This is a genomic window from Piscinibacter gummiphilus, from assembly GCF_032681285.1.
Taxonomy (GTDB): domain Bacteria; phylum Pseudomonadota; class Gammaproteobacteria; order Burkholderiales; family Burkholderiaceae_C; genus Rhizobacter; species Rhizobacter gummiphilus_A.
Map to the genome: position 1 here is coordinate 2,851,171 of NZ_CP136336.1, position 227,751 is coordinate 3,078,921.

A 227,751-nucleotide genomic window follows, 5' to 3' on the forward strand; every position below is an offset into this window, starting at 1 on the left:
CGCTCTACGACAAACTGCACCGCCACGCGCTCGTCGCGGCTGATTTCTCGCCCGAGCCCGGCAAGAGCGGCGCGCGCTGAGCGGCTTCAGGTCTCGGCCTGAGCCTGCAGGCGCAGCGTGCGGCGCCGCATGGCCTGCGCATGGCGCGAGGCTTCCACGTCGGTGCCCGGCACCAGCGCCGGCACCTCGACCGGCCGGCCGCCCTCGTCCATCGCCACCATCGTGAAGAAGCAACTGTTCGCGTGGCGCGTCGTGCGCTCCTGGATGTTTTCGGCCATCACCTTGATGCCGACCTCCATCGAGGTGCGGCCGGTGTAGTTGACGCTCGCGAGGAAGGTGACCAGCTCGCCCACGTGGATGGCCTCGCGGAACGTGACATGGTCGACCGACAGCGTGACGACGTAGCGCCCGCTGTAGCGGCTCGCGCAGGCATAGGCCACCTGGTCCATCAGCTTGAGGATCGTGCCGCCGTGCACGTTGCCGCTGAAGTTGGCCATGTCGGGCGTCATCAGCACCGTCATCGTCAGCTGATGGGTGTTGGGGATCATGAATGTTCCTCCTGCTGGGTTGTCGTGTTCGCGTTCTTGGGCTCGGGCAGTTCGCCTCGGGCGGCTTCAACCGCCTCGCCGATGGCAAAGGTGCGGCGCCCGCGCTTCTTGGCGTCGTAGAGGTAGGTGTCGGCGCAGTGGCAGAGCGCCTGCAGGCCGATTGTGCGGTCGTGTGCACGCCAGGCCACCCCGACGCTTGCGCCGATGTGCACCGTGAGGCCGCCGTCGATGGAGAACGGGCGTTGCGCCAGCTCGACGATGGCGCTCGCCACCCGTTCGGCCACGCCCACGTTGGCGATGGCCGGCAAGAGCACGGCGAATTCGTCGCCGCCGAGCCGGGCCACCACGTCGTCTTCGCGCACCAGGCGCGCCACACGCTTGCCAAACGCGGTCAGCACCGCGTCGCCCGCAGCATGGCCGTGGGTGTCGTTGACGGGCTTGAAGCCGTCGAGGTCGATGAAGAGGAGCGCGAGGTAGGTACCCGGCACCGGCTCGCGCGACAGCGCCGACTCGAGCCGGTTCTCGAAGCCCTTGCGGTTCATCAGCTGCGTGAGGTGGTCGAGCTGCGACAGGCGGGCCAGGTCCTGCAGGCGCTGGCGGGTCTGGGTCACGTCCTGCGTCATCACGTGAACGCCGGTGACCGCCGTGCGGTCGTGGTTCCATTCAGGGCGGTAGGTGGCTTCGAAGCAGCGGTAGAGCCGCATGCTGCGGTACTCACGCTCGAAGACCACGGTCTCGCCGGCCAGTGCCCGTTTCATCTGCGGCTGGGCGGCCTCGTATTCCTCGGGGTCGAGCACCTCCCACACGCCCTTGCCTTCGAGCTCGCGGGGATTGCGGCCGTACTGCTGCGCGTACAGCGCATTGGCGAACACGTAGCGCTGCTCGCTGGAGACGAAGCACACCATCACCGGCAGGTTGTCGACGACCGCATGCAGCCGCTCGCGGCTCTGGCTCAGCTGCTCGCGGGAGCGCTCGCGCTCGATCGCCCGTGCGCGGCGCTGCCAGGCGAAGAGGGACAGCGCCAGCACGAGTGCAGCAGCCAGCACGCCTGCGATCGCCCCCAGCCAGCCGGCCGCCCGTGCGCTGCGCATGTCCTTGAACGACACGATCTGCCAGCCCCGGTCGTCGATGCGGTGCCACACCGCCTGCATCGGGCGCAGCGGATCGGCGTACGAGAGCGCGGGGCCCAGGCGGTCTGCATAGCGCTGCGTCGCGGCCAGCGTGGCGAGATCGTGGCGGCCGAGGGGCTGCACCGGGCGGTACAGCAGCGACGGGTCGGAGCTCAGGAACACAACGCCGAATTCGTCGACCACGGCGACCACCTCTTCCCCGTTGTCGTCGGGCGTCTTGAGCGTCGATTCGAGCGCCACCTTCACCACCACCACTCCCTTCTTGCCATCTGCTGCCTGCACGCTGCTTGCAAGAAAGTAGCCAGGTTCGCCCGAGGTCGTGCCCACCGCATAGAAGCGCCCGGTGCCCTGCGCCAGCGCATCCTTGAAGTACGGCCGGAACCCATAGTTCTTGCCGACGAAGGAGGTCGGCTGGTCCCAGTTGCTCGCGGCGAGCGCGGTGCCGTGCGCGTCGGTCAGAAATGCGGCGAGCAGGTTGCCGCGCTGGGCGATCCCGGCCAGGTAGGCATTGGTCTCGCTGATGGCGGCGGCGTTGGCCGGCTCCGCGAGCGCGCGCCCCAGGCGTGGGTCGAGTGCCAACATGCGCGGCAGCGCCTCGTGGCGAACCAGCATCGACCCGAGTGCCGCCGAGACCGACGCCAGGCTGTGCGAAGACGCGGCCATCTGCGAACGTGCCGACACGGCGTGCGCCAGGCGATAGGCCACGAGCCCGCTGGCGGCGCAGCACACGAGCGCCAGGCCGATCCACAGCGCGCGCGACCGAAGCCATGCTCGACACCACGCGGGCGGGCGCACCTCACGGCGTTGAGGGACGGAGTCATCTTCCATCGCTTTCTTGTCGGTCGGCGCACCGCAATGCTGAGGGCCGTTACACCTGCATTCCGGGTTACTGCACACCACGCGCTCCCAGAGGCCGGACTTCCACGCGACTTCCCACGCCGCTTTCCATGCCGCCTTCCATGCCGCTTTCCACGGCCTGCCCGGACAGTTCCGCCCAACCCCAAGGAGCTGACATGAACCACCCCGACACCCTGGAAGCCGACTATGTGATCACCGGCGCCGGCACCACCGCCATGGCGTTTGCCGACACGCTCTTGAGCGAAAGCACGGCCACGATGGTCATCGTCGACCGCCGCGCCAAGCCGGGCGGCCACTGGCTCGACGCCTACCCCTTCGTGCGCCTACACGGCGCCGCCTCGGTCTACGGGGTGAACTCGCAGCCGCTCGGCCAGGGTGCGGTCGACGCCGTGGGCCTCAACCGAGGCCTGGGCGAGCTGGCGAGCGGCGCCGAGATCTGCGCCTACTTCGACCGCCTGATGCAGCAGCGCCTCTTGCCCAGCGGCCGCGTGACCTACCTGAGCCGGCACGAGGTCGGCGCCGACGGCGTGGCCACCTCGCTCGTCAACGGCCAGCGCACGCGGCTCAAGGCGCGCCGCAAATGGGTTGACGCGGCGCGTGCCGACAGCCAGGTGCCCGCCACGCACGGGCCTCGCTTTCGGGTGGCCGACGGCGTGCGCTGCGTGACGCCGACCGAGCTCACGCAACTCACCGAGCCCGCCCGCGGGCATGTGATCGTGGGCGGCGGCAAGACCTCGATCGACACCGCCTTGTGGCTGCTGGAGCACGGCGCCGACCCGGACACCATCACCTGGGTGCGCCCGCGCGACGCCTGGCTGCTCAACCGCGCTTGCATCCAGCCCACGCTGCCCTTCGCGCACGGCACGCTGGAGGCCATCGTGTCGGAGCTCGAAGTCGCGCGTGACGCGGCCTCGCTGCCCGACCTCTTCGCCCGGCTCGAAGCTCGGCGCCTGCTGCTGCGGATCGACCCGCAGGTGGAACCCACGATGTACCGCTGCGCCACCGTGAGCGAAGCGGAGCTGGCGCAGCTGCGGCGCATCCAGCGCGTGGTGCGGCTCGGCCATGTGCAGGCCATCGAGCGCGACCGCATCGTCTTCGCCCAGGGCGAGCTCGCCGTTCCGCCCGGCCAGGTGCATGTGCACTGCTCGGCCAGCGGCCTGCCGCGTGCAGGTGTGGAGCCGGTGTTCCAGGGCGAGCGCATCGTGCCGCAGTACGTGCGGCGCTGCTCGCCGTCGTTCAGCGCGGCTTTCATCGCGCACATCGAGGCCACCCTCGAGAGCGATGACGAGAAGAACGCGCTGTGCCGCCCGGTGCGCGTGCCCGAAGTGCCGCTCGACTGGCTGCGCATGCATGTGGACAGCGCGGCCAACCAATGGCGTTGGTCCCAGCAGCCGGCGCTGCAGGACTGGCTGCGCCGCTCCCGGCTCGACGCCTTCATGGGGCTCTTCGAGCAGGCCGGTCGCCAGGCGGCCAGTGAAGGCGACGTGCGCTGGGCCGAACTCCAGCAGCGCCTGCGCGATGCACGCGCTGCCGGGATCAAGCGGATGGGTGAACTGCTGGCCGCCTGAAGGCGGCCAGGTCCGTCACTTCAAGCGCCTCACTTCGGCATGACGACGGTGTCGATCACGTGGATCACGCCGTTGTCGGCCGCGATGTCGGTCGCGGTCACCTTGGCGTTGTCGACCATCACGCCACTGGCCGTGGCGACGGTGAGCTCGGAGCCCTGCACCGTCTTCACCTTGCCGGGCTTCACATCCTTCGCCATCACCTTGCCGGGGACGACGTGGTAGGTGAGCACGGCGGTCAGCTTGGCCTTGTCCTTGAGCAGCGCGTCGAGGTCGGCCTTGGGCACCTTGGCGAAGGCCGCATCGGTGGGCGCGAACACGGTGAACGGGCCGGGGCCCTTGAGCGTGTCGACGAGGCCTGCGGCCTGAAGCGCCGTGGCGAGCGTCTTGAAATTACCGTTGGCCACGGCGGTGTCGACGATGTCCTTGGCTTGTGCAGACAGTGCGGCGGCGGCCAGGGCGGTGAGAACGAGCAGCTTCTTCATGGATGACTCCTTGTGTCGAGAGGGAAAGGGAAAGTGACGAGCACTCACAGCGTCGGGATCAGCACCTTGCTGATCACGTGGATCACGCCGTTGCTGGCGCGGATGTCGGTGGCGGCGATCGGCGCCGGCGTGGCGGTGGTGTCGACGATGCGCAGCGGGGTGTTCTGGATCGTGATCGACTGGCCCGAGACGGTGGCGACCGGGGTGCCGAACGGGATCTGAGTGGAAAGCACCTGCGAACCCAGCACGTGGTAGGTGAGCACCGTGCTCAGCTGAGTGGGCGTGAGACCGGCGACGGTGGAGGCGATGTCGGCGAAGGCCTGGTTGGTGGGCGCGAAGACGGTGAACGGCCCTGCCCCGCTGAGCGTGGTGGCGAGGTTGGCGTCGACCACCGCATCCACGAGCGTCGAGAAGTCGGGGTTGGCCTGCGCCATCTGAACCACGTTGAGCACGCCTGGCGGCACGAGCACCTTGTTCACGACGTGCACGATGCCGTTGCTCGCCGCCACGTCGGCCGTGGTGACGGTGGCCTGCGTGAGCACCGCATCGGTCAGCCTCACGCCGCCCGTGGTCGACACCGCCAGCGTGGCCGGGCTGCCATCGAAGGTGTAGGCCGTGGCGCGCGTGGCGGCACCGGTGCTCAGCTGGGCCGCGGTCTGCCGCGTGGGCAGCACGTGGTAGTTGAGGATGTTCGCCAGCGCCGTGGGCGACAGCGCCGTGACCATGGCGGTGGCATCGGCAAAACCGAGTTGCGTGGCCAGGGTGTTGAAGGCGGCATTCGTCGGAGCGAACACCGTCAGGCTGACGCTCGTGTTGGCGAGCGTGGCCGACAGGCCGGCCTTGTTGGCGGCGGCGAGCAAGGCGGTGAGGTTCTGTTGCTGCGCGAGTGCGGCGATCGTCGGCGGCGGTGGCGGATCGTCGTCGCCGCCACCACAGGCCGCGAGAAGGCCTGCGGTGACGCAGGCGGTGAGCAGTGTCTTGAGCCAATGCATCATGGTTTCTCTCCTTGAGTGAGGAAGGGAAGGCGGGGCAAGAGCGGTTCGGCCAGAGCACTCTTGCGAGCGGCGGTGGCGGAATTTGAACTGCAAAGTTCGCATAGTCAACCGTGTGGTCATTTAGTGAACTAAGCAGTATGCGCTGTGAGCGACCCGGTCTTGAGAAGTTCCGCGACGCTTGCTCGAGGCCCTGTGCGGACGAAAATCGCGCCCGTCCTACGCCCTGCATTGCCGACCCATGAACCGACTGCAATCCGAAGTACGCCGCCTCTACTTGCCGGATGCTTCCGATGACGCCAGCCCGCTGATCGATGCGAGCGGACAGGTACGCGCGCTGGTGATGGAGCTGGCCCGCCCGGCAGAGTGGGGTCTGCTGGCCAAGGCCTGGCTCGGCGTGCAGGACGATCTCGGCCTGCCGGCGCCCGCCATCGCGGTGTCGGGCACCGACGGGCTGCAGCTGTGGTTCTCGCTGAGCGAACCGGTCAGCCTGTCACAGGGCGCGGCGTTTCTGGAGCACTTGCGTGCGCGCTACCTGGCCGGCGTGGCAGCGGCACGCGTGCGCCTCTACCCGTCCGAGGCCGATCCGCAGCGCCATGCCGCGCTCGTGCCGGCCTGCCAGGCGGTGACCGGCAACTGGTCCGCCTTCGTCGCACCCGGCCTGGCGCCGGTGTTTGCCGACACGCCCTGGCTCGACATCCCGCCCGGCACCGACGGCCAGGCCGAGCTGCTGGCGCGGCTCGAGAGCATCAAGCCGTTGGCATTCGAGTCGGCCCTGCAGCGACTGCAGCCGCCGACGCCTCCTGCCTCAGCGCATCGGGCGCCGCCAGCAGGCCCGACCGTTGAAGGCGGCGACGTCGACCCGCGCCGCTTCTTGCAGCAGGTGCTGAACGATGAAGCGGCGCCGCTCGCCATGCGGATCGAAGCGGCCAAGGCGCTCCTGAAGCACGGCGGTTACACGCCGATGTAGCGGTGCCAGAGCGAGGGGTCGGCCGCCAACGCCGCCGAGCCGCCCTGCCACACCACCTGGCCACGCTCGATGAGCGTGTGGCGGTCGGCCAGCTTCACCAGGCGCTGCACGTATTTGTCGATCACGAGGATGGTCTGGCCCTGCGCGCGCAGCTGGGCCAGGCAGCGCCAGATCTCTTCGCGGATGCGCGGCGCGAGGCCTTCGGTCGCTTCGTCGAGGATCAGCAGATGCGGGTTGGTCATCAGCGCGCGGCCGATCGCGAGCATCTGCTGCTCGCCGCCCGACAACTGGTTGCCCATGTGGCCGAATCGATCGGCCAGCGCCGGGAAGAGCGCCACCACGCGGTCGAGCGTCCACGGCGTCTCGCTCGCGTTGCGGCGCGCGGCGAAGGCGAGCAGGTTTTCCCTGACGGACAGGTTGGGAAAGATCTGCCGCCCTTCGGGCACGACCGCGAGGCCCATGCGGGCAATGCGGTCGGGCGACAGCGCTTCGATGCGCTCGCCTCGGAAGCGCACCTGCCCCGCCTTCGCGCGGGTGAGCCCGAGCAGCGAACGCACGGTCGTCGTCTTGCCCATGCCGTTGCGGCCGAGCAGCGTGGCCACCTCCCCCTGGCGGATGCTGAGGTCGATGCCGAAGAGCACCTGGCTGCTGCCGTAGGCGGTCTCCAGGCCCACGACTTCCAACAGCGCTTCGCTCACAGCGTTTCCTCCGCGTCGTCGCCCAGATAGGCGCGTTTCACCTCGGGGTGCGCGCGGATTTCGTCGGCGCTGCCGGTGGCGATGATCCTGCCGAAGACGAGCGTCGAGATGCGGTCGGCCAGGCGGAAGACGGCGTCCATGTCGTGCTCGACCAGCAGCATGGTCACCTGGCCACGCAGGCTCTGCAGCAACGCGACCATGCGCTCGGATTCTTCCGGGCCCGTGCCGGCCATCGGCTCGTCGAGCAACAGGAGCTTGGGGTCGAGGGCGAGCGCGAGACCCACTTCGAGCTGGCGTTGTTCGCCGTGCGACAGCGCCCCGGCCACGCGCTCGAGTTGCGCGCCCAGGCCCACACGCTCGGCCACGCCGGCCGCCGCCTCGTAGCGTGCACGCTCGGCGCGCGCCGGCCGCCAGAAGCGCAGGCTGCTGCCATCGCGCGACTGCACCGCGAGCGCCAGGTTGTCGAGCACCGACAGGCGCTTGAAGACACTCGTGATCTGGTACGAGCGCACGAGGCCCCGGTGCACGCGGTCGTGCATGGCCACGTCCGTGATGTCATGGCCATCGAAGTGGATGTGGCCTGAACTGGGCGCGAGCGCTCCCGAGAGCTGGTGGATCAGCGTCGTCTTGCCGGCGCCGTTGGGGCCGATGAGTGCATGCAGCTCGCCCGCACGCACCACGAGGTTGGCGTGGTCGGTGGCCACGAGCCCGCCGAAGCGCTTGACGAGCTGTTCGGTACGCAGCAGGTCGGTCATGGCGACGCCTTCCGCTTGAAGAGGCTCATGAGCCCGTTGGGCGCGAGCAGCACCACCGCCAGCAACACCGCGCCGAGCCCGAACTGCCAGTGGATGGTGTAGCCCACCAGCACGTCTTCCAGCAGCAGGAACACCGCCGCCCCCACCAGGCCGCCATAGAGGTAGCCCACGCCGCCGAGGATCACCATCACCATCAGCATGCCGGACTGGCTCCACTGCATCAGTGCCGGGCTCACGAAGTTGCCCTGATTGGCCAGCAGCGCCCCGGCCAGGCCCGCGATGGCGCCGGCGAGCGTGAAGGCGATCAGCTTGTAGCGGAAGACGGCGAAGCCGAGCGCTTCCATGCGGGTCTCGTTCTCGCGGATGCCCTGCAGCACATGGCCGAAGCGCGCGTTGAGCAGACGGGCGATGAAGAAGAAGGCCAGCACGCTCACACCGAGCACGACGTAATAGAACTGCGCATCGTTGGCGAGGTCGAGCCCAAGGCCCACGCGCGAGCGCGACATGAGCGACAACCCGTCGTCGCCGCCCCAGGTCTTGAGCGACACCATCAGATAGAAGAGCATCTGCGCGAAGGCCAGCGTGATCATGATGAAGTACACGCCCTGCGTGCGCAGGCTCACGAGCCCGATGACGAACGCAAAGAGCCCGCCCACCACGAAAGCCGCCGGCCAGGTGACCCAGGCCGAGACCACGCCACCTTGCATCAGGATGCCCACGGTGTAGGCCCCCATGCCGACGAAGGCCGCATGGCCGAAGCTCACCATGCCGCCGAAGCCGAGGATGAGGTTCAAGCTCGTCGCGGCTAGCGCAAAGATCAGGATGCGGCTGGCCACGCCGATGTAGAAGGTTTCGCCGAGGGCGTTGAGCACAGAGGGCAGCGCGGCCAGCACGACCAGCAGCGGGATCGCGATGCGCAGGTCGAGGCGATGGTCCAGCAGGCTGCTCGTCTGCTGGTTCTGGAGGGAAGCACTCATGTCAGCCGTGGGAAGGGAAGAGACCGCGCGGCTTCCAGAACAGCACGCCAGCCATCAGCACGTAGATGAGGATCGAGGCCACCGCGGGCCCCGCCGTGGCCGCCGCAGCGGGCCCGAGCAACTGGCCGAAGAGCACCGGCACCAGCGTGCGGCCCGCCGTGTCGACCAAACCCACCAGCAGTGCGCCGAGCAGCGCCCCGCGGATGGAGCCGATGCCGCCGATCACGATGACGACGAACGCGAGGATCAGGATGCTCTCGCCCATGCCCACCTGCACCGCCAGCAGCGGGCCGAGCATGCCGCCCGCCACCGCGCACAGCGCAGTACCCACGGCGAAGAGCGACGTGAAGAGCAGGCGCACGTTGGTGCCCATCGCCTGCGCCATCTCGCGGTTCGACGCCCCTGCCCTCACCTGCATGCCCACGCGCGTGTGCGTGACCAGCAGGTACAGCAGCAGCGCGACCGCCAGCCCCACGCCGATGATGAAGAGACGGTACGCCGGGTAGCTGAAGCCGGGCAGCAGTGCCACCGGGCCAGAGAGCGCCGCCGGCATCGCCATCGGCACCGGCTGCGAGCCCCACACCATGCGCACGGCCTCGTTGGCCATCAGGAGGATGGCGAAGGTGCCGAGCACCTGCGAGAGGTGGTCTCGCTCGTAGAGACGGCGCAGCACGGTGAGTTCGAGCAGCACGCCGATCACGGCCGTGGCCGCCACGCCGCCCGCGAGCCCGATCCAGAACGAACCGGAGGCCGCGGCGATGGTGGCGATGAGATAGGCCCCGACCATGTACAGCGAGCCGTGCGCCAGGTTGATCATGTCCATGATGCCGAACACGAGCGTGAGCCCGGCCGCCAGCAGGAACAACATCAACCCGAACTGCAGGCCGTTCAAGGCCTGCTCCAGCAGCAGGATGCCGGTCACGGGGTCTCAGCGGGCATCTTGCAGTCGCCGGCGTAGGCATCGGCGTGGTTGTCGAACACCTTGCCCACGGTCTTGTTGGTGACGCGGCCTTGCGCGTCCTTCACCACTTCGCGCAGGTAGTAGTCCTGCACCGGGAAGTGGTTGGTGTTGAACTTGAACTCCCCGCGCACCGACTCGAACTTCGCGGCTTCCAATGCCTTGCGCACGGCGGCCTTGTCTTCGATCTTGCCGCCCACCGTCTTCACTGCGCCGTCGATCAGGCGCGCCGCGTCATAGCCTTGCGCTGCATAGAGCGTCGGCAGGCGGCCGTATTCCTTCTGGAAGTCGGCCACGAAACGCTTGTTGGCCGCGTTGTCCATGTCGTGCGCCCATTGCGAGCTGTTGAAGATGCCGAGCATCGGCTCGCCCACCGCGCGGATCACATCCTCATCGGCCGAGAAGCCGGGCGCGAAAAGCTTCATCTCTTTGTTGAGGCCGGTGCTGGTGAACTGCTTGATGAAGTTGATGCCCAGCCCACCGGGCAGGAAGATGTAGACGGCATCGGCGCCCGAAGCGCGGATCTGCGACAGCTCGGCGCCGTAGTCGAGCTGGTTGAGCGGCGTGTAGGTCTCGAGCGCAATCTCGCCCTTGTAGAAGCGCTTGAAGCCGGCCAGCGCGTCCTTGCCTGCCGGGTAGTTGGGCGCGAGCAGCGCGATCTTCTTCACCCCACGCGCCTGCACCGTCTTGCCCACGGCCTCGTGCATGTTGTCGTTCTGGTACGAGGCGCTGAAGAAGTACGGATTGCATTGCGCGCCTGCGAGCTGCGAAGGGCCGGCGTTGGCGCTGATGTAGAAGGTGCGCGACTGGAACACCGGCGGCGCCACGGCCAGCATGATGTTCGAGAACACGATGCCGGTCATGAAGTCGACCTTGTCGCGCTTGAGCAGGCGGTCGGCCGTCTGCTTGGCGGCGTCGGGGCTCATCTGGTCGTCGGCCACGATCACCTCGGCCGGCAGGCCGCCGAGCTTGCCGCCTGCGTGCTTCACCGCGAGCTGAAAGCCGTCGCGGATGTCGATGCCCAGCCCCGAGCCCGCGCCCGACAAGGTGCTCATCAGGCCGACCTTGACGCGGTCGGCGGCGGTGGCGGGCAGCGCCAACACGGCGGCGGCGGCGAGGGCGGCCAGGCGAAGGGAGGAGTGCTTGCTCATGGGTGCTTTCATGGAATGAGGCGGGAAACCGGAATTGGGACGCGATGTTGTAGCCGCTGCACGCGATCGTGTCATCGGTACGAGCCACAGGGCGGGCGCCTGCGCGCCCAGGCCATTACTGGATCGTGGCCGACAGCGAGTTGATCCAGGTCTGACCCGCGCCCGACATCACTTCGTTGCCCAGCTCGATGTTCGACACGTAGTGCGCGGGGTTCACGTACCCACGGGACACCGCGTCGGCGAGGATGGCCTTGATGTCGAGCGTCGCCGCGAAGGTGCTGACGGTGGCACGGTAGGCGATGTAGCTCCACTTGTTGGGGTTCGCGCCGGAGAGGTCGCCCCAGTCCTGCGCGTACCAGACCTCGAAGATTTGACCGCCGATGTTGGCGTCCGGCTGACGCTGGCCACCAGGAGGGAAGCCGCTGCCGGCCGTCCAGATCATCATCTCGTTGGCGATGTCTTGCGGGTTGGTCCCGGTCGGCGTGGCGCCGGTGCGTGTGATCCACAGCGAGGTGGCGACGTTGTAGCTGCCGCCCGTCGAGACGCTCAGGTCGTATTGCCAGTCGAAGCGCTGCAGGGTGTTGATGCGGGCCGGCAGGTGCGGGTGATTGCTGGTGCCGCCGTCCCAGGGCTTCCAGCCGACAATGATTTCCGGGTAGGCGTAGACCGTGGAGCCGTTCGTCGGCCAGCTCCAGGACCAGCCGTATTGCGTGGTGGCGCCGACGGACCGGCTTTGCAGGCACTGCGTGGCCGCGAAGTTGCCGGCCGCGGCCTTGTTCCAGGTGTTGTTCGTCAGGCGCCCAAGTCCGCTGACCTCGAGGGTGGCGAAGTCGCCGCATGCCGGCAGTTGCGTGGCGGGCGCCGGTGCGGGGGCCGACGAGCCACCGCCACCGCCTCCCCCACCTCCGCAAGATGCAGCGAGGAGTGCAAGGCTCAGGGAAAGGAACAGGACGGGGTACTTCTTCATGGTGGCTGTGATGGGGCAAGGCCGGCGCGCCACCAGGCAATGCCGCACGCGTGCGGCCCCTCCCTCCGTGACTGCTTCCCTCGGTGTTTTCGATGGCGCGGGGCTTCATCGGCCCCGCGTCTTTGCCACGGGCGAACCTGCGGCTGAGCGCAGTTTACGGAGGGCTTGAAAACGTTGTCGCCGCGGAACCCGGGATTGACGCCATAGCCCGCGCCTGTCCACTTCGGCTTGCAAATTGTCCCGGCCGGCAATGGCAGACGCGAAGGCGGCAAGGTCGAATCGTCGGCACTTCACAAGGAGCCTTTCACGATGAGCCCAGCACGCCGGTTGGACGTGGACGACCCGCTCGACGACTTCGAGCGCCGCGACATCACCATCGACAAGATCACCAAGCGCGTCTACGTCGCCGGCCGCGGCCCCGGCGTGATAGTGATGACCGAGATGCCCGGCATCAGCCCGCACGTGGCGCGCTTTGCGCGCTGGGTGCGAGATGCCGGGTTTACCGTCTACATGCCCTCGCTCTTCGGGCGCGACGGCGCCGTACCGCAGGCCGCCGAAGGCATCGAGGTCTTCAAGCGCGCCTGCGTGAGCGCCGAGTTCCGGGCGCTCGCCGCCAACGAGACGAGCCCGGTCACGCAGTGGCTGCGCGCGCTGGCGAAGCTCGCGCATGCGGAGTGCGGTGGCCCCGGCGTGGGCGCCATCGGCATGTGCTTCACCGGCAACTTCGCGCTCACGATGATGCTGGAGAAATCGGTGTTGGCCCCGGTACTCTCGCAGCCCACGCTGCCGCTCAAGGACCCGGCCGGGCTGGAGATATCGCCGGCCGACCTCGCCGCGGTGCGCGAGCGCCTCGACCGTGACGACCTGAGCGTGCTCGCCTACCGCTTCGATGGCGACCCGTACTGCCGCGCCGAGCGCTTCGCGGCCTACAAGGCGGCGCTCGGCCCGCGCTTCGTCGCGCGTGCTCTGCCCGACAGCGCAGCGAACCCCGACACCCCGCCCTTCTTCCGCCAGGCCGTGCCGCAGCCGCACAGCGTGGTCACCGCGCACCTGATCGACGAGGCCGGTCAGCCCACGCTGCAGGCGCGAGACGAGATCCTCGACTTCTTCCGGCAGCGGCTCGTGCCCGGAGCATCACCCGCCCGAAGTGGAGGCGAAGCAGGCTAGCCTGCAGCGCGAGACGACCCCACCGTCTCGCGCAACACGTCGACGAAGCGCTCGGCCAGCGGCGACAGCGGCACGTTGCGCCGGGTGAGCACGCCGATCTGGCGCGGAAAGCGCAGCTCGGCCAGCGGCAGCGCCTGCAGGTGCTGGCCTGCAGGGCTCGCGAGTTGCAGCTCGCTCGTGATCGCCAGCAGGTCGCTGTGGGCCAGCAAGCCGGTGAGCTGGGCCACGGTGTTGCTCACCTCCACCGCCACCTGCGGGCGTGGCAGGCCGGCCCCGGTGAACAAGGCCTCCAACTTGCGCCGCGCCTCCACCTGGGGGCTTGGCAGCAGCCATTGCGCCCGTGTCAGGTCGGCAAGCTTCAGGCGCCGCCGCGCCAGCAGCGGGTGCCCGTCTCGGGCCACCACGTAGAGGTCATCGGTGATGAGGGGCACGGCCAGCAGGTCCTCGGGCATGGTGGCGGGCAGCGCATTGATGCTCAGGTCGATGTCGCCGCTGCGCAGCAGGGGCATCAGCACGTCGTTGAGGTTGATGTTGACGAGCAGGCGCGCGGCCGGCCGCTGGCGGTGCAGCTGCAGGCTGGCCGGCACGAACACCCGCTGCGTGTACAGCGGCGACACCCCCACCCGCAGCACGCCCATGGCGCCCAGGTGCAGGTCGGCGGCCTCCTTGATCGCATCGCCCAGGTCGGCGCGCAGCGACTGCGTGCGCTGGTGGAAGCGCTCGGCCACCGTGGTCAGCCGCATGCCGCGGATGCTGCGCACGAAGAGCGGAAAACCCAGCTCGCGCTCCAGCCGCTGGATGCCCTTGGTGATGGCCGGCTGCGAGACGTCGAGCGCGAGTGCGGCGCGGCGCACCTGGCCGTGCTGTACCACTGCCAGGAAATAGTCGATGTCGTCGAGCCGCATGGCCATATGCAAACTTCCCTTTGATAACGCTGCGTCATCGCTCAAACCCGTTTGATTATCGCGTTGTGACGCCCGCGTTCCTAGACTGGGTCGCAGGAGATACATCACGATGAACCTTGGCATGTACCTGGCGCGCAGCGCGCGCTTCTGGCCCCACCGTCCGGCCGTCTTGTTCCGCGACGGGCAACTCAGCTACCGCGACCTGGAGCTGCGCTCCAACCGCCTCGCGCATGCCTTGCAGGCCCTCGGCCTGAAACGCGGCGACCGGGTGGCCATCGTCTCGCCCAACCGACCCGAGATCGTGGAGTTCGAATGCGCGCTCTACAAGCTCGGGCTCGTGAAGGTGGCGCTGAACTCGCGCCTCGCGCCGCAGGAGCTGGCCGATGCGCTGGCCAACGCCGAGCCGGTGGCCGTGGCGGCAGGCCCCGAGCACCGCGGCATGGTCGATGCGGCGACGCAGCAGCTCGATTCGTTGCAGCACCGCATCGCATTCGAGCCAGCCGGCGGCGACAGCAACTGGCGCCCCTACGAGCCGCTGCTGGCGGCGCAGCCCGACACCCACGTCTGCATCGACATGCAGGCCGACGACCTGGCCGTGCTGCACTACACCTCGGGCTCCACCGGCAAGCTCAAGGCCGCGATGCAGACGGTGGGCAACCGCCACGCCTCGCTGCGCAAGATCATCATGGGCCGCATGCACGCCGGGCCCGGCGACCTGCTCATGCTGTGCGGCCCGATCACCCACGCGAGCGGCATGTTCATCCAGCCCATGCTGTTCCAGGGCGCGAGCATCCTGCTGATGGAGCGATTCCAGCCAGCCGAGATCCTCGAAGCGATCGAGAAGCACCGCGTCACCCACTGCTTCATGGTGCCGGCCATGATCCACGCGCTGCTGGCCGAGCCGTCGATCCGCACGCGGGATCTCTCGAGCCTCAAGCTCCTGAGCTACGGCGCCGCGCCGATGTCGCCGGCGCGCATCCGCGAAGCCTGGGCCGCCTTCGGCCCGGTGCTCGCGCAAGGCTATGGCGCGGGTGAGACCACCGGCGGCGTGCTGGCCCTCTCGATCGACGACCACCGCCGGGCCATCGAGGGCGACCGCCCCGAGTTGCTGCTCGCCTGCGGGCGTGCGGGGGGCGAATCCGACGTGCAGGTGCTCGACGACGCCGGCCGCCCCGTCGAGGGCGATGCGATCGGAGAGATCTGCGTGCGCGGGGCCGACGTCTTCGCCGGCTACTGGCGCGCCGAGCCGCAGACGCGCGAGGTGCTGCAGCCCGATGGCTGGCTGCGCACCGGCGACCTGGCTCGGGTCGACCACGAGGGCTACATCTTCATCGTCGACCGCAAGAAGGAGATGCTGGTCTCCGGCGGCTTCAACGTCTACCCGAGCGAGGTGGAGAAGGTGCTGGCCGAACACCCGGCCGTGCACGAGGTGTGCGTGATCGGCGTGCCCGACGACCACTGGGGTGAAGCGGTGAAGGCCGTCGTCGTTCTGCGGGAAGGCCAGGACGCCGACGGCCCCGACGTGATGGAGTTCTGCCGAGGCCGGCTCGCCGATTTCAAGCGGCCGCGCTCGGTCGACTTCGTGCCAATGCTGCCCAAAAACGCGAACGGCAAGCTCTCGCGCAAGGACGTGCGCGAGCCCTACTGGCTCGGCCGCGAGCGCCGCGTCAACTGAACCCAGGAGCCCACATGACCACCACCCTCTTCGAAGGCTCCCCGGCCGCCGCCGAGTTCATCGCCCGTGTCGACGGCTTCATCGACGGCGAGCTGCGCCCGCTCGCCACCGAACACGGCATCACGCACGAGAAAGGCCCGTCGCGCGAGCTGCTGCGCCAGGTCTGGAAGCGTTCCCACGCGCTCGGCTTCTACGGCATGACGCTGCCGCAGCCCATGGGCGGCGCGGGCTTCAGCCTCGTCGACCACGTGCTGGTGAAGGAGCACCTCTATGCGAGCGGCACGCCCTTCGCGCCGCACATCCTCGGCGAGCTGTCGGGCCCGCCGCGCCTCGGCGCGCTGGTGAAGCAGGCCACACAGGATCAGATGCAGCGCTTCATCCTGCCGGTGGCACGCGCCGAGATGGCGGTGTGCTTCGCCATCACCGAGCCCAACGCAGGCTCCGACGCCGGCGCGCTGGAAACCCGCGCCGTGATCGAAGGCGACGGCTTCGTGCTCAACGGCACCAAGCGCTTCATCTCCGGCTCGCCCTTTTGCGACGCGGCCGTGATCATCTGCGCCACCGGCGAAGACCCGGCAAAACGCGAGACCACCGCCTTCTTCGTCGAGCGCGATCGCCCGGGCTTCCGCATCGAAGAGGGCTACAAGACCATGGCCGGCCAGTCGCACACCGGCAACATCGTGCTCACCGACTGCCGCATCCCGCTCGGCAACCAGATCGGCGAGCGTGGCAAGGGCCTGGCGCTGGCGCTCGGCCGCATCACCGTCAACCGCTTGCTGCACACGCCCGCGATGCTGGGCCTGGCCCAGCTCGCGCTGCAGGACGCCGTGCGCCACGCGCAGACGCGACGCCAGTTCGGCCAGCCCATCGGCGGCTTCCAGGCGGTGCAGCACCTGCTGGCCGACATGGCGACCGAGCTCGCGGCCGCACGCGCGCTGATGCTGTCGGTCGCACGCCGGCTCGATGCCGGCGCCGATGCGCGAGCCGAAGCCTCGATGGCCAAGCTCTTCTGCTCCGAGACCGCCTTCCGCATCGCCGACCGTGCGGTGCAGGTGCTTGGTGGCGAAGGCATCGTGCAGGGCAGCCGCGTCGAATTCCTCTTCCGCCTGCTGCGCATGTACCGCGTGCTCACCGGCACCAGCGAGATCCAGCGCAACACGATCGCCAAGGAGCTGCTGGCGCCCGCCGCAGCGGCCTGATTTCACACAAGACCAGGAGACAAAGTCATGAATGCCATCACCCGCCGTGCCCTGCTCGCCCTCGGCCTGAGCACCGCCTTTGCCGCACACGCCAGCGACGCCTGGCCCGCCAAGCCCATCAAGTGGATCGTGCCCTACCAGGCCGGCACTTCGCCCGACCAGACGGTGCGCGTGGTGGCCGATGCGATGTCGGAAGTCTTCAAGCAGACCATCGTCGTCGAAAACAAGCCCGGCGTGGCCGGCAACCTGGGCGCACAAGTCGCCGCGCGTTCAGCCGCCGATGGCTACACCTGGGTCTACTCCGGCTCGCCCATGTCGACCAGCATGCGGATGTACAAGAAGCCGGGCTTCGACGTGATGAAGGATTTCATCCACATCGGGCGCATCGGCACGTCGGACCTCACCATCGTCACCGGGGTCGGCTCGCCCTTGAAGTCGATGCGCGACCTGATCGACATCAGCAAGCGCGCGCCGGGCAAGCTCTCCTATGGCACCGGCGGCATCGGCTCGCCGGCGCACATGGGCGCCGAGCTGATGCTCAGCACCGCCGGCATCGAAGCCGTGCATGTGCCCTACAAGGGCGCTGCGGAGTCGGCCAACGCCGCCATCGGCAAGCAGGTCGAGTTCACGCTGGCCATCACCTCGGTGGTGCTGCCGCACATCCAGTCGGGCAAGCTGGTGCCGCTGGCCATCACCTCGCCCAAGCGCCACCCGCGCCTGCCCAACGTGCCCACGCTGGCCGAAGCCGGCGTGCCGGTGGAGCTGGTGTCGATGGGCGGGCTGGCCGTGCCGGCCGGCACGCCGCAGCCAGTGGTCAAGCGCATCGGCGAGGTGCTCAACAAGGTGCTCGCCGACCCGGTGGTCAAGACCAAGCTCGAAAACATGGGCGGCAACATCACGCCCAGCACCCCCGCCGAATTCACCGAAGGGCTGCGCGCCGAAATCGCGCTGGCCGAGCGCATGATGAAGGCGGCCAGGCTCGAGGCGCAGTGACGCCATGGCCCTTCTTCGCATCGCCGCCGTGGCGGCGTGGCTGTTCGCCATCGGCACTGCCAGTGCCCAGCCCAAGCCGGCCACGGAGGCCACACGCGCCTTGCAGCAGGCCGCCCGCGCTACCTTGCCGGCCGATGGCCGCCAGGCGTTCGACGACGCGAAGCGCGGCCTGATCGAAGACGCAACCGACCTGGTGGTCGAAGGCCCGGGAGGCCGGCCGATCTGGCGCCTGCGCGACTACGACTTCCTGCAGCGCGAGGAAGCCCCCGACACGGTCAACCCGGCGCTGTGGCGCCACGCGCGGCTCAACCTCGCGAATGGCCTCTTCAAGGTCACCGATCGTCTCTACCAGCTGCGCGGGCTCGACCTCGCCAACATGACCATCGTCGAAGGCGACAGCGGCCTGATCGTCATCGACCCGCTGCTGTCGGTGGAGACGGCGCGCGCCGGCCTCGCGCTCTACTACAAGCATCGCCCGCGCAAGCCGGTGGTGGCGGTGGTCTACACCCACAGCCATGCCGACCACTTCGGCGGCGTGCGGGGTGTGGTCGACGAGGCCGAGGTGAAGGCCGGTCGCGTGCAGGTCATTGCCCCGGCCGGCTTCCTTGAAGAAGCGGTGGGCGAGAACGTGATCGCGGGCCCGGCGATGGCGCGCCGCTCGCATTACCAGTTCGGCACCTTGCTGCCACGCAGTGAGCGTGGCCAGGTCGACGCGGGGCTCGGCAAGGCCGGGCCGCCCGGCACGGTGAGCCTGATCGCGCCGACACGCCTGGTGTCGCAGCCCGTCGAGCGGCTGCGCATCGATGGCATCGACATCGTGTTCGCGCTCACGCCGGCAGCCGAGGCGCCGGCCGAGATGGTGATGCACTTCCCCCAGCTGCGCGTGCTCAACATGGCCGAGATCGTGACGCAGAACCTGCACAACCTGTTGCCCATGCGGGGCGCGCAGGTGCGCGATGCGCTGGCCTGGTCGCGCCACATCGGCGAGGCGCTGCAGCGCTTTGGCAACGAGAGCGACATCCTCATCGCCCAGCACCACTGGCCGGTGTGGGGCCACGACCGGCTGCAGGCCATGCTGAAGAACCAGCGCGACGCCTACAAATACCTGCACGACCAGAGCGTGCGGCTGATGAACCACGGCGTGCCGGCCGACGAGGCGGCCGAGCGCATCCAGCTGCCGGCGTCGCTCGCGGCCGAGTGGTCGACCCGCCCGTTCTACGGTCACCTGAAGCACAACGTACGCGCCGTCTACCAGCGCTACCTGGGTCACTACGACGGCAACCCGGCGCGGCTGGAAGCGCTGCCGCCGGTGGCCGCGGCACGAAAGTCGGTCGAGTACATGGGCGGTGCGGATGCCGTGTTGCGCCGGGCGCGCGAAGACTTCGCCCGCGGCGAATACCGCTGGGTAGCGCAGGTCGCCTCGCAGCTTGTCTACGCCGACCCCTCCAACCTAGCCGCCCGTGCGCTCGCGGCCGACGCCTACGAGCAGCTCGGCTACCAGCAGGAGTCGGCCACCGCACGCAACGCTTTCCTGCAAGGCGCCACTGAGCTACGCAACGGCGTGCCGCGCCTGCCCGCACGCGGGCCGCAGTCGGGCGACATGGCGCGTGCGCTGCCGCTCGACCTGTTCTTCGACTTCCTCGGTGTGCGGCTCGACGCCGCCAAGGCGCAAGGCCATCGCATCGTGCTCAACTGGCGCTTCACCGACACCCACCAGCAGCACCTGCTCAACCTCGAGAACAGCGCCCTCACCCACGTGCCCGGTGCGCAAGACCCGCAGGCCCACGCCACGCTCACCTTGACCCGCGCCACGCTCGACGACATCGCCCAGCAGCGCACGACCCTGCAGGCGGCGCTGCAAGCCGGGCTCGTGCGCATCGAAGGCGATGCCCGCCAGGTGGGCGCGCTCTTCACCATGCTCGACAGCTTCGACCGCGCTTTTCCCCTCGTCGAGCCGAAGTGAGCCCGCCGGCTTCGGCACGGGAGTGCCGAAGTGCGCCTCGAACGACGGGCGTTCAGCCCGGGTGCGTCGGGTCGATCCAGCGCACCTCTTCCGGCGGCTCGGCCGGCGCGATGTCGAGGTTGATCGCCACGGCCTCGCCGTCGCTTCGCACCAGCACGCACTCCAGGGTCTCGGTGCGGCTCGCGTTGATCTCCTGGTGCGGCACGAAGGGCGGCACGTAGATGAAGTCGCCTGGGCCCGCCTCGGCGGTGAATTCGAGCCGCTCGCCCCAGCGCATGCGGGCGCGGCCCTTCACCACGTAGATCACGCTTTCGAGCGGCCCGTGGTGATGCGCGCCGGTCTTGGCGTTGGCGTGGATGTGCACGGTGCCGGCCCACAGCTTCTGCGCGCCGACGCGGGCGAAGTTGATCGCGGCCTTGCGGTCCATGCCGGGGGTCTGCGCGGTGTTCGCATCGAGCGAACCGGCGGGCACGACGCGCACGCCGTCGTGCTTCCAGCGGGGGTCTTGGGACGGGGCGTCGCTCATGGTGGGGCTCCTGTCGAGTGCGTCTGCATTCTGGCGCGGCCATGCCATTCGCGCATATCAGCTAGGACGAGTCCCCGCTAGGCGATGCGGCGGCGCGCGACCAGAATCGTCGCTCCTTCGGCACCGTTTCGCATCCGCATGAGCACCCACCCCCTGTGCGCAATCTCGTCGATGGCCACCCGCCAGGTGCTGGCCGAGCTGGCCGAGCGCTACCGGCAGGCCACCGGCACCGAGGTGCAGGTCGAATCCGTAGGCGGCGTCGACGCAGCCCGGCGCGTGGAGGCCGGCGAAGCTTTCGACCTCGTCTTCCTGGCAAGCGACGCCATCGACAAGCTCGCCGCACTCGGCCATGTGCGTCCCGAAAGCCGGCGCGCCGTCGTCGACTCGTCGGTGGCGATGGCGGTGAAAGCCGGCGCGCCCCAGCCGGACGTGGGCACGGAAGACGCCCTGCGCCGCGCGGTGCTCGCGGCGCGCAGCATCGGCTACTCCACCGGGCCGAGCGGCACGGCCTTGCTGAAGCTGTTCGAGCGATGGGGCATCGCCGAGTCCGTCAAGCCGCGCCTCGTGCAGGCCCGCGCCGGTGTGCCGGTGGGCTCGCTCGTGGCCAGCGGCGAGGCCGAGCTCGGCTTCCAGCAGCTGAGCGAGCTGATGAACCTCGAAGGCATCACCCTCCTCGGCGGCATGCCGCCCGGCCTCGCGATCACCACCACCTTCACCGGCGCGGTGGCCGCCAAGGCGCAGCACCCGCAAGCCCAGGCCGCGCTCGACTTCATGGCGTCGCCCGACACGGCCGAGCTGAAGCGCCGCCACGGCATGGACGTGCCGCAGGGCTGAGCCCGGGCGGCACTCAACTCGCGAGCTGGCGCCGTGGCTCGGGCGAACGCCGCTCGGCTGCCTGCGGCTCGGCTGCCGGGTGCGACAGAACAACCGTGCGCGTCGGGTAGGCGAACTCCACGCCCATCGAGGCCAGCTCCTCGGCGAGCCGGATGTTGATGCGTTGCTGCTCGTCCATGTACTGGTTGTAGTCGGGCCCGAGCACGATGTAGACCACCTCGAAGTCCAGCGAGCTTTCTCCGAAGGCCTTGAAGTGGGCCCGGTCGAAGCGCAGGGCCTTGCTCTCTTCCACGATGGCCTTGACGGACCCTGGAATGCGCTTCAGTTGCTCGGGCGTCGCCTGGTAGGTCACGCCGAATCCGAAGACGATGCGCCGCTCCTGCAGGCGCTTGTAGTTGCTCACGGTCTGCTTCAGCAACTCGGTGTTCGACATCACGACCTGTTCGCCGCCCAGGCTGCGGATGCGCGTGGTCTTCACCCCCACCACCTCCACCGTGCCGGCGATGCTGCCGAGCACGATGAAGTCGCCCACCTCGAACGGCTTGTCGACCGCGATCGCCACCGAGGCGAAGAGATCGCCCAGGATGTTCTGCGCGGCCAGCGCGACCGCGATGCCACCGACGCCGAGGCTCGCCACGAAGGCCGTCACGTTGACGCCCAAGTTCGAGAGCATGGCCAGCAGCACGATCGCCCACAGCACCGAGCGCAGGCCCCACGAGATGAGCGTGGCTGCGGCACTGGCCGTCTGGGTGCCTGAGGCCGCCGTGCGCTGCACGTGGCGGCGCAGCCCGAGCGTCACGGCCGTGTTGGCCCAGAGCGCGATCTGCAGCGCCAGCGCCACTAACCACAGCTGCGAGACACGCCCGGCCCAGCGATCGGGCAGGTCGAGCACGCTCAGGCCGATCAGCAGCGACACCACCAGCATCAAGGCGCGGTTGGTGCTGCCCAGCGTCTCGACCAGCATGTCGTCGGCGCGCGTGGAGGTGTGGCCTGCGAAGCTCTTCAGCCGCTTGAGTGCCAGGCGCACCGCCTGCGTGATGAGCAGGTAGGCCACGAGCGCCACCAGCGCCGCCGACAACAGGTTGGCCACCGAAATGCCAAACAGGGTCGTGTCTCTGAACCAATCCATCCAAATCTCTGTCATACCCATCTCCACTGAGCTACGCCGCCGGGGCGCGGGTCATATTTGCACAAATATAGAATCCTCCCCCCGCGTCTCTGGAAATCATGTGAACACGCTGAGGCTTCAGCTTCGCTTTCTCGTGCCGCTGCTGGCAACCCTGGGCCTCGCCGCTTCTTTCGCGCTGCCGTTGATGGATCAGCTGACGCTGCGTTGGTTCTCGCGCGACCTGAACCTTCGCGGCGAACTCGTGACCAACGCGCTGGCCGAGGCCATTGCCGATGCGATGGTCGAGTCCAACACCGCGCGGCTGCAGCCGATGATCGACCGTGCCGCGAAAGACGAGCGCGTTGTGGGCATTGGCCTGTGCACCCGCGAAGGCACGCTCGACCGGCGCACCGAGGGCTACCCCGCTGCCCTCTCCTGCGACCGAGCCCGTGCCGTGGCCGACTCGGCGCCGCCTGTGCTCGCCATCGAAGGCGGCACCGTGCACGTGGGCGTGCACCCGGTGCAGACGAGCGCCGGCGTCGCCGCAGAGTTGGTGCTGCTGCACGACCTGAGCTTCATCGAACGGCGCAGCCAGGACACCCGCAAGTACCTCATCGCGTTCATCGCCGTGCTGGGTGCGGCCATGGCCTTCATCACCGTCGTGGTGGCGCAGCTGAGCTGGCGCGGCTGGGTGAGCGGCATCCGCGGCCTGCTGCGCGGCGAAGGGCTGCTCAGGCCGCTCGCGCCGGGTCATCACCTGGCACCGCTCGCGGCCGACATCCGCCTGCGCCTGAGAGACCTGGAAGACGAATACCGGCGCGCCCTCGGCCCCGAAACCGAGTGGGACGCCGATCGCCTGCGCGGGCTGCTTCGCACCAAGCTGCGCGGCGACGAAGTGATCGTGGTTTCGAACCGCGAGCCCTACATCCACGAGATCGACGAGAAGGGCGACCTCTTCGTGCGTCGGCCGGCGAGCGGGCTCGTCACCGCCATCGAGCCCGTGATGCGCGCCTGCTCGGGCACCTGGGTCGCGCACGGCGGCGGCAGCGGAGACAGGAAGACGGTCGACGCGCACGACCGCATCAAGGTGCCACCGGGCCGAGACGAATACTCGCTGCGCCGCATCTGGCTCACACCGGATGAGGAACAGGGCTACTACTACGGGTTCGCGAACGAGGGCCTGTGGCCGCTGTGCCATGTGGCGCACGTGCGCCCCGTCTTCCGCGAGAGCGACTGGCAGGCTTACCAGCAGGTGAACCGGCGCTTCGCCGATGCGGTGATCGCCGAAGCGCGCAGCGACGATCCGATCGTGCTGGTGCAGGACTACCACTTCGCCCTGGTGCCCGCGATGATCCGCGAGAAGCTGCCCGGGGCGACCATCCTCACCTTCTGGCACATCCCCTGGCCTAACCCCGAGTCGTTCGGCATCTGCCCGTGGCGACGCGAGCTGCTGCAAGGTCTGCTGGGCAGCACCATCCTCGGCTTCCACACCCGCTTCCATTGCAGGAACTTCATGGAGACGGTCGACCGCTACCTCGAAGCCCGGATCGAGCAGGAACACTCCATCGTCTCGGTGCAGAACACCGAAACCTACGTCGAGAGCTACCCGATCTCGATCGAGTGGCCCGCGAAAGACATCGCCGCCCGATGGCGCCCCGCCGAAGACTGCCGCGCCGCGGTGATCCAGCGGCTCAAGCTCACGCCAGGTCACCGCATCGCGCTCGGCGTTGACCGCTTCGATTACACCAAGGGCATCCTCGAACGGCTGCACGCGGTGGAGCGCCTGCTAGAGAAACACCCCGAGTGGGTTGGGCGCTTCACGCTCGTGCAGGTGGCCGCCCCCACGCGCAGTTCGCTGGAGGAATACCGCTCCTTCCAGGACCGGATCGAGCGCGTGTGCCGGCGCATCGCCGCGCGCTTCGGCTCGCCGGGCTACGAGCCGGTGATCCTGCTGGTCGAGCACCATGAGCATGAACAGCTCAACGAGCTGTATCGGGCAGCCGACGTCTGCCTCGTCACGAGCCTGCACGACGGCATGAACCTCGTCTGCAAGGAATTCGTGGCCGCACGCTCGGACGAACAAGGCGTGCTCGTGCTCAGCCGCTTCGCCGGTGCCGCGCGCGAGATGCACGAGGCGCTGGTGGTGAACCCCTATCACGTTGAGGAGTGCGCCGACGCGATCCACCAGGCACTCGTGATGCCCGCCGCCGAGCAGCGCGAACGCATGGCCAGCCTGCGCATGACGGTGCGCGAGTTCAACGTCTACCGCTGGGCCGGGCGCATGTTGTCCGACGCCGCGCGCATGCGGCTGCGCCAGCGCATCGAAGCGCGTGTGCAGCGCCACGGCGCCACGGAGGCCACGTGAGATCCATCTTCAGTCCCGAGGGCGCCGTGGCCCTGCGCCGCACCGTCGAGACCCAGGCGCTGCTGGTGTTCGACTTCGACGGCACGCTCGCCCCCATCGTCGACGACCCGGCCGATGCCTTCACGCCCACCGCCACGGCCGGGCTTCTGCTGCACCTGCTCGGCCACTTCAAGATCGCCGTGGTGTCGGGGCGGTCGACCCAGGACCTGGCACCTCGCCTGGGCTTCTCGCCCACCTTCGTGGTGGGCAACCACGGCGCCGAAGGGCTGGGCGATGCGCCCTCGGCCGGACACCTCGAAGCCGCGGCATGGCTGATGGCCCGCCTGGCGGCGCACCAGCCCGAGCTCGACGCCGCGGGCGTGACGTTGGAAGACAAGCGGCAATCCTGGACGCTGCACTACCGGCAGGCCGCGGACCACTCGCGCGCCCGGCAGGCGATCCAGCGCGCCATCGAGCCACTGGACGAGCGGCTGCACGCCTTCGGCGGCAAGTGCTGCGTCAACCTCGTGCTGGCCAGCGCCTCGACCAAAGGCGATGCGGTGGAGGCGCTGGTGGCGCAAGCCGGCGCGTCGGGCGTTCTCTTCATGGGCGACGACGTGACCGACGAGTCGGTCTACCGCATGTCGCGCCCGAGCTGGCTCACCATCCACGTCGGCCGCACCGAGCATGTGACGGGTGCAAGCTTCTACGTCGATACTCAGCGCGACGTGGCCAGCGTGCTGCGCCGCCTCGTCGACCTCACGCACACGCTCGGCCACTGAACCCACCCACATGTCGAGACACGACCCCACGATCCCCGATGCGGTCAGGCGATTCGTGCTGACGAGCGTGCCGTCGGTTCCATTCCTGGAGGCCGCGCGGCTCTTCCATCTCGCGCCCGGCGTGCCGCAGACGCCCGACAAGATCGCCTCGGCGCTCTATGTGAGCGTGCCGGTGGCCGAGAAACTGCTTTCGCAGCTGGCCGCGGCCGGCATCGTGGCCGCGGCCGACGGCGCCTACCGTTACGCTCCGCGCGATGCCGAGCTCGCCCAGGCGCTGTCGGATCTCTTTGCCTGCTACCAAGCCAACCTCGTCGGGATCACCAACCTCGTGCACGACGCGACACAGCGCAGCGCCGAGCGCTTCGCCAACGCCTTCAAGTTGAGAAAGGACACGTGATGGCCGAGATTGCCTATGCCGCCTGCGCGATCACGGCCGGCCTGTGCGCCTGGTTGCTGCTGCGTGCCTTCATGCGAAGCCGCTTCCGCCTGCTGCTGTGGGGCGGGCTTTGCTTCGTCGGCCTGACCCTCAACAGCGTGCTGCTCATCTTCGACAAGATGGTGTTCCCCGCGCTCGATCTGTCGGTCTTCCGCTTGTCGATGGGGCTCGTGGCCCTGCTGGTCCTGCTGACTGGCCTCATCCTGGATGGTGACGCATGAACAGTGCCGCCGTGTCAAACGTCCTCATCGGCGCCATCGCCGCCAGTTCGTTCGCCATCGGGCTTTTCTTCCTGCGCTACTGGCGCAGCAGCCGCGATCGCTTCTACCTGCTCTTCGCGGCGTCGTTCCTCATCGAAGCCGTCAACCGCGCGGCCATGGGCGTGATCGGCGTGAGCGAGCTGGAGCCGCTGCACTACTGCATCCGCTTCATCGCCTACGCCGTGATCGTGCTCGCCATCTGGGACAAGAACCGGCGCCGTTGACCGTCAGCAGCGTGAAGCATTTGTCCGAATGCATGATCTATTTGGACAAATCTGCGCTTAACATCCCGGCGCGCCGGGGCCCAGAGGGGGCTCCGACAACCCCAGGAGACAGCGTCGTGAACAAACTCGTTTCAGTGGCAGCCGCCGGGCTCGTGATGGTGCTGGCAGCATGTTCCAGCACCCCGACGGACAAGACCTCGACCACACCCACCGTGCCCTCGGGCGCAACAGCCGGTGCCGGCAAGTCGGGCGCTACCGACGGCACGGGCCAGGCCGCATCGACGGTCCGTTCCACCGCCCTGCCGGCCCACCTCGACCCCAACAGCGCGCTGAGCAAGGAGCACAGCGTGTTCTTCGGCTTCGACGAAGCCGCGATCGGCCCCGAAGACGCCCGCGTGATCGAGCAGCACGGCAAGTACCTTGCAGCCATGCCTTCGCTCAAGGTCAAGATCGAAGGCAATGCCGACGAGCGCGGCAGCGCCGAGTACAACCTCTCGCTCGGTCAGAAGCGCGCCGAAGCCACGCTGAAGGCGCTCAAGATCTGGGGCGTGCGCGACTCGCAGATGGAGCCCATCAGCTGGGGCGAGGAGCACCCGCAGGACAAGGGCCACGACGAATCGGCCTACACCCACAATCGCCGCGCCGACATCGTCTACGCCAAGCCCTGAGCCGGGCCGGCCTTGTCAGACCACCTGGCCGAGCGGGATGTTGGCGGAGCCCTCGTCCGGGTTCAGGCGCGCCAGCAGTTCGGCCAGATCGAGCTCGAGCCGCACAAGCGTTTCGGGTTGAAGCTGGGCCAGCGCATCGGGCAGCACGCCGGTGAACGGGCCCGGCGCCTTCTTGAGCAGGCGCGTTCCGGACGGCAGCACCTTCAGCTGCACGCTGCGCCGGTCGAACGGCGCCTTCGTCGCCGCCACGTACTCGCGCTCGACCAGCGTCTTCACGAGGTTGCTGGCGGTCGACTGGTGCACGTCCATCGCCTCGGCGAGCGCGTTGACGCCGATGCCGGGGGTGGAGCGGATGATGCTCAGCGCCCAGAGCTGCGCACCCCCCACGCCGGTCTTCTTCTCGACCTGCTGGAAATGCGTCTTCACGGCGTTGAACACCTGACGGAATTGCCGCAGCACGCGGGCTGCGGAGGCGTGGTCGCCAATCGCGCCGGACGTGTCGGGCGTGGCGGAGCGGGATGTGCGCTTGCGGGTGGCCATGCGGCCATCATAGGACCGCCGCGTACCGCAGCATGAGCATGGAGCCGCGCTTCCTGCACAACGTGCGCCGCGAGTTTGTCGACTGGCGGCTCTGGGTCGCGCGCGCCGTGGTCATCGCGATGGCCGCCGGCGCCGGGCTCACCATTGTCGGATTCACCTGGCTCACCGAAAAGGCGCTCGGCACCTTTCACGCGCTGCGCGCCGTCGCCTGGTGGTTGCCGCTGGTGTGGACGCCCCTGTGCGCCGCGGCCGTGGTGTGGCTGATCCGGCGCAGCTTCGCGGGGGCGGCCGGTTCGGGCATTCCGAGCGTGATTGCGGCACTCGACTCGTCGGTCGACGCCAACAGCCGCAGCCTCTTCGTCTCAATGAAACTCGCCGTGGCCAAGATGCTGCTCACCGCGGTCGGCCTGCTGGGTGGCCTGTCGATCGGGCGCGAAGGTCCGTCGGTACAGATCGCCGCCGGCATCATGCTGGGCGCCAAGCGCTGGCTGCCGGCGCGCTCGGCCGTGACCGAGCATGGGTTGCTCGTGGCCGGTGGCGCGGCCGGCGTGGCAGCCACCTTCAACACCCCGCTGGCCGGGGTGATGTTTGCCATCGAAGGCCTGTCGCGTGCGCCCGAGCACCGCAACAGCGGTCTCATCATCGCGGGCATCGTGCTCGCGGGCCTGGTGGCGGTGTCCATCCTCGGGCCGGGCACCTATTTCGGCGCCATCCATGTGCCGCACATCGGGCTCGATGCAGTGCTGCCGGGTCTCCTGATCGCGCTGTGCTGCGGCGCGCTGGGCGGCCTGCTGTCGCGGCTGCTCATCCAGTCACTTTCGGGCCGGCCGGCCGGGCGCATCACGGCCTTTCGCCAGCGGCGCCCGGTGGCGTTCGCCGCGGCCTGCGGCCTCGTGGTGGCGCTCCTCGGTGTGGTCACGCACGGCGCCACTTTCGGCAGCGGCTACACCCACACACGCGGTTTGCTCGACGGAGCGGAGTCGACCCCGGGCATCTTCGTGCTCTTCAAGCTGCTGGCCACCTGGGTGTCGGCCTGGTCGGGTGTGGCGGGCGGTGTGTTTGCACCCGCGCTGGCCATCGGTGCGTCGCTCGGCCACGACATCGGCGTGCTCCTGAGCTACCCGCACGCGCCCGCGATGATCGCGCTCGGCATGGCAGGCTTCCTGGCCGCCACGACGCAGACGCCCCTCACCTCATTCATCATCGTGATGGAGATGGTCGACGGCCATGCAATGGTGCTGAGCCTCATGGCCTGCTCGCTCGTGGCGAGTGCCGTCTCGAAGACGCTCAGCCGGCCGCTCTACACGAGCCTGGCCGATGTGCAGCTTGCGCGCCTGCCGCCTGCACCGCCCGCGAAACCGCCCGCATGACGTCTACTTTTCACGCTTGTGGCGGATCGCTCGCCACACCCGGGAAATGCCCGGGTCGAAAATCAATTTGAACAAATACACTTTGCCTGTCCGTGACCTCTCGAGCGGTGGCGGACGCCGACAGAAGCGCTTGTTCTTGGAGCCCCGCCTGGGGCTCCCTTTTCTTTTGGCGTTCAGCTTTCCTTTCGGCCCTCTTTGAGCCTCGGGGCCGAAGGTCATTGCGCATCTGGCAGATTCCGGCACATGCTTGCCAAGAACCTGTGCCGCGCCATCGACTTCGCCGCGCCATCGGTCGAGGTCGCACGCGCGCTCATCGGCACGCTGTTGCTGGTCGACGGCATCGGGGGCCGCATCGTCGAGACGGAAGCGTATGACGTCGACGACCCCGCCTCGCACAGCTTCAGCGGCCCCACGGCGCGCAATGCTGCGATGTTCGGCCCGCCAGGCCACGCCTACGTGTACCGCTCCTACGGGATCCACTGGTGCCTCAACTTCGTGTGCCGCGAGTCGGGGCACGGCGCGGGGGTGTTGATCCGCGCCCTCGAACCCACGCAAGGCCTGGACACGATGCGCGCGCGCCGCCGCGTGCTTGACGAGCGGCTGCTCTGCTCGGGCCCGGGGCGAGTGGGCGCGGCGCTTGCTATCACCCGCGAGGCGCACGACGGCCTGCCGCTCGATCGCCCGCCCTTCGAGCTGCAGCCCGCGCCCATGCCGGCCGAGGTGGTGGTCGGCGTGCGCATTGGCATCTCGAAGGCGAAAGACGCGCCCTGGCGCTTCGGCCTGCGCGGCTCGCGCTTCGTGAGCCGGCGTTTCCTGTGAACCGAACATGACCCGACTGCACAGACTCTGGCATCGCACTCAACACGCCGCCATCGCCGCGCCGGGACTCGGCGTGATCCTGCTCGCCATCCGCAACTACGTGCTGCACCAGAGCGCCAACCAGGCCGGCAGCATGGCGTTCTCGTCGGTGCTGGCGATGTTCCCGCTGCTGTTGCTGATCTCGGCGGGCGCGGGCTTCGTCGGCCAGCCGGGCGATGCGGCGGCGCTCGCCTTGCGCGTGATGGACTACACCCCGCCCGTCGTGCGCGACGCGCTGCAGCCCGTGATCGACCAGGTGCTTGCCCATCGCAACCAGGCCCTGCTCACCATCGGCCTGGTGGTCACGCTGTGGACGGCCTCCTCCGGCATGCAGGCCGTGCGCACTGCGCTCAACCGCGCCTACGGCATCGAGCGCGGCATGCCCTTCTGGAAGGCCCGCATCAAGGTCACGCTCTTCACGGTGGTGGTCGGTGGCGGGGTGCTGCTCACGTTCAGCTCGGTGATCGTCATGCCCTACGTGTGGCAGGCGATCGAAAACAACGTGGGCGTGGGGCGCGAAACGTTGTGGCTGCAGAACAGCGTGCGCTACAGCGCGGCCTTCGCGGCGCTCACCGTGCTCTACGCGCTGATGTACGGCTGGCTGCCCGACATCCCGCAGCGCCTGCGCACCGTCATTCCGGGTGCCCTCGTCGGGGCGGCGCTGTGGGTCGGTGCGGCGGCCACCCTGTCGTACACCCTCCGCACGGCCGGCAAGCTGGCACTGATCTACGGCAGCTTTGCCGGTGTCGTCGCGACGCTCGTGTTCCTGTATGTGGGCGCAACGACGCTCATCTTCGGTGCCGAAGTCAACGCCGTGCTGCGCGAGAAGCTGCTCGCCCCGAAAGCCCCGCCCGACTCCTGACCCGCGCAGGGCACGCCCCTTGCCCCGTCGGCCACTGCCACCCCGACGGATTCATGAGCATCGGACGACGACCCCCCGGCCTTGCCGGCCTTCTCCTGGCGACCTGCATCTGGCTGGTCGCGGGCTGCGCCACGAAGGGCGATGAGGACAAGAAGAAGCCCCCGCCCCCGGTGCGCCTGGAGGTCGAAGCCCCGCGCGAGCTGAAAGACCTGCTCGGCACGCACCTCGACCTCGCACGCCTCGACGTCATCGCCCCCGGCACCTCGCTCGACGAGACCGAACTCGCACGGCTCGTGTCCGCCACGCCCGCGCAGGCGCGCGAGTTGCTCCAGACCGAGGGCTACTTCAATCCGCAGGTCGAGGTGGAAAAGCTTGCCGGTGACCCGCCCGTCGTGCAGGTGCGCGTACAACCCGGCCCGCGCGTGCAGGTGCGTGACGTGAGCATCGAAGTGCGCGGCCCGCTGGCCGAGGCCACGGCACGCGACGAGCCGCATGCCCGCGAGGCGCAAAAGGCGCTGCGCCACAACTGGCCGCTGCCGCCGGGCGCGCCGTTTCGCAACCCACTGTGGAGCGTCGGCAAGCGCGACGCCCTGGCCCAACTGCGCGCCCAGGCCTACCTCGACGCCGAATGGCAAGACACCGCCGCCCGTGTCGACGCCGACCGGCAGGCCGCCGAACTCTCGCTCGTGGCCGAGAGCGGACCGCTCTACCGCACCGGCCCCTTGCGCATCCGCGGCCTGAAGGCACACGACGAAGAGACGGTGCGCAACATCGCCAACTTCGACCCCGGCACCATCGCCACCGAAGAGCTGCTGCTCGACTTCCAGGAGCGACTGCAGAACAGCAACCTCTTCGACCGCGCCACCGTCACCGTGCGGCCTCAGGCAGACGACCCCTCCGCTGCACCCGTCAACGTGCGGCTGCGCGAGCGCAAGCTGCAGGAGGCGACCTTCGGCGTGGGCATCAGCGCCGACGTGGGCGTGCGCACGACGGTCGAGCACATCCACCGCCGCCCCTTCGGCTGGGCCGCGGTGGCACGCAACACCTTCGAGGTCTCGCAGCTGCGCCGCTCGTGGCAGGGCGAGCTCAGCACGCACACCCTGCCCGGCCTCTGGCGCAACCTCGTGGGCGGCGGGGCCGAGCGCATCGAGTCCGACACCGACACGGTGGTCTCGGGCCGGCTGCGGGTGGGCCGAGCGCAAGACACGCGGCCCATCGACAGGCTGGTGTTCCTCGAGCTCGAGCGCTCGTTGCGCCGCAGTGCGCTCGGGCGCGAGCAGTCCAACGCGCTCGGCCTGCACTACCACGGCATCTGGCGCGACGTCGACGACCCGCTGCTGCCCACGCGCGGCAACGTGTGGGTGGGCCAGGTGGGCGCGGGCATGGCCGAGTCGGAGCCCGGCGGGCGCGGCCCGTTCACCCGCCTCTACGGCCGCTACCGCGGCTACTGGCCGGTGGGCCGCTGGTACACGCAGGCGCGGGTTGAGCTCGGCCAGGTATTCACGCGCGACGAGGTGCTCGTGCCCGAATCGATGCGCTTTCGTGCCGGGGGCGACGACTCGGTGCGCGGCTACGCGTATCGCTCGCTCACGCCACAGGTGAACGGCGTCGACACCGGCGGGCGCGTCATCTTCACCACGAGCGTGGAGGCGGCACGGCCGTTTCTCAAGCGCATGCCGGAGCTGTGGGGGGCGGTGTTCGTCGACGCCGGCCGCGCGGCCGATCGCTTCGGCGATCTCAAGCCTGCCTTCGGTGCGGGCGTGGGCCTGCGCTACCGCAGCCCCATCGGCCCGGTGAGTCTCGACGTGGCCTACGGCGAAGAGGTGCGCAAGTTCCGCCTGCACCTCAACGTGGGCGTCACCTTCTGAGCGTCGGCATGTCCGAGACAGCACCGCCGCCACCACCGCCTCGCCGTGCGTGGCGGCGCGCCGCTGCGGCACTCGGCCTGCTCGTGGTGGTGCTCGTGGTCGGCGCCGCTGTCGCGCTGAGCTGGCTGCGCACCGAGCACGGCTTCGGCTGGGCCCTCGGCCATGTGCCGGGCTTGCAGGCCACCGGGGTGCGTGGCCGGCCCGATGGCGGCGGCTTCTCGGCCGAGCGGCTGCAATGGCAGTCGCCCACGATGACGGTCGAGGTGGAGCGCCTCGCCTGGCGGGACCTGCAATGGCGCTGGCGGCCCCACCCCGGCGCCTGGGTGGGCCTCACGCTCGTCGAGCCGCAGGCGCAGCGCGTGCTCGTGCAGACACGGCCGAACCCCGAGCCCCAGCCGCCAAGCCCCGGCGCGCCCAAGAACGTTCGCCTGCCGTTGGAGCTTGCGCTGCGCGGCCTGCAGGTGCGCACCTTGCAAGTCAACACCCTGCCGCCGATCGAAGCGCTTGCCGCCGACCTGCACCTCGGCGCCGAGGCCGGCGCCGTGCACCGCGTGCAGCGCCTGTCGGCGCGCATGCAGCAGCGGCAGGCCGATGCCCAGCTCACGCTGCGCAGCGACGGCGACATGGCGCTCTCGGGCCACGCGACGGTGGCGAGCCCCCCCGGCGCCACGCAGCCGCTGCAGGCGCGCGTGGACCTCGCCGGCACGCTGCCGCGCCCCCAGTTGCGCGCGGCGCTCGAAGCCGGCGCCGGCGCCCGGCTTCAGGCCGATGCAACGCTCGCCCCGTTCGAGCCCTGGCCCATCGCAGCGTTGCAGGCGAGCACGCGCGACCTCGACCTCTCGACCCTCGCCCCCGGCCTGCCCAGCACGCGCCTGAGCGGCACCGCCGTCGTGCAGGGCGACGGCCGCCAGCAGCCGCTGGCCGTGCAAGTCGACATCGCCAACGGCCTGCCCGGCCCGTGGAGCGCGCTGCGCCTGCCGGTGCGTGAGCTGCATGCGCTGGTGCAGGGCGACCCCGCGGCCCCGTCGCGGCTCGACTTCAAGACGCTCGACCTGCAACTGCACGGCAGCCGCCCCGCCGGCCGCGTGCAAGGCAGCGGGCGGTGGGACGGGACCTCGCTCGCCCTCGACCTCACGTTGGCCGACGTCGCCCTCGCGCAATTGCACGACGCGGCAGCGCCGGCCACCTTGGGCGGGCCGATGAAGCTCAAGCTCGACGGCGTGCCCGCGCCCGTTGGCGGCACGCCGGCCGCCCCACAGGGCCTCACCGCCACGCTCCACACCGACCTGCGCGGCACGCTGCGCCGCGGTGCCCCGCGGCCGATGCAACTGCTGCTCGATGGCAGCTTCGCGCTGCCGGCCGACGGCAGCCTGCACGCCCGCGAGCTGCGCGCCACGCTGGCAGCCGGCGCCACGCAGGCACGATTCGACGCCGACGTGCAGCGCCAGGTTCAAGGCACATGGCAGGGCCGCAGCCGCGGCACGCTCACGCGCTTCGACCCGTCCGACTGGTGGTCGGGCCCGGCCAATGCCCCCGGCTGGCGGCGTGGCCCGCATGTGTTGAACGGCGAGTGGAACGCGTCGTTCACCCTGCCGCCAGCGCCCGCAGCACCGGCCCCGTTGCCGCTGCGCGATCGCCTCATGAAGCTGCAAGCCGACGCGACGCTCGCGCTGCGCGACAGCCGCCTGGCCGGCGTGCCGCTGCGTGGCGATGTCGCGCTGAAAGCCGGCCAGCGCACGGCCAAGCTCGACACCGACCTGCACGCCGGCAACGCACGCGCCAAGGCTGCGCTCGCGCTGGCCGCCGACCCGAAGGCCGACCGCGGCCAGATCGACGTCGACGCGCCCGCGCTCGCCACGCTCACTCCCCTCTTCAACCTCATCCCCGGTGCCACCGCGTGGGCCCCGCGCAGCGGCTCCCTGCGCGCCGAAGCCAGTGCTGAAGGCGCATGGCCGGCCTTGCGCACCGAAGGCCGCGCCAGCGCAGCCGGCATCGACGGCGGCAGCTGGCGCCTCGGCACGGCAGACGCTCGATGGACCGCCACGCCCACCAACGCCGATGCGCCGCTCGTGCTCTCGCTCCAGGCCAGCGCCCTCACCCGCGGCGAGCAGCGGCTCGACCGTGTGCAGGCCGACGTCGACGGCAGCCTGCGCGCCCACCGCATGACGCTCCTCGCCACGAGCCCGCTGCGCCCGCCGGCGTGGACCGACGCAGCCGTGTCCCAAGGCCAGGCGCCACCGCGCGGCGGGCAGCTCTCACTGCGCGGTGAAGGCCGCTGGCAACCGGCCACCGCGGGTGGCGGCGAGTGGCGCGGCAGCATCGCCGAGCTGCGTGCAGCCCCCGCGCAAGACGGCGCCACCCCGTGGCTGCAGGCGCGCGGCCTGCAGCCAGTGCTGAGCTTCGGGCCAGCGGGCGGGCTCACGCAGGCCATGCTCGCGCCCAACACCCTCGAGCTGCTGGGCGCCACGTTGCGCTGGCAGCAGGCGCGCTACCAAGCCCCGGCGGCCAGCGGCGCGCCCCCTCGCCTCGACGTCGACGCACAACTCGACCCCCTGGCCATCGGCCCGTGGCTCGCCCGGCTGCAGCCGCACATGGGCTGGAACGGCGACCTGCGCGTGGGCGGCCGGCTGAAGGCCACGAGCGCGCAAGGCTTCAGCGCCGACCTGGCCCTCGAGCGGGAGAGCGGCGACCTGCGCTTGAGCGATGCCGCCGGCCCGCGTGCGCTGGGCTTGAGCGAGCTGCGCCTGTCGGCCACCGCACGCGACGGCCTCTGGCGCCTGAGCGAGTCGGTGCGCGGCGGCGGCCTGGGCGAGCTGAGCGGCAGCCAGACGCTGCGCGCCGACCCCACCGCCGTGGTGCCCGGTGCCGAAGCGCCGCTCGACGGCAGCCTCACCCTGCGCGTGGCCGACATCGGCGCGTGGAGCGCGTGGCTGCCTGCCGGCTGGCGCATCGGCGGTCGCCTGCAGGCCGATGCGGCCCTCGGCGGGCGGCTTGGCGCACCCGAGTACCGGGGCCGCGTGGCCGGCTCCGGCCTCAAGGTGGCCAACCTGCTGCAAGGCGTGCAACTGACCGAGGGAGAACTCGCGCTCGTGCTCGACGGTGACCGCGCCACGCTCGAGCGGCTCGTCTTTCGCGGCGGCGACGGCAGCGTGCGCGCCGAAGGCAGCGCCCAGCTCGGCGCAGCGCCGCAGGCCAGCCTGCAACTCAAGGCCGAGCGCCTGCTTGCCCTCGCCCGCGTCGACCGCCACGTGGTGGTGAGCGGCGACGCCAACCTGCGCCTGCAGGCCAAGGCGATCGACCTCGACGGCCGCTTCACCATCGACCAGGGCCGCATCGACATCTCGCAGGCCGACGCCCCCACGCTCGACGACGACGTGACGGTGGTGCAGGTGCGCGGCAACAACCCGGCCGTCGCCCCAGACGACGCCTCGCCCGGCGCGCTCGCCGGTGCCAACGTGCAACTCGCCCTCGACCTCGGCCAGGACCTGCGCCTGCGCGGCCGCGGCCTCGACACACTGCTCAAGGGCCGGCTTCGCATCACCACGCCCGAGGGCAAGCTCGCCATCAACGGCACCCTGCGCACCGACGACGGCACCTACACCGCCTATGGGCAGAACCTCGCCATCGAGCGCGGCGTGATCGCCTTCAGCGGCGACCTGGCCACGCCCCGGCTCGACATCCTCGCCGTGCGGCCCGACATCGACGTGCGCGTGGGCGTGGCCGTGCAAGGCAGCGCCGCCGACCCGCGCATCCGCCTCTACAGCGAGCCCGAGATGAGCGAAATGGACAAGCTCTCATGGCTCGTGATGGGCCGCGAGCCCGAAGGCATGGGCCGCGCCGAAACCGCACTGCTGCAGCGGGCGGCACTCGCGCTGCTGGCCGGCGAAGGCGGCAACCCGTCGGGCGGCACGCTCAAGAAACTCGGGATCGACGAACTCTCGGTTGCGCGCGGCGACTCGGGCGAGGTGCGCGACACGGTGGTCACGCTCGGCAAGCAGTTGTCCAAGCGCTGGTTCGTGGCCTACGAGCGCGGCCTGAACGCCGCGGCCGGCTCCTGGCAGCTCATCTACCGCGCCGCGCGGCGTTTCACCGTGCGCGCCCAAAGTGGCGACGAAAGTGCCGTCGACGTGATCTGGACGTGGCGGTGGAACTGACGCTGGCCGGATATGGAGACGGTGCGCCCAGTTTCACGTAGGGGATGTCCTAGGCCATTTCGCGACCCCGCAGGCGTGCGGACGTAGCATGATTGCTGCACTGCACCATTCATTTGCGCCCCGTGAACAGCACCTTCATTTCCGACACCATCCGCCAGGCGCTGACCCAGGCCGGGCTCCAGCGCGGCTCGCAGAGCGGCGGCATCGACATCCACCGCGTGATCGACGACGCGCTCGCCGCCGCAGGGCTCTCGCCCGGCGGCTCGGCAATCGCACCGCGCTTCAACGATGCGCCACCCACCGTGCCCAAGGCCCACGGGCCGCAGCGGCCCGCCGCGCTCCCCGGCGAATTCGTCTGGAAGCGGCACACCGGCCCGCACGGCAGCCGCCAATACCGCCTCTACGTGCCCACGACGAAGCAACCCGGGCGCAAGCTCCCGCTCGTGCTCATGCTGCACGGCTGCAAGCAGCACCCCGATGACTTCGCCGCCGGCACGCGCATGAACGCGCTGGCCGAACGCCACGGTTTCCTCGTGGCCTACCCGGCGCAGACCCAGCGGGCCAACGGGTCGAACTGCTGGAACTGGTTCGAGCCTTCGCAGCAGCAGCGCTCGGGTGCCGAGCCTTCGCTGCTCACCGGCATCGTCGACGACATCCACGCCGCCCATCCGGTCGACCGGAACAAGGTCTTCGTGGCCGGCCTCTCGGCCGGTGCCGCGATGGCGGTCATCCTCGGGCAGACGCACCCCGACGTCTTCGCCGCCGTCGGCGCGCATTCCGGCCTGCCCCAGGGGTCGGCGCACGACGTGGCCTCCGCCTTTGCCGCCATGCAGGCCCGCGGCCCGCAGCGGCCGTCGCGAGGCGGCCGACGGGCCGTGCGCACGATGGTGATCCACGGAGACGCCGACACCACGGTGAACGCGATGAACGGTGCGGCGATCGCCGGCCAGGCCGTGCAGGCGTTCACGCAGAGCGGTGTGGGCCTCGAGGCACAGCCCGCCGCCCGCTTCGAGCGGGGTGGCCGGCAGTGCACCGCCACCAGCTTCTGCGACGAACTCGGGATCCCGCTCGTGGAAGAGTGGGTGGTGCACGGCGGTGGCCATGCGTGGTCGGGTGGTGACCCGGCCGGTTCGTACACCGACCGCGCCGGGCCCGATGCGTCGGCCGAGTTCGTGCGCTTCTTCCTCGGCGCAGACGCGGCCCTCCCCATCGTGGGGGAAGACGGGCCGGGCTGAGCCGCCGATCAGGGCATGGCCGCGAGGGTGGCGTTGGCGCCGTTCACCAGTTCGTTGGCCGAGACCTGAGACAGGCGGCCCTTCGCCTTGAGGCGCTGCACGTCGTCGACGTAGTCGTTCAGCGTGTGGCGCACCACCTTGTGGGCAAACGCCTGCGCCTGGCCGCCGGCCGCCTCGCCACGGGCCAGGGCCTTGATGGCGAGGATCACCTTGTGCGTGAGCTCGTCGTCGGCACCGCTCGTGTACAGGTAGAAGTAGCTGGCCTCCAGCAGGTCTTGCGCGGCCCGGCAGGTGGCGCTGCACGGGGCGCCCGAGCCCACGATGCTGTGCGCGGCGAGGTGCTTGGTGCGCAGCGCGTCCTGCCACAGCACGTAGCCCTCGCGCACCGTGTCGTGCGCCTGGTTGAAGACCGGCACCACGTAGCCGCCGTGCGTCGGGTAGAGCTGGTCGAGCACGCTCTGCTCGAAGGGGATGTAGCTGCCGTAGAGGATGCAGAAGGCCGCGCCGGTGTTGGCACCGCTGTTGAGTGCGGTGGGCACCGCGAACTCGGCGAGGCGGATGCCGCCGAGCGCATTGCCGTAGGCATCGCGCTGGACCGCCGTGCCCACGGTCGTGATGGGCGGCGCGCTCGGCGGCTGCACGCCTTCGCGCACCCAGCGCACCATGTGGTCGTAGACGGCATTCGTCACGTATTGGATCGGTACGCGCGGATACGGCGGGCGGGCGCAATCGCCCACCGTCGGCGCCACGCCATCGCGCGCCAGCAGCGGACGCGTGTTGAGCACGGTGCGGCGGCCCGAGTGGCTGGCGCCCGCCACTTCCCAGAAGCGGAAGAGCGGCGTGTCGGGCTGGCGTGCAGCCACCTGCACCGGCACGTCGGTCTCGGAGATCAGCTTGAAGATCGGCACGGTGAGGTCGCTGCGCACGAGCCCGCCGCCGATGTAGAGCAGGTAGGCGTCGACCGGGTCGCCGATCAGCGGGTGCAGCGCGTTGATGAACACGTGCAGCCGCCCCGCCGACTGCGAGGCGCCGATCGCGAACACGCGCCTGGCCTCGAGCTTGCCGAGCGGGCGCACGCCGGTCGGCTGACGCAGCGCCTGCAAGGCCTGGGCGTAGATGTCATACGAGAGCGAATCGTCGACCACGGTGCCGCCGGCCGTCACGTCGAGCGAGCCGTAGCGGGTGGTGCTCCAGTTCTTCAGGCCGTTCGGGGTGCCCTGCACGCCGACACGCTGCGCGGAGATGCCGACCCACACGTAGCCCGAGCGCACGATGTGCTCGAACGAGGCGCCCCACATGGCGTCGAGGTCGTAGCCGGCCGTCACGTTCTGCCATTCGGCGAGCACGGTGCCGTTGAACTTCCACGGGCTGATGGGCCGCCGCACGATGATGCGCGTGCGGTACGGGTGGCCACTGCTGACCACGGAGGCATTCGTGCCCAGCGGCACGGCGGTGTTGTAGCGGTTGGCCGTGCCATCGAGGAAGAACTCCTCCTCCACGTAGCCCACGGCGGCGAGGTTGTGCATCGTGGCCATCCACGGGTAGTCGCGCGAGGCGCTGCCGGGGGCTTGCGAGGGCACGGGGCCGGTCACCGTGGGGCTGGGCACCGCCGCCTCGGCGGCCGGTTGGAGGAGAAGGCCCGCTGCCAACAACGTGGCGGCGCAAGCCCCTCGGATAACGGCACATGAGCGCGCCATGAAGTGCTGAGTCACGCGTGTCTCCCTTCGTGTGGGTGGATGAAGCCTCGACGGTGTTGAACCGTTTCAAAGGCGCGCGAATCTAGTGCGTCGGCACCCGGTTTGGCTTGAGTACACCGCCTGGTGTACGGGGGTATTGCGGGCCACGGCAGCGCGCGGCACCTCTTGACCTTCCACCTGCTACAGGGTTTTCAATACCGGCACCTTCACCACTTGCCACGAGACTCTGATGAGCTTCGCCCAACGCATCCGCCCGCGCGTGCGCCACGAGCTGCAGGCCGCCGCCGCCGCAGATCGGGCGGGCCACCAAGACGCCGCCTTCCGCCACCTGGAGCGCGCCCACGTGCTGGGCCAGGCCTCCACGGTGGAGCACGTGCGCGCCCATGTGCACATGCTGCTGTGGGCGCTGCGCCACCGCCGCGCCCGCGAAACCTGGGGGCAGCTGATGCGGATCGTCGGGGCGGCCACCAAGACCGTCTTCTGGATCCCGGTGGGCAACACTGGCGGGGCCGACATCAGCCCCTTCAGGCGCCTGCCCGTCGCGCCCGATCTGGCACAGGCGATCCGCGATGCGCGCACGGCCGATGCGCCCCGAGAGTCCAAGCGCTGACAAGAAACTTCTTGCTTGCTTCCATTATTCGAACATAATGGAAGCATGGAAGAAAAAGACGTCATCCGCGCCCTCGCCGCCCTCGCCCACGAACTGCGCCTGAAGGTCTTCCGTGCGCTGGTCGTCGTCGGCCCCGAAGGCCTCACGCCCGGCACCATGGTCGAGAGCCTCGACGTGCCGGCCGCCACGCTGTCGTTCCACCTCAAGGAGCTGGTCCACGCCGGCCTCGTGAGCCAGGAGCGGCAGGGCCGCAACCTCATCTACCGCGCATCGTTCGGCCACATGACCGACGTGCTGGCCTACCTCACCGCGAATTGCTGCCAGGGCGAAGCCTGCCTGCCCGAGGCCAGCACCTCTTGCAACTGTTGAACCCGGAGATTCCCATGAAGCGATTCCACGTCCATGTGCATGTCGAAGATCTCGCACAGAGCATTGCCTTCTATTCGAAGCTGTTCGCCGAGCAGCCCACGCGCAGCGAATCCGACTACGCCAAGTGGATGCTCGACGACCCGCGCATCAACTTCGCCATCTCGACGCGCGGTGGCACACCCGGCGTCGACCACCTGGGGTTCCAGACCGACAGCGAAGAGGAACTCGCAGAACTGAAGGCGCGCGCCGATGCGGCCGACATGCTCATCGCCGACAGCGGTGAAACCACCTGCTGCTACGCCCGGAGCGAAAAGCACTGGGTCACCGATCCGCAGGGCGTGGCCTGGGAGCACTTCCACACGCTGGCCGACATCCCGGTCTTCAGCGAGAAGACTGCGTCGCCAGCGGCAGCCGAGCCGAATGCCTGCTGCACCCCCACCGTGCGCGGCAAGCCGATCGGCATTCCTGTCGCGGCCGACCGTTCATCCTGCTGCTGAACACCCGCCGGGACCCAGATGACCACCCACGTTCTCATCCTGTGCACCCACAACTCGGCCCGCAGCGTCCTGGCCGAAGGCATGCTCAACCACTGGGCGAAGAAGCTCGGCCTGGACGTGCAGGCGCACAGTGCCGGCAGCGCACCGAGCGGCCGCATCAACCCCTTCGCCATCGAGGCGCTGCAAGCGGCCGGCGTCGACACCCACGGCTACCGCAGCAAGAGCTGGGACGAGTTCAGCCGTGACGGTGCACCGCCCCTGTCCGTCGTGATCACGGTGTGCGACAGCGCCGCGGCAGAGCAATGCCCGGTGTTCTTCGGCGGCACCGGCGGCCAGCCGGTCAAGGTGCATTGGGGCTACCCCGACCCGTCGAATGCCGAAGGCGGTGATGAAGGCAAGCGCCGCGCGTTCGAGCTCACGCGCCAGGCAATCGGCTACCGCATGCTGCAGCTGCTGCAGCTGCCCCTGGGCACGCTGGGCAAGCCCGAGCTGCAACGCGCGCTGGCCGACATCTCGGGCAGCTGACCATGAGCCTGCCTCGCAAACTCGCCGCGGAGGCGCTGGGTACGGCGCTGCTGCTCGCCGTCGTCATCGGCTCGGGGATCATGGGCGAGCGCCTGGCCGGCGGCAACGTGGCCATCGCGCTGCTCGCCAACACGCTCGCCACCGTGGGCGGCCTCTACGTCCTGATCGAGGTGTTCGGCCCCGTGAGCGGCGCGCACTTCAACCCGGCCGTGAGCGCCGTGTTGGCCTGGCGCGGGGCGCTGCCGGTCAACGCGCTCGCGCCCTACATCGCCTCGCAACTCGTGGGCGCCGTGCTCGGGGCGTGGCTGGCCCATGCGATGTTCGACATGACGATCGTGCAGTTCTCGACCAAGCTGCGCACCGGTACCGGCCAGTGGATTGCCGAAGCGGTGGCGACGGCGGGGCTGGTGCTCGTCATCCTGCGCGCGCCGGCGGGCCGCGGCGCGGCCATGGTCGCGTGCTACATCGGTGCGGCCTACTGGTTCACCGCGTCCACTTCGTTCGCCAACCCCGCGGCCGTGTTTGGCCGCATGTTCAGCGACAGCTTCGCCGGCATCGCGCCCACCAGCGCGCCCGGTTTCGTCGTGGCCCAAGGTGCCGGGGCCGCCCTGGCTGTGCTGATCCACCGGCTGCTCGGTGCCGACGCGCCGAGCCGCGAGGCGGCACCCGTTTAGTTGCCAGTCACCACCATGAAGGGAGTTGCCATGTTGGAACAGGGCGCATACGACGCCATCGTGATCGGCGCCGGCCAGGCCGGCCTCGCCGCGGGCTTTCATCTTCGCCGCGCGGGCCTGCGCTTTCTCATCCTCGAAGCCGGCGATTCGGCCGGCGGCTCGTGGCGGCACTACTACCGAAGCCTGCGGCTCTTCTCGCCGGCCCGCTACTCGGCCTTGCCAGGCCTGCCCTTCTCTGGCGACCCGGGTCACTACCCGACCCGCGATGCCACGATCGACTACCTGGCGCGGTACGCCAACACGCATCAGCTTCCGGTGACGACCCACTGCCGGGTGGATGCGATAGACCGTCGACCCGACGGCCTGTTCGAGGTGCGCACGCTTCGCGGCACCTTCCTCGCGCGCAGCCTCATCGCCGCCTCGGGGTCGTTCCAGCGGCCACGCCTGCCTTCGTTGCCCGGGCAGCCCGCCTACACCGGCCAGCTCCTGCATTCACTGGCCTACCAGTCGCCCGACGCCTTTGCGGGCCAGCGGGTGGTCGTCGTCGGCGCAGCGAACTCCGGGGTGCAGATCGCCACGGAACTGGCACAGGTCGCCAAGGTGTGGATCGCGGCGAGACGACCACCGAGTTTCGTCCCCCAGCGCATGCTGGGGGCCGATGTGCACGCCTGGTGGTCGGCCTTCGGCCTCGACACCGCCGAGATCGGCACCTGGCGGGCAAGCCTCTTCAAGCGGATGCATTCGAAGACGGGCCCCGCGGTGCTCGACGCGGGGCTCTACCGGGCCGCGGTGGCGTCCGGCCGCCCTGGTGTGCGACCGATGTTCCGCTCGTTCAGCCCCGACGGCGTGGTCTGGCACGACGGCGAGGCGGAGCCGGTCGACACGGTGATCTTCGCCACGGGCTTCCTGCCGAATCTGCAATACCTGCAGGCGCTGGGCGCACTCGACCTCCACGGCGTGCCGCTGCAGCGGCGCGGCGCGAGCAGCACCGTCCCGGGCCTCTACTACGTGGGTTTGTCTTACCAGCGGACCTACGCCTCGGCCACGCTGCGCGGCGTGGGGCCAGACGCAGAAATCGTCGTGAGGCAACTGCAGCGCCACTTGGGGCAGACGCAGGCAAGTCGGCACGCAAAGCCGGGCGCCCGCCCACCGCTTGGGACCGCGCCGCGGTCGACGGCGCCCTGCTGTCCTTGACGCTTCAGGAAGACACCGCCGCAATCGCCGCAGCGAAGCGGCGCTGTCCTACTCTGCCTCATCCCCAGCGCCGACAGCCGTGCCGGCTCGGGCTCTCTATCGTGTGCCCGTCCTCCCGCCGAGGCCGGCATGCACCCCCAAACCGCCAGCACCAAGCCAACGAACGCTCTCCAGATCTGCACGGCATGCGGCCACCGCTACCTGCCGATGTCGACGCTCGCGTCCAGCGTGTGTGACCGATGCCAGGTGCGCGAATTCGAGGAGGAACTCGCGCTGGAAATCCGCCGCGCCACCTCGCAGATGCCGCCGCGTCTGCCCATGGCTGACGGTCCACGCGCCTGAACACGGCGCACACCAGCCGGGGCGGCGCCCCGATGCTTGCCTTCCGTGCGGCACACTGGCTCGATGTCCACCGCCAGCGTTCGCACCATCCTTCCCCTTGCCGTCATCACCTGCACCAGCATGCTGGCGATGGATCTCTACCTGCCGGCCGTGCCCACCATGCAGCGCGGCCTCGGCCTCAGCGTGGCGCAAGGCCAGGCGACGGTCGCCGTCTTCCTGGCCGGGCTCGCCGCGTCGCAACTGGTGTGGGGCGAGGCACTGCATCGCTTCGGCCCTCGCGCCTGCGTGAAGGCGGGCTTGTGGGTGCTGATCGCGGCCAGCTTCGGCTGCGCGCTGGCGCCTGAGCTGTGGTCGCTGCTCGCGATGCGACTGCTGCAAGGCATCGCGGCGGGGGCGTCGACCGTGGTGTCGCCGACAGTCATCCGCGCCACCCTGCCCGACAAGGACGGCGTGCGGGGCATGGCGGCGATCTCGATGATCGAGGCCATCATCCCTGCGGCCGGCCCGGTGCTCGGGACGGCCTTGCTGCTGGTGACCGACTGGCGCTCGACCTTCGCGATCATCGGCGCGGTGGCCCTGCTGTCGATGCCATTCGCGCTCAATGCCACGCCGCGCCAATTGCCGCACCACGACGACAGCGCGCCGAGCGGCTATCTCGCCTTGCTGGGCAACGCGCGCTACCTGCGCCTGGCCTTGTCGCATTCGCTGTGTTTCGCTGCCCTGCTCTGCTTCGTGGGCAGCGGGCCGCAGGTGCTGCAGGCGGTGATGCAGTGGGGCGACGGCGCATTTGCCACCGCGCAGGTGTGCGGGGTGGCGGCCTTCATCGCGGTGGCCAGCCAGTCGGGCCGCATCAGTGCGCGGCTCGGGCCGGTGCGCGCGGTGCGCGCCGGGGCCGTGGTGCACGTGCTCCTGTGTGCCGGCTTCTGGTGGGCGTGGCAAGACGGCCCGCTCACCTTTGGCTGGGTGCTGGCGTTCTGGATGGTCTTCTGCGGCACGCTGGGCGCGCGCGGGCCGGCGGCGTTCAGCGAGGCGCTGCGCGTGCCGATGGTGCAGATGGGGCGCGCGTCAGCGCTGATGGTGCTGATGCTGCTCGTGAGCAGCGCCGCCGCCACGCAGGGCGTCGCGCCATTCCTTCAGCAGGCCGGGCTCGAAGCGGTGTTGGTGACGATGCTCGCGCTCTCGGCGGCGAGCCTGCTGCTGCTCTTGAAGCTGCCGGCCGCCGCGCCCGCGGCTAACGCATGAAGCCGAGGCTGCGCTCGCTGAAGTGGCGCAGTCCGGGGAACACCATCGAGGTTTCGGTCTCGCTCAGGCCGAACCAGCGTGCGAGCGTGGCGCCGATCTGATCGACCGAGGTGCCGGGGATCAGCACGCCGTTGCCCACCTGGTCGGGGCTGCTGTCGAAGGCGTTGCTGTTGGCGTTGCGCATGCCGAGCACCGGGAAGCGTCCGTACAGGTCGCCACCTTTCACCGCGCCACCGAGCACGAAGTGGTGCGCACCCCAGCCATGGTCGGTGCCATCGCCATTGCTCGTGAAGCTGCGGCCGAAGTCCGACGCGGTGAAGGTTGTCACGCAGTCTCGCAGGCCCATCGCGCCGACGGTGGTGTCGAAATAGCGCAGCCCATGGGCCAGCATCGCGTAGAGGTTGGCGTGGGCACGGTTCTGGTTGTCGTGGGTGTCGAAGCCGCCGAGGCTCACGAAGAAGATCTGGCGCTTGGCCTGGATGCCGGCCGAGCCGCTCGCGTCGATCATGCGGGCGACCGTCTGCAGCTGCAGGGCCAGGTTGTTGACCGTCTTGGCGCCGGTGAGCGGGTGCTCGTAGAGCAGCTTCGGGTCGGGGCTCACGCCGGGCGTGCCGAAGAGCGGGTCGCTCGCGTCCTTCATCGCGAGGCGCAGGATTTCCTCTGCCTCGATCGAGCGGTTGTTGATGTCGGCGATGTCGCGCTCCAGCGGGTGCGTGCCGCGGGTGCTGCGCACGATGCGGCGCAGCGCCTCGCCCACGCCGAGCTGGCCGTAGATGGCGTTGGTGGTGCCAGACGTCGCCATGCGGATGGCGCCACTCGTGCTCACCTGGTACTGGCGCACACGCTCGCCCGAGAGCCACACCGCGTTGCCCGAGGTCGAGATCGAGGTGAAGACGGCGCGGCCGTTCTGCGCGGCCAGGAGATCCGCCATCAGGCCGCCCCAGCCCTTCGTCGCCCCTTCGGGCTGGAACGACTGCCACATGTTGGCCTGGTCGTTGTGCGAGAAGAGGTGCGCGGGCTTGGGGTGCAGGCTGTTGGCGTATTGCGCCTTGGTGGTGGGCACGACCAGCGGCCCGGCATTCGGCACGATGGCCAGGCGCTTGTCATCGTTGAAGAGCGATTGCAGCGCGCCCAGCATCGGGTGCAGCGCAAAGCTGCGGCCTTGCGGATTCGCCGGCAGCAAGGGCAGCACGCCGCCCAGCCGCGCGGGCGAGCCGGCCGCCGCACTCGCCAGCGGCGCGGTGCCGGGCGCGAGCAGCGCGATGGAGTCGGGCAATTGGTTGCGCACCGAGGTGTAGGCCGCCCATGAGGCCGCGTCGGTGGGCAGCACCATGTTCATCGAGTCGTTGCCGCCGTGCAGGAAGAGGCACACCAGCGCCTTGTAGTCGCTCGCCGTCTGCGCGGCAGCCGAGCTCATGGCCGAGAGGTTGAGCGCGAACGGTGCCGCGGCGCCCAGGCCCGCGAGTGCGGCGGCCTGGCGCAGGAAGAGGCGGCGTGCGCCGTCGTGCTTGAACTGGGGGCCGTTCGTCATTTCTGCACCTGGTATTCGGGCGAGGCGAGCGTGAGCAGCACGGCGGAGGTCACGCGCACTTTCTTGCCGAGGTCGATCGCGGCCTGGCTGTGGGTCTGGATGGGCACGCTCGCCACCGCCGCCACGATCTCGGCCTTGAGGGCGGCGGGCATGCTGCCGCCCATGAGCTTGGCGTCGAGGCGGTCGACGAGTTCGGCAGGCCGGTCGGCCACGGCGAGTTCGCCGCGGTAGTCGGCCTGCACGTCGGCGCGGTTGAAGGGCGCGCCGTTCACCACGCCCACGCCGCTGAAGACCACGCTGCGCAGGTAGTTCACGTAGCCCGCCGCACTCGTCTCGTGGGCGATCTGCAATTCGGGCGCCACGAGGCCGACGCTGGCCGTCGCCGAGCCGGGCGGCACGTAGCCCGGCCGGTAGAAGTTGAAGACCGAAGGCGAGCGCAGCACCGACTGGCCGAGCTTGCTGCCCGGGTCGTCGGTGTTGCCGATGCGCCAGTGTCCGCCGTCCGAGGTGGCGTTGAAGGCGCGGTAGTAGGCCGTCATGCGCAGCAGCGGCTCGCGCACCTTGCCGACCGTGGCACTCGGTGTGCGCGCCTCGGCGTGCAGCAGCAGCGCCTTCACCACCGCCTTGAGATCGCCGCCGGTGGCGGTGAACACCTGGGCCACGTCGCGCACGTAGGCCGGGCTCGGGTTGCTGGTGACGAGGCGCTGGATCAACTGCCGAGAAATGAAAGGCGCCACGTTGGGGTGCGAGGCCAGCGTGTCGAGCGCGATGCGCAGGCTGGTCTCGCCATCGGTGTTGGGCGGCACCACCGCGCCGAGAAATCGTTTCTCTTCGGGTGCGTGCATCCCGGGGTACAGGATCATCGGTTTCATCGAGCGCTCGGGGTCGCTGCGCGACGTGCCGTTCACGCTCACCGAGCCGGTGGAGAAACAAGTGGCATTGGTGACGGTGGGCGCCACCGGGCAGGCCCAGCTCCAGCCGGTGAACACGCGCGCGAGGCCGGTGATGTCGGCCGGGCCGTAGGTCTCGATGGGTTGGCCGTCGGCGAGCTGCTGCGTGCCGTCGGGGTTCAGCCGGTACAGGCCAATGCTGAAGAGCTGCATCACTTCGCGGGCGAAGTTCTCGTCGGGCACGCGGCCGGTGCGGGTGTCGGCCTTGCGGTTGCCGAGTGAGCTCAGGTAGCGGCCCATCATCGGGTGCAGCGCCACGCCTTCGAGCAGGTCGCGGTAGCGCCCGCTGCCGCGCGCGGCCAGCATGTCGAGGTAGTGGGCCACGGCGCGCGGCTCGTTGCCGACGAAGGTGTCCTGCATCGAGATCACGAAGATCTCCGACAGCGCCAACGCCACGCGCTGGCGCAGCTGGTCGTCGCCGGTCACGGCGGTGCGCCAGAAGGAGTTGAAGACGCCGTCCTGCCCGGCCCAGGCACTCGGGTTCACGGTGCGCAACTGGGCGGTGAGCGCGTCCCAGTTCGCCACGTGCGAGCTGGCGGGCACGGCGAACTGCTCGTCGATCCAGCCGGCGTAGCCGAGTGCCCGCACGCGCGCGACCGAAGCCTCGTCGGGGCCGAAGCTCGCCTGCGTGAGGAAGCGGGCAGCGGCGGGCCGGTCGGGTGCGCTCTCAGGTTCCGGTGTGGGCGGTGTGGGTGGTGTGGGCGCCGGAGCAGGTGGTGCGCCGGGCGAAGGTTCGGGCGAAGGGCCAGGCCCCACGGTCTCGACGGGCGCGCTGCCGCCACCGCCTCCGCTGCCACCGCATGCGGCAAGCGCCGCGGCCAGCATCGCCATCGTCGTGATGCGCATCACGCGCGCGCCGTATCCCCAGCGCAGGGCTTGCGCTTCGTTCGTCAACAAATCCGTCACCGTCGAGAAAAACTGCCTGGAACCTGCACGACGGGCGCGTGTCGACGCTTCTCTTGTGCCACCGCGGATTGTTCTCGCCGTCTCGCGCTGCGTCAGGCGCAGCAAGGGGGTGTAGACCGCGCTTTTCAGGCGATTCCTTGTCAGGGATCAAGGCTCGCGCCGACCGCCTCCAGATACTGGCCGCATCGAGTCGCCACGCGAGGCCGCCATGCATGCCACCCTCCAGATCATCCGCAGCGAGCACCAGGCGCTCACTGCCATGCTGCGCACCATCCGCCTGTTGCTGTCGGAGCACCGCCGCCGCAACACGTTGCCCGACTTCTCGGTGCTGCGCGCGATGCTCTTCTACGTCGACGAGTTCCCGGAGAAGCTGCACCACACCAAGGAAAGCACCCTGCTCTTCCCCAAGCTGCGCGGCCAGGGCAGCGAAGCCGAAGCGGTGCTCGACAAGCTCGACGCCGACCACGCGCGCGGCGAAGCGGCCATCCGCAAGCTCGAGCATGAGCTGCTCGGCTTCGAGATGATGGGCGCCACCGAGCAGGGCCCGCGCCGCCGCGAGCGCTTCGAGCGGGCAATGGAGGAGTACATCGATTTCTACCTCGGCCACATGCATGTGGAAGAAAGCTTCGTGCTGCCGCTGGCCGAGCGCGTGTTGAGCGAAACCGAGTGGCGCGAACTCGACGATGCCTTCAGGCTCAACCGTGACCCGATCGCCAACTACGACGCCGACGGCCCGTACCGTGCGGTTTTCCAGAAGGTGCTCATGCACCTGCCGGCGCCGCTCGGGCTCGGGCCTTCGTTCGAAGCGCGCAGCAGCGACGTGCAGCAATCACCGGCTCTTGTACGCACTTAGCGAGGGTTGGCGCGCAGTGCAGCACCGGCGATCCGCATTCACCCTTGAATGAGAGTTAGCCAGTAGAGACAGCTCCGACCTCCCACCTAGACTGGTTGTCGTTGTGGGAGGAGGAACCTGTTCATGAACGATTTGCCGGTGCCCGTCGCGGCACACCCAGCGCCACGCGCCGCCCGGCCCGCCAGCGCCGCCACCGACCGCTCGACCGCCCCGACACCCGATACACCCACCGAGCATGCCTACGTCGTGCACGGCGGCGTGATGTACACCGCCTCGACGCTGCAAACCTGCACCATGCTGCGCCGCTGCGGCGGCATCGTGATCTCGATCGACGGCAAGCCCTTCGAGCTGCACGCCGACGACGAGGTCACGCTGCACCAGGCGCTCGTGGTCAAGCCGCTGGTCGCGCACAAGCTCGTCGCCGACGACACGAAGGTCGTGTCACTGCTGGTCAACCCGCTGCACCCGCTCTTTCGCATGTTCCGCGGCATGCCGCGGCATGGCGTGATGTCGCTGCCGCGCGAGGCCTTCGCCTACCACGACCCGCAGCTGGAAGCCTCGTGGCGTGGCGGGCTCGATGGGGCCCAGGGCGGCTCGCTCTACAACGGCCTCATCACCACCGTCTCGCGCTACCTGCCCACGGTCACGCGCAGCGCCATCGACGACAAGGCCGACCATGTAGTGGGCCTGCTGCACGCCGACGTCAACCGCAGCCTCGACGAGCTGGCCAGGAGCGTGGGCGTGTCGTACACCCGCATGTCGCACCTCTTCACGCAGTCGCTCGGCATCTCGCTGCGCAACTACCAGCTGTGGCTCAAGATCCACAACGCGCTCAACATGCTCGATGCCGGCGCCACGCTGACGCAGATCGCGCGCACCACCGGCTTTGCCGACCTGGCGCACCTGTCGCGCGTGTCGCGGCAGGCGCTGGGCGCGCCGCTCACCTACTTCCGCGGCAACGCGTCGATCCGGAAGATCTACTGCCCGGCGTAGATCTATTGCCTGGCGTGTGGCGCATCGGCGAGTGAATCGATGATCGGGCAGTCGGGCCGGTCGTCGCCGGCGCAGCAATGCACCAGGTGCGACAGCGTCGACTTCATCGCCTGCAACTCGCGCAGCTTCTTGTCGATCTCGTCGAGGTGCTCCTGCGCCAGCGCCTTCACCTGGCGGCTCGGGCGGCGGCGGTTCTGCCACAGGTCGAGCAGCGCGCGGATCTGCTCCAGCGAGAAGCCGAGGTCGCGCGAGTGGCGGATGAAGCGCAGCGTGGCCAGTTCCTTCTCGCCATACAGCCGGTAGCCCGACTCGGTGCGACGCGCTTCCGGGAAGAGCCCCACGCTTTCGTAGTGGCGGATCATCTTGGCCGACACGCCGGTGGCCTGCGCGGCCTGGCCGATGTTCATCGATTCGTTCATGACTGTTCCTCTCCTACCGAAGACCCTCGCCAGCGGCGCAGCATCAGCGCATTGGTCACCACGCTCACGCTGCTGAAGGCCATGGCCGCGCCCGCGATCACCGGGCTCAGCCAGCCGAGCGCGGCCAGCGGAATGCCCAGCACGTTGTACGCAAAGGCCCAGAAGAGCCCCTGGCGGATCTTGGCGTAGGTGCGGCGCGAGACGTCGAGCGCATCGGGCACCAGCAGCGGGTCGCCGCGCATGAGGGTGATGCCGGCCGTTTCCATCGCCACGTCGGTACCGGTCGACATCGCGATGCCGACCTGCGCCGCGGCGAGGGCTGGCGCGTCGTTGATGCCGTCGCCCACCATCGCCACCACCTCGCCGTTGGCGCGCAGCGACTGCACCACCGCGGCCTTGTCGGCGGGCAGCACCTCGGCGCGCACATCGGTGATGCCAAGCGCTTCGGCCACGGCACGCGCGCTGCCGCGGTTGTCGCCCGTCAGCAGCACGGTCTTCACGCCGAGCGCATGCAGGCGCTTCACGGCCGGCGCGGCAGATGGCTTCAGCGTGTCGCCGAAGGCCAGCAGGCCGAGCAAGCTGGCCGTGCCGTCGCCTTCGATCGCGAGCAGCCACGAGAGCGTGCGGCCGTCGGCTTCCAGCGCGTCGGCGCGGGCCTGAAGTGCGCCGGCCTGCAGCCCGGCCTCGTGCAGAAGGCGTGTACTCCCGAGTTGCAGCTGGCGGCCTTCGATCTCGGCTTCGAGCCCGCGGCCGGGCAGTGCCTGCGCGGCTTTCGACGGTGGCACCGCCACCGCATCTGCCTGCGCCCGCGCCAGCACGGCCAGCGCCAGCGGGTGGCTGCTGCTGCGCTGCAGGCCGGCGGCCAGCCGCAGCACCTCGGCCGCGTCGACACCCGCTGCCGGCTCGATGGCCACCAGCGCCGGCTTGCCTTCGGTCAGCGTGCCGGTCTTGTCGAAGGCGATGGTGGTGACGGCGTGCGCCACTTCGAGCGCCTCGGCGTCCTTGATGAGTATGCCTCGGCGTGCGGCCACGCCGGTGCCGGCCATGATGGCGGTGGGCGTGGCCAGGCCCAGCGCACACGGGCAGGCAATCACGAGCACGGCCACTGCGTTGATGAGCGATTGTTCGAGCCCGCCGCCGGCGAGCATCCAGCCGACGAATGTGACCAAGGCGATGCCCAGCACCACCGGCACGAAGACCGCGCTCACCCGGTCGACCACGCGCTGGATCGGCGCCTTGGCCGCCTGCGCCGACTCGACCATGCGGATCACGCGCGCCAGCGTGGTCTCGGCGCCGATGGCCAGCGTCTTCACCAGCAGGGCACCTTCGGCATTGATGGCGCCGCCCGTCACCCGGTCGCCCACGTGCTTGGCGACCGGCCGGCTCTCGCCGGTGATGAGCGATTCGTCAAGGTGGCTCGCACCTTCGACCACCTCGCCGTCGACCGACACCCGCTCGCCGGGCCGCACGAAGACCAGGTCACCCACCTGCACCGCCTCGATGGGCAGTTCCTGATCGGTGCCGTGGCGGCGCACGGTGGCGGTGGTGGGCCGCAGTGCGTTGAGCGCGCGGATCGCGTCGGCCGTCTGCCGCTTCGCGCGCTGCTCGAGCCACTTGCCCAGCAGCACCAGCGTGATGACCGCGGCCGAGGCCTCGAAGTACAGGTGCGGCATGCCGTCGTGGCCGGCGTGCTGCCACATGAGGTAGACCGACAGGCCGAAGGCGGCCGAAGTGCCGAGCGCCACCAGCAGGTCCATGTTGCCGGCACGCGCCCGCAGCGCTTTCCAGCCGGCGATGTAGAAGCGCGCGCCGAGCCAGAACTGCACCGGCGTGGCCAGGGCCAGCTGCCACCACGGGCCGAGCATGGCCTCGATGCCCACGAGCGACAGCGCCATCGGCAGCACCAGCGGCAGCGTGAGCGCGGCGCTCACCGCCACCGGCCACCAGCCCGGCACGCGCGAGGCCGCGGCCTGCCCTGCCTGAGCGGGCGGCTCGGCCACCGCCTCGTGGGCGGTGTAGCCGGCCTTCTCCACGGCGGCGAGCAGGTCGGCCAGCGCCACGGGCGGTGCCGCGGTGACGGTCGCCTTCTCGGTGGCGAGGTTGACGGAGGCGGTGCTCACGCCTTGCACCTTGAGCAAGGCTTTCTCGACGCGAGACACGCACGAGGCGCAGGTCATGCCTTCGATCTGCAACTGGATATCGGCAGGGATGGTGTTCATGAGGCCAGTTTCGACCCTCCCATCGTGGGAAGGTCAAGGCCTGAATGTACAGATGGGGAAACGGCGCGCTTCGATCCACGTCAAACCGTGGCGAGCGGGCGCGTGCAGAGGCGCCGAGAGAGGATCGGATCGGCGCGGGTCAGCCGTGCGTGACCGCGTCGTCGTCGCTCAAGGGGATTGGCGGAGTCTTCTCGGCCAATGCGGCCGATGCGGGGACAACGGGCGGGGACACTTCGATGTCCTGCAAGAGCTTGCGCGTGGCATCGAGTTGCTGGCTGAGCTGGTTGAGCGAGCCGCTCAGGTCGAGCTGATCCTTTGCGGGCATGCCCGCAAAGTCCGATTCGCGAAACGCAGGTTTCGGAGGGTGACGATCTGCTGTTTTCTTTCCCATGGCTGCAACCTGCGCGGATGCTAGGCGCCGGTTGCGGCAATTTGTAGTGTTCGAATGCCGCTTGCCGCTGTGGGAATCCTCCTACACGCAGGCCCGGGACACGTAGGCGCGCTGTGCTAGAAACAGTGGATGCGGATCCGCTCCCTTCTCCTGCTCGTCACCACCGTCATCTTCGTGCCAGGCTTTCTTGCGGCGGTGATGGCCGTGCAGAAGGTGCGAGAAGGCGAGCGTACAGCGGCGATCAACGGCCTGCGCGAAACGGTGCGTGCCTCGGCGCTGCTGGTCGACGTGGAGATCCAGCGCTCGATCGGCGCGCTGACGGCGCTCGCGCAGTCCGACTCGCTTCGCGAAGGCGACCTGCACGCGTTCTACGAGCAGGCCCGAGGCGCCAACCGGCCGCCGCACGTGTGGACCCTGCTGTTCGACGAGGATGGCAACCAATTGCTCAACACCCTCGAGCCCTTAGGCACCCGGCTCCCATCCGTCGCGAAGGAACGGGTGCAGCAGGTGCTGGATGGCGGGGAGCCGGTGGTGAGCGACCTGCTGGTCGGCCCCGTCTCCGGCAAGCTCCTGACGTCGGTCTACGTGCCCACCAAGGCATGGAACGGCAAACGCTACGTGGTGGCACACGCCTACGCTCTCGAGCACTGGCGCGCCACCGCCCTGCAGGTGGAAAACGGCTCGGCCGCCACGATCGGCGTGATCGACCGCACCGGCCGCTTCATCTCGCGCAACGTGAACGCCGACGACACGCTCGGCAAGCCGGCGCGCGCCGAGCTGGTGGCCGCGGCCGCGTCGGCCAGCGAAGGGCTGATCCGCCACCAGACGCTGGAAGGCGTGGACGCCTACGACGCCTTCACTCATTCCGAGAAGACCGGCTGGACGGTGGCGGTCGCGATGCCGGTCAGCACGGTCGAACGCTCGGCCATCCAGGCAGTGCAATGGCTGGCGGTGAGCGGCCTGCTCGCGCTCGGCGCGGGCCTGCTGGCGGCCTACTACCTCGGGCGGACCTTCATGCAGGTGATCGACCAGGCCTCTCGTGCGGCGCTGGCCGTGGGGGTGGGCCAGGCGCCCGACCTCGGCCCGACCCGCCTCGTCGAAGTGAACACGTTGTATGACGCCCTCGCCGGCGCCGGCCGCCTGCTCACGCAGGAGCGCCAGTCGCGAGAAGCAGCCGAGCGCGAGCGCGAGCGGCTGCTGGCCCGCGAGACGGCACTGCGCGAAACCGCAGAACGCGAGAACACCGCGAAAGACCAGTTCCTCGCCCTGCTCGGCCACGAGCTGCGCAACCCGCTGGCCGCGATCTCCGGCGCCACCGCCGTGCTCAGCCACCAGCGCAGCACGCCCGAGGCGCGCGAGAAGTTTCTCGGCATCATCCAGCGCCAGAACCGCCACCTGAGCCACATCGTCAACGACCTGCTCGACGTGAGCCGGCTCATGTCCGGCAAGATCGTGCTCGAGTCGCGGCGCCTCAACCTTGCCGACTGGGTGACGAGCTGTGCCGATGCGCTGCGCACCACCGAGAAGGCCGCCGGCCACAAGATCACCGTGCAGGCCGACGACGTGTGGGTGCTCGGCGATGGCGTGCGCATCGAGCAGATCGTCAACAACCTCGTCTTCAATTCGCTCAAGTGCTCGCCGGCTGGCTCGGAGGTGCGCATCACCGTGAGGGCCGAGGGCGACGATGCCGTGCTCACGGTGCAGGACGACGGCGTGGGCATCGGCGCCGATCTGCTGCCGCACATCTTCGAGCCCTTCGTGCAGGGGCCGCCGCCCCCCGGGCGCATGTCGAGCGGCCTCGGCATCGGGCTCGCGCTCGTGAAGCAACTGGTGGCGCTGCACGGCGGCGAGGTGCAGGCCTACAGCGCGGGCCCGGGCCAGGGCGCGACCTTCACCGTCAAGCTGCCGCGCGCCGAAGCCGGCACCCTGCCCGGCCAGCGCCTGCCCGCCCCTGGCGCGGGCGCACGCCGCGTGCTGCTGGTGGAAGACGACCGCGATGCGATGGCCGCGATGTCGGAGCTGCTCCGCCTCATGGGCCACGAGGTGGTCACTGCGCGCACCCGCGACGAGGCGCTCGCCGCCCTCGACGCACAGCCCGTCGACCTCGCACTGCTCGACATCGGCCTGCCGGTGCACGACGGCTATGCGGTGGCCACCGAGCTGCGGAACCGCGCAGGCTCGCGCACCCTGCCGCTCATTGCGTTGACGGGCTACGGCCGCGAGGCCGACCGCGCCCGCGCCTTGGCCGCCGGCTTCGACGCCCACCTGTCCAAGCCGGTCGACCCCGATCTGCTCGCACGCACCATCGAGCAGGCGACCGCCGCGAAACCCCCTGCTTGAAGGCGGCCGGTGGCACCGTCTTTGCCGGGTAAAGGCAATGAACGGTCCGCCAGCGCTTTTCGAGTCAGATTTGCTCACCTGCCGCACCCATCTACCGATCGGTGCGCTGCCCTCGGCTGGTGACGCGGGCGTGTCGTTCCGGGTCTGGGCGCCCGAGCGCAGCACGGTCGAGGTGGCCCTCGACACCGGCTCGGGCGTGCAGCACCACGCTTTGCAGAAAGATGCACAAGGCTACTTCGCCGGGCTCGTGCGCGAGGCGCGCGCGGGCTCGCGTTATCGCTTCCGCCTCGATGGCGGGGCCGCGTATCCCGACCCCGCGTCGCGCTCCCAGCCCGAGGGGCCGCACGGCCCGTCCGAAGTGGTCGAGGCATCGCGATTCGAATGGGGCGATGCGGCCTGGCCCGGCCTGCCGCTCACAGGGCAGGTGCTCTACGAACTGCACGTGGGCACCTTCACCCGCGAGGGCACCTGGGCCGCCGCCATGCGCGAGCTGCCGGCACTTGCCGAACTCGGCATCACCGCGATCGAGCTGATGCCGGTGGCCGAATTCCCGGGCCGCTTCGGCTGGGGCTACGACGGCGTGTGCTGGTTCGCGCCCTCGCACCTCTACGGCACGCCCGACGACATGCGTCGCTTCGTCGACCGCGCGCATGCGCTCGGCCTCGGCGTGCTGCTCGACGTGGTCTACAACCACTTCGGGCCCGACGGCTGCTACCTGCGCGAGTTCGCCCCGGCCTACTTCAGCGCCAGCCGCCGCAGCGAGTGGGGCGACACGCCCAACTTCGACGGCCCGCTCGCACACGGCGTGCGCGACTTCGTGCTCGCCAACGTGGCGCACTGGATCGGCGAGTACCACCTCGACGGCCTGCGACTCGATGCCACGCAGAGCATCTTCGACGACTCCGCCCCGCACATCCTCGACGAGATCGGCCAGTGTGTGCGGCACAGCGCCGGCCCGCGCGCCACGCTCGTCGTCAACGAGAACGAGCCGCAACACGCGAAGCTCGTGCGCTCGCGCGAAGACGGTGGCCACGGGCTCGACATGGTGTGGAACGACGACTGGCACCACAGCGCCGTGGTCGCCGCCACCGCCCAGGACGAGGCCTACTACACCGACCACCGCGGCAACGCGCAGGAGTTCGTCTCGGCCGCGAAGTACGGCTTTCTGTACCAGGGCCAGTGGTACCGCTGGCAGGCGCAACGGCGCGGCGCCCCGGCCTACGACATCGCGCCGCTGCGCTTCGTGCACTTCCTCGAAAACCACGACCAGGTGGCCAACTCGGGGCGCGGCGAGCGGCTGCACCAGCAGTGCAGCCCGGCGCGCTGGCGCGCGCTGACCGCGCTGCTGCTGCTCGGCCCGCAGACGCCGATGCTGTTCCAGGGGCAGGAGTTCGCGAGCAGCACGCCCTTTCTCTTCTTCGCCGACCACCGCCCCGATCTCGCCGCGCAGGTGCTCAAGGGTCGGCGCGAGTTCACCGCCCAGTTCGCGAACCTCGCACCGGCAGACGTTGCCGACACGCTGGCCGTGCCGCACGAGGTGCTGAGCTTCGAGTCGTGCCGGCTCGACCACGGCGAGCGACACCGCGGTGCCCACGCCCAAGCGTGGCGGCTGCACTGCGACCTGCTCGCCCTGCGGCGCAGCGACCCCTGCCTGCGCCGCGCGCAGCAGCAGCGGCATGTCGATGGCGCGGTGCTCTCGCCCGACGCCTTCGTGCTGCGATTCTTCGGCGAAGCCGCGGGCGACGACCGCCTGCTCGTCGTCAACCTCGGCCGCACGTTGCACCTCGACCCGGTGCCCGAGCCCCTGCTCGCGCCACCGGCCTCTGGGGCGTGGCAGGTGGCGTGGTCGAGCCAGGACCCCCGCTACGGCGGCCTCGGCACGCTGCCGCCCGACGCCGCCGAGGCCGACCGCCAAGTGCCCGGCCGCGACGTCCCCCGCCCATTCGACAGCTGGCGCGTGCAAGGCGAGACCGCCCTGCTGCTCGCGCCAGCATCCAGACTCAAGGAGCAGCCCCTGTGAACCCTGCCGTTACCGCCTCCGTCGTGCGCCGTGTCGAACCGCACGTGCACGACCCCGACGTGGCTCTCGGCCGCGAATGGCTCGTCACCAACGGCATCGGCGGGTACGCCTCGGCCAGCATCGCCGGCCTCGGCACCCGCAAGTACCACGGCCTGCTGGTGTCGGCCCTGCCCAACCCGCTCGGCCGTACCGTCATGCTCAACCACCTGGTCGAGACCGTGGTGCTCGACGACGGCACGCGGGTGCAGCTGAGCGGTGAAGAGCGCACCGGAAGCCGCCTGTCGCTCCCCGGCGTGGAGCACCTGAAGGAATTCCGCCTCGAAGCCGGCCTGCCGGTGTGGACCTTCCAGCTCGACGGCCATGTGATCGAGAAGAGCGTGCTCATGCCGCACCGGCAGAACACCACGCTGCTGCTGTACCGCCTGCTCGAGGGCCGCTCGCGCCTGCGCCTCGAGCTGCGCCCCGCGCTGCACTTCCGCCACCACGAGGGGGAGCTCACCACCGAGCTGCAACCCAACTACCGCTACAGCCTGGGCGACGTGCACGAGATCACCTGCGACAACGGCCCCGCCACGCTGCGCCTGCGCGCACACGGCACCGAGGTGGCCTTCCAGCAGCAGGCCGAGGAGCTGACCGAGCTGCACTACCGCATCGAAGCCGAGCGCGGCTACCGGCACGAAGGCCGCCTGTGGAGCCCGGGTGTGCTGACGATGGCGCTGCCGCCGGGCGACACGGTGGCGCTCGTCGCGTCCACCGAGCCGATCGAGACCATGAACGCGATGTCGCCCGAAGAAGCCGTGGCCGCCGAGCTCGAGCGCCGCGCGCGCCTGCTGCGCCGCGCGCCGCGCGAAGCGCGCAAGGGTGTCGCGGCCGAGCTGGTGCTCGCGGCCGACCAGTTCATCGTCACGCCGGCCGGCCGCCAGCGCGACACCGCACGCGCCTGGGCCGAAGGCGACGAGATCAAGAGCGTGATCGCCGGCTACCACTGGTTCACCGACTGGGGCCGCGACACCATGATCAGCCTCGAAGGCCTGACCCTGTGCACCGGCCGCACGCAGGAGGCGGAAAGCATCCTGCGCACCTTCGGCCAGTACGTGCACGACGGCCTCCTGCCCAACATGTTTCCCGACGGCAGCAACCAGGGCCTGTACCACACGGCCGATGCCACGCTGTGGTTCTTCCACGCGCTCGACCGCTACCACGCGAGAACCGGTGACGACGCGCTGCTCGCGCGGCTGCTGCCGACGATGGTGCACATCGCCGAGAAGCACATCGAAGGCACCCGCTTCGGCATCGGCGTCGACCCGGAAGACGGCCTCCTGCGCCAGGGCGCCGAGGGCTACCAGCTCACCTGGATGGATGCCAAGTGCGACGGCTGGGTCGTGACGCCTCGCCGCGGCAAGGCGGTGGAGATCAATGCGCTGTGGTTCAACGCGCTGCGCGTGCTTTCGGGCTGGCTGCAATACGCCGGCCGCACGCGCGACGCCGAGCAGTACAACCGCCGCGCCGACCAGGTGCGAGAGAGCTTCAACCAGCGCTTCTGGTTCGCGCAAGGCGGTTACCTGTATGACGTGGTCGACGGCCCGCAGGGCAACAGCGCCGAATGCCGCCCCAACCAGATCTTCGCCGTCTCGCTGCCCCACCCCGTGCTCGACCGCAGCCGCTGGGCCGAAGTGCTGCAGGTGGTGCGGCAACGCCTGCTCACGCCGGTGGGCCTGCGGTCGCTCGCCCCCGGCAGCGCGAGCTACGCGCCGCGCTACTTCGGCAACCTGAAGGAGCGCGACGCGGCCTACCACCAGGGCACGGTCTGGGCCTGGCTCATCGGGCCCTGGCTCGATGCCTGGCGCAAGCAGCACCCGGGCGACGACGCCGGAGCACGCGCCTGGCTCGATGGCCTCGTATCGCACCTCGGTGACTTCGGCATCGGCTCGGTGGCCGAGGTGTTCGACGCCGAGATCCCCTACACCCCGCGCGGCTGCATCGCGCAGGCCTGGAGCGTGGCCGAGCTGCTGCGCCAGTTGCTGGCCTGCCGACCCGCACCTTGAACACGGCCGAGAAGAGACACCCGATGAGTGCACACGCCCCCGCCACGCCCCACCCCACCCCGAAAAGACCCGACGAACTCGACCGAGAGCGCCGTCTCCTGCTCGAACGGGCCCGCGAGCTCGGCGTGACTGCCGAAGAGTTGAGCGCGGAACTCGAAGCGCTCGCCTTGCAGGCCGAAGCGGTGTTGCACCGCCTGCGCGGCGGCCGCGTGCACTGAGCGCGCGTCAGAGGGCTGGCGGCGCCTCGGGCTGCCGCTCGGCGGCGTTGGCCAGCAGACCCCCCAGCACGGCCGGATCGACCGGCTTGGTGAGGTGGTGATCGAAGCCGGCGCGCATGGCCTCTTCGCGGTCGCGCGCCTGGCCCCAGCCGGTGATGGCCACGAGCAGCGTGGCGTCGAGGTCGCGCTCGGCGCGCAGCTTGCGCGCGAGTTCGTAGCCGTTGAGGTGCGGCATGCCGATGTCGAGCAAGGCGACCTCGGGCGGGTGGCGCTTCGCGGCGGCAAGCGCGGCGGCGCCATCGTGCACCACCTCGACGGTGTGGCCGAGGCCGCGCAGCAGCTCGGCGAGGCTGGTGGCGAAGTCGACGTTGTCGTCGGCCACGAGCAGGCGCATCGGCCGGGCCGCGCTGGCGGCCGGGCGCGGCTCGGGCGACGAGGCCGACGATGTGGTCGGCGATGTGGGCGATGAGGGCAGCCGGTCGACCGGCTCGAGCGGCAGCCGCACCATGAACCGCGAGCCCTTGTTGCGGCCTGCGCTGTACACGGTGATCTCGCCGCCGTGCAGCTGCACCAGCTGGCGCGCCAGCGTGAGGCCGATGCCGAGGCCCGCGCTGCCGCGCTCCAGGCTTTTGTCGCCCTGCTCGAAGAGATCGAAGATGCGGTGCTGCAAGGCCGGCTCGATGCCCAGGCCGCTGTCTTGCACCGCCACCTCGACCATGTCGTCGGTGCAGCTCACCGAGACCGCGATGCGCCCGCCCAGCGGCGTGTAGCGGCAGGCGTTGGTGAGCAGGTTGCTGAACACCTGCGCGAGCCGCGCCGCGTCGCCCGCCAGCGGCACCGTGATGCCGGGTTCTTCGAAGCTCAGCGAGAGGCCCTTGTCGCCGGCGAGCCCCTGGAACATCTCGACCGTGCCGCGCAGCAGGTCCACCAGCTCGACCCGCTCGATGCGCAGCGAGAGCTTGCCGGTCGACACGCGCGAGACGTCGAGCAGGTCGTCGATCAGGCGCACCAGCTGAGCGAGCTGCCGCTGCAGGATGGCCATCGACTTCTCGCGCACCTCGGGCGGGCTCTTCTCGCGCCGGATGAGCGCAAGCGCCGTGGTCATCGGGGCGAGCGGGTTGCGCAGCTCGTGCGCGAGCGTGGCGAGGAATTCGTCCTTGCGCCGGTCGGCCTGGCGCAGGCCCTGCTCGGCGCGCACCCGCTCTGCCATCTCGACTTCCAGCTCGCTGGTGCGCGCCTGCACCTCGGCCAGCATGTTGTTGAAGGCGTTGACGAGCACGCCGATGTCCTGGTACTCGGTCTCGCGCGCGCGCAGACCCCAGGCGCGCTTGGTCATCACCTCCTGCGCCACCTGCGTCATCTCGTCGAGCGGGCGGGCCACGCGGCGCAGCAGCCGGTTGAAGAAAAGCACCGCGATGCCCAGGCCCATCGACATCACCGCGATGAGGATGAGCCCGTAGGTCGCGATGCGCCCGAGCATGTCGTGCCCGCCTTCGATGTAGACCGTGCCCACGCGCTCGTCTTCATGCCGGATGGGGTAGGCGAGCGTCATCGACGAGCCGCTGAACACCACGCCGGCCCGCAGCAGCGCCGGGTCGACGGTGCTCGGCAGCGGCTCCTGGCCCTGCGCACGGAAGAAGGCGAAGACACGGCCGTCCTTGTCGTAGATGGCCGCCGTGTGGATGCGCTGCTGCAGGTGCAGGAGGGAGAGGTTTTCCTGGGCGGCGCGCGGGTCGTTGAACACCAGCGCCGCGGCGCTGTTGTGCGCGATGAAGTCGGCCTGCGTGCGCATCTCGGCCGCCCAGTTGCTGCGCGAGGTGATGTATTCGTAGGTGAGCAGCGCCGCCGAGCACACCAGCAGCACGAGAAAGGTGGTGAGCAGCGAGGCCCGCGTCAGCTGCGACTGCAGCGTGGTGAGCTTCATGGTGCCGTCGCGCTTCATTTCACCACCCGCTCGGCGAGCGGCAGCAGCCGCGAACTCAGGCGCAGGCCCGCGGCTTCGGCCGCCGGCACCGAGGCCTCGAAACGCACCCGGCCTTCGCTCTCGATGAAGCCCAGTGCCGCACCGCGCTCCAGGCCCTGCGGGAGATCGGTGATCACGAGCACGGGCCGGCCTTTGACTGCGGCAACCCATTCGCCCGCGCGCTTCGAGGCGCCTCGCCCGATCATCAGAATGTGCACTGCCGTGCCCTGCTTCGGCTCGGCCAGTTCCATGACCTGCATCGCGCGGTTCTGCACCAGCCGGCCGGCGACGACCTGCGCCAGCTCCTTGTGCAGGCCCGGTGCACCGACGATGCCGATCACGATCGGCGCATCGGCCGACGCGAAGCTGCTCACGGGCCACTCGACGAAGCCGGCGAAGCGATGCAGGTGGCCCGCCTTGGTCTCGTCGAAGGTGGGCGGCGGTGGCGGTGGTGCCGCCGATGCGGCCGCCCCTTGCGCAGACGCGCCCACGGCGGCACAGCACAGTGCGACCCCTGCCGACCAGCGCGCCAGCAGGCGCACCAGCCCGTGCCCGGCGAACTGCATGCAGGGTTGACGACGGAGTGCCAGGCTCATGGCGGCAGCAGCGGGCTCGGTCATGAAGCGGGCGATGGTAGCGCCGCGATCGGCCGTTTCTACGTCATTTCTACAGCCCGTTGCACTTGCACAAATGTGCGTTTCAAAGAGAGCCGGGCCGCTCGATCAACCCGCCGGCGCGAGGTGCCCCGTGAACCAGTCGCTCGCCAGCTGCGCCACCACGTCGAGCGTGCCGGCTTCGAGGAAATGGTGTGTCGCACGCGGCACCACATCGATGCGCTTCTCGCAGCGCATGCGCGTGAACGCTTGGCGGTTGATCTCGACGATCTCGGGGTCGCCCGCCGCGACCACCAGCAGCGTGGGAAGGCGCACGTCGCCCAGCACGTCGCTGGCGAGGTCGAGGCGCCCGCTGCGCGACACCAGCGCACGGATGCCACGCGGCCGGCACGCGGCCGATCGCAACATCGCCGCGGCGCCGCTGTCGGAGCCGAAGAGAAGGAGCGGCAGGTCGCGCACCGACGTGGGCAGCAGGTCGAGCGCATGGTCGAGCCGCTGCGCGAGCAGCTCGCTGTCGTTCAGGCGTTCGGCGTCGTCAGCTTCCTCGGGGGCGAGCAGGTCGAGGTCGAGCGTGGAGAAACCGCGCGCCTGCAGACGCAGCAGCACCGATTGCAGGCGCCTGGAGGTGTTCGCACCGCCGTGGGGGTGCACGCACACGATGAGCCCCTGCGCACCGCTGACCTGGCAAAGGTCGGCGGGTGCGAGCGAGGCGCCGAGTTGGACGATGGTGTGCTCCAGCATGAGGCCCCTATCGTCGGCGCGCGGGCTCGTCGGAGGTTTGCGCCTCCGCAAGGTCTTGCAGGCCGGCGTTCGTGGCCTCCGCGGACAAGGCCCACGTCTTGTCCAGCGTCATGACGTGCGGAATGTGCATGAATGGTTCCTTCCAGTTCAGAGGGTGATCAGGCGGCCGGCATCGGCGGCCGATGGTCTTTGCCGTGCTTCTATGGCATTAGCCCGCCGAGCCATTCAGGGGAAGTTGCTGCGGGCCTTGACGCGCGCGGCGGTGAGCGAACTCGGCGCATCGAGGTGCGCACCGTCATGCACGCCCACACCGAGCCGGTCGACCAGCTCGCCGCCGAGCCATGCGGTGATGAGCGAGAGGAAGGCACCACCGAACGAGAGCACGTGCGCCAGGATCTGCGGTACCTCGGGCGCATCGCGCCGCAACGCCCAGCTGCCGGCAAACAGCGCCAGCACGATGACGTTGCCGACCGCATGCAAGGCCCCCACCGACTTCGCGCGGGTGCCCTGAGGGATGGCCATCCAGTCGATCGTGCCGAATGGCGCGGCCACGAGGCCGGCGATCAGTCCACCCGCGATCAGGTAGTGCGCAACGACGGCCATCACCGGACTGTCGAGCACCCGGTGCAGCACATCGAAGGCGACAGAGGCGCCGAGCAGGCCGAGCGGGAACACCACCAGCATCTGGTGGATCGGGTGTCCGAAAAGACGGGCTTTGCTTTCCATGGTCAATTCCTTTCAGTGGCGATGCGCCGATGCGCGAGATGCCGCAATTTCTTCATCTTCCCGGGTGCTCAGCCGGCACCCAGGCTATTGGCCACGGCGGCCAGCAGGAAGAAGGCACTCATGAGGAAGAAGGCTGCCGCCTGGCCATGAACTGTTCCGATGCGTTTCAAGGTGGGTCTCCTACAAGTTCCGTGATACGAAAGCCCGGCAAGCCGTGTGCACACGCAACACGCAAAAGCCGCGCACCCGGCACGGCAGTTGCCGGATGGAAGCACCGGAATCTTTCCGGCATCACTGAAGGAGATCGCAAATGACTCAACAGAACCGGGACCAGCAAGACCAGGCCAATCAAGCCAACCAGCAAGGCCAGCAAGGCGGCGGCAGCCGCAGTGGCCAGCAGCAGCAACAAGGTGGCCAAGGCGGTCAGCAGCAAGGCGGCCAGCCACGGCGCCAGGAAGGTGGCCAGCAAGGCAACCAGGCCGACCGCGACCAGGACCGCCAGCGCGACCAGGAGCGCTGAAACCGGAACGCGCGTTCCCTCGACGGTCGACCCGCGTTGACCCGAGGCCCGCGCAGCGTCCGCCCTTCACGGGGCGGGCGCATCTGTGCGTCTGCACCCTGGGTTGGCACCGCGCCGACTGAGGGCATGGCAGGTGGTCAACAATGCGCGCATGACCACGCCACCTCGACTCTCCGTTCCGAAGAACAAGCTCAAGTTCGTCCTGCTCGAAGGCATCCACCCCTCGGCGGTAGACCTCATCAAGCGCGACGGCTACTCCGAGGTCGTGACCTCGCCCAAGGCCCTGGCCGGCGAAGCGTTGCGCGAGGTGCTGGCCGATGCGCACTTTCTCGGCATCCGCTCGCGCACGCAGCTCACCGCCGAGGTGCTGCGCGCCGCGCCCAAGCTCACCGCGGTGGGCGCCTTCTGCATCGGCACCAACCAGATCGACCTGCCGGCGGCAATGCAGCTGGGCATCCCGGTCTTCAACGCGCCGTTCTCCAACACGCGCAGCGTGGCCGAGCTGGTGCTGGCCGAGATCATCATGCTGATGCGCGGCATTCCGCAGAAGAATGCCCTGCTCCACCGCAATGGCTGGTCGAAGAGTGCCGAAGGTTCGTTCGAGGTGCGCGGCAAGACGCTCGGCATCGTGGGCTACGGCCACATCGGCACCCAGATCGGCGTGCTGGCCGAACAGCTTGGCATGGTGGTGGTGTTCCACGACATCGAATCGAAGCTCACGCTCGGCAACGCGCGCCAGCTCGCCAGCCTCGACGAGGTGCTGACGCGCTCCGACGTGGTCACGCTTCACCTGCCCGAGCTGCCCTCCACCAAGGGCCTGATGGGGCGCGCGCAGATCCAGGCCATGAAGCCCGGCGCACACCTCATCAATGCCTCGCGTGGCACGGTGGTCGACATCGACGCGCTCACCGAAGCGCTGGAGAGCGGCCACCTGGGCGGTGCCGCGATCGACGTCTTCCCGGTCGAGCCGCAGGGCAACGATTCGGCATTCGAATCGCCGCTCACCCGCTTCGACAACGTGATTCTCACGCCGCACATCGGCGGCTCCACGCTCGAAGCCCAGGCCAACATCGGCCGCGAGGTGGCCGACAAGCTCATCCGCTACAGCAACAACGGCTCCACCACCTCGGCGGTCAACTTCCCCGAGGTGGCGCTGCCCGAGCACACGGGCAGCAGCCGGCTGCTGCACATCCACCGCAACGTGCCGGGCGTGATGGCGCGCGTGAACGAGCGGCTCTCCAAGGCTGGCGTCAACATCGCGGCGCAGTACCTCAGCACGCGTGAAGACGTGGGCTATGTCGTGATCGACGTGGACAGCGGCTCCCCCGAGGTGGCGATGGCCGACCTGTGCAGCCTGCCCGACACGATCCGCTGCCGCATCCTGTATTGATCTGGATCGCTGCCGCGCAGGGCGCGACAGCGGGTTGATCTGGATCGCTGCCGCGCAGGGCGCGACAGCGATATGCTCTCGGCCGCCCCCACGACCGAGAAAACAGAGTGTCCACCGCTGCCGCCCCCCGTGCCCGCCGCATGGCCCCCGAAGAGCGCCGCGAGCAGCTGCTCGACAGCGCCGTGGCCTACGTCCTCGAACGAGGACTCTCCGATTTCTCGCTCGAGAAGGTGGCCGCGATCGCAGGCGTGAGTGTGCCGCTGATCTACAAATACTTCCCGAAGCGGGAAGACATCCTGAAGGCCGTGCTCGAGCGCGAGTACCAGTACCTCGGCGCCCGCAAGCTCTCGGCCCTGCCGGCCGACACGCCGCTCGAGCCGCTGATCCGCAACTCGCAGAAGCACGGCTTCGAATATCTCTATGAACGCGGCCCGATCATCCGGCTGCTGGCGGCCGACCGTGCCGTCTTCGACCTCGTGCGCCGCCGCGGCAAGGACGAGCGCTCCGCCATCACCGAGCACTTCATCGACCGCATCGTCGAGACCTATGGCGTGCCGCGCCAGGTGGCGCTGGTGTGCTCGATCCTCGTGGTCAATGCGCCCATCCTCTCGGGCCGGGCCCTGAAACGCGCCGGCGTGACCGCCGAGGAAGCCGCCAACATCTGGACCGACTTCGCCCTCGGCGGATGGGAAGGCCTGCAAAAGCGCTTCGAGGCGAAGCGTGCGCCCGAAGAAGCCGCGCCCAAACGAAAAAGCAAGGCCACCAAGGCCAAGGCCTGAGCGCGCTTCAGGGCTTCTGCTGACGCCTCGTTAGTAGAACCAATCTATATTAACGGGCATGTTCAGCCCGCAAGACTTTCGTTCGGCGCTCGGCCATTTCGCCACCGGCGTCACCGTCGTCACCTGCCGCGATGCGGAGTTCGGCCTCGTCGGGCTCACCGCAAGCTCCTTCAACTCGGTGTCGCTCGCGCCGCCGCTCGTGTTGTGGAGCCTGGCGCACACCGCCTCGTCGAGCCCCATGCTCAAGCGCGGCACGCACTACGCCATCAACGTGCTCGCGGCCGATCAGCAGTGCCTGGCAGAACGTTTCGCTCGCAAGAACGTCGACCGCTTCGCGGGCATTCCCTGGCGCACAGGGATTTGCGGCGCCCCTATCCTCGACGGCGTGGCAGCGGTCTTCGAGTGCTTCAACCGGAGTCGATACGAAGAAGGCGACCACACCATCTTCGTCGGCGAGGTCGAGCGCTGCGAGCGCCGCGACGATGCCGAACCCCTCGTCTTTCATGCGGGCCGCTTCTGCACTGCGCTGGCGCGCTGATCCGTTGACCTCCATGCCTGATCGCTCCATGACGAACTCGACTTCCATCCCCTCGCGGCGCCGTGCGTTTGTCGCGGCAGCCCTGCTGTCTGTCGCGCCCGTGTGCGCGCTCGCGCAGGGCACCGCCGCCGAACCACCGCAGTACGGCGGCGGGCTCAACATCGGCACGCTGATGTACACGCTCAACGCCGGCTCGTTCGACCCGGCCGACTGGTCGTGGAAGCTCAACAACGACGTGGGCCTCGCCTACGAGCAGCTCATCGCGGCCGACCTGTCGAAAGCCAAGGGTGCCCACGGCGGCCCGCACCGTTTCATCTCCGATGCCTGGCTGCCGCACGACGGCATGCGCGGCGAGCTGGCCGAGAGCTGGAAGATGCTCGACAACCCGCTGCGCGTGGAGTTCACGCTCCGCAAGGGCGTGATGTTCCCGGCCAAGCCCGGTGTGATGGAAGCGCGCGAGCTCACCGCCGAAGACGTGGTGTTCAGCTTCAACCGCCTCAACACCAGCCCGAAGAAGATCCCCGGCTACTTCGACCACGTGGCCAAGGTCGAGGCCACGGGCAAGCACACCGTCGTCTTCACCTTCAAGAACTACAACTCCGAGTGGGACTACCGCTTCGGCTGGGGCTACTACTCCGCCATCGTGCCCAAGGAGGTGGTCGCCGCCGGCGCCAACAACTGGAAGAACGTGAACGGCACCGGCCCCTTCATGCTCACCGACTACATCCAGGGCAACTCGTCGACCTTCACCAAGAACCCCAACTACTGGGACAAGGAAAAGATCGGTGGCAAGGAGCACAAGCTGCCCTTCGTCGACAAGATCAGCTACCGCGTCATCAAGGAAGAAGCCACTGCCCTCACCGCGCTTCGCACCGGCAAGCTCGACGTGCTCGAGCTCGTGAGCTGGTCGGCCATCGATGAGCTGAAGAAGACCGCGCCCAAGCTCAAGACAGCGCGCTGGCTCGGCATCTCGGGCACGGTGATCGGCATGCGCGTCGACACCAAGCCGCTCGACGACGTGCGCGTGCGGCGCGCACTCAACATGGCCATCGACAAGCAGGCCATCATCAAGGGCTACTACGGCGGCAATGCCGAGATGTTCGTGCACCCGCAGCACCCCGACTACACCGGCTACTACGAGCCGCTGTCGGCCATGCCGGCGTCGATCCAGGAGCTGTACACCTACAACCCCAAGAAGGCCAAGGAGCTGCTGACGCAGGCCGGCTACCCCAATGGCTTCGAGTTCAAGGTGCAGGTCAGCGGGAACACGCAGAACCACGACCTCGTGACGCTGGTCTCGGCCTACCTCGAAAAGGTGGGGGTGAAGGTCAAGCTCGTGATCACCGAGCCGGGCGCGATGCAGAAGGCGCTCTTCACCGGCACCAACGAGCCCGGCTTCTATTTCGTCAACACCATCACCAACCCGACCACATCGCTGCGCAAGAACTTCACCAGCAAGGCGACCTTCAACCCCTCGCGCTGGAAAGACCCGAACTTCGACAAGAAGATGGAAGAGATCGTCGCCGAACCCGACGAGAAGATCCGCCAGGTGAAGGTCAGGCTGTTGACGCGCGAGATCCTCGATCAGGCGCCCTACATCTGGCTGCCCACGCCCTATGTCTACACCGCCTGGTGGCCGTGGGTGAAGAACTACGGCGGCGAGCTGCGTGCGGGTGCCGAGCGGCCCGGCCCGATCCACAGCCGCATGTGGGTGGACCAGGCGCTCAAGAAGAAGATGGGCTACTGACGGGTGTAGCCGCGCAGCTGGTTGTAGGCCACAACCTGCTCCTGAGAAAGCAGCGCCTTCGTCTGCAGGTGCGCGACCAGATGCACGGCGCGCAGCTGGCCCTGGAGTTCGCCGATGCGCGCCGCCGATTCGCGCACCAGCGCCTCATCGGCCGCACCCGAGGCGAAGGCGCGGTCCAACCGGGATTCGGCCTCGACCACCTGGCGCCCGAGCGATTGCGCCTGCTCGCGCATCGCGGCGGTGATGCGCTCCAGCTGCGCCGCCTGAGGCGGGGTGACCTTCAACGGCTCGCGCAACTGCAGCACGTGCAGCGGCCCGGGCACGCCGTTGAGTTCGGCCGGCAGCGACGCTCCCATGCCCCTGCCCTCGTGCAGATCGGCGATCTGCTCGCTGGAGAGCGCCTTGATCGCGCGGCTTTCCATGCCGCTGTAGCCACTGTGGGTGTGTGATTTGGGGTTGTGCTCGGCGTGCACCGGCGTCATGGCGCCTGCCATGCCCCCGGACACCACGCCAACGACGAGCAAGGCCAGCAGGAATGAACGCATGGTGGTCTCCTTGGAACGGATGCAGCTCATTTGGCCGCCTGGATCGACGTGACGGTGAAGGCGCCGTTCACCTTGTCGGCGGTGAACTTCACCTTGTCGCCCTGTTTCACGGCGTCGAGCAGCTTGGCATCCGAGACGCGGAAGACCATGGTCATGCCCTCCATCTCGAGGTTGGGAATCGGCCCGTGCTTGAGCGTGATCTTTCCCTGCTCCTTGTCGATCTTGCGCACCTCGCCATTCACGAGCGGCGCGGACTGGGCGAAGGCGGATGCGGAGAACGCCACGGCGATCGTGGCCACGAAAGATGCGAGTTTCATGAGGACTCCTTGGAACGCTGGGGTTTGGAAGTGACGGTCACTTTGCCGACCATGCCGGCCTCGAAGTGACCCGGGATCAGGCAGGCGAACTGGAAGACACCCGGCTTCGTGAACTGCCAGACGATCTCGCCGCTGGCGCCGGGCTTGACGTGCGCCATGTGCGGCTCGTCGTGTTCCATGCCGGGGTGCTTCTTCATCATCTCGGCGTGCTTCCTGAGTTCATCGGGCGTGCCGAGCACCATCTCGTGCAGCACCTGGCCCTTGTTGGTGGCGACGAGCCGCACCGTCTCGCCACGCTCGACGGTGATCTCGGCCGGCGTGAAGCGCATGGTGTCGGCCATCTCCACGCGGATGGTGCGTCGTGCCTTGGCGGGGTCACCCTCGCGGCCGAAGGCGGTGTCTTCGACCCGGCTGGCGTCGAAGGAGCGCGCCGTGCCGGCGTGCGGGGCGTCGCCGTGGGCGAAGGCGGCTGCCGCGCTGAACGCAGCGGACACGAGCATGAGCTTCAAGGTGAACATGGGGCTGTCCTTTCGAATCAATGGTGGCCTTCGTGGCCGCCCGTGGGCTTGCGCACGTCGAGCGTCTTCGCATCGGGCTTGGGGGCGTCGGCCCGCGTCGGCGCGGGCACTTCGCCGGTGTACTCGTAGGCCACGCTGCCCTGCGGGTGCTTGAACCAGCCCGGGTCCTTGTAGCTGCCACGGGCCACGTCGTCGCGCACCTTCACCACGCTGAACATGCCGCCCATCTCCAGCGGGCCGAAGGGGCCGGTGCCGGTCATCATCGGCAGCGTGTTGTCGGGCAGCGGCATCTCCATCGAGCCCATCTCGGCCATGCCCTTGTCGCCCATCACCATGTAGTCGGGCACGAGCTTGGCGATGCGCTCGGCCACGCCCTTGTGGTCGACGCCGATCATGTTGGGCACGTCGTGCCCCATCGCGTTCATCGTGTGGTGCGACTTGTGGCAGTGGATGGCCCAGTCGCCAGCGATCGCATCGAACTCGAAAGCGCGCATCTGGCCCACGGCCACGTCGGTCGTCACCTCGGGCCAGCGTGCCGAGGGCGGCACCCAGCCGCCATCGGTGCCGGTCACCACGAAGTGCGGCCCGTGCATGTGGATGGGGTGGTTGGTCATCGTGAGGTTGCCCACCCGCACGCGCACGCGGTCGCCGGTGCGGCACACCAGCGGGTCGATGCCGGGGAAGACGCGGCTGTTCCAGGTCCACAGGTTGAAGTCGGTCATCTCGGCCGTCTTCGGCGTGGCAGCGCCGGGCTCGATGTCATAGGCGGCGAGCAGGAAGACAAAGTCGCGGTCGACGCGCATCTGCCGCACGTCCTTCGGGTGGATGATGAACATGCCCATCATCCCCATCGCCATCTGCGTCATCTCGTCGGCATGCGGGTGGTACATGTGCGTGCCCGGGCGCAGCAGCGTGAATTCGTAGACGAAGGTCTTGCCGGGTGCGATCTGCGGCTGCGTGAGGCCGCCCACGCCGTCCATGCCGTTGGGCAGCAGCACGCCGTGCCAGTGCACCGCCGTGTGCTCGGGCAGCTTGTTGGTGACGAAGATGCGCACACGGTCGCCTTCCACGGCCTCGATGGTCGGCCCCGGGCTCGAACCGTTGTAGCCCCAGAGCTTGGCCTTCATGCCGGGCGCCATCTCGCGCACCACCGGCTCGGCCACGAGGTGGAACTCCTTGACGCCGTTGTTCATGCGCCAGGGCAGCGACCAGCCGTTGAGCGTGGCCACCGGGTTGTACGGGCGGCCGTTGGGCGGCACGAGCGGGGGCTGCATCGTCGGCGAAGTCTGGTAGACCGCTTCGGGCAATGACGCCGCGCCGACGCGGCTGACCGCGGTGGCGCCGAGCGCCAGGGCGCCGGCGGTGCGGAAGAAATCTCTGCGTTGAGACATGGTCGTTCTCTCAGTGGCCGGCCGGCGCTTCGGCGCCGGTAGCCGGTGTCATGGACGAGGCGGCGCTCGCAGCGGGCGAGCGGCCGGTGAGCGCGGTCTGCAGATTGGTCTCGGCGACCCAGAAGTCGCGCAGGGCCTGCACGTATTCGGTGACGCTCCTCACCTGCTCGCGCGAATCGGCCAGCAGCTCGAAGACGCCGATGAGCATGCCGTTGTAGCGAAGCAGGTTCTCTTCCGAGATGCGCTTGCGAAGCGGCACCACCTCGTCGCGGTAGTGCCGCGCGAGCTCATACGCGGTGCGGTAGGCGCCATACGACTCGCGCACCTCCGAGCGGGCGTTGAGCGCCACCTCCGCCGTGCGGTGCACCGCCTGCATGTAGGCGGCCTCCGCACGCCGGCTGCGCACGCTGCCGAAGTCGAAAAGCGGCAGCTCCAGTTCCAGCTCGTAGCCGTTGGCGCGCGGGCTGTCGGTCTCGCTCTTGTTCTGGTAGCCCACGTGGAGCGCATTGACGAAGCGCGTGGCGCGGGTGAGCCCGAGCGACTTGGCCGTGGCTTCGGTGCCGCGCTTGGCCATCAGGACGTCGAGGCGCTTGTCGAGGGCGGTCTGCTCGGCGTCTTTCGGCTCGGTGGGCGCTTCGGGCAGGTCGGGCAGACGCTCGGGCAGCGTGAAGCACAGTTGATCGCCCGAGAGGCCGAGCAAGCGCGTGAGCCGCTCGCGGTCGGCCAGGGCCTGCTGCTGCGCACGCGCGAGCCCAGCCGTCGCGTCGGCCTGGAACGACTGCTCGCGCATCTGCGCCAGCTTGTTGAAGTTGCCCGCGGCGAGCATGCGCCGGGCCAGCTCGCTGGAGGCATCGGCCGCATCCTTCACCTGCTGGAAGTAGCGCACCAGCTCCTGCGAGGCCACGGCGTTGAAGTAGGCACGGCGGGTGTCCGAGGCCACGCCCACCGCCTCATACGCCGCCTGGAACTGCGACTGCTCGAACTGGCGCTGCTGCGCCTTCCGGGCCATCGGCATCGTGACGAGGCTCAGCACGTCGAACATGATCGCGCGCTCGATCTCGACCACGCCGGCGGCGGCGAGCCGGCCGAAGCTGAACACCGGGTTGCGCATGCGCCCGGCCTGCACGAGGTCGGCCTCGGCCACGCCGAGCTGGCTGAAGCTCGCCTGCAGGCCACGGTTGTTGAGCAGCGCGAGCTCGACGGCGCCATCGGCGGTGAGCGGTGCCTTGAGAAGCTCCGCCACGCGGGCGCTGACGGTGTCGGCTTGGTCAGGCGAGCGCTGCAGGCTCACCCGCTGGCCCGTGCGCTCACGCGTCAGCTCGGAGACCGCACCCATGCCGCCATCGGGCGAAAACGAGGCGCAGCCCGCGAGCAAGATCACCGCGGCCGAGGCGGCCACGGTGAGGCGGGCCCCTGCGGGCACACGCCGTGGAAGTGTGTGGTTCATGGTGTGGAAGACATCTGAGTCGCCCTCTCGAACCCCAGTGAGGGATCGGTCGGGCCGTGCCCGTGCGTCGTGCGCACGAGCGCCATCGGGCCTCGCGCGGAGGCCCCCGATGGGTCAGATGCTTCGGGGTGGGCGCTCGGGGCCGCCCGACTGGAACGTGGGCGCCGGCGCGTCGAGGTCGGCGAACTGCGTGGCGCCCACCGTGGCCGGCTCGGGGAGCTGGGGCACGGCGCTCGGCAACGGGGTGGCCGAGCAGAAGGCCGAGCACATGGTGCACTTGTTGTCGTGGCCGGCGCCATCGTGGTGGGCCTCGCCGGCGCCGGCAGCCTCGCCATGATGGGCGTGCGCCGCCTCGGCGCCCGCGTGGTGATGCCCGTGATGCTCAGGGGCGTCGACACGCTGCTCGGCATGGCCCGACGTCCCCATCGGCCCGCACAGCATGGCCGCCGCCATGCCCCCGCGCACGGGGAGCAAGGCAACGAGCAAGACGATGAGCCAGAGGCGGAGCTGCTTCACGACGGCGAGGTTATCAGAGGGCCTCGTCACAAGGCATGACGGGATGAGGGGCACTCTAAAGCTTCCCCCCGTGGCAAGGTCAAGCCAGGGCAACGCTCAGCCCGCTGCGCACCAGTCGCGGCGGGCCCTGGTAGTCACGGAAGGCCTGGCCGCCGATGCTGTCGAGCCAGGCGTTGGCCCGCACGCGCTCGCTGCCGGAGAGGCTGACGTAGACGTCGCGCGCGCGCTGCATCATCCAGAGGCTGTAGGGCCGCACGATGCGCTCGCCCTCCTCGCCTTCGAGCACGAAACGGTGCGAGCCGATCGCGCGCGGAATGCGCTCGCCCGGGTGGCTCGCGAGCCAGGCTTCGAGGTGGCGGGCACTGTCGGCCAGCACCGGCATCTGCTCGCGCATCTGGCGGCGCAGCACCGGCAGCAGCGTGGGCGCGATCTCGTCGCCGGGAAGGAAGTCGCCGGCGAGCGGCGCTGTCTGCGTCTCCAGCCGCTGCACCCAGCGCGCCACGTTCGGCGCAAGCCGGCGCATCAACGCGCCGCTGGCCGGGTCTCGGTACTGGTGGGCGTAGAGCGGGCCGTAGAGGCCGAAGTCGGCGGTCGACGGTCGCGTGCCGAGCGCATACGGCAGCTGCGAGAAATGGGCATCGAGTTCGGCCAGCAGCGCCTCATATGAACGCTCCACTGCCTGCTGCATCGCCGGTGTGGCCGCGCCCAGCAGCACGGCGGCCTGGGCGAACGGGCCGGCGCGCTTGGTGCCGATGGCGAGCTGCTCCTCGGGTGTCGCATGCGGCATGCTGAGTTCGCCGAAGGCGCGCATCGCCCACTCGCGGTTGTGGTGCCAGCGGTAGTGCATGGCCGGAATCACCAGCCATTCATCGCCATAGAGTTCCAACAGCGCAGCGGCCAGGCGCTGCACGCCGGTGGCGGGCACCACGGCCGGCCCGCCTTGCCGCGCCTCCAGCGCATCGATGATGTCGGTGCTGTCTTGCAGGGTCTCGCCGCGGTCGCTCGTGACGACCGGGATGACGGCGAACCCCACGCGCGGCAGGATCACCTCCTTGTAGACCTCGGCGCTGGCGAGCACCTCCCGGTAGGGGAGCTGCTTCCAGTCGAGATAGGCGCGGACCTTGCCGGTGAAGTAACTGATCGGCGAGCCGTAGAGGGTGTAGTGGGGGCTGTCGTAGATGGGGTCAGGCATTCAGAAATTGTGCGCGATGCCCGCCTGGATCGCCCGCGCCGTGCCGCCCGCCACCGGGTTGAAGCCCGAGGAGATGTAGTTGTAGCTCGCGGTGTTCTTGTTCTCGATCTGCACGGCCGTCACGTAGACCGCGGTGCGCTTGGAGAGGTTGTTGGTCACGCCGAGCGCGATCTGCCGCGAGTCGGCGTTCTCGCGCCCCTTGTCGTCGCGCAGCACATACGAGGCCTTGAGGGTGTACGTGCTCAGGCCCCAGCTCACGCCGACGAGCGAGTCGGTCACCTCGCGGTCGAGTTCGGTGCCGATGCTGGGCGTGGCCAGCGAGCCATAGCGGTCGAGCGTCTGCGAGTGGCGGAAGCCCATGATCTTCACGTTACCCGGCAGTGTGTACCAGGCGCCGAGCGACCACACCATCAGCTTGTTGTCGGACGAGACCGTGGGCGCAGTGAGCGCGGTGCCCATGTCGGTGAGCGGCGCATCGGTGCGCGAGATGCCGCCGGCCACCAGCAGCGGCCCGTTGAGGTAGGTGCTGCCGATGCCCATGAAACGCGGGCCCGTGCCCTCGCCTGCCGCGCCTTGCACATACACCTGCAGCCCGTTCACCCAGCTGCGGGGGATGTGATAGGCCACCGAGTTGCTCACCCGCACGAGCGTGGGCAGCGCAAGCGTGCCCTTGTAGATGGGCTGGTGGTTGACCGAGCTGCCCACACCGGCGGTGCCCCACGGGTCGAAGTACGCGACCGGCGCAAACGGCGGCGTGTAGTCGCGCCCGAAGCGCACTTCGCCCATCGGTGTGAAGAGGCTCACCGTCGCCTTGCGGTTCCAGGTGAGGCCGCCACCCGTGCTCGAGCCGGTGACGCGGTTGTTGGTGTTGGTGGGCACGCCGTTGCCGGTGTCGCTGCTTGCCTGCGATTCCAGATAGAAGTGCGCGCGGTAGCCGCCACCCAGGTCTTCGTTGCCGGTGAAGCCGATCTTGGTGACGTAGTTGCCGGCATCGCGCACCTGCCACATGCTGCCGCGCCCTTCCGAGCGCACGCGGGTCACATTGCCGTCGACACCGCCGAAGATGGTGACGCTCGACTGCGCCGAGGCGCCCACAGCCGCGAGCGCGCCCGCCAAGGCCACGGCCGCACGGGCCGCGCTTGTGCATTTCATGTTTGTCTCCTCGATGTTGTGTGTGCGTGCAGCGCTCAGGCGGCCTGCATCATGTCTTCGAAGTTCTTCGAATAGAACTGCGTGCGTGCCTCGTCGGACAACGCCCCCATCGAACGCTCGAAACGGCCGATCGGGTCGTTGGTGCCTTCGGGGTGCGGGTAGTCGCTCGAGAAGAGGAAGAGCTCGGGCCCCGCATCGGCAATCATGCGACCAACGTCTTCGCTCGGGAACGGCGTGAACTTGAGCGCACGGCGGATCTGCTCCGAGGGCTTGAGCTTGAACGAGGCAAGCATCGGGTCGCTCTTGGCGAAGATGCCGTGTGCGATGTCGAGGCTGCGCAGGAACTGCGGCACCCAGCCCGCGCCCAGCTCGATCACACCGCCACGCAGCGTCGGAAAGCGCTCGAAGACCCCGTCACTCACCATCGACGAGATGAAGAGCTGCGGCGCCATCGGCAGCGCCACCAGGTCGCGGAAGCGCAGGTTCTCGCCACCGCCATGCACATCGGGCGGGCGTGGGCGGCCGGTCTGGTCGTAGCCCTTGGGCTGGATCGACGCACCTGCACCCACGTGCAGCATGAAGGGGATGCGCGACTCGCTCAGCTCGCGCCAGATGGGGTCGAGGTCGGGGTGGCCGGGGGCACGCTCGCCGGCGGGCTGGCTCGGAATCCAGAAGGCACCGCAGCCCATGCGGATGCCTTCGCGGATCTCGCGCAATGCCAGCTCAGGCTCCGAGAGCGACACCTGGCCGACGGCGATCAGGCGCTTGTCGACCTTGCAGAACTCGGTGATGCCGCGGTTGTGCGCGCGGGCGCCGCCGTAGCGCACCTCCACCTCTTCATGCGAGAGGTACTGCCCACCCGCGAAGGTGGAGAAGACCAGCTGGCTCGCAAAGCCCAGGTCGTCGAGCGCCTGCGGGCGCTCGGCCGCGGCAATGGCGCCGAGGGCAGCCCAGCCTTTCGGGCCGGCGACGACATTGCTGCTGATCGCTGCGGTCTTCTCGGCGTCTTTCACCCGCTCGACTTGGCGTTGGATGTGCTCGTAGGTGCTGCTGCCGGCCTTGGCGAGGTTGAGCGGCTTCAAGCGGTCGCGGATGTCGGGGTCGGCATAGGACGAGATCCAGTCCGGCGTTTCCATCAGGTGGCTGTCGGCGTCGTGCATGACGCGCTGGGTGGCGTAGGGCATTCGTTCTCCTGTCGAGTGAGCGGTCGTCGTAGTAGAGAAATTCTCTACTAGCGGATGCAACCAGCACAAGCGAGGGAATTCCCTTCGGCGCCCGACACCTGCGTGACAACCCGGTCTGCCCACGGGAATGGCACTTGCCGCACCCCGAGTGCCAAGCACTGCCACAGAGGATTCCAAAGATGTACCTCCGATTGCGCAAGCGCAAGAAGCCCCTCCCCACCGACCCGCTGGAGACCGCCCCCGCCGAGGCCACCGTCGAGCCGGCCGCAGGCCCGGGCGAATCGCCCTCCTCGCCCAGCAGCGACTGGGTGCCCGCGGAGCCCAACGAGGAGACGCCTGGCGCGAGCCACGGCATCAGCACCCCACGCCACCCGAACCGGGGCAAGGCCCGCGAGTCCGCCCGCGGCTCGCACCGTTGACGGTAGAAAGGACCGGCCATGACCCAAATTGCCGACGTGATGACCCGTGGCGTGCGGACCCTCTCTCCGCACGATTCGGTGATCAGCGCCGCGCAGGCGATGGAAGAGATGGACGTCGGCGTGATCCCCGTCTGCGATGGAGACCACCTCGTCGGCATGGTCACCGATCGCGACATCGTGCTGCGCGCCGTGGCCCACAACCGTGCCAACGACCAGACGCCGCTCAGCCATGTGATGACGGCCGAGCCTTGCTGGTGCTATGAAGACCAGTCGGTCGACGATGTGATCGAGGCGATGCGGGAAGCCCAGCTGCGCCGCATGCCGGTGGTCGACCGCACACAGCAACTGGTCGGCATCGTCTCGCTCGGAGATCTCGCGGTGAAGGCCGACGAAGGCAAGGCCGGCGAAGCACTGGAGCAGATCTCGGAGCCGGCCGCGCCAGCACGCCCGGCGCCTCAGACGACGCGTTGAACGCTGTCGCCCGTCGCCCTCAGCGCTTGCGGCGGCGCCGCGCCCAGGCCAGCACCCCCAGGCCCGCGGCACCGAGCACCATCGAGGCCGGCTCGGGCACCGCCGCCACCTGGCCGAAGTACAGGTTGTCGATCGAGGTCGACAGACGCGACCCGTAGGCATCGTAGAAGCTCAGCGCGGCAATGCCCGAGGCCGCCGAGAAGCTGACGTAGCGGTTGGCCTGGTACGGCAGGTCCTGGCCTTCGTAGGGCGGCTCTTCATTGCCGACCGGATAGGTGCCGCCGGTGCGGCCGCGCCCCACCACGTTGCCCTGGGCGTCGAGTGCCGCCACGTAGGACTCCGACGCCGCGCCATAGGGCGAGCTCATGTTGAAGCTCACGTGCGTGGGCAACGAGGCGCCGCTGAAGGTCACCCGCATGTCGTGGGCCCCGAGCAAATACTGGTTCGGGTGCGCAGGCGGGTTCGACGGGTAGTAGGTCTGCAGCAGGTAGCCCAGATCGAAGGTCACGCCGAGCGAGGCGTACTGCGTGTCGACCGGGTAGTCCGCGAACGACTCGATGGGGCGCCAGGGCAACTCGTCGAAGGTGGTGAGGGTGGCCTGGGCCGGTGACGCGAGCGCCGCCCAGGTGCTCACGACGGCAACAGAAAGAGCAACTCGCATGGCAGCTCCCGTGGGTGGTTGGCGTCAGTGCAGTGTGTACGGCTTGAGCGCCGACGGCGTCTGCAGGTCCTGTGCCGACTGCATTGCCTCGCGCGCCTTGCCGCGCATCTCGTCGGGCGGGAGCGCCATGCCGACACGATCGCTGTAGTCGCGCGGCGGCTGGGCCGTGCGGGCGGCCTCGCGGCGCGCGGTCTCGGCGGCCCACACGTCGAGTGCCGTGACCCCCATCACCGCGATCATCGCCATCGCGGTGTTGCGGCGCTTGTGGCTGTTGGAGACGAGGTCGGCCGCCAGCGTGGCGAGGTCGAGCGCGTCGCCGGCCACACGCCCCCACAGCCAGGGCTGCGGGTCCTTGGAGGTGAGCAGGCCGATGCCGGTCGCGATTTCCCGCACGCCGTAGGCTTGCAGCAAGTTCTTCCCGTAGTTGACGCCAGTGGCCTGCGCGGTGGCCTTCGGCGCGAGCAACTCGGCCACGCCGAGCGCGATGCTGAACCAGCCCAGGCCCTTGGCCATCGCCTCGGGTGTGAGCTGCATGGCCTTGGGCTTGGCCGGGCCGCTCGACGGCTTGTCGAACTCGTTCTGCCCGGTCATGGGCTTGTCGTTCGCGGGATCGGGGATGGACGTGTTCTGGGTCTCGTTCATCTTCTTCCTCCTTGGGGTCTGATCAGGGCTTCAAGACGACCTTGATGCAACCGTCCAGCTTGTCGCGGAAGGTCTTGTACATCTCGGGCCCCTGTTCGAGGCTGGCCGTGTGGGTGATGACGAAAGATGGGTCGACCTGGCCATCGACGATGCGCTGCAGCAGGTCGTCGGTCCAGCGGTTGACGTGGGTCTGGCCGGTGCGCACGGTGAGGCCCTTGTTCATCAGCGCGCCCATCGGCAGCTTGTCGATGAAGCCGCCGTACACACCGGGAATCGACAGGATGCCCGCGGGCCGGCACACATAGATCATCTCGCGCAGCACATGAGGGCGGTCGGTCTCGAGCATCACCGCCTGCTTGGCGCGGTCGTAGAGGCCGTCGATGGCGTGGGTGGCGTGGCTTTCCATGCCGACGGCGTCGATGCATTTCTCGGGGCCCTTGCCCTTGGTGAGCTGCTGCAGCCGCTCGATCACGCTTTCTTCCTCGAAGTTGATCGTGATGGCGCCGCCCGCCTTGGCCATCGACAGCCGCTCAGGCAGCCGGTCGATCGCGATCACCTGTTTCGCGCCCAGCATCACCGCGCTTCGGATGGCGAACTGCCCCACCGGCCCCGCGCCCCACACCGCCACCGTGTCGGTGGACTGGATGTCGCAGGCGACAGCCGCCTGCCAGCCGGTCGGGAAGATGTCGCCGAGGAACAGCACCTGCTCGTCGGAGAGCCCGTCGGGAATCTTCACCGGCGCCACGTCGGCAAACGGCACGCGGACGAACTCTGCCTGCCCACCGGCATAGCCGCCCGTGAGGTGCGTGTAGCCGAAGAGGCCCGCCGTCGTGTGGCCGAACACCTTGTCGGCCAGGTCCTTGTTGCGGTTGGTCGTCTCGCAGACCGAAAAGTTGCCGCGCCGGCACTGCTCGCATTCGCCGCAGCAGATGGTGAAGGGCACCACCACCTTGTCGCCGACCTTGAGCTTCTTGTTCTCGGGGCCGACTTCCATCACCTCGCCCATGAACTCGTGGCCCATGACGTCGCCCTTCTCCATGCCGGGCATGAAGCCGTCGAAGAGGTGAAGGTCGGAGCCGCAGATGGCGCAGCTCGTCATCTTGATGATGGCGTCGCGCGGGTGCTCGATCTTGGGGTCGGGCACCGTGTCGTAACGGATGTCCTTCTTGCCGTGCCAGCAAAGGGCTTTCATGGTGCGGTCTCCTGCGCAGTCGTGTGGACGGCGCAGCAAACCGCGTTCCGTGACGGCTAGGCGAGCGTGCCGTCCTGCATGGCCTTGACGGTGTCGCGGATCAGGTGGCCGGAGACCGAAAACCTCGGCGGCACGTTGGGCAAGGCGTCGAGCGGGAACCACTGCGCGTCTTCGATCTCGTCTTCCTGCCGCACGATCTCGCCGCCCGCCCAGCGTGCGGTGAAGGCGCACATCAGGCTGTGCGGGAAGGGCCAGCTCTGGCTGCCGTAGTAGCGCAGGTTCTCGACGCTCACACCCACCTCTTCGGCCACCTCGCGGTGCACGCACTCTTCGAGCGACTCGCCCGCTTCGACGAAACCGGCGAGCGCGCTGTACATGCCTTTCGCGTAGTGCGGCGAGCGCGCCAGCAGCAGCTCGCCCGGACGCCACACCAGCGCCATCATCGCGGGGCTCACGCGCGGGTAGGCGGTGTGGCCGCACGAGGGGCACACCCGCGAGCGTTCTCCCGGGTGCAGGTCGGTGGGCGTGCCGCACACACCGCAGAAGCGGTGGCTGCGGTCCCATTCCACCACCTGCGCCGCACGGCCGGCGAGTGCGCTCACCTCGGGCGGCAAGGCCATCATCGCGGCGCGCAGCGGCGTGGGCCGCCAGCCCGGCGGCGCTTCGGGCAGCACCAGCGCCCAGCAGTCGACGCTGGCGAGCGTACCCAGGTAGTGCTTGCCGGTGGCCAGCGGCGCCAGCAGCGCGGCGGTGAGCGGCTGCAGCGCGATGCTGTCGGCTTCGGGGATCAGGAGCTCACGCCCGACGAAGGCGAAGTGCCAGGCGTGGTCGGTCAGCTGCGAGGAGGAAGGACGGCTGGCGGGAACGAAGCTCATGCGGCGATGAAGCGGTGGTCCAGGAACCCCCGCATCATCGCCGGATTCGCCTTCGGCCGCTGGGCCCGCTCACCTCAGGCGGCGCGCTCCGTCCAGTACTTGCGCAGTGCGCTGCGCGGGTCGTCGATCACGGTCTCGTGGTCGGTGTCGATCACGAGCGTCGAGCGGGCGGGCAGCGTGTAGCTCGGCCAGTGCGGGAGCTTGTCGTTGTTGGGGTTGCCCTTCGCGGCAAACGACGCCCACACCGACGACATCATCCTGGCCAGGCGGCGCTGGCTGTCCATCGGCCCGTTCAGCGCGCGGCGGATGTCGTGCATGCTCGGGCCGATGTCGACGCCGTGCGTCGCACCGAATCGGCCGCCATACGCGGGGCTCGGGGCACGCCAGAGATAGGCCCACACCGGCGCGCCGAGGGCGGCCGCCTTGCGCTCGGCCTGCAGGTGGGCGGCGCGGCGAAACCCCATGTCGGTGTCGAGCCTCACCTGCATCAGGTAGGGGCTGGCGTTCGGGTCTTCGTCGCGGTATTCCTTCAGCAGCAGCTCGGCGTCGGCGCCCGCGCGCTGCTGGAAGAAGGCTTCGAGCCCGGCCTGGTCGAGGTCGAAGTTGACGGTGCGGTAGCTGCGCTCGTCGAGCGTGGTGCCGATGATCATGGGCACGTGGGCCGACACCTCCGGCGCATCGGGCTCGAACGGGTGGCGCGGCAGTGCACTGCCCGCCTGCGCCACCGGCGCGAAGCTGCGCGGCGCTTCGCCTCGCGAGCGGTCGCCCATCTCGAGCGTGACCTGCGCGGCCAGCAGCTGCTGCATCGGCATCTCGTGCAGGCGCGGGATCTGCGCGCGGCTGAGGCCCAGCACCTGCAGGAAGCGCTCGGCCTGGGCGGCGGCGTATTCGGGCGTCGCAAGCTTGAGCACCGAGCCGCTCATCACCCCGGCGCGGTGGAAGAGCCCGGCCGCCTTGGGCATGGCCATGAGCGTGCTCGTCTTTGCACCACCGCCCGACTGGCCGAATACCAGCACGCGCTCGGGGTCGCCTCCGAAGGAAGCCACGTTCTCGCGCAGCCAGCGCAGGCCGGCCACGATGTCGAGCATGCCCATCACGCCCGAGTTGGCGTAGTCGTTGCTGAGCGACGAGAGGTCGAGAAAACCGAAGGCGCCCAGCCGGTGGTTGAGCGTGACGACGACCGCATCGCCATGCTTCGCGAGCATCGCGCCATCGCAACCCGGCGCGTTGCCCGAGCCACCGTACCAGCCGCCGCCGTGCAAGTGCACGATGACCGGCTTCTTCGCGTTGCGATGGAGCGTGGGGGTCCAGAGGTTGAGCACGAGGCAGTCTTCGCCCATGCCGCCGCCCTGGATGTCGAAGGTGATCATGTCGGCGTAGTCGCGCTGGCGGCTCGACGGCGCCTGCGGTGCGAACTGGCCGTAGTTGGTGGCGTCGCGCACGCCCGTCCAGGTGGGTGGCGGTTCGGGCGCGCGGAAGCGCCGCGCGCGGCCGGTGTCGGCACCGTAGCGCAGGCCCTTGAAGGCGTGCACCCCGTCGCTGCTGAGTCCTCGCACCCGCCCCTGGGCCGTCTCGACCTCGGGGAAGAGGTCTTCGGCGTGGATCATCCTGTCTGTGGCTTTGGGGGTGGGTGCGGCGAGGCTCATTTGCGAGGCTTTCTCTTCTTGGCCGCGGGTGGCGGCGTGGGTTGGGCAGCTGTCGGGTTGGAGGAAAGGGTCTCGGCGGTCGTCTGCGCGGCCAGCACGAGCTGGACCATCGCGTCGCCACCGAGATCGATGTGCTGGTGCATGGCCCGTGCCGCCGCCGCGGCGTCGCCGTCGCGGATGGCCTGCACGATGGTGCGATGCTCTTTGTCCGACGCCTTCAGGCGGCCGGGTTTGTCCATGCTGCGCTGGCGGTAGGCAGCGAGCGTGCGGCGCACCGAGCGCACATGCTCCACCAGCACCGGGTTGCCGCTCGCCTTGTAGATGAGCTCGTGCAGCACGGCGTTGGCTTTCTCGTAGCCGCGGCGGTCTTGTGCTTCCGCGAACCCTGAGGCCTTGACCAGCGCAGCCTCGAGTTCCTTGCACTGCTCGCCGGTCGCGCGGCGCGCGGCGAGGCTCGCGACGATCGACTCCAGCTCCGACAGCGCTTCGAGCGTGGCCACCAGCTCGGCCGGTGTGGCCTTGCGCACGTAGATGCCGGAGCGAGGCGCGATCTGCACCAGGCCTTGCGTGGCCAGCACCAGCAGCGCCTCACGCACCGGCGTGCGCGAAGTCTTGAACTGCGCGGCGAGCGCCTTCTCGTCGATGGCACTGCCGGGCGGCCAGCTGCCCGAGAGGATCTCCTGCTCCACGGCGATGCGGATGCGGTCCTGCAGGCTCGCGCCGGAGCCTGCAGCAGTTTGACGGGCCAGAATCAGGTCCATGATCTAATATATCAAAAGTCACTTTATATATACAACGCACCCTGATGAGCACGCTGCTGCGTCCTGCTGTCCTCGCCCGCCGGCATGGCGGCCCCGAAGTTCTCGAGTTCACCGACATCGAGGTGCCCGACCCCGGCCCAGGCGAGTTGCGCATTGTTCAGCACGCCATCGGGCTCAACTACGCGGATGTCTACCAACGCCAGGGCGCGCACGGGCCGCACGGCGCCACGCAGTTCCCGGTGGTGCTGGGCTCGCAGGGGGCGGGTGTCGTCGAATCGGTGGGCGCGGGCGTGCAGGGCTTCGAGGTCGGCCAGGCGGTGACCTACGTGCACCCCGGCGCCTACGCCGCCATGCGCAACGTGCCCGCGAGCCGCACGCTGCTGCTGCCCGCGGGTCTCACCCTGGAGACGGCCGCGGCCACGCTGCTGCGCGGCATGACGGCCGAGTACCTGCTGCACCGGCTCTATGCCGTGCAGCATGGCGACCGCGTGCTCGTGCATGCGGCGGCCGGCGGCATGGGCGTGATCCTCTCGGCGTGGTCGCGCGCGCTCGGCGCCGAGGTGATCGGCACGGTCGGCTCCGAGGCCAAGCGGGAGATTGCGCTGGCCCACGGCTGCCACCACGTCATCGACTACCGGCGCGAGAACTTCGTCGAGCGCGTGCGCGAGATCACCCACGGTGCGGGCGTGGCGGTGGTGTACGACGCGGTCGGCAAGGACGTCTTCATCCCTTCGCTCGACTGCCTGCAGACGCGAGGGATGGCCATCAACTTCGGCACCGCCTCGGGCGACGTCGAAGCCTTCGACCTGCAGCGCCTGCACGCCAAGTCGCTCACCGTCTGCCGGCCCACGCTGCGCAGCTTCATCGCCACGCGCGAAGAGTTGCAGCACTCCGCGTCGGTCTTCGCCGCCGCCGTGCGCAAGGGAGCCGTCAAGGCCGAGGTCGACCGCCGCTATGCGCTGCGCGACGCGCAGCAAGCCCACCGTGAACTCGAAAGCCGCATGACCACCGGCGCGGCCATCCTCGTCCCATGAGCACACCTTCGACCGACAGCTTCACCCTCTTCCATGGCTGGCGCTCCAGCGCCTCGCGCCGCGTGCGTCTGTGCCTGGCCGAAAAAGGCATCGCCTACGACAGCCGCCTCGTCGACATGGTGAAAGGCGAACAGCATTCGCCCGAGTACCTTGCGATGAACCCCAACGGCGTGGTGCCCACGCTGCTGCACGGCAAGCGCGTGCTGTACGAAAGCTCGGTGATCGCTGAGTACCTCGACGAGCTCTACCCCACCCCGCCGCTGCGCCCCGCCGACCCGTATGCGCGCGCCGTGATGCGCAACTTCGTGCGCTGGATCGACGAGCACTGCCTGCCCAAGCTCATCGTCTTCAACTGGAGCATCTCGATGCAGCCGGTGGCCGGCCAGTGGAACGATGCCCAACTTGCGGAGCGCCTGGCCCGCATCCCCACCGCCGAGCGCAAGGAGGCCTGGACGCGCGTGGCCCGCAAGCCCTACACCGACGACGAGAAGGCCGAGGCGATGCGCGGCCTGCTGAAGCTGCTCGACAAGATGGATGCGATGCTGGAAGAGAGCCCGCACGGCTGGCTGCTCGGCGAGGGGTACTCCATCGCCGACATCGCCGCCGTGCCCTTCGTGATGCGCATCGGCGAGCTCAACCCCGGGGCGCTCGCCATCCACCCATTGACGGTGGCGTGGTGGGAAAAAGTGCAGGCGCGGCCCTCGTTCAAGATGGCCCGCATCGAGCCTTACGAAGCGTCGCTTCGCCGACCCGACTGACCCTGCGTAGGCCTTGTCCTACACCGCCCTTCGACCGGGGCGCCAGGGGTAATATCGCCCGTCATTTCCCACCGTCGTTCACTCTCAGAGAGACTGCATGAAACAAGAGAACAACGCGATTGCGCAGCTTCTGAAAGCGCACGGCCCGCAGGTCCTTCAAGACTGGCTGAAAGAAGTCGCCACCTCCGCGACCGGCCCACAAAGTGCGAGCGCGCAAGCCGATGCCTCGGGGCTGCTGCAGGCATTCGACGCCGGCGTGCAGGGCGGCGGCGACATGGCGCGGCTCGACGACGCCTCCTGGGCCGCGCTGCGCAACCTGCTCGGCAACCTCTCCCGCTCACGCGCCGCGCAAGGCTCCAGCGCCTCCGAGACGAGCCAATTCGTGCTGTCGTTCAAGCGCCCGCTCTTCATGGCCATGCAAAAGCAGCTCGCCGACAAGCCGGCCGAGATGGTCGCTGCAACCTGGGCGCTCTCCAGCATCGTCGACCAGATGGCGCAGCACACGATGGCCACCTACCAGCGCACGCGCGAAGAGGTCATCGCGCGCCAGCAGGAAGAGTTGCTGGAGCTGTCGACCCCTGTCGTCAAGCTGTGGGACGGCGTGCTGGCCACCCCCATGATCGGCACGCTGGACAGCGCCCGCACGCAGCTCGTCATGGAGGCACTGCTCCAGCGCATCGTCGAGACTGGCGCCGAGATCGCCATCATCGACATCACCGGCGTGCCCACCGTGGACACGCTGGTGGCACAACACCTGCTCAAGACCGTCACGGCCATCCGTCTGATGGGCGCCGACTGCATCGTGAGCGGCGTTCGTCCGCAGATCGCACAGACGATCGTTCACCTCGGCATTGACCTGCAGGGCGTGACCACCAAGGCCACCCTCGCGGATGCGCTGTCGCTTGCACTGAAGAAACTCGGCTACACCGTCTCTCGCAACAAGGTTTGAGCGTCCCCACCATGCAGAAGATTCCGATCCTGCAAATGGGCAATTGCCTGCTGGTGACCATCCAGGTCGACCTGCAGGACCAGATCGCCATGGCATTGCAGGAAGACCTGGCCACCCGGATCGAAGCCACAGGCGCACGGGGCGTGCTCATCGACATCTCGGCACTCGAGATCGTCGACTCCTTCATCGGGCGCATGCTCGCCGACATCTCCGGCGTGGCGCGCGTGCTCGATGCCAAGACCGTCGTCGTGGGCATGCAGCCTGCCGTTGCCATCACGCTGGTGGAGCTCGGCCTTTCGCTCGAAGGCGTGAGCACCGCGCTGAACGTGGAGCGTGGCATGCGGCTCCTGAACGCTGCTGCCCAGGAGGACGGCCTTGACTCCATCACCGGCTGACGAGGCGCTCAGCGGCAGCGCGCCCGTGCGGTCCGAGCAGGACATCGTCCTGAGCCGGCAGCTCGTGCGCAAGCTCACCCAGCAGCTCAAGTTTTCGCTGGTCGACCAGACCAAGATGATCACCGCCGCCAGCGAGCTCTCGCGCAACACGCTCGTCTACGGCGGCGGCGGCGAGATGCGCTGGGAGATCGTGAGCAACGGGGCGAAGACTGGCCTGCAGCTCGCCTTCGAGGACAAGGGCCCGGGCATTCCGGACCTCGAACAAGCCCTCACCGATGGCTGGACCTCCGGTGGCGGCCTGGGCATGGGCCTCTCGGGCAGCCGACGCCTGGTCAACGATTTCGACATCCGCACGGCGCCCGGCGAGGGCACCTGCGTGACGATCACCCGCTGGAAGTGACGCGTTGGGCTCGCACCTCGCGATCGACCTCCTCGATGCCAGCCAGGTCGGCGAAGCACGGCGCGCCGTCGCGCGCTTGTCGCAGAGCCTCGGCTTCGATGAAGAGACCAGCGGCCGCGCGGCACTCGTGGCCACGGAACTCGGCACCAATCTCGTGCGCCATGCCCACGGCGGCCGCCTGATGCTCGCCGCGCGCCACGACCTGCCCACAGGTGGAGGCGTGGAGATGCTGTCGGTCGACGAGGGCCCGGGCATGGCCGATCTGGCGGCCTGCCGGCGCGACGGCTATTCGAGCGGCGGGACACCCGGCACCGGGCTGGGCGCGATCGAACGCATGTCCGACGAGTTCTCGATCACCTCCACCCCCGGCCGCGGCACGATCGCGGTGGCCCGTGTCTTCGCCCAGCGGCGCGCGGTGGCCAGCGGGAGCTTCCGTGCGGCGGGCCTGTCGACCTGCGCACCGGGTGAGACTGTGTGCGGCGATGCCTACGCCCTCCGCATCAACGGCGCGTCGGCCAGCGTCGTCGTGGCCGACGGCCTGGGCCACGGCCCCGGCGCGGCCGAAGCCTCGCTCGCGGCGGTCAAGGTCTTCGACACCGCCGCCGACGGCGCGTCACCGGCGCAGATCCTCGAACGCAGCCACGCTGCCCTGCGCGTCACCCGCGGCGCCGCTGCCGCCGTGGCGCAGCTCGATGCGGCGCGCGGCACCGTGGTCTTCGCGGGCGCGGGCAACATCGCCGGACGCATCATCTCCGGCGTCGACGATCGTTCGCTTCTCTCGCAGCACGGCACGGTCGGCTTGCAGATCCGGCGCATCCAGGAAGCCTCTTACGAGTGGCCGGCACATGCGCTCGTGGTGCTGCACTCCGATGGCGTTGCCAGTCGCTGGACGCTGGCCGACACGCCCGGCCTGCTGCAAAGCGACCCGCTGGTGATCGCGGCGTGGCTGCTGCGCGAGCACAGCCGTGGCCGCGACGACGCCACGGTGGTTGTCATCCGGAGGTCGTGACCATGGCCGACGAAGACTTGATCGCCCAGCTGCGCCAGCAGGTGCAGACCTTGCAAGACGAGCTGGAAGAAACCAATCGCGGCGTCGTCGCCTTGTATGGCGAACTCGACACCCAAGCCCACCACTTGCGCCAGGCCACCGAACTGAAGAGCCGTTTCCTCGCCTACATGAGCCACGAGTTCCGCACGCCGATCTCGACCATCCGCAGCCTCTCGCGCCTGCTGATCGACCACGTGGACGGCCCGCTGACGCCCGAGCAGGACAAGCAGGTCCGCTTCATCCAGGGCACGGCCGGGGAGCTTGCCGACATGGTCGACGACCTGCTCGACCTGGCCAAGGTCGAAGCCGGTCGTGTCGACATCTCGGAAGCGTGGTTTGAACTCGTCGACCTCTTCTCAGCCCTGCGCGGCATGTTCAAGCCCGTGCTGACCAACCCCGACGTGACCCTCGTTTTCGAGGAGCCGCAGCAGTCGCTGCCCATGTACAGCGACGACAAGAAGCTCTCGCAGATCCTGCGCAACTTCGTCTCGAACGCGCTCAAGTTCACCGAGAAGGGCGAGGTGCGCGTCTCGGCCACCCGGGTGGGTGACGAATCGATCACCTTCGCCGTGGCCGACACGGGCATCGGCATCGCCAAGGAATTCCAGCACGCGATCTTCCAGGACTACGTGCAGGTCAACTCCCCCATCCAGAAGCGCCTGCGGGGCACGGGGCTTGGCCTGTCGCTCAGCAAGAAGCTCGCCGAGCTGCTGGGCGGCTCGGTGTCGCTGCAGAGCGAGCTGGGCAAGGGATCGGTGTTTTCCGTCACGCTGCCGCTGCGCCGCCCCGACGCGCCGGCGCAACCCATCGCGAGGTGACGCCATGACCCTCGACACCCATCGCAGTGCCTTGCCGCACCCGATCGACCGCACGGCGCATGAACTGCTCGTCGTCAACGACGACCCGGCCAGCCGCTATGCCACGGTGCGCACGCTCCAGAACGCCGGCTTTCGTACCCGCGAGGCCTCCACCGGCCTGACGGGGCTCGAGGCGATCGACGAAAGCATCTCCGTGGTCGTGCTCGACGTGCACCTGCCCGACATCGACGGCTACGAATTGGTGCGGCGCCTGCGCACGCGCGCCGATACCGCGCGACTGCCCGTGCTGCACCTCACCGCAGCCTTCACCAGCGACCAGGACAAGGTGCGGGGCCTCGACTCCGGGGCCGACGCGTACCTCACCCACCCCGTCGAGCCGGCCGTGCTCGTGGCCACCGTGCAGGCTCTCGTGCGCACGCGTGCGGCCGAAGAAGCCATGCGGCGCGGCGAGCGGCGCTTTCGCGCCATCTACGACCAGGCACCCGGCGGCATCTGCCTGCTCGGCGAGGACTACCGGGTGCGCGATGCCAACGCGAAGATGCTCGACTTGCTGGGCCGGGGCTCCGCAGAGGTGATCGGGCAGGAGCTCGTCGCCTTCGTGCCGTCCCCCTGGGACAACAACCTTCGCGCCTGGCTCGGCGCCCCTCAGGCGGGGCACGGCAAGGCCGAGTTCCCCGTGCGCACGCCCGCAGGCGTCGAGGTGCAGCTCGCGTGGGTGCTGTCGCGCGACGTGGAGCCCGGCCTGCACATCGCCGTGGCAACCGACGTCTCCGAGCGCAACCAGCTCGTGCATCAACGCCAGCAGCTGCTCGACAGCGAGCGCATGGCGCGCACCGCCGCCGAACGCATGAGCCGGATGAAAGACGAGCTCATCGCCGTGCTCTCGCACGAGCTGCGCACGCCGCTCAACGCCATCATGGGCTGGACCCACGTGCTGCAGAAGCGCGGCGGCGATGCGACCTACACCCGCGGGATGGCCGCCATCGAGCGCAACGTGCGCATCCAGGCACGGCTGATCTCCGACATCCTCGACACCTCCCGCCTCAACATGGGCAAGCTCATGCTGTCGTTCGAGATGATCGACCCGGCCGCCTTGTTGACCGAAGCGCTCGCCGCCATGCAAGACACCGCGGCTGAGGCAGGGGTCTCTCTGCGCGTGAGCCTCCAGCCCCGCCATCGCCCCATCCGCGCCGACGGATCGCGGCTCCAGCAGGTCATCTGGAACCTCGTCAGCAACGCGATCAAGTTCTCGCCCCCTGGCACCGAAGTGCGGGTCGAGCTTCGCGACGAGGCCGACGCGCTGCACCTGTCGGTGATTGACCAGGGGCGCGGCATTTCCTCGGCCTTCCTCCCCTATCTCTTCGACAGGTTCACTCAGAGCGACGCGGGCAGCAACCGCAAGCGGGGCGGTCTGGGGCTCGGCCTGTCGATCGTGAAGCAGTTGGTGGAAGCACACGGGGGTGTGATCACCGTCCAGAGCGACGGCGAAAACCAAGGCGCCCGCTTCGACATCGTGCTGCCCTACGACACCGGCCTGCAAGGCAGCTCCGACCCGGTCACGGCTTTCGACGAGGCCCTGGCCGACGAAGCCGAGGGCGGCCTCAATGGCGTGCGCGTGCTCGTGGTCGACGACGACGCCGATGCGAGCGCCATGCTCAACATCATCCTCGCGGACCGCGGCGCGCTGGTCGAGATGGCATCGAGCCATGACGACGCACTGGGTGTGCTGGAGCGCAGGGCGCCCGACGTGATGGTCAGCGACATCGGCATGCCGGGAAAAGACGGCTACGACCTGATCCGCGAAGTGCGCCGGCGCGAGACTTCCTCCGGGCGCCGCCTGCCTTCGATCGCCCTCACCTCGTTCACACGCGATCAAGACAAGCAGCACGTGCTCGAGGCTGGATTCGACCTGCACTGCGCAAAGCCGCTGCAGCCGCTGCAGTTGGTGCAAGCCGTGGCCACGCTGGCACGGCGCGGTGCGTCGCGGGCTTCGAGCTGAGAAGCTCCGCCACGCTCGGCGCAACCGCCGCTGTCGAGCTCTTCAGGTCGGCGTGAAACACGGCACTGGCGTGCCGTCTTCGCTCGGCTTGAACACGAGCTTCACGCTCTGCCCAATGGCCAGCGCATCGACGTTGCAATCGACCAGGTTGGTCATCATCGTCGCCCCTTCGGCGAGCGTCACGTAGGCCAGCGTGTACGGCGGGTCGACGCGCCGCATCGGGCTGAAGGCATAGATGACGCCACGGCCACTGCCGGCCACCCATTCGGTGGCGCTGCTGAAGCAATGCGGGCACACGGCGCGCGGGTACCAGTGCGTCTTGCCGCAGTCGGCGCAGCGCTTGAGCATGAAGCGGCCTTCGCGTGCGGCGGCGTAGAAGGTTTCGGCCTCGGCGTTCATCGGCGGGCTGGGAAGGGTTCTTTCTGTCGTGCTCATGTTCATTCACGCTCGAGGATGATGGTCGAGCTGCCGTGGCGGCTCGCGAGGTTGCCGCCGGTGCCGGTGGCCAGCGCCAGGCTGCAGTTCTTCACCTGCACCGCGGGGTGCGCCTCGCCGCGCAGCTGGCGCACGGCTTCGATCACTTTCGTGATCCCGCCGCGGTTGGCCGGGTGGTTGTTGCACAGGCCACCACCGTCGGTGTTAAAGGGAAGCCGGCCCACGCCAGAGATCAGGTTGCCGTCGGCCACGAAACGGCCGCCCTCGCCTTTCTGGCAGAAGCCCAGGTCTTCGAGCTGCACGAGCACGGTGATGGTGAAGCTGTCGTAGACCGAGGCGTACTGGATGTCGGCCGGCGTCACCCCCGCTTCGGCAAACGCACGCGGGCCCGAGATGGCGGTGCCGGAGACCGTGAGGTCGATCTCACCAGGGTGCGGAAAGCGCACCGTCTCGCCACTGCCGATGAGCTTGACCACCGGGCGCTTGAGCTGCCGCGCAATCTCGGGCCGCGCCACGATGAGCGCGCCGCCGCCATCGCTCACCACGCAGCAGTCGAGCCGGTGCAGGGGGTCGCTGATGATGGGGGAGTCGAGCACGTCTTTCACCGTCACCACTTCGCGCAGCATTGCGTGCGGGTTGTGCTGTGCGTGGTGCGACGCGGCCACCTTGATCCACGCCAGCTGTTCGGGCGTGGTGCCGTATTGATGCATGTGGCGCTGCGCGACCATGCCGTAGCCGTTGACGGTGGTCAGCCCGAAAGGCGACTCCCAGGGCATGTCGGGCGCGGCGGCACTGCGCACACGCGGGGCGGTGCCGGTCAGGCCCTCGCTGCGTGGGCGGCCGGCGAGCGTGATGAGCGCGACGTTGCAACGGCCGGCCGCGATGGCGTCGGCCGCGTGCGTGACGAGCGAGATGTACGAGGTGCCGCCGAGGTCGGTGCTCTCGGCGTGCGTCACCTTGAGGTTCATGTATTCGAGCATCGAGGTCGGGCCCATGCCGGGGGCGTCGCCCGAGCAGAAGTAGCCGTCGATGTCGTCCTTGGTGAGGCCGGCGTCTTTCAGCGCGCCAGCTGCCGACTCGGCGTGCAGCTGGGCAACGGTCTTGTCGGGCGCCTTGCGTGTCGGGTGCTCGTAGGCGCCGACGATGCAGGCCTTGGCGGGTCTTGCCGTCATCGGGGGTCTCCGTGAGATGGACCAGCCTTCATTCAAGCGCGCGCCCGGGCCGCGCGCCGTCACCTGCACGACGCCCGTTCTGGCCGGGGCAACTCCGGGCCTTGCGTTGCGCCCTGCGCTGCATATACTGTTGTTTCATACAGTACTCGCGAAAGGCACCCCATGAATGCCCATCTTCGACAGAACTACCGCCCTGCCCGCCGCGTGCCGTCGTGGCTCGTGCACCTGTGGCGCTGGCTCTGACCCGGTAGCGCCATCGCGCCGCGGGCCCACCGAGATCAGGCCACGAGCATCCGCCGGATCGTCGCCACGATTTCCGAGCGCAGCTTGCTCTTTTGCACCTTGTCGTCGAGCAGCGCCTGTGCGGCCACCCCCCGCAGCATGCCGAGGATCATCACCGCCTGCGCTTCCGGGTCGAGGTCCTTGCGCATCTCGCCTCGCTCGATGCCCAACCGGATCTGATTCGCATAGAACTTGCGCGAGGTCGCCGTGAACGCGCGCATGTCTTCGAGCAGGCTGCCCCCGCCCACGATGGCCTCGGTGAGCATGACGTTCACCGCACGCGAGGCCGGGCCCGTGCCCGAAAGGTAGAGCTCCACATTGGCGATCAGCGCATCGAGCCCGGGCTCGTGGTGCGTCTGCTGCTCGGCATCGACGAAACGCTGCCGGAGCGACTGCGCCACCACCCGCAAAAAGGCCTCGCGGCTGCCGTAGTGGTGCGACACCAGGCCGCGGCTATAGCCCGCCATCTCACCCACCTCGCTGAGCGTCATGCCGTTCACGCCCTTGCGGCCGATGAGTTCCACGGCACTGTCGAGCAGCCGCTGCTCGGCGTCTTGCTTGCGTTCGGTCTGGGTGCGGCGTTTCGGGGGCGTGGCGGGCGTGCGCGGCGGCATGGGGCGGCGGGGTCTTGTTCTGGAGGCCGGGAAGAATAACCGCAGGTATTCGCGGCCCCGATCAGCGCTTACCCACGATGCGCCACCACCAGCTTGAGCGACCCTTCGAAGCTCGGCTGCTGCCGCAGGTGGCCGTGGCGGCGGTCCCACTCGCCGCTGTCGAGGTCACGCCGCAGCGCGTTCACAAAGCGCTCCACCACCTCTGCCGACACGAAGCTCCATGCTGAACAAGCCTGGCGCGCGCCAGGGTCGAGCAGCCGCTCGGGCCGGCCGTAATAGGCCTCGCCGAAACCGTCGCTGCACGCGAGCGGAATGGGCACCGGCCACACCTCGACGCGCCCGCCCAGGTGCGATGCGATCTCGTCGATGCGCGGGAAGCGCTTCGCCTCCACCTCGATCGCCTCTGGCGCGTAGTCCTGCAGCCAGAAGCGGTCGAGTTCGTCGGGCGCACAACTCATCACCACCACCGGCCCGCGCGTCACGCGGCGCATTTCGCGCAGGCCGGCGCCAAGGTCGGCCCACTGGTGCACGGTGAAGGTCGCCATCGACGCATCGAAGCTCCCGTCGGCAAACGGCAGCTGCTCGGCCTGCGCATCCACCGCCACCGGCAGGTGCGCCGGCCGCTGCGCCCGCATCGAGGCCGAGGGCTCCACCGCCGTCACCGCCAGGCCCTGCGGCTCGTAGGAGCCGGCGCCCGCGCCCACGTTGAGCACCGTCTTCGCATCGCCCAGGGCTCGCCGAATGAGCGCGGCAATCTGCGCCTCCGGCTGCCGGTAGTTCACGTAACCCGCACCGATGCGGCCGTAGTTCGCATCGCCTGCGCTGCCATCGCGGTGTCGTGCCATCCGGTGGGTCTCCGTGCTGCTTGGATGGCAGACATCTTATGCACCATGGCGGGAACGTCGATTGCCCGAGCGGGGCAATGCAGACAGAAGACCTCCAACGAAAAGCATTCGTCGCCCTGCTGGTGGCCGTGTCGGCCGCCTTCCTGTGGGTGATCTTCCCGATGTTCGGAGCGGTGTTGTGGGGGGTGACTTTCGCCATCCTCTTCACACCACTGCACAAGCGCCTGCAGGCGAGCTTGCGGCTCAAGCCCACCTGGGCCGCCGTTCTCACCACGCTGCTCGTGCTGCTGCTGGTGGTGCTGCCTGCAGTGCTGGTCTCGGGCATGGTGGTGCAGGAGGCGAGCACGCTGGTCGAGAAACTTCGCTCGGGCGAGATCGACCTCGGCGCCTACTACCGCCAGTTGATGCGCGCCTTGCCCGCCTGGGCCACGCGCCTGCTCGAAGGGGCCGGGCTTGGCGATCTGTCGAGCGTGCAGGAACGGCTGAAGCAAAGCGCGGCCGGCGGCTCGCAGCCCATCGCCAAGCGTCTGTGGCTCGTGGGCCAGGGCACGCTCGATTTCGCCGTCAACTTCTTCGTGATGGTCTACCTGCTCTTCTTCCTGCTGCGCGACGGGCCGCGGCTGATGCAGCGCATCCGCCACGCCACGCCGCTCGACCCGGCCGTGCAGGCGCGCCTGGCCAAGAACTTCAGCGCCGTCGTGCGCTCCACCGTCAAGGGCAACATCCTCGTGGCGCTGCTGCAAGGCGCGCTCGGCGGCGTGGCGCTCTTGGTGCTGGGCATTCCGGGCGCCGTGCTGTGGGCGGTGGTGATGGCCTTCCTGTCGCTGCTGCCAGCCGTGGGCGCGGCGATGGTGTGGGGGCCGATCGCGATCTACCTGCTGTCGATGGGCCAGGTGGCGCAGGGCGTCGGCCTCATCGCCTTCGGCACGCTCGTGATAGGCCTCGTCGACAACCTGCTGCGCCCCATCCTCGTGGGCAAGGAAACGCGCATGCCCGACTGGGTGGTGCTCATCTCCACCATCGGCGGCATGTCGCTCTTCGGCATCAACGGCTTCGTGATCGGGCCGGTGATCGCCGCCCTCTTCATCGCGGTGTGGGACCTGACGACCGACGATTCGAGCGCGACGCCCGAGCCCTCGCAAAAGCCGACGCCTTAGCGCAGCCCTCAGGGCAGGATCGCCACGATGCGCCCGATCGACCAATACGCCGCGATGGCCCCCATCGCATAGAGCAGCAAGGGCCGCGCCTTCGGCGAAGCCGGCCAGCGCGCCAGCAGCCTGTGCAGCGCGAAGGCAGCGACCACCACCATCAGCTGCCCCAGCTCCACACCCGCATTGAAGGTGACGAGCGCCACCGCGAGGTGATGCTCCGGCAGGCCGATCTGCTGCAAGGCGCCGGCAAAGCCGAGGCCATGCACCAGGCCGAAGAGAAACGCCACCACGGCCGGCCAGCGGCGCGAGAGCGTCTGCTCCTTGTGCAGCGCCTCGCCGGCCACCAGCATGATCGACAGCGCGATCGTCGCCTCGACCGGCGGCGGGTTGAGCACCAGCCAGCCGAGCGTGCTCAGCGCGAGCGTCACGCTGTGTGCGAGCGTGAAGGCGGTGATGGTCCAGACCAGGCGGCGGTTGAAGCCCACGAGGAACAAGAGCCCCAGCACGAAGAGCAGATGGTCGAAGCCGCCGAGGATGTGTTCGACCCCGAGCACGCCATAGGCCCACACCACCTCGGCCGCGCCGCGCTTGTCATCAGCGGCGCCGTAGAGCGGCACCGACGATTGCGCCGCCGTGAGCGTGTAGACGCGCAGTTGCCCGTCGAGCCAGTACACCTTCACCAGCACGGCCGAGAAGCGCTTGCCGACGCCCTCGATCCCGAGGTGGCCTTGCAGGCCGTGTGCGCCACAGCGCAGCACGCCGTCGGCTTCGGCGCAGCCCTCGGGCCACACGAGGCGCATGCCGCTCTCGGGCCGGTTGCCTGCGGTCCACTGCCAGAGGAATTCGTTCGGGCTGGCCTGGCGCAGCTCCATCTCGGCCATGCTGATCTCGTGGGCCCAGCTCGCCATGCTCGCCAGGCACAACAGCAGCGCGAGCACGACACGTTGCAAGGCCTTCATGGCGTGGGCGCCTCCACCTTCACGGTGTACTTCTTCGCCAGCTTGCGCACGGCGGCGCTGCGCTGCTCGGCCATCACGCTGTCGGTCCAGTCCTGCAGCACCACGTTGCGCAGCATGTCGAAGGAGGCCTGCCGCGCAGCCGCCACGGCGTCGAGCCGCACCACCTTCCAGCCGTCGCCCTGGCGCAGCGCCTGCCAGCGGCCTGTGGGCAAGGCCTCCAGCGCCTGCGCGAACTCCGGCCCGTAGCTCTGCACGATGGTCGGCAAGGGCCGGGCCTTGAACACGTGCAGCCCGGCTTTTTCATCCGAGGGCGTGCCGGCATTGAGCGCGGCGGCAAACGCGGCCGCCGTGGCCTCCGACGCATCGCCGGCCAGCGCGGCCTCTTGAAAATCCAGGCGCGCCGGCTCGTCGTACTTCACGCGGTTCTTCTCGAACCACGCCTTCAGCGCGACGTCGTCGACGGGGGGCCGTTGCAGCCCGGCGTTGACCATCGACAAGGCCTTGAAGATGACCCGGTCGCGGATCGCCTTGTCGCCCTTGTCCATCTGCAGCGCCAGGCCCTCGCGGTACAGCACCTCGTTGTCGAGCCACACGCGCCGCAGCCCGTAGAGCTCGTCGCCGGTCGGCGCGCGGCCGCGCGCGTCGCGGAAGACCTTGACGGCCTCCGCGTCGACGGCCGCGTCGACCACGATCGTGCGCGCCTCGTCGGGTGCACCGTTGACCGCCCGGTCCAGCCCGAAGAGGGCCGCCCCCAGCACGATGAAGTGCAGGAGCGGCTCACGCCACCAGCGCACGCGGCGGGCCGCCGCGGCGCCTGTCGCGTCTGCGTTCGTCACTTGGCCGCCGTCAGCTGGCCGTGCTCCGACGGCACGCCGATCACGCGCACCCCACCCGCCACCTCGACGAAGATCGGGTTGCTGTAGAACCACAGGTCCGACCACGCGGCCACGTCGAAGGCCACCATGCGCTGGCCGTTGACGGTGGGCAGGTGGTTCGGGCACCCGTCGATTCGCGGCTGGCCCACGCCGGTGTAGAGCGCGCCGTTCTCGGGCACGTTCTTGCCGACGGTCTTGCACGGGATGCGCAGCATCGCGAACTCGGGGAACTCGACCGCGCTGCTGTTCTTCGCCGTGATCGAGCCCGAGTTGGTCCACAGGTCCGACAGCGGGTTGCCGGCGGTGTCGGTCTCGAAGGGCACTGCCGGCGGCAGGTTGGTGCCGCGCAGGCGCACGTATTGCGACGACTGCACGCCGCGGATGCGCAAGCTCATGACCTTGAACTCCCGCTCATGGCGCGGGCTGCTCCAGTTGGCGCCGGTGAAGGTCTTCACGACCGCGGCGGTCTCGTTCTTCGCCGCGGCCGGCACCGTGGCCAGCGAGCGAAGCTGCTGTGGGTTGGCCATGTCGACCCAGTCGTCAGGCCACGCACCGGCGTAGTCGGCCGCGCCCGGTTGGCGCAGGCCTGTGACCTTGCCGCGGATCACGTCGATGTGGTCGAGCACCGGCTCGTCGATCAGCTGGGTGATGCCGACCTGCTGCAGCGACGGGTTCGGGAAGCTGTAGGGCGAGTAGTTCTTGCCCTTCGGGTCGCGCACGGCGATGGCGACCACGACGTCGGAGCCCGGCTTCACGACGAGCTTCTCGCCCATCGTCGCGCAGTTCGGCAGGCCCTTGTCGTCGGTGTTGTGGGCGGCAGCCTTGAGCGCCATCGCCTCGACGGCGGCCTCGCCCAGCGCTTCGAGCGCGCGGCCACTGGCGTGCGCCACGCGCGGCGGCACGGCACAGGCCACGAAGGCCAGGCGGTCGATCAGCTGCCCCGAAGAAGCCCAGTTGTTGCCCGTGCGAAGGCCGTCTACCACCATCTGCGGGCTCACCTGGCGCACGTCGGTCTTGCCGTGCTTCACGAACGTGTAGTTGCGCTGGTATTCGCCGGGCCAGAAGTCGTTGTCGCTGCGGCGGTCGTCGACGCTGAAGGCGCCGCGGGAATGCCAGTCGGAACTGGCGAAGAACCACCAGTTGCGACCTTCGCCGAGCAATGCATCCCACACACCGCCGACCTGCGCGGCATAGACGCCGGTGCCGCCGAACGTGGTGCCGCCGACGGAGTCGAAGCGCACGCCGCCGATGTTGTTGCGGCGTGGCGAGTATTCGCCGCGGCGGTCCGAGGCGCCGTGGCCGGGCTGGCTCTCGAAGCCGAAGGCCACGCGCGGGCCGGCGTTGTTGAAGTTGCGAAGGTGCTCGACGTTGAAGCCGTTGTTGCCCGTCGGGTTGAACGGGCCGGCGCGCTCGAGGTGGGCCGGCACGTAGTAGCTGCCGTCCGGGTGCTTGGCCGCCATCCACTTGATGGACTCGACCGTCTTCGCATGGCCGAGTTCACCGGAAGCACCATTGAGCTTGGCGGCGGCGATGTTCCAGTCGGGGCTGCCGCTGTTCGGGCTGCCCGGCACCGAGCAGTCCCAGTTGTTGCCGACGCCGGTGTTCACGTTGCCCGGCTGGGTGGTGGTGTTGCCACGGCTCGTGTCGCTGTTGCCGCGGTCGAAGCAGTACAGCCATTGGGCCAGCCCATTGGCATTGCCGAGCGGGCTGTAGCCCGCGGTCTGGGGCAGCTTCTGCTTGTAGATGGCCGCAGGCATCTGCCCGGTGACGACCGCCATCGAGGTGTGCTCGTGCCCGGCAACGACCGACTCCACGCCCATGAAGAGCGGCTCGTTGCGGTAGGCGGCCAGGTACTCGAGCAGCGGGTACTGGTAGGTCTGGATGGCGTTCCAGCGCCACATGTTCTGGTTGGCACCCGAGCCCGACTGGTCGCCCTTCGGCACGACGCTGGGGTTGGTGTTGCGCCAGGTGGTGGTCGGGCCCTGCAGCGTGGTGCCGTCGGCCGCGTAGACGAGCGGGTAGGCGGGCGTGGCGAGGCTCGCGTCTTCGGCGAGCGTGCAGTTGCGGTTGCCCGTGCCGCCGTGGCCGGCCTGCACGAACCAGTCGAGGCCCCAGGGCGTGGCCTCGGTGCGGTCCATCGACTTCTTCACCTTCTTCTGCAGCGACACGGCGCCGTCGGAGCAGGTGCTGTGGTTGTGGAAGTCGCCCGCGAGGTAGGTGCCGGACTTGCGGTCGGCCTTGTGGTCGTGCGGTCGGTCGTGGTCGGGGCCGTTGGCGCCTGCGGCGGTGGGCGCGCTCATCAGGGTGGCGGCGCCGAGTGCGGCCACGGCGAGTGCGATGTGGCGTTTCTTGAATTCGAGGCTCATGGAGTCTCCAGGAAGGTTGTGACGTCTGAGGAATCTGTCTTGTGCTACGACGCCTGCCGGACCGCACAGTCGATCGTCGGCCGCGATGCTAGGAAGCCCCTGTGTCGACGTCGTGACAAACGCACGGCGCTGCGCGCGGGCGCGCATGACAGGTTTGCGTGAAGCGCTCGTGACGGCCCCTGCCCCTCGGTCGGGTTTGGCCATCGGCACGCATCGGGCCGGAACAATCCACCGATGCACGATGAAGTCTTCGGCCTCTTTCCCATTCCCGTGTTGCGTGCGCCGGGTGTGCTGCCCCACGATCTGGTGCGCAGCCTGGTGACGCATTTCTCGTCGCGCACAGACCTCGCCAACAGCTCCTCGCCCAACCTCAGCCACACCGCATTGCTGAGCCCGGCCGACAGCCCGCTGCTCGTCACCGTGGCCGAGTTGCTCACGCCCAAGCTCGCCGAGTTCGGCGCCCTGCTCTTCGGCGAGGCGCTCGGGTGGTCGATCAAGGAGATGTGGGTCAACCTGCTCGAAGCCGGTGGCCGGCAGGCGATGCACAACCACGCCAACAGCTTCATCTCGGGCGTGCTCTACCTGACGCCCACGCATCCCGACTCGCGCACCGTCTTCATGAAGTCACCCGGTGGCAGCGAGTTCTCGTTCAAGAACGATCACGCGGGCGTCGCGACCAACCCCTACAACGCCGAGAAGTGGATCAGCCCGCAGCCCGAGCCGGGCGACCTGGTGCTCTTCCCGAGCTACCTCCTGCACGCCGTGCCGCCCAACGCAGGCGAGCGGCGCATCACGCTGGCGCTCAATGCCATTCCCACGCAGCTCGACTCCTGGGGCTACCGCATCCGCTTCGGTGGCTGACGACGCCTGCGCGCCGATCACCGCCGAGATGCAGGAGGCGGCGCAGGCCGACGCAGACCGCTTCTATGGCGACACGCCGGTGCCGCCCTGGCCCTCCGGCCATGACGACAACGCCCCATCACCGTGGCCCTGGGGGCTGGCGGGCGCCGTGCTGCTCCTCGGTGCGGCCGCGGCCTTCGTCGCCACGCGCTACGTGGACGATCTGACGACACCACGCTCCGCGCACATCACACCGACACGCGAAGCGACCTCGCCCACCGGCGACCCAGACGAAGACCTGATCGACGAACCGGTGCCTGCGTCGAGGCCTGCCGGGCAGGCGCCGATGCAGCCGGGCAGCAGGCAGTTCACGGTATCGCACCAGCGCCGCGAGTGGCGCATCGAAGCCCACGGCGCCTCGCGCCTGCTGGTGGCACAGCGCCTCGCCGAGGCCACCGGCTCTTCGTTGCGCGGAGACCTCTCGCTGCTCGACGCCACCCGGCCGCTCGATCTGCAGTGGCAGGGCCGCCGCGCGGCGCAGGCGTGGCAGGCCGTGCTGGGGCAGGAGCTCAGCTTCCTCACGCAATGCAGCGGCTCGCGCTGCCGCGTGTGGCTGCTGCAGGCGGGCAACCCCGACGACATCGTCTTTCGGCTGCCACCCCAGCGGCCGGTCATTCCGCTGCCGTCGGCCGATGCGTCCGGCGCTGCGGCAGCCATCACGACACGCCAGAGCGACAGCGCCGACCCGCGCGTCGCAGCTCACCATGACTGACCTCGCCATGCCCCGGCCCGCCCTGCTCCTCCCGTTGCGCTGGCTCGGCCTGCTGATCGTGATGGCCAGTTCCCCATCGCACGCGCAGCCCGCCATCGCGTGCCACACCGAGCAGGCCCGGCACGACCGCCTGGACGTCCGCTGCCCCTGGCCCGCCGACGCACCCCGCCTGCGCTTCGAAGCCCACTTCGCCGGCAGCCACGACGACACCACCGCCACGCTCGTCGCCACGGTCAACGGCACACCGCTCACCTGCGCGGCCGGCAGCAAGACCAGCATCGACGGCCAGGACGAAGGCGACGTGACGCTCACCTGCACGCTCACGGCCCCACCCTTGGCCCGCGGTGCGACGCACGTGCGCTTCGAGCTCCGATGGCATCACGCGCGCTACGGCGGGTTCGCCGTGCGGGTCGAGCCCGGCGGCTGAGTGCACTCGGGGCCATGCCTCGCCCCGATGCTTCCTCCCATCAGAACAACACTCCTGGCGACACGATGCTTTAAGTGCTAAAACCGGCTCCCCTCAAGGAAAGCACCCAGGCATGTTGATCGGGTACTACGAAACACCGCTGGTCCTGCTCTCGGTTCTCGTGGCCATCCTTGCCTCCTACACCGCGCTGAGCCTCGCGGAGCGGGTCTCGCGCACGCAGGGCCGGGTGGCCCGCTGGTGGATCGCAGGGGGTGCGTTCGCGATGGGCACCGGCATCTGGGCGATGCACTTCGTGGGCATGCTGGCGTTTCGCCTGCCCATCGCGCTGGGCTTCGACCTCGGCATCACGCTGTTGTCGTGGCTCCTGCCGATTGCCGTCTCGGCCGTGGCGCTGTGGCAGCTCGGTGGGCCGTCGCTCTCATGGCCGGCGCTCGCGCGCTCCGCGGGGCTGCTGGGCATCGGCATCACGGCGATGCACTACGTGGGCATGGCGGCGATGCGCATGCAGCCGGCCATCGTGTACGACCTCGCGCTCGTCGCCGCGTCGGCCGGCATCGCCATCGCGGCGGCAGCGGCGGCGTTGTGGATCGGCTTTCGGCTGCGGGCTAGCGCGTCGCCGCAGGTGTGGATGTATCGCGCAGCGGCGTCGGTGGTCATGGGCTTCGCCATCGTCGGCATGCACTACACCGGCATGGCCGCAGCGAGTTTTCCAGACAACAGCATCTGCGGCGCGGCGACGGGCGAGTTCACGCTCACGCAGCTCGCCACGGTGGTGGTGGTCGCCACCGTGGGCGTGCTCGCGATCGCGCTGCTCACGACCGTCTACGACGCGCGGCTGGAAGCGCGCACCGCGGTGCTGGCGCTTGCCGAGCAGACGGGCAAGGAGCGCCAGCAGATGCTCGAGCGCGAGCGTGCCCTTCGCCTCGAAGCCGAGCGCCTGAGCGCGCTGAAAGACGAGTTCCTCGCCACGCTCTCGCACGAGCTGCGCACCCCGCTCAATGCGGTGCTCGGCTGGGCGCAGATCCTGCGCACGCGGCACGACGAAGAGCTGCTCAAGAAGGGCGTCGACACCATCGAGCGCAACGCGCGCCTCCAGGCCCGCCTGATCGACGACCTGCTCGACATGAGCCGCATCGTCTCGGGCCGCGTGCGACTCGAACCCGAACTCATCGAGCCGTGGACGGTGGTCGAAGCGGCAGTGGAAGCCGTGCGCCCCGCCATGGTATCGAAGCAGATCGAGCTCAGCGCCGACCTCGACCGCGCGAGCGGCCGTGTGTGGGCCGACCCGAGCCGCCTGCAGCAGGTGATGTGGAACCTGCTGTCGAACGCCTCGAAGTTCACCCCCGCACAGGGCCGCGTGCGGGTGGAGCTCTGCGCCGAGCGACGAGACATCGTCGTGCGCGTGACCGACAGCGGCATCGGCATCTCGCCCGACTTCCTGCCGCACATGTTCGAGCGTTTCCGGCAGGCCGATGCGTCGACCACGCGGCGCCAGGGCGGCCTCGGGCTGGGCCTGGCCATCTGCCGCCAACTGGTCGAACTGCACGGCGGCGTGGTCGAAGTGGCAAGCGACGGCCCCGGCAAGGGCACGACCTTCACCGTGCGCCTGCCGCGCGCCTCGGCCCTCACGCCCCTGCGCGGATTCACCCGCGCAAGCGACGCCGACCCGAGCTCGCGCGAAGCAACACCCCCGCAGGAAGACCTGACCGGCGCCACCGTGCTGGTGGTCGACGATGAAACCGATGCCCGACTGCTGCTCCAGCAGATCCTCGGCGACCGCGGCGCCCGGGTGATGGTGGCCGACAGCGCGCGTGCCGCGCTCGAGGCGCTGGGCCGCGAGACTCCTCACGTGATGGTCAGCGACATCGGCATGCCCGATGTCGACGGCTTCGAGCTCATCCGGCGCGTGAGAGCGCACCCCGACCCGGGCGTCGCCAGCGTGAAGGCCGTTGCACTGACCGCATTCACCCGGTCGGAAGACCACGCCAAGGCCTTGCGCGAAGGCTTCGATGCCTTCCTGCCCAAGCCGGTGGAGGCCGGGATGCTCGTGTCGCAGGTGGCACGGCTGGCCGGGGCGAACCAGCCGCATTGCCCGACCTGAGCCCCGCCAGCGTCCAATTCCGGTGAGATTGCTCACCGCGGCCCATTCAACTTGGCGCCGCCGCGGCCGAAATCCCATGGAGGATGTGTTTTGCGCATCCCGATTGCACTGCGCCCATGCCGACCCCCCGTTCCACCGAGCCCCGCCGCAAACGCCGCCTGAAAGACAAGCTGGCCGACTGGGTGCTTGGGCCTGAAGGGCCGCAGCGGTTCAGCACCAAGGTGTCTTCCACCGGGCTTGTGACCTACGTGCCCTGCATGCTGCTGGTCGTCTACTGCGGCTGGGCCGGCCTCACGCCGCCGCAGCTCGTGGTGCCCATCGTGCTGGCGATGCTGCTGACCGTGGCAGGCTTTTATGCGGCGCTGCGCAGCGGCTGGTCGAGGCGCTTCGCCGATGCAGGGCTCATCCTTCCGCAGATGCTCGCGTCGATCACCTGGGACGCGATCGGCTACGTGCTCATGGGCGCCGCGCACGCCGGCATGTTGATGCCGGCGGCGTTGACGGTGACCTACGGCGTATTCGCCCTGCACGGGCGGGGTGCCTATGTCGTGCAGGCCTACGCAATCGTGGTCATCGGCGGCACGATGGCCGCGATGTGCGCCATCGATCCGGCCGTGTTCCCGGTGCGCGAAGCGGTGATGGTGTACACGAGCTTTGTCGTGACCGTCCTGATGCTCGGGTGGACCGGCCGCCAGATCGCACAGCTGCGCCAGCGCGAGCGCGAGACCCGGGCCCAGCTGGGCGCCACGCTCGAGCAGATCCAGCAGCGCGCCACCCACGATGGGCTGACGGGCCTGCACAACCGCCGCCACATGCAAGCGGCGCTGGCGCACCACCTCGCACGTGCCGAGCGGGATGGCGTGCCGCTGGCGTTGGCACTGCTCGACATCGATCATTTCAAGCAGGTGAACGACCGGCACGGCCATGCAGCGGGCGATGCCGTGCTCGCGGCCTTCGCGCGCATTGCCGAAGCCACTCTGCCGCCCACCGAGATCATCGGCCGCTGGGGCGGCGAGGAGTTCCTCGTGCTCAGCACGCGGGGCCTGTCGTGCGACCAGCTCCAGGCGCAGGTCGACCGCATACGCGACCGTCTGCTGCAAGCGCCGATCGACGTTCCGACCGGCAAGCTGCGCATCGACTTCTCGGCCGGCGTGGCCTTGCACCGGCGCGGCACTGCCGCAGCAGCGCTGATCGACAGTGCCGACCAGGCGCTCTATGCCGCCAAGCAAGGCGGCCGCGGGCGCAGCGTCATCGCCGGCGCCCCTGCGCTGCCGCCGGCCGGCAACCCCGACCTCCGGAGTCCCGTGCATGCAGGCGCTTGACCCCATCGCCGCGACACGATCGCCATTCGGCACGGTGAAGGCCGACGCATCGCCTCAGCGCTTCACCTGGCTGCTGGGCCACGAACGGAAGATGCGGACGTACCTCGGCCGCACCTTGATCAACTGCCTGCCGTATGCGGTGGGCACGCTCATCGCGTACTACTGCGCCTTGGTCGGCATCATGTCCACCAGCCTCGCCACCGCCCTGGTGGTGAGCCGGGCGCTCTCGCTGGTGGCCATCTATGCGGCCCTGCGCAGCGGGTGGAGCCAGCGCTTCCGCGACCCGTCGCTCGCGCTCATCCAGGTGGTGACCGCGCTGCTGTGGACCGCCACGATGTACCTGGTGACGGGCCCGCTGCACACCGCCCTGCTCCCGCTGCTGGTGTTGTCGATGGCCTCGGCCACCTTCAACCTCGATGCGTCGCGCGCACGCCTGGTCACCTGGTTCGCGGTGCTGCTGATGACGGTGGTGATGGCGTCGGCCACGCTGCTGGACAGCACCGTCTACGCACCGAAGGTCCAGTTCTGCCTGTGGGTGATCATGGCGAGCATCCTGCCGACGGGCCTGCTCAACAGCATGCAGCTCAAGCGCCTCAAGCACCGGCTGAAGACGCAGCGCGAAGAACTTCGTGTCGCCCTCACGCGCCTGCACGACCTCGCCACGCACGACGAGCTGACGGGCCTGGCCAACCGCGCGCACATGGGCGAGATGCTGGAGCAGTATCTGCAGCGCCACCGCGACGGCGGCGAAACCTTCAGCATCGCGCTGATCGACCTCGACTTCTTCAAGCGCGTGAACGACACACACGGCCACGGCGTGGGCGACGAGGTGCTCAAGGCGTTTGCCGACGCCATGCGCCGCACCGTGCGCGAGAGCGACCTGCCGGCGCGCTGGGGCGGCGAGGAGTTCCTGGTGCTGCTGCCGCAGTCGAGCGCCGACAACGCGCGCTGCGTGCTGGAGCGGCTTCGTGCGCATTTCAATGCGCAGGCGGTGTCGCCGACCGTGCCGTCGCTGCGCGCCACGTTCTCCGCGGGCCTGGTGAGCCCGAAGCCGGGCGAGACCCTCGCCATGGTGCTCGAGCGGGCCGACCGGGCGCTCTACGCCGCGAAGAACGCCGGCCGCGATCACTGCTACGTCGGCTGAGGCGGCGCGGTGCCAACGCCGTGCCCTCCGGGGGCCTGACCCTGCAAGTCTTACGTCCTGCCCGACCCAGGCGACGACTTTTTGCCTTCTCGACGTGGCTGGCGGAGCGGTCTGAAGCAGCACAGACGCGAAAAGCGCGGCATCTGGTTTGCTCAACGGACTTGTGGAAAGTGCAATCCGCACTTTTCCAGCATCGACATGGAGAGGTCCGCCCCTTGTCTGCAGCCGTGATGCGCCGTGTTCTATCTGTCCTGTGTCTCGTCCAAGCCTTGACGCTGGGGGCCTGCGCGCTCAATCAGGCACCCTCTGCGTCCGCGCCGCTCGCCAACGATTCGATTGCCAAGACGCCCTCGACCAAGGCGCCGGCGCCGAGTGCGAAGGTAAAGGCCGCAAAAGCCGCAGAAGGAAAAGCCGCTGCTGCGAAGGCCGCACGACAAGCGAAAGCCGAAGCCGCAAGGATCGCCGCTGCAGAACGAGCCGAGGCAGCGAAAGCTGCGGCGGCCGCGAAAGCCGAAGCTCGCGCAAGAGCCGAAGCCACGGCGAGGGCGGAGGCGGCGGCCAAAGCCGACGCGCTGGCCAAAGCCGCGGCCGCGGCCAGAGCCGAGCGCGTCGCGAGGGCCGTGGCAAAAGCGCGGGCCGATGCCATGGCGAAAGCCGACGCCGCCGCAAGGGCCGATGCCGAAGCACGAGCGCAGGCTGTGGCGCGATCCGAAGCTGCAGACAAAGCCGCTGCGACGGCGAAGACCGCAAGCGCGAAACCTGTCGCGCCAGCCCGCCCGCCCGAGTTCGTGGCGGCAGCGTCCCCGCCCGCCACCCATGCGATCGCGATGCCCACGTCGCTGGTGCCTCGGCCGACGCCTGCCCAGCCGCTGCCTGCCGAGCCTCGCCGCGACTACGCCGTCGCTGGGGGCGATGTTCTCCGAATATCCGTGTACCAGAGCCCCGATCTGTCGCTCGACGCACGCGTGTCCGAGAGCGGCACGATCTCCTATCCGCTGCTCGGGCAGGTGTCGGTCGGAGGGCTGTCCATCGCGCAGGTCGAGGCCGCGATCGCCCGAGGGCTGCGTGACGGCCATTTCCTCAAGCGGCCGCAGGTCGGTGTGCTGCTCCTGGAAGTCCGCGGGAACCAGGTCTCGGTTCTGGGCATGGCCAACAGACCGGGCCGCTATCCGATCGAGGTCAACGGGATGCTGCTGAGCGAGTTGCTCGCGCTGGCGGGTGGTGTCGCGCCGGGCGGCAGCGAAGTCGTCACGCTCAGCGGCATCCGTAACGGCCAGCCGTTTCGGCAGCGTGTCGACATCAACGCACTTTTCGCGGACGGCGCTGAAAGCAGCAACCCCATGGTGCACAACGGCGACACGCTCTACATCGACCGCCTGCCCAGCGTGTACGTCTATGGAGAGGTTCAGCGCCCCGGCGCGATCCCGCTCACGCCCGACATGACGCTGATGCAGGCCGTGGCCAGCGGCGGCGGGCTGACGCAACGCGGCACAGAGCGGGGCTTGCGGGTGCACCGGCGCGACGAGTCGGGCGAGGTCCAGGTGCTGAACCCCGCGATGGACGACGTCCTCAAGCCGGGCGACGTGGTCTACGTGCGCGAAAGCCTCTTCTAGGCATCCCCTAGCCGCACTGCCCCACGTAACCACAGGCGGTGCAGAAATCGCAGCCGTCCTTGTGGATCACGTTAGGGTTGCCGCATTCGGGGCACACCTTGCCGCTGATGAGCAACGGCGTGGCGCCGGGGCGGTCTTCGGGTGCTTCGAGCACGCCCATGTCGCGCACCGGGTAGCCCTCTTCGGTCAGCACGCCCAGCATGGCGTAGCGGTGGATGATGAGCCGCGCGAGGTAGGCCACCGTCGACGGCCACGTCTGCTGGCGCCGCTCGCCGTGGGGCAGGCCGGGCACGAAGGCCATGAAGTGACCAAGGGGCTCGGCATAGTTCAAGAGCTTGCGCAGCTTCATGCCGATCCAGGCCGGGTCGATCACGCGCATGTCGAGCGAGAGCACGCGCGCCAGGCCATCGAGGGCTCGCGGGTAGTTGCCCGAGAAACCCACCGCGCACGGGCGCGTGACGGCCACGCCGTCGGGGCCGGGCAGCGTCACCTCCTTCAGCGTGAGCGTGAAGGCTTCGTCGGTGGCTGGGTTGTGCACGTCGACCGCCCACGCGAGCGTGCCCGAGGGGCCGGTGTGCGGCTCGTCGCGCGCAAACATCGCATCGATCACCGGCGTGGAGGCTTTGCCGCCCAATCTCGGCAGCGCCTTGAGCTGCTCGCAGCGCCAGCGGATCACCGCGGCGGTCGCCGCCACCACGCCGGGGAAGAGGCGACGCTCGCCGTTGGGCGGGAACGGCATCTCGAAGGCCCGCTCCTCGGCCACGGTGGCCAGCACGTCGAGCTTGAGCTGCAGCCACGCTGGGTCGTTGGCGCGCAGGTCCATCGACAAGGTCTTGGCCAGTGCGCCCAGTCCACGCGGCTGCTCGGCGCCGTTGACCCACACCTCGAAGGGCTTGGGCGCGCCGTCTTCACCGGCCAGTTCGCCGACGAAGAGCGCGAACTCGCCGAACGGGTGGTGGACCATGAAGGTCCACGCGGCGTTGCCCCCGGGCAGCTCGGGCCGGCCGGGCCAGCGCAAGGACGACAGCACCGGCGCGGGCAGGCGGTCGAGCGCGAGGCGCTGGTTGGCGTCGTTGAGCGTCATCACGGCTGGGCCGGACTTTTGACCTTGGGGCGTGGTGCTCAGCACCGAGCCCAGCACCGCGTTGGGCCGGTAGGTCGCCAGCCCCTTCAGGCCCGACTGCCAGGCCTGCATGTAGAGGTTCTGGAAATCGGCATACGGGTAGTCGGCCGGCACGTTGACGGTCTTGGAGATGGCGGTGTCGATGCACGGCGCCACCGCGGCCACCATCGCGGCGTGGTCTTGCGCACTCATCTCGAGCGCCGTCACGAAGGCTGGCGTGAGCGGTGCGTCGTCACCCTTCAGGTGGCGGTAGAGGCGCCACGCGTGGTCTTCGACCGCGTATTCCTTGAAGCCGCCGTCGGGCATGCGCTTCTTGCGGGTGTAGCTCCAGCTGAACGGGGGTTCGATGCCGTTGCTGGCGTTGTCGGCGAACGCAAGGCTGATGGTCCCGGTGGGCGCGATCGACAGCAGGTGCGAGTTGCGCAGCCCGTGTGCGCGGATGCGCTCGCGCAGGCGCTGCGGCAGGCGTGAGGCGAAGTTGCCCTTGCGCAGGAAGAGGTCGGCGTTGAAGAGCGGAAAGGCGCCGCGCTCCTGCGCGAGGTCGACCGACGCGTCGTAGGCCGCATCGCGCATCACCTCGGAGATGCGGCGCGCCATCGCGCGGGCCTCGGGCGTGTCGTAACGCAGGTTGAGCATGATGAGCGCGTCGCCCAGGCCGGTGAAGCCGAGGCCCACGCGCCGCTTGTTGCGCGCTTCCTCCTGCTGCTGCGGCAGGGGCCAGACGGTCACGTCGAGCACGTTGTCGAGCATGCGCACCGACACCTTGCACAGCTTCGCGAAGCTTTCGTCATCGAAGCGCGCAGTGGGCTCGAAGGGGTCGAGCACGAAGTGCGTGAGGTCGATGGAGCCGAGGCAGCAGCAGCCATAGGGAGGCAGCGGCTGCTCGGCGCAGGGGTTGGTGCTGGCGATGGTCTCGCAGTACGAGAGGTTGTTGTCGGCGTTGATGCGGTCGAGGAAGAGCACGCCCGGCTCGGCGTGGTCGTAGGTCGACCGCATGACCTGCTCCCACAGGTCGCGCGCGCGCACCTTGCGGTAGACCCACACGCCACCGGCCTGGTGGGCGCCGCCCTCCTTTTGCGCCACGCCCGGCTCGGCGCGGTGCACGAGCGCGAAGTCGGTGTCGGCCTGCACGGCTTCCATGAAGGCGTCGGTCACACCGACCGAGATGTTGAAGTTCTTCAGATCGCCTTCGTCCTTGGCGTGGATGAACTCCTCGATGTCGGGGTGGTCGCAACGCAGCACGCCCATCTGCGCGCCGCGTCGGGCACCGGCCGATTCGACGGTCTCGCAGGACCTGTCGAACACGCGCATGTAGCTCACCGGCCCGGAGGCACTGCTCTGCGTGCTGCCCACCCAGGCGCCGCGCGGGCGGATGCGGCTGAAGTCGTAGCCCACGCCGCCGCCGCGGCGCATGGTCTCGGCCGCCTCGGTGAGCGCGATGTAGATACCGGGGTGGCCGTCGTCCACATGCGAGATGGAGTCACCCACGGGCTGCACGAAGCAGTTGATGAGCGTGGCCGACAGCTCGGTGCCGGCCGCCGACTGGATGCGCCCCGCCGGCACGAAGCCCTGGCGCAGGGCCTGGGCGAAACGCTCTTCCCACTGCGGGCGTGCCGCACCCGGCTCGGCCTGCGCGAGCGCGCGCGCGACGCGCTGGCACACGGCGGCGATGCTGCGCTCGTCGCCCTTGGCGTATTTCTCGATCAGCACTTCCTCGCTGATCTCCTGCGCCGGAAGGTTGGCGCGCGTGTGGGCGGTCTGGGCAGTGGTGTCTTGCATGGTGCGGGGTCTCCTCGTCGTCGGTGGCGCACGGTACGAGCGTGCAGCATCCGGCGTCATTGACGTGCATCAGTCGACTGTGAGGCATCGAAGGCCCTTGACCCACCGCAAGACCCCGCGCGCATCATGCGCATAGCCTCGGCACCCGCATGGGGCCCTACGTGCGCAGCACCTCCTCCTTCATCGAATAGAGCACGCCCACCACTTCGCCGACCACGGACGGCGCGTGACCCTGGCCCTGCAGCGAGGCCACGATGTCGTCGATGGCGGCCATGAATTCCTGCTCGCTGATGTTCATGCCCGCGTGCGCCGCCCGCATGCTGCGGCCCTCGTAGTGCTGCGGGCCCCCCGAGCCCATGCAGAAGAACTGCGTGCCGAGCTGCTTGAGGCGCGGCAAGTCCTTGCCACGAAAGCGCGGGGCCAGGAGGGGATTGGCCGCGTGGCGGTCGAGGGCGTCTTCGACCACGGCGGCGATGCGCTCGGCGCCGCCCAGGCGCTGGTAGAGGGTGTCTTGCATGGCGATGTCCTTGCGGGAGAAGGGTTGAGGGAAACGCCAGCATCGCGAGCGGGCGTTCCTGAAGCGTTCCTCGGCCTGCCACTGGTTGTGGCGCGCCGTCGTGCTCGGCACACTGCCGCCATGGACAGCCGCATCCCCTCTGCCGTCGACCCCTCGCAGGTCGAGGCGCACCTGCTTGGCACCTTCAGCGTCACCGTGGGCGGCACCCGCCTCGCCGACGAGCGCTGGCCGAGTCTGCGATCCGCGCATCTCGTTCAGCTGCTGGCGCTGGCGCCGCAGCACCACCTGGCGCGAGACCAGGTCATCGAATGCCTGTGGCCGCACCTCGACCCGGACGCCGGCGCCGCCAACCTTCGCAAGGCGGCGCACCACGCCCGCCAGGCGCTCGGCCGGCAGGATGGCGTGGTGCTGCAAGGCGGACAGGTGCAGCTCGCACCGGCGTCGCGAGTCGTCGTCGATGCCGTCGCCTTCGAGCAGCAGGCACAGGCCGCGCTGGCGTCGAGCGAGGCGCAGGCCTGCGCCGCGGCGGCCGATCTGTACACCGGCGACCTGCTGCCCGCCGCACGCTACGAACCCTGGACAGAAAGCGCCCGCGAACGGCTGCGCTCCCTGCAGACCGCCCTGCTGCGCGCCGCCGGCCGCTGGGAGGCGCTGGCCATGTTCGAGCCGACCGACGAGCCGGCACACCGCGAGCTCATGGCGCAGGCGCTCGAATCGGGCAACCGGGCGGTGGCGATCCGCTGGTACGCACGGCTGCGCCAGGCGCTGCAACAGGAGCTGGGCGTGCGGCCCGACGCTGCCACGCAGGCGCTCTACCGCCGCGCGATCGAGGGCCTGGAGCGAAGCGGCCCGATGCTGGTCGGCCGTGCGCTGACGCGTGCGCGCATCGATGCCTGGGCCGGCATGCCCCCACGCGAGCGGCCCGCGGGTCTTGTCGTGCACGGGCCGGCGGGCATCGGCAAATCGGCACTGGGCCGCGAGACGGCGAGCGAGCTGCGCGCTGCGGGGTGGACGGTGATCGAGGTCGCCGCCGCGTTGCCGGGCCGCTCGTTCGCGGCGTTGGCCGCGACGGTCGAGCCGCTGATCGTCGCCCGCCCGGAGTTGCTCGACGCGATCGGCCCCGCCGCGCGCTCGGTGCTGGCCCTGCTCACCCCGCTGGCCCTGCCCGCCGCGCCCCTGCCCGGGCCGCTCGGGCGGCACCAGTTGATCGGCGCGGTGCGGCGCCTGCTGTTGGCTGCCGCTGAGGGCCGCGATGTGCTGCTCCTGATCGACGACGCTCATTGGCTCGACGAGGCCGAGGTCGACGTGGTGATGCACCTCGCCTCGTCGGGCGCGCCGCTCTTCGTCTGGCTCGCGGCGCGGCCGCCGGCGGCCGGCTCGCCCCTCGCGCGCGGCGCGGCGCGCCTCGTGGCCGGTGGGCGGATGCAGGCGATCGACCTGGAGCCGCTCGCCGACGACGACATCCGCCTGCTCGCGGCTCAGGCGAGCCCCGCACCGCTTGCACCCGAGCTCGTCGATCGCATCGTGGCGCTGGCCGAGGGCAACCCCTTCGTGGCCACGGAGCTGCTGCGCGCCGCGGCACAGCCGGGCGCACGGTTGCCAGCCAGCGTGGCCGAGGCCATCACCAAGCGGCTGTGCGACCTGCCCGATGCGGCCCTCGACCTGCTGCGCCGTCTGGCGCTGGCCAACGACAGCTTCGATGCCCCGATGGCGGTGACGCTGGCACCCGCCGGCGAGGCGCAGGCCTTTGCGGTGCTCGATGCCGCACTGGCGAGTGGCGTGCTGGTGGTCGACGACGCGCGCTACCTCTTCCGTCACGAGCTGGTGCGGCAGGCGCTCATCGAACAGGTGGCACCGCACCGACGGCTGAAGCTGCACCGCGAGATCGCGCCTCGGCTGGCCGAGCTCGACGTGCCGGCTGCGCTCGTCGCGCGGCACTGGTTCGACGGTGGCAGCGTGGCCGAGGCCGTGCCCTGGCTGCTCGCCGCGGCCCACGAGGCCCTGCGCGTGGCCGCTTTCAGCGACGCGCTGCGCCACCTCGAGCCGGTGCTCGCGCATGCGCCATCTCACGCCGAGGCTTTGCGCCTGCGCGCCGAAGCGCTCGACGCGATGGGCGATGCCCGGGCGATGACGGCCTACCGTGCCGCGGCCGATGCCGAGGCCGGGCCACTGGCCGAAGACCTGCGTGTGAAGGCCGCGCTGGCGCAGATCAAGCAAGGCGACCCGAAGGGCGGCGTGGAGGCGCTGCAAGGCCTCAAGCCGAGCACGCCCGACGGGCGGCTCGCCGAAGCGCTGGCCTACAGCGGCGCGGCCGCGCTCGGGGCGATCGACCCGTCGATCGGCAGCGCCAAGTCGGCCGAGGCGCGACGCCTGGCGATGGAATCGGGCGACACCGCGGCGGTGGTCATCGCCTCATGGGCGCACGCCGCGGCGGCGCACGCACGCGGCGAGCTGCACCGCACGGTGCAGGCCGACCTGCACGACACCCGCCAGCTGCCGCACCTGGCGATGCGGGTGTTCGACGGGCAACTCTGCATGGTGCAGCGCTTTCTCTACGGCGCTCGCCCCTACCCCGAGGTGATCGCGTTCGCACAGGCCCTGGCGGATGAAGCGCGTCGACTCGGCGCCGCGCGTGGCGAAGCTTTCGGCATCACGATCCGCGGCGAAGCGGAGCTGCTGGCCGGGGATCTCGATGTGGCCGAGCGCCATCTCATGCAAGGCGCCGAACTGCACCGCACCATCGGTGCCGCCACGGGTGAATCGTTCGCGCTGCAACGGCTGGCCGAAGTGTCCATCCACCGCGGTCGCCTCGACGAGGCCCATGTCCGGCTCGACCAGGCGCTCGACCTCGCGCGCCAGACCGACGTGGGCTTCCACCTGCTCGACCGCATCTACGGCACCCGCATCGCACTCGCCGATCTCGAAGGCCAGGGCCGATGGGCACTCGACGACGCGCTGGAGGCGGTGCGCGGTCCACTCGAGACCTGTCCGGGTTGTCGCATCACCTTTGCGGTGCCGGCGGCGATCGCGGCCGCACGCGCCGGCGACGTCGCCCAGGCCGAGGCCCTGGGCGAGCAGAGTGCCTATCTCGCCAGCGTGGTGATGCGGCTGCCCGCGTGGCACGCGGCGCACGACGAAGTCGAAGGCCATCTCGCGCTGGCGCGCGGCACGCCGCCCGCTGATGCGCGGCGGCACTTCGAGACGGCGGCCCGGAAGTTTGCCGCTGCCGGCCACCCGCTCGATGCGGCACGCTGCCGCGAGCAGGAGCGCCGGCTCGAAGGGTGAACCCACCTCGGGAACGATCCAGGAACGGCCGCTGCGCAGCATCTCCACCCGTGCAATCCGCACGCACGACACACAGGAGATCGACATGCGCATCAACCGAGAAAACATCCCCGCCAAGATCGACGTGCCAGGCGCCCTGGCGCGACAGCAGCCCGGCTTCGGCGACGCGAACGGTTGCGGCGGCATGGCCGCCGAGTTCTTCACCCTGGGTGCCGGCACCGACATCGCGCCGCTGCTCAAGGGCCTGAAGGACGACTGCTGCCAGGCGCCACATTGGGGGTACATGATCCGAGGCGAGGTCGAGGTGAGCTACCGCGACGGCAGCGTCGACGTCTGCACCGACAAGGACCTCTTCTACTGGCCACCCGGCCACAGCGTGCGCGTCGTGCGCGACGCGGAGATCGCGCTCTTCAGCCCGGCGCACCAGCATGCCCACGTCATGGACCACATGCGCGAGGCGATGAAAGGCTGAGGCGGCCGACTCGATCAGGCAGTCGCCCGCAGGCTCTTCAGCACCTCCGTGGCGCCGACGAAATCGAAGCGCTGCAAATGGCGCTCGATGTCGTGCGCTGCCTCGCCGAAGCGGGCGTGGAGCGACTGGGCCAGTTCGGCGAAGCGGGCGATGGAATCGAAATTCGAACTGCCGAGAAGCGAGGCAAAGCCATCGAGCTCGCCGTCGGTCGCCTCCCGCGTTGCGGCCTGCGACGCGGCGGGCGCCGTGGTCGCCTTCGCCGGCAGCGGCTGCTCGTCGAGCGCCGCCTCGCCCGCGCGAGGTGGCAGCCATGCACTCAGCTCGGCATAGAGGCTCGCCGGCACGACCGGCTTGGTCACACGGCCATTCATGCCGGCGGCCAGGCACACCGCCAGGTCTTCGTCGAAGACGTTGGCGGTCACGGCGAGGATGGGCAGTCCTGCCAGCGCCGGGATCTGGCGGATGCGCCGCGTGGCTTCCAGCCCATCCATCTCGGGCATCTGCATGTCCATCAGCACCAGGTCGTAGCGCTCGCGTTGCACCTGGTCGAGCGCTTGCGTGCCGTTGCCCACCACGTCGACACACAGGCCTGCAGCGCGCAGGAACTCCAGCGCCACCTCCTGGTTGATGGGGTTGTCTTCTGCCAGCAGCACACGCGCGCCGCCGTGGCGGGCGCGCACGCTGTGCGCATCGGGCGCCTGTGCGGGCGTGAGCGCCTGCGCCGTCTCGCCCAGCTGCAGATTGGCGGTGAACCAGAACTCGCTGCCCACGCCGGGCTCGCTCGTCACACCGACCTCGCCGCCCATCCGCGCGGCCAGCCGCTGGGTGATGGCCAGGCCCAGGCCCGTGCCCCCGAAGCGGCGGGTTGTGGACGCGTCGGCCTGCACGAACGCGGCGAACAGGCGGTCGAGCTTGTCGGCCGGAATGCCGATGCCGGTGTCGCGCACCGCGAAGCGCAGGCGCACGCCGTCGTGGCGCCGCTCCAGCAGATTCACGCGCAGCGCGACACTGCCTTTCTCCGTGAACTTGACTGCGTTGCTCAACAGGTTGAGCAGCGCCTGCTTCAGGCGCGTGGCGTCGCCGCGCAGGCCATCGGGCACGTGGTCGGGTTCCACCACCACTGAGAGCCCCTTGGCCTCGGCGCGGTCGGCCACGAGCGAGCGGCTCGCGGCGAGCACGGCGCGCAGCGAGAAATCGGCGCTCTCGAGCTCGAGCTTGCCCGCTTCGATCTTCGAGAGGTCGAGGATGTCGTCGATCACCTGCAGCAGGTGCTCGGCCGCGCCGCTCACCTTGTCGAGCCGGTCGATGTCGGCCGGCGCGGTGGCGTCACGGCGCAGCAGGTAGGTCATGCCGATGATGGCGTTCATCGGCGTGCGGATCTCGTGGCTCATGTTGGCCAGGAAGACACTCTTGGCCCGGTTCGCGGCCTCGGCCCGGTCGCGCGAGAGCACCAGCTCCGCATTGGCGTCGTGCAGCTGCAGCTCCGTCTGGCGCACGGCGTCGAGGCTTCGGATGAGCGCGGCATTGAGTTCGTCGAGCTGGCGAGTGCGCTCCTTGACGAGCTCCTGCAGCCGGTGTCGATGCCGGTCGAGTTCGGCGCCCATGCGCTTGCGCTCGGTCACGTCTTCGCCGATGCACAGGTAGTGGGTCACCTGCCCGTCGGCCTGGCGGATGGGCGCCACGTGCACGAACTCGTCGTAGCCCTCGCCATCGCGCCGCACGTTGGTGAACTCACCGCGCCAGGTCTCGCCACGCAGGAGCGCCGCGCTGAGCTCGTCGCCGCGGGCGGCGGGCGCGCGCCCGAGCTGGAGCAGGTCGTCGTGAACGCCGACCGCCACGTCGCGCGTGTAGCCGGTGATCCGGGTGAAGGCGTCGTTCACGTACTCGATGCGGCCGCGCGTGTCGCGGATGGTGATGCCGATGGGGCACTGCTCCACCGCCATCGACAACTTGCGCAGCTGCTCCTCGGCGAGGTGGCGCTCGGTGATGTCGCTGAACGAGGTGACGACCGAACTCATCTCGCCGGCCGGCCCGTCGCACACCGGCTCGGCGTTCACCGTCAGCCAGCGCAGGGTGCCGCCCGATGGCGTGACGCCCACCAGCACGTCGTGGCAAGGCTTGCCGGTGGCGAGCGTGCGCGACAGGGGCAGCTCGGCCTCGTCCATCGGCGAACCGTCGGCGTGGCACGGAGAAAAGTGGTCCATGCAATGGCCCTGCCGCAGTTCGCCGAGCGCCATGCCGAAGAAGCGCTCAGCCCGCGGGTTGCAGGCGATGAGGCGGCCCTCGAGATCGAAGACCATGATGCCTTCGTCGAGCGCCGAGACGATCGAGCGGTACTGCGCTTCGCGCTCACGCACCGCGTCTTCGGCCAGGCGGCGATGAGTCACGTCGGTATGCACCGCCACCGCGCCCGCGAGGTCGCACGGCAGAGGCGTCACGCTCATCTGGAACCAGCGCTTCCCAGCCGGCGAGCTGCACGCGTATTCATGGGCGAACACCGGCAGCCGACCCGCCAGCACCGCCCCTACGCCGTCGGCCACGCAGGCGGCGTCTGCCTCGGAGAGGGAAGCGGCGAGGCGGCAGGCGTGGAGGTAGTCCGCCCCTTCGCCATACAGCGCCGGGTCGAGCCCACCAGCCTCGGCGAAGCGTTTCCACGCGGCGTTGAGCCCCACGATGCGGCCCGTGCCATCGAGCACGGCCATGTGGTCGAGCACCGAGTCTTCCACCGCCTGCAACAGCCGAGACGCTTCGCGCAGCGCCTGGTCGGCGCGCTCGCGTTCGGTGATGTCGCGGGCGATGCCGAACATGCCGGTCACCTGCCCGGCCTCGTCGCGCAGCGGTCCCTTGGTGACGAGGAACACCCGCGAGCCCTTGGCGGTGCTCAGGGCCTCTTCGTAGGTGCGGGTCTCGTTGCCCGCGATCACGGCGGCGTCGTTGCGTTGAATTGCAGCCGCTTCGGCGGGCGAGAAGAACTCAGCGTCGCTGCGGCCGAGCACGCTCTCGTTGCCGGGCGCGAGCACCCGCTGGGCCTCGCGGTTGCACATCAGGTAGCGGCCCTCCAGGTCTTTCGCGAAGATCGCGTCGCTGGAGCCGTCGGCGATCTCCTGCATCAACGCGAGCGCCTGCAGGTGGCGCAGGTGGCGGTCGCGCGCATCGCGGGCCCGGTCGTACTTGCTCAGCACGCAGTAGAGAAGCGCTGCCGTCAGCGCGACGAAAACCCACCCCTTGGCCGACGACAGCAGGGCGAGCGTCCCCACGTCGTGCACCACGGCGGCGAGCAGCCAGTCGGAGCCGCCGATCCAGAAAGAGCCCGCCAGCAGGTAGCCGATGGCCGGGCGAAGGGCCGAGCGTGCCATGCCCGTCAGGCCATTCGTTCTGCTGGTTCGGTGGCGGGCTGCGCAGGCGCCGGCTCCGCGGCCGGCACCTCGTCCGCATCATCAGGTCGGCGGCGGGCGATCTCGCAGAATTCGTCGAACGCTTCGAGGAAGATGTCCAGGAGGACAGGGTCGAATTGCCGGCCGCGCCCGGCGGCCATCGTCTCGCGCGCCACGGCAGGCGGCATCGGGGCCTTGTAGCTGCGCCGCGAGATGAGCGCATCGAACACGTCGGCAATCGCCATCAGGCGGGCCGCCAGCGGAATGGCGTTGCCGGCCAGGCGGTCGGGGTAGCCGGTGCCGTCCCAGCGTTCATGGTGATGGCGGGCAATCTGCGTGGCATACATCAGGAAGCCGGGGGGCTGCTGCAGGTCGGCCACCGCGCGGCCGATGGCGTCGGCGCCCAGCGCCGCATGGGTCTTCATCACCTCCCACTCGTCGGCGGTGAGCTTGCCGGGCTTCAGGAGGATGCGGTCGGGGATGCCCACCTTGCCGATGTCGTGCAATGGCGCCGACTTGGCGATCAGCGCCACGCTGCGCTCGCTGAGCTCGTCACAGAACTGCGGCAGCAGGCGGGCGCGCTGCGCCAGCAGCTGCACGTATTCCTGCGTGCGCAGGATGTGGTTGCCGGTCTCGTTGTCGCGTGTCTCGGCCAGGCGGGCCAGCGCGCGCATGGCCACGTCCTGGATGAGCCGGTTCTCCTGCATCTGCCGCAAGACCTCCTTTTCTAGGCCGGCCTTGTCGCGCTTGAGCGCATCGCGTGCGCGCTTCAGCGCGAGGTGCGTCTGCACGCGTGCCAGCACGATCGCCGGCCGCAGGGGCTTGGTGATGTAGTCGGCGGCGCCGAGGTGCAGGCCCTGCTCCTCTGCCTCCGTCGCGCACATGGCGGTGGTAAAGATGACGGGGATATCGCGCGTCTCGGGCGTGGCTTGCAGAGCGGCGAGCACCTGGTAGCCGTTCATCTCCGGCATCATCACGTCGAGCAGGATGAGGTCGGGCCCGGGCTGGCGCGCGGCCAGCTGCAGGGCCCGCAAGCCGTCGGTGGCCGCGAGCACGCGGTAGTCGTTCTTGAGCAGCTCGCCGAGCACCGTGAGGTTCTCGGGGCTGTCGTCCACGATGAGGATCGTTTCTTGTGACATGAAGGCTCCCTGGGTCGTCGGCCCGGGGGTTGTCTCTGTCGGGCGATCGAGTGGAGGCGAGTGTGTGGACCTCGCCCCGCACGCCCCTTGACGGCCGTCAAGCCCTCGCGGCAGCCGGCGCGCACAGGGCTGCCGCCCGTGGCGTGCGTCACGCCCTGCGGGCGAATCAGGGGCCGCTGCCGATGCTGAAGTAGAAGGTCGCGCCCTGCCCCGGCCGGCCTTCGGCGCGGATCTGGCCCTGGTGCCGGTCGATGATGCGCTTGACGATCGACAGCCCCAGGCCGAAGCCCTCGTAGCGTGCACCGTGCAGGCGCTGGAAGGGGTGGAAGAGGCGCTCCGCCTGCGCGTCGCTGAAGCCCACGCCGTTGTCGCGCACGAAGAAGACGGGGTGGCCCTGCTCTTCGCCCGCCCCCACCTCCACCTGCGGCGCCGACCCCGCGCTTGCGAACTTCACCGCGTTGGTGATCAGGTTCACGAACACCTGGCGCAGCAGCGTCGGGTCGGCGTCGACCTGCGGCAGCTCGCCGACGGTCACCTGCACCGGCGGCCGGTCGGCCGGCTGCGGCAGGGCCGCCACCACCTCGCGCACCAGGGCCTGCGTGTCCACCCGCTGGCGGTGCAACTCGGCCTCGCTCGCGCGGGCCAGCGCGAGCAGCGCGCTCACCAGCCGCTCGGTGCGCTCGGCGCTCTGGGCGATGAGGCCGAGCATCTGCGAGGCGCGGTCGAGCTGCCCGGCCTCGAGGAATTCGCCCGCCTTGCGCGACGCGCCGGCGATGCCGCCGAGCGGGCCGCGCAGGTCGTGCGAGACGGTGCGGTTGAAGCTCTCCAGCCCGCCGATGATCTCGCGCAGCTGCGCGGTGCGGCTTTCCACTCGCTGCTCCAGCGTCTCGTTGGCGATCTGCAACTGCTCGGCGCTTTGCTTCATCGCGAGGTAGAGGCTGCCGTTCTCGTAGATGCGGCCCGCCTGCGCGGCGTGGATGCCGAGCAGGCGTTCGTCGTCGGCGCTGAAGGTTTCGGCGCCGAGCTTGTCAATCAGCAGGATCCACCCATACGACTGCTGCAGCGACACGATGGGCGCCACGAGCCCGCTGGTGAAGGGCGGGCAGCTCGCGGGGAACCCGAGCCGCGCCGGGTCGCCCGCGGGGTTGAGGAAGCGGCGCGGCACACGCTCCTGCATCACCAGGCCCAGCACGCCGGCGGTGAGGTCGCGCGGGTCGAACGGGGTCGAGCTTTCGGGGTCGAGGCCCCAGGTGGCGAAGTGCACCGTGTCTTCGCCGTTCTTGTGCCGAACGCCGAGGATGGCGTAGCGCGCACCGATCAGGTCGCGCGCGCCGCGGCACACCTGGTTGAGCAGTGCGAAGGGGTCACGCTCGGACGCCAGGCGCAGGTTGAGCTCGGTCAGCGCCGAGAGCCGCTGGTTGGCATGGAGCAGCTCGTTGGATTGCGCCACCAGCTTGTCGGTCACGAGGCGAAGGTGCTCGCGGTCGAAGTCGTCGGCGGCAACCGCGGGCTCGCGCGGGCGCTCGTGGGCGAGCGCGGCGGTCACCACATCGAGGATCTCCTGCGGCTCGCAGGGCTTGAAGAGGATCCGGGTCACGCCGCACGAGGCGGCGAGCGTGCGCGCCTCGCTCTCCATGAAGGTGGCGGTGCAGAAGATCACGTCGGTGTGGGCGATGGCCGCGTCGGCGCGCAGGCGGCGCACGAACTCGTAGCCGTCCATCGTGGGCATGAGGATGTCGCAGATCACGAGCGAGGGCTGCGCTGCGCGCACCTTCACCAGCGCCTCGGCCCCGTCGGCCGCCTCGTCGACCTGGTGCCCGGCATACCCCAGCAGCGTGACGATCAGGTCGCGGTTGGTGGCATGGTCGTCGACGACGAGTACACGGGCCATCGGCGTCACCCCGGGGGCAGGAAGGCCTCGATCTGCTGCACGAAGGTCTCGGGCTCGATGGGCTTGGAGACGTAGCCGTCGAAGCCGGCCCGCCGCACCTTTTCTTCGTCGCCCGCCATCGAAAACGCCGTCACGGCGACGATGGGCACGCTGGCCATCGACCCGTCGCCCTTGAGCTGATCGAGCACCCCGTAGCCGTCGAGCACCGGCATCTGCAGGTCGCAGACGATGAGCTCGGGCCGCTCCCGGCGCGCCATGCTCACACCCGCCTTCCCGTCGGTCGCCAGGAGCACCGTGTGCCCGTGGTGCTCCAGCAGGTATTGCGCGAGTTCGAGGTTGGCGGGGTTGTCTTCGATGACGAGGATGCGGGCCATGGCGGTGTTCCTCAGGCTTGGGGCAAGAGTTGCAGCACGAATCGGCTGCCCTGCCCTGGCGTGCTCTCGAAGGTGATGCGCCCGCCCAGCAGCTCGGCGAGGCGCTGGCTCAGGTGCAGCCCGAGGCCGGTGCCTTCGGCCGCACGCGGGCGCATGCTGCCGGCCTGGCTGAAGGGGACGAAGAGCTTGGCCTGCTCCTCGGGCGGAATGCCGACGCCGGTGTCGTCGACCGTGACCTGCAAGGCATCGCCCACGCCGCTCGCGGTGACCGTCACGCTGCCGCTGTCGGTGAACTTCACCGCATTGCCGGCGAGGTTGAGCACGATCTGGCTGAGTGCGCGGCGGTCGGTCGTCCACACCAGCGGCGATGCGGGCAGCACGGCGACGAGCTGCAGGCCTTTCGCCTCGGCCTGGTTGCGAAGCGTGGCCACCACCTCGTCGATCACCGCGCAGCAGTCGACCGGCGCCAGCGCGAGGTCGACCTTGCCGGCTTCGATCTTGGCCACATCGAGCAGGTCGTTGATGAGCGCGAGCAGGTGGCGCGCGCTCGTCTGCACGGTGCGCAGCTGCTTGTACTGGTCGGGCGTGAGCGGCCCCGGCAGCCCCATCAGCAGCGTGCCGGTGAAGCCGATGATGGCGTTGAGCGGCGTGCGCAGCTCGTGGCTCATGCTGGCGAGGAACTTGTCCTTCGCCTGGTTGGCGGCGGCGAGTTCGATGTTCTTTTCCTGCAGGGCGCGCTCGAAGCGCTTGCGTTCGCTGATGTCGCGGATGGCGCTCATCACGAACGCGGTCTCCTCGGTGCGCAGCGGAGAGAGGCTGATCTCGATGGGGAACTCGGTGCCGTCCTTTCGCACGCCAGCGAGGTCGAGGCCGGAGCCCATGGCGCGCTTGCGCGGCTGCAGGAAGTAGTTGGAGCGGTGCACCACGTGCGATCGGCGGTAGCGCTCGGGCAGGAGGATATCGACCGGCTTGCCGCGCAGTTCGCCCGGCTCGTAGCCGAAAAGGCTTTCGGCCTGGCCGTTGGCGATGACGATGTGGCCGGTGGGGTTGGCCATCACGATGCCGTCGGGCGTGGACTCGAGCAGGTCGCGAAAGCGCGCCTCCATGAGCTTGGCGTCTCGCTGCACCTTGATGTCGGTCACGTCCTTTTCCGACATGAGGATCAAGGGCCGGCCCGTGTTGGCGAGCAGCTTGGTGGTGACGTCGACGCAGAGCATGGAGCCGTCTTTGCGGCGGCGCACCGATTCGAAGGTCACGGATCGGGAGTCGATGGTGTCGGCGAGCGCCTTGCGCTGCTCGGCCACACGATCCGGCGGCACGACGAGCTCATGCACGCTGCGACCGATGGCTTCGCTGCTGTCATACCCGAAGCTCGCCTGTGCGCCCCGGCTCCAGTGCTCCACCCGGCCGTCGGGGCTGAGCACCATGCAGGCGTCGGGCAGCTCCTGGGCGAACAGGGTGGCAGCATCGAAGGGGGCGTCGGCAGCCGCTGCGTCCATGCGAAGGAACAGGTGTTGGGGTGCCGACCATTGGAGCATCGGGCACCCCCGGGTGCACCTGTCACACCTTGCACGGGTAGGGGCATAGCCGCCTCGCACGGCGGCGAGGGGTATGCGGTGCTACCGGCCCTTTCAGGCAGCTGCGGGCATGGGGCTCAGAAGCCGATCCAGCAGATCGCGCACGCTGCGGATCTGCGGGCCGAAGGGCAACGCGCCCACGCCGCGGAAGAAGAGGCCCTTCCGCGTGTCGCCGCGCAGCGCCGCACCGAGCTGGTGATCGATGCAGAACTGACCCCAGCCGGGCAGCCCGTCGCGCAGCCCGCATTGCGCCAGGCAGTCGAAGGCCTTGGTGCAGCGCTTGCGCGCATGCGTGACCTTCTGCAGCCGGTCTTCGATCTTCAGATAGGCGCGCAGCCACGGCGTGCCCACGGCGCGCGCCGGCAGGCCGGCCACGCTCGTGAACTCGACCATGTCTTCATCGCGCGCTTCGGCCAGCACGCGCTTGAACGCGATGTCGGCATCGCACTCTTCGGTGACGGCGAACGGCGTGCCCAACTGCACCCCCGCCGCGCCCAGGCCTTGCAGGCGGGCGATGTCGCCGTGGCTGCGCACACCACCAGCGGCGATCAGCGGCACCTCGCGTTCGAGGCCCGCCGAGCGCAGGAACTCGCGCGCCTGCGGCAGCACGTTTTCGAAGTCGAAACGCGTGTCCTGCAGGTCGGCCACGCGCGCCGCACCCAGGTGGCCGCCGGCCAGTCGCGGGTGCTCGATCACGATGGCATCGGGCACGCGCTTCTTGCGCTCCCACTTGCGCACGATGAGCTGCACACCGCGCGCGTCGGAGAGGATAGGAATGAGCAGCGCCTTCGGATGGTCTTGCGCGAGGTCGGGCAGGTCGAGCGGCAGGCCGGCGCCGACCACCACCGCGTCGATGCCGCACTCGAGCGCGCGCCGCACCGAACTCGCGTATTCGCTCACCGCACGCATCACGTTGATCGCGACCATGCCCCTGCCCCGCGCAGCCTTGCGCGCAGCGTTCACCTCGCGCTCCAGGGCTTCGAGGTTCGCCTCGTCGATGCAGGCCTTAGCTTCGGCCTCGCGGCCGATCTTCGCGGCCAGGCCCTGGGTGCGCTCCATGAGGTCGGGGTGATGGCGGCGCAGGTCGACCGACGAGATCGTGCCCACCCCGCCCCAGCTCGCCACCGCACCGGCCAGACGATGCGCCGAGATGCCCACCCCCATGCCCCCTTGCACCACGGGAAGGAGCGTGCGACCGGCCAGGGTCATGGGCGCCAGGCCGCTGTGCGCGAGCGCAGGGGCGATGGACGGGTCGATGTGGGGCAAGGCTATGGGCGCGTTCATGGCCGGCGAGGCTACCGGGCGGGCCGGCGCTGCGCATTGCGGTGCATCAAACACCTCGCGGGAAAACGATAGGCCTCGGTGCAAGCCGTTCGCAAGATCGTGCAATTCAAACCTGCAGGAGCGCCCCACACTGCGTCGCCAAGTCCTGAGCCTGCGATCTTCGTTTTTCAGGCGCCCGCGATTTCCTGTGGTGTCTCCTACTCTTTGCACCGGGCGCCTCTTTTCTTGTTCCCCTAGGCACAAACCATGAGCAAACCGACAACAAGCTACAAGCCTTGACGAGGGAGTGGCGGCACCATCTCAGTGGCCATGTCCACCCTGTTGAACCTGAGTTCCCGTCTGCTGTCGCTGTCGAAGGACGCATGGCTCCACATCTTCAGCCACGGCTTTCTGTTCGTGGGGAATGGTCTGGCCTATGAGTCGATGCGCATCACCGCATCGATCCTGATCTCGCTGACAGGGGAGCCTTTCGAGATCGAAGTGGCTGGCGGGCGGCAACGGGGCAATGCCTTCCTGCTGCGGCCTGGTGTGTGGCGCTGCATCGCCGCCCAGGATGTGCCAATCGTGAGCATCGGCCTGTGCCCCACGCACGACACCTTTCGCGCCTTCAGCACCTGCACCGACCCGGTCGACGCGTGGGAGCTTCCGCGAGAGCTCTTCGCCGATTGCGACGACCGCTTCCACGCCGCTCGCGCGGGCCTGCTGAGCCCGATGGAAGCCGCGGCCACGTCCTCGCTGGTCATCGACCGCACGCGCCAGCTCCTGCCACAGACGGCCCCGCTCGACCCGCGCATCGAGCGCGTGCGCGAGCTGCTCGACGAAGCGCCCGACACTTCGATGAAGCGCCTGGCCGGTGAGGTGGAGCTGTCGTACCACCGGCTGTCGCACCTTTTCTCGCAGCAGATGGGCATCACGCTTCGCATGTATGCCATCTCGCGCAAGCTCGACCTCGCAGCCATGATGGCCGGCCAGGGGCTCAACCTGACGCAGATCGCGCTGAACTCGGGCTTCGCCGACTCGGCGCACTTCTGCCGCACCTGGATGCGCTCGATCGGGAGCCCGCCTTCCGCGCTGCTGAGCAGCCAGAAGGTGGGGATCCGGTCGCTCTACGGTCCAGGCTGAGCGGGCTCAGGTCTTCGCCGCCGCCAGGCGGCTGCGCAGCGCGTCGAACGACATCGCGGCGTGCAGCGACGCGGCGAACTTGTCCGGCAGGCTGATCACCGTCTCGAAGGGGCGGAAGTCGGCGTTCTCACGGTCGTCGAGGAAGCGGATGGCGATCGAGCCGCCCTCCTTTTCCAGGAACGCGCGCACGGCATCCATGCCGACCCCGCGGCCCGACACCTCGGTCACCTGTTCGGCGGTCGAGAAGCCCGAGCGGAAGATGAGCTGGGCCACTTCCTCGGCGCTGGTGCTGGCGCCGCGCGTGAGCAGGTTCTGCTCCAGGGCCTGTTTGCGGATCTTGCCGAGCGCGAGACCGCGACCGTCATCCTTCAAATGGATCCACAGCTTGCCGTCGTCCACGCGCAGGCGCAGGTCGATGCGGCCCGCTTCGGCCTTGCCGGCCTGGGCGCGCTGGGCCGGTGCTTCGATCCCGTGGTCGACCGAGTTGCGCAGCAGGTGGGTGAAGAGGTTCTTCAGGAGCGACGACGCCTGCGTGCGCACCATCAGGCCGTGGTCTTCGATGTGCACCTGCGGCGCCGCCTTGCCCAGCTCCTGGGCCAACGACGGCAGCGACTCGATCGTGCCCGCGAGGATCTCGCCGATGGGCTTGGTGCCCAGCATGTGCAGCGTGCTGCCCACGTGCTGCAGCGCGAGGCGCATCGCGTTGGCGTCGCTGTGGTCCACGCCCATCAGCAGCGAGAGCGTCTCGGCCACGGTGTCGCGCTCGACCATCAGGAACTTCTCGACGGCCGCACGCCGGCCCGGGCCCTTGCGGCCGAGCACGGTGTCGTTCACATGGGCGTACTGCTCGATCAGCTCACTCACTTGCGCGAGTTCGGCCAGCAGCACCGGCTGCTCCCACGCGGCTTCGGCATCCTTGCGCAGGTCGTCGTAGTGCTGCTCGGTGGTGTGCACCTGGTTGGTGAGCCCAAGGAAGCCATACGTCCGCGCGTTGCCCTTGATGGTGTGCATGTTGCGGAACAGCAGGTTGATCGCGTCGAGGTTCTTCCCGGCCGTCTTCTCGATCAGCGCCTTGTTCTCGGCGAGGAAGCCGCGGGCCGAGTCGATGAACTCGTGGAACTTCTCCTGGCTCACCGCGAGGATCTCGCCGATCACCTGCAGCTCGCGCTTGCGGGCGTTGGCTTCGGCTTCCAGGCGCTTGAGTTCGGTCACGTCGCGCACGCAGAGCATGAGCTTGTCGACCGTGCCTTCGTCGTTGGCAATCGGCGACCACGAGAGGGCCAGCGACTTCACGCTGCCGTTGGCCAGCGTCTTGTCGAACTCACTCACCAGCAAGTGCGAGTTGAACTCGTAGTTCATCTCGTCTTCGCCGATCACCGAGGCGATGGCCGCATCCACCTGTGAGAGCAGGTCGGCACCCAGGCTGGTGTTGGTGAAGATGAGGTCCATCAGCGAGGCACCGGCGATCTCCTTCGTCTCGAGGATGGTCTCCAGGTAGGCCGAGTACTCGGGGTGGATGGTGCCGCCCGAGACCACCGTGAGCACGCCCTGCGGCATGTTCTGCAGCATCGCGTTGATGTCGTTGGTCTTCTGGCGCACCTGGGCGGTGCGCTCGGCCACGCGCTTTTCGAGCGAGGCATACAGCAGCGCGTTGTCCAGCGAGACCGAGAGCTGGCCGGCGATCAGCGCCACCGAGTCGAGGCGGTCGCCGCTGAAGGCGTTGCGGCGCTGCCGGTTCTCGAGCACCAGCATCGCGTGCAGATGGCCCTGCTTGACGATCGGCGAGAACATCATCGAGCACTGCTCGAGCTTCTGCGCAAAGGCGTCTTCCGAGAATCGCTCGTCGCGCACCACGTCTTCGATCAGCAGCAGCTCGCGGGTGCGCTCGGCGTAGCGGAAGGCCGAGAGGGCCAGCTCGCCGGCCGCACCGGCCTCGTCCACCGTCTGCGGCTTCGCATCGCCCAGCGTGTGCGCCATCACCCAGTCGGTCGAGCCCTCTTCCGGCCGCACGATCAGCTGCACGCCGGTCGCGCCGGTGATGGTGCCCAGCACCTTGCCCACGCGGTCGGTCAGCCTGGCGAGCACCGTCTCGGAGCTCAGCGCCTGCGAGGCGCGCAGCACGGCCATCAGGTCGAGCATTTCGGCGCCGACCACGGCCGTGGTCTTGCCTGAGTCGCTGCGCGAGAGGCCCTTGCCCGAGCGCAGGAAGGCATGCTGGCGGCGCAGCTCCTTCACCTTGCCGGCGGCGCCCCAGGCGTCGTACATCTCGCACGCAGCCGAGAGGATGGGCTTGGCCGCTTCTTCCATGCCCTGCGACAGGCGGAAGAGCGCCGCTCGCTCATGGATCAACGCCTTGTGCCACGGGCGCGACACATCCTTCGCGGCAGCCAGGGCGGCATCGAAGGCCGCACCGGCCGTCCACACCGACTCCAGCGCCCAGGCACGCTCGGCGTCCAGCCACACCGCAAGGTGGGCGAAGTTGGCCGGCGCGTCGGCGGCACGCGCCTTCACGAAGGCCACGGTCGTGTCGAGTTCCTCGATCAGCTTGGCACGGTCTTCCTCGGCGGCGCTGCGCAGCTGGTCGGCCAGCGAGACGCCGCGCAGCACGCGCGCCACGGCGCCGAGGTAGTAGCCCGGCGTGCGGGGCGACAGCGCCACCGCCATCGCACTGTGCTTCGCCAGGGCCGCCATGTCGCCAAACAGCGCGGCGCGGATGGTGGCCACCATCTGGTATGTCGCAGCCGTCGTGCCGGTCGGGTCGATCTTGGTGATGTAGTCGGCTTCGTCGAAGCCGTCGTCGCTCAGCGAGCCGGCCGCCTTGGTCTCGCCGCGCAAGGCCCGCTGCAGCTGCAGGCGCGGCTGATAGCGCTGCTGGAAGTCCACGTTGCGCTGCGACACGGCAAAGTCGAGCCCGGCCTTCACCTCCGGCGTCGCCTGGGCCAGCGTGGGCATGCAGTCGAACGCCACGTCGCTTGCGACGTAGCTGAAGGCGACGAAGGGCTCGCGCATGCGCATCAGGTCGGCGCGGGCGCGGTGGAATTCCGCGAGGATCGTCTCGAGCGGGTCGATCCAGTGCGCAGCCGAGATCGCGAAGATGCAGCGGCCCAGCGCCTGTGCCTGCTCGAAGCCGCGCCTCTCGCACACCTCGATCACGTGGCGGCCCACGGCGTGGGCACCGCGGAAGTCCTGCGGGGCCCCGACCAGCACGAACGGCAGCGACGAGATCGAGCCGGCCAGCCGGCTGTGCGGGCCATGTTCGACCCAGATCTTGTGCGCGAGCAGCGTGAGCCAGGCCCATGTCGGCGGGTCGGCAAAGTAGGCCGGCGTCGTGGTCTCGGGCAGGCTCTGGGCCTGGGCCAGCTCACGCCCGCCGCTGATCTCGGGTCGGTCGAAATCGCGCAGGCGATCCTCGCTGCGGATCCAGCCGACCAGGCGCCCCACGCCGGCCGCGAGGTCCGGGCGGATGTCGGCGGGCTTCGGCAGATCCAGGCGCGCCAGCAAGTCGAGGCCGGCCTTCATGGCGTCGACAAACTTGCTGCGCGCCACCAGGCTGTAGATCTGATGGCGCAGTGCACCGCTCAGCAACTCGGGCGCGAAGCCGGCCTCGAGCATCGATTGATAGACCGCGTCCACATCGTTGTGGCGGCCGAGTTCGAAGAGCGCCTGCAAGCGCTTGACGCCCAGATCGAACACCACCTGCTGCTCGTCGGCGCCTGCCACCAGCTCGAGCGACTGCAAGGCGGCGTGCAGGAAGCGCTCGGACGCATCGATCTGGCCGCGCGCACGCAGCGCATCGCCCTCGCCTTCGAGCAGCTTGGCGACGCGGCGGCGCTCGCTCGCGTCGAGCGTGTCGGCGGCGGTGAGGCCGGCGTGGAAATACTGCGTGGCGACCAGCGCTTCGGGCCGCTTGGCGGCGTCGAGCTGGCGCGCGAAGCCCAGGTGCAGCGCGCGGCGGTCGGCATCGGCGAGCGTGGCCAGTGCAGCCTCGCCCACGCTGGGCCGCGGCAGCGCGGGCCCGTTGTCGCCTTCGACCACGAGGCCGTCGTCGATGGCCGGGGCGAGCGCCTTGCGCAGGCGTGCCTTGGTCTGGCCGGTGGTGGCAATGAGGTCGTCCCAGCCGGCGTGGCCACCAAGGGCCGCGAGGGCGTGGACCCCTTCGACCGCCGCCTTCGGCAGCGCGGCGATGCGCGCCTGCAGCTCGGCCGGGCTGGCGGCGCCGACATAGCGGCGCACCGCATCGGCGTTCCACTCCCAGCGGGCGTCGCCGAGGGTCAGCACATTGTCGGCGCGCAAGGCATTGAGCAGCGCGAGGATGCGGCCGGGGCGGTGCTGCGTGTGGCGCTCGAGCGTGGCCGCGAGCGGGCCGGCCTCGTCGACCGACATGCGCAGCACGCTTGCGATCATCTGGGCGGCAGCGTCGGCCGAGAGCGGCGCGACGGCGAGTTCGACGGGGGCAGCGTCCTTCAGGCGGCCGGCCAGCTCGGCCGGGCCGGCGCCCACCAGAAGCAGGCCGGGGATCGGCTGGCGCCGGGCTTCGGCGCTCACGGCGGCCAGCAGCTTGAAGGTGAGCGACGGCGCGTGCTGCAGGTCGTCGGCCACCATCACCACCGGCCGCTCGGCGCTGGCCAGCGCGCGCAGCAGGCGCACGGCGGCGTCGGCGATGGCCGCTTCGGCATCGCCTTCGGGTTCGACGGCGGGGTGCTCGCCCAGCAGGCTCTGGAACTCAGGCAGCTGCGCCACGCCATAGCCGAGGCGGCCGTCGAGGGCGGCCAGGAGCTTCTCGCGCATCTGGGCCAGTTGATCGGTCGGCAGGGCCACCAGCTGGCGGCCGAGGGTGCTGAAGCCGCCAAGCGCATGCGCGCTGACGTCCGCCGACTGAGGCGTGAAACGACCGCCGGCATACCAGGCGCGACGCGTGGCGGCGATGGTGCGCAGCTCTTCGATCAGGGCCGACTTGCCGACCCCGGCGTCGCCTGCGATCCACAGCACGGGTTGCTGGCCTTCAGCCGTGGCGTCGAACACCGCGCGCAGGCGCGCGATTTCCTTGTCACGGCCGAAGCGGGTGGCCGGCGCCTTGAATTCGGCACCGAAGTCGAAGGCACCGAGCTCGAACGATTCGACTTTCTTTGCGGCCAGGCCGCGCTGCAAGCGCTGCAGGTCCTGCGCCAGGCCCTCGGCGCTCTGGTAGCGCTTCTCGGGCTCCTTGGCGAGCAAGCGCATCACCATGTCCGACAACACGGCTGGCAGCTCGGGCACGCGCGCGGCGGGCGCCTCGGGCATCTGCACCAGGTGGGCGTGCACGAGTTCGAGCAGGTCTTCGGTCTCGAAGGGCTTGTGGCCGACCAGCGCCTGGTAGAGGGTGACGCCGAACGAATAGAGGTCGGAGCGGGCATCGGGCACACGCCCTGTGCGGCCGGTGTGCTCAGGCGACATGTAGGCCCAGGTGCCGGCGATCTCGGCGTCGCCCTTCGCCTCGGCTTTGGCCGCGATGTCGGCTTCAGCCAGCATCGAGATGTTGAAGTCGATCAGCGTCGGCGCGAGGGTTTCGGGGTGGATCAGCAGGTTGCCGGGGCCGATGTCCTTGTGCACCACACCGGCCTTGTGCACGGCGGCGAGGATGCGGGCCGCGCCCAGCGCGTAATCGACCGCCTGCGCCACGCTCAGGGTGTGCTCGCGCAGGTAGTCGGCGAGCGACATGCCGCCGTCGTCGCGCAACACCAGGGTGTCGGCCGCGGGCGTTTCCAGCACCACCGGCACGCCGGCCACATGCGCCACCCGGCGCAGCATGCTCAGCTCATGGCCGAGGCGGCGCACGGCCGGGGCACCGATGGCCTGTTTCACCACCACACGCTGGCCGTCTGGCTGGGTGCGACGCAACACGCAGGCCTGTTCGGTGCGGTAGAGCACCACTTCGGTCGGCTGGAGGGCGGGCACGCTGGCGGCAGTCGGCTGGGTTCGCTTTGTCATTTGGGGTGGGACCTTGTGGTGAAGACCCGGGCGAGGCGGCCCAGGGGTTGTCTACGTTCGATATCGGCCGACCGTGCGTTTCATTGAGACGGGTAAGCCCTGAGCCGAATGAAAGGTTCTTCACGAAACCAGGCCCTATGCTCCCGACCCAGCGCCATCGCGACCCCTTGTGCATGCCCGGCCGAAAACCCACCGCTGAACCTGCCACCCGCGCCCGGCGCATGTCGCCCGAGGCGCGGCGCGAGCAGATCCTCGACAGCGCCGTCTCCTACATCGTGGAACGGGGCCTCTCCACCTTCACGCTGGAAAACGTGGCCCACGAAGCCGGCGTGAGCAAGCCGCTGGTCTACAAATACTTCACGCGCCGCGAAGACCTGCTGCGTGCGGTGATGGAGCGCGAATACGTCTACCTCGGCAGCCACAAGCTCGACGTGCTGCCCGACGACGTGCCGCTGGAGCCCCTCATCCGCGCCTCCAATCGCAACGCCTTCAACTACCTGTATGAGCGCGGCCCGGTGATCCGCCTGCTCGCCGGCGACCGTAGCGTGGCCGAACTCGTGCACCAGCGCGAGCGCAACGAGCGCAGCGCCATCACCGAGCACTTCATCAAGCGCCTGATGAAGACCTACGGCGTGCCCAAAGACGTGGCCTTCATCTGCACGGTGATGACGGTGAACGCGCCCATCCTCTCGTCACGCGCCCTGAAGCGCGCCGGCATCACGGCCGAGCGGGCGGCGCAGGTGTGGAGCGATTTCGCGATGGGCGGCTGGCATGCGCTGCAGGCGCAGCAGTCCGATGCCGGCAAGCCTCCCGTGGCAAAGACGGTCAAGCCCAAGGCGGCGAAGGCAAAAGCCGCTGCTCCCGCCTCCAAGCGCCGCAAGGCCTGACTCGCGCATCGCATAACCCTCGAATCTGCGGGTTGCCCCTGGCGCGCGTTATTACACGATCGTTATACTAATTTTCAGACCCTGCACACATCGTGGGGCGCAAGGAGATCGTGATGACCTACGCCGCGAACCGCGTCTGCCACGACGCCGACAGCCACATCATGGAGACGGTCGACTGGATCGCCCGCCACACCGACCCGGCGCTGCGCGACAAGATGCCGCCGCTAAACCTGTCGAAGTCGGCGACCAACAGCTACGAATTCATCAACCAGGAAGTCGAGAAGCAGAAGGAGCGCGCCGCCCGCGGCGAGCAGCCCAACGACGTGGTGCATGGCCTGAAGGGCTGGCGTGCGCCCGGTGCCTTCGACGCCGCCGAGCGCAAGGCCGCGCTCGACGATCTGGGCTTCCACCGCCAGCTGGTCTTCTCCACCTTCTCGGCCGGCCAGTACCTCCAACACGAAGACATGGACGTGCGCTACGGCGGCGTTCGCGCGCACAACCGCGCGATGGGCGAGTTCTGCGCCGGCGACGACCGACTCATCGCCGTCGGCCAGCTCTCGCTCGCCGACCCGAAGCGCTGCGTGGAAGAGATGCACGAAGGCGTGCGCCTGGGCTGCGGCGCGTTCTGGATCCCGGGCATGCCAGCGGGCAAGAAGTCGCCTGGCCACTCCGACATGGACATCGTCTGGCAGGCCTTCTGCGACCTGCGCGTGCCCTTCATGCTGCACGTGGGGCCCAACAGCAAGACCAAGATCCCCGAGTACGAGAACAACGGCCTGCCCAAGCCGAGAGACATCACCGGCGCCGAAGACGGCGAGAACCTGCGCGTGCGCGACTTCATGGTGCTGTCGATCGCGCCGCAGCAGTTCCTGACGGCGCTCGTGTTCGACGGCGTGTTCGAGCGCTTCCCCAAGCTTCGCGGTGGCGTGATCGAACTCGGCGCCGGCTGGGTGCCCGAGTTCCTGCGCCTGCTCGACCTGTCCCAGCGCATCTTCAAGAAGGGCGACCCGACGCTCGCCGCGATGCCGATGAAGCCCTCGGAGTACATCCGCCGCGCGGTGAAGTTCACGCCCTTCCCCGGCGAAGACGTGGGCCGCATCATCCGCGACGCAGGCCCCGAGCTCTTCCTCTTCTCTAGCGACTACCCCCACCCCGAAGGCACCAACGACCCCATCGGCCGCTTCGAGCGCACCTTCACCGACATCAGCGAGGACGCCAAGGAAATGTTCTACCGCACCAACTTCGAAAACATGATGGCGGTGCCGGCATGAGCAACAACACGGGCCTGGACGCCGACCGCCTCGGCCTCATCACCGAGCACCTCAACAAGCACTACATCAAGCCCGGCAAGCTGCCCGGCTGCCAGACGCTGGTGGCGCGCCACGGCAAGATCGCGTACCAGAGCGCACTCGGCCTCATGGACCGCGAGCGCAACAAGCCGCTGCGCGAGGACACCATCTTCCGCATCTATTCGATGACCAAGCCGATCACCTCGATCGCGCTGATGCAGCTCTACGAACAAAGCCACTTCCAGCTCAACGATGCGGTGTCACGCTACATCCCCGAATGGAAGAAGCAGCGCGTGTGGGTCTCGGGCTCGGGCCCGACGATGCAGACCAAGGTGCCCGACCGGCCGGTGAGCTTCCGCAACGTGCTCAACCACAGCGGCGGCATCACCTACGGCGGCGGGCCGCTGGCCATTCCCGGCGCCACGCTGCACCCGGTCGACCAGGTCTACAGCGACCTCGGCCTTACCCGCGGCGCGCGGCAAGACCTCGAAAGCTTCGTCAAGAAGCTCGGCCAGGTGCCGCTGCGCTACGAGCCGGGTGAGCGCTGGATGTATTCGTTCTCCACCGACGTGTGCGGCTATCTGGTGCAGGCGATCTCGGGCATGCCCTTTGAGGACTACCTGCAAAAGCACATCTTCGGCCCGCTCGGCATGAAGGACACCGCCTTCCAGATCGCGCCCGAGAAGGTGGACCGCTTCGCCGCCAACTACGTGCGCCGTGAAGACAAGACGCTCGAGGTGATGGACGACCCGCTGGCGAGCAGCTATGCGAAGCCACCGGTCTTCGTGTCGGGCGGCGGCGGCCTGCTCAGCACCATGGCCGACTACCACCGCTTCTGCGAGATGCTGCGCCGCGGCGGCGAGCTCGACGGCGCCCGGATCGTCGGCCCGCGCACGCTGCGCCTGATGACGCAGAACCACCTTGCCGGTGGCAAAGACCTCACGCAGGTGGCGCTCGGCAACTTCTCCGAGACCGCCAACGAGGGCATCGGCTTCGGCCTGGGCTTCGCCACCACCATCAGCGAAGTCGCAGCCGGCAGCTACGGCCCGGGCGACTTCTACTGGGGCGGCATGGCCTCGACCATCTTCTGGGTCGACCCGCGCGAAGACCTGGTGGTGATCTTCATGACGCAGCTGGTGCCCTCGGGCACCTTCAACATTCGCGGCCAGCTGAAGAACCTCGTCTACTCGGCCATCGTCGACTGACTGACGCTTGCAGCGAAAACGGCGTCACCGGGCTGAAGATCAGCCCGGCTTGCCGGACTCGGCATTGAAGTAATACGCGGTGCGCCTGCGCGGCGAGAGGTAGTCGAACACCGCCGGCGGCAGCTGCGAGGGCTTCAGGGTCTTGCTGACCGTGACCTCGGGCTCCTGCTCCAGGTCGACCACGATGGCCTCGCTCTTGGGCACCGCCGGGTCGTAGACCAGCACCGTGGGCTTGAGCGGACGCGAGGTGTTGACCGACACCACCAACGCAAGAGCGCCGTTCGACAACGCGACCACCGTGCCGGGTGGGTACACGCCCATGCAGCGCACGAAGGTCGTCATGGCCAGGGGATCGAAGCGATCGCGTCGCTGCGCATACAGCGTCGACAAGGCCTCGTGTGGCGTCATGGCGTTGACGGGGTTCGGCGGGTTGCAAAGTTCGTCGTAGGCGTTGACGAGCGCGACGATGCGCGCCAGCAGCGAGATCTGCGGTCCGTGCAGGCCGCGTGGGTAGCCGCTTCCGTCCACACACTCGTGGTGCTGAAGAATCACCGCCTGCACCTCGGGAGGCAGCCCGAGCTTCTTGCCGATGTCGACGCCATAGGCGCAATGCTGTTGCAGCAATGCAGCCTCGGCCTTGGTCAGCGCATCGCTCTTGCGCACGATGCGCTCGGGGATTTCGACTTCACCGGCGTCATGAAAAAGCGACGCCAATCCGACCAGCTGGATGCCGGCGGCCGGCGCCTTCATCTCCTTGGCCAGCATCATCGACAGCAGGGCGACGTTGAGCGAGTGGTAATAGGCGTCTTCGTTGCCGATCTTGTCGGCCATCAGCCGGATGGCGATGTCCGCGTCCATGAGCATCGAGTCGGCCATCGTCTTCACCAGCTCGTCGGCCTGCTGCCGAACGACCGCGGGCTGCGAGAACATGTTCTGGTTGATGCCCTTGATCACCCGGGTACTCGACAGGAACGCCTTCTCGCACGCCGCCGATTTGGCCCGCTGGGCTTCCAGGCGCTCCAGGCGGGCCCGCTTGGCCTGGTAGAGCGAGTCGTCATCGGCGATGGCCGCCGGCGCGGCCGATGCCGGCGATGTCGCCGGTTCAGGCAGGGGCTCGCCATCGCTCTTGGCGGGCGAATAGCGCACGCGCTGCAGGCCCAGCGACTGGATGGTGGCGATCTGCTCCAGCGTCTTGATCTTGAAGCTGGAGAAGGTAAAGGGATGCTCCACCCACGAAAGGTCGAGGTGCACATGGAGGCCCAAACACAACTGGTTGGGCGCGACGTAGTGCTCTTGGGGCGTGATCTTGTCGTCCATGAGGTAAAGAAAATGACCGAGCGCTCAGCCAACGGGTTGTCGGCCGCTCGGCGAGAGAACTTGAGGCTTGTTTCAGCGCCCCGCGACGTCGCCGAACTCGCCGTCGAGGCGCGGATCGGCATATCGCTGCGACCCCAGGGGCGAAGCGTGCCGCGCCCTCCGACATACGCTAGGCTCGGCCCGCACCACCGCGCTTGACGCACGTCAAGCCTCGTCAGGCGCCCGGCGCTACCTTTCGCTCAGACCTTCCCAACATCAAAACGAGGCCTCCTCATGAAGATCCTCCTGGCCGTCGACGGCAGCAACTACACCAAGCGCATGCTGGACTACCTGGCTGCCCACCCGGAACTCCTGGGCAACACACCGGAGTTCACCGTGCTCACGGTGGTCGCACCCGTGCCGCCGCACGTCACCGGCTACATCGACCGCGCCACGCTGCAGGGTTACTACGATGAGCAGGCCGAAATGGTCCTGAAGAGCGTGCGCGCCACCCTTGCCGACAAGCCCTGGAAGCCAACCTACGCCATCAAGGTGGGCCATGCGGCCGACACCATCGCCGCCACCGCCAAGGAAGGCCATTTCGACCTCCTGATGATGGGCTCGCACGGCCAATCGCCGCTCAGCTCGCTCGTGATGGGCTCGGTCACCTCGCGCGTGCTGGCGCACTGCACGACGCCGGTGCTGATCGTGCGTTGACACTTCTCGCGCAGAAAGGCCCCGCCATGAGCCCGATCCGGCAGATCCTGCTGCACCTCGATTCCTCGCCCCGTTGCGCGGTTCGGCTGCAGGTCGCACGCCAGCTCGCCATCGCCCACCAGGCGCGCATCACGGGGCTTTTTGCCGTGACCTCGAGCTTCGTGGAGATGCCCTTCGCCGCGGCCGAAAGTTCGCAGGCGGGGGCCTTCGTGCTCAAGCTCGATGCCGACCGGCGCGACCGCGCGCGCGCCACCTTCGACCGCTCGGCCCACGGGCCGGGCCCGCAGGTGGAGTGGCGCGACCTCGGCACCGCGCCGCCGGTGTGGGGCGTGGCCCAGGCGGCCTTCTGTGCCGACCTCCTGGTGCTCGGCCAGCACGAGCCGGGCGTGCCCAGCGCGCGCGACGTGCCGGCCGATTTCGTCGAGTCGGTCGTGATCGACAGCGGCAAGCCGGCGCTCGTGGTGCCCTACGCGGGCGACGTGGCCACCGTCGGCCAGAACGTCCTCGTGGCCTGGAACTCCAGCCGCGAATCGGCCCGTGCACTCACCGCCGCCCTTCCCCTTCTCGCGCAGGCGAAGCAGGTGCACGTGGTGAGCTGGAACGATCCGCAAGGCGCGGCGCAGGCCTCGGCCGACCGGGCCCAACTGGAGCAGTACCTCGCGAGCCACGGCATTGCCGCCACGCTGCACTGGTATGGCGACGGCCCCGGCCAGCCCGGCGAGCGGCTGCTGTCGCTCACCACCGACCTCGGCAGCGACGTTTTGGTGATGGGGTGCTACGGCCACAGCCGTGCGCGCGAGCTGGTGCTCGGCGGCACGACCCGCACCGTGCTCCGCTCGATGACGGTGCCGGTGCTGCTGGCCCACTGACGCACCCGCGGCGGTCGGGAGCGCCGTGCGCAACCTGCTCGTCCACCTGGATGCGTCGCCCGCCTGTGCGGTGCGGGTGCGCGTGGCCCGGCAGTTGGCGGCGCGGCACGGGGCGCGCGTGAGTGTGCTGTTCGCGGTCACCGTGGGCAGCGCCGACCTGCCATCGTCTTTCTCGGCCAATGTGCTGGCCGACGCAGCCCGCCTCGCCGACATCGACGGCCGCCACCGTGCACGCGCGGCAGTCGAGAAGATGGTTTCGCTCGGCGGCCCGGAGGTCGACTGGTCGGAGACGACCACCGCGTCGCCGCTCGCCGCCCTGACCCGTCGTGCGCTCTTTGCCGACCTGCTGGTGCTCGGCAAGCGCGCACACCACGGCCCCCGTGCCGACCAGCTGCCAGCCAACTTTGCAGAAACCGTGGTCGTGCACAGCGGCAAGCCCGCCCTGGTGGTGCCCGACGAGCTGAGCACCGGCGAGCCGGGCCGGCGCATCGTCATCGCCTGGAAGCCCTCGCGCGAATCTGGCCGAGCCGTCGCCGCCGCATTGCCGCTGCTGCAAGATGCCGACGAGGTGCACGTGCTGATGTGGGACGAGCCACACGACACGCGCACGCACCCCGAATCGCCCCTCTCCCTCGACACCTGGCTACGCGCGCATGGCGTGGCCGCGCAACTGCACACGCTCGGCCGCGCTCCCTCGCGCATCGGCGAGGCCATCCTCGCGCAGACCCAGGCCCTGCGCGGCGACCTGCTGGTCATGGGCTGCTACGGCCACAGCCGCGCGCGCGAACTCGTGCTCGGCGGTGCCTCGCGCTCGGTGCTGAAGCAGGTGCCGCTGCCGGTGCTGCTGGCGCACTGAGCGCAAGCGCTCAGCCGCCCTGCTGGCCCGAGGCGTCTTCCGCCTTCTTGGCGCCGCGCAGGTTCAGCACGAAAAGGCCCACCTGCAGCGCGATCAGCGCATAGGCCTGGGTGTGCCAGCCCCACGCGACCCACAGCAGGTTGCTGGCGATGAAGCACCAGAAGCCGACTGCGCGTCGGCGTGCGCTGCGCGCGGCCACCAGCCACGACGCGAGCAGGGTGACGACCATGGCCGGCCACTGCACGGCGTTCAAGAGATCTTCCATGCCACGGTGCCGGCAAGTTCGATGCCGCCCCCGCGATCCGCTGTGTCGACTCAGAACCGCGACGAACGGAATTGCAGCACCCGGCGCTGGTCTTCGCTCAGCCAGCAGGCATAGGGTTGCAGGCCCGAGAACACGCCGTACTGCGTCTTCGCATCGATGGCGAGGTCGTAGCGGTGGGTGGCGATGGGCTTGCCGGCGTACTGGATCACCTCGCTGCGGCGCTCGCCGATCGGCTGGATGCGCGCCGTCTCGGGCTCGGGCGAATTCGCCATCTTGCGCGCCGCCGCCGCACACAGCTCATAGCCGCTCAGGCCGCCCGCGGCCTCGGGCGTGGCCGACGACTGCACCGGCTTGGCCACCGCATCGGGCGCGCAGGGTGTCTGGCTGAAGGTATTGCCGCACTTGTACATCTGCTGGGCCGAGGCGAAACCGGCGTGCGCGCCGAGCGCGATGGCGGCGATCAGGAGGGGTGTCTTCATGGGGCCTTGCGGGAGTCGGCACCGAGTGTGCCAGAGCCTGCGCCAGATCAAGCGCAAGCAGAGCGGGCGCTTGGCGTGGGCCGGGTGCGCGCGTAAGCTCGGCCGCACAAGGTCTGGAGGCCCCGATGAAGATCCTGCTGCCGGTCGATGGTTCGGAACATGCGCTCGACGCCGTGCGGCACGTCATCGCGCTCGTGCGAGACGGGCTCAATGCCACCGTGGTGCTCATCAACGTGCAGGAGCCGACCTACCTCTACGAGATGGTGCTCGCGCCGAATGCCGATGTGCTGGAGCGCGTGAGCGGCGCCGCCGGCCACCACTCGCTCGAAGGCGCGGAAGACCTGCTGCGCCAGGCCGAGATCGAGTTCGAGAAAGAGCTGCTGAGCGGCGAGCCCGCCCCCACCATCCTCGAAGCCGGCGAGCGCTACGACTGCGATGCGGTGGTGATGGGGGCGCGCGGCCGTGGCGTGGTGCGCAGCGCGGTGCTCGGCTCGGTGTCGCAGCGGGTGCTGCACGGCTCGCCGGTGCCGGTCACCATCGTCAAGAGCGGCCAGGTGCACTGGGTGCAGAACACCAACGAGTGAGCGCGCCGCGGCGCTTCAGCGCATCGGTTTCAGTGCAACGCCGCCTCGGTGCGGTAGAGCATGTCGGACCACTGCTTGCCCAGGTCGACCCAGCGGTTCCAGGCCTGCGTGGCATCGGCGCCGTCGGGCTTGGCCGGTGCTGCTTCGGCACCCGTGTACCCAGTGGCAGCGCTCGCCTCAGTGGCCGCGCGGCCGAGCTGCGTGGCCGAACGGGTGAGGTGCTCCAGCGTCTCGGCTTGAGCGGCCGTGCAGATCGAGGCCATGCGCTGCCAGTACTGGCTCGCACTTTCGAGGTCGTCGCGCAACATCTCGGCCTGCACGTTGAGCAGCTCCGTCGGGTTGACGGCTGACGCGACATCCGCACGGGCTTTGTCATGGCGCTTGCGTGCCTGCTGCGCGGCGTCGAGCTGGCAGCGGCGCAACTCTTCCGCGCGCTTGAGCACCAGGTCGGCCAGTGCCATGAGCGATTGCATCTGCTGCTGCGCCAGCGCGAAGCCGGACGACGCCGCCGCGTCCAGCATGGGAATCGACTCCTGCGGGGTGCTGGCCCGCGAGGCGGCTGTCTTCTGGTTTCTGCTGGCCATGAATGCCTCCTGAATGCCGTGGCGAACCTGCATTGAAGCGCGCGGCGGGCACCTTGGCGCAATGCCCCTTACGACGTCGCACATATGCGTCGCCGACGTGCCTCGCGGATGTGCTCGCAGATGTCGCAGTGCAGCACGAGACAGCGCTTGTCGACCCACAGATCAGCGGCTATGTTCTTGGCTCGGGCGCATGCCGTCCGGAGTTGCATCTCGATAGAAATTGATCGTTCTCAACGACGCTAGCCGCGCCAGCCTTCAAGCTGCCGCGGGTAGTCCAAGGAGGCGATGCACTCGATGGAGCTCTCCATGACCAACCGTAGCAAGGACCTTCCCCCGCGTCCGGCGCAACCGGACATGATTCTCCTGGCCTTGTTCCAGAGCCGCCTGCGGGAACGCTCGCTCTACCTGGGGGAAGAGATTCGCGCGCAGCGCAGCCGCCTGTCGACGCATGCCCAGCGCGCCCGCATGGGCGACATGCCCAAACCCGATGACGGCGGCACCGTGCTGGCCCGCATCGAGCGCGCCGAACAGGCCCTCGCCGCGGTGCGCCAGGCGCAAGACCGCATCGGCCGTGGCCGCTACGGGCTCTGCGACGAGTGCCAGCAGCTCATCGGCTGGGACGAGCTGCTCGAAGCGCCCGAGCAGACCGTCTGCCGCAGCTGCAGCCGTTTCGGCGAGCTCGACGTGCTGTCGACCGGCACCTGAGCCTCGCCAACGGCGCCGTTCGCGCCAAGACATCACCCGTCATAGGCCTTCTCTTCCGAAGGGCATTCGGCACGCGAAAGAATGCCCCGCAGGCCCGCAGAGTCCACCAGGACCACCTCTGCGAGGAACGGGCTGCCGCAGGGACACGATTCAGGGAGATGGCCTCGACCGGAGTGCTGCCGCATGCCCCTGCCCGACGATCAGCTGGCAAGGATCTTCCCTGGAGACAGCGAGATGGCCCGCCGCATGCGGGCGTTCGACTGGTCTCAAAGCGACCTCGGCATGCCCGAAGCGTGGCCCGCGAACCTGCGCACCGCGCTCAACATCTGCCTGACAACCCGCTTCCCGATGCTGCTGTGGTGGGGCCCGCGCCTCACCATGCTCTACAACGACGCCTACATCACCTTTCTGAGCGACGCCAAGCACCCGCGTGCGCTCGGCCGGCCCGGGCGCGAATGCTGGGGCGAGATCTGGGACACCATCGGCCCGATGCTCGATGGCGTGGTGCGCACCGGCGAGGCCACGCGCCCTGACGACGTGCGCCTGATCATGTCGCGCCGGCTGCCGCGCGAAGAGGTCTACGTCCGCTTCACCTACTCGCCCATCCTCTCGGTCGATGGCAGCGCGGTCGAAGGGGTGTTCACGCCCTGCACCGAAACCACCGAACAGGTGGTCGGCGCGCGCCGCTTGGAGACGCTGCGCAAGCTCGGCGCGGGCCGTGGCGAAGGCCGCAGCGTGGAAAGCGCCTGCGCCCAGACGATGCAGGTGCTGGCCGAGAACCCGCACGACATGCCGTTCGCCGCGGTGTACCTGATGGACCGCGGGCGGGCCCGGCTGGCCGCATCGAGCGGCGAAGCGCAAACGGGCCTGTTGCCGCAGGCCGTCGAACCCGACGATGCCCCTGGCCCCTGGCCGCTGGCCGAGGTGGCCCGCACGCAGGAAGCGCTCGAGATCGCCGACCTGGGCGCCTTCACGCTGCCCGGTGGCCCCGATGGCGAGCCTGCGAGCCGCGCGATGCTGCTGCCCATCGGCAGCGCCACCGACGGCGTGGCCGCCGTGCTCATCGCCGCGGTGAGCCCGCAGCGGCCCCTCGACGCCGGCTACCGCACCTTCCTAGAGCTGGTGGCCCACCACATCGGCACCGCCATCGCCGACGCGCGCGCATCGGAGCACGAGCGCGCCCGTACCGAGGCGCTCGCACAGCTCGACCGGGCCAAGACCGAGTTCTTCAGCAACGTGAGCCATGAATTCCGCACGCCGCTCACGCTGATGCTCGGGCCCCTGGAAGAGGCGATCGCACGCGCACCGCAGCCGGTGCGCGAGTCGCTGCAGATCGTGCAGCGCAACAGCGAGCGGTTGCACAAGCTCGTGAACACCCTGCTCGACTTCGCGCGCATCGAGGCTGGCCGCTTCAACGCCCGCTACCAGCAGACCGACGTGGCCGACCTGACCGCCGACCTCGCGAGCAGCTTCCGCGCCGCCTGCGAGCGCGCCGGCCTAGCCCTCCGCGTGGAGATGCCGAACGAGCCCGCCTGGGCATGGGTCGACCGCGACATGTGGGAAAAGGTGGTGCTCAACCTGCTCTCCAACGCGCTCAAGTACACGCTGGCCGGTGAGATCGCCGTGTCGGTCGACACCCCGGGCGACCGCTTGCGGCTGCGGGTGGCCGACACGGGCGTGGGCATCCCGCAGGCTTCGCTCTCGCGCGTGTTCGAGCGCTTCCACCGCCTGCAGGACGGCCGCGGCCGCAGCCACGAAGGCACCGGCATCGGCCTCGCGCTGGTGCAGCAGCTCGTGAAGCTGCACGGCGGCAGCATCGAGGTGGCCAGCGAACTCGACCGCGGCTCGACCTTCACCGTCGAGCTGCCCATCGGCTACGAGCATTTGCCGCACGACCAAGTGGTGCGTTCGCCAGAAGCCGCGACCCAGCCAAGCCACTCGCATGCCTACATCCAGGAGGCGCTGGGCTGGCTGCCCGATGCCCCGGCGACCCAGGCCTTCGCCCCCTCGCCTGCCGGCGTAAAGCGGGCTCGGGTGCTGGTCGCCGACGACAACGCCGACCTGCGCCACTACGTGCAGCGCCTGCTGGAGCCCGAGCACGAGGTGATCACCGCGCACGACGGCGCCGAAGCGCTGGCCCTGGCCCGCGAGACGCCGCCCGACCTCGTCGTGAGCGACGTGATGATGCCGAGGCTCGACGGCTTCGGCCTCCTGCAAGCCCTGCGCGAAGACGACGCGCTCAAGTCGGTGCCCATCCTCATGCTGTCGGCCCGCGCAGGCGAGGAAGCGCGCATCGAAGGCCTCGCGGCCGGCGCCGATGGCTACCTCGCCAAGCCCTTCAGCGCCCGCGAGTTGCGCAGCCGCGTGAACGGCCTGCTGGCCGGCGCGGCAGCCCGCAGCCAGGCGCTGGCCGACTTGCGCGAGCACAACCAGCAGGTCACGGCGCTGCTGGAGCACGTGCCGGTGGGGGCGCTGCTCATCGGGGCCGACTTCCGCGTCCAGCAGATCAACCCGCTGGCCCGGCCGATGTTCGAGGGCATCGAGGGCGGCATCGTCGGGCGTGACTTCGGTGAGGTCATGCACCAGCTGTGGAGCCCGCATTTCGCCGACGCGGTGGAGGCCGTCTTCCGCCGCACGCTCGCCACCGGCGAGCCCTACGCCAACCCCGAGACGGCCGAGCGGCGGCGCGACCGCGGCGTGGTCGAGTACTACGAGTGGCGCGTCGACCGCATTCCCATGCCCGATGGCCGCCACGGCCTCGTCTGCTACTTCCGCGACATCTCTCGCCAGGTGCTGGCCCGCAAGGAGCTGGAGGCAAGCCACGCCGCGCTGCATGACGCCGACGACCGCAAGAGCGCCTTCATCGCCACGCTCTCGCACGAGCTGCGCAACCCGCTCGCGCCCTTGCGCAACGGGCTGGAGATCCTGCGCCGCGTGCACGACGGCGCCACGCAGGAGCGGGTGCGCGCGATGATGGAGCGACAACTCGCGCACATGGTTCGCCTGATCGACGACCTGCTCGACGTGAGCCGCATCAGCCGCGGCAAGGTCGAGCTGCAGCGCACACGCACCGAGCTGCGGCAGGTGCTGCAGCACGCGCTCGAAGCGAGCCGGCCCTTCATCGAACAGGCCGGGCACACGCTGGAGGTCGACATCCCTGCGGAGCCGATCGAGGTCGATGCCGACGTGACACGCCTGGCACAGGTTTTCATCAACCTGCTCAACAACGCCGCGAAGTTCACGCCCCACGGCGGCCGGGTGTCGGTGCGGGTGGAGCTCGCCGACGGCAACGCGCTCATCCGCATCACCGACAACGGCCTGGGCGTGGAGCCGCAGATGCAGCACGAGGTGTTCACCATGTTCACCCAGGTGCAGCGCGGCGGCCAGGGCGGGCTGGGCATCGGCCTGGCGTTGGCACGCGGGCTGATGCAGATGCAAGGGGGTGACATCACCCTGCGCAGCGCCGGCCGAGGCCAGGGGAGCGAGTTCACGGTCGTCATGCCGCTCGCCACGCCGCTGCGCGAGCACCCCGCCACCGAATCGCAGGCGCAGCCCGCCGCGGCGCCCGTGCACCAGCTGCGTGTGCTCGTGGCCGACGACAACCGCGATTCGGCGCGCAGCCTCGGGCTCATCCTCAAAATGCAGGGCCACCACACGGCCGTGGCCTTCGACGGCAACGAGGCGGTGACGCTGGCCGAGCGCTTCAGGCCCGACGTGATGCTGCTGGACATCGGCATGCCCGGGCGCGACGGCTACGAGGTGGCGAGCACCGTGCGCGCCACCGACTGGGGGCAGGACGTGACGCTGATCGCGCTCACCGGCTGGGGCCAGGCGGAAGACCGCCGCAAGTCGGAAGCAGCAGGCTTCAACCACCACCTGCTCAAGCCCGTCGACACCCGACTCGTGGAGCAGTTGCTGCGCGACGCGCCGGTGTCGCAATGGCCGCCACTGGCGAGCGACGAGCTGCCGCCGCTGGCCCCCCAGGCCGGCCCTCAGGCCGCACGCAAGGGCAGCTCGTTCACGTCGTAGACGACCTTCAGGCCGAGCTCCTGCGCGCGGGCGACGTCCATGTCGGCCCCGCGCGAAGCGCCGGGCAGGCGCAGCACGGCATCGCAACGCTCGATCAGCCGGTGCGCAACCGGGTACTGATAGGCCTGGAACACCTCGTCTCCATGCTCCTTGCCCCCGGCCGAATGAATGATCGGCAATGCCATCCACTCGCCGATGAGCGGCAGGTGGCCACGCTCGTAGATGGGCAAGGCGTGGCGCTCCAGCTCGGCGCGGTTGGCAGCGATGCGCGCCGGGTCGCCGTCGGTGCCCGACATGTAGGGGCCGGCAATGAGGACGAGCAAGGGGCGGTTCTGGGTCTGTGCGCTCATGGCAATCTCACGTAGTTTCGTGCAACTTCGTGCAATCATAGGACGCCATGGCACCCAGCGCAAGCCCGCGACGAGAATCCGCACCCATGCTCACCGTGCAACGCAAGCAGCTCATCCTCCAGCGCCTCGCGGCCGAGGGCCAGATCGTCGCCAAGGACCTCGCGCAGGAACTCGGCACCTCCGAAGACACCATCCGCCGCGACCTGCGCGAGCTGGCCCAGGCCGGCAAGCTGCAGCGGGTGCATGGCGGCGCCCTCCCGGCCTCTGTGGCGGTGGGCGACCTCACCGTGCGCGAGGGTGTGTCGATCGACGAGAAGGTCGCGCTCGGCCGGGCCGGCGCCGCGATGATCCAGCCGGGCCAGGTGGTGATCCTCGACGGCGGCACCACTGCCCTGCAGGTCGCGCGGCACATCGACCCGTCGCTGCGCGCCACGCTCGTGACCCACAGCCCCAACGTCGCCGTGAGCCTGGCGGCGCACCCGCGCCTGGAGATCCTGATGCTCGGCGGGCGGCTCTTCCGCCACTCGATGGTCAACGTGGGCGCCGACGTGATCGACGCCGCCTCGCGCCTGCGGGCCGACCTCTACTTCATGGGCGTGACCGGCGTGCACCCCGAAGCGGGTTTGAGCACGGGCGACGCCGAAGAGGCGGCGGTGAAGCGCGCGCTGCACCATCGTGCGGCCGAGACGGTGGTGCTGGCCTCGTCCGAGAAACTGCTGGCCGCCTCGCCTTTTCTCGTGACCCCGCTCCGCGACGTGAGCCAGGTGGTGGTGCCAGCCGGCACCCCCGCCCGCACGCTCAAGGCGCTGCGAGCAGGCGGGGTCAAGGTCGTCACTCCCTGAGCATCGGCCAGAGACCTGCGAGGTTTCAGGCTTCCAGGCGGAAGACCGACACCACCTTCACGAGTTGCTGCGCCTGGCCCTTGAGGCTCTCGGCGGCGGCGGCGCTTTCTTCCACCAGCGCCGCGTTCTGCTGCGTCACCTGGTCCATCTGCGTCACCGCCTCGCCCACCTGGGAGACGCCGGCGCTCTGCTCGGCGCTCGCGGCGCTGATCTCGGCCACGATCTGGCTCACCCGCTGAATCGCGCCCACCACCTCGCCCATCGTGCGGCCGGCCTCATCGACGAGTGCGGTGCCCTGTTCCACCCGTTCGACGCTGGCACCGATCAGTCCCTTGATCTCCTTCGCCGCCTCGGCCGAGCGGCTGGCAAGGCTGCGGACCTCGCCCGCCACGACCGCGAAGCCGCGGCCCTGCTCGCCGGCACGCGCGGCTTCCACCGCCGCATTGAGGGCGAGGATGTTGGTCTGGAACGCGATGCCGTCGATCACGCCGATGATGTCGGCGATGCGCTTGGAGCGGGCGTCGATGTCCTTCATGGTGTCGACCACCTGGCCCATCACCATGCCGCCGCGGTTCGCCACCGCGCTCGCGTCGGTCGCGAGCTGGTCGGCCTGGCGGGCGTTGTCGGCGTTCTGCTTCACGGTCGAGCCCAGTTGCTCCATCGAGGCGGCCGTCTGCTGCAGCGCCGAAGCCTGCTCCTCCGTGCGCTGGCTCAGATCGGCGTTGCCCTGGGCAATCTGGCTGGAGGCCGTGGCCACGCTCTCGGAATTGCTCCGCACGGCTGACACCACCGAGGCAAGCGAGGCCTGCATCGCCTGCAGACGGGCCATGATGCTGTGCTTGTCGCCTTCGCGAAGGGTGATGCGGGTGCCGAGGTCGCCTTCAGCGACGGCCTGCGCCACCGCCACCACTTGCGTGGGCTCGGCGCCGAGCTGGCGTGTCAGCGAGCGCGACATGAGGTAGCCGATGGCCACGCCCGACATCAGCGCCAGTGACACGAGCCCGATCATCCAGGCACGGCTCGACTGGTAGAGCTGCGTGCCGAATTCCGACGCGTCTTTGGCGTTCTGGCCCTTGAGCTCGGCCAGACCCGTCATCTGGTCATCGATGTTGTTGGCGAGCTTGGCAAAGTCGCCGAAGAGGAAGCGCGCCACGTCTTCCCGCTTGTCCAGGTCGGCCGAGACGATCTTGGATTTCAGCACCGCGCCCTGGCGGTGATATTCGGCCAGGTCGGCCTCGAGCGCCGCGAACTTCCCCTGGCCCTTGGGTGTCACGAAAAGCGGCTTCGCCTTGTCGAGGTTGGTGCGCATGCGCTCGAGGCTCTCGTCGGCATGCCTGAGGAAGGCCTCTCGCTCGGCGGCGCTGGGCGCCAGCAGCGCACTGCGGCGATCGCGGGCGATGTAGATGAGGTTGATGTTGGCCTCCTTCATGAACGAGACACCGAGCAGTTCCCGGTCGTACATCGCGTCGGCGACGTCGTCGAGGCGCCCCATGTTGTAGATGCCGACGGCGCTCACGATGGCGCCCAGCAGGCAGACGAAGACGAAGGCCGCGATGAGGCGGGTGCCGAGCTTGAAGTTCTGCAGATTCATGTGAGCTCCCTGGACGGTGAAGGTGTCGGCTGGCGCCGGTTCAGCACGGCCGATCCCAGCTTGTCGGGTGACGTGCTTCCCTCCTGAAGGGATGACCCTGTAACGATCTGATCTGCGTCAAACCCCGGTGTGGAGGTAACCTTGGCGTGTGACTTCTTCCGCGCCCTGCCCACGCCCGTGACGACCACCGCCACCCACATCGCCGTCCTCGACGACGAACTCGACATCACCCAGCTGCTCGGCGGCTACCTGCAGACGCACGGCTACCGCGTGAGCCAGCTCCACAACGGCCGGGCCCTGATGGAACTGATGGCCCGCGACGCCCCGGCTCTCGTGCTGCTCGACCTCGGCCTGCCCGGCGAAGACGGCTTCACGATCGCCCGCCAGCTGCGCGAGCGCTGGCGCTGCGGGCTCGTGATCGTCACCGGCCGCGGCGATGCGGTCGACAAGGTGGTGGGCCTGGAGGTTGGCGCCGACGACTACGTGACCAAGCCCTTCGACCTGCGCGAGCTGGTGGCCCGCATCAAGGCCGTGCTGCGCCGCATCGAGGGTTCGCCGGCAGCACCCGCGGCGGCAGCGCCGGCCCCCGCCAACCCCGACCGCCTGAAGTTCGAAGGCTGGCAGCTCGACACCGCCGCACGCCGCCTCACCCACCCCGCGGGGCACGACGTGCCGCTCACCTCGGGTGAGTTCGACCTCCTGTGCGTGCTGGCGCGCCACCCCGGGCGCGTGCTCTCGCGAGACTTCCTGCTGGAGCAGACGCGCGGCCGTGAAGCCGCCCCCTTCGACCGCACGATCGACGTGCAGATCGGCCGCCTGCGCAAGAAGATCGAGGCCGACCCCGAGCAACCGCAGATCGTGAAGTCGGTGCGCAGTGCCGGTTATGTGTTCGTGCCGCCGGTGAGCCACACATGAGCATGCCCGGGCTCGACGAGCCGACCCTCTTTCGTTCGATCTTCTCGGCCTACCCCGATGCGCTGCTGCTGGTCAACGGCCAGGGCGTGATCGAGCTGGCCAACCCGGCCGCCGAGGCCCTGCTCGACTACAGCGCCGACCAGCTCGTGGGCCTGTCGGTCGACGCGCTGGTGCCCGACAGCATCCGCCCGCGGCATGCCGAGTACCGCGCCACCTATGCCAAGAACCCACGCCCGCGCCCGATGGGCACCGACATGGAACTCGTGGCCAAGCGGCGCGACGGCAGCGAGGTGATGGTCGAGATCTCGCTCAGCCCGCTCACGAGCCAGGGCCTGCCGCATGTGGTGGTGGCCATCCGCGGCATCGGCAACTACCCGCGCGTCAAGCGGGCGCTGCAGCGCGCGCATTACGCCGAATACGTCGCACGCATGGGGCGCCTCGCCGTCGACGCGCGCGACGCCAGCCTGCTGCTGGAGCAACTGCCGCAGGTGGCCAAGGAAGCCCTGCAGGTGCAGGTGGCGATGGTCTTCCTGCTCGAGCCCAACCAGCTCGAGTTCCGCATCGCCGCCGGGACAGGCCTCCTGCCGAGCGAGGTGATCGGGCGTCGCATCCCCAACCGGCCCGACACGCCGCCCGGCTTCGTCTTCGCCCAGAGCAAGCCCGTCATCGTGCCCGACTACCGCGAGGAGCGGCGCTACGCCGTGCCGCAGGCGTATCTCGATGCCGGCCTCGTGAGCGCGATGGCCGTGCCGCTCTCCGACCGTGGCCAGGTGGTGGGTGCACTCGCCGTGCGCTCCACGCAGACGCAGCGTTTCGGCGACGACGAAGTGCGCTTCCTCGAATCGCTGGCCAACCTCCTGGCAGCCACGCTGCAGCGGGTGCAGTCGGAAGAGTCGCTGCATCACGCCCAGCGCCTGGAAAGCGTGGGCCAGTTGACCGGCGGCATCGCGCACGACTTCAACAACCTGCTGACGGTGATCCAGGGCAACCTCCAGGTGCTCGAGGAGCTTCCCGCCGTCAACGGCGACGCGTATGCGCAGCAGCTCGTGAGCGCAGCGGCCCGCGCGAGCAAGCGCGGCGCCGAACTCACCGGCAAGCTGCTCGCGTTCTCGCGCCGCCAGGTGCTGAGCCCGAGCCGCATCGACGTCCCGTCGCTCATTGACTCGCTGGCCGACATGCTGCGCCGCACGCTCGACCAGCGCATCCGCATCGAGGTCAACGCACCCGACGATTGCCCGCCCTGCGTGGCCGACCCCGGCCAGCTCGAATCCGCGCTGCTCAACATCGCCATCAACGCGCGCGACGCCATGCCCAACGGCGGCACCCTGAGCTTCAGCGGCCGGCTCTGCGCCGCGCTGCCGGTGCAACTGCGCGGCGACTTCGAGCTGAAGGCCGGCGACCAGCCCGGCGCGTACATCGCGATCTCGGTCTCGGACACCGGCTCGGGCATGTCCGACACCGTGAAGGAGCGCGCCTTCGAGCCCTTCTTCACCACCAAGGAGCTGGGCCGCGGCACGGGCCTCGGCCTGTCGACGGTGTACGGCTTCGTCAAGCAGTCGCATGGCGCCATCACGCTCGACAGCAGCGTGGGCCAGGGCACGACGGTCACGCTCTACATCCCTCGCTATGCGCAGCCCGAGCAGGCGGCCGACGACGCTGCGGCCCGCCCCGGCGTGATCCCGCCCGGGCTCAAGGTGCTGCTGGTGGAAGACGAGCCCGAGGTGCGCACGGTGGCCATGCGCTTTCTCGCCACGCTCGGCTGCGAAGTCACGCCATGCAGCAGCGCCGAGCAGGCCTTGCCGCTCCTCACGCAAGACGCCGCCTATGAACTGCTGCTGAGCGACATCGCGCTCGGCCCCGGCATGCGCGGCACCGACCTCGCCCGCGAAGCGCAGGCGCGCCTGCCGCACCTCGCAATCCTCCTGATGTCGGGCTTCTCGGCCGAGCTGCTCGACACCAGCCAGAGCGCCCCGCTCTCGTGGGAGCTGCTGGCCAAGCCCTACTCGCGCGAGGAGCTCGCCCACGCGCTCGCCACCGCGTTGCAGGCGGTGAAGGGTTGAGCTTCAGTCGGGCTTCTTCTTCTGGATGCTGAAGCGGCCGTCCGATTCGAGGAAGGCGAGCTTGAGATCGGCCAGATCGCAGTCGCTTTCACGCAGCGCCTGCTCCACTTCCCCCACACCGACGCGCTCGCGCCTGAGCACGTCTTCGAACAGCTTGCCATCGCGACCGATCAGCACCGGCGTGCCTTCGGCGATCTCCTCGACCTTGCGGCTGCGCGACCCCGCGATGGCCAGCACCATGTTCAAGAGCACCAGCGTGCCGGCGAGGATCAGCCCGCCGGTGACCGAGTTGTCGTCGGCCGACAGCGCGTTGCTCACCGACTCGCTCAGCAGCATCACCACGAGCAGGTCGAACGGCGTGAACTGACCCACCGTCCGCTTGCCCGACACGCGCACCATCACGAGCAGCGCGACATACACGATGGCAGCCCGCGCTACCAGCTCCCACCACGGCAGGTTCAGCTCGAACATGGGCGTGGGGCCCACAGCGGGCGCGGATCGGGGTCGCGGGGTGCAGGTTGCATGAGGTCTCCTTCCGCCGGGCGGCGCTAGGGCTCCGGCAAAGCACGTGCCGCTTGGCGTGTCGACACGAGCACGTCGGCGCGGCCTCGGGCCAGGACCTCCCGCGTCACGCTGCCGAGCAGGAAGTCGACCGTGGCCGACTGGCCGTGCTTGCCGAGCACGACCAGGTCGCAGCCCTGCGTTCGTTCGGCCTCGACGATGCGGCGAGGCGCGGCACCTTCGACCACGCACGGCTCCCACTCCGTGAGCGAGAGGCCCGCCTCATGCGCGAGCTCGTGGAGCCGCTGCCTCGCCTGCGCATGCGCCTGCTGGCGGTAGCGCACCACGGTGGCCGCATCGACACCCGCGTAGTGGAGCTTTCCTTCGAACGGCACCTCGAACGCGGTGAGCAGCAACATCCGCGCGTGCGGTGCCATCTGCCGCGCCAGCCGCAGCGCCTCGAGAGACCAGGGCGAGAAGTCGACTGCCACCAGCACGCGCCGGTACGGCCCGCGCGGCGTTTGCCGCACCACGAGCAAGGGGCGTTTCGTGCGGTGCATCAGGCGCAGCGACATCGTGCCGAAGACGAGGCGGCGCCACAGGCTCGCGCCGCGTGCGCCCAGCACGAGAAGGCGCGCATCCAGGCGCTCGGCGCGGTGCAGGATCTCCTCCAGCGCTCCGCCTGCGGCGCTCTCGGTCGCAACCGGCGCATGCCGAGCCGCGGCCAGCTCGGCGGCAAGCGTGTTCAGCCGGCGATGCGCGGCCCGGTGCAGCGTTCGCTCACGCTCGAGCCCGCGGTCGACACCCAGCCAGCCGCGCACCTGCGCAAGCGGCTCGCCGGGCAGCACGTGCATCAGGGTCAGCGGCGAACGGGTCTCGTGCGCCACGCACGCGGCGCGCGTGGCGGCATGACCGGCATGCACCGAGAAGTCGGTGGCCGCCAGGATGGGGCCGAGCGCGCTCATGACGACAGCCCTCGTGGCAGGCTCGCAGGGCCCGAGTCGAGCCAGGTGCGGCGGGCCGGCACACGGGCGCCCTCGCCTTGCGCGAGCTTGGGCATGACGAGCACGTCGCAGGTCGCAGCCGACAGCACCCGCCGAGGCACACCGCCGAGGAGGAAATTGCACAGGGCCGAGGCGCCGTCCTGGCCAAGCACGATGAGGTCGGCGTCGACGGTGTGCTGCATCTCGAGCGTCAGCACCCGCGGGTCGCCGTGGTCGACCGACACCTGCGCGCCCGCATGCCCGATGGCGGCGAGCATCGACTGCAGGCGCGCCGCACCGCGCTGCCGTTCGCTGTCGGAGACTTCGCGGATCACCTCGGACGGCACGCCGCTCATGCGCATGCGGTCGGCGCGGCGCGTGCTCAGCGCGTGGAACACATGCAGGTCAGCCCCCGGCGCCAGCGCGCTCGCGCTGTGCAGCATGTCGCCAAAGGCCGTGTCGAGGTCGACCGCGACGAGCACGCGCTGGTAGCGCTGCGCGGCCTCGCGCTTGACCACAAGAACCGGCCGCCTCACGAGGCGCACCAGTTGCTCGGTCGGCGTGCCGAGCATCGAGCTTCTGAGCGGGTTCACGCGTTTGGAGCCGACCAGCAGCAGGTCGGCCTCGGCGGCCGCAGCGCAGACCTGCTCGAGTGAGCGACCGACGCGGACCACCGGCGTGGCCTGCACGCGGTAGCGGCTTTCGAGCTCGGCCACCAGGCGGTCGAGCATCGCCCGCGCGACCGACACCTTGTGGTCGATACCGGCCTGCGATGCGAACCAGGCACGCGGCCCCTTGAGCGCAGGCGGGTCGACGACGTGCAGCAGGCTCAGGCGCGCACGGTGGCCGGCGGCCATCAGCGCGGCGCGGCGAACGGCGTTGCGGGCGTCGTCCGAGAAGTCGGTGGTGACGAGGATGGAGGTGAGGGGAAACATGGGAATCTCCGCGAAGGACATGGGCACGGCGATCCAGCGGGCGCGGGTCGGCAACGGGCGTGCAAAGGCACGCGCCCCGGGCCGAGCGGCGCGCTCGTGTTGGATCAGCGGGAAGTGGCGTGCGGACGCACGCGGCGGCGGCTACGTCGTGTAATCGCCGCTGGCCTCGGGCTGGAAGAGCAGTGCCACCACTTCTGCAGCGCCTTCGTCGCCATGGGGCGTCTGCCAGCGGGCGATGCTGCCCACGCGTCGGCCGATGAGGCTCGCGCCCACCGGCGACAGCACGGAGACGAAGCCGGCCGACGGCTCGGCGTCATGCGGGTAACACACGGTGAGCCGCTGCCGATGGCCGGTGGCCAGATCGGCGAGTTCGACCTGCGAATACATCGTCACGACATCGGGCGAGACGGCGCGCGAGGACACGAGTTCGGCCGAATCGAGCAATTCGTCGATCAGGCCTTCGTCGCCGGAGGGGAGGGTCAGCCGCGCGAGGCGGATGTGATCCAGTTCAGTGAGCGTGCGCTCGGTCAAGACTTCCATGGGTGCACTCCTGTCGAGTAGCGGCGGCGCCTGCAGGACGCAGACGCGCACCGACGCGCTGGGCGAGGAGCCCGGCGATCGAAGGTTTGCGCAAGTGGTGGAAGGTGATCGCCGGGCTCAGGGATGTGCGGCCGGCTGGAGCAGGCGCGACAGGCCCGCGCTGCCGGCCCGGAGGGCGGCAACGGTGGGCACCGTGGAAGACGCGTACATGCTCATGGAGGAGATCGTAGCCTCGAAGCCGCGCAGGCTCAAACCGCGCGCGATTTGGCCTTGTCGGCATTGCCGATATGGCCCGGGCACGACGGCGCTCGCGTCACTGCAGCATGCCTTCGGGGGCCACGCAGCGCTGCACGCAGGCCGACAGCACTCCGAGATCGGGAATGCGCACGTCGCGGCGGCCGCCTTCGCTGAACTCGATGATGCCGTCACGTGCCAGGCGCGAGAGCGCGCGGCTCACGGTCTCGAGCTTCATGCCGAGGTAGTTGCCGATCTCGGCGCGCGTCATGCGCAGCGTGATCTGGTCGGTGCGCAGGCCGCGCTCGGAAAGCGACGAGGCCCAGTTGTGCAGGAACTCCGCCACGCGCGCATCGGCCGGCAGCGTGCAGATCGACAGCAGCGCATCGCGGTCGCGCGTCATCTCGCGGCTCATCGCGCCGTGCATCACCGCCATCAGCGCCGGCTGGCGGGCGCTGGCCTGCAGCAGGCTGTCGTAGCGCACCGTCCAGACTTCGCCGGTGTCCATCGCGACCGCATCGCAGCTGTGGCGGCCGGTGGCGATGCCATCAAAGCCGAGCCAGTCGCCCTTGAACTGCAGGCCCACCACCTGCTCGCGGCCGTCGGGCGACAGGTTCACGAGCTTGAAGATGCCCGAATTCACCACGTGCAGCGACTCGAAACGCTCGCCCGCTTCGTAGACCGAGTCGCCTGCGTGCAGCAGCCGGCGCGTGACCGCCAAGGTGTCGTTGATGAGCTTCAGGCTTTCGGCGATGCGGTTGCCGGCAGGCGACACCTCGCGCTTGGGTTGCCCGACCAGGGCGACGTTGGCAGCGTGGTTCTGGGCGGTGGCGGTTGCAAGCATCGTGGGCTCCTGTGGGGCGGTGTGTTGATGAAGTGACTTTAGGAAGCCACCGACAACCGCTTGCGAACCGCCTGCGACGCTGGGTAACAGCAGGTGAGGCCTGTGTAAACGCTCTGTATCAGCGGGCCCCAGCCTGAAAACCGATGGCAGTCGCTTGATGCGGGTCAAGCCCGCCGCCGGCCGCACGAATACGCTCTCCTCCACACGATCATGACCCTCAACAGCCCTCTTCATCACCGCAGCCTCTGGTCGCTCGACGGCCTGACCGGACGGGATCTCGCCTCGCTGCTCGACACCGCCCGGTCGCTGAAGGCCGCCGAGCTCGCCGGCCATCCGCAGCAGCCGCTGCGGGGCAAGAACATCGCGGTGATGTCGGAGGTGGCGGAAGGCCCTGCCCTGCAAGGCTTCACGGCCGCCGCCACCGCGCTCGGTGCGCGGGTCGCCCACATCCGCCCGAGCGTCTCGCAGGAAACGGCGCAACTGCTCGGCCGCCTCTACGACGCCATCGAATGCGAAGGCCTGACCGGCGATGCGCTGCGCGACATCGACCGCAGCGCCGGCCGCCCCGTCTTCAACGGCCTGGGCGAGCCGGGCCACCCGCTGCGGGTGCTCGGCGACCTGATGACCTTGCGTGAGCACAGCGGCAAGCCGATGAAGGACATCACCGTCAGCTTCCGCGGCAACACCAACTCACCCGACGCCCGCGCCTGGCAGCAGTCGGCCGCGCTGGCCGGCTTCTCGCTTCGCATGGGTGAGCCGGTGCAAGCCACGAGCTGCACCGAGGGTGCCGGGTGCACCGACTTCATCTGGGACGAACAGCGCAACCACCGCTGCGCGGACGGCCGCGTGGAACTCGCCTGCGGCTGCAACGCCGGCAGCCCCGCACACGCCCCGCTCGGAAGCGAGCAGATGGCCAACCAGCGATACGCACTGCAAGCCCTGTTGTGCAGCGCCGTGGCCTGAGACTGCTCACGCCATGACAGAGCCCGATTCGCCGGACCCGCGCGAACGGCTGGCCGACATCGTCGAGACGGCGATGGACGCGATCATCACCATCGACGCGACGCAGCGCATCGTGCTCTTCAACGAAGCCGCCTGCCGCATGTTTCTACTCGCGGCCCGCGATGCGCTGGGCCAGCCGCTGGACCTGCTCATTCCCGCCGTCCACCGCCCGGCGCACCGCGAGCACGTGGCCCGCTACCACGAGGGAGACGATGCCGCCCGGCGCATGGGCCCGGTGCGGGCGCTGAGCGGCCTGCGAAGCGACGGCACCGAGTTCCCCATCGAGGCCACGATCTCGCGCACCGGCCGTGGCGCCGACATGCTGATGACGGTGATGGTGCGAGACGTCACCGCGGTGCGCGAAGCCGAGCGCACACGCCTGGCCCGTGCCGCCGCGGAGGCCGCCAACCGCGCGAAGAACGAGTTCCTTTCGCGCATGAGCCACGAGTTGCGCACCCCGCTCAACGCGGTGCTGGGCATCACGCAGCTCCTGCGCGGCCGGCCCGGCGCGCGACTCGGCGGCAACGAGAACATGCAGCTCGAACTGCTGCACGCTGCGGGGCTGCGGCTGCAGGTGCTGATCGACCGGATGCTCGAATTCAGCCGGCACCCCGGCGGCGACTTCCCCCTGCACTTCGCCGCTGAGACCAGCGCCGACGAGCCGCCTGCGGGCACCGTGCTCTACATCGAAGACAACGCCGTCAACGCCTTGCTGGTGGTGGAGGTGCTGCGCCAGTGGCCCGACGTGAAGGTGGTGGTGGCAGCGACCGGCACCGAGGGCGTTCAGCAGGCACGCGAGCTCGACCCGAGCCTCGTGCTGCTCGACATGCGCCTGCCCGACATGTCGGGCGACCAGGTGCTCCACCAGCTGCGGGTCGACCCCGCCACCCGCGGCCTCACCGTCGTCGCCCTCTCGGCGAGCGCCATGCCGCTCGATGTGGAACTCGCGATGAACGCAGGCGCGCGCGCCTACTGGACGAAGCCGTTCGACTTCCCGTCGTTCCTCGCGAATGTGAAGGCCTTGCTGAGCGAGGCGAAGCGAAAGCGCCGCCTCGACAGCCCCGCCGTCAACCCGCCGCCTGCTTGACCTGCCCGCCCACGGCGTAGCCGGGGTTGCCGAACTCCATCACACCGTCGTCGATGCGGCCGAAGCGCAGCAGCAGCAGGTCGCGCAGGTAGTTCTGGTAGAGCTTCCACGGCGCCTTCGAGCCCTGCTTGGGCATGTGCTCGGCGGCGCGTTGCACGTAGCCCGAGGTGAAGTCGATCCACGGCTCCGCCTTCAGCTCGGGGTCACGGTTGCGCGGCGTGCACTGGCGGTGGCCGTGGCGCTTCATGTAGTTGAGCAGGCGGCAGACGTATTCGCAGGTCAGGTCGCACTTGAGCGTCCATGAGGCGTTGGTGTAGCCGAACGAGACCGCGAGGTTGGGCACGTCGCTGTACATCGTGGCCTTGTAGCCGAAGGTCTTGCCCGCTTCGACTCGCCGGCCGTCGACCTTCAGGTCCATGTCGTCGAGCGAGCTCAGCACGAGGCCGGTGGCGCTCACGACGAGGTCGGCCTCGAGCTCCGTGCCCGACTTGAGGCGGATGCCCTTCTCGGTGAAGGTCTCGATCTCGTCGGTCACCACCGTCGCCTTGCCGACGTAGAGCATGCGGAAGAGATCGCCATCGGGCACCAGGCACAGGCGCTGGTCCCACGGCTTGTAGCGGGGGGTGAAGTGCTTCGCGACGTCGACCTTGCTGCCGATGGCCGCCTGGATGCCGTCGACGATGTACTTCTTCACCCGCTCGGGCCGGCGCTTGCAGAGCCGGTAGAAATACATCGAGAGGCTGACGTTCTTCCAGCGTGTGAGGAAATAGGCCCAGCTCGCCGGCATCACTTTGCGCAGCGCATTGGCGATGCGGTCTTGCGCGGGCCGCGACACCACGTAGGTCGGCGAGCGCTGCAGCATCGTCACGTGGGCGGCGGTCTTGGCCATCTCGGGCACGAGCGTCACGGCGGTGGCGCCGCTTCCGATCACGACGACGCGCTTGCCGGCGTAGTCGATGTCGCTCGTCCACTTCTGCGGGTGCACGAGGCGGCCGCCGAAGCGGCTGACGCCGGGGAAGTCGGGCTGGTAGCCGGCCTCGTACTTGTAGTAGCCGCTGCACATGAAGAGGAAGTTGCAGGTGAAGGTGACACGCTCGCCTGTGCTTCGTTCGACTTCCACCGTCCACCTCGCCTCGGGCGTCGACCAGGACGCGCCGACCACCTTGTGGCCGAAGCGGATGTGCCGGTCGATGCCGTTCTCGGCCGCCGTCTCGCGGATGTACTGCAGGATCGACGGGCCGTCGGCGATGGCGCTCGCGTTCGTCCAGGGCTTGAAGCGGTAGCCCAGGGTGTACATGTCGGAGTCGGAGCGGATGCCTGGGTAGCGGAACAGGTCCCAGGTGCCGCCGATGGCCTCGCGGCTTTCGAGGATCGCGTAGCTGCGGTCGGGGCACTCGGTCTGCAGGTGGTACGCCGCGCCGATGCCGGAGAGGCCGGCGCCGACGATGAGCACATCGGTGTGGGTGGTGGACATGGGCTCGTGTGGAAGTGGAAGCCGGTAGCATCGCGCCGATTGCGGCTTGGCGTTCTAAGGTATTCACCTTATCCTCTGCCTGGGCCGGCAGGCCATCCTCTCACGACCTGGCCGAGAGCCCCTGGCGCCTCAAGGGCCGAAGCAGATCGCCAACACCCGTGCCCACAGGCCGTGGCCCAGCGCCCAGCCCGAAGCGGCGACGAGCCCTGCACCCGCGAGGCGCACCGCCCACTGGCCGGCCACGAGGCCCGCACCCGCACCGCCCGTCAGGCGCAGCCACAACGCCGGCCCCGCGATGAGGCCCACTGATGAGGTGATGGCAAAGGCTGCCATCACCGCCGCACCCGCGGCTGCGTGGCCAGCGAGCGTGGCGACGACCAGCGCCGACTGCAGCAGGCCGCAAGGCCACGCCAACCAGAGCGCACCGGCACCCGCCGCGCGCACTGGGCCTTGCACCCGCTGCCAGCCCTGCGCCGCCAATTCAGGCGGGAGCGAGCGGCCCTGCCCTTGCATCCAGGCGGGCTGACGGCCGGTCCAGAGCAACCAGAGGCCAAAGCCGAGCACGGCCAGGTGCAGCAGCACCCAGATCGGGCGCAACGCGGGCGCCGCCTCGCCCAGTTGGCGCAGCAGCGCCACGCTTGACGCGGCCACTGCGCCGCCCGCCGCGTAGCCGGCGAGGCGGCCGAGATGGAAGCCGAGGGTGGCGTGGTTCGCGTTGCCGCGGCTGCAGGCGCGGATCACCCCCGCGCTCGTGCCGCCGCACATCGCCAGGCAGTGCGGCACGCCGGCCAGGCCCATCAGGGCCGCGCTGAAGATGAGCGCCAGTTCCATCGTGGACTGCGGCTCAGATGATGCGAGAGAACCTCTCGCGCTGGCGGTCGGCCTGCAGGTGGCGGTCGAACACCATCGCCACCGCGCGCACGAAGTACCAGCCCATGCGGGTCACCTGCAGAGCATTCGGTTCAATCTCGACGAGCCCCTGCTCCGCCAGCGCTTCCATCTGCGCGAGCTCGCTTCTGAAGTATTCCCGCACGTCGACCAGGTGCGACAGCTCGATCGATTCGAACTCCAGCCGCCCCTGGCACATGAGCGCCATGATGACGGCGCGGCGCACGAGGTCGTCGCGCGTGAGCGCGAGGCCGCGCACGATGGGCAGCTGGCCCTGGGCGAGTGCGTCGTAGTACTCGGGCAGGGTCTTCGCGTTCTGGCTGTAGGTGGCGCCGATGTGGCCGATGGCCGAGACGCCGAGCGCCACGAGGTCGCAATCGGGCTGCGTGCTGTAGCCCTGGAAGTTGCGGTGCAGCCGGCCTTGGCGCTTGGCGACGGCGAGTGCGTCGTCGGGCAGCGCGAAGTGGTCCATGCCGATGTAGACGTAGCCGGCGGCAAGGAAGGCCGCGATGGCATTGCTCAGCATGCCCACCTTCTGGCCGGCGGCCGGCAGCTCTTCGGTCGAGATGCGGCGCTGCGGCTTGAAGCGCTGCGGCAGGTGCGCATAGGAGTAGAGCGCGATGCGGTCGGGCCGCAGCGAGTTCACCTGCGCCACCGTCTTGGCAAACGACACCGGGTTCTGCTTCGGCAGGCCGTAGATCAGGTCGACGTTGACCGACTCGAAGCCGATCTCGCGCGCCGCTTCGATCAGGAAGCGCACCGACTCGAACGACTGCACGCGGTGCACCGCGCGCTGCACGTCTTCGTCGAAGTCCTGCACGCCGAAGCTCAGGCGGTTGAAGCCGAGCTGCGCGAGATGCTGCAGCCGCTCGCGCGTCACGGTGCGCGGGTCGACCTCGATCGACATCTCGGCGCCGGGCGCGATCTTGAAATGGTGGCGCAGTGCGGCGAGCAGCCGGCTGAGTTCGCCATCGTTCAGGAAGGTGGGCGTGCCACCGCCGAGGTGCAGCTGAGAGACGCTCTGGCCCACGCCCAGCAGCGCGGTGTGCAGTGCCATCTCCTTTTCGAGCGCGTCGAGGTAGGCGGTGGAGCGGCCGTGGTCTTTCGTCACCACCTTGTTGCAGGCGCAGTAGTAGCACACCGATTCGCAGAACGGGATGTGCACGTAGACCGACAGCGGTGCGGCCGCCGCGCCCTGCACGCGCAGGCGCGCGGCATGGGCGTAGTCGACCTCGCCGAAGGCTTCGACGAAACGGTCGGCCGTGGGGTAGGAGGTGTAGCGCGGGCCGGCCACGTCAAAGCGCTGCAGCAGCTCGGGCGTGATCTGGAACTCGGGGGCCGCAGCGGCTGAGGTGGGGGGGCACAGGACTTCGCTCATGGTGCCCATACTGTGCCAAGGCGACCAGAGCGCGCCTTGATGCCGGTCAAGCGCTGCGGAGGGCCCGGGAAACAGAATTCCCGGGAGCTTGAGATACCTCATATGCCTGATACCGTCCCGCCCCCAACCACCCCTTCGACCGTCCGGCGCACGCGCGCGATTGCACCCGCACCGACGTTGAAGGTCGCCTGTTCCAGCTGCAGCTTGCGCGAGCTGTGCCTGCCCGTCGGCCTGCCGCCGACCGACATGGAGCGGCTCGACACCCTCGTCACCACCCGGCGTAGCGTCGCCAGGGGCGACTTGCTCTTCCGCTCGGGCGACCCGTTCCAGTGCCTCTACGCCGTGCGGACGGGCTTCTTCAAGACCTGCGTGTCGCTGGAAGACGGGCGCGATCAGGTCACCGGCTTCCAGATGGCCGGCGAGCTGCTGGGGCTTGACGGCATCGGCGGCGAGCGGCACAGCTGCAATGCCGTGGCGCTGGAGGATTCACAGCTCTGCGTGATCCCCTATTCGCAGCTCGAATCGCTGTCGCGCGAGTTCGGCGAGTTGCAGCGGCAGTTCCACAAGATCATGAGCCGCGAGATCGTGCGCGATCACGGCGTGATGCTCCTGCTCGGCTCCATGCGGGCCGAGGAGCGGCTGGCGGCCTTCCTGCTGAACCTCACGCAGCGCTTGCAGGCGCGTGGCTTCTCGGCCTCGTCGCTGGTGCTGCGCATGACACGCGAGGAGATCGGCTCCTACCTCGGGCTCAAGCTCGAGACGGTGAGCCGCACCTTCTCGAAGTTCCACGACGACGGGCTGCTGGAAGTGAAGCAGCGCGACATCCGCATCCTCGACGCAGAAGGCTTGAAGCGCCTGGTCAACAGCGCTCGTTGCTGAGCCGCTGCCGTCGACCCTGGGTTTTGCGGCCCAGGATCAGAACGGGTCCTGCCGGTTCATCTCATCCGTCGACCGCATCAGCAGCATCGTCAGCGCCCCCGACAGCGCCATCACGCCCCAGAAGATGAAGAAGGTGACGGTGTAGACCGCCTGGCGCGGCCAGTCGAACGCCACGCCGCCAAACCACTGCAGGTTGTCGGGGTCGACCACCGCAAACAGCAGCATCTCCAGCACGCCAGCCATCAGGAACGATGGCCAGAGCACCTGGAGCGCCTGCTGGCGGAACGCAGGAGACCACATCACGGCTGCGGCGTGGCCGCGTGGTTGCGCGCCTTGAGCGCCGGGCTCATCGAGGCCGAGGTGTCGGCCACGGCGGCCGGCACCTGCACCACCGGGTCGATGTGCGTGATGGCGATGCGCAGCGTCACGAAGCCGGCCAGCACCACGGCCGCGGGGCCGGCGAGCACCAGCCACACCATGCCGACACGCCACCACGGGGTGGATTCAGGACTTTGGGTCTTCGGGTTCATCTCGGGTCTCCTTCCACTTCAGCATCGGCATCCACTTCACGCCACCGTCATCGCGGCACGACGAAGGTCGACTTCTCGACCACGTCGACCGAGCCGTCATCGCCACGCGCCAGCCGCTCGACGCGGAAGCGCAGCGGGTGGGCACCCGGGCCCAGCGCGCGAGTGGCCGCATGCGGCACCTGCACGCTCACCGGCCACCAGCGGGCCTCGGCGGCACCTACTTCGAACTCTGCCTTCGAGGTGATGGAGGCGCCGTCCAGGCCTTCGAGCGTCACGCGGTAGTGCTGCGTGGCCTCGGTGGCGTTCATCACCTGCAGGCGGTAGACGTTTTCGATCGCGCCGTCGTCCACGAGGCGTGCCAGGGCTCCACGGTCGCGCACCACGTCGACCCGGAACGGGCTGCGCAGCGCGAGGCTCACCACGAAGCCGATGCAGATGAGCGCGAGCACAGTGGTGTAGACGAGCACGCGCGGGCGCAGCACACGCTTGAGCGTCTGCAGCTTCGACCAGCGGTTGGACAGGCCGTTCTGCGTCGCGAAGCGGATGAGGCCGCGCTCGTAGTTCATCTTGTCCATGACCTCGTTGCACACGTCCACGCAGGAGGCGCAGCCGATGCACTGGTACTGCAGGCCGTTGCGGATGTCGATGCCGGTCGGGCACACCTGCACGCACAGGCCGCAGTCAATGCAGTCGCCCAGGCCCTTGGACTTCGGGTCGACCTTGCGGCCGCGCGAGCCTCGTGGCTCTCCACGGGCGGGGTCGTAGCTCACGATGAGCGTGTCGCGGTCGAACATCGCGCTCTGGAAGCGCGCATAGGGGCACATGTAGGTGCAGACCTGCTCGCGCAGGTAGCCGGCGTTGCCATAGGTGGCGAAGCCGTAGAAGAGCACCCAGAACCATTCCCACGGCCCGAATCCCAGCGTGAAAGCCTCGCTCCAGAGCACCTTGACGGGGGTGAAGTAGCCGACGAGCGTGAAGCCCGTCCACAGGCCGATGGCGATCCACACCGCCTGCTTGCCGGCCTTGCGCCACAGCTTGTTGAAGGACCAGGGCGCCTCGTCGAGCCGCATGCGGGCGATGCGGTCACCTTCGAAGCGGCGCTCCACCCAGAGAAAGATCTCGGTGTAGACGGTCTGCGGGCAGGTGAAGCCGCACCACAGGCGGCCGGCCACCGCCGTGAAGAGAAAAAGCGAATAGGCGCAGACGATGAGCAGCGCCGCGAGGTAGACCAGGTCCTGCGGGTGCAGCACCAGGCCGAAGATGTAGAAGCGGCGCGCCGCCAGGTCGAAGAGCACCGCCTGGCGGTCGTTCCACTGGAGCCACGGCAGGCCGTAGAACACGATCTGCGTGAGCCACACCATCGCCCAGCGCCAGTTGGCAAAGGTGCCGGTGACCGAGCGCGGATAGATCTTCTTCTGCTTCTCGAAGAGCCAGCCGCCCTCGCCTTCGACCTCACTCGCCGCTTCGGCGGCGACGATCGGGATCACGCGGGGATTGGTACTGCTCATAGGGTAGGGATCGCGCGTCGCTGGGGTTACGGCCCGGAGCTCGCGCCGCGGGAGAGGCTCCACACATAGGCACCGAGCACATGGATCTGCTCAGGGGTGAGCCGCGAGGCGTGTGCGGGCATGACGTTGGTCTTGCCGTTGTTGACCATCGCGACGATCGCCTCCTCGCCCCAGCCGTGCAGCCACACCTTGTCGCTGAGGTTGGGTGCGCCGAGCGCCTGGTTGCCCTTGCCGCCCACGCCGTGGCAGGCCGCGCAGGCGATGAACTTCTCGCGCCCCGCCGCCGCCTGGATGGCGTTGTGCGGGCTGCCCGAGAGGCTCAGCACGTACTGCGCGACGTTGACCACGTCTTGCGCCGAGCCCACCGCGGCGGCCATCGGGGGCATGACACCCTGGCGACCGTTGGCGATGGTTTCCTTGATGGTCTCGAGCGAGCCACCGTAGAGCCAGTCGTTGTCGGTCAGGTTGGGGAAGCCCTTGCTGCCGCGTGCGTCGGAGCCGTGGCAGGCGGCGCAGTTGTTGACGAAGAGGCGCTCGCCGATGCCCATCGCGCCGGCGTCCTTGGCCAGCACTTCCGCCGGCTGGGACACGTAACGCGCATAGACGGCGGCCATCGCGTTGGTGGCCTTCTTCTGCTCGGCCTCGTACTGGCCGGTGCTCGTCCAGTTGAGCGTGCCGGCGCTGCTGCCAAGGCCGGGGTACAGGAAGACGTACGCGCCACCGCACACCACGGTCAGCACGAAGAGCACCATCCACCAGCGCGGCAGCGGGTTGTTGAGTTCGACGAGGTCGACGTCCCACACGTGGCCGGTGGTGTTGTCGTTGGCCATCGGCTTGCGGCGCGACGCGATGACGAGCAGCGCCAGACAGGCGACGAGCGACACCACCGTCGCAACCGCGATGAAGGTCGACCAACCGCTGTTGAAGAAGTCACTCACGGCGGGCTCCTTCATCGTCGGCGGTCATGAACGGGATGCGTGCCGCTTCATCGAAGCGGTCGCGGTTGCGCTTGGCCCAGGCCCAGGTGCAGATGCCGGCAAAGGTGGCGAGCGAGACCAGGGTCACGAGGGATCGGAGGTCGTTGATGTCCATGTCGTTCTTCCTGTCCGTTCTTACTTGAGCGCGGTGCCCATCACCTGCAGGTAGGCGATCAGCGCGTCGAGCTCGGTCTTGTTCTTCACCGCTTCGGTGGCACCGGCAATGTCGGCGTCGGTGTAGGGCACGCCGGCCACGCGCAGGGCCTTCAGGTGGTTGGGCAGCGATTGCCCGTCGACCAGGTTCTTGTTGAGCCAGGGATAGGCCGGCATGTTCGACTCGGGCACCAGGTCACGCGGGTTGATCAGGTGCAGGCGATGCCAGTCGTCGCTGTACTTGCCGCCGACTCGGTGCAGGTCGGGGCCGGTGCGCTTGCTGCCCCACTGGAAGGGATGGTCGTAGACGAATTCACCTGCGGTGGAGTACTTGCCGTAGCGCAGCGTCTCGGCACGGAAGGGCCGGATCATCTGCGAGTGGCAGTTGTAGCAACCCTCGCGGACGTACACGTCGCGCCCGGCGAGCTGCAGTGCGGTGTAGGGCTTCAGGCCTTCCACCGGCTGGGTGGTCGAGCGCTGGAAGAACAGCGGCACGATCTCCACGATGCCGCCCACCGCCACCACGAGCAGGATGAGCACGATCATCAGGAAATTGTTGGTCTCGATCTTCTGGTGGCTGAAGCCGGATTCGTTTTGCTGTTGAGCCATGATGGTTCTCGGTCTCAAGGTTCAGGCGTGGGCGGCGGCAGCAACGGGCGGCACGACCACCGGCACGGCGCGGCCGTTCAGCGCGGTCTTCACCACGTTCCAGCCCATGATCAACATGCCGCTCAGGTACAGCAGGCCGCCGAGCAGGCGCACCACGTAGAACGGGAAGGTCGCCTTCACGCTCTCGACGAAGCTGTAGACCAGCGTGCCGTCGGGGTTGACCGCGCGCCACATGAGGCCCTGCATCACACCGGCGATCCACATCGCGGCGATGTAGAGCACGATGCCGATGGTGGCGATCCAGAAGTGCAGCTCGATGGCCTTGGTGCTGTACATCTTGGTCTGGCCGAACATGCGCGGGATCAGGTAGTACAGCGTGCCCATCGAGATGAGGCCCACCCAGCCGAGCGCGCCGCTGTGCACGTGGCCGACCGTCCAGTCGGTGTAGTGGCTGAGGGCGTTGACGGTCTTGATCGACATCATCGGGCCCTCGAAGGTGCTCATGCCGTAGAACGACAGAGACACGATCAGGAACTTGAGGATGGGGTCGTCACGCAGCTTGTGCCAGGCACCGCTCAAGGTCATGATCCCGTTGATCATGCCGCCCCAGCTCGGCGCGAGCAGCACCAGCGAGAAGATCATGCCCAGGCTCTGCGCCCAGTCGGGCAGCGCGGTGTAGTGCAGGTGGTGCGGGCCCGCCCACATGTAGGTGAAGATCAGCGCCCAGAAGTGCACGATCGACAGGCGATACGAATACACCGGCCGCTCGGCCTGCTTGGGGATGAAGTAATACATCATCCCGAGGAAGCCGGCGGTGAGGAAGAAGCCCACCGCGTTGTGGCCGTACCACCACTGCACCATCGCGTCCTGCACGCCGGCGTAGGCCGAGTAGCTCTTCATCCAGCCGCCCGGGATGGCCGCGCTGTTGACGATGTGCAGCAGCGCCACCGCGAGGATGAAGCCGCCGAAGAACCAGTTGGCCACGTAGATGTGGCGGATCTTGCGGATGCCGATGGTGCCGAAGAACACGATCGCATACGCGACCCACACGACAGCGATCAGGATGTCGATCGGCCACTCGAGTTCAGCGTATTCCTTGCCCTGGGTGTAGCCCAACGGCAGCGAGATGGCCGCGGCCACGATCACCAGTTGCCAACCCCAGAACGTGAAAGCCGCGAGCTTGGGCAGGAAGAGAGGCACCTGGCAGGTGCGCTGGACCACGTAGTAGGAACTCGCGAAGAGCGCGCAGCCGCCGAAGGCGAAGATCACCGCGTTGGTGTGCAGCGGGCGCAGCCGGCCGTAGCTCAGCCACGAGATGCCGAAATTGAGTTCGGGCCAGGTCAGCTGCGCGGCGATGATCACGCCGACCAGCATGCCGACGATGCCCCACAGCACGGCTGCGAGCGCGAAATTGCGCACCACACCGTCGCTGTAGACCGGCGTTGCAAGGGCCGGAGAGCTTGTGTTCATGGGTCGTTCCTCGGGGTTTCTTGAACTGGTTCAATTGTCAGAAGCGCCCTCGGGAAGACCCTTGACCGGGATCAAGCCCCTGGCGGGGCGTGCTCGCGAGAAGGCACAGATGTGAGTTCGGCCTCGCCGTCCAGCACGCGCAGGCCCTCGCGTTCGAGGTCGTCGAACTGGCCCGACTGCACGGCCCAGCCGAAGAGGCCGATCAGCGCGAGCACGAGCAAGACCGACAGCGGCAGTAGGAGATAGAGGCTTTCCATCCGGGGCTTTCTTCAGCGTGAAAGTCGCAGCGCGTTGAGCACGACGAAGAGCGAACTCGCCGCCATGCCGAGCCCTGCAGCCCAGGGCGGCAGGTAGCCGGCGAGTGCAAGCGGCACACAGGCGGCGTTGTAGGCGAGCGCCCAGCCGAGGTTCTGGCGCATCACGCGCACGGTCTTGCGGGCGCGGGCAAGCGCCGCGGGGATCTCGCCCAGGCGGCTGCCGAGCACGATGAAATCCGAGCGCTGCTGCGCCAGGGCGCTGCCGTGCGCGAGGGCAAACGACACGTCGGCACGGGCGAGCACCGGGCCGTCGTTCAGGCCGTCGCCGACCATCAGCACACGATGGCCCTGCGCTTGCAGCGACTCGATGGCGCGCAGCTTGTCTTCGGGTGTCGCCTGGCCGTGGGCCAGCTCGATGCCAAGGCGCTGCGCCACGGCCTGCACGCTGCCTTGCGTGTCACCCGACAGAAGCCGCACCTGCAAGCCGTGGGCGGCCAAACCTTGCAGCGCTTCTTGCGCGTCGGTGCGCAGCGCTTCGTCGAATTCGAAGAGCACCTGCTCTTCCGCCGTGGCGCCTTGCGGCGCGCAGGCCACACGCGGGCGCGTCGCCTCCGTCGGGCTGCTCGAGCCCACCCAGCCTGGCGCGCCGAGGCGCCAGCGGCGGCCCTGCTCGTCACATGCCTCGATGCCCTGCCCTGCCGTTTCGCACACCTCGCTCCAGGCGTGAGAAGCGCCTGGCAAGGCCTGCACGAGTGCCGCCGACAACGGGTGGCGCGACAGCGCCGCCAGCGAGGCAGCCCGGGCCAGCAGCGCGGCGCGGTCGGCCTGTGGCGCAAGGTGCGTGGCGGCCAGCACCAGGCGGTCTTGCGTGAGCGTGCCGGTCTTGTCGAAGACGGCAATGTCGACCGCGCCCAGCGCCTCGATGGCGTCGAGCCGCTGCACCAGCACGCCGCGGCGTGCGAGGCCGCCGGTCGCGGCGAGGAGCGCGGCCGGCGCCGCCAGCGAGAGCGCGCACGGGCAGGTGACGATCAGCACCGCGACGGCGACCCACACCGCCCGGGTCAGGTCGATCACGCTCCACACGGCCGCAGCACCCGCCGCGAGCACGAGCACGCCCAGCAGGAACGGGCCGGCCCAGCGGTCGGCCAGGCGCAGCACGCCGGGGCGTTGCGTGAGCGCGTGCTGGAGCAGTTCCACGATCTGCTGGTAGCGCGTGCCTTCACCAAGTTTCTGCAGGCGCACGGTCACCGGTGCCGCGAGGTTGAGGCTGCCGCCCACCACCGCGTCGCCCGCCGCGCGCTCCACCGGGCGCGATTCGCCGGTGAGCATGGCTTCGTCGACCTGCGTACTTCCTTCGAGCACCAGCGCATCGCCAGGGAAGGCCTGGCCCGCGGCCACGCGCACGCGGTCGCCGACCTGCAGCCGCGCCACCGGCACGGTCTGGGCGGAGCCATCGTCGGCGAGCCGCTCGATCGCATCGGGCAGGCGCTGCAAGAGCGCGTCGAGCGCCTCGGTGCTGCGGTGACGCGCACGCAACTCAAGCCACCGCCCGGCGAGCAGGAAGCTCACGAACATGGTCATCGAATCGAGATACGGGTCGGCGCCGAAGAGGCCGCCCGGCTCGAAAGTGGCCACGGTGCCGGCGACGAAGGTGACGGCGATGCCGAGCGCCACCGGCACGTCCATGCCGACACGCCGCTGGCGCAGCGCATGCCACGCACCCTTGAAGAACGGGCCGGCCGAGAAAAGCAGCACCGGCAGGGTCAGCACCCACGCGGCCCAGCGCATCAGCGCCGCGAGGTCGGGGGCGATCTCACCGGGCGCGGACAGGTAGCCGGGCGTGGTGAGCATCATCACCTGCATCATGCAGAAGCCCGCGACGAAAAGACGCCACAAGGCCTGGCGCGACTCGCGCTGGCGTGCCGTGCGGGCCGCCTCGTGCTCGGCCGGCAGCGCGCGGTAGCCAGCGGCCTGCACCGCGTCGACCAGCGCCGAGGCACGGGTGCGCGACGCGTCCCAGCGCACCAGGGCCCGCTCGCTGGCGGCGTTGACCTCGGCGCTGTCGACCCCGGGCACACGCCTGAGCGCGGCTTCGATCACGCCGGCACAGGCGGCGCAGTACATGCCCTGCAGGGCGAAGACGGATTCGGCCTGGCGCTGCCCGTCTGCGGACTGGCGCCAGCGCGTGCAGCGCGCGAGCGAGGCGTCGTCGTCGAGCGCGGCCTTCTCGCGCGGCGTCAACGGAGGCAGGGGCAAGGCCAGGCCGGCCTGGGAGGAGGTCATGCGCCGACTCTAGGAAGCACGGCCCGCCAGACGCATGACGCAGATCAATTCCGCGGCCTCGGGGCGGCCCCAAGATGGCCGGTCATGGATTTCTCACACTCCGCCGCCAACCTGGCGCTGCAAGGCCGCGTGCGCGACATGATGGAGCGGCTGGTGCTGCCGTCGAATCGCGACTGGCATCGCTGGGCCGATGCCGGCGAATACCCGCTCGATGTGATCGAGCCGCTCAAGGCCTGCGCGAAGGCCGAAGGCCTGTGGAACCTCTTCCTGCCGGGCCTGAAGCCCGACGAACCCGGCACGCGTCTGTCAAACACCGAGTACGCGCCGCTCGCCGAGATCATGGGCCGGGTGCCCTGGGCCTCGGAGGTGTTCAACTGCAGCGCGCCCGACACCGGCAACATCGAGCTGCTGCACCTCTATGCCACGCCCGCGCAGCGGGAGCGGTGGCTGCGCCCGCTGCTGGAAGGCACGATGCGCTCGTGCTACGCCATGTCGGAGCCCGACGTGGCCTCGTCCGACCCGACCAACCTCGAGACGAGCATCGTGCGCGACGGCGACGAGTTCGTCATCAACGGCCGCAAGTGGTTCATCACCGGGGCCTTGCACCCGCTGTGCGAGCTGGTGGTGCTGATGGGCGTGTCCGATGGCTCGCCCGACGCGCCGCGCCACCGTCGCCATTCCCTCGTGCTGGTGCCGCTCAAGACACCGGGCCTCGAGATCGTGCGCAACATCCCGATCCTCCAGCACCACAGCGTGGAAGGCCACGTGGAGCTGGTGTTCCGCAACGTCCGCGTGCCTGCGAGCGCCCTGCTCGGCGAACCGGGCGAAGGGTTTGCGATGGCCCAGGCCCGCCTCGGCCCAGGGCGGGTGCACCACTGCATGCGCACCATCGGCCAGTGCGAGCTGGCGCTGGAGCTGATGGCCGAGCGGGCCCTGGAGCGGCAGAGCTTCGGCCGCAAGCTGGCCGACTACGCCAACGTGCAGGACTGGATCGCCGAGAGCCGCGTCGAGATCGATCAGGCGCGGCTGCTGGTGATGCGCGCGGCCTGGCGCATGGATACCGAAGGCAACGCCGCCGCGCGCACCGACGTGGCCGCGATCAAGCTCGTGGCCGCACGACTGCAGACGCGGGTGCTCGACCGCGCGATGCAGGTGTTCGGCGCCATGGGCCTGTCGCCCGACACCCCGCTCGCGTTTCTCTACACCTGGGGTCGGGCGATGCGCTTTCTGGACGGGCCCGACGAGGTGCATCTGCGCACCGTGGCCCGCACCGAACTCGAGGCCGCCCGCAAACGACGAGGGGCTGGAACGGCACATTTCGTGCCGCCAGCCCCTCTTGAAGCCCCGCTCACGCGGGGCTAGACCTCACGCCGGATCAGTCGCGGTCCAGCGTGCCATTGGCGTCGCGGTCGACACCGATGCGGGTGCCGTTGCCCGGCGGCACGCAGGTGAAGGTCAGCGGCGCGGAAGCGGCGCTGGCCTGGCTCAGCAGGCCGCTGAGCGTGACGGCCGACTCAGACGACTTGTTGGGCACGAACTGCTGGCTTGCGTTCATGACCCAGCCGCGCGCCTGGCCCGAGATCACGCCCTTGGCGACCAGCTCGCACTCGGGCACCGGGCTCGTGATCTGCGCGCGCGCCACGAGCAGGTTCAGACGGGCGCTCACGTCGGACTGGTTGGCGTTCGCCGGCGTCACGGTGACCTGCTGGCCGACGATCGGGTTGACGTCGGACGGCGCGGCCAGCACGTATTGCTCGAGCTGCTGCTTCTGCGTGGTCGAGAGGGCGTTGAACACGTCTTCCGAGAAGAACTGGACGAGCGTCCCGAACTTGCCGGCGTTGTTGTAGCCGAAGCCCTTGACCTGGTCACCCACGTTCGCGAACAACGAGCGGCTCGAGTTCGTGCCGAACATGCCGACCTTCTGGTACATGTTGCGGATGTGCGGGATCTTGAAGTCCTGGTCGAGCTGGGCACCTTCGATCGACATGGTGCCGTCGGAGCCGAAGAGCTTGCGCGACGGATCGACCGTGTGGCAGCCGTTGCAGGTGGTGATGGTGTCGGACGTCGTGTTGAAGTACACGTTGCGCCCGGCCGCCTGCACCGTGGTGAGAGAGTTGTCGAGGTTGGTGATCGGATTGGGCGGGTAGATGATCTCCAGCGCGAAGTCGGCGAAGGCCTTCATCTCGGCGGCGGTGAGCTGAGACTCGCGACCCAGCAGGCCGGTGAAGGCCACGTTGAAGTCTTCGAACGCCTGGTGCTCGATCGTTTCACCCGAGCTGCGGCTCTGGCCCGTGCGGTCACCGCGCCAGTGCAGCGGGCCGTGGTTGGCCATGCCGCGGAAGCTCTGCGTCGTCATCGGCCCCTTCATCGGGTGGAAGTTGGCCTTGCGACCGAAACGCGGCACGTTGGTGTTGTACGGGTTCGGGCTCGCCACCTGGCTTTCGCTCGGATTGCCGAGGTCCCATGCGATGTGGTCGATGTCGCCGAAGATGTGGCAACCCGAGCACGATGAGTCGCCGCGGCTGGAGGTGTAGTTCGCGTCGTACAGGAACTTGCGCCCTGCCTTCACGACAGCCGGCTCCGGGTTGTACATCGTGACGTGGGCGGTCTCGGAGAAGGTCGAGGTGTTGACCACCGAGACGCCGTTGTCACCACGGGTGGTGACGTAGGCCACGTTGCGCGACGGGTCGAGCACCACGCCGGTGGGCAGGCCGCCAGTCAGGGTCACGTGGCTGCTGGCCGAGGGCGTGAAGGTGTTGCCTTCGAGCGCCGCGGTGCTGAAGCGCCCCAGCTTGTTGGAGCCCATCGCGGCCACGTACATGGTCGAGCCGTCGGGCGTGATCGCCATCTCGAGCGGGGTGGCGAGCGAGGCGGCCTTTTCGGCTGCCGTGCCCACGGCCTGGTCGTAGCTGGTGATGTGCTTGTTGAGATGGCGTGGCAGCACGTTGCTGCCGTCGATCACGGTGATGCGGCTCTCGACGAAATGGCCGCGCACGGTGGTCGAGCGGGTGCCCGGGCCTTCGAAGCGCACCCGGTTGCGGGCGTCCTGGTTGCTCACGTAGACCTTGCCCGACGACGGGTTGACGGCCACGTTGAACAGCGTCGTGCCCACGCCGGTCGTGCGCGCCGTCACCGTGGGCGTGGAGCCCGAGGTGTCGATCGTGAACACGTCGTAGTCGGGCAGGTTGATCTTCACGCGGCTGCTGTGGTCGCGCGGTGCCACGCCACGCGTGGGGTCACCGTCGTCCATCCAGCGACCGTTGGCGTCCTTCTGCACGATCAGCGGGTTGCGCGGTGCGGTGTTGCCGGCGGCGTCGGTCGTGGGCGACGGCAGCGTCAGGCCGCCGTTGCCCAGGTCTTCGTTCAGCACGGTGGTCTTGTTGCCGGAGTTGAACACCGCGGCGTAGACACGGGTGCCGGCGGCGTTCTTCGCCAGGCCGCGCAACGTGTCGCCGAACATGTTCAGGCGGGTCAGCGGCTGGCCGCCGAGGCGCGTGCCGACGTTGGCCACGTCGTACACCCAGACGTCGGCGCGGCCGACGCCCGGGGTGGCGAGCTGCGGGTCGAAGCCGGCGTTCTGGCCGCGGTGCGCAGCGGTGATGAAGGCCCACTTGTTGCCAGCGCCCGCGAACACGATGTCGCGCGGCTCGTCGCCCACCAGCAGCGTGTTGATCACGCGGGCAGGCGTCGTGGAGACATCGACGATGCTCACGCTGTCGGACAGGTGGTTCACCACCCACAGCTGGTTGTCGTTGGCCAGCGCCACCGACACCGGCTCCAGGCCGACCGGGATCGACTCGATCAGCGCCGGGGTGCCCGAGGAGGTGTTGTAGACCTCGACGCGGTTGTCAGGCGTGTTGACGACGAAGAGGCGGCTGCCGGTGCTGTTCAGCGCCATCGGGCGGACGTGGCCGCTCTCGAAGGTCGCGAACTTGCCGATGGGCGGGCGCGTGGCGCCGGTCGGCGGGTTGGTGGTGCCGCTCGTGCCGGCCAGCACGACGTTGTTGACGCGGTAGCTTTCGAGTGCGCTGTTGGCGTTGACGCGGAAACGCACGACCACGCTGGTCTGGTTGGCTGCGTTGGACGGCAACGTGAGGGTCACGCGGCTGGTGGTCGCGGCCTGGGTCGACTCGACCTGGGTGAACGCGCCGCCGTTGATCGAGACCTCGGCGATGCCGGCCTCGCCGGTGTCGAGGCCGGTGGTGCTGCGGTCGAACGCGAGGGTGATGCCGGTGTAGCCCACCGTGCTGATCGGAGACGAGGTGATGGCGCCGTCGGTGCTCAGCAGCGAGGCGGTCATGGTGGCGCCGAGGCTCGACGTGCTCACCGAGCCGGCCGACGAGAAGCTCCCGAGGCCGCTTCCGAAGGATTGCTGGAAGAGGGTGGTCTGGGCGTGGGCGCCGAAGGCGCACACCGTCAGACACGAGGCGGACATCACACGTCCGAATTGCCGTTTCACGGCCGACCAACTCAATTGCATGGCAGTCTCCTTTGTGGTGTTTTGCACGGGAAACGGCGATGCCACGGCGCGTTTCTCCTGCTTGCCCAATGGTTGCACTGCCGTGCTTTTCTAGCGATTAACGCTTCTCCCTAGACTTTCGTGCGCAAGTTGGCAAGTCAGTACATGCACGATGCGAAATGAGGGGAACTTGTGGGCCCGCGATATGTCGCGCCGAGCCTCTTGCGGCGGAATTCACGCGTCGGGCATATCAATCGCGCACTCCACGACAAGGGTCATTGGCATGAAGTCACGGCGAACCCGATCCGCCTCAAACGCCAACTAAGTCACACCTCGTCATGGCGGCGTCGGGGTCCGCGCAACAAGCTCGCCACCGGCGCTCAGGGTGTACCCGCATCCATGCTCTTAGGGATACGTGCCGCGATTTTTTGAATCAACAATACGCGCTGCAATGCGCCCCGCACGGGCGTGACGACCTCGATTCATTCACCTGACAGAGGCACCCGATGAGCCAAGTGTTGTCCGGCATGGCATCTCAACGTGGCGCATCTGCGGTGCCGCAAGACCACGCAAACGTGCTCGCAGCCGAAGAAGCGGTTCGCCAGATGTCCAAACTCCTGATCGTTGACGACCACGCCCTCGTGCGCGTGGGCATCGTGACCAGCCTCGGCGCGGTCGACAACGCCAACCTCCAGCTCCTCGAAGCCAGCACGCTGCACGATGCGATGGAGCTCTACCGCAGCGAGCCCGACATTGCCCTCGTGCTGCTCGACCTCAACATGCCCGACTGCAAGGGTCTGCAGGGCCTGAAGCAGTTCCTCGAAGCCTTCCCGCAGGCGCGGGTGGCCGTCATCAGCGGCACGCAAGACGAATTCGTGATCGGCCAGGTGCGAGCGCTCGGCGCGGTGGGCTATGTCACCAAGGGCCAGGCACCGCGCCAGATGTGCGACACGGTGCTGGGCCTGCTGGCCACGGCGCAGGGGGGCGTCACGGCGCCCTTCCCGCGTTTTCCGAGTTCGTCGCGCTACGACCGCGTGGCCGAGCTGGGCCCGCGCCACCTCGAGATCCTGGAGCTGGTGCTTTCGGGCTGCTCCAACCAGGAGATCAGCACGGCTACCGGGCTATCGCTGGGCACCATCAAGAACTACGTGTCGACCATCCTGCTGGCGCTCGACGTGAAGTCGCGCTCCCACCTGATCAGCCTGTTCAGGTAAGCAGGTACGCGAAGGGTGCGCTTCCAGCTCTCGCCATCCGCCAGCACCGGCATCCCGCAAGCATCGAGCGACGAAGGGCCTGAGCGCCGCCGCGAGCGCACCCGCGCCTCGCAACTGATGAAGCTGATGCGCCACGGCGACGTGAAAGTCGCGGTGCTCGCCGGCCTGGCCGTCGCCTGCTGGCTTTCCTTCCTGGTCTGGATGCCCCATGGCACGGGGCTGTGGGTCTGGGCCGGCTTCGTGCATGCAGTGCAGATGGCGCACGCGGCGCTCTACTGGTCGTTCAAGCAGGCCGGCCGCACCGCCCTCACCCAACCCTCGCGCTGGCTGCACCGTTACCAGGCGGTGGTGTTGCTCTCGGCGGTGAGCTGGGGCATCGCCCCGGCGCTGCTGATCGATGACTTGCGCTGGGTGCCCACCATGCCGCTCGTGCTGCTGTTGCTGGGCCTGGCCGCGGCCGGCGCGCACCAGGTGGCGGCGCAGCGCTGGGCCATCTACCTGTGGCTGGTGCCGCTGCTCACGCCGCTGATCGCGTTCATGCTCTACCTCGGCACGCCGATGACGATCACCATCGCGCCGCTGGTGGCCGCCTTTCTCTTCGCCTGCATCTACCACGCGAGCGCCCGCCACCGGCTCCTGATGAAGGAGCTGCAGACCAAGCTCGACAACGACGCGCTGGTGCGCGCGCTGCGCCAGCAGGTGGTGCTGGTGGAGCAGGCCAACCGCGAGAAGAGCCGCTTCCTCGCCTCGGCCAGCCACGACCTGCGCCAACCCATGCACGCGCTCGGCCTCTTCACCGCCACGCTGGAAAAACGCCTGCAAGGCACCGCGCTGCAGCCGCTCGTGAAGAACATGATCCGCTCGATCGACGCGCTCGAGCAGAGCTTCACCTCCATGCTCGACATCTCCAAGCTCGATGCCGGCGTGATCGAGCCCAACCTGCAGCCCTTCCCCATCCGCGACCTCTTCCGCGTGCTGCACATGCACTGCGCCGGCCAGGCCGAAGAGCTGGGTCTCGGCCTGCGCTTCAAGGCCGGCGGCAAGATCGTGATGAGCGACGCCCACCTCCTGGAGCGCGTGCTGTCGAACCTCATCCACAACGCCATCCGCTACACGCAGGAAGGTGGCATCGTGGTGGTGGCGCGCACCCGCGCAGACGCCATCAGCATCGAGGTGTGGGACACCGGCATCGGCATCCCCGAAGACGAGCTGCCCAAGGTCTTCGACGAGTTCTACCAGGTCGACAACCCCGGCCGCGACCGCTCGCGCGGCCTGGGCATGGGCCTGGCAATCGTCAAGCGCCTGGTGCTGCTGATGGGGCACCAACTGGAGGTCTCGTCCAAGCCGGGCAAGGGCACGGTGTTTCGCATTCTCATCAAGGCCACGCCGTTCGACGAGATGGACAACATCGCGGTGGCGGCCGATACCGTGCCTTCGCCGATCGATGAAAGCCGCACGCTGCTGCTCATCGACGACGAAGAGAGCATCCGCGTCGGCATGAGCGACCTGCTGCAGACCTGGGGCTACAAGGTGCTGACGGCCGCCACGATCCAGGAGGCCTGCACCGAGGTACGGCGCCACGCCGGGGTGATCGACATCGTGATCTCCGACCTGCGCCTGGCCGATGGCGAAGACGGCATCGACGCCATCGAGCGCGTGCGCGGCGTCTACGGTGCGCCGCTGCCGGCCCTGCTCATCACCGGCGACACCTCGCCCGACGAAGTCAAGCGCGTGCACAGCAGCGGCCACCAGGTGCTCTTCAAGCCGGTTCGCACCAAAGAGCTGTACGCCGTGCTGCGCAGCGTGCCCTGAGTTCCCGTAGGCGCCCCCCTAGAACATGGAAGCGGCGCCTCACCTTGGTCACTTTGAGGCGCCGAAGGTGGCTCCTAGCATCGGCCGCAACTTCAAGAAGGGGAAGTCCGTGAGGGCCTTACATCGCATCCTCCTGCTGGGCGCCGCCACCGTGTGCGCGTTCGCCGCCCAGGCGCAGGACAACGGCAACAGCATCGCGCGCGACGCCCTGGCGCGCCACCGCGACGCCAACGGCATCCTCGCGCTCAGCGCCGAGGGCCGTGCGCTGTACGAGCGCGACGTCATCAAGCTCGACGGCTACGGCTACTGCGGCCGCTCGGTCGCGCTGGCCGAGCAAGGCGAGTTCCGCCAGAGCATCCGCGCCGCCGCGAAGGCCCTGCACCTCGGCAGCAGCACCGACAACGAAGACCTGCGCTCGCTCGCACAACGCGACCTCGCCATCGCCTACAGCTACGCCGGCCTGCTCGACGAGGCCGAGAAGTTCGCCAACGGTGCGCTGGCGCTCAAGCCCAAGAACCCGCAGCAGGCGCACGCGCCCTCCCACAAGGTGCTGGGCGATGTGGCCGCGCGCCGAGGCCGCTACGGCGATGCCGCCGATGCCTACACCCGCAGCTACGCGTTGGCGAGCGAGCGGTTCCGCCCGCTGGTGCTGGTGTCGCTGGCCAACGCCTACACGGCCGCGAGCCGGCCCACCGAGGCGCTTCAGCAGCTCGACAAGCTGCCCAAGGGCGAAGCCGACAAGCTTGGTGCCTTCTACCTGCGCAGCCGTGCCAACGCCCTGCTCGCTGCCGGCGTGGCCGACCAGGCGCACACACTCTTCCAGCGCATCGCCGCCGACGCCAGCGGGAGCGATGCGCTCTACCACCGCCTGTGGGCCACCGAGGGCCTGGGCCGCGTCGAGCTGCAGCGTGGCAACAAGCCCGCCGCCCTCAAGGCCTACCTCGACACCGTCGCCCTCGCCGAGCAGCTGCGCGGCAAGTTCCAGAGCGACGAGTTCAAGACCGGCCTTTTCGGCGACATCCAGAAGGTCTTCGACACCGCACTCGACCTCGCCATCGCCCAGCGCGAGTTCGAGACCGCCTGGGTGCTGTCGGAAGCCTCGCGCTCGCGCCAGCTGCTCGACGCCGTGCGCGACCGCGCGTCCGACAGCCTGGCCGATCACCGCATCACCCTCGCCGAGCTGCAGAAGAGCCTCGCCCCCGGCGAAGCGGTGCTGCAGTTCCATGTGCTGGACCAGCGCAGCGTCGTCTGGCTCGTCACCCGCACGGGCCTCTCGGCGGCCGTCATCGCACAAGGCCAGTCCGGGCTCGCCCCGCTGGTCGAGAACTTCCGCTCCAGCGTGATCGAACGCCGGCGCGACACCTCTACCCTCGCCGCCAACCTCTACAAGCTGCTCCTGGCCGACGTCGACCTCGCCCCCGCGCAGCGCCTCTACGTGGTGCCGCACGGCCCGCTGCACTACCTGCCCTTCCAGGCGCTGCACGACGGGCGCAGCTACCTCATCGAGCGCAGCGCCCTCACCGTGTGGCCCTCGGCCGCCATCGGCGCGAAGCTGCTGGCCCGCGGCAGCGTGCCGGCGCCGCAGTTGCTCGGCTTCGGCAACCCGAGCACCGACAAGAACGTGCCGCTGCCCGGCGCCGAGCGCGAGGTGCAGCAGGTGGCCAGGCTCTTCAACGGCAGCGAGATCTACCTGAAGGAAGACGCCACGAAAGACCGCTTCAAGGCCAGCGCCGGCCGACACAACATGGTCCACATCGCCGCGCACGCCGAGCTCGACGACGTGGACCCGCTCTTCTCGCGCATCCTCTTCGCCAGCACCGGCAGCGAGACGGGCCTGCTCGAAGCCCGCGAGATCTACACGCTCGACCTGCGCGGCGTGCGCCTCATCACCCTTTCGGCCTGCGAAAGCGGCCTGGGCCGAGTGGCGCGCGGCGACGAGATCATCGGCTTCACCCGCTCGCTGCTCTCGGCGGGGGCCAACAGCATCGTCGCCTCGCTCTGGCCGGTGGCCGACGACTCCACCGACCTCCTCATGAACCGCCTCTACCGCGAACTCTCGACCGGGCGCGACCTCATGGCCGCGATGCAGGCCGCCCAGCTCGAAGTGCAGAAGAACCGACGCTTCGCCCACCCCTTCTTCTGGGCCCCGTTCAACGTGATCGGCAACGGGCGCCTGCTGGTCGCCAGCGAGGCCGCACGATGAAACCGTTCGCCCTTTCGCTGGTCGCGCTGGCCGCCACCTCGGCGGCACATGCACAGCAGGCCCCGCTGCGCAACGCGCCCACGCCGGCCGCTGCCGCCTCGGCCCCCACGCTCGCCCCCACCACACAAGGCCGCTTCCTGCTGAAGGAAGTGCGCTTCCGCCAAACACGCGCGGTCAGTGCCGCCGAGTTGCAGGCCGTCGTCAAACCCTTCATCGGCCGCGAGATCGACGCCACCGATCTCAGCGTGATCTCCACCGCGCTGCGCCGGCTCTACGAGGCCCGTGGCTTCGGCATGGCCGGAGTGGGCTACCCGGCGCAAGACCTCACGGCCGGCGTGCTGCAGGTGAGCATCGTCGAGCCGCAGGTGTCGCAGCTCACCGTGGAGTCGCCACCCAAGCCGCCCATCTCGCCGGAGCGCACGACCCGCGTGCTCGACGGAGCCGGCGTGCGCAAGGGCCAGCCGCTCGACCTGCAGGCGCTCGACCGCGCGATGTACACCCTGAACGACTGGCCCGGCGTCTCGGCCCGGGCCACGCTGCTGCCCACCGGCGACGAAGGTCTCTACAAGGTCAACGTGCAGACCGAAGCCCGCCGCGCGTGGGACGCGAGCATCGACCTCGACAACCACGGCTCCGACGCCAGCGGCCGGTACCGCCTCGGCACCCTGCTGCGCTGGAACAACCCGGCCGGCATCGGCGACAACCTCGACCTGCGCCTCCTCGCCTCGAGCGGCGCCGGCACCACGGTCGGCCGCCTGGGCTACGAAGCGCCGATCGGCGCCACGCCCTGGCGCGCGGGCATCGGCTTCTCGCGCGTGGGCTACGAGCTGAGCGAAGAGTTCACCGGCGCCACCGGCACGGCCAACGTGTTCGATGCGTCGATGTCCTACCCCGTGCTGCGCGGGCGCGACCGCAACCTCGTGACGCGCGTCGCCCTGCAGCACAAGAAGCTGGAAGACGACATCGCCGACGTGATCGCGGTCGACAAATCCATCACCGCGCTCGACACCTCGCTCGCCTTCGAGTCGCGCGACGCCTTCGGCGGCGGCGGCTTCTCGGGCGGCAGCCTCGGTGTGATGGCGGGCCGGCTCAAGTACGACAGCGCCACGCCCGCGGGGGCGCCGCACGGAAGCTTCGCCAAGCTGAGCCTGCAGGCATCTCGCCTGCAAGCGCTCGGCCGAGGCTTCTCGCTGCTCGCCGGCCTGGCCGGCCAGTGGACCGACAAGACGCTCGACAACGCCGAGCGCTTCACCCTCGGCGGCGACAAGGGCGTGCGCGCCTATCCGGTGGCCGAAGGCTCCAGCGACCTCGGCGCCATCGTCAACCTGGAGCTGCGCCATTGGTTCAACACCACCTGGAGCGGCTACACCTTCTACGACTGGGGCCACGGGCGCGACAAGTCGCAAGACGCTCTCACCGGCTCCTCGCGTCGCACGCTGCACGGCTATGGCCTCGGCGTGCAGTTCACCCACCCCGACTTCTTCACCCTGAAGGCGAGCCTCGGCGTGCGCGGCAAGGAGCCGGTGCGCTCCGAGCCCGACAACCCCAAGGCCCGCCTGCTGGTGCAGGTTCAACGTTCCTTCTGAGCCCGGCTCACATGAGGACTGACATGCGTACTCCTTCGTTCAAACGCTCCCCCCTCGCGCTGTGCGCGCTCCTGGCCCTGGGCGCGGTGCCCGCGCAGGCGCAGGTCGCGGCCAACACGCTGCCCGTGCTGCGCCCGGGTGGTGCCGTCGTCAACGCGACGGTCGGCACGCCGGCCGGCAACACCCTCGCCATTACGCAAACGCAGAGCGCAAGCAACCGCGGGCTGATCGAGTGGTCGAGCTTCTCGATCGGCAGCGCCGCGCGCGTCACCATCGCGCAGCCGAATGCGCAGAGCCTGCTGGTCAACCGCGTCACCGGCCCGAGCCCGAGCGCGAGCGAGATCCACGGCGCCCTGAGCGCCAATGGCCGCGTGATGCTCATCAACCCGGCCGGCGTGATCTTCGGTTCGAGCGCCCAGGTCAGCGCCGGCTCGCTGGTGGCCAGCGCCCTCGACCTCGACTCTTCCATGTCGGCCAACAACTACGCGAGCCTCGTCGGCGGCGACGACATCGCGCTCTCGGGCGGCGCCGGTGCCATCACGGTGCAGACAGCCAACGACCCGCGCCAGCCGCAGATCCAGGTCACCGAAGGCGGCTCCATCGTGCTCCTGAGCCAGTCGCAGATCGAGCACCACGGCGTGATCTCGGCGCCGCGCGGCGAGGTCAACATGAGCAACGGCTCGGCCGCGCTGCTGCGCTCGGTGGGCACGAGCGGCTTCGTGCGGGTGCTGCAGGTCACGCCCTCGGAACCGTCGTCGAGCTCGCTCACCACGGGCCTTGGCTCGCAGACGCTCGCCGCAGGCGGGCGCATCGTGATCGGCGGGCAGCCGCGCGAAGAAGGTGATGCGCGTGTCGACAACCTCAACATCGCCGGCGTCCTGAGCACGGCCTCCGACACCGGCAACGGCGGCAGCATCCACATCGACGCGGGCGGTGGCGGCTCGCTCAACCTCAACGACGCCAGCGTCGATGCGTCCAGCAGCAGCGCGAGCGGCGGGCAGGTCACGCTGCTCGGCCGCCAGATCACCCTGCAGCGCGGCGAGCAGCCGACCGGGCCCGAAGTGCTGGCCGACGGCGCCACCGGCGGCGGCCGCATCGAGATCGGCGACGCCCGCACGCGCGCCCTGCTGGTGAACGACACCGTGCTGCTCTCGGCCGATGCCACCCGCAACGGCAACGGCGGCCAGATCGCCTTGCGCGCGATGTACAACGACGCCTCCGCCACCTCGCCCACGCCGCGCATCCACTTCGGCGTGACCGAGGTCTACGGCACGCTGCGCGCCCGCGGCGGCACCGAGGGCGGCAACGGCGGCCAGATCGAGACCTCGGGCATGGCGGTGACCACGGCGCTCGCCAACTCGGGCGGCGTCTACAAGCGCGGCACGATCGACGCCCGCGCCCGTGCCGCCGGCGGCACCGCCGGCGCCTGGACGCTCGACCCCTACGACGTCACCATCTCCAACGCGGCACCGCAAGACGTGGCGGGCAGCTTCGAGCCCATCGGCCCTGGCGCCAACGTGCAGGCGAGCGACATCGTGGCCGCCCTCGACGCCGGCACCAGCGTCGTGATCTCCACCGACGCAGGCGGCGCCGGCTCGCAGGCCGGCAACATCAGCATCGCCCCAGGCACCAACATCACCCGCACCGCCGGCACCGGCGCCACCACGCTGACGCTGCGCGCGAACAACAACGTGAGCATCGACGGCACGATCATCGGCTCGTCGGGCGCCGGCCCCGTCAACCTGAACCTCTTTGCCGACCTCGACGGCAACGGCACGGGCGGCGTGTCCATCACCAACTCCAGCCTCTCCACCGGGGGCGGCTCGGTCACCGCCAGCGGCGGCCTCGACCCGGCCACCGGCTATGCGCGGGGCGATGCGTCGAACGCGGCCATCAACATCGCCACCACCGACATCGACACGAGCAACCTGCAGACCGGCACGGCCGGCGACATCGTGCTGCGCGGCCGGGCGAGCACCACCCCGGGGGCCCCGGCGGCGGTGCGCCTCGCGGGCAACTTCACCTTCGGCAACCTCACCATCGACGGCCGCGCGAGCCACGGCACCGCCGTGCTGCTCAACGGCGCCAACCTCAACGCCACGGGTGCCGGCAACATCGACATCCGCGGCATCGCCACCCGCACCGACACGCTCACGGCCAGCCTCGCCGGCATCGAAGCCGACGGCACCCGCATCGTCATCCACAACGGCACCGCCACCCTCGCCGGGCGCGGCGACGACGCCGCCTTCGGCCCAGCGGGCGCGGTGGGCCTGCGCATCGGCGATCTCGAGATCGTCGGCGCCGGTTCGACGCCCGGCACGGTGAAGCTGGTCGGGCAGTCGACGGGCGGCTCCATCGCCCCGGGCATCCAGATGGTCGGCTCGGCCACCACCGGCCTCGTCGTCGACGACGGCGATGGCGGCGCGGCCAACCTCAACCTCGTGATCGGTGCTCTGTCAGACGTACGCGCCAGCTCGCTCGAGCTGGGCGTGGCCGGCGTGCCGCCGCAGGTCGACGTGAGCGGCACGGTCAACATCCGCCCGCTGGGCGTGAGCGGCACGACCGGCGACCTGGTCGAGCAGCCCACGGTGGGCATCACCGTCATTCCGCGTGGCGCCAATGCGGGCGCAGGCACCATGACCGTGCTGTCGGACATGCTGGCCGCGGGCGGCGGCATCGCGGCCGCTGGCGGCGTGGTGATCGGCTCGCGCAGCCACACCGGCGCGATCGTGCTCGACACCAACGCGTTCGGCGCCGCGGCGCCCGCGGCACGGCTGACGCTGCAGAACGAAGGCGCGGGCTCGCTGGGCATCACGGTGCGCGGCGGCAACACCTTCGGAAGCCTCGGCCTGCTGAGCGCCGGCAACATCGGCCAGGTGGGCAGCTTCACCACCGGCGACCTCGTGATCCGCGGCGGTGCAGCGAGCACGGTCACGCTCGACTCGGCCGCCAACCAGATCAACGGGGTGCTGGCCTTCGACCCACCCGCGTCGCTCACGGTTCGAACCGCGGGCGACCTGACGGTCGACGCAGCCACGGCCGCCGCCTACGACGCCGCATCCGCCACGCCCTTCGCGCCGCTGGCGATCACCACCAGCCTCGGCGGCAACACCGCGGTGCTGCAGGCCGGCGGCAACATCCTGATCAACCGCCCGATCACCATGACCGGCACCGCCACGCCCCGGCTCGACATCGTCTCCCCGGGCACCGTGACCTTCGCGACGGGCGCCGCCCTGAGCGCGCCGGGCGGGCAGTGGCGCGTCTGGGCGCCCACGGTGGTCAACCCGACGGTCGCCGGCAGTTTCAACAACCTCTACGGCTGCGTGTACGGCGACACCACCACCTGCAGCATCTCGGGCATCGCCCTGCCGACCACCGGCAACGGCCTGATGCGCGCCACGCAACCCACCATCACGGTCGCCGCCAACCCCACCACCGGCGTGATCGGCGCCCCGCTGCCGCCACTTGGCTACACCGTGACCGGGCTCGTCAACGGCGACACCGCGGCCGGCTCCCTGAGCGGCAGCCTGTCGGCCACGCCGAGCGGCACCAACACCTATGCCATCGGGCAAGGCACGCTCGCCTCGCCGCTGGGCTACAACATCGTGTTCACCCCCTCGGTGCTGACGCTGCGCCAGGCCGAACTCACGCGCCACATGCTGATGGACGCCTTCCACGCCGAGAACAGCTCCGACGTCTACGGCCGCAACCTCGACCAACCTTACGTGTGCACCGCCGCCTCGGTCATGCGCGGCGGCCTGGCCGAAGGCGCCGACGCCGACAAGCTCGCCTCCGAGTGGGGCAAGGTGCGCAACCAGCCCCAGCTCTCGGGCTGCCTCAACGTGAGCGACGGCGGCTCGTGCTCGGCCTTCTGAGCGCCGTCACGGCGGTGACCTCGGTCATCCGGCCCAGATGACTTTCGGCTGATGCTGGTCACCCCGCCGCTTCCTACAGTCCACCCATCGTGATCGAAACCACAAAACGCACCACATGAACGCCCTCCCCGTCGAAGACCTGCTGGCCTCGCTCGGCGACGACGCCCCCTGTGGTGCCGACCTGGAATACGACCCGGCCTTCCTGGCCCTCGAGGAAGCCGCCCGCGGCAAGCCCGAGCAGCAGTTCGGCGACACCGTGATCGCAGCCGAAGGCCCCGACTGGCGCACCGTGAGCGAGCAGGCGCTGGAAGTGGCCCGCCGCACCCGCGACATCCGCGTGGCCGTGCTGCTGGCCCGTGCCAGCGCCCGGCTGAAGGGCGTGACGGCCTATGCCAGCGGCATCACGCTCATCGCCGGCCTGCTCGAGCGCCACTGGGACCACGTCTACCCCCAGCTCGACGCCGACGACAACAACGACCCCACCATGCGCCTGAACGCGCTGGCCCCGCTGGTCGACAGCGCCGCCGGCCTCGCTGACCTGCGCGCCGCCAGCATCGGCGGCGGCCGGCCGGCGGTCACCGTGCGCGAGATCGAGCTCGCCTTCGGCAAGGCCGAGCCGCTGGCCGACGAAACCGTGCCCAGCGCCGACGGCATGCTGCAGGCCCTGCAGGCGGCCGAAGCGCAAGCTGCCGGCACCCTGGCCGCGCTCAAGCAACTGCACGCCGACGTGTCGGGCATCGAGAAGCTCCTGATCGACAAGGTCGGCGGCGCCCAAGGCCCGGAGTTGCGCCCGCTGCGCGTGCTGGCCCAGGCGCTCGCCACCGCGGCCACGCAGGCCGAAGGCGGCGCGGCACCTGAAGCCGCCGGTGACGACCAGCCCGCCGCCGCGGGTGGCGCGGCGCCCGTGCGCGGCACGCCCGGCACGATCGTGACCCGCGAAGACGTGTTGAAGAGCCTCGACCGCGCCTGCGAGTGGCTCGAGAAGAACGAACCCACCAACCCCGCGCCGCTGCTGATCCGCCGCGCGCAGCGCCTGATGGGCAAGAACTTCCTGGAAATCATCAGAGATTTGGCGCCTGCCGGCATCGACCAGATCGAAAACATCGCCGGCACCCACAACGAGTAACCCGTTCGTCTTCCTGAACAACCTGTAAGAGGAGTTCCACCATGGCCACCAGCAGTCAGAAATTCATCGCCCGCAACCGCGCCCCGCGCGTCCAGATCGAATACGACGTCGAGCTCTATGGCGCCGAGAAGAAGGTGCAGCTCCCCTTCGTGATGGGTGTGTTGTCTGACCTGTCGGGCAAGCCGTCGGAACCCCTCGCCCCCGTGGCCGAGCGCAAGCTGCTCGACTTCGACGTCGACAACTTCGACAGCCGCATGAAGTCGATGAAGCCGCGCGTGGCCTTCCAGGTACCCAACACCCTCACCGGCGAAGGCAACCTCTCGGTCGACATCACCTTCGAGAGCATGGACGACTTCTCGCCCGCCGCTGTGGCCAAGAAGGTCGACTCGCTCAACCAGCTGCTCACCGCCCGCCAGCAGCTCAGCAACCTCATCACCTACATGGACGGCAAGACCGGCGCTGAAGAGCTGCTGGCCAAGGTCATCTCCGACCCCGCGCTGCTCAACAGCCTGGCTTCTGCAAAGAAGACCACCGACGAGCCCAAGGCCGAGTAAGCCCGCAACGCACTGAACACGGAGAAACGAAATGGCAGAAGCACAAGGTCAATCGTCGGCCCTGCAGGGCGTCGAGTTCCAGGGCGGTGATTTCGCATCGCTCCTGAAGAAGGAGTTCAAGCCCAAGAGCGACGAGGCGAAGTCGGCCGTCGAAAGCGCGGTGCTCACGCTCGCGCAACAGGCACTCGCCAACACCAAGGTCATCGGCAGCGACGTCGTCGCCTCCATCGAGGCCATGATCGCCGAGCTCGACCAGAAGCTCAGCTCGCAGATCAACCAGATCATGCACAACCCCGAGTTCCAGCAACTCGAAAGCGCATGGCGCGGCCTGCATCACTTGGTGAACAACACCGAGACCGACGAGATGCTGAAGATCCGCGTGATGAACATCAGCAAGAACGAGCTCGGCAAGACCCTCAAGCGCTACAAGGGCACCGCCTGGGACCAGAGCCCGATCTTCAAGAAGGTCTACGAAGAAGAGTTCGGCCAGTTCGGCGGCGAGCCCTTCGGCTGCCTGGTCGGCGACTACTACTTCGACCACAGCCCGCCCGACGTGGAGCTGCTGGGTGAGATGTCGAAAGTGGCGGCTGCGGCCCACACCCCCTTCATCGCCGCCGGCTCGCCGGGGCTGATGCAGATGGAGTCGTGGCAGGAACTCGCCAACCCGCGCGACCTCACCAAGATCTTCACCACGCCCGAATACGCCGCCTGGCGCTCGCTGCGCGAAAGCGACGACGCGCGCTACATCGGCCTCGCCATGCCGCGCTTCCTGGCGCGCATCCCCTACGGCGCCAAGACCAACCCCGTCGAAGAATTCAACTTCGAGGAAGACACCGCCAACGCCGACCACACCAAGTACACCTGGGCCAACTCGGCGTACGCGATGGCGGTCAACATCAATCGCTCGTTCAAGCAATACGGCTGGTGCTCGCGCATCCGCGGCATCGAGTCGGGCGGCGCAGTGGAAGGCCTGCCGACGCACACCTTCCCGACCGATGACGGCGGTGTCGACATGAAGTGCCCGACCGAGATCGCCATCAGCGACCGCCGCGAGGCCGAGCTCGCCAAGAACGGCTTCATGCCGCTGGTGCACCGCAAGAACAGCGACTTCGCCGCCTTCATCGGCGCCCAGTCGCTGCAAAAGCCCGCCGAGTACGACGACCCCGATGCCACGGCCAATGCCAACCTGGCCGCACGCCTGCCCTACCTCTTCGCCACCTGCCGTTTCGCCCACTACCTGAAGTGCATCGTGCGCGACAAGGTGGGCTCCTTCAAGGAGAAGGACGACATGGCCAAGTGGCTCAACAGCTGGATCATGAATTACGTCGACGGCGACCCGGCCAACTCGTCGGAGACCACCAAGGCCCAGAAGCCGCTCGCGGCCGCCGAGGTGGTGGTCGAAGAGATCCCCGGCAACCCCGGCTACTACTCGTCCAAGTTCTTCCTGCGGCCTCACTACCAGCTCGAAGGGCTGACGGTGTCGCTGCGCCTGGTTTCCAAGCTGCCCTCACAGAAGGCGGCCTGATTCACTGAAAGACAACCGAAGACGACCTGCAGCCCTCGTCTTCCTTACCCGCGGTTTTCGCGTCCCTTTACCAGCAACTTCGTTTCCTCAGACTACTGAACTCAAGGAGAGATTCACATGGCTTCCATTGACACCCACATCAAGTTTGCCGGCGTTGACGGCGAATCCACCCACAAGGACCACAAGGGCGAGATCGAAGTCCTGTCGTGGACCTGGGGCGTCTCGAACGACTCCATCGGCGCCGGTGGCGGCTCCGGTAAGGGCAAGGCCACGCCGGGCGACTTCCACATCACCCACATCTACGACAAGGGGTCGCCGGTGCTGGCCAAGTACTGCGCCTCGGGCAAGCACTTCCCCGAAGTGACCATGACCAGCCGCAAGGCCGGCGAAGGCCAGAAAGACTTCCTCGTCATCAAGTTCAAGGAAGTGTTCATCAAGTCGGTGCAGCCGTCGGGCAGCTCGGGCGGCGACATCGTCGAGAGCATCACCTTCGCCTACAAGCAGGTCGACTTCGCCTACAAGCCGCAAGACGACAAGGGCGGCCTGGGTGGCGAAGTGAAGTTCGGCTGGAACAACGCCACCACCGAGATCACCTGATCGGCACACGCCGACGGCATGCGGTTGCCGCCTGGGGCCTGGCTCCGGGCGGCCATCCCACACTTCACAGGGAGTTCTCATGGCCACCAGTGCAGCCGTTGTGCAAGCCATCGCACAACAAAACCCCAACGGCGTCAGCATCGACCTCGAAAAAGGCCGCATCCTCGAAGGCCCGGGCTACTGCGTCGCCTACGACGCCACCCAGAACCAGTTCGGCCATGCCGGCTGCGTGTTCGCGATGAACCACGCCGCAGGCCCCGGCGGCTCGAACATCGTGGGCGCCTGGTTCAACCCCGGCAACAACAACTACTACTTCGACAGCGTCAAGAAGTACACCACGCGCGAAGCCGCGGTCGAGGCCGCCAAGAAGGAGCAGCAGATCGCGATCTATGACCTTCAGCGCCGTGTCGTCGAAGACATCATGACCCCCGGCGTCAACGCCGTACCCGGCTCGCCTGGCACCTTCACCCCGGCCCTCGCCGCCGGCCGCAAGCGCGCGCACAGCGTCTGACGCGGCGACCCGCGTAGCGCGACCCACCCCACACCGCCATTGACGAGGCCCTCATGCCTGCCGCCCAAACCTCTGCTTCCGACATCTTCCTGAGCGTCCAGACCAAGCGTGCCGGCAAGGTCAAGGGCGAAGCGCTGAACCCGGGCCACGAGGAAGAGATCGTCGTCAAGGGCTGGCACTGGGGTGTCTCGGCGACCTCGGCCCTGGGGTCCACCCAGGCCACCTCGCGCCGCGCCTACAAGGGCCTCACCATCGTCAAGCAGATCGACTCGGCCACCACCGCCCTGATGGCCGCGCTCGCCACCAACGACGAAGTGAAGGAAGCCAAGCTCACGATGCGCAAGGCCGGCTCGGAGCAGATGGACTACTTCCTCGTCACGCTGCAGAAGGCTCGCGTCTCCTCGGTCGACCATTCCACCGACGAGGCCGGCAACACCCTCGAGACGGTGACGCTGCAGTTCAACAAGGTCTCGGTCGAGTACCGGCCGCAGAAGTCGGCGGGAAGCCGCGGCGCCTCGATGACCTTCGAAGACGAAATCCTCAACACCTGAACCCCACACCATCATGGCCACCGCCCAGGAACTCGTCGCCGCGGGCGACCCCCAAGCCGCCCTGCAAGCCCTGCAGCAGCAGGTGCGCGACAAGCCCGGCGACGCCAAGCTGCGTGTCTTCCTGTTCCAGCTGCTCGCCGTGCTCGGCCAGTGGGAGCGGGCGATGGCGCAGCTCGATGTCTGCGGCCAGCTCGACGCCAGCACGCTCGCGATGGTCAACACCTACCGCGAAGCCATCAAGTGCGAGGCGGTGCGTGGCGCCGTGTTTGCGGGCAAGACGACGCCGGTCGTCTTCGGCAAACCCTCGGAATGGATCGCCTTGCTGATCCAGGCGCTCTCGCATGACGCACAGGGCCAGCCCGAGCAGGCGCAGGCGCTGCGTGCGCAAGCCTTCGAGGCGGCGCCCACCACGGCCGGCACGATCAACGGCGAGACGTTCGACTGGATCGCCGACGCCGACTCGCGCCTGGGCCCCGTGCTCGAAGTGGTGCTCAATGGCCGCTACACCTGGGTGCCCTTCGACGCGCTCTCGGCCGTCAACATCGACGAGCCCGAAGACCTGCGCGACATGGTCTGGGCGCCTGCGCATCTCACCTTCGCCAACGGCGGGGAATCCGTCGCGCTCATTCCCACCTGCTACCCCGGCACACGCGAGCAGCCTGACGGCAAGTTCAAGCTGGCACGCGCCACCGAATGGCTGCCGGCCGGCACCGACCAATACGCCGGCCTGGGCCAGCGAATCATCTCCACCAGCAGCGCCGAGTTGGGTTTGCTCGAAGTGCGCGAGATCAGACTCACGCCGGCTGCATGAGCGTCAACACCCGCGACCGCCTTCAGCCCGTCCTGCTCGACCGGCTGACCGACACCGCGCCGCTGTCGCACGTCGAAGCCGAAGACAACCGCGTGATGAACAAGGCGCAGATCCGCGAGGCGGTGCTGCGCGACCTGTCGTGGCTGCTCAACTCGGTGCAGCCGCTCGACAAGGAGCTCGCCAAACGGTTCCCGGCCGCGGCCGACTCGGTGCTCAACTTCGGTCTGCCCGCGATGTCGGGCCAGCTCGCGTCGAAGATCGACGTGAGCCTGCTCGAACGCGCGATCAAGCAGGCCATCCTGCGCTTCGAGCCGCGGGTGATGGAAGACTCGCTGCAGGTCACCGCGCTCGACGCCTCCAGTGTGCTCGACACCCACAACGTCATCGAGTTCGAGATCCAGGGCTTCATGTGGGCGCAGCCCGTGCCGCTGGAGCTCTTGCTGCGCACCCAGGTCGACCTCGAAGCCGGCCAGGTGGAAGTGCGTGACATGGCCAGTGGCACGGTGAGCCGGCGCGCCCCCCGCTGAGCGCGCCCCGACGGGTGTGACCAAAGTAGCTGTTCAGCCCGCGCCACATCGACAGAATTCCCGCTCATGGACCCCAACCTCCTGCGCCACTACAACGACGAGCTGACCCACCTGCGTGAGGTGGGCGCCGAGTTCGCGCAGGAGTTTCCGAAGATCGCTTCGCGGCTGTCGCTCGACGGGCTGGAAGTCACCGACCCGTATGTCGAGCGCCTGCTCGAAGGTTTTGCCTTCCTCGCCGCGCGCATCCAGGTCAAGCTCGATGCCGAGCAGCCCAAGCTGATCCAGCACCTGCTCGAGACGGTGTACCCCGGCTTCCTGTCGCCGGTGCCGTCGATGGTGGTGGCGCGCATGCGGCCCGACCCGCTCGACCCGAACCTCACCAAGGGCTTCACGCTCAAGCGTGGCACCGCGCTGAACGCCGAACTCACCCGCGGCCAGAACACGCGCTGCGAGTTCCGCATTGCGCATGACGTGACGCTCTGGCCGATCGAGATCGCTTCGGTCCAGTACTTCACCCATGCGCCCGACCTGCCGCTGGCCCACCTGCCGGTCGCACGCCAGGTCAAGGGGGGCCTGCGCATCAAGCTCAAGCTGCACGGCGGGCTGAACTTCAAGCAGCTCAGGCTCGATCGCCTGGCGCTCTACATCTCGGCGCCCGACGAGGTGGCCTTCCGGCTGCACGAGCTGGTGCTCGGCAACACGGTTGCCACCTGGGTCAGCAACAAGCGCCCGATGCAGGGCTTCGCCGATGCCGCCTCGGTGCAGCCCCTCGGCTTCAGCGACGAAGAGGCCCTGTTGCCCGAGACGCTGCGCGGCTTCAGCGGCCACCGCCTGCTGCAGGAGCTGGCCGCGATGCCGCAGCGCTTCCTGTTCTTCGATGTGCAAGACCTCGCCCGCCGCCTCGACCAGGTCGATGGCGCCGAGGCCGAGATCGTGCTTCTGTTTTCGCGTGGGGACGCCGCCCTTGAATCGCTGGTGGACGCCGGCAGCCTCGCGCTCTTTTGTACCCCCGCCGTCAACCTCTTCCCCAAGCGGCTCGATCGCATCCAGCTCGGCACGGATAGTTGGGAGAACCACGTGGTGCCCGACCGCACGCGGCCGATGGATTACGAAGTGCACACGATGGAGTCGGTGACGGGCTATGGCACGGCGCAGGTGGCGGAGCAAAAATTTCTGCCGCTCTATGCGAGCTACCACGACGAATCGCGCAACCACGGCGCCTACTTCACCGTGCGCCGCGAGCCGCGGCTCCTGTCGTCGCGCCAGCGGCAAGACGGGCCGCGCTCGGCCTACGTGGGCCAGGAAGTCTTTCTGTCGCTGGTCGACCCGCAGGCGGCGCCCTTTCGCGAAGACATCCGCCAGCTCTCGCTCACGGCGCTCGTGACCAACCGCGACCTGCCCACGCTGCTGCCCGGCAACGCCACCACCTGGACGCTCGACGCCGCCGGCCCCGCCGGCCGCATCGAAACCCTGCGCGGCCCCACGCGCCCGGTGCAGCGCCTCGCGCGTGGCGACGTCGGCTGGTCGCTCGTGAGCCTGCTCACGCTCAACTACCTCAGCATCGCCGGTGACGACCCCAAGCGCGCGGCCGCCTCGCTGCGCAGCCTGCTCGCCTTGCATGGGCCCGAGCAAGACGTGGCCTGGGCCAAGCAGGTCGAGAGCCTGCAATGGGTGGAAGCGAAGTCGGTCGTGCGCCGCCTGCCCTTCCCCGGGCCGCTGACCTTCGGCTGCGGTGTCGAAGTCACTGCGCTGGTCGACGAGCTCGGCTTCCAGGGCAGCAGCGCCTTCCTGCTCGGCCAGGTGCTGTCGCACCTCTTCGCCCGCCAGGCCTCGGCCAACAGCTTCTGCGAGACCGTGCTGCGCTCGGCGACACGAGGCGAGATCTTCCGCGCCAAGCCCCGCATCGGAGAGAAAGCAGTCCTCTGACACCTATGAAGCAGGACGCCCGCGAGCTTCACGAACGCCGAGCCCGTCTCTACGAGCAGCTCGCAGCGCAGCCGTGGGCGCACGACTTCTTTGCCGTGCTGCGGCAGATCGAATCGCTCTCGCCCGACGCTCCGCGCCTGGGCAAGGCCTTGCGCCCTGGTGTGGAGCCTATCCGCCTCGGGCAAGACCCGGAACTCGACTTCGCACCGGCGGCGATCATGTCGTTCAAGGCCGAGGGCGCACGCCCTCGCCTCGGCAACCGCTTCTTCGGCCTCTTCGGCCCGATGGGCCCGCTGCCGCTGCACCTGACCGAATACGCTCGGGACCGGCTGCGCAACCACGCCGACCCGACCTTCGCGCGTTTTGCCGACGTCTTCCACCACCGCGCGCTGCTGCTCTTCTACCGCGCCTGGGCACAGAACCAGCCCACCGTGCAGGCCGACCGCCCGCACGACGACCAGTTCGCCAAATGGGTGAGCGCGCTGTTCGGCCAGGCCCCGGCCTCGATGCGCGGCGCCGACGCCGTGCCCGATGCCGCCAAGCGCCACAGCGCCGGGCTGCTCGCCAAGAGCACGCGCAACCCCGAAGCCATCTCCAAGGTGCTGCGCCAGTATTTCGACGTGCCCATCCGGGTGGAGCCGTATGTGGGCCACTGGATGCCGCTGCGCACCGAAGACCGCAGCCGCCTCGGCCGCCCGGGCGCGCGCCGCAGCGCGCCGCTCGGCGTGTCGGTGGTGGCCGGCGCCAAGGTGTGGGACCGCCAATACAAGCTGCGCCTGCACATCGGCCCGCTCACGCTCGAGCAGTACCGGCAGTTCCTGCCCGGCCAGCCTTCGCTGATCGAGCTGCGCGACTGGATGCGCCAGCTCGTGGGCTTCGAGCTGCTGTGGGACGTGCGCCTCGTGCTCAAGGGCGGCGAAGTGCCCAAGCTCGACATGCGCGGCAAGGCGCAACTCGGCCGCACCACCTGGCTCGGCCGCAAGACACCGCACCCCGACCGCGGGGAACTCCATCTGCATCCCTCGCGCTTAGGGCCTGTTAACGCTATGGGAAGGCACGCGTGACTCGTCAAAAGGACATCCGCAAGGCGCACGGCGCGGCCCGGGCTTTCTGCCCGGGCAAGCCGTGCAACGCCGCGGATGCCCTTTTGACGAGATCACCCTTCGGGCCGGTGGCTGGCAAAGCGCTGGGCCGCGTTGCATCGCTTGCCCGGGCGGCCAGCCCGGGCCGCGCGATGCGCCTTGCCCAGCGCTTTGCCAGCCGCCGGCGCGTACCTTCCCATAGCGTTAACAGGCCCTAACGGCGCAACCACTCTGAACGGGAGACTCTCATGGCAGAAATCAGCCGCTCCGCCCTCTTCGGCAAACTCAACCCGCTGGCCTACAAGGCGATCGAAGGCGCCACCGTCTTCTGCAAGCTGCGCGGCAACCCATACGTGGAGCTGCAGCACTGGCTGTTCCAGATCCTGCAGAACCAGGACAGCGACATCCACCGCATCGCCAAACACTACGGCATGGACGCGTCAAACCTCGTCGCCGACCTTCAGAACTCGCTCGACCGGCTGCCGCGCGGCGCCTCTTCCGTCACCGACCTCTCCACCTTCGTGGAAGACGCGGTGGAGCGCGGCTGGGTCTACGGCTCGCTGATGTACGGCGGCACCCACGTGCGCACCGGCTTCCTCATCGTCGGCCTGCTCAAGACCAAGAGCCTGCGCAACGTGCTGATGTCGATCAGCAAGCAGTTCGAGAAGATCCAGACCGACGACCTGACCGAGAACTTCCTGAAGATCGTGGGCGGCTCGCCCGAAGACCAGCAGGTGGCAAGCGAGTCGGGTGCCGCGCCGGGCGAAGCCAGCGGCGCGATCTCGCCCGCCGCGATGGGCAAGCAGGAAGCGCTCAAGCAGTTCACCACCGACCTCACCGAGCAGGCCCGCAGCGGCAAGATGGACCCGATCGTCGGCCGCGACGACGAGATCCGCCAGGTGGTCGACATCCTGATGCGCCGCCGCCAGAACAACCCCATCCTCATCGGCGAGGCCGGCGTGGGCAAGACCGCGGTGGTCGAAGGCTTCGCGCAGCGCATCGCGCGTGGCGACGTGCCGCCCTCGCTCAAGGAAGTGGAGCTGCGCTCGCTCGACGTGGGCCTGCTGCAGGCCGGTGCCTCGATGAAGGGTGAGTTCGAGCAGCGCCTGCGCTCCGTGATCGACGAGGTGCAGGCGAGCGCCAAACCCATCATCCTGTTCATCGACGAAACGCACACGCTGGTCGGCGCCGGTGGCGCGGCCGGCACCGGCGACGCCGCCAACCTGCTGAAGCCCGCTCTCGCCCGCGGCCAGCTGCGCACCATCGGCGCGACCACCTTCGCCGAGTACAAGAAGCACATCGAGAAAGACCCGGCGCTCACCCGCCGCTTCCAGAGCGTGACGGTCGACGAACCCGATGAGCCGCGCGCCATCCTCATGATGCGCGGCGTGGCCTCCACGATGGAGAAGCACCACAAGGTGCAGATCCTCGACGAGGCGCTCGAAGCGGCGGTGAAGCTCTCGCACCGCTACATCCCCGCACGCCAACTGCCCGACAAGTCGGTGAGCCTGCTCGACACGGCCTGCGCGCGTGTCGCCGTGAGCCTGCACGCCACCCCGGCCGAGGTCGACGATTGCAGCAAGCGCATCGAAGCACTCGAAACCGAGCGCGGCATCATCGCCCGCGAGAACGCCATCGGCATCGACACCACCAAGCGCTCGGCCGAAGTCGAAGCCATGCTCACCACCGAGCGGGCCCGGCTCGACAAGCTTCAAAGCCGCTGGCAGGCCGAGAAGGGCCTGGTCGACAAGCTGCTCGACCTGCGTGCCAAGTTGCGCGGTGGCCTGGAGCCGGTGGAAGGCACGGGCAGCAAGCTCGAGAAGAGCGCCGAAGCTGCGGCGCCCGAGCTGGTCAAGCTCTCCGATGCCGAACGCAGCGCGACGCTTGCCGAGCTGAAGAAGGTCCAGGAAGAGCTGAGCTCGCTGCAAGGCGAGAGCCCGCTGATCCTGCCGACCGTCGACTACCAGGCCGTGGCGAGCGTGGTCGGTGACTGGACGGGCATTCCTGTCGGCCGCATGGCCGCCAACGAGATCGAGACCATCCTCAACCTCGCGAAGAACCTCGGCGAACGTGTGATCGGGCAAGACCACGCGATGGAGATGATCGCCAAGCGCATCCAGACCTCGCGCGCGATGCTCGACAACCCGAGCAAGCCGATCGGCGTCTTCATGCTGGCCGGCACCTCGGGCGTCGGCAAGACCGAGACGGCGCTCGCGCTCGCCGAGGCGCTCTACGGTGGCGAGCAGAACGTCATCACCATCAACATGAGCGAGTACCAGGAGGCGCACACCGTCTCCACGCTCAAGGGCTCGCCCCCGGGCTACGTGGGCTACGGCGAAGGCGGCGTGCTGACCGAAGCCGTGCGCCGCCGCCCCTACAGCGTGGTGCTGCTCGACGAGGTGGAGAAGGCCCACCCCGACGTGCACGAACTCTTCTTCCAGGTCTTCGACAAGGGCTGGATGGAAGACGGCGAAGGCCGGCTGATCGACTTCAAGAACACGATCATCCTGCTCACCAGCAACGCCGGCAGCGACCTCATCATGAACCTGTGCAAGGACCCGGAGCTGATGCCCGGGCCCGACGCCATCGCCAAGGCGCTGCGCGAGCCGTTGCTGAAGGTGTTCCCGGCCGCGCTGCTGGGCCGCATCGTCACCATCCCGTACTACCCGCTGTCGGAAGACATGATGGGCCGCATCGTCACGCTGCAGCTCAACCGCATCAAGAAGCGCGTGGAAGCCAACCACGACGTGCCCTTCACCTTCAACGACGAGGTGGTGAAACTGGTGGTGAGCCGCTGCAACGAAGTGGAGAGCGGCGGCCGCGTGATCGACGCGCTGCTGACCAACACCGTGCTGCCGCGCATCAGCCACGAGTACCTCACGCGCCTGGCCACGGGCACGCCGCTCGCGAAGGTGGAGCTCACCGTCGCCGACGGCGATTTCGCCTATGCCTTCGACTAGACCCGGCAACACCAAGCAACCCGAGCTGCCGCAGCGCCAGCTGCTGCAGCGTGCCGTCGCGCACCTGCGCGGCGGCCAGCTCGACCTGGCCGAGCCGCTGCTCGTGTCCATCCTGCAGCGCTGGCCGGGCTACCCTGACGCGCTGCACTTCCTGGGCGTTCTGGAGCATATCCGCGGTCGCAGCGAAGAAGCGGTGAGCCTCATCCGCCAGGCCATCGTGCGCCTGCCGGGTGAAGCGGGCCCGCTCAACAACCTGGGCAACGTGCTCGTCGAGACCCAGCGCTACGACGAGGCCGAAAAGGCCTACCGCGATTGCCTCGCGTTCCAGCCCGACCAGGTCGACGCGCTCACCAACCTCGCCACGCTCTTGCGCAAGCGCCGCCAGCATGCGGAGGCCGAGGCACTGTGCCGCCGTGCGGTGAAGGCCAGGCCCGACTTCGCGCTCGCCTGGTACACGCTGTCGCTCGCGCTCGTGGAGCAAGGCCACATCGACGAGGGGCTCAAGGCCCACGCGCGCGGCGTGGCCCTCGCGCCGAAGCAACTGCAGGCCCGCAACGCCATGCCCAAGGCGCTGGTTCACAAGGGCCGCCTGGAAGACGCGGCCCAGCTCTACCGCGCGTGGCTCGCCATCGAACCCGACAACCCGGTGGTGCGCCACCACCTCGCCGCCTGCGTAGGCGGCACGGTGCCCGAGCGTGCGAGCGACGCCTACGTCGAGAAGACCTTCGACGCCTTCGCTGCCACCTTCGACGCCAACCTCGCTGCGCTCGACTACCGCGCGCCGCAGCTCGTGACCGACATGCTGGAATCGCTGCTGGCGCCACCCTCGCGGCAGTACGACGTGCTCGACCTCGGCTGCGGCACCGGCCTGTGCGGCCCACTCGTGCGCGAGTGGGCGCGCGAGTTGAGCGGCTGCGACCTGTCTCAAGGCATGCTGGCTCAGGCCGGCCGCCGCCGGGTCTACGACAAGCTCGAGCACGCCGAACTCGTGGCGTACCTGAACGACAACCCGCGCCGATTCGACGTGCTCATCTGCGCCGACACGCTGTGCTACTTCGGCGAGTTGCACGATGCCCTGCGCGCCGCGGCCGCAGCGCTGCGCCCGGGCGGCCGCTTCGTCTTCACCGTGGAGGCGTGGAAGTCGGACGGCGGCGAGTCGTACAAGCTGCAGCCGCACGGCCGCTATGCCCACCACCGCGGCTACCTGCGCCGCTTGCTGTCGCAAGTGGGGCTCAACGAGCTGGCCTTGAACGAAGAGCAGCTGCGTGTGGAAAGCGGACAGCCGGTGATCGGCTGGCTGGTCGCCGCGCAGCTTCCCTGAACACACCGCCTGGAGCTTTCCCATGGCCAACGACGGCAACCTCGGCCCGCTCGGGTCCGACACCAACCAGCCCGCCATCGACGGCGGCACCAATGCCCTGACGAAGAACTCCCCGCCCGGCGCCGAAGGCCCGCAGATGTATGCCTACACGCCCACCGCGTGGGAGAGCGCCGTCAAGAACACGAGCGAATGGTTTGCCGAGGCCAACGAAGCGGCTGGCAACCTCGTGTGGTGGCTGATCGGCTCGCCGTCCCTCGGCCTCAAGAACGGCGACCTCGAGTTCGGCCCCGAAGACAGCGAGACCAAGCACATGCGCAACACCCCCGCCTTCGTGGAGGCGGTGGAGATCTACCAGGACTGGATCGCGCACGGCCGCCCGTCGGGGGAGTACAGCATCAACAACGTGACCTGCTACTGGGTGCCGAGCAAGGGCCACTTCTTCGTGCAGGGGCGCACCGGCGGCGGCCAGCAGGGCCGCAAGGGCAAGTTGTCGGAGCCGCTCGCCTACCCGCTGTGGGGCTACACCGGCAACTTCTCCATCCGCTTCAAGGAGGCCGACTGGATGGGCCCCAACCTCGTGCAGGTGGAGATGGAGAACTACACCTCGCTGCCCTCGTACCTGCATGGCCTCGACCAGGGCAACGCCTTCCTCGACAGCCTGTACACCCGCGAGTCCGGCGTGCCCATCGTGTCGCGCAGCCGGCAGGTCTACCGCTTCATCACCTACATCGCACCCAAGCCGCCGGTCACCACCACGAAGTGAGGCCGGCGCGGCGGCGCCATGACTTTCGTCGCTTACCGCGAGGGCGCTCACGCCCTATCTTCACGCCCACACCCAGGACGCGTTCCAGGTAGGACTCCATGCCAGCACCCATCACCCTGAGCTCCCCTCTTCCGCCTGCGGACCTGCTGTTCGAGTCGATGACGACCACCGGCGGGCTGAGCGCGCTCGAGGACATGCAGCTCAACCTCCTGAGCGAGAAGGCCGACCTCAAGCCCGCCGACCTGTTGGGCAAGCCGATCACCGTGAACGTGGCGCTGGCCGACGGCAAACGGCACCTCAATGGCTACGTCACGCGCTTCGCGATGGGCGGCCACCAGGGCCGCTACTACCGCTACCACGCCACCGTGCGGCCGTGGCTGTGGTTCCTCACGCGCACGAGCGACTGCCGAATCTTCCAGGACATGACCGTCCCGGACATCGTCAAGAAGATCTTCGACGACCACCGGGTGGCGAACTTCAAATTCAACCTCTTTCGCACCTACCGCAAGTGGACGTACTGCGTGCAGTACCGCGAGAGCGATTTCAACTTCATCGCCCGGCTGCTCGAGCACGAGGGCATCTACTGGTACTTCGAGCACAAGGACGGCGAGCACAAGCTGATGCTCGTGGACTCGCGCAGCGCCCACAACGCGGTGAAGGGGCACGACACCCTGCCCTTCTACGAGCTGGGCGCCGCCCCGCCCGACACCGAGTCGGTCTCGCGCTGGACCTTCTCGCGCGAGATCCGCCCCGGCAAGACCGTGCTCGACAGCTACGACTTCGAGCGCCCCTCGGTCGACCTCGCCGTCGAGAAAGACACCACCCACGACCACGACCTCGCCGACTCGGAGATGTTCGACTACCAGGGCGACTACATCGTGGCCGCCGATGGCAGCCAGCAGGTCGAAGACCGGCTCGACGAGCAGCAGTCGCGCTTCCACGTGGTGCAGGCCGCGTCCAATGGGCACAGCATCCAGACGGGCAGCCTGCTCAAGCTCACCCGCCACCCGCGCGACGACCAGAACACCGAATACCTGATCGTGGCCACCTCCATCCAGGCGAGCGTCAGCGCCAACGAGTCGGGCACGAGCGGCGCCAACACCTTCCACTGCGACTTCAGCGCCATCCCGTCGTCGCAGCAGTTCCGCCCGCCGCGCCGCACGCCCAAGCCCTTCGTGCAGGGCCCGCAGACGGCCGTGGTGGTAGGCCCCGGCGGTGAAGAAATCTTCACCGACAAGTACGGCCGCGTGAAGGTGCAGTTCCACTGGGACCGCGAGGCGAAGAAGAAAGACCTGAAGGAGAAGAGCAGCTGCTGGGTGCGTGTGTCGCACCCCTGGGCCGGCAAGAACTTCGGCGCGATCCACATCCCGCGCATCGGGCAGGAGGTGGTCGTCGGTTTCCTCGAAGGCGACCCCGACCAGCCGCTCATCACCGGCCGCGTCTACAACGCCGAGCAGATGCCCCCGTGGGACCTGCCGGCCAACGCCACCCAGAGCGGCATCCTCACGCGCTCGTCGAAGGGTGGCGCGTATGCGAACGCCAACGCGATCCGCTTCGAAGACAAGAAGGGCAGCGAGCAGCTGTGGATCCACGCCGAGAAGAACCAGGACATCGAGGTCGAGAACGACGAGACGCACTGGGTCGGCCACGACCGCACCAAGACCATCGACCACGACGAGACGGTGCATGTGAAGCATGACCGCACCGAGACGGTCGACAACGACGAGACCATCACGGTTCACCACGACCGCACGGAGACGGTGGACAACAACGAGACCATCACCATCGGCGTGAACCGCACCGAGTCGGTGGGCTCCAACGAAGACATCACGATCGGTGCGAACCGCACCGAAGCCGTCGGCGCCAACGAAACGATCACGATCGGCAGCAATCGCAGCATCACGGTCGGCGCGAGCGAAACCGCGACCGTCGCGCAGCAGCGTACCCACACGGTCGGCATCAACGAGACGATCTCCGTGGGCGCTGCTCAGGAGATCACGGTCGGTGCGATGCAGGCCATCACGGTGGGCGCCAACCAGACCATTTCGGTCGGCGCCAACCAATCCACCAGCGTGGGCGCGAAGCAGAGCAACGAGATCGGCTCAGACCGCAGCCTCACCGTCGGTGGCGCACAGGCCACGACGGTCGGGAAGAAGCGCACGACCAGCATCGGTGAAGACGACTCCCTCACGGTGGGCAAGAACCTCACCATCACCGCCGCCGACTCCATCACCATCAAGACTGGCAGCGCCAGCATCACGATGAAGAAGGACGGCACCATCTCGATCAAGGGCAAGGACATCACGATCGATGGCTCTGGCAAAGTCAACGTCAAGGCCAGCAGCGACATCGTGATGAAGGGCTCGAAGATCCTGCAGAACTGACAACGAGGCACGCGATGCAACGCGAACACCTGAGCGACGAACAGTTGATGCTGGCCGAAGCGCCGACTGGCCCGTTGGAAGCTTTACTGGGCGATCGCCCCGCCGCCCTTTCCAGGGCGCCCTTGCCGGACGTCGTGGTCGGCGAGATCGTCGCCATCACGGACGGCGGCTGTACGCCGCTCGTGCTGTTTCCCGGCCAGCCCGGCACCGCTGCGCTGCGCGCACGCACCGTGCTCGACCTGCACGGCGCCCATGTCGGCCAGCAGGCGGTGCTCTCATTCGAGAACGGCGATGCGAGTCGGCCGATCGTGATGGGCGTGCTGCGCCAACCCGGCGACCGTCCGCTCGACGCACCGGGCCAGGTGCACCTCGACACCGACGGCGAGCGCATGATCGTCAACGCGAAGCAGGAGCTCGTGCTCCAGTGCGGCAAGGCGAGCATCACGCTGACCAGCGCCGGCAAGGTGCTGATCCAGGGTAGCTACGTCTCCAGCCGCTCGACGGGCGTGAACCGGCTCAAGGGCGGCTCGGTGCAGCTCAACTGATCTCGACGACCCGAGCCCCACATGGAACTGATCAATGCCACCCGCATGACGGCTGGCTACAACATGGGCCTGGAGCCCAGCGGCCGCGAGCTGCTGGTCGTCGTCATCAAGGGCACGTTTCGCTTCCCGCAGGCCGGCGAGCCTCACACCCACTTCGCGCTGCACGAGGAGCAGCTGCCGCTGGTGATGGCCGACACCTTCACCGGCGAGCCGGGCCTGTCGGCACCCGTCTATGAAGTCGACTTCGCGCCACGCAAGCCGCGGTGCGACATTCTTTTGCTGGGCAGCGCGTACGCGCCGCAGGGCCGTCCCGCCACACGCGTGGACGTCGGACTGCGTGTGGGCCCCTGGCACAAGCGCTTCGCCGCCGTCGGCCCCCGTCACTGGGACTGCGGTCTCGCCACTTTGCGTGCGTCCGCGCCGGAGCCCTTCATCAAACAGCCCGTCTCCTACGACGTGGCATTCGGCGGCGCCGATCTGGCCCACGAAGACCCGGCCCAGCACGCCGCCTTCATGGCCAACCCGGCCGGTCGGGGCTTCCACAAGCACCTGCGCAGGGAATGGGTCGACGGCAAGCCGCTGCCACTGACCGAAGAGTCGGGGCACAGCGTGACCGACACCAACGGCAACTACCGCCCCATGGCCTTCGGTCCCGTCGGGCGCGGTTGGGAGCCGCGCTCCAGGCTCGCCGGCACCTACGACGACAAATGGTTGGAGCAGCACTTCCCCTTTCTGCCGCCCGATTTCGACGAACTTTATTTTCAGGCCGCACCTGCGGACCAGCAGGTGCCGCTCGACACGTTCGGCGGCGGCCCGATCGAAGTTGCGCTGACCAACCTGACCCCCGAGGGTTCGACGCAGTTCACCATTCCGGGCCTGGTGGCGCCGGTGCACGTCTTCCCCATGCGCGGAGACGTCGAGAACTACAACGCTGCTCTCGACACCATCGTCATCGAACCCGACCTGCAGCGCTTCAGCCTCACATGGCGCATGACCCGACCTTTGCGAAAAGGCATGCATGAGATTGCGCAAGTGGTGGTGGGCAAGAAGGGCCGCGAGTGGTGGCAGCAATGGGAGCGCGCGCCGTTCCCCCTGCCCATCAAGGTGGTGCCGATGCACCCCGAAACCGTGGGAGAAGCCTGATGGCCGCCACGGCTCTGGCCATCCGGCGCGCCAGCCTCGTCACGGCCGTCGGCCTGAGCGGGCCAGCCGCATGCGCCGCCATCCGCGCGAAGGTCACGAACCCGACGGAGACGCGCTTCATCGGCGGCGAAGGCAACTGGCTCATGGCCCATCAGGTCGAGCTCGAACGACGCTGGAGCGGACGCACGCGCCTCGCCAAGCTGGCCGCCATGGCGATCGATGAAGCGCTGGCCGACCTGCCATCGGCCGATTGGTCGTCGACCCCTTTGCTGCTGTGCATCGCCGAACCCGATCGCCCCGGGCGTCTGCCGGAGCTGGACACCCTCTTGTTTCCTGAGGTGCTGCAGGAGCTCGGCGCCACGTTTGCGCAAAGTTCAGCAGTAGTGGCACACGGCAGGGTGTCGGTCGCGGTCGCGATGGCACAGGCCCGCACCCTGATTGCGGCAGGTGCGCCGCAAGTGCTAATCGTGGCGGCGGACAGCCTGGTCCACGGCCCCACGCTCGCGCACTACTTGCGCGAAGCCCGCCTGCTCACGCCGTCGAACTCGAACGGGTTCATGCCCGGAGAAGGCGCCGGCGCCCTGCTCGTCGGCAAGCCCGCGGGCACGCCGGCGCTGGTGTGCACCGGGATCGGCCTGGCGATGGAGGGTGCGTCCATCGATTCCGGTGAGCCGCTTCGAGGCGACGGGCTCTCGACTGCCATCAAGTCAGCCCTCGGTGAAGCCGGCCGCGAGATGCACGACATGGATTTCCGCATCACCGATCTGTCGGGCGAGCAGTACTACTTCAAGGAGGCCGCACTGGCGCTGACCCGCGTCCTTCGGCGCCGGAAAGAAGAATTCGAAACCTGGCACCCGGCCGAATGCATCGGCGAAGCCGGTGCGCTGGCGGGTGCGGCCGCGGTGGCCGTGGCCGACATGGCCTGCCGCAAGGGTTACACGCTGGGCCACGAGATCCTGGCCCACATGTCCAACGACGCGGGGCAACGCGCCGCGATGACGCTTCGCTTCGGGGCTGCGTGATGGGAGTTGCCTGATGGGAAACAGCGTCTACGCCAACGGAATGGAGGTGTCGTGCAAGTCCAGCTCGGGCAAGTCGATCTGCGCCTTCCCCGATGTCTGCTTCACGCCACCGCAGACGCCGGCCACGCCGCCCGGCGTGCCGATCCCCTACCCGAATACGGCCATGGCGTCGGACACCTCCGACGGTTCCACCTCCGTGAAGAGCTCGGGCCAAGAGATCATGCTCAAGGAGAAGAGCTTCTTCAAGACGAGTACGGGCGACGAGGCCGGCTCGGCACCCAAGAAGAACGTCATCACCAGCAAGACCAAGGGCAAGGCGTATTTCATCGCGTGGTCGATGGACGTGAAGGTCGAAGGCGAGAACGCCGTGCGGCACATGGACATGACCACGCACAACCACGGCTCCAAGCCCGCCGGTGCGCCACCCACCTTGCACGCCGCCTTGCAGGCGATGGGGACCATACCCGACTGCGCGCGCGATGCCGACACCGTCAAGGAACGTTGCGACCCGTGGAAGGACAAGGCCAAGTGCCCCGAGAAGACCCAGAAGGCGATCACCGCCGCTGAAAAGGCACGCCAGAAGGCGAAGGACACACAGGGCGAAAGCTCGAAGGCCTACCAGAACGCCAGCGCAAAGGTCCGAGATCTTTACAAGGACTACGCGGTCGAGATCGAAGCCAATGACTGCCGGCGGGCCTTGCGCTGCGTGCTGGTGCCATACAACAAAGTCAAGAAGGTCGGTTGCTCCAAGCAGACGGGCGACCACCTTGTCGAGAAGGCCACCGTCGAAAGCAACCCCAACTACAGTGCGAGCACCGCCCCCACTGCCATCGTTGAAGGGCCGAGCTACCACATCGGCACTCACGGGCTTGGCCACGAGCGAAGAACCCAGGCCGCCAAGAAAAAGAAGGGCAAGTTCACGGTGCAGAAGTCGGCCGAAGTCGGTGGGCAGGAGCACTGCAAGGTGTTTCCTCTGGCGGAGTGCGACCCCAACTGCATTACCAAACAATTGGTCAAGGGGCACGAAGACATGGGCATGTCCAAGAACGACCCGGCCGACAAGCCCACCCTCAACTCACAGCACAACCAGGACTACCAGGCCGAGTGGGATGCCGACATGGTCGACCTGGACGCCAGCCTTTCCTGAACCCGCAAGGAGAAGACCCCCTATGAGCCGATGGACGGAAAAGTTCAGCTACTGGACCGGCACGCAAATCGCACCCGATCTCCATGCGTTCCTGTTGGGCCGCGACGACCTGATGGAGAAGCGCACGCCGCACACCGTGCTTGCAACGCTCGACAAGGGAACCTGGGTGGCCAAGAGCTTCCCCTGGACGTCCGTCGGTGTCTGCTGGGGCCAGAAGCCCGTGCAGGAACTCGTGCTCGTCGGCCACGAAGGCCACATCGCGGCGGGCCCTGTCGGCAACCTGGCAAGCGAAGACGCCATAGACATCGAGCCGGAAGACGGCAAGGTCGGCCACCTGCGCTGCGCGCGCAGCATCGGGGGGCGTGTCTACATCGGCGGCATGGACCGGCAGATGTACCGGCGCATCCCAGGCGGCTGGGAGCCCCTCGACGAGGGCATGCCGGGTGCAGACGAAGACGTGGTGGGCTTCGAAGCCATCGACGGTTTCAGCGAGAAAGAGATCTACGCCGTCGGGCACGAAGGCGAGATGTGGGAGTTCAACGGCAAGAAGTGGCGCCAGATCTCGAGCCCCACCAACCTCATCCTCCTCGGCGTGCATTGCGCACCCGATGGCTTCGTCTACGTGTCGGGGCAGGCGGGTCTGGTCCTCAAGGGCCGGCACGACGAATGGGAAATCGTCGATCAAACCGCCACGCGAGAAGACATCTGGGACATCGCCTGGTTCAAGGGCACGCTGTACCTCGCAACCCGCGGCGTGCTGTACCACCATCGCGACAACACCACCGAGCCGGTGGACTTCGGCGACACCGACATTCCCTTCACGTTCTACAAGTTCATCGTTTCGGCCGACCAGCTGATCACGGTAGGCTCCAAGGACGTGATGCGCTTCGACGGGGCCACCTGGTCCCGCATCGACTGACGCCATGCCGACTTACGCCCGGCCTCCGGTTTCTGTCGTCGTGCAGCAGCACGTCGACGACGCGATCGCGCAGAGAACAACCCGTTCGGTCCTGGTACGTGCGCCACACGTGCGCCTGCGCCATCTGCGCCGTCTCGACGATCGCCTGGCCGCCAGCCTGGATGGTGTCGCCGTCGCAGGTGCGCCCGGGATCGACATGTGCCGTGCGGCGCTCGCCGAGCCGAACCCAGGCGTCGTCTTCACGCTGGCTGTGCAGGCCATCGATGCGCGCGACACCGACACCCTCGGCCGCCTGATGGCCGTCGCCGAGAGCGTTCCACGAGTGCGCTCTGGCCTGGTGTCGGCCTTTGGGTGGGTCACACCCTCGGCGCTGCGCGGCATCACCACGAGTTTGCTCGCATCGGACAACGGCTTTCTGCGCGGCATCGGCCTGTCGGCTTGCGCGGCCCACCATGTCGACCCCAGCCAGGCCTTGCGAGCTGCGATGGTGGAGCCCGCCTTGGCGCGCCTCGCCACCCGCATCGCGGGTCACCTGGGCCTGCGCGATCTGTTGGGGCAGTGCCTCGACACGCTGCAGATCACTGATGATCTTGCCCTTCGGCTGGCAGCGGCACGTGCCGCTGTCTTGCTGGGCGACCGTGCGACTGCGATCACCAAGCTCCACGCGCTTGCATCAGGGCCGGCCCCGCTGGGTCTGGAGGCGCTGCGTGTCTTGTTGAAACTGCAGACGGCCGATCAGGCGCACGCCCTGCTCAAGGAACTCGCACGGGACGCCAAACAGATCCGGGTCCTCATCACGGCCACGGGCATCAGCGGCGACCCGCATTACGTTCCCTGGCTCATCAAGCAGATGGCCGACCTCAAGCTCAATCGGCTGGCCGGGGAAGCCTTCAGCATGATCACCGGCGCGGACCTGGCCTACATCGATCTCGACATGAAGCCGCCCGAGGAAGCGGTCTTCGGTCCCAACGACGACCCCGCCGATGCCGATGTGGCCATGGACGAAGACGACAGCCTGCCCTGGCCCGACGCGGAAAAGATCAGCGCCTGGTGGCAGGCCAACGGATCTCGGTTCCGCCCCGGCACCCGCTATTTCGTCGGCGAGCAGCCGACGCTGGCGCATTGCCTCTCGGTGCTGAAAAACGGCTTCCAGCGTCAACGCGCCGCCGCCGCCGAGTACCTGTGCTTGCTGAAGCCCGGTACACCGCTGTTTAACGTTGCGGCACCCGCATGGCGGCAAGAGCGCCTGCTGGCGAAGATGGGAAACTGAACCATGCCCAACATCGACGCCAAGACCATCCTCGCCATCTTGGGGCCACTGTTCCTGTTGCTTGCCACCTGGCGCGCCGTTCAGGCCGGTGCACTCGTGCCCCAGGCACGCACCTGGTTCATCGTCGGGACAATCTTTTCGCTCGTCGCCCTGTGGCTCTGGTTCGGCCAGGCGCGCTGACCCTCAAGCGCTATTCCCGATACACCCGAAACCCCATCGTGCTGCCCGCCAGAGTGGGCTCCGCACTCAGCACCGCCTGCGGGGTGAGCGCGGTCAGCGGCGAGGCCCAGCTGCCGCCCTTGAGCACGTATTTCTCGCACGGCGACTTGCCCGCCACGGCGCAGGTCGACGTCCACTGCCACACGTTCCCCGCCCAGTCGTACATGCCGATCGCGTTCGGCAGGAACACACCCACTGGCGAGGTCTGCGGAAAGCCGTCGTTGCACGCCGACTCGCGCCACGGGAAGCCCGCCACCAGCGCGGCCGAGCGGTCGTAGCCGTTGCCGGAGCGGCATTCGACGTAGGGCACCAGCTGGCGGGTGCTGCCTTCGCCGACGTAGCGGCCGGCTTCCACCGCCTCGGCCCATTCGGTTTCGGTGGGCAGGCGGTACTTCTCTTTCGTGCGCTGGCTCAGCCACTGGGTGTACTTCACCGCGTCGTGCCAGCTCACGTTGATCGCGGGGTGCTTGTCGACGCCGAATTCGCCCACGTCGCGCTTCTCGCAGCCTTTGGCGCGCACGCATTGCTCGTAGTCGGCCACGGTCACGGGGAAGGCGCCAATCGCCTTCGATCCCTTGCCCAGCACCACCATGCGCGGGCAGTCGGGGCAGTCGCGCACATAGCTCGGCTCGACGGCGCTGCGCGTGGGCTCGGCGGCGATCACGCTCTCGTAGGCCGCGGCCACCTGCGTGCGCATGCGGCCGGTGGGCGAGAGTTCCAGGTACTTGCGCAGCTCGGCCTTGTTGCGGGTGGCGATTGCCATCTGGAGGCGCTGCTGCTCCGCGTCGGGCGCACCCGGCGTCGCCGTGTCGCCACTCGGCGGGATGAAATAGAAATCGGTCGTGAGCGAGGTGTTCTCCCAGGGCACCTGCTGGCCCTGCGACTCTTCGGTGACACCGACGCGCACACGCTTGAAGACGTCTTCCACCCGCATGCCCGGGGCATTGAGGTTGGCCAGCAAGTGCTTGGTGTAGACGCCGTTGCGGCCCTTGCCGTCGAGCGCCACCTTGCCGGGCGAGGTGGCAAAGGCGACCAGGCTGCCCTTGGGCGCATCGACCGCGGCCAGCCCCGAGCCCTTGGCCGAGGTGAAGGGGTTGTTGCGGCAGGCGTCAAGGATCACGAGGTTGATCGCGGCGCCCTTGCCCTCCAGGCGCTGCAACACGGCGTCGATCTCCACGCCCTGCTCCACCACGTCGCCTTCGCTCTGCACCTTGGCGTCGACCGGCAGGATGTAGTTGCGCCCACGCACCTGCATGCCGTGGCCGGCGTAGTAAAAGAGCGCCACCGTGCCGGGGGTGATCTGGTCGGCGAAGGCGCGCACGCGCGAGTTGATGTCGCGCTTGGTGGTGTTGAGGGCCACCACCGTCTCGAAGCCCCGTGACTTCAACGCCGTGGCGAGGTCGGCCGCGTCGTTGGCCGTGTTGACGAGCGGGGCCACCGCATAGGCGGAGTTGCCGATCAGGAGCGCCACGCGCTTCTGCGCCCACGCCCCACCGGCTGCAGCCAGGCAGACGAACGCCAGCAAGCAGCGGGCAACGAGCCTCACGTGCCGAATCGCGCGGCCGAGCGCGCCTTTGCCTTCTCGGCTTCCACCTCGCGATCGCGCGGCGGTGCGGTCGTGACGAGAGAGCTGATCAGCACGCGCGCCGCCTGGGCCACCTCTTCCACGGCCTTGTCGAACGCCGCCTCGTTCGCCTGCGAGGGCCGGTTGAAGCCCGACAGCTTGCGCACGAACTGCAGCGAGGCATCACGGATCTCGAGCTCCGTGGCCGGCGGCTCGAAGTTGAACAAGGTCTTGATGTTGCGGCACATGCGGAACGCTCCGGCGACTACTTGGCGACCACCACACGGTAATAGGTCTTCGCCTTGTCGGTCTGCAGGGCGACATAAGCCCCGTTGCCCACACGGCCGACGCTGAGCTGTGCCTGCTTGGGTGCGCCGGCAAGCTTCAGTCGGCAGGTCTCGGCGCCGCGCTCCACGTCGTAGCACGAGAGCACGTTGCCGGTGGCCACCACGAGGTAGCGCCAGTTGCCGATGAAGCCGCAGGCGATGGGTGCCGAGGTGCCGTCTTCGCCCGACTCGCGCTTGCCCACCGGGTGCACGGTGTGCAGGTTGAATTCCTGCGCGGCGGCCGTGTCGACCAGGTGCACCCGGCCGCCGTAGGTGCGGCTCAGGCCGCCAAGCCGGTCGACCGCCCAGGTGTAGCCGCCGACCGCGCCCACCTGCCCGTCTGGCGAGACGGCCACGCAGGCCTTGTCTTCGCCGCGCCACATTTCCTTGTTGAGCTTCACCGCCGACACCCAGGGCGCTTCTGCTACCTCTGCCGAGGCCGGGGCCAGCTCCGTCTCGGGCGGGGCACTGGCCACCGCTTCGAGCACCAGCGGCACGCCCTTGGGCAAGGCCGGGCTCACCACCGTGAGGCCGGCGCGCTGGGCGGCACCGTCGATGGCGCGCTGGATCGCGTTGCTGATGGCCGCGCCTTCGGTCAGGCCGTCGGACGGCGGCACGCCGCGCGTGCCCATCTCGTTGAGCGTGAAGGTTTGCACCTTGGCCGACTTGTCGACCAAGCGGAACTCGGCCGTGGCGGTGGCAGTGTAGAAAAGCCCGAGCACCGGCTTCACGCTCACGCTCACGCCCACACGCACGATCTTTTCGATGTCGTACTTGCCGGCGCGCTTCACGAACTCTTCGGCGGTGATCACATGACCCGGGTCGGCGAGGTCGACCCAGCCCTTCTTGAGCTGGCGCGCCTTGGCTTCGTCGAGCACCACGTACTTGGAATCGTTGAGCAGCTCTTCGGCACGGGCCTGCGCCACCTTTTCATAGGCCGCGTATTTCGCGTCGCTCATGTAGGCGGCGACGGAGACCTTGGTGCCCTCCTGGGCCACGGCCAGGCCGGTGATGAAGACACACGCGAGGACGGCCCAAAGTCGTTTCATTGCCAGCTCTGCCCGATGCGCTCGACCAATCGTTTCGCAGCGCTCAATGCCAGGATGTCGGTGGCCATCGCGTCCGACACCGGGTTCCAGCCGGTGAGCGCCTGGTAGGTGTCGTCGATGGGGCTGTCGAGCCCGCGCACCTGGCTCTTCACCGCGCCTTCGAAGCGGTAGCCGGTGGACTTGTCGTCCGGGTCCTGGCGCTTGCCGATGCGGCCTTCGGCGTCGAGGCGGATCTGCGTCACCCCGGACACGGGCTTGGCAGCAGCCGATGCGACCTGCGTGCGCGCCCCGAGCTTCGCGAGCGACTCGCCGAGCGACGCACACGCCTTCACCCACGGCTCGGCCTTGCCCGCGAGGCGCAGGCTGCAGCTGAGTGTGACCTGCCGGCCGGCGAAGTATTCCTTTTGCCGCTCCTGCGCCAATGCCTCGGGCGCACACCCCTGCGCCTCGTTGGCCGCCTTGCGTGCGAGGCACGGGTAGCCGGCTTCGTTGAGCAGCGATACCAGCCGCGGCTGCGCGGCAAAGCCGATCACCGATTCGTCGGGCACCCACGACGCCGCCAGCAGCGTGCGCAGCGGGCGCAGCGCGCGGCCGGCAGCTTCGAGCCGCTCGACAGGGTTGGTCGCGCTCTTGAACTCCGCATAGGCCTGCACGTGCGACTGCGCGAGGCCGAGCAGGCGGGTTTCGTCCTGCTTCATCTTCGCGAGCATCTTGTCGACGCCCCCGAGGCGCGACCTGAGCGCCGCCACCGGCACCTCGGGCACGTCGCGGAAATCGTTGCTGCCGAGCAGCGCTGCGGCAGCCGCTGCCGAGCCTTCGCGCTGCACGAGAGGCTTGGTCGCGTCTTCGGCCAGCGTGAGCATCGCGCCCACCTGCTTCGACAGGCCGATCAGCAGGTCGCGCTTGCGCGCGCGCTCGAAATCGGCACGGCCGATCGACAGCCGCACCCAGGCCTGGCAGCGGCGCGCATCGACCCATTGCTGGTCGGCGCGCACGTTCTGCAGCGTCACGTTGGTGGTGGCCTCGGCCACCGATTCGATGGACGAGCGCAGCACCTGCTTGCCGCCCTCGCTCACCTTGCTGTCGTTGAGCTTCACGCTCGAACTGACCGACACGCGGATGCGCTCGGCCAGCTCCTTGAGCGCAATCGTTCGCGCTGCGGCCAATGCTTCGGGCAGGCGGTCGCCATCGATGCTGGCGGAGCCCACGGCACTCACGGTCGCCGCGTCTTCTGGCGCTTGCGGCGAAGTCCACGCCGGGGCGGTGTCGCCATCGCCGATCACCTTGCAGGCGGCCGATGCAAAGGGGCTGACCGCCAGGCACACCAGCGCCACCACCAGCGCGCCGAACAAGCGGTTGTGTGTCACGTCACTGCACGTTCTTCTGCGACACCTGCGACGGCACCGAGCGGCGGCGGAACTGCTGCAGCAGCATCTCCTCCACGTCGGCCGACGCGGTGGTGTTGGTCTTGGCCACGGCCTCCTTCACGAGGCTGCGGGTGCCGGCGGAGTCGAGCGTCACCTCTGCGCACAGCCACTTGCCTTTGCCGGCAGAGACTTCTTCGAGGCGCGAGACGCGGGTGTTGGTGAGGGCCTTCTCGCTCAGCAACTTGGCGTTGGAGCGGAAGGTCTGCGACGCCTGAGCGCCGGTCTTGGACGCGACCAGCTCGTCGCTTGCCTGGATGTTCACTTCCAGGTTGCGGGCGAGCGTGACGCGTGCGGCAGCCGCCGCCTGCGTGCGGTCCAGCGACAGGTTGCCGCTGGACTCGACGCACTCGGCCGCCGCCACGCCGCCCCCAGCATCGGGCTGCAACACCCAGGCCGGCCAGGGTGAGGCCGGTGGGGTCGATCCACAGGCTGCCAGGATGCCGGCGAATGCCCCGATGGCGAGGATGCGTGGCGTGTCCATCAGAAGCGGATCTTCAGGCCGATGTTGAACACCACTTCGTTGCGGGTGTCGTTGAAGACGTCGGTGCGCTGGTAGCCGAGTTCCTCGAAGAGGCTGGTGGCTTCGCTCAGCGGCTGCTCCAGGCCGGCGAAGATGCCGATGGTGTTGCCGGTGTCGCTCTCGATGGGGCTTTCGGCGCGGGTGATGCCCACGATGCCCTTGCCGTAGAAGAGCATGTTGGACGCCTGCGAAGGCCGGCCGATGTAGTAGGTGGCGCCTGCGGTGATGCCGAGGCTCGTGCTGTCGAAGCCACCGAACTCGAACTTGGTGTAGGTGGCGCCGACGGCGATCGACAGCTTGTCGGTCACGAGGCGTTCATACGTGCCGTTGACGTTGGCCGTCGAATAGTCGTTGGACGAGGTGATGTTGCCGAACAGCGAAACAGCGTTGCGCTTCTCCTGGGCCTGCGCCGACACGGCGGTGGCGCTCAGCGCGACCGCTGCGGCCAACAGTGCAAGTTTCTTCTTCATGGGGTGTGTCCCTCTGTCGGAGCGCGGGCTGCTTGCAGACAGGCCTTGCAGTCGTGGGGCCTCGCGGCCGGCAGGCAGGTGCGCTCGTGGGTGGTGGTCGACTGCGGGCGAAAGTGTCGCATCGGCCCTCCGCGCGGCAACGTGACAAAGGTAATCCGTGGGCCCTTGCGGCAAGAAGCGCCATGGCATGTGCGCAGGCGGTCCTGTCACCGGGGTGGAACATCGGGCACACCCATTGCCCGAGGGGTGGAGCCGCAGCGCGGCTTCCTCAAACCCGTCTACGGAGACTTCACCATGCAGTTCAAATCCACACTCACCGTCATCGCCGCAGCCGCCACTGCACTGGCCATGGGCCTCAGCTACGCTCAGTCGGGCACGGGCGGGACCGCCGGCGGTTCCACCGGCGGCACGGGCAGCACCGCAACCCCTGGCACTCAGGGCTCGCCCAACGGCACGTCCGGCGCAGCGGCCAACCCGGGCTCCTCGGGCACGAGCGCCACCGGGACCAGCACCAGCCCTTCGACCGGTACCACCGGCACGGGCACGATGGGTGGCACGTCTTCCGATCCCAGCAGCACGAGCACCGGCACGGGCACCAGCTCGAGCACCATGGGCACGGGCACCGGCACGAACTCCAGCACGATGGGCACCACCGGCACCAGCCCCAGCACCATGGGCACCGGAACCAGCGACACCCGCAGCAACCGCTCGGGCACCTTGCCGGCCCGCGCCGACCGCGGCTGAGCGACGGCTCAGGAGGCGCTCAACCTTCCATGGCCGACGCGCCCTCCTCCCCCCTCTGGGACGCCGCCGTCATTGGCGGTGGACCGGCGGGTCTCACCACGGCCACCTATCTCGCGCGCTTCCGGCGGCGTGTGCTACTCGTCGACTCGGGAAGCAGCCGCGCGAGCACCATTCCGCTGTCGCGCAACTACCCCGGCTTTCCCGATGGCATCTCGGGCGCGCAGTTGCTCGCCCACATGCGGCGCCAGGCGGAGCGCTACCCCGTTCACACCGTCGAGGGTCGTGTCGACACGCTGGAGCGCAGCGACACCGGCTTCACGCTGCACGGCGAGTCTCTGGGCGCGCCAATCCAGGCCCATCACGTGCTGCTCGCCACCGGCGTCGACGACATCTGGCCCAGCCTGCCCGAGGCCACCACCGCACTGCGCGAAGGCGTGCTGCGCTTCTGCCCGGTGTGCGACGGCTTCGAGGCCGCAGGTCGCCCGGTGGGCGTGCTCACGCGCAGCGTGGCCGGCGTGCGCGAGGCGCTTTACCTGCGCCACTTCACCGACGACGTGACCGTCTTTCTTTCCGACCGCGAGGCGGTACTTCCGGCGGACGAACTGCGCCGCCTGGCCGAGGCCGGCATTGCGGTGGCACAGGCGCACCCCCACGCCTTCGCGCTGTGCGACGGTGGAGTGCAGGTCCGCTTCGGCGACGAGCTGCGCGTCTACGCCGCCCTCTACTCCGCCTTCGGCGTGCAGGTACGGTCGAGGCTCGCGACCGCACTCGGCGCGGCCACCGACGCGATCGGCTACCTCGTCGTCGACGAGCACCAGCAGACCAGCGTGCCCGGCCTCTTCGCCGCGGGCGACGTGGCCAGCGGTCTCAACCAGATCAGCGTCGCCGTGGGCGCCGCGGCCATCGCAGCCTCAGCCATCCACCTCTCGCTCGGCCTGCCCTCCGCCCACGGCCGATAGCCGGCCGCACGGCCATGCACAGGCGCCGCATGACTTTCGTTCATTGCGGGTCTTGGCCCCAACCCGGATAAACGCAACTGTGGGGCCGCCACGCCCGAAGCCGGCAGCCCGTCCCTTGGAGCTCTCATGCATCTCGTGATCCGCGCGCACACCCTGAAAGGCGAAACCCTGTCTCAGGCCATCACCGGCCTTTTCGACGAGCGCGGCGGCACCATCGGCCGCTCAGACACCAACACCCTGAGCCTGCCCGACCCCGAGCGTCATATCTCGCGCCTGCAGGCCGAGGTGTGGTTCAGCAACGGCGGCTTTTCCATCCGCAACGTCGGCAGCGCCAACGCGATCACCGTCAACGGCCGCCCCATCAACCCGGGCGAAGGCACCAACCTCGCCAACGGCGACGAGATCGTGGTCGGCAGCTACAGCATGCGCGCCACGCTCGGCGCGGCCGTCGACCCCGCCGCCACGCAGCCGGTGGCGGTCGACCCGCGCACGGTGATCAAGTCGTCGGCGACCGAAGGCAAGACCAACCCACGCCCGCGCTCGTCCCTGGGCGGCGCCACCATTGCCGGCACGACGAGCGCCTCCAATCCCTTCGCCGACCTGCTGGGCAGCGCGGTGAAACCCGCTGCCGACGACCCTTTCGCCGGCCTCTTGGGCGGCCAGCCGGCCAACCCGCCGACCACCGCCGTGCACGTGCGCACGCCGGTACCGCCGGCCCCTGCAGCACCCGCCCCGGCGCCCACACCGGCCCCGGTGGCCGTGCGCCTGCCCGACGACTTCGACCCCTTCGCCGACCTCGCCCCGGCGCCGACTGCCAGCCCCGCGCAGACGGGCCTGGCCGGCTTCATGGCTGGCAGCCCTGCCGCGCCCACGCCGCCGTCGGCCCTGCCCGCCGACCTGGGCCTCGGCGACCTGATCGGCTCGCCGCCCGCGCAGTCGAGCAGCCTCGATGCGATGTTCGGCCTGGGCGCAGCGCCCTCGCCCGGCGCCGACCCGCTGGCTGGCTTCCTGGCCACGCCGGCCTCGGGCGCGAAGGATGCGCCGCCCGACAACAAGGACCCGATGGCCATGTTCGGCGGCGCCGCGTCGGCCCCGGCAGCACCGGCCGCGCCCACCGCCTCGAACCACACACCCGAGCTGCGCGCGGCCTACGTGCCTCCGGCCGTGCAGGCACCCAAGCCGGTGCCAGCGCCACCAGTTCCGGTTCAGGCGCCCGCGCCCGCGCCAGCCGCCAGCCTCTTCAAGGCACCGCCCCCGCCCGCACCGCGCAGCGATCCCGAGACGGTGCCCGGCGTGAAACCCTCGCGCCTGGTGTTCGACTCGGCGCATGCGCCGCTCGACGAGATCCCACCTGCCACCGCCCCGCAGGCACCCGCCGCCGCAGGCCCATCGGCACCGCCCGACGCGCTGTGGGCCGCCTTCTGCGAAGGCGCCGGTGTCAACATCAAGCTGCCGCAGGGCCTCACGCCCGAGATGATGAAGATCATCGGCCAGGTGATGCACCACGCCATCGACGGCACCATCAAGCTCGTGCACATCCGCGCCGCGGCCAAGCAGGAGATGAAGGCCGACGTGACCACCATCCAGGCGCGCAACAACAACCCGCTCAAGTTCTCGCCCGATGCCGGCGTGGCCATCGAGCAGCTGCTCCAGCCGCCCATGCGCGGCTTCATGATGGGCCCGGTGGCGGTGAACGACGTGATGGACGACCTGCTCGGCCACGCCATCGGCACCATGGCCGGCATGCGTGCGGCGCTCACCGGCGTGCTCGACAAGTTCGAGCCCGGCAAGCTCGAGAACAAGCTCGCCGGCAACTCGGTGCTCGACAGCGTGCTGCCGATGAACCGCCGCGCCAAGCTGTGGGAGCTGTACCTGCAGCACTACAAGCGCATCCGCGAAGACGCGCAGGAAGACTTCCACGACCTCTTCGGCAAGGCCTTCGTCGAGGCCTACGAAGAGCAGCTCGATCGCCTCGACCAGGCGCGCCACCCTTCCGTCTGACCCGTGCGAATGCTCGAGATCGAGATCGCCGCCCGCAGCGAGGTGGGTGGGCGCAACCACAACGAAGACGACCTGCGCCACGGGCACAACGGGCCGTTCTGGTACGCCGTGCTGTCCGACGGCGCGGGCGGCCACAAGGGCGGCGCCATCGCGTCCGACCTGGTGGTGCGCCTCACCGCCCATGCGCTGCAAAACGCCGTCCAGGCCTCACCCGGCGAGCTCACGCAGCTCGTGCTGCAGGCACACGACGCGGTGGTGCAGCAGCAGGAGAAACAGCAACGCGACCGCATGCACGCCACGCTCGTCGCCCTTTGGATCGACACGCGGCGCGAGGAGGCGCTGTGGACGCACGTGGGTGACTCGCGCCTCTACCTTCTGCGCCACGGCCGCGTGCTGCACGTGACGCAAGACGACAGCGTCGTGCAGCAGATGGTCGCGGCCGGCTACCTCACCCCAGAAGAAGCGCTCAACCACCCCAAGAAGAACCAGTTGCTGGCCGCGATGGGCACCGAAGGCGGCATCGAGCCCAACACCACCGAGCGCGCCGCACCTGTCGAAGACGGCGATGCGTTCCTGCTGTGCAGCGATGGCTGGTGGGAGCACTTCGGCCCGCGCGACATCGAGGCGCACTTCGCCGTGGCCGCCTCGCCCGCCGATTGGCTGCAGCGCATGGCCGAGCACATCGAGCGTCACGCGACCCCGCGACAAGACAACTACAGCGCCATCGCGGTATGGGTGGGCGACCCGGCCGAAACCACCCGGCTCAACAGCCTCTGGGGTGACACCGTGCCCGGGCCGCTGCCTCCGGGGGCCGGGTGACCTTGGTCGCTTTCACGCAGGCCCCGTTTCGTTCAATATCCAGACCGTCAGAAGACCCGCAGGAGATCGCCATGCGCACCACCCCCCGCCCCGCCTTGAAGCTCGTCGCCACCTTGCTGGCCGCCACCCTGTGCGCCTCGCCCTGGGCGCAGGAGAGCACCACGCTGCTCAAGGGCAACAAGGTCACCGAGGCCAACCTGCTGGACGCCCTCACCCCCGAGCCCGCCCCGGTGCTCACCCGCAGCCTGAAGGTCAGCCGCGACAACAGCGCCGGCGTGCTGGCCGCGCCGAAGAAGAAGGCCAGCGCTTCGCTGCTCATCACCTTCGAGACCAATTCCGCCGAACTCACCTCCAACGCCAAGCAGCAGCTCGACGTGGTAGCCGCCGCGCTCAAGAACGACCGACTGGCGGACTACACCTTCAACGTGGAAGGGCACGCGGACCCGCGCGGGAATTCCGACGCCAACATGCTGCTGTCGCAGCAGCGTGCCGAGAGCGTGCGGGAGTACCTGATGGCTCAGCACGGCATCGCGGCTGATCGGCTGAAGGCAGAGGGCAAGGGGGACACCGACTTGCTCAACAAGAAGGTCGTAGCGGCGCCGGAGAATCGGCGGGTGACGATCGTGACGAATCAGCCTTGAGTTTTTGACTGCGTGGCGGGTTGCCGGGTCCCGGCCCGGCGGCCGACCTACGGTGGCGGGAGCGCCCTGCGCCCCCTTTCAAGCACGAGGCGAAGCGAGCCGAGAGTACGAGGCCCGCGAAGCGGGCGAGGGTCTCCCGGGGGCCCTTGAGAGCCGTCGAGCAGCGCAGGGCTTGGGGTGGCGTGCGAAGCACGCTTCGTGAACTGACTTCGGGCAGCTGTCTGAACGCAGCGAGCGAAGCTCGCGGAGTGAGTTCTGCCCGACACCCCAAGACCGAGCAGCGCAGAGCAGTCGGCCCTAGGCCGACCGAGCGAACGGGGTGCCCTTTCTTTTGGTTCCTTTTCTTTGGGCAAGCAAAGAAAAGGGACTCGCCCGCCGGGGCGAAATCCCGGCAAAGCCACCCACGCAGTGCATCACCTCCGCCGCATCCCCCTCCGCATCTGCGCCAACGGCCTCTGCCCCTGCAACTGCCGCTCGATCCCCGCGTTGAGCGACTCACGCAGCAGATGCACCTCTTCCACGTGCCCGTAAACACCGGGAAAGCGCAGATCCAGCCACAACCACAGCGTGCAAGACCGCAGCGCCTGCTCCATGCGATCCAGGCGGCTGTGCCCATCGACCGCATCGAGGAACCATGGCCTCCCCGCCTTGCCCACGAGCGCATGCGCCCCCGCCCATTCCAGGAACTCCACCACCTGCCCTTCGGCCCGCGTATCGACCGGCGCCTGCGCATAGACGAAGCGCTGCTTGAGCGACAGACGCGAGGCCACCCGATCCAGCTCGGCCGCAAGGTTAAGCATCTGCTCCAGCTCGGCCACCGCGAAGTGCGCATCGTCGAGCCGCAGCTGCTCCATGAACACATCGAGCACTTCGCGCAGGCGTGTCTTGCCCAGTCGCGCCGCGATCGTGTCCACATGCCACCCGTTGGGCGCCACCGGCGCCTTGAAGTGGCGCGGGGCCCTTGGTTGCTTGCCGAGCAGGTCTTTCAGCACCTTCGCAGCATTGGGCTCGGCTTCCTTTAGCACGCCCACGAAGCCTTCTTCGTGGATGCCGAATCGCCCGGCGCGCCCGGCGATCTGGTGCACCTCGGATTCGTCGAGCGTGCGGTCGGCCACACCATCGAACTTGGTCATGGTGCTGAAGAGCACGCGCCGGATCGGCAGGTTGAGCCCCATGCCGATGGCATCGGTCGCCACGAGGATGTGGGACTCGCCGGTGGCGAAACGCTCGGCCTCGCGGCGGCGCACCTCGGGTGGCAATGCACCGTAGACCACCGACACCGGGTGGCCGCTGGCGGAGATCTGGTCACGCAGGGTGAGCACATCGCGCCGGCTGAAGGCGACCACCGCATCGCCGTGCTTCAGTGCCGACACCGTCACCGGGTGCGGCAGCAGCTCCACGTGCTGCTTGCGCTCGAAATGGCGCACGCTGCAGCGCTCGCCGCACAGGCCGAGCAGGTTCTCGATTGCCGGCACCGCAAACGCCGAGCAGATGATGATGACCTCGTTGGCCGGCACGCCGACGATGGCCTGCGTCCACGCCCAGCCGCGGTACGGGTCGAAGATCATCTGCGCTTCGTCGATCACCGCCACGTCGACCGGGATGCGCGTGGCCATCATCTCGATGGTGCTCGACACCACCTGCGCATGGTCCGCCGGCTGGTTCTCCTCGCCCGTGAGCAGCGAGCACGGCACCCCGCGCGCCACCAGGCGATCACGCCCTTCGAGCGCCAGCAGCCGCAAGGGCGCGAGGTACACGCCGTTGTGCGCCTGTGCGAGCTGCTCGAAGGCCGCGTGCGTCTTGCCACTGTTGGGCGGGCCCACATAGAGCGTCACACTGCGTTGCAGCTGGCGTGCGAGTTCGAAGGTGTCGGGGTAGCCCTGGAAGGCCAGCTCGTGGTTCAGGCCTTCGAGCGTTTCGAGTTCGCGCGCACGATGGGCCCAGCGCTCCTGGGCGCGCGTGCAGGCGTCGGCCACCACCTCGGGGCTGGTGGTCGCGTGGGTGAGAGCGCATTCCGACTGCAGGCGCGGCAACAGGGAATCGAGATGGCCCGGGCTGTGCACCCGGCTGCGCGCCACGAGGCGGTCGAGGTGCGCCTGCAGCGCCTGCGCGTGCGGGTAGTCGGGCGTGGGGCCGAGCGCCTCGCGCAGGGCGTCCTGGTCGCCGCTGCGGTAGTAGGCCCAGACGGCATCGGCCGGCACCGGCACGTGGTGCAGCACCGGCACCTGCCAGCCGGGCTCGGCGAGCTTGAGCACGTGGCTCACCACGCGCGACCAGCTGGCGCCTTCGCGCGAGATGCCGAGCGCATCGAGCTCGGCGGTGCGGTCGAGCATCGCCTGCCGCACGTCGGGCCCGGTGCCCACGGCGTCGAGGTGCCGCAGCGCCATGTCCATCAGCTCGGGGGCGATCCAGCGGCTGGGCCGCGCACCCGACACCGCCTTTTGCAGCAGCACGAGGCCCTGGTCGTCGAGGCGGGCTTCGACTTCGGCGCCTCGCTCGCCTTCGTAGTCGCTCGGCTTCACGACCTGCGGCAGCAGGTAGGCCGCCTGCCGGATGCGCTCGAAGGCTTGTTTGTCGATGTGCGGCGGCACCCGGCGCGCATGCCGGGGGTTGGGGAGGTTCAGTATGGCTTCGGACATGGCAGGGCGAGGGGCGACATCGTACCGGGGCGGCGCCCCGCACTCCCACGGCGACCCTGCGGCACAACGTGTTTCAAAGCCGGATTCGCGGGACGAGGGTGATGGTTGTACCCTTCATTCCCCCTGTGAACCCAAGACATTTTCTGCATGTTCGGTCGATCAAAACCCGTGGTGCTCGAGTCGTATGGCCACCGGCGCAAGCGTGGCCGCCCTCCCCGCTGGCTGGTGCTCCTGCTCAGTGGCGTGGCGGTCGGTGTCGCGGGCGTGCTGGTGGTGCAGGAGCGCTACCTCCCGCCACGCCTGTCGGCGAGTGAGTCGTCCAAGCTGCGCACGGCCTACGACACCACCGAAGCCGAGCGCAAGCGCCTGCAGGAAGCCCTTGGCGAAGCTGAGCGGAAACTCGCCACCACCACCACCCAGAACAAGGCGCTGCAAGACGAACTCGCCGGCAGCCGCACACGCATCGAGCGGCTCAACCAGGACCTCGCCACCACCGTCGAGGCCCTGCCTCCCGACCCTCGCGGCGGCACGGTCGAGGTGCGCGCCGGCAAGTTCACCGTACGCGGCGGGTCGCTCGTCTACGACGTGGTGCTCGCACGCGACCGCGCCGGCAACAAGCCCACCACGGGTGTGTTGCAGTTGCAGGTGGTCGGCAGTTCCGCCAAGAGCCCCCAGGCCACCGTGGCGCTGAAGCCGGTGCCGCTGTCGTTCACCTCGCATGAGGTCGTGAGCGGCAGCCAGCCGCTGCCCGAAGGCTTCAAGGCACGCGAGGCCACGGTGCAGGTGCTCGACCGCCCCGCGGGCCGCGCCCTGGGCATGCGGGTGATGCTGGTGAAGTAAGGATCGTCCGACACGGATTTCGTCCGTGGAAACCCCTGGTTTGGAACGAGCGTTGCCCGAGCTTCTGCACCGGGACCTTCGTTTCGGGCAAAGGAGTTTCAAAGATGAAAGACGTATCCAAGACCTTGAGCATCGCCGCTGTCATCGCCATGGTGAGCGCCGCAGGCGTGACCATCGCCCAGACCACGAGCGACTCGCTTCCGAACAGCAACTCGCCCAACGCGGCATCCGCCCCTGAGGCGCGCCCGTCGACCGAAAACAACCCGCAGAACTCGGCCCTTCCGGCCAACGAAGGCAACAGCTCGGCAACCCCGGGCGCTGCCGCCACCCCGACGCTTGAACAGCGCCAGGAAGGCTCGGGCAGCATGGGCTCGCGCAACACGCCTGACGTGGGCACCAGCAGCAGCACCGACTCGTCCTCGTCGAGCTCGTCGACGATGGACAGCAGCTCCACCACGACCTCTCCGTCCAGCGACACCTCGAGCAGCAGCAGCACGATGGACAGCTCGTCCAGCAGCGAACTGCCGGCGCGCGCCGACCGTGGCTAAGCGCTTCGGTGGAGATCACTCAACGGGCCTGCGGGCCCGTTTTTCATGCCCGATCAGAGCACCGGCTGGCGCGGAGCCTGGGCGGGCCGGCTGCTCACGCTGCGGGCAAACACCTCCTGCAACGTGCGCTGGTCGGGCAGCACGTACACGACCGTCGGCCCCGCCTCCACCATCGGCCTGAGCACCTGCTCGTAGAAGGCCACGGGCAGGTTGATGCAGCCGTTGGAGATGCGGTTGTCGTCGGTGGTCTCGGAGGCGAGACGCGCAAAACGGCGCTCACTTTCCTTCACCACGCGCACGCGGTGCATCGACACCGCGGCGTCGTAGTCCACCCACACGACGTCTTCGCCGGTGAGTGTCTCGCCCATTTGTGCGACGAAGCGGCCGGCCGGCGTGATGCGCTCTTCGGGCTTGATCTGCGACAGCGGCTTGTCGCCGATGCCAGGCGTGCTGTCGTCGCCGAGGGCCGAGCCGAGCAGCGCCGGCACACGCTGCAAGAGCTGGCCCCGAGCGTCGAAGGCCAGCACGTGGGCACCCGGCTTGTCGACCACGACGAAGGGCCGCCCCCCGGCATCGCCCGACACCGCCCACTGCACCACCTGCTCCACCTGGGTGGCGGGCACACGCGAAGCCGAAGCAACCGGAAATTCGACGCCTGCAGGTGTGGCCGCGCGCACCTGCTGCGGTGGCGGCGTGGACGTGAGACGCACCGCCATTGCGCCGATGGCCAGTTCCGCGGCGATGAAGACGGCCAGTGACCAGTAGGAGCCGAGCCAGGGCTCTTCGGCCCCGGCACCATTTACCGATTTGCCGTCAGTCTTGCCGTTCATGGGTCTTCCTGCTCTGGGTGCCGAGGCACCGGGTGTTCGCTGCCACACCCTGAGCAATCCACACACCCGGCCGGATGCCGACGCTTCAGCGCACCTCGTCGATGGTGAGGAGCGTGGCGCCGTAGGTCGTGTCGCACGCGCCCTGCGCAGGGCACACGGCCTGGCCGACGAAGGGGTTGTCGCGGCCGGTGCGCGCCGCCCACAGCTGCTCGGCCCGGGCCAGGTCGAACTCGGGAATGTCGTCCTTCGACGAACGAAGGCCCGCCTGCGAGAAATCGCGCGGCAGGCGCGACACCATCGTCACGATGTGGTTCGTGCCGGGCGGCCCGCCCGCGGTGATCTGCCAGCCCTTGCGGGGAAGCTGCAGTTCCTTGTTGGCCTCGATGCGGTTGTCGCGGTCGATGGCGTTCGGGAACAGCAGGTACATGTGGCCCTTGTCGGTGCCACCGAGAAAGACATAGACGTAGCCCGACTGCGAGGCCTTCACGCGGAACTGCAGGCGGTCCTTGCCAATGACGATGGCCGATTTGTCGGCCAGCGCGTTCACGCCCAACAGCGGGTCGGCCTGGCGCACGATGTCCTGCAGCGCCGGGACGATGCCGAATGGGGTGGCAGCCACCGCCGGAGGCGGTGCCACGACGGCCGAGGCCGGAGACGCAGGCGGCTCGACACGGGCCACGGCGGGCGACGCAGCGGCGCTGGGGTCGATGGCCGGTGGCGCAGCCGGCGCCGGGTCACGCAGGCCGAACCACCAGCCCGCTGCCGCCAGCGCACTCAGCGCCAGGCCACTGGCGACCCACAGGCCGGTGCGCGACGCTGGTGGTGCGGGATCGGGGTTGAGCAGCTTGATCGGCGGCACGGGTGCGTCGGGCCGGGGCGTTGGTGCGTGCTGGCTGGACGAGGTGGCGGGTGGCGGTGGGCTCGGCCGTGGTGCCTGCACGGTCACCGCCGGGGCCACCGTGGCCGGACCCAGCACCACCGTGGCGCCGTCGTCGGCCAGCGCCGCATCGGCTACCGGCGCCGCCCGCATGGCGGCCGATGCCGTCGATGGCGTGCCCGCGCCATAGCTGAAAAGCTGCCGCAGCGCGGCCATGTCCTGCGGGCGGTGTTCGGGGCGCACCGAGAGACCGAGGTCGATGGCGGCGAGGAATTCCTGCGTGTAGTGCCCGGCCCCGGCCTGCACGGCCGGCACCATGTCGTCGGTCACCATGCGGCTCACGGAGGGCAGCGGCGCGCGGCCGGTGATGGCGGCGTAGAGCACGGCCGAGAGCGCGTAGACGTCGGTCCAGGCGCCCTGTTTCATCGAGGTCGACTCGGCGTATTGCTCGATGGGCGCGTAGCCTGATTTCAGGATGACCGTGAGCGCCTGGGTCGCGTCACTGATCACGCGGCGCGCGGCGCCGAAGTCGAGCAGCACGGGGCGCACGGCGTGCGGGCGGCCGATCTGCGTGGCGGCCTGCTGCAGCAGCAGGATGTTGTCGGGCGCGATGTCGCGGTGATAGCAGCGCTCGTGGTGCATCACCTCCAGGGCGTCGATGACGGGGTGCAGCAGCGAGAGCAGCCAGCCCTCGTCGGCACGGGCGCCGTTTTCCACCAGCCACTGCTTGAGCGTCGGGCCCTGGTAGTACGGCATCACCATGTAGGCGGTGCCGTTCTGCTCCCAGAAGCGGTACACCTTCACGAGCGAGGGGTGGTCGAACGAGGCGAGCAGCTGCGCTTCGTTCACGAAGCTTCGCAGGCCGAGTTCGAAGGTCTCGCGGTGGCGCATCGAGCGCACCGAGACCTGGTGCTCGCCGTCGCGGTTGGCGAGCGACGAGGGCATGTATTCCTTGAGCGCGACTACGCGGCCGAGCTGGGTGTCGCGTGCAAGGTAGACGATGCCGAAGCCGCCTTCGCCGATCAGGCCCTCGATCACGTATTCCTGCAGGCGGTGGCCCAGTGGCAGCGCATTGCCGCTGCCGTCGATCTCAATGCCGGCGCCCGCCACGGAAGTCGTCGCCGACGTTCGGTTGCCCATGTTCAGTGTTTCCGTCTTGTCGGGCGGAACGGGAGAACTCACCAACGACCCTCCAGCAACTCCGAGAAATGTTGAGCGGCGGGCAGACCCTGCGCCACGCTCAGGCTGTTGTCGGGCGACGCGGCATGGTCGGGCCACCAGAGGCTGTGGCGGGCGTAGCGTTGCAAGGCATCGGCCACCAGCATCCCCTGGGCCCAGGTCGACAAGGACGCGGCGCCGGGCAGAGTGTGCCTCACCCGGCCGGGGAGGAGTTGCGCGGCAGCCGGCGCCACATGCGCGCTTTCACCGATGGCCGGTGCACGCGCAAGGGTGGATTCGAATTCTTCGAGCGTGGCGCCCGGGCGCAGGCTGCTCAGCGCGACCGCGCCGAGGTGGCCATACCAGGCCTCCAGCGCACCGAGCCCCTCGGCGGTGCCGGGCAGCGCCGGCATGTTGCGGGCGATCACGACCGGGAAATAGCGGCCGACCTTGTCGACGCTCGGCATCAGCACACCCAGCCACCACTGCTCATCGGCCACGCCCGGCGCCCAGGCAAAACGCCAGATGGGGCCGGTGAGGTAGACGTTGAGCCAGTTGGCCCCGAGCTGGGCCTGGCTCGCCTCGATGCCGCGTGCAAGCCATTGGTCGCACAGGTCGACGAAGCCTTGCGGCAGCCGGCGGCTGGCGAAGTCGCCCAGCATCGCGAGCTTGCCGTACCAGCCGGGCGCTTCCACGCCGGTGCCGGCGAGCAGGTCGAGCAGCGATGCCTCGTTCACAGTCTCCCCGGGCATGAGAACTGTTCCAGCTCGGGCAGCCTGAACGGGTTGCGCACGCTGCTGGTCGTCACGAGGAACTGCGCCCTGCGGCCGTCGACGTTGAACGTCGCCTTCCACCGCTCGGGCCCACCCGCCGGCTCGATCTGCTGCTTGTCGAAGATCTTGAAGAGCGCCCACGGCCCGTCGGTCACGAGGCCCGAGGCGCCGCTCGCCGTGACCGGCGTGATCTGCACCCGCACCTGCGAGCTGCCGCGCGGGCCGGGCCACTGCACGGTGGCCGGGATCTGCGGGCCGTGCGCGTACTTCACGAGCTGGCCGTCGACGTCGAGGATGAACTGCGTGATGGTCGCGTCCATCTCGATCGGCTTGAAGTCGAGCCGCACGCTGATCTGGTTGCCGCCGCCGCGAAAGAAGGTCTCGCGGATCATCGCGGCGTGCTGGAACTGCAGCAGCGTCGAGCTGTCGGTGCCCATGCTCGCGCCGTCGACGCTCTTGAACTTCCACGGCTTGGTGGAGGTGTCGACGAAGCTGACGAGGTTCTTCTGGAAGAAGGTGTCGAAGAGCCCGCCCGGTGCGAAGAGCCGCGCGAAGTCTTCCGGCGTCGCATCGCGCTGGCTGCTGCGCGCGAACGGGTAGCGCCCCGCCACCGCCTGCCGGCAGAACTCGCCGATCTCGGTGTTGATCGCCTGGCCGAGGTTGCTGCGGGTGATCTCCAAGGCGGCAGACGTGCCGCTCACCGACAAGGTGTTGAGCAGCGAGCGCACGGGCTCGGGCAGGCGCGAGGCCTCGGCCTTCACCTTGTTGGGCACTTCGGACGGCGGTGGCACGTTGCCGCCCTTCACCGCCGTGTCGGCCGCGATCAGGAGCGTGTAGACCTCGTTGATGAGCGCGATGGTGCCGTCCACCGGCGCCGGCAGCTTTCCGTCGGGCGAGCTCACCATCTGGCGCAGGCCGATGAAGCGGTCGTCGACGATGCTCTCGATCGCCTGCCCCGGCTCGACCGGCTGGATGCCGCCGCGATTCCCGAGCAGGCGCATCAGGTCGTCCCGCGATTTCTGCAGCGCATCGCGGGCCTTGGCCTCCACCGTCCCGACCACGTCCTTGCCCTGGCGCAACGTGGTCTCGCGCGACATCGCTTTCAGGAGCGGCACCAGCGGGTTGTCGGGCGCCGACAGCACGCGCGCCATCTGCACCGCCTGCGCGAGGTTGGAGGTCTTCACCATCTTGATGTCGGCGATGAACTCTTCCCAGGTCTTGGCGTATTC

At 68.9% G+C, this 227,751-nt stretch carries 201 protein-coding genes (2 of these 201 cut by a window edge); 109 read left to right on the top strand and 92 right to left on the bottom strand.

Annotation, left to right across the window (positions count from 1 at the left end; all coding sequences use genetic code 11):
• A protein-coding gene (locus tag RXV79_RS13335) for a sigma-54-dependent transcriptional regulator (RefSeq protein WP_316697999.1) crosses the window boundary here: on the top strand, nt 1–80 show its 3' portion. The gene continues 1,273 nt to the left of window position 1, outside the view; only the last 80 of its 1,353 coding nucleotides appear in the window; its start codon lies beyond the left edge, outside the window; the stop codon is at nt 78–80.
• 6 nt (nt 81–86) lie between these two features.
• On the opposite strand, the gene RXV79_RS13340 is transcribed toward RXV79_RS13335, so the two are convergent.
• Together RXV79_RS13340 and RXV79_RS13345 are read right to left on the bottom strand one after the other, a co-directional pair.
• Nucleotides 87–548 (bottom strand): acyl-CoA thioesterase, encoded by a 462-nt coding sequence (locus tag RXV79_RS13340; RefSeq protein WP_316698000.1) that lies wholly within the window; start codon nt 546–548, stop codon nt 87–89.
• On the bottom strand, nt 545–2,506 hold the full coding sequence (locus tag RXV79_RS13345; protein ID WP_316698001.1) for a diguanylate cyclase domain-containing protein: 1,962 nt from the start codon (nt 2,504–2,506) through the stop codon (nt 545–547). Before RXV79_RS13345 ends, RXV79_RS13340 begins: the two co-directional genes overlap by 4 nt.
• Before the next feature lie 185 nt (nt 2,507–2,691).
• On the opposite strand from RXV79_RS13345, the gene RXV79_RS13350 reads away from it, so the two are divergent.
• Nucleotides 2,692–4,104, top strand: coding sequence for a hypothetical protein (locus RXV79_RS13350; protein WP_316698002.1), 1,413 nt, complete (start codon nt 2,692–2,694; stop codon nt 4,102–4,104).
• Nucleotides 4,105–4,133: 29 nt separating this feature from the next.
• Here the strand turns inward: RXV79_RS13350 and RXV79_RS13355 are convergent, their stop codons facing one another.
• A complete protein-coding gene (locus tag RXV79_RS13355; RefSeq protein ID WP_316698004.1) occupies nt 4,134–4,586 on the bottom strand; it encodes a fasciclin domain-containing protein in 453 nt (150 codons plus the stop codon).
• 44 nt (nt 4,587–4,630) lie between these two features.
• Entirely contained in the window at nt 4,631–5,581 is a 951-nt protein-coding gene (locus RXV79_RS13360; RefSeq protein WP_316698005.1) for a fasciclin domain-containing protein, read from the bottom strand.
• A gap of 238 nt (nt 5,582–5,819) precedes the next feature.
• Here RXV79_RS13360 and RXV79_RS13365 point away from each other — a divergent pair, with 238 nt between their 5' ends.
• Entirely contained in the window at nt 5,820–6,548 is a 729-nt protein-coding gene (locus RXV79_RS13365; RefSeq protein WP_316698006.1) for a hypothetical protein, read from the top strand.
• On the opposite strand, the gene RXV79_RS13370 is transcribed toward RXV79_RS13365, so the two are convergent.
• The 6 genes from RXV79_RS13370 to RXV79_RS13395 all read right to left on the bottom strand — a co-directional run bounded on the left by RXV79_RS13370 (nt 6,533) and on the right by RXV79_RS13395 (nt 12,054).
• Nucleotides 6,533–7,246: an ABC transporter ATP-binding protein gene (locus RXV79_RS13370; RefSeq protein WP_413816610.1), complete on the bottom strand. Its 714-nt coding sequence runs from the start codon at nt 7,244–7,246 to the stop codon at nt 6,533–6,535. The two genes, RXV79_RS13365 and RXV79_RS13370, sit on opposite strands and share 16 nt — an antisense overlap.
• Nucleotides 7,243–8,001 (bottom strand): ABC transporter ATP-binding protein, encoded by a 759-nt coding sequence (locus tag RXV79_RS13375; RefSeq protein ID WP_316698008.1) that lies wholly within the window; start codon nt 7,999–8,001, stop codon nt 7,243–7,245. The genes RXV79_RS13370 and RXV79_RS13375 overlap by 4 nt, the downstream gene beginning before the upstream one ends.
• Complete coding sequence (locus tag RXV79_RS13380) at nt 7,998–8,978, bottom strand: branched-chain amino acid ABC transporter permease (protein ID WP_316698010.1); 981 nt, start codon at nt 8,976–8,978, stop codon at nt 7,998–8,000. The genes RXV79_RS13375 and RXV79_RS13380 overlap by 4 nt, the downstream gene beginning before the upstream one ends.
• 1 nt (nt 8,979) lies before the next feature.
• Nucleotides 8,980–9,900, bottom strand: a complete 921-nt coding sequence (locus tag RXV79_RS13385) for a branched-chain amino acid ABC transporter permease (RefSeq protein WP_316698011.1) — start codon at nt 9,898–9,900, stop codon at nt 8,980–8,982.
• On the bottom strand, nt 9,897–11,087 hold the full coding sequence (locus tag RXV79_RS13390) for an ABC transporter substrate-binding protein (protein WP_316698013.1): 1,191 nt from the start codon (nt 11,085–11,087) through the stop codon (nt 9,897–9,899). The genes RXV79_RS13385 and RXV79_RS13390 overlap by 4 nt, the downstream gene beginning before the upstream one ends.
• Before the next feature lie 115 nt (nt 11,088–11,202).
• On the bottom strand, nt 11,203–12,054 hold the full coding sequence (locus tag RXV79_RS13395) for a GH12 family glycosyl hydrolase domain-containing protein (RefSeq protein ID WP_316698014.1): 852 nt from the start codon (nt 12,052–12,054) through the stop codon (nt 11,203–11,205).
• 309 nt (nt 12,055–12,363) lie between these two features.
• Between RXV79_RS13395 and RXV79_RS13400 the strand changes: the two genes are divergently transcribed.
• Nucleotides 12,364–13,221 (top strand): dienelactone hydrolase family protein, encoded by an 858-nt coding sequence (locus tag RXV79_RS13400; RefSeq protein WP_316698016.1) that lies wholly within the window; start codon nt 12,364–12,366, stop codon nt 13,219–13,221.
• Here the strand turns inward: RXV79_RS13400 and RXV79_RS13405 are convergent.
• Nucleotides 13,218–14,126 (bottom strand): LysR family transcriptional regulator, encoded by a 909-nt coding sequence (locus tag RXV79_RS13405; protein ID WP_316698018.1) that lies wholly within the window; start codon nt 14,124–14,126, stop codon nt 13,218–13,220. The genes RXV79_RS13400 and RXV79_RS13405 overlap by 4 nt on opposite strands.
• Before the next feature lie 109 nt (nt 14,127–14,235).
• On the opposite strand from RXV79_RS13405, the gene RXV79_RS13410 reads away from it, so the two are divergent.
• Genes RXV79_RS13410 through RXV79_RS13425 form a run of 4 tightly spaced genes read left to right on the top strand, consistent with a single transcriptional unit; the run spans nt 14,236 to nt 19,956 of the window.
• Complete coding sequence (locus tag RXV79_RS13410; protein ID WP_316698021.1) at nt 14,236–15,801, top strand: AMP-binding protein; 1,566 nt, start codon at nt 14,236–14,238, stop codon at nt 15,799–15,801.
• Nucleotides 15,802–15,815: 14 nt separating this feature from the next.
• Nucleotides 15,816–17,000 (top strand): acyl-CoA dehydrogenase family protein, encoded by a 1,185-nt coding sequence (locus RXV79_RS13415; protein ID WP_316698024.1) that lies wholly within the window; start codon nt 15,816–15,818, stop codon nt 16,998–17,000.
• A 27-nt stretch (nt 17,001–17,027) separates the two neighbouring features.
• A complete protein-coding gene (locus tag RXV79_RS13420; protein WP_316698026.1) occupies nt 17,028–17,993 on the top strand; it encodes a Bug family tripartite tricarboxylate transporter substrate binding protein in 966 nt (321 codons plus the stop codon).
• A 4-nt stretch (nt 17,994–17,997) separates the two neighbouring features.
• A complete protein-coding gene (locus RXV79_RS13425; protein WP_316698029.1) occupies nt 17,998–19,956 on the top strand; it encodes an alkyl/aryl-sulfatase in 1,959 nt (652 codons plus the stop codon).
• Between the two features lie 52 nt (nt 19,957–20,008).
• Here RXV79_RS13425 and RXV79_RS13430 read toward each other — a convergent pair whose 3' ends face one another.
• A complete protein-coding gene (locus RXV79_RS13430; RefSeq protein ID WP_316698031.1) occupies nt 20,009–20,482 on the bottom strand; it encodes a cupin domain-containing protein in 474 nt (157 codons plus the stop codon).
• Nucleotides 20,483–20,620: 138 nt separating this feature from the next.
• Here RXV79_RS13430 and RXV79_RS13435 point away from each other — a divergent pair, with 138 nt between their 5' ends.
• Nucleotides 20,621–21,316 (top strand): substrate-binding domain-containing protein, encoded by a 696-nt coding sequence (locus tag RXV79_RS13435; RefSeq protein WP_316698033.1) that lies wholly within the window; start codon nt 20,621–20,623, stop codon nt 21,314–21,316.
• Nucleotides 21,317–21,329: 13 nt separating this feature from the next.
• Here the strand turns inward: RXV79_RS13435 and RXV79_RS13440 are convergent, their stop codons facing one another.
• Nucleotides 21,330–22,445, bottom strand: coding sequence for a mechanosensitive ion channel family protein (locus tag RXV79_RS13440; RefSeq protein WP_316698035.1), 1,116 nt, complete (start codon nt 22,443–22,445; stop codon nt 21,330–21,332).
• A 100-nt stretch (nt 22,446–22,545) separates the two neighbouring features.
• On the opposite strand from RXV79_RS13440, the gene RXV79_RS13445 reads away from it, so the two are divergent.
• From RXV79_RS13445 to RXV79_RS13470, 6 genes are all read left to right on the top strand, one after another.
• Nucleotides 22,546–24,789 carry an alpha,alpha-trehalose-phosphate synthase (UDP-forming) gene (locus RXV79_RS13445; protein ID WP_316698037.1) on the top strand — a complete coding sequence of 748 codons (2,244 nt, stop codon included), beginning with the start codon at nt 22,546–22,548 and terminating at the stop codon, nt 24,787–24,789.
• Entirely contained in the window at nt 24,786–25,550 is a 765-nt protein-coding gene (otsB, locus tag RXV79_RS13450; protein ID WP_316698039.1) for a trehalose-phosphatase, read from the top strand. The genes RXV79_RS13445 and otsB overlap by 4 nt, the downstream gene beginning before the upstream one ends.
• A gap of 10 nt (nt 25,551–25,560) precedes the next feature.
• On the top strand, nt 25,561–25,947 hold the full coding sequence (locus tag RXV79_RS13455) for a hypothetical protein (protein WP_316698042.1): 387 nt from the start codon (nt 25,561–25,563) through the stop codon (nt 25,945–25,947).
• Nucleotides 25,947–26,207, top strand: coding sequence for a DUF5985 family protein (locus RXV79_RS13460; RefSeq protein ID WP_316698044.1), 261 nt, complete (start codon nt 25,947–25,949; stop codon nt 26,205–26,207). The genes RXV79_RS13455 and RXV79_RS13460 overlap by 1 nt, the downstream gene beginning before the upstream one ends.
• 11 nt (nt 26,208–26,218) lie before the next feature.
• On the top strand, nt 26,219–26,470 hold the full coding sequence (locus tag RXV79_RS13465; RefSeq protein WP_316698046.1) for a DUF5985 family protein: 252 nt from the start codon (nt 26,219–26,221) through the stop codon (nt 26,468–26,470).
• A 116-nt stretch (nt 26,471–26,586) separates the two neighbouring features.
• Complete coding sequence (locus tag RXV79_RS13470; RefSeq protein ID WP_316698048.1) at nt 26,587–27,138, top strand: OmpA family protein; 552 nt, start codon at nt 26,587–26,589, stop codon at nt 27,136–27,138.
• 15 nt (nt 27,139–27,153) lie between these two features.
• Here the strand turns inward: RXV79_RS13470 and RXV79_RS13475 are convergent, their stop codons facing one another.
• Nucleotides 27,154–27,678: a MarR family winged helix-turn-helix transcriptional regulator gene (locus RXV79_RS13475; protein WP_316698049.1), complete on the bottom strand. Its 525-nt coding sequence runs from the start codon at nt 27,676–27,678 to the stop codon at nt 27,154–27,156.
• 38 nt (nt 27,679–27,716) lie between these two features.
• Here RXV79_RS13475 and RXV79_RS13480 point away from each other — a divergent pair, with 38 nt between their 5' ends.
• The 6 genes from RXV79_RS13480 to RXV79_RS13505 all read left to right on the top strand — a co-directional run bounded on the left by RXV79_RS13480 (nt 27,717) and on the right by RXV79_RS13505 (nt 38,025).
• The gene (locus RXV79_RS13480) at nt 27,717–29,048 is read left to right on the top strand and encodes a chloride channel protein (protein WP_316698051.1); all 1,332 of its coding nucleotides are present in this window, start codon (nt 27,717–27,719) and stop codon (nt 29,046–29,048) included.
• Between the two features lie 243 nt (nt 29,049–29,291).
• Nucleotides 29,292–29,867 (top strand): DNA-3-methyladenine glycosylase, encoded by a 576-nt coding sequence (locus RXV79_RS13485; RefSeq protein WP_316698054.1) that lies wholly within the window; start codon nt 29,292–29,294, stop codon nt 29,865–29,867.
• A gap of 7 nt (nt 29,868–29,874) precedes the next feature.
• Nucleotides 29,875–30,768 carry a YihY/virulence factor BrkB family protein gene (locus tag RXV79_RS13490; RefSeq protein ID WP_316698056.1) on the top strand — a complete coding sequence of 298 codons (894 nt, stop codon included), beginning with the start codon at nt 29,875–29,877 and terminating at the stop codon, nt 30,766–30,768.
• Nucleotides 30,769–30,821: 53 nt separating this feature from the next.
• On the top strand, nt 30,822–32,636 hold the full coding sequence (locus tag RXV79_RS13495; RefSeq protein WP_316698058.1) for an autotransporter assembly complex protein TamA: 1,815 nt from the start codon (nt 30,822–30,824) through the stop codon (nt 32,634–32,636).
• A gap of 8 nt (nt 32,637–32,644) precedes the next feature.
• A complete protein-coding gene (locus tag RXV79_RS13500) occupies nt 32,645–36,790 on the top strand; it encodes a translocation/assembly module TamB domain-containing protein (protein WP_316698060.1) in 4,146 nt (1,381 codons plus the stop codon).
• Between the two features lie 122 nt (nt 36,791–36,912).
• On the top strand, nt 36,913–38,025 hold the full coding sequence (locus RXV79_RS13505; protein ID WP_316698064.1) for an extracellular catalytic domain type 1 short-chain-length polyhydroxyalkanoate depolymerase: 1,113 nt from the start codon (nt 36,913–36,915) through the stop codon (nt 38,023–38,025).
• 8 nt (nt 38,026–38,033) lie between these two features.
• Here RXV79_RS13505 and RXV79_RS13510 read toward each other — a convergent pair whose 3' ends face one another.
• Complete coding sequence (locus tag RXV79_RS13510) at nt 38,034–39,632, bottom strand: alpha/beta hydrolase domain-containing protein (RefSeq protein ID WP_316698067.1); 1,599 nt, start codon at nt 39,630–39,632, stop codon at nt 38,034–38,036.
• A 319-nt stretch (nt 39,633–39,951) separates the two neighbouring features.
• On the opposite strand from RXV79_RS13510, the gene RXV79_RS13515 reads away from it, so the two are divergent.
• The 8 genes from RXV79_RS13515 to RXV79_RS13550 all read left to right on the top strand — a co-directional run bounded on the left by RXV79_RS13515 (nt 39,952) and on the right by RXV79_RS13550 (nt 45,175).
• Nucleotides 39,952–40,332 carry a DUF3703 domain-containing protein gene (locus RXV79_RS13515; protein ID WP_316698070.1) on the top strand — a complete coding sequence of 127 codons (381 nt, stop codon included), beginning with the start codon at nt 39,952–39,954 and terminating at the stop codon, nt 40,330–40,332.
• A gap of 45 nt (nt 40,333–40,377) precedes the next feature.
• Nucleotides 40,378–40,701, top strand: a complete 324-nt coding sequence (locus RXV79_RS13520) for an ArsR/SmtB family transcription factor (protein WP_316698072.1) — start codon at nt 40,378–40,380, stop codon at nt 40,699–40,701.
• A 14-nt stretch (nt 40,702–40,715) separates the two neighbouring features.
• The gene (locus tag RXV79_RS13525; RefSeq protein ID WP_316698074.1) at nt 40,716–41,198 is read left to right on the top strand and encodes an ArsI/CadI family heavy metal resistance metalloenzyme; all 483 of its coding nucleotides are present in this window, start codon (nt 40,716–40,718) and stop codon (nt 41,196–41,198) included.
• 18 nt (nt 41,199–41,216) lie between these two features.
• On the top strand, nt 41,217–41,723 hold the full coding sequence (locus tag RXV79_RS13530) for an arsenate reductase ArsC (RefSeq protein ID WP_316698077.1): 507 nt from the start codon (nt 41,217–41,219) through the stop codon (nt 41,721–41,723).
• 2 nt (nt 41,724–41,725) lie between these two features.
• Nucleotides 41,726–42,397 carry an aquaporin gene (locus tag RXV79_RS13535; RefSeq protein ID WP_316698078.1) on the top strand — a complete coding sequence of 224 codons (672 nt, stop codon included), beginning with the start codon at nt 41,726–41,728 and terminating at the stop codon, nt 42,395–42,397.
• 30 nt (nt 42,398–42,427) lie between these two features.
• A complete protein-coding gene (locus RXV79_RS13540) occupies nt 42,428–43,591 on the top strand; it encodes an NAD(P)-binding domain-containing protein (protein ID WP_316698080.1) in 1,164 nt (387 codons plus the stop codon).
• A gap of 129 nt (nt 43,592–43,720) precedes the next feature.
• Nucleotides 43,721–43,933: a hypothetical protein gene (locus RXV79_RS13545; RefSeq protein WP_316698081.1), complete on the top strand. Its 213-nt coding sequence runs from the start codon at nt 43,721–43,723 to the stop codon at nt 43,931–43,933.
• Nucleotides 43,934–43,996: 63 nt separating this feature from the next.
• Nucleotides 43,997–45,175 (top strand): MFS transporter, encoded by a 1,179-nt coding sequence (locus RXV79_RS13550; protein ID WP_316698083.1) that lies wholly within the window; start codon nt 43,997–43,999, stop codon nt 45,173–45,175.
• Here the strand turns inward: RXV79_RS13550 and RXV79_RS13555 are convergent.
• Both RXV79_RS13555 and RXV79_RS13560 read right to left on the bottom strand, forming a co-directional pair.
• Entirely contained in the window at nt 45,165–46,706 is a 1,542-nt protein-coding gene (locus RXV79_RS13555; protein WP_316698085.1) for a DUF1501 domain-containing protein, read from the bottom strand. The two genes, RXV79_RS13550 and RXV79_RS13555, sit on opposite strands and share 11 nt — an antisense overlap.
• Nucleotides 46,703–48,553 carry a DUF1800 domain-containing protein gene (locus RXV79_RS13560; protein ID WP_316698087.1) on the bottom strand — a complete coding sequence of 617 codons (1,851 nt, stop codon included), beginning with the start codon at nt 48,551–48,553 and terminating at the stop codon, nt 46,703–46,705. The genes RXV79_RS13555 and RXV79_RS13560 overlap by 4 nt, the downstream gene beginning before the upstream one ends.
• A gap of 217 nt (nt 48,554–48,770) precedes the next feature.
• On the opposite strand from RXV79_RS13560, the gene RXV79_RS13565 reads away from it, so the two are divergent.
• Nucleotides 48,771–49,415: a hemerythrin domain-containing protein gene (locus tag RXV79_RS13565; protein ID WP_316698089.1), complete on the top strand. Its 645-nt coding sequence runs from the start codon at nt 48,771–48,773 to the stop codon at nt 49,413–49,415.
• A 123-nt stretch (nt 49,416–49,538) separates the two neighbouring features.
• Nucleotides 49,539–50,408: a helix-turn-helix domain-containing protein gene (locus RXV79_RS13570; protein WP_316698091.1), complete on the top strand. Its 870-nt coding sequence runs from the start codon at nt 49,539–49,541 to the stop codon at nt 50,406–50,408.
• Between the two features lie 2 nt (nt 50,409–50,410).
• Here the strand turns inward: RXV79_RS13570 and cueR are convergent, their stop codons facing one another.
• From cueR to RXV79_RS13585, 3 genes are all read right to left on the bottom strand, one after another.
• Nucleotides 50,411–50,827, bottom strand: coding sequence for a Cu(I)-responsive transcriptional regulator (cueR, locus tag RXV79_RS13575; RefSeq protein WP_316698094.1), 417 nt, complete (start codon nt 50,825–50,827; stop codon nt 50,411–50,413).
• Nucleotides 50,824–53,046 (bottom strand): heavy metal translocating P-type ATPase, encoded by a 2,223-nt coding sequence (locus RXV79_RS13580; RefSeq protein WP_316698096.1) that lies wholly within the window; start codon nt 53,044–53,046, stop codon nt 50,824–50,826. The genes cueR and RXV79_RS13580 overlap by 4 nt, the downstream gene beginning before the upstream one ends.
• Nucleotides 53,047–53,185: 139 nt before the next feature.
• Nucleotides 53,186–53,371, bottom strand: coding sequence for a hypothetical protein (locus RXV79_RS13585; protein ID WP_316698098.1), 186 nt, complete (start codon nt 53,369–53,371; stop codon nt 53,186–53,188).
• Nucleotides 53,372–53,566: 195 nt separating this feature from the next.
• Between RXV79_RS13585 and RXV79_RS13590 the strand changes: the two genes are divergently transcribed.
• The 4 genes from RXV79_RS13590 to RXV79_RS13605 are packed head-to-tail and all read left to right on the top strand — an operon-like array spanning nt 53,567 to nt 60,060.
• On the top strand, nt 53,567–55,777 hold the full coding sequence (locus RXV79_RS13590; RefSeq protein WP_316698099.1) for a hybrid sensor histidine kinase/response regulator: 2,211 nt from the start codon (nt 53,567–53,569) through the stop codon (nt 55,775–55,777).
• Nucleotides 55,778–55,814: 37 nt separating this feature from the next.
• Nucleotides 55,815–57,797, top strand: a complete 1,983-nt coding sequence (treZ, locus tag RXV79_RS13595) for a malto-oligosyltrehalose trehalohydrolase (protein WP_316698101.1) — start codon at nt 55,815–55,817, stop codon at nt 57,795–57,797.
• Nucleotides 57,794–59,842 carry an amylo-alpha-1,6-glucosidase gene (locus RXV79_RS13600; RefSeq protein ID WP_316698103.1) on the top strand — a complete coding sequence of 683 codons (2,049 nt, stop codon included), beginning with the start codon at nt 57,794–57,796 and terminating at the stop codon, nt 59,840–59,842. Before treZ ends, RXV79_RS13600 begins: the two co-directional genes overlap by 4 nt.
• A gap of 23 nt (nt 59,843–59,865) precedes the next feature.
• Nucleotides 59,866–60,060: a hypothetical protein gene (locus tag RXV79_RS13605; protein ID WP_316698105.1), complete on the top strand. Its 195-nt coding sequence runs from the start codon at nt 59,866–59,868 to the stop codon at nt 60,058–60,060.
• Between the two features lie 7 nt (nt 60,061–60,067).
• On the opposite strand, the gene RXV79_RS13610 is transcribed toward RXV79_RS13605, so the two are convergent.
• The 5 genes from RXV79_RS13610 to RXV79_RS13630 form a co-directional block, all read right to left on the bottom strand.
• Nucleotides 60,068–62,002: a sensor histidine kinase, YfiR-like protein-associated gene (locus RXV79_RS13610; protein ID WP_316698107.1), complete on the bottom strand. Its 1,935-nt coding sequence runs from the start codon at nt 62,000–62,002 to the stop codon at nt 60,068–60,070.
• Nucleotides 61,999–62,643 carry a TOL_0243 family YfiR-like periplasmic protein gene (locus tag RXV79_RS13615; protein ID WP_316698109.1) on the bottom strand — a complete coding sequence of 215 codons (645 nt, stop codon included), beginning with the start codon at nt 62,641–62,643 and terminating at the stop codon, nt 61,999–62,001. The genes RXV79_RS13610 and RXV79_RS13615 overlap by 4 nt, the downstream gene beginning before the upstream one ends.
• Before the next feature lie 102 nt (nt 62,644–62,745).
• A complete protein-coding gene (locus RXV79_RS13620; RefSeq protein ID WP_316698111.1) occupies nt 62,746–63,378 on the bottom strand; it encodes a dienelactone hydrolase family protein in 633 nt (210 codons plus the stop codon).
• 7 nt (nt 63,379–63,385) lie between these two features.
• A complete protein-coding gene (locus RXV79_RS13625; RefSeq protein WP_316698112.1) occupies nt 63,386–63,508 on the bottom strand; it encodes a hypothetical protein in 123 nt (40 codons plus the stop codon).
• 95 nt (nt 63,509–63,603) lie between these two features.
• Nucleotides 63,604–64,104, bottom strand: coding sequence for a DUF2231 domain-containing protein (locus RXV79_RS13630; RefSeq protein ID WP_316698114.1), 501 nt, complete (start codon nt 64,102–64,104; stop codon nt 63,604–63,606).
• A gap of 310 nt (nt 64,105–64,414) precedes the next feature.
• On the opposite strand from RXV79_RS13630, the gene RXV79_RS13635 reads away from it, so the two are divergent.
• The 5 genes from RXV79_RS13635 (at nt 64,415) to RXV79_RS13655 (ending at nt 69,078) form a co-directional block, all read left to right on the top strand.
• Nucleotides 64,415–64,624, top strand: a complete 210-nt coding sequence (locus tag RXV79_RS13635; RefSeq protein WP_316698118.1) for a hypothetical protein — start codon at nt 64,415–64,417, stop codon at nt 64,622–64,624.
• A 151-nt stretch (nt 64,625–64,775) separates the two neighbouring features.
• The gene (gene serA / locus RXV79_RS13640) at nt 64,776–66,014 is read left to right on the top strand and encodes a phosphoglycerate dehydrogenase (RefSeq protein WP_316698121.1); all 1,239 of its coding nucleotides are present in this window, start codon (nt 64,776–64,778) and stop codon (nt 66,012–66,014) included.
• 107 nt (nt 66,015–66,121) lie between these two features.
• Nucleotides 66,122–66,793 carry a TetR/AcrR family transcriptional regulator gene (locus tag RXV79_RS13645; RefSeq protein ID WP_316698122.1) on the top strand — a complete coding sequence of 224 codons (672 nt, stop codon included), beginning with the start codon at nt 66,122–66,124 and terminating at the stop codon, nt 66,791–66,793.
• A gap of 58 nt (nt 66,794–66,851) precedes the next feature.
• Nucleotides 66,852–67,331 carry a flavin reductase family protein gene (locus RXV79_RS13650; RefSeq protein WP_316698126.1) on the top strand — a complete coding sequence of 160 codons (480 nt, stop codon included), beginning with the start codon at nt 66,852–66,854 and terminating at the stop codon, nt 67,329–67,331.
• A gap of 28 nt (nt 67,332–67,359) precedes the next feature.
• Nucleotides 67,360–69,078, top strand: coding sequence for an ABC transporter substrate-binding protein (locus tag RXV79_RS13655; protein WP_316698129.1), 1,719 nt, complete (start codon nt 67,360–67,362; stop codon nt 69,076–69,078).
• Here the strand turns inward: RXV79_RS13655 and RXV79_RS13660 are convergent.
• The 9 genes from RXV79_RS13660 to RXV79_RS13700 all read right to left on the bottom strand — a co-directional run bounded on the left by RXV79_RS13660 (nt 69,072) and on the right by RXV79_RS13700 (nt 77,340).
• On the bottom strand, nt 69,072–69,623 hold the full coding sequence (locus RXV79_RS13660; RefSeq protein ID WP_316698131.1) for a Spy/CpxP family protein refolding chaperone: 552 nt from the start codon (nt 69,621–69,623) through the stop codon (nt 69,072–69,074). The genes RXV79_RS13655 and RXV79_RS13660 overlap by 7 nt on opposite strands.
• A gap of 26 nt (nt 69,624–69,649) precedes the next feature.
• Nucleotides 69,650–69,940, bottom strand: a complete 291-nt coding sequence (locus tag RXV79_RS13665) for a copper-binding protein (RefSeq protein ID WP_316698133.1) — start codon at nt 69,938–69,940, stop codon at nt 69,650–69,652.
• Nucleotides 69,937–70,458, bottom strand: coding sequence for a cupredoxin domain-containing protein (locus RXV79_RS13670; RefSeq protein WP_316698135.1), 522 nt, complete (start codon nt 70,456–70,458; stop codon nt 69,937–69,939). Before RXV79_RS13670 ends, RXV79_RS13665 begins: the two co-directional genes overlap by 4 nt.
• Before the next feature lie 17 nt (nt 70,459–70,475).
• Nucleotides 70,476–71,849 (bottom strand): multicopper oxidase family protein, encoded by a 1,374-nt coding sequence (locus tag RXV79_RS13675; protein ID WP_316698137.1) that lies wholly within the window; start codon nt 71,847–71,849, stop codon nt 70,476–70,478.
• Nucleotides 71,850–71,859: 10 nt separating this feature from the next.
• Nucleotides 71,860–73,296: a TolC family protein gene (locus tag RXV79_RS13680; RefSeq protein WP_316698138.1), complete on the bottom strand. Its 1,437-nt coding sequence runs from the start codon at nt 73,294–73,296 to the stop codon at nt 71,860–71,862.
• Nucleotides 73,297–73,410: 114 nt separating this feature from the next.
• Entirely contained in the window at nt 73,411–73,812 is a 402-nt protein-coding gene (locus RXV79_RS13685; protein ID WP_316698140.1) for a DUF2946 family protein, read from the bottom strand.
• 79 nt (nt 73,813–73,891) lie between these two features.
• Nucleotides 73,892–75,004, bottom strand: coding sequence for a glutathione S-transferase family protein (locus tag RXV79_RS13690; protein WP_316698142.1), 1,113 nt, complete (start codon nt 75,002–75,004; stop codon nt 73,892–73,894).
• Nucleotides 75,005–76,156, bottom strand: coding sequence for a porin (locus tag RXV79_RS13695; RefSeq protein WP_316698144.1), 1,152 nt, complete (start codon nt 76,154–76,156; stop codon nt 75,005–75,007).
• 35 nt (nt 76,157–76,191) lie between these two features.
• Nucleotides 76,192–77,340, bottom strand: coding sequence for an amidohydrolase family protein (locus RXV79_RS13700; RefSeq protein ID WP_316698146.1), 1,149 nt, complete (start codon nt 77,338–77,340; stop codon nt 76,192–76,194).
• Nucleotides 77,341–77,519: 179 nt separating this feature from the next.
• On the opposite strand from RXV79_RS13700, the gene RXV79_RS13705 reads away from it, so the two are divergent.
• Both RXV79_RS13705 and RXV79_RS13710 read left to right on the top strand, forming a co-directional pair.
• Nucleotides 77,520–77,759 carry a hypothetical protein gene (locus tag RXV79_RS13705; RefSeq protein ID WP_316698147.1) on the top strand — a complete coding sequence of 80 codons (240 nt, stop codon included), beginning with the start codon at nt 77,520–77,522 and terminating at the stop codon, nt 77,757–77,759.
• An 18-nt stretch (nt 77,760–77,777) separates the two neighbouring features.
• Complete coding sequence (locus RXV79_RS13710; RefSeq protein WP_316698149.1) at nt 77,778–78,230, top strand: CBS domain-containing protein; 453 nt, start codon at nt 77,778–77,780, stop codon at nt 78,228–78,230.
• A gap of 19 nt (nt 78,231–78,249) precedes the next feature.
• Here RXV79_RS13710 and RXV79_RS13715 read toward each other — a convergent pair whose 3' ends face one another.
• The 6 genes from RXV79_RS13715 to RXV79_RS13740 all read right to left on the bottom strand — a co-directional run bounded on the left by RXV79_RS13715 (nt 78,250) and on the right by RXV79_RS13740 (nt 84,007).
• Nucleotides 78,250–78,891: a PEP-CTERM sorting domain-containing protein gene (locus tag RXV79_RS13715; RefSeq protein ID WP_316698151.1), complete on the bottom strand. Its 642-nt coding sequence runs from the start codon at nt 78,889–78,891 to the stop codon at nt 78,250–78,252.
• A gap of 24 nt (nt 78,892–78,915) precedes the next feature.
• Complete coding sequence (locus RXV79_RS13720; RefSeq protein ID WP_316698153.1) at nt 78,916–79,533, bottom strand: hypothetical protein; 618 nt, start codon at nt 79,531–79,533, stop codon at nt 78,916–78,918.
• A gap of 22 nt (nt 79,534–79,555) precedes the next feature.
• On the bottom strand, nt 79,556–80,725 hold the full coding sequence (locus RXV79_RS13725) for a zinc-dependent alcohol dehydrogenase (protein WP_316698154.1): 1,170 nt from the start codon (nt 80,723–80,725) through the stop codon (nt 79,556–79,558).
• Nucleotides 80,726–80,781: 56 nt separating this feature from the next.
• Nucleotides 80,782–81,600: an NAD(+) diphosphatase gene (gene nudC, locus RXV79_RS13730; RefSeq protein ID WP_316698155.1), complete on the bottom strand. Its 819-nt coding sequence runs from the start codon at nt 81,598–81,600 to the stop codon at nt 80,782–80,784.
• 74 nt (nt 81,601–81,674) lie between these two features.
• Nucleotides 81,675–83,246: a carboxylesterase/lipase family protein gene (locus RXV79_RS13735; protein WP_316698157.1), complete on the bottom strand. Its 1,572-nt coding sequence runs from the start codon at nt 83,244–83,246 to the stop codon at nt 81,675–81,677.
• Nucleotides 83,243–84,007 carry a GntR family transcriptional regulator gene (locus RXV79_RS13740; RefSeq protein ID WP_316698158.1) on the bottom strand — a complete coding sequence of 255 codons (765 nt, stop codon included), beginning with the start codon at nt 84,005–84,007 and terminating at the stop codon, nt 83,243–83,245. The genes RXV79_RS13735 and RXV79_RS13740 overlap by 4 nt, the downstream gene beginning before the upstream one ends.
• A 44-nt stretch (nt 84,008–84,051) precedes the next feature.
• Between RXV79_RS13740 and RXV79_RS13745 the strand changes: the two genes are divergently transcribed.
• The 8 genes from RXV79_RS13745 to RXV79_RS13780 all read left to right on the top strand — a co-directional run bounded on the left by RXV79_RS13745 (nt 84,052) and on the right by RXV79_RS13780 (nt 91,408).
• A complete protein-coding gene (locus RXV79_RS13745) occupies nt 84,052–85,041 on the top strand; it encodes a quinone oxidoreductase family protein (protein ID WP_316698160.1) in 990 nt (329 codons plus the stop codon).
• A complete protein-coding gene (locus RXV79_RS13750) occupies nt 85,038–85,799 on the top strand; it encodes a glutathione S-transferase family protein (protein WP_316698161.1) in 762 nt (253 codons plus the stop codon). Before RXV79_RS13745 ends, RXV79_RS13750 begins: the two co-directional genes overlap by 4 nt.
• A gap of 97 nt (nt 85,800–85,896) precedes the next feature.
• Nucleotides 85,897–86,748, top strand: coding sequence for an STAS domain-containing protein (locus RXV79_RS13755; RefSeq protein WP_316698163.1), 852 nt, complete (start codon nt 85,897–85,899; stop codon nt 86,746–86,748).
• 11 nt (nt 86,749–86,759) lie between these two features.
• The gene (locus RXV79_RS13760) at nt 86,760–87,143 is read left to right on the top strand and encodes an STAS domain-containing protein (protein WP_316698166.1); all 384 of its coding nucleotides are present in this window, start codon (nt 86,760–86,762) and stop codon (nt 87,141–87,143) included.
• Nucleotides 87,124–87,543 carry an anti-sigma regulatory factor gene (locus RXV79_RS13765; protein WP_316698168.1) on the top strand — a complete coding sequence of 140 codons (420 nt, stop codon included), beginning with the start codon at nt 87,124–87,126 and terminating at the stop codon, nt 87,541–87,543. Before RXV79_RS13760 ends, RXV79_RS13765 begins: the two co-directional genes overlap by 20 nt.
• A gap of 4 nt (nt 87,544–87,547) precedes the next feature.
• A complete protein-coding gene (locus RXV79_RS13770; protein ID WP_316698170.1) occupies nt 87,548–88,552 on the top strand; it encodes an ATP-binding SpoIIE family protein phosphatase in 1,005 nt (334 codons plus the stop codon).
• A 2-nt stretch (nt 88,553–88,554) separates the two neighbouring features.
• The gene (locus RXV79_RS13775; protein WP_316698172.1) at nt 88,555–89,409 is read left to right on the top strand and encodes a sensor histidine kinase; all 855 of its coding nucleotides are present in this window, start codon (nt 88,555–88,557) and stop codon (nt 89,407–89,409) included.
• Between the two features lie 4 nt (nt 89,410–89,413).
• A complete protein-coding gene (locus RXV79_RS13780; protein ID WP_316698174.1) occupies nt 89,414–91,408 on the top strand; it encodes a hybrid sensor histidine kinase/response regulator in 1,995 nt (664 codons plus the stop codon).
• A gap of 42 nt (nt 91,409–91,450) precedes the next feature.
• Here RXV79_RS13780 and RXV79_RS13785 read toward each other — a convergent pair whose 3' ends face one another.
• The 4 genes from RXV79_RS13785 to RXV79_RS13800 form a co-directional block, all read right to left on the bottom strand.
• Nucleotides 91,451–91,843: a Zn-ribbon domain-containing OB-fold protein gene (locus tag RXV79_RS13785; protein WP_316698175.1), complete on the bottom strand. Its 393-nt coding sequence runs from the start codon at nt 91,841–91,843 to the stop codon at nt 91,451–91,453.
• A 2-nt stretch (nt 91,844–91,845) separates the two neighbouring features.
• Nucleotides 91,846–93,015 (bottom strand): thiolase domain-containing protein, encoded by a 1,170-nt coding sequence (locus RXV79_RS13790; protein WP_316698177.1) that lies wholly within the window; start codon nt 93,013–93,015, stop codon nt 91,846–91,848.
• Between the two features lie 278 nt (nt 93,016–93,293).
• Complete coding sequence (locus RXV79_RS13795; RefSeq protein WP_316698179.1) at nt 93,294–93,911, bottom strand: TetR/AcrR family transcriptional regulator; 618 nt, start codon at nt 93,909–93,911, stop codon at nt 93,294–93,296.
• Between the two features lie 68 nt (nt 93,912–93,979).
• Nucleotides 93,980–94,756 (bottom strand): class I SAM-dependent methyltransferase, encoded by a 777-nt coding sequence (locus tag RXV79_RS13800; protein ID WP_316698181.1) that lies wholly within the window; start codon nt 94,754–94,756, stop codon nt 93,980–93,982.
• A 77-nt stretch (nt 94,757–94,833) separates the two neighbouring features.
• Here RXV79_RS13800 and RXV79_RS13805 point away from each other — a divergent pair, with 77 nt between their 5' ends.
• Nucleotides 94,834–95,913 carry an AI-2E family transporter gene (locus RXV79_RS13805; RefSeq protein ID WP_316698182.1) on the top strand — a complete coding sequence of 360 codons (1,080 nt, stop codon included), beginning with the start codon at nt 94,834–94,836 and terminating at the stop codon, nt 95,911–95,913.
• Between the two features lie 8 nt (nt 95,914–95,921).
• Here RXV79_RS13805 and RXV79_RS13810 read toward each other — a convergent pair whose 3' ends face one another.
• Genes RXV79_RS13810 through RXV79_RS13820 form a run of 3 tightly spaced genes read right to left on the bottom strand, consistent with a single transcriptional unit; the run spans nt 95,922 to nt 100,107 of the window.
• Nucleotides 95,922–96,866 carry a HupE/UreJ family protein gene (locus RXV79_RS13810; protein ID WP_316698184.1) on the bottom strand — a complete coding sequence of 315 codons (945 nt, stop codon included), beginning with the start codon at nt 96,864–96,866 and terminating at the stop codon, nt 95,922–95,924.
• A complete protein-coding gene (locus RXV79_RS13815; protein WP_316698186.1) occupies nt 96,863–97,702 on the bottom strand; it encodes a peptidylprolyl isomerase in 840 nt (279 codons plus the stop codon). The genes RXV79_RS13810 and RXV79_RS13815 overlap by 4 nt, the downstream gene beginning before the upstream one ends.
• Nucleotides 97,699–100,107: a hypothetical protein gene (locus RXV79_RS13820; RefSeq protein ID WP_316698188.1), complete on the bottom strand. Its 2,409-nt coding sequence runs from the start codon at nt 100,105–100,107 to the stop codon at nt 97,699–97,701. The genes RXV79_RS13815 and RXV79_RS13820 overlap by 4 nt, the downstream gene beginning before the upstream one ends.
• A gap of 234 nt (nt 100,108–100,341) precedes the next feature.
• Here RXV79_RS13820 and RXV79_RS13825 point away from each other — a divergent pair, with 234 nt between their 5' ends.
• From RXV79_RS13825 to epsE, 7 genes are all read left to right on the top strand, one after another.
• Nucleotides 100,342–100,968, top strand: a complete 627-nt coding sequence (locus RXV79_RS13825; protein WP_316698191.1) for a putative 2OG-Fe(II) oxygenase — start codon at nt 100,342–100,344, stop codon at nt 100,966–100,968.
• On the top strand, nt 100,961–101,719 hold the full coding sequence (locus RXV79_RS13830; RefSeq protein ID WP_316698194.1) for a hypothetical protein: 759 nt from the start codon (nt 100,961–100,963) through the stop codon (nt 101,717–101,719). Before RXV79_RS13825 ends, RXV79_RS13830 begins: the two co-directional genes overlap by 8 nt.
• Nucleotides 101,712–102,146: a hypothetical protein gene (locus RXV79_RS13835; RefSeq protein WP_316698197.1), complete on the top strand. Its 435-nt coding sequence runs from the start codon at nt 101,712–101,714 to the stop codon at nt 102,144–102,146. The genes RXV79_RS13830 and RXV79_RS13835 overlap by 8 nt, the downstream gene beginning before the upstream one ends.
• Nucleotides 102,147–102,258: 112 nt before the next feature.
• Nucleotides 102,259–104,247, top strand: a complete 1,989-nt coding sequence (locus RXV79_RS13840; RefSeq protein WP_316698200.1) for an MHYT domain-containing protein — start codon at nt 102,259–102,261, stop codon at nt 104,245–104,247.
• A 116-nt stretch (nt 104,248–104,363) separates the two neighbouring features.
• The gene (locus RXV79_RS13845) at nt 104,364–105,569 is read left to right on the top strand and encodes a GGDEF domain-containing protein (RefSeq protein WP_316698202.1); all 1,206 of its coding nucleotides are present in this window, start codon (nt 104,364–104,366) and stop codon (nt 105,567–105,569) included.
• Nucleotides 105,556–106,713 carry a GGDEF domain-containing protein gene (locus tag RXV79_RS13850; protein ID WP_316698206.1) on the top strand — a complete coding sequence of 386 codons (1,158 nt, stop codon included), beginning with the start codon at nt 105,556–105,558 and terminating at the stop codon, nt 106,711–106,713. Before RXV79_RS13845 ends, RXV79_RS13850 begins: the two co-directional genes overlap by 14 nt.
• 215 nt (nt 106,714–106,928) lie before the next feature.
• Nucleotides 106,929–108,326 (top strand): polysaccharide export protein EpsE, encoded by a 1,398-nt coding sequence (gene epsE / locus RXV79_RS13855; RefSeq protein ID WP_316698208.1) that lies wholly within the window; start codon nt 106,929–106,931, stop codon nt 108,324–108,326.
• Between the two features lie 7 nt (nt 108,327–108,333).
• Here the strand turns inward: epsE and RXV79_RS13860 are convergent, their stop codons facing one another.
• Both RXV79_RS13860 and RXV79_RS13865 read right to left on the bottom strand, forming a co-directional pair.
• Entirely contained in the window at nt 108,334–111,228 is a 2,895-nt protein-coding gene (locus tag RXV79_RS13860) for an adenosylcobalamin-dependent ribonucleoside-diphosphate reductase (RefSeq protein WP_316698211.1), read from the bottom strand.
• 157 nt (nt 111,229–111,385) lie between these two features.
• Nucleotides 111,386–111,745, bottom strand: coding sequence for a group I truncated hemoglobin (locus tag RXV79_RS13865; RefSeq protein ID WP_316698213.1), 360 nt, complete (start codon nt 111,743–111,745; stop codon nt 111,386–111,388).
• A 120-nt stretch (nt 111,746–111,865) separates the two neighbouring features.
• Between RXV79_RS13865 and RXV79_RS13870 the strand changes: the two genes are divergently transcribed.
• Nucleotides 111,866–115,030, top strand: coding sequence for an ATP-binding protein (locus tag RXV79_RS13870; protein WP_316698215.1), 3,165 nt, complete (start codon nt 111,866–111,868; stop codon nt 115,028–115,030).
• 85 nt (nt 115,031–115,115) lie between these two features.
• Nucleotides 115,116–115,502, top strand: coding sequence for a cupin domain-containing protein (locus RXV79_RS13875; RefSeq protein ID WP_316698217.1), 387 nt, complete (start codon nt 115,116–115,118; stop codon nt 115,500–115,502).
• A 14-nt stretch (nt 115,503–115,516) separates the two neighbouring features.
• Here RXV79_RS13875 and RXV79_RS13880 read toward each other — a convergent pair whose 3' ends face one another.
• The 6 genes from RXV79_RS13880 to RXV79_RS13905 all read right to left on the bottom strand — a co-directional run bounded on the left by RXV79_RS13880 (nt 115,517) and on the right by RXV79_RS13905 (nt 125,141).
• A complete protein-coding gene (locus RXV79_RS13880) occupies nt 115,517–118,858 on the bottom strand; it encodes a PAS domain-containing hybrid sensor histidine kinase/response regulator (protein WP_316698219.1) in 3,342 nt (1,113 codons plus the stop codon).
• Nucleotides 118,859–118,863: 5 nt separating this feature from the next.
• Complete coding sequence (locus tag RXV79_RS13885) at nt 118,864–120,015, bottom strand: HD-GYP domain-containing protein (RefSeq protein ID WP_316698221.1); 1,152 nt, start codon at nt 120,013–120,015, stop codon at nt 118,864–118,866.
• A 166-nt stretch (nt 120,016–120,181) separates the two neighbouring features.
• Entirely contained in the window at nt 120,182–121,906 is a 1,725-nt protein-coding gene (locus tag RXV79_RS13890) for a response regulator (protein WP_316698224.1), read from the bottom strand.
• Nucleotides 121,907–121,911: 5 nt separating this feature from the next.
• Nucleotides 121,912–122,280, bottom strand: a complete 369-nt coding sequence (locus RXV79_RS13895; protein ID WP_316698227.1) for a response regulator — start codon at nt 122,278–122,280, stop codon at nt 121,912–121,914.
• 11 nt (nt 122,281–122,291) lie between these two features.
• Nucleotides 122,292–123,779, bottom strand: coding sequence for a PAS domain-containing sensor histidine kinase (locus RXV79_RS13900; RefSeq protein ID WP_316698229.1), 1,488 nt, complete (start codon nt 123,777–123,779; stop codon nt 122,292–122,294).
• A gap of 132 nt (nt 123,780–123,911) precedes the next feature.
• Nucleotides 123,912–125,141 carry an NAD(P)H-dependent flavin oxidoreductase gene (locus tag RXV79_RS13905; protein ID WP_413816611.1) on the bottom strand — a complete coding sequence of 410 codons (1,230 nt, stop codon included), beginning with the start codon at nt 125,139–125,141 and terminating at the stop codon, nt 123,912–123,914.
• A 309-nt stretch (nt 125,142–125,450) separates the two neighbouring features.
• Here RXV79_RS13905 and RXV79_RS13910 point away from each other — a divergent pair, with 309 nt between their 5' ends.
• Nucleotides 125,451–126,263: a helix-turn-helix domain-containing protein gene (locus RXV79_RS13910; protein WP_316698232.1), complete on the top strand. Its 813-nt coding sequence runs from the start codon at nt 125,451–125,453 to the stop codon at nt 126,261–126,263.
• Between the two features lie 6 nt (nt 126,264–126,269).
• Here the strand turns inward: RXV79_RS13910 and RXV79_RS13915 are convergent, their stop codons facing one another.
• Entirely contained in the window at nt 126,270–132,230 is a 5,961-nt protein-coding gene (locus tag RXV79_RS13915; RefSeq protein ID WP_316698234.1) for an AAA family ATPase, read from the bottom strand.
• Nucleotides 132,231–132,403: 173 nt separating this feature from the next.
• Between RXV79_RS13915 and RXV79_RS13920 the strand changes: the two genes are divergently transcribed.
• The 3 genes from RXV79_RS13920 (at nt 132,404) to RXV79_RS13930 (ending at nt 135,611) form a co-directional block, all read left to right on the top strand.
• Nucleotides 132,404–133,117 carry a TetR/AcrR family transcriptional regulator gene (locus tag RXV79_RS13920; RefSeq protein ID WP_316698235.1) on the top strand — a complete coding sequence of 238 codons (714 nt, stop codon included), beginning with the start codon at nt 132,404–132,406 and terminating at the stop codon, nt 133,115–133,117.
• 113 nt (nt 133,118–133,230) lie between these two features.
• Complete coding sequence (locus RXV79_RS13925; protein WP_316698236.1) at nt 133,231–134,388, top strand: amidohydrolase family protein; 1,158 nt, start codon at nt 133,231–133,233, stop codon at nt 134,386–134,388.
• Nucleotides 134,385–135,611: a serine hydrolase domain-containing protein gene (locus RXV79_RS13930; RefSeq protein ID WP_316698237.1), complete on the top strand. Its 1,227-nt coding sequence runs from the start codon at nt 134,385–134,387 to the stop codon at nt 135,609–135,611. Before RXV79_RS13925 ends, RXV79_RS13930 begins: the two co-directional genes overlap by 4 nt.
• A gap of 39 nt (nt 135,612–135,650) precedes the next feature.
• Here RXV79_RS13930 and RXV79_RS13935 read toward each other — a convergent pair whose 3' ends face one another.
• Nucleotides 135,651–136,928: a cyclic di-GMP phosphodiesterase gene (locus tag RXV79_RS13935; protein ID WP_316698238.1), complete on the bottom strand. Its 1,278-nt coding sequence runs from the start codon at nt 136,926–136,928 to the stop codon at nt 135,651–135,653.
• Between the two features lie 273 nt (nt 136,929–137,201).
• Here RXV79_RS13935 and RXV79_RS13940 point away from each other — a divergent pair, with 273 nt between their 5' ends.
• From RXV79_RS13940 to RXV79_RS13950, 3 genes are read left to right on the top strand one after another with little or no spacing between them, the layout of a single operon-like run.
• Complete coding sequence (locus RXV79_RS13940) at nt 137,202–137,624, top strand: universal stress protein (RefSeq protein ID WP_316698240.1); 423 nt, start codon at nt 137,202–137,204, stop codon at nt 137,622–137,624.
• Nucleotides 137,625–137,650: 26 nt separating this feature from the next.
• Entirely contained in the window at nt 137,651–138,493 is an 843-nt protein-coding gene (locus RXV79_RS13945; RefSeq protein WP_316698241.1) for a universal stress protein, read from the top strand.
• A gap of 25 nt (nt 138,494–138,518) precedes the next feature.
• On the top strand, nt 138,519–139,349 hold the full coding sequence (locus tag RXV79_RS13950; RefSeq protein WP_316698243.1) for a universal stress protein: 831 nt from the start codon (nt 138,519–138,521) through the stop codon (nt 139,347–139,349).
• A gap of 10 nt (nt 139,350–139,359) precedes the next feature.
• Here the strand turns inward: RXV79_RS13950 and RXV79_RS13955 are convergent, their stop codons facing one another.
• The gene (locus tag RXV79_RS13955) at nt 139,360–139,614 is read right to left on the bottom strand and encodes a hypothetical protein (protein WP_316698245.1); all 255 of its coding nucleotides are present in this window, start codon (nt 139,612–139,614) and stop codon (nt 139,360–139,362) included.
• A 50-nt stretch (nt 139,615–139,664) separates the two neighbouring features.
• A complete protein-coding gene (locus tag RXV79_RS13960) occupies nt 139,665–140,093 on the bottom strand; it encodes a hypothetical protein (protein ID WP_316698246.1) in 429 nt (142 codons plus the stop codon).
• A 125-nt stretch (nt 140,094–140,218) separates the two neighbouring features.
• Between RXV79_RS13960 and RXV79_RS13965 the strand changes: the two genes are divergently transcribed.
• The gene (locus RXV79_RS13965) at nt 140,219–140,677 is read left to right on the top strand and encodes a universal stress protein (protein WP_316698247.1); all 459 of its coding nucleotides are present in this window, start codon (nt 140,219–140,221) and stop codon (nt 140,675–140,677) included.
• A gap of 29 nt (nt 140,678–140,706) precedes the next feature.
• Here RXV79_RS13965 and RXV79_RS13970 read toward each other — a convergent pair whose 3' ends face one another.
• A complete protein-coding gene (locus RXV79_RS13970) occupies nt 140,707–141,261 on the bottom strand; it encodes a phasin family protein (protein ID WP_316698249.1) in 555 nt (184 codons plus the stop codon).
• A 306-nt stretch (nt 141,262–141,567) separates the two neighbouring features.
• Here RXV79_RS13970 and RXV79_RS13975 point away from each other — a divergent pair, with 306 nt between their 5' ends.
• Together RXV79_RS13975 and RXV79_RS13980 are read left to right on the top strand one after the other, a co-directional pair.
• Nucleotides 141,568–141,966, top strand: coding sequence for a hypothetical protein (locus RXV79_RS13975; protein WP_316698251.1), 399 nt, complete (start codon nt 141,568–141,570; stop codon nt 141,964–141,966).
• Between the two features lie 183 nt (nt 141,967–142,149).
• The gene (locus RXV79_RS13980; RefSeq protein WP_316698254.1) at nt 142,150–145,995 is read left to right on the top strand and encodes an ATP-binding protein; all 3,846 of its coding nucleotides are present in this window, start codon (nt 142,150–142,152) and stop codon (nt 145,993–145,995) included.
• On the opposite strand, the gene RXV79_RS13985 is transcribed toward RXV79_RS13980, so the two are convergent.
• Nucleotides 145,959–146,345 (bottom strand): DUF4406 domain-containing protein, encoded by a 387-nt coding sequence (locus RXV79_RS13985; protein WP_316698257.1) that lies wholly within the window; start codon nt 146,343–146,345, stop codon nt 145,959–145,961. The genes RXV79_RS13980 and RXV79_RS13985 overlap by 37 nt on opposite strands.
• Before the next feature lie 86 nt (nt 146,346–146,431).
• On the opposite strand from RXV79_RS13985, the gene RXV79_RS13990 reads away from it, so the two are divergent.
• Nucleotides 146,432–147,187 (top strand): DeoR/GlpR family DNA-binding transcription regulator, encoded by a 756-nt coding sequence (locus tag RXV79_RS13990; RefSeq protein ID WP_316698259.1) that lies wholly within the window; start codon nt 146,432–146,434, stop codon nt 147,185–147,187.
• Nucleotides 147,188–147,212: 25 nt separating this feature from the next.
• Here RXV79_RS13990 and RXV79_RS13995 read toward each other — a convergent pair whose 3' ends face one another.
• The gene (locus RXV79_RS13995) at nt 147,213–148,778 is read right to left on the bottom strand and encodes a methyl-accepting chemotaxis protein (RefSeq protein WP_316698261.1); all 1,566 of its coding nucleotides are present in this window, start codon (nt 148,776–148,778) and stop codon (nt 147,213–147,215) included.
• Nucleotides 148,779–148,919: 141 nt separating this feature from the next.
• Between RXV79_RS13995 and RXV79_RS14000 the strand changes: the two genes are divergently transcribed.
• Together RXV79_RS14000 and RXV79_RS14005 are read left to right on the top strand one after the other, a co-directional pair.
• Nucleotides 148,920–149,693 carry a winged helix-turn-helix domain-containing protein gene (locus tag RXV79_RS14000; protein WP_316698263.1) on the top strand — a complete coding sequence of 258 codons (774 nt, stop codon included), beginning with the start codon at nt 148,920–148,922 and terminating at the stop codon, nt 149,691–149,693.
• Nucleotides 149,690–151,753: an ATP-binding protein gene (locus RXV79_RS14005; protein ID WP_316698264.1), complete on the top strand. Its 2,064-nt coding sequence runs from the start codon at nt 149,690–149,692 to the stop codon at nt 151,751–151,753. Before RXV79_RS14000 ends, RXV79_RS14005 begins: the two co-directional genes overlap by 4 nt.
• 3 nt (nt 151,754–151,756) lie before the next feature.
• Here the strand turns inward: RXV79_RS14005 and RXV79_RS14010 are convergent, their stop codons facing one another.
• The 5 genes from RXV79_RS14010 to RXV79_RS14030 form a co-directional block, all read right to left on the bottom strand.
• The gene (locus tag RXV79_RS14010; RefSeq protein WP_316698265.1) at nt 151,757–152,224 is read right to left on the bottom strand and encodes a DUF421 domain-containing protein; all 468 of its coding nucleotides are present in this window, start codon (nt 152,222–152,224) and stop codon (nt 151,757–151,759) included.
• Between the two features lie 77 nt (nt 152,225–152,301).
• Complete coding sequence (locus RXV79_RS14015) at nt 152,302–153,219, bottom strand: universal stress protein (RefSeq protein ID WP_316698267.1); 918 nt, start codon at nt 153,217–153,219, stop codon at nt 152,302–152,304.
• Entirely contained in the window at nt 153,216–154,172 is a 957-nt protein-coding gene (locus RXV79_RS14020; protein ID WP_316698269.1) for a universal stress protein, read from the bottom strand. Before RXV79_RS14020 ends, RXV79_RS14015 begins: the two co-directional genes overlap by 4 nt.
• A 141-nt stretch (nt 154,173–154,313) precedes the next feature.
• Nucleotides 154,314–154,712 (bottom strand): GreA/GreB family elongation factor, encoded by a 399-nt coding sequence (locus tag RXV79_RS14025; RefSeq protein ID WP_316698271.1) that lies wholly within the window; start codon nt 154,710–154,712, stop codon nt 154,314–154,316.
• Nucleotides 154,713–155,025: 313 nt separating this feature from the next.
• Entirely contained in the window at nt 155,026–155,790 is a 765-nt protein-coding gene (locus RXV79_RS14030; RefSeq protein ID WP_316698272.1) for a Crp/Fnr family transcriptional regulator, read from the bottom strand.
• Nucleotides 155,791–156,000: 210 nt separating this feature from the next.
• On the opposite strand from RXV79_RS14030, the gene RXV79_RS14035 reads away from it, so the two are divergent.
• Complete coding sequence (locus tag RXV79_RS14035) at nt 156,001–156,753, top strand: Rossmann-fold NAD(P)-binding domain-containing protein (protein WP_316698275.1); 753 nt, start codon at nt 156,001–156,003, stop codon at nt 156,751–156,753.
• A 13-nt stretch (nt 156,754–156,766) separates the two neighbouring features.
• Nucleotides 156,767–157,879, top strand: a complete 1,113-nt coding sequence (locus RXV79_RS14040) for an ATP-binding response regulator (protein ID WP_316698277.1) — start codon at nt 156,767–156,769, stop codon at nt 157,877–157,879.
• Here RXV79_RS14040 and RXV79_RS14045 read toward each other — a convergent pair.
• The 3 genes from RXV79_RS14045 to hemN form a co-directional block, all read right to left on the bottom strand.
• Complete coding sequence (locus RXV79_RS14045; RefSeq protein WP_316698280.1) at nt 157,860–159,353, bottom strand: flavin-containing monooxygenase; 1,494 nt, start codon at nt 159,351–159,353, stop codon at nt 157,860–157,862. The two genes, RXV79_RS14040 and RXV79_RS14045, sit on opposite strands and share 20 nt — an antisense overlap.
• Nucleotides 159,354–159,482: 129 nt before the next feature.
• Nucleotides 159,483–160,184, bottom strand: coding sequence for an urease accessory protein UreH domain-containing protein (locus RXV79_RS14050; protein WP_316698282.1), 702 nt, complete (start codon nt 160,182–160,184; stop codon nt 159,483–159,485).
• Between the two features lie 13 nt (nt 160,185–160,197).
• Nucleotides 160,198–161,619 carry an oxygen-independent coproporphyrinogen III oxidase gene (gene hemN, locus RXV79_RS14055; protein ID WP_316698285.1) on the bottom strand — a complete coding sequence of 474 codons (1,422 nt, stop codon included), beginning with the start codon at nt 161,617–161,619 and terminating at the stop codon, nt 160,198–160,200.
• Between the two features lie 102 nt (nt 161,620–161,721).
• Between hemN and fnr the strand changes: the two genes are divergently transcribed.
• Nucleotides 161,722–162,498: a fumarate/nitrate reduction transcriptional regulator Fnr gene (gene fnr / locus RXV79_RS14060; RefSeq protein WP_316698287.1), complete on the top strand. Its 777-nt coding sequence runs from the start codon at nt 161,722–161,724 to the stop codon at nt 162,496–162,498.
• Nucleotides 162,499–162,534: 36 nt separating this feature from the next.
• On the opposite strand, the gene RXV79_RS14065 is transcribed toward fnr, so the two are convergent.
• The 9 genes from RXV79_RS14065 to RXV79_RS14105 all read right to left on the bottom strand — a co-directional run bounded on the left by RXV79_RS14065 (nt 162,535) and on the right by RXV79_RS14105 (nt 170,285).
• Nucleotides 162,535–162,798 (bottom strand): hypothetical protein, encoded by a 264-nt coding sequence (locus RXV79_RS14065; protein ID WP_316698290.1) that lies wholly within the window; start codon nt 162,796–162,798, stop codon nt 162,535–162,537.
• Entirely contained in the window at nt 162,798–163,028 is a 231-nt protein-coding gene (locus tag RXV79_RS14070; RefSeq protein WP_316698293.1) for a nitrogen fixation protein FixH, read from the bottom strand. The genes RXV79_RS14065 and RXV79_RS14070 overlap by 1 nt, the downstream gene beginning before the upstream one ends.
• Before the next feature lie 47 nt (nt 163,029–163,075).
• A complete protein-coding gene (gene ccoG, locus RXV79_RS14075; protein WP_316698294.1) occupies nt 163,076–164,536 on the bottom strand; it encodes a cytochrome c oxidase accessory protein CcoG in 1,461 nt (486 codons plus the stop codon).
• A gap of 26 nt (nt 164,537–164,562) precedes the next feature.
• Complete coding sequence (ccoP, locus tag RXV79_RS14080; protein ID WP_316698296.1) at nt 164,563–165,474, bottom strand: cytochrome-c oxidase, cbb3-type subunit III; 912 nt, start codon at nt 165,472–165,474, stop codon at nt 164,563–164,565.
• The gene (locus RXV79_RS14085; protein ID WP_316698297.1) at nt 165,467–165,628 is read right to left on the bottom strand and encodes a cbb3-type cytochrome oxidase subunit 3; all 162 of its coding nucleotides are present in this window, start codon (nt 165,626–165,628) and stop codon (nt 165,467–165,469) included. Before RXV79_RS14085 ends, ccoP begins: the two co-directional genes overlap by 8 nt.
• A 20-nt stretch (nt 165,629–165,648) precedes the next feature.
• Entirely contained in the window at nt 165,649–166,275 is a 627-nt protein-coding gene (gene ccoO, locus RXV79_RS14090) for a cytochrome-c oxidase, cbb3-type subunit II (RefSeq protein ID WP_316698298.1), read from the bottom strand.
• A 21-nt stretch (nt 166,276–166,296) separates the two neighbouring features.
• Nucleotides 166,297–167,745 (bottom strand): cytochrome-c oxidase, cbb3-type subunit I, encoded by a 1,449-nt coding sequence (ccoN, locus tag RXV79_RS14095; protein ID WP_316698299.1) that lies wholly within the window; start codon nt 167,743–167,745, stop codon nt 166,297–166,299.
• Between the two features lie 71 nt (nt 167,746–167,816).
• Entirely contained in the window at nt 167,817–168,002 is a 186-nt protein-coding gene (ccoS, locus tag RXV79_RS14100) for a cbb3-type cytochrome oxidase assembly protein CcoS (protein WP_316698301.1), read from the bottom strand.
• Between the two features lie 12 nt (nt 168,003–168,014).
• Nucleotides 168,015–170,285 (bottom strand): heavy metal translocating P-type ATPase, encoded by a 2,271-nt coding sequence (locus tag RXV79_RS14105; RefSeq protein WP_316698303.1) that lies wholly within the window; start codon nt 170,283–170,285, stop codon nt 168,015–168,017.
• Nucleotides 170,286–170,369: 84 nt separating this feature from the next.
• Between RXV79_RS14105 and RXV79_RS14110 the strand changes: the two genes are divergently transcribed.
• The gene (locus RXV79_RS14110; RefSeq protein WP_316698305.1) at nt 170,370–171,647 is read left to right on the top strand and encodes an acyl-CoA dehydrogenase family protein; all 1,278 of its coding nucleotides are present in this window, start codon (nt 170,370–170,372) and stop codon (nt 171,645–171,647) included.
• 13 nt (nt 171,648–171,660) lie between these two features.
• On the opposite strand, the gene RXV79_RS14115 is transcribed toward RXV79_RS14110, so the two are convergent.
• A complete protein-coding gene (locus tag RXV79_RS14115) occupies nt 171,661–174,720 on the bottom strand; it encodes a YncE family protein (protein WP_316698307.1) in 3,060 nt (1,019 codons plus the stop codon).
• Nucleotides 174,721–175,349: 629 nt separating this feature from the next.
• Here RXV79_RS14115 and RXV79_RS14120 point away from each other — a divergent pair.
• The 26 genes from RXV79_RS14120 (at nt 175,350) to RXV79_RS14245 (ending at nt 208,298) form a co-directional block, all read left to right on the top strand.
• Entirely contained in the window at nt 175,350–175,958 is a 609-nt protein-coding gene (locus RXV79_RS14120) for a response regulator (RefSeq protein WP_316698309.1), read from the top strand.
• Between the two features lie 15 nt (nt 175,959–175,973).
• Nucleotides 175,974–177,770, top strand: coding sequence for a hybrid sensor histidine kinase/response regulator (locus RXV79_RS14125; RefSeq protein WP_316698311.1), 1,797 nt, complete (start codon nt 175,974–175,976; stop codon nt 177,768–177,770).
• A gap of 109 nt (nt 177,771–177,879) precedes the next feature.
• Nucleotides 177,880–179,973, top strand: coding sequence for a CHAT domain-containing protein (locus tag RXV79_RS14130; protein WP_316698314.1), 2,094 nt, complete (start codon nt 177,880–177,882; stop codon nt 179,971–179,973).
• Entirely contained in the window at nt 179,970–181,559 is a 1,590-nt protein-coding gene (locus tag RXV79_RS14135; protein ID WP_316698317.1) for a ShlB/FhaC/HecB family hemolysin secretion/activation protein, read from the top strand. Before RXV79_RS14130 ends, RXV79_RS14135 begins: the two co-directional genes overlap by 4 nt.
• Nucleotides 181,560–181,582: 23 nt before the next feature.
• Nucleotides 181,583–185,434, top strand: coding sequence for a beta strand repeat-containing protein (locus RXV79_RS14140; protein WP_316698320.1), 3,852 nt, complete (start codon nt 181,583–181,585; stop codon nt 185,432–185,434).
• 115 nt (nt 185,435–185,549) lie between these two features.
• Nucleotides 185,550–186,560, top strand: a complete 1,011-nt coding sequence (gene tssA, locus RXV79_RS14145) for a type VI secretion system protein TssA (protein ID WP_316698321.1) — start codon at nt 185,550–185,552, stop codon at nt 186,558–186,560.
• A gap of 41 nt (nt 186,561–186,601) precedes the next feature.
• Nucleotides 186,602–187,114, top strand: coding sequence for a type VI secretion system contractile sheath small subunit (gene tssB / locus RXV79_RS14150; RefSeq protein WP_316698322.1), 513 nt, complete (start codon nt 186,602–186,604; stop codon nt 187,112–187,114).
• 31 nt (nt 187,115–187,145) lie between these two features.
• Complete coding sequence (gene tssC, locus RXV79_RS14155) at nt 187,146–188,639, top strand: type VI secretion system contractile sheath large subunit (RefSeq protein ID WP_296718472.1); 1,494 nt, start codon at nt 187,146–187,148, stop codon at nt 188,637–188,639.
• A gap of 117 nt (nt 188,640–188,756) precedes the next feature.
• Nucleotides 188,757–189,236, top strand: a complete 480-nt coding sequence (locus tag RXV79_RS14160) for an Hcp family type VI secretion system effector (protein ID WP_316698325.1) — start codon at nt 188,757–188,759, stop codon at nt 189,234–189,236.
• A gap of 79 nt (nt 189,237–189,315) precedes the next feature.
• Nucleotides 189,316–189,747, top strand: coding sequence for a hypothetical protein (locus tag RXV79_RS14165; RefSeq protein WP_316698327.1), 432 nt, complete (start codon nt 189,316–189,318; stop codon nt 189,745–189,747).
• A 53-nt stretch (nt 189,748–189,800) separates the two neighbouring features.
• Nucleotides 189,801–190,298: an Hcp family type VI secretion system effector gene (locus RXV79_RS14170; protein WP_316698328.1), complete on the top strand. Its 498-nt coding sequence runs from the start codon at nt 189,801–189,803 to the stop codon at nt 190,296–190,298.
• A gap of 13 nt (nt 190,299–190,311) precedes the next feature.
• Nucleotides 190,312–191,109 carry a type VI secretion system accessory protein TagJ gene (locus RXV79_RS14175; RefSeq protein WP_316698329.1) on the top strand — a complete coding sequence of 266 codons (798 nt, stop codon included), beginning with the start codon at nt 190,312–190,314 and terminating at the stop codon, nt 191,107–191,109.
• A complete protein-coding gene (gene tssE, locus RXV79_RS14180; RefSeq protein ID WP_316698331.1) occupies nt 191,106–191,636 on the top strand; it encodes a type VI secretion system baseplate subunit TssE in 531 nt (176 codons plus the stop codon). The genes RXV79_RS14175 and tssE overlap by 4 nt, the downstream gene beginning before the upstream one ends.
• A 66-nt stretch (nt 191,637–191,702) precedes the next feature.
• Entirely contained in the window at nt 191,703–193,562 is a 1,860-nt protein-coding gene (gene tssF / locus RXV79_RS14185; RefSeq protein WP_316698334.1) for a type VI secretion system baseplate subunit TssF, read from the top strand.
• Nucleotides 193,563–193,567: 5 nt separating this feature from the next.
• Nucleotides 193,568–194,626 carry a type VI secretion system baseplate subunit TssG gene (gene tssG / locus RXV79_RS14190; RefSeq protein WP_316698335.1) on the top strand — a complete coding sequence of 353 codons (1,059 nt, stop codon included), beginning with the start codon at nt 193,568–193,570 and terminating at the stop codon, nt 194,624–194,626.
• Nucleotides 194,627–194,892: 266 nt separating this feature from the next.
• Nucleotides 194,893–197,604: a type VI secretion system ATPase TssH gene (tssH, locus tag RXV79_RS14195; protein ID WP_316698338.1), complete on the top strand. Its 2,712-nt coding sequence runs from the start codon at nt 194,893–194,895 to the stop codon at nt 197,602–197,604.
• Nucleotides 197,591–198,925, top strand: coding sequence for a tetratricopeptide repeat protein (locus RXV79_RS14200; protein ID WP_316698340.1), 1,335 nt, complete (start codon nt 197,591–197,593; stop codon nt 198,923–198,925). The genes tssH and RXV79_RS14200 overlap by 14 nt, the downstream gene beginning before the upstream one ends.
• 22 nt (nt 198,926–198,947) lie before the next feature.
• Nucleotides 198,948–199,688, top strand: a complete 741-nt coding sequence (locus RXV79_RS14205) for a hypothetical protein (RefSeq protein ID WP_316698343.1) — start codon at nt 198,948–198,950, stop codon at nt 199,686–199,688.
• 98 nt (nt 199,689–199,786) lie between these two features.
• The gene (locus RXV79_RS14210) at nt 199,787–202,072 is read left to right on the top strand and encodes a type VI secretion system Vgr family protein (RefSeq protein WP_316698345.1); all 2,286 of its coding nucleotides are present in this window, start codon (nt 199,787–199,789) and stop codon (nt 202,070–202,072) included.
• 14 nt (nt 202,073–202,086) lie between these two features.
• A complete protein-coding gene (locus tag RXV79_RS14215) occupies nt 202,087–202,617 on the top strand; it encodes a DUF6484 domain-containing protein (RefSeq protein ID WP_316698347.1) in 531 nt (176 codons plus the stop codon).
• A 21-nt stretch (nt 202,618–202,638) separates the two neighbouring features.
• Entirely contained in the window at nt 202,639–203,760 is a 1,122-nt protein-coding gene (locus RXV79_RS14220) for a DUF2169 family type VI secretion system accessory protein (protein WP_316698350.1), read from the top strand.
• Complete coding sequence (locus RXV79_RS14225) at nt 203,760–204,782, top strand: hypothetical protein (protein ID WP_316698352.1); 1,023 nt, start codon at nt 203,760–203,762, stop codon at nt 204,780–204,782. The genes RXV79_RS14220 and RXV79_RS14225 overlap by 1 nt, the downstream gene beginning before the upstream one ends.
• 13 nt (nt 204,783–204,795) lie before the next feature.
• Complete coding sequence (locus RXV79_RS14230) at nt 204,796–205,929, top strand: DUF4150 domain-containing protein (protein ID WP_316698354.1); 1,134 nt, start codon at nt 204,796–204,798, stop codon at nt 205,927–205,929.
• A 22-nt stretch (nt 205,930–205,951) separates the two neighbouring features.
• On the top strand, nt 205,952–206,848 hold the full coding sequence (locus RXV79_RS14235) for a hypothetical protein (protein WP_316698356.1): 897 nt from the start codon (nt 205,952–205,954) through the stop codon (nt 206,846–206,848).
• Nucleotides 206,849–206,852: 4 nt separating this feature from the next.
• A complete protein-coding gene (locus RXV79_RS14240) occupies nt 206,853–208,118 on the top strand; it encodes a TIGR02270 family protein (protein WP_316698359.1) in 1,266 nt (421 codons plus the stop codon).
• A 3-nt stretch (nt 208,119–208,121) separates the two neighbouring features.
• A complete protein-coding gene (locus RXV79_RS14245) occupies nt 208,122–208,298 on the top strand; it encodes a hypothetical protein (protein WP_316698361.1) in 177 nt (58 codons plus the stop codon).
• A gap of 10 nt (nt 208,299–208,308) precedes the next feature.
• On the opposite strand, the gene RXV79_RS14250 is transcribed toward RXV79_RS14245, so the two are convergent.
• The 7 genes from RXV79_RS14250 to RXV79_RS14280 form a co-directional block, all read right to left on the bottom strand.
• Nucleotides 208,309–209,883 (bottom strand): caspase family protein, encoded by a 1,575-nt coding sequence (locus RXV79_RS14250; RefSeq protein ID WP_316698363.1) that lies wholly within the window; start codon nt 209,881–209,883, stop codon nt 208,309–208,311.
• Complete coding sequence (locus RXV79_RS14255) at nt 209,880–210,149, bottom strand: DUF2277 domain-containing protein (RefSeq protein ID WP_316698364.1); 270 nt, start codon at nt 210,147–210,149, stop codon at nt 209,880–209,882. Before RXV79_RS14255 ends, RXV79_RS14250 begins: the two co-directional genes overlap by 4 nt.
• Nucleotides 210,150–210,166: 17 nt before the next feature.
• Entirely contained in the window at nt 210,167–211,276 is a 1,110-nt protein-coding gene (locus RXV79_RS14260; RefSeq protein ID WP_316698367.1) for a hypothetical protein, read from the bottom strand.
• A complete protein-coding gene (locus RXV79_RS14265; protein ID WP_316698369.1) occupies nt 211,273–212,643 on the bottom strand; it encodes a hypothetical protein in 1,371 nt (456 codons plus the stop codon). Before RXV79_RS14265 ends, RXV79_RS14260 begins: the two co-directional genes overlap by 4 nt.
• 1 nt (nt 212,644) lies before the next feature.
• Nucleotides 212,645–213,184 (bottom strand): hypothetical protein, encoded by a 540-nt coding sequence (locus RXV79_RS14270; RefSeq protein ID WP_316698371.1) that lies wholly within the window; start codon nt 213,182–213,184, stop codon nt 212,645–212,647.
• The gene (locus RXV79_RS14275) at nt 213,184–213,693 is read right to left on the bottom strand and encodes an outer membrane beta-barrel protein (RefSeq protein WP_316698372.1); all 510 of its coding nucleotides are present in this window, start codon (nt 213,691–213,693) and stop codon (nt 213,184–213,186) included. The genes RXV79_RS14270 and RXV79_RS14275 overlap by 1 nt, the downstream gene beginning before the upstream one ends.
• 434 nt (nt 213,694–214,127) lie before the next feature.
• Nucleotides 214,128–214,388, bottom strand: coding sequence for a hypothetical protein (locus tag RXV79_RS14280; RefSeq protein WP_316698374.1), 261 nt, complete (start codon nt 214,386–214,388; stop codon nt 214,128–214,130).
• Nucleotides 214,389–214,466: 78 nt separating this feature from the next.
• Here RXV79_RS14280 and RXV79_RS14285 point away from each other — a divergent pair, with 78 nt between their 5' ends.
• From RXV79_RS14285 to RXV79_RS14300, 4 genes are all read left to right on the top strand, one after another.
• Nucleotides 214,467–215,396 (top strand): NAD(P)/FAD-dependent oxidoreductase, encoded by a 930-nt coding sequence (locus tag RXV79_RS14285; protein WP_316698376.1) that lies wholly within the window; start codon nt 214,467–214,469, stop codon nt 215,394–215,396.
• A 126-nt stretch (nt 215,397–215,522) separates the two neighbouring features.
• On the top strand, nt 215,523–217,397 hold the full coding sequence (gene tagH / locus RXV79_RS14290; protein WP_316698379.1) for a type VI secretion system-associated FHA domain protein TagH: 1,875 nt from the start codon (nt 215,523–215,525) through the stop codon (nt 217,395–217,397).
• A 9-nt stretch (nt 217,398–217,406) separates the two neighbouring features.
• Nucleotides 217,407–218,216 (top strand): PP2C family protein-serine/threonine phosphatase, encoded by an 810-nt coding sequence (locus RXV79_RS14295; protein ID WP_316698381.1) that lies wholly within the window; start codon nt 217,407–217,409, stop codon nt 218,214–218,216.
• A gap of 71 nt (nt 218,217–218,287) precedes the next feature.
• Nucleotides 218,288–218,857: an OmpA family protein gene (locus RXV79_RS14300; RefSeq protein WP_316698383.1), complete on the top strand. Its 570-nt coding sequence runs from the start codon at nt 218,288–218,290 to the stop codon at nt 218,855–218,857.
• Between the two features lie 413 nt (nt 218,858–219,270).
• On the opposite strand, the gene RXV79_RS14305 is transcribed toward RXV79_RS14300, so the two are convergent.
• Nucleotides 219,271–221,496 carry a helicase-related protein gene (locus tag RXV79_RS14305; RefSeq protein ID WP_316698386.1) on the bottom strand — a complete coding sequence of 742 codons (2,226 nt, stop codon included), beginning with the start codon at nt 221,494–221,496 and terminating at the stop codon, nt 219,271–219,273.
• 147 nt (nt 221,497–221,643) lie between these two features.
• Between RXV79_RS14305 and RXV79_RS14310 the strand changes: the two genes are divergently transcribed.
• Together RXV79_RS14310 and RXV79_RS14315 are read left to right on the top strand one after the other, a co-directional pair.
• Nucleotides 221,644–222,336 carry a hypothetical protein gene (locus RXV79_RS14310; RefSeq protein ID WP_316698388.1) on the top strand — a complete coding sequence of 231 codons (693 nt, stop codon included), beginning with the start codon at nt 221,644–221,646 and terminating at the stop codon, nt 222,334–222,336.
• A gap of 104 nt (nt 222,337–222,440) precedes the next feature.
• Entirely contained in the window at nt 222,441–222,884 is a 444-nt protein-coding gene (locus tag RXV79_RS14315; protein ID WP_316698390.1) for a hypothetical protein, read from the top strand.
• A 53-nt stretch (nt 222,885–222,937) separates the two neighbouring features.
• Here RXV79_RS14315 and RXV79_RS14320 read toward each other — a convergent pair whose 3' ends face one another.
• The 4 genes from RXV79_RS14320 to tssM all read right to left on the bottom strand — a co-directional run.
• On the bottom strand, nt 222,938–223,714 hold the full coding sequence (locus RXV79_RS14320; protein WP_316698392.1) for a hypothetical protein: 777 nt from the start codon (nt 223,712–223,714) through the stop codon (nt 222,938–222,940).
• 85 nt (nt 223,715–223,799) lie between these two features.
• Nucleotides 223,800–225,731 (bottom strand): protein kinase domain-containing protein, encoded by a 1,932-nt coding sequence (locus tag RXV79_RS14325; RefSeq protein ID WP_316698394.1) that lies wholly within the window; start codon nt 225,729–225,731, stop codon nt 223,800–223,802.
• Nucleotides 225,732–225,769: 38 nt separating this feature from the next.
• A complete protein-coding gene (tagF, locus tag RXV79_RS14330) occupies nt 225,770–226,501 on the bottom strand; it encodes a type VI secretion system-associated protein TagF (protein WP_316698396.1) in 732 nt (243 codons plus the stop codon).
• On the bottom strand, nt 226,483–227,751 hold the 3' portion of the coding sequence (gene tssM / locus RXV79_RS14335) for a type VI secretion system membrane subunit TssM (protein ID WP_316698399.1). Its footprint extends 2,328 nt past the window's final position; only the last 1,269 of its 3,597 coding nucleotides appear in the window; its start codon lies off the right edge, out of view; its stop codon occupies nt 226,483–226,485. The genes tagF and tssM overlap by 19 nt, the downstream gene beginning before the upstream one ends.

Bases quoted from the DNA above. Each gene is read 5' to 3' on its own strand.
- RXV79_RS13340 (WP_316698000.1), bottom strand. From the start codon at position 548: ATGATCCCCAACACCCATCAGCTGACGATGACGGTGCTGATGACGCCC.
- RXV79_RS13345 (WP_316698001.1), bottom strand. From the start codon at position 2,506: ATGGAAGATGACTCCGTCCCTCAACGCCGTGAGGTGCGCCCGCCCGCG.
- RXV79_RS13350 (WP_316698002.1), top strand. From the start codon at position 2,692: ATGAACCACCCCGACACCCTGGAAGCCGACTATGTGATCACCGGCGCC.
- RXV79_RS13355 (WP_316698004.1), bottom strand. From the start codon at position 4,586: ATGAAGAAGCTGCTCGTTCTCACCGCCCTGGCCGCCGCCGCACTGTCT.
- RXV79_RS13360 (WP_316698005.1), bottom strand. From the start codon at position 5,581: ATGATGCATTGGCTCAAGACACTGCTCACCGCCTGCGTCACCGCAGGC.
- RXV79_RS13365 (WP_316698006.1), top strand. From the start codon at position 5,820: ATGAACCGACTGCAATCCGAAGTACGCCGCCTCTACTTGCCGGATGCT.
- RXV79_RS13375 (WP_316698008.1), bottom strand. From the start codon at position 8,001: ATGACCGACCTGCTGCGTACCGAACAGCTCGTCAAGCGCTTCGGCGGG.
- RXV79_RS13380 (WP_316698010.1), bottom strand. From the start codon at position 8,978: ATGAGTGCTTCCCTCCAGAACCAGCAGACGAGCAGCCTGCTGGACCAT.
- RXV79_RS13390 (WP_316698013.1), bottom strand. From the start codon at position 11,087: ATGAGCAAGCACTCCTCCCTTCGCCTGGCCGCCCTCGCCGCCGCCGCC.
- RXV79_RS13395 (WP_316698014.1), bottom strand. From the start codon at position 12,054: ATGAAGAAGTACCCCGTCCTGTTCCTTTCCCTGAGCCTTGCACTCCTC.
- RXV79_RS13400 (WP_316698016.1), top strand. From the start codon at position 12,364: ATGAGCCCAGCACGCCGGTTGGACGTGGACGACCCGCTCGACGACTTC.
- RXV79_RS13405 (WP_316698018.1), bottom strand. From the start codon at position 14,126: ATGCGGCTCGACGACATCGACTATTTCCTGGCAGTGGTACAGCACGGC.
- RXV79_RS13410 (WP_316698021.1), top strand. From the start codon at position 14,236: ATGAACCTTGGCATGTACCTGGCGCGCAGCGCGCGCTTCTGGCCCCAC.
- RXV79_RS13415 (WP_316698024.1), top strand. From the start codon at position 15,816: ATGACCACCACCCTCTTCGAAGGCTCCCCGGCCGCCGCCGAGTTCATC.
- RXV79_RS13420 (WP_316698026.1), top strand. From the start codon at position 17,028: ATGAATGCCATCACCCGCCGTGCCCTGCTCGCCCTCGGCCTGAGCACC.
- RXV79_RS13425 (WP_316698029.1), top strand. From the start codon at position 17,998: ATGGCCCTTCTTCGCATCGCCGCCGTGGCGGCGTGGCTGTTCGCCATC.
- RXV79_RS13430 (WP_316698031.1), bottom strand. From the start codon at position 20,482: ATGAGCGACGCCCCGTCCCAAGACCCCCGCTGGAAGCACGACGGCGTG.
- RXV79_RS13435 (WP_316698033.1), top strand. From the start codon at position 20,621: ATGAGCACCCACCCCCTGTGCGCAATCTCGTCGATGGCCACCCGCCAG.
- RXV79_RS13440 (WP_316698035.1), bottom strand. From the start codon at position 22,445: ATGGATTGGTTCAGAGACACGACCCTGTTTGGCATTTCGGTGGCCAAC.
- RXV79_RS13455 (WP_316698042.1), top strand. From the start codon at position 25,561: ATGTCGAGACACGACCCCACGATCCCCGATGCGGTCAGGCGATTCGTG.
- RXV79_RS13460 (WP_316698044.1), top strand. From the start codon at position 25,947: ATGGCCGAGATTGCCTATGCCGCCTGCGCGATCACGGCCGGCCTGTGC.
- RXV79_RS13475 (WP_316698049.1), bottom strand. From the start codon at position 27,678: ATGGCCACCCGCAAGCGCACATCCCGCTCCGCCACGCCCGACACGTCC.
- RXV79_RS13480 (WP_316698051.1), top strand. From the start codon at position 27,717: ATGGAGCCGCGCTTCCTGCACAACGTGCGCCGCGAGTTTGTCGACTGG.
- RXV79_RS13485 (WP_316698054.1), top strand. From the start codon at position 29,292: ATGCTTGCCAAGAACCTGTGCCGCGCCATCGACTTCGCCGCGCCATCG.
- RXV79_RS13490 (WP_316698056.1), top strand. From the start codon at position 29,875: ATGACCCGACTGCACAGACTCTGGCATCGCACTCAACACGCCGCCATC.
- RXV79_RS13495 (WP_316698058.1), top strand. From the start codon at position 30,822: ATGAGCATCGGACGACGACCCCCCGGCCTTGCCGGCCTTCTCCTGGCG.
- RXV79_RS13500 (WP_316698060.1), top strand. From the start codon at position 32,645: ATGTCCGAGACAGCACCGCCGCCACCACCGCCTCGCCGTGCGTGGCGG.
- RXV79_RS13515 (WP_316698070.1), top strand. From the start codon at position 39,952: ATGAGCTTCGCCCAACGCATCCGCCCGCGCGTGCGCCACGAGCTGCAG.
- RXV79_RS13520 (WP_316698072.1), top strand. From the start codon at position 40,378: ATGGAAGAAAAAGACGTCATCCGCGCCCTCGCCGCCCTCGCCCACGAA.
- RXV79_RS13525 (WP_316698074.1), top strand. From the start codon at position 40,716: ATGAAGCGATTCCACGTCCATGTGCATGTCGAAGATCTCGCACAGAGC.
- RXV79_RS13530 (WP_316698077.1), top strand. From the start codon at position 41,217: ATGACCACCCACGTTCTCATCCTGTGCACCCACAACTCGGCCCGCAGC.
- RXV79_RS13535 (WP_316698078.1), top strand. From the start codon at position 41,726: ATGAGCCTGCCTCGCAAACTCGCCGCGGAGGCGCTGGGTACGGCGCTG.
- RXV79_RS13540 (WP_316698080.1), top strand. From the start codon at position 42,428: ATGTTGGAACAGGGCGCATACGACGCCATCGTGATCGGCGCCGGCCAG.
- RXV79_RS13545 (WP_316698081.1), top strand. From the start codon at position 43,721: ATGCACCCCCAAACCGCCAGCACCAAGCCAACGAACGCTCTCCAGATC.
- RXV79_RS13550 (WP_316698083.1), top strand. From the start codon at position 43,997: ATGTCCACCGCCAGCGTTCGCACCATCCTTCCCCTTGCCGTCATCACC.
- RXV79_RS13555 (WP_316698085.1), bottom strand. From the start codon at position 46,706: ATGACGAACGGCCCCCAGTTCAAGCACGACGGCGCACGCCGCCTCTTC.
- RXV79_RS13565 (WP_316698089.1), top strand. From the start codon at position 48,771: ATGCATGCCACCCTCCAGATCATCCGCAGCGAGCACCAGGCGCTCACT.
- RXV79_RS13570 (WP_316698091.1), top strand. From the start codon at position 49,539: ATGAACGATTTGCCGGTGCCCGTCGCGGCACACCCAGCGCCACGCGCC.
- cueR (WP_316698094.1), bottom strand. From the start codon at position 50,827: ATGAACGAATCGATGAACATCGGCCAGGCCGCGCAGGCCACCGGCGTG.
- RXV79_RS13580 (WP_316698096.1), bottom strand. From the start codon at position 53,046: ATGAACACCATCCCTGCCGATATCCAGTTGCAGATCGAAGGCATGACC.
- RXV79_RS13585 (WP_316698098.1), bottom strand. From the start codon at position 53,371: ATGCCCGCAAAGGATCAGCTCGACCTGAGCGGCTCGCTCAACCAGCTC.
- RXV79_RS13590 (WP_316698099.1), top strand. From the start codon at position 53,567: ATGCGGATCCGCTCCCTTCTCCTGCTCGTCACCACCGTCATCTTCGTG.
- treZ (WP_316698101.1), top strand. From the start codon at position 55,815: ATGAACGGTCCGCCAGCGCTTTTCGAGTCAGATTTGCTCACCTGCCGC.
- RXV79_RS13605 (WP_316698105.1), top strand. From the start codon at position 59,866: ATGAGTGCACACGCCCCCGCCACGCCCCACCCCACCCCGAAAAGACCC.
- RXV79_RS13610 (WP_316698107.1), bottom strand. From the start codon at position 62,002: ATGAAGCGCGACGGCACCATGAAGCTCACCACGCTGCAGTCGCAGCTG.
- RXV79_RS13615 (WP_316698109.1), bottom strand. From the start codon at position 62,643: ATGACCGAGCCCGCTGCTGCCGCCATGAGCCTGGCACTCCGTCGTCAA.
- RXV79_RS13620 (WP_316698111.1), bottom strand. From the start codon at position 63,378: ATGCTGGAGCACACCATCGTCCAACTCGGCGCCTCGCTCGCACCCGCC.
- RXV79_RS13625 (WP_316698112.1), bottom strand. From the start codon at position 63,508: ATGCACATTCCGCACGTCATGACGCTGGACAAGACGTGGGCCTTGTCC.
- RXV79_RS13630 (WP_316698114.1), bottom strand. From the start codon at position 64,104: ATGGAAAGCAAAGCCCGTCTTTTCGGACACCCGATCCACCAGATGCTG.
- RXV79_RS13635 (WP_316698118.1), top strand. From the start codon at position 64,415: ATGACTCAACAGAACCGGGACCAGCAAGACCAGGCCAATCAAGCCAAC.
- serA (WP_316698121.1), top strand. From the start codon at position 64,776: ATGACCACGCCACCTCGACTCTCCGTTCCGAAGAACAAGCTCAAGTTC.
- RXV79_RS13650 (WP_316698126.1), top strand. From the start codon at position 66,852: ATGTTCAGCCCGCAAGACTTTCGTTCGGCGCTCGGCCATTTCGCCACC.
- RXV79_RS13655 (WP_316698129.1), top strand. From the start codon at position 67,360: ATGACGAACTCGACTTCCATCCCCTCGCGGCGCCGTGCGTTTGTCGCG.
- RXV79_RS13660 (WP_316698131.1), bottom strand. From the start codon at position 69,623: ATGCGTTCATTCCTGCTGGCCTTGCTCGTCGTTGGCGTGGTGTCCGGG.
- RXV79_RS13665 (WP_316698133.1), bottom strand. From the start codon at position 69,940: ATGAAACTCGCATCTTTCGTGGCCACGATCGCCGTGGCGTTCTCCGCA.
- RXV79_RS13670 (WP_316698135.1), bottom strand. From the start codon at position 70,458: ATGTTCACCTTGAAGCTCATGCTCGTGTCCGCTGCGTTCAGCGCGGCA.
- RXV79_RS13675 (WP_316698137.1), bottom strand. From the start codon at position 71,849: ATGTCTCAACGCAGAGATTTCTTCCGCACCGCCGGCGCCCTGGCGCTC.
- RXV79_RS13680 (WP_316698138.1), bottom strand. From the start codon at position 73,296: ATGAACCACACACTTCCACGGCGTGTGCCCGCAGGGGCCCGCCTCACC.
- RXV79_RS13690 (WP_316698142.1), bottom strand. From the start codon at position 75,004: ATGCCTGACCCCATCTACGACAGCCCCCACTACACCCTCTACGGCTCG.
- RXV79_RS13695 (WP_316698144.1), bottom strand. From the start codon at position 76,156: ATGAAATGCACAAGCGCGGCCCGTGCGGCCGTGGCCTTGGCGGGCGCG.
- RXV79_RS13700 (WP_316698146.1), bottom strand. From the start codon at position 77,340: ATGCCCTACGCCACCCAGCGCGTCATGCACGACGCCGACAGCCACCTG.
- RXV79_RS13705 (WP_316698147.1), top strand. From the start codon at position 77,520: ATGTACCTCCGATTGCGCAAGCGCAAGAAGCCCCTCCCCACCGACCCG.
- RXV79_RS13710 (WP_316698149.1), top strand. From the start codon at position 77,778: ATGACCCAAATTGCCGACGTGATGACCCGTGGCGTGCGGACCCTCTCT.
- RXV79_RS13715 (WP_316698151.1), bottom strand. From the start codon at position 78,891: ATGCGAGTTGCTCTTTCTGTTGCCGTCGTGAGCACCTGGGCGGCGCTC.
- RXV79_RS13720 (WP_316698153.1), bottom strand. From the start codon at position 79,533: ATGAACGAGACCCAGAACACGTCCATCCCCGATCCCGCGAACGACAAG.
- RXV79_RS13725 (WP_316698154.1), bottom strand. From the start codon at position 80,725: ATGAAAGCCCTTTGCTGGCACGGCAAGAAGGACATCCGTTACGACACG.
- nudC (WP_316698155.1), bottom strand. From the start codon at position 81,600: ATGAGCTTCGTTCCCGCCAGCCGTCCTTCCTCCTCGCAGCTGACCGAC.
- RXV79_RS13735 (WP_316698157.1), bottom strand. From the start codon at position 83,246: ATGAGCCTCGCCGCACCCACCCCCAAAGCCACAGACAGGATGATCCAC.
- RXV79_RS13740 (WP_316698158.1), bottom strand. From the start codon at position 84,007: ATGGACCTGATTCTGGCCCGTCAAACTGCTGCAGGCTCCGGCGCGAGC.
- RXV79_RS13745 (WP_316698160.1), top strand. From the start codon at position 84,052: ATGAGCACGCTGCTGCGTCCTGCTGTCCTCGCCCGCCGGCATGGCGGC.
- RXV79_RS13750 (WP_316698161.1), top strand. From the start codon at position 85,038: ATGAGCACACCTTCGACCGACAGCTTCACCCTCTTCCATGGCTGGCGC.
- RXV79_RS13755 (WP_316698163.1), top strand. From the start codon at position 85,897: ATGAAACAAGAGAACAACGCGATTGCGCAGCTTCTGAAAGCGCACGGC.
- RXV79_RS13760 (WP_316698166.1), top strand. From the start codon at position 86,760: ATGCAGAAGATTCCGATCCTGCAAATGGGCAATTGCCTGCTGGTGACC.
- RXV79_RS13775 (WP_316698172.1), top strand. From the start codon at position 88,555: ATGGCCGACGAAGACTTGATCGCCCAGCTGCGCCAGCAGGTGCAGACC.
- RXV79_RS13780 (WP_316698174.1), top strand. From the start codon at position 89,414: ATGACCCTCGACACCCATCGCAGTGCCTTGCCGCACCCGATCGACCGC.
- RXV79_RS13785 (WP_316698175.1), bottom strand. From the start codon at position 91,843: ATGAGCACGACAGAAAGAACCCTTCCCAGCCCGCCGATGAACGCCGAG.
- RXV79_RS13790 (WP_316698177.1), bottom strand. From the start codon at position 93,015: ATGACGGCAAGACCCGCCAAGGCCTGCATCGTCGGCGCCTACGAGCAC.
- RXV79_RS13795 (WP_316698179.1), bottom strand. From the start codon at position 93,911: ATGCCGCCGCGCACGCCCGCCACGCCCCCGAAACGCCGCACCCAGACC.
- RXV79_RS13800 (WP_316698181.1), bottom strand. From the start codon at position 94,756: ATGGCACGACACCGCGATGGCAGCGCAGGCGATGCGAACTACGGCCGC.
- RXV79_RS13805 (WP_316698182.1), top strand. From the start codon at position 94,834: ATGCAGACAGAAGACCTCCAACGAAAAGCATTCGTCGCCCTGCTGGTG.
- RXV79_RS13810 (WP_316698184.1), bottom strand. From the start codon at position 96,866: ATGAAGGCCTTGCAACGTGTCGTGCTCGCGCTGCTGTTGTGCCTGGCG.
- RXV79_RS13820 (WP_316698188.1), bottom strand. From the start codon at position 100,107: ATGAGCCTCGAATTCAAGAAACGCCACATCGCACTCGCCGTGGCCGCA.
- RXV79_RS13825 (WP_316698191.1), top strand. From the start codon at position 100,342: ATGCACGATGAAGTCTTCGGCCTCTTTCCCATTCCCGTGTTGCGTGCG.
- RXV79_RS13835 (WP_316698197.1), top strand. From the start codon at position 101,712: ATGACTGACCTCGCCATGCCCCGGCCCGCCCTGCTCCTCCCGTTGCGC.
- RXV79_RS13840 (WP_316698200.1), top strand. From the start codon at position 102,259: ATGTTGATCGGGTACTACGAAACACCGCTGGTCCTGCTCTCGGTTCTC.
- RXV79_RS13845 (WP_316698202.1), top strand. From the start codon at position 104,364: ATGCCGACCCCCCGTTCCACCGAGCCCCGCCGCAAACGCCGCCTGAAA.
- RXV79_RS13850 (WP_316698206.1), top strand. From the start codon at position 105,556: ATGCAGGCGCTTGACCCCATCGCCGCGACACGATCGCCATTCGGCACG.
- RXV79_RS13860 (WP_316698211.1), bottom strand. From the start codon at position 111,228: ATGCAAGACACCACTGCCCAGACCGCCCACACGCGCGCCAACCTTCCG.
- RXV79_RS13865 (WP_316698213.1), bottom strand. From the start codon at position 111,745: ATGCAAGACACCCTCTACCAGCGCCTGGGCGGCGCCGAGCGCATCGCC.
- RXV79_RS13870 (WP_316698215.1), top strand. From the start codon at position 111,866: ATGGACAGCCGCATCCCCTCTGCCGTCGACCCCTCGCAGGTCGAGGCG.
- RXV79_RS13875 (WP_316698217.1), top strand. From the start codon at position 115,116: ATGCGCATCAACCGAGAAAACATCCCCGCCAAGATCGACGTGCCAGGC.
- RXV79_RS13880 (WP_316698219.1), bottom strand. From the start codon at position 118,858: ATGGCACGCTCGGCCCTTCGCCCGGCCATCGGCTACCTGCTGGCGGGC.
- RXV79_RS13885 (WP_316698221.1), bottom strand. From the start codon at position 120,015: ATGTCACAAGAAACGATCCTCATCGTGGACGACAGCCCCGAGAACCTC.
- RXV79_RS13890 (WP_316698224.1), bottom strand. From the start codon at position 121,906: ATGGCCCGTGTACTCGTCGTCGACGACCATGCCACCAACCGCGACCTG.
- RXV79_RS13895 (WP_316698227.1), bottom strand. From the start codon at position 122,280: ATGGCCCGCATCCTCGTCATCGAAGACAACCCCGCCAACCTCGAACTC.
- RXV79_RS13900 (WP_316698229.1), bottom strand. From the start codon at position 123,779: ATGGACGCAGCGGCTGCCGACGCCCCCTTCGATGCTGCCACCCTGTTC.
- RXV79_RS13905 (WP_413816611.1), bottom strand. From the start codon at position 125,141: ATGAACGCGCCCATAGCCTTGCCCCACATCGACCCGTCCATCGCCCCT.
- RXV79_RS13910 (WP_316698232.1), top strand. From the start codon at position 125,451: ATGTCCACCCTGTTGAACCTGAGTTCCCGTCTGCTGTCGCTGTCGAAG.
- RXV79_RS13915 (WP_316698234.1), bottom strand. From the start codon at position 132,230: ATGACAAAGCGAACCCAGCCGACTGCCGCCAGCGTGCCCGCCCTCCAG.
- RXV79_RS13920 (WP_316698235.1), top strand. From the start codon at position 132,404: ATGCCCGGCCGAAAACCCACCGCTGAACCTGCCACCCGCGCCCGGCGC.
- RXV79_RS13925 (WP_316698236.1), top strand. From the start codon at position 133,231: ATGACCTACGCCGCGAACCGCGTCTGCCACGACGCCGACAGCCACATC.
- RXV79_RS13930 (WP_316698237.1), top strand. From the start codon at position 134,385: ATGAGCAACAACACGGGCCTGGACGCCGACCGCCTCGGCCTCATCACC.
- RXV79_RS13935 (WP_316698238.1), bottom strand. From the start codon at position 136,928: ATGGACGACAAGATCACGCCCCAAGAGCACTACGTCGCGCCCAACCAG.
- RXV79_RS13940 (WP_316698240.1), top strand. From the start codon at position 137,202: ATGAAGATCCTCCTGGCCGTCGACGGCAGCAACTACACCAAGCGCATG.
- RXV79_RS13945 (WP_316698241.1), top strand. From the start codon at position 137,651: ATGAGCCCGATCCGGCAGATCCTGCTGCACCTCGATTCCTCGCCCCGT.
- RXV79_RS13955 (WP_316698245.1), bottom strand. From the start codon at position 139,614: ATGGAAGATCTCTTGAACGCCGTGCAGTGGCCGGCCATGGTCGTCACC.
- RXV79_RS13960 (WP_316698246.1), bottom strand. From the start codon at position 140,093: ATGAAGACACCCCTCCTGATCGCCGCCATCGCGCTCGGCGCGCACGCC.
- RXV79_RS13965 (WP_316698247.1), top strand. From the start codon at position 140,219: ATGAAGATCCTGCTGCCGGTCGATGGTTCGGAACATGCGCTCGACGCC.
- RXV79_RS13970 (WP_316698249.1), bottom strand. From the start codon at position 141,261: ATGGCCAGCAGAAACCAGAAGACAGCCGCCTCGCGGGCCAGCACCCCG.
- RXV79_RS13975 (WP_316698251.1), top strand. From the start codon at position 141,568: ATGACCAACCGTAGCAAGGACCTTCCCCCGCGTCCGGCGCAACCGGAC.
- RXV79_RS13980 (WP_316698254.1), top strand. From the start codon at position 142,150: ATGCCCCTGCCCGACGATCAGCTGGCAAGGATCTTCCCTGGAGACAGC.
- RXV79_RS13985 (WP_316698257.1), bottom strand. From the start codon at position 146,345: ATGAGCGCACAGACCCAGAACCGCCCCTTGCTCGTCCTCATTGCCGGC.
- RXV79_RS13990 (WP_316698259.1), top strand. From the start codon at position 146,432: ATGCTCACCGTGCAACGCAAGCAGCTCATCCTCCAGCGCCTCGCGGCC.
- RXV79_RS13995 (WP_316698261.1), bottom strand. From the start codon at position 148,778: ATGAATCTGCAGAACTTCAAGCTCGGCACCCGCCTCATCGCGGCCTTC.
- RXV79_RS14005 (WP_316698264.1), top strand. From the start codon at position 149,690: ATGAGCATGCCCGGGCTCGACGAGCCGACCCTCTTTCGTTCGATCTTC.
- RXV79_RS14010 (WP_316698265.1), bottom strand. From the start codon at position 152,224: ATGTTCGAGCTGAACCTGCCGTGGTGGGAGCTGGTAGCGCGGGCTGCC.
- RXV79_RS14015 (WP_316698267.1), bottom strand. From the start codon at position 153,219: ATGAGCGCGCTCGGCCCCATCCTGGCGGCCACCGACTTCTCGGTGCAT.
- RXV79_RS14020 (WP_316698269.1), bottom strand. From the start codon at position 154,172: ATGTTTCCCCTCACCTCCATCCTCGTCACCACCGACTTCTCGGACGAC.
- RXV79_RS14025 (WP_316698271.1), bottom strand. From the start codon at position 154,712: ATGGAAGTCTTGACCGAGCGCACGCTCACTGAACTGGATCACATCCGC.
- RXV79_RS14030 (WP_316698272.1), bottom strand. From the start codon at position 155,790: ATGCTTGCAACCGCCACCGCCCAGAACCACGCTGCCAACGTCGCCCTG.
- RXV79_RS14035 (WP_316698275.1), top strand. From the start codon at position 156,001: ATGACCCTCAACAGCCCTCTTCATCACCGCAGCCTCTGGTCGCTCGAC.
- RXV79_RS14040 (WP_316698277.1), top strand. From the start codon at position 156,767: ATGACAGAGCCCGATTCGCCGGACCCGCGCGAACGGCTGGCCGACATC.
- RXV79_RS14045 (WP_316698280.1), bottom strand. From the start codon at position 159,353: ATGTCCACCACCCACACCGATGTGCTCATCGTCGGCGCCGGCCTCTCC.
- RXV79_RS14050 (WP_316698282.1), bottom strand. From the start codon at position 160,184: ATGGAACTGGCGCTCATCTTCAGCGCGGCCCTGATGGGCCTGGCCGGC.
- hemN (WP_316698285.1), bottom strand. From the start codon at position 161,619: ATGAGCGAAGTCCTGTGCCCCCCCACCTCAGCCGCTGCGGCCCCCGAG.
- fnr (WP_316698287.1), top strand. From the start codon at position 161,722: ATGCCTGATACCGTCCCGCCCCCAACCACCCCTTCGACCGTCCGGCGC.
- RXV79_RS14065 (WP_316698290.1), bottom strand. From the start codon at position 162,798: ATGTGGTCTCCTGCGTTCCGCCAGCAGGCGCTCCAGGTGCTCTGGCCA.
- RXV79_RS14070 (WP_316698293.1), bottom strand. From the start codon at position 163,028: ATGAACCCGAAGACCCAAAGTCCTGAATCCACCCCGTGGTGGCGTGTC.
- ccoG (WP_316698294.1), bottom strand. From the start codon at position 164,536: ATGAGCAGTACCAATCCCCGCGTGATCCCGATCGTCGCCGCCGAAGCG.
- RXV79_RS14085 (WP_316698297.1), bottom strand. From the start codon at position 165,628: ATGGACATCAACGACCTCCGATCCCTCGTGACCCTGGTCTCGCTCGCC.
- ccoO (WP_316698298.1), bottom strand. From the start codon at position 166,275: ATGGCTCAACAGCAAAACGAATCCGGCTTCAGCCACCAGAAGATCGAG.
- ccoN (WP_316698299.1), bottom strand. From the start codon at position 167,745: ATGAACACAAGCTCTCCGGCCCTTGCAACGCCGGTCTACAGCGACGGT.
- ccoS (WP_316698301.1), bottom strand. From the start codon at position 168,002: ATGGAAAGCCTCTATCTCCTACTGCCGCTGTCGGTCTTGCTCGTGCTC.
- RXV79_RS14105 (WP_316698303.1), bottom strand. From the start codon at position 170,285: ATGACCTCCTCCCAGGCCGGCCTGGCCTTGCCCCTGCCTCCGTTGACG.
- RXV79_RS14110 (WP_316698305.1), top strand. From the start codon at position 170,370: ATGGATTTCTCACACTCCGCCGCCAACCTGGCGCTGCAAGGCCGCGTG.
- RXV79_RS14115 (WP_316698307.1), bottom strand. From the start codon at position 174,720: ATGTCCGCCTCGTGTCTGACGGTGTGCGCCTTCGGCGCCCACGCCCAG.
- RXV79_RS14120 (WP_316698309.1), top strand. From the start codon at position 175,350: ATGTCCAAACTCCTGATCGTTGACGACCACGCCCTCGTGCGCGTGGGC.
- RXV79_RS14135 (WP_316698317.1), top strand. From the start codon at position 179,970: ATGAAACCGTTCGCCCTTTCGCTGGTCGCGCTGGCCGCCACCTCGGCG.
- RXV79_RS14140 (WP_316698320.1), top strand. From the start codon at position 181,583: ATGCGTACTCCTTCGTTCAAACGCTCCCCCCTCGCGCTGTGCGCGCTC.
- tssA (WP_316698321.1), top strand. From the start codon at position 185,550: ATGAACGCCCTCCCCGTCGAAGACCTGCTGGCCTCGCTCGGCGACGAC.
- tssB (WP_316698322.1), top strand. From the start codon at position 186,602: ATGGCCACCAGCAGTCAGAAATTCATCGCCCGCAACCGCGCCCCGCGC.
- tssC (WP_296718472.1), top strand. From the start codon at position 187,146: ATGGCAGAAGCACAAGGTCAATCGTCGGCCCTGCAGGGCGTCGAGTTC.
- RXV79_RS14160 (WP_316698325.1), top strand. From the start codon at position 188,757: ATGGCTTCCATTGACACCCACATCAAGTTTGCCGGCGTTGACGGCGAA.
- RXV79_RS14165 (WP_316698327.1), top strand. From the start codon at position 189,316: ATGGCCACCAGTGCAGCCGTTGTGCAAGCCATCGCACAACAAAACCCC.
- RXV79_RS14170 (WP_316698328.1), top strand. From the start codon at position 189,801: ATGCCTGCCGCCCAAACCTCTGCTTCCGACATCTTCCTGAGCGTCCAG.
- RXV79_RS14175 (WP_316698329.1), top strand. From the start codon at position 190,312: ATGGCCACCGCCCAGGAACTCGTCGCCGCGGGCGACCCCCAAGCCGCC.
- tssE (WP_316698331.1), top strand. From the start codon at position 191,106: ATGAGCGTCAACACCCGCGACCGCCTTCAGCCCGTCCTGCTCGACCGG.
- tssF (WP_316698334.1), top strand. From the start codon at position 191,703: ATGGACCCCAACCTCCTGCGCCACTACAACGACGAGCTGACCCACCTG.
- tssG (WP_316698335.1), top strand. From the start codon at position 193,568: ATGAAGCAGGACGCCCGCGAGCTTCACGAACGCCGAGCCCGTCTCTAC.
- tssH (WP_316698338.1), top strand. From the start codon at position 194,893: ATGGCAGAAATCAGCCGCTCCGCCCTCTTCGGCAAACTCAACCCGCTG.
- RXV79_RS14200 (WP_316698340.1), top strand. From the start codon at position 197,591: ATGCCTTCGACTAGACCCGGCAACACCAAGCAACCCGAGCTGCCGCAG.
- RXV79_RS14205 (WP_316698343.1), top strand. From the start codon at position 198,948: ATGGCCAACGACGGCAACCTCGGCCCGCTCGGGTCCGACACCAACCAG.
- RXV79_RS14210 (WP_316698345.1), top strand. From the start codon at position 199,787: ATGCCAGCACCCATCACCCTGAGCTCCCCTCTTCCGCCTGCGGACCTG.
- RXV79_RS14215 (WP_316698347.1), top strand. From the start codon at position 202,087: ATGCAACGCGAACACCTGAGCGACGAACAGTTGATGCTGGCCGAAGCG.
- RXV79_RS14220 (WP_316698350.1), top strand. From the start codon at position 202,639: ATGGAACTGATCAATGCCACCCGCATGACGGCTGGCTACAACATGGGC.
- RXV79_RS14225 (WP_316698352.1), top strand. From the start codon at position 203,760: ATGGCCGCCACGGCTCTGGCCATCCGGCGCGCCAGCCTCGTCACGGCC.
- RXV79_RS14230 (WP_316698354.1), top strand. From the start codon at position 204,796: ATGGGAAACAGCGTCTACGCCAACGGAATGGAGGTGTCGTGCAAGTCC.
- RXV79_RS14235 (WP_316698356.1), top strand. From the start codon at position 205,952: ATGAGCCGATGGACGGAAAAGTTCAGCTACTGGACCGGCACGCAAATC.
- RXV79_RS14240 (WP_316698359.1), top strand. From the start codon at position 206,853: ATGCCGACTTACGCCCGGCCTCCGGTTTCTGTCGTCGTGCAGCAGCAC.
- RXV79_RS14245 (WP_316698361.1), top strand. From the start codon at position 208,122: ATGCCCAACATCGACGCCAAGACCATCCTCGCCATCTTGGGGCCACTG.
- RXV79_RS14255 (WP_316698364.1), bottom strand. From the start codon at position 210,149: ATGTGCCGCAACATCAAGACCTTGTTCAACTTCGAGCCGCCGGCCACG.
- RXV79_RS14260 (WP_316698367.1), bottom strand. From the start codon at position 211,276: ATGAAACGACTTTGGGCCGTCCTCGCGTGTGTCTTCATCACCGGCCTG.
- RXV79_RS14270 (WP_316698371.1), bottom strand. From the start codon at position 213,184: ATGGACACGCCACGCATCCTCGCCATCGGGGCATTCGCCGGCATCCTG.
- RXV79_RS14275 (WP_316698372.1), bottom strand. From the start codon at position 213,693: ATGAAGAAGAAACTTGCACTGTTGGCCGCAGCGGTCGCGCTGAGCGCC.
- RXV79_RS14285 (WP_316698376.1), top strand. From the start codon at position 214,467: ATGGCCGACGCGCCCTCCTCCCCCCTCTGGGACGCCGCCGTCATTGGC.
- tagH (WP_316698379.1), top strand. From the start codon at position 215,523: ATGCATCTCGTGATCCGCGCGCACACCCTGAAAGGCGAAACCCTGTCT.
- RXV79_RS14295 (WP_316698381.1), top strand. From the start codon at position 217,407: ATGCTCGAGATCGAGATCGCCGCCCGCAGCGAGGTGGGTGGGCGCAAC.
- RXV79_RS14300 (WP_316698383.1), top strand. From the start codon at position 218,288: ATGCGCACCACCCCCCGCCCCGCCTTGAAGCTCGTCGCCACCTTGCTG.
- RXV79_RS14305 (WP_316698386.1), bottom strand. From the start codon at position 221,496: ATGTCCGAAGCCATACTGAACCTCCCCAACCCCCGGCATGCGCGCCGG.
- RXV79_RS14310 (WP_316698388.1), top strand. From the start codon at position 221,644: ATGTTCGGTCGATCAAAACCCGTGGTGCTCGAGTCGTATGGCCACCGG.
- RXV79_RS14315 (WP_316698390.1), top strand. From the start codon at position 222,441: ATGAAAGACGTATCCAAGACCTTGAGCATCGCCGCTGTCATCGCCATG.
- RXV79_RS14320 (WP_316698392.1), bottom strand. From the start codon at position 223,714: ATGAACGGCAAGACTGACGGCAAATCGGTAAATGGTGCCGGGGCCGAA.
- RXV79_RS14325 (WP_316698394.1), bottom strand. From the start codon at position 225,731: ATGGGCAACCGAACGTCGGCGACGACTTCCGTGGCGGGCGCCGGCATT.
- tagF (WP_316698396.1), bottom strand. From the start codon at position 226,501: ATGCCCGGGGAGACTGTGAACGAGGCATCGCTGCTCGACCTGCTCGCC.